Origin of the sequence: Bacillus sp. DU-106 (assembly GCF_004799705.1) — a bacterium.
Lineage (GTDB): Bacteria > Bacillota > Bacilli > Bacillales > Bacillaceae_G > Bacillus_A > Bacillus_A cereus.
Genome location: NZ_CP026607.1, coordinates 963,187 through 1,193,872 on the forward strand (window position 1 = coordinate 963,187; position 230,686 = coordinate 1,193,872).

The following is a 230,686-nucleotide window of genomic DNA, read 5'->3' on the forward strand; positions in this document are numbered from 1 at the left end:
TACATCAATGGTACAAATTATTATTATGCATAGCGTATTAATGGTTGGACTCATGTTTGTCATGACAGCACAAACATACGGTTTAAATCAATTAACACCAGATTTATATCCGCATGGAACAGCACTATTTAGTACGTTGCAACAAGTAGCTGGTGCAATTGGTACAGCTATCTTTATTTCGAAAATGTCTTCAGGAACAACTAAGTATATGGAAAGCTCCGCAAATCCACTGGATCCAGTAGAGAAGTTAAACGGTTTAACGTCAGGGTTCCAAGGTGCATTTGCACTTGGGTTAATCTTTATTATTGTTGCATTTATCGTATCGTTATTCTTAAAAGAAGAGAAAGAAGGAGTAAAGGCAGCGAGGGTTTTACAGAACGAACATTAAGGTTTATATAAAAAAGACATCTTTCCCTAGAAAAGATGTCTTTTTTATATTTTTTTCGTAACACTTGTTTTGGGTGTCTTCATACATAAGAATTGGTATGTACAATAATTATCCTTTTTGAGAATAAGGATGCAAAGCCGTACTAATAACTAATAGTTCACCAGATGATTTAGTGACATCGTATATAGATCCTGTTATGAGAATAGGTATAGCGATGATTATAAATTTATTATATTTGCATTAAACGATTTTTGCGTTTTTTATAGTAAAAATTAGAGCCTCTTCAATAAAAAGGAATTAAATATGGTATTCTTTAGTTAATATATTTAAACGAAGACAGGGGAAATGAAGATGGACAAGAAGCTAACGTATTGGCTAGCATCTATTATAGGGGGAGTAGTACTTGCAACTGGTATGACTTATGGAATGTTACAGTTTGCTGAAGTCCCGCTTGGGAGTGAGGACCATGTTTTTGCAGAGGTTAATAAAGAAGACACACTATCGAATGAAGCAGAAGTGAAAGGCTCAAATGCACAACTTCACATTACAGTAACTTCTACTGAAGAAGAAGTGATTTCAGCTATGCATAGCATGACTCATCAAAAAGTAAAAGCGTGTGAAGGAAAGGGAGCAACCCCTATGTCCAAAAATAATGCAGAGAAAGTAAGAAACATTCTAAACGGAAACAATTTCAAGAATAAAGAAGAGCTATTAGCAATTACTGAAAGATGGGCAAATAGAGATTTTAGTAAAATTTTAGAAGAACATAACTATTTTATTAAACTTCAAGGTGGCAAGATAGGTGAAGCTACAGTGATGGATACGGTAGACGAGCAAGTATTCTGTCTCAATACTTTCGGTGATGATGTAACGGCTACATTAGTTAAATCAGGAGATCTTCAAGCGTTGTAAGGTGTTTTTTCTTTAATATAAAGAAAGCCTCAAGTATTCATATACTTGAGGCTTTTCTAATGGAAAGATAGGAATGATCCGAATTCTTTACATTAAGAACAAAGTGGAATTACTCCTAAACCAATTAATAAAGCTGCAGCAACTGCTGGAATTGGTACAGGAATTTGAATACCTTCTACAAACAAGAAATACTGACCACTTACTATTTTAAAACAAACTAATTGCATGGCTATTCCTCCCTTCTTTTAGAATTAATACATTATATTAATTTATCTATTTATTGTTATAGTTGAATTATTCATTTTTGAAAATATAGTTAATATGTGAATAGTTTTCGAAAGGACCTGCTCAATCAATACGAAAAAACATAAGATGAAACGAATCCATTAAAATACATGAGTGAACCTTAGTTTTCCCCTCTTATCTAAAGGAGGAACTATTATGGGTTATGGTGGTAGTTGTGGCGGTTGTGGCTTCTCGGGAGGCTTTGCTTTATTAGTCGTGTTATTCATTTTATTAATCATCGTTGGAGCTTCTTGCTTCTGCTAAAAACTATTGGAAAAGACACTCATATGGAGTGTCTTTTCTTTCGTGCAAAATGATTCCTGATAATATCCAACTGTATATAGTATACGGTATATTTTTTCCTCATTAGACATATAAAAATGTTGGAGGGATGTTATGAAACTAGTAGGGAAGCACATTTATATTCGGCTTTATAAAACTGCTGATGCTAACTTACATATTAGAAATCGCGAATTTTTTCAACGAGTTTGCCCGTTGCTCCCAGAAGTTTTTTATACAGAAGAACATCAAAAAATACGTCTTGAACAAGCTCTAAAAAAGACAGCTGAAGGGCAAGTATACCCTTTCGGAATCTTTTTAAGAGAAAATGATAAACTTATCGGATACAGAAATAGACATACAAAAACGCCATCCTTTCCTATGATTCTACAGAAAGAATAGCGTGTTTTTTCATTTTAGGGGGATTTTGTTGTATTAGCTTGATCGCGATGTGGTGCTAGAAGGGAAGAATTTTTCTCCCCTTTTAAAAACTATTCTACCGGAATTAGTTTTACAGGCTCTGCTGTTTTAATAATGTCACCATCTCCAGTGAAGAAAGTGTAGTCTCCACGACCTACTGAACTATTGCCTAGAATCGTATTCACAACTGCTGATCCACTCTTACTATCGTATACTACGAAGTTGCTTCCTCGCCCTGTTGCCGTAGCCTTGTAGCGCCCAGAAGGAATGTCTTTTCCAACAATATACTCACCTGCATTCAGAGCTCTAGGCTCTTCCTGCTTAGCCTTAACGCCTTCTGTAACCTTCTGTAGTTCCCCTTTTTTAGCTTCTATTTCTCCATCTATCCTACCTACTTCGCCTTTCTTAGCCTCTGCATCCTTTCCTAACCTTTCAATCTCTGTAGATAATTCATCTCTCTTTTTCACCATTGCCAGGGTTTCAGTTACTTCTGACTTTTTATCTTCCAGTTTCTTTTGCTCATCTTCAATAGCCTTTTCAACTGCATCCTTCTTGTGTTTCAGTTTTTCTGTTAATTCGTTAGATCTGGATACTAACTCATTGTAGCTAACTATCTCATCTCCAATTCTAGCATCTGCACCCTTGCCCAGGCTATAAGCACCTACTAATCCAATCACTACACCTACTGAAACCCATAATTTTTTCGCCTTTAAAAATTTCATTTTCCTACCTCCTGTGTTGTCTATCATTCTATGTAATCTATATCATCTGATTCTTGCCATGCATACTATTTCAGCTCATGTTTATCCTCGACTGGATTCGCATACTTTCCTTTTGGTGCAATCCAGTTCCCTACGGTATAGTAGAATTTTTGCTGATGGTTATATGAACCCTCACGGAAGAAATCAAGGTTGTCATTGTTCTTCAGCAGTTCTTTCACTGCAACTTATACTTCACTTGTATACTCGTCACCTAATTTTTCCTTAAAGAAAAGCCCCCTAGTTTTTACACCAAGGGGGCTTTCTGGAGTAAATATAGAAATAAGTAACGTCAGCGCAACTTCATAACAAATATATTTTAGAAAGGAGCGTTTTGAAAACAAAACGTCTTGATGGAACAATAAGATTATAACATATAATCTGTATTTACAAATAAAAGAGGTGAATATTTGGAAGTTATATCTTTGAAAAAAGAGGCATTTATTAATCTTTTTAAAAGTAATGAAATGAATTAAGTGATAGAAATTAGCGCAATATTGACGGTGACGGCATTTATTTATTTTACGATTTATACTATGATATCTCGGCTGAACCCCATGTCCGTCAATTTAAGAAAACAAGTCAAAAAAGGAGAAAAATAAATTTTTATGCTATAAAAACACAAAATTTTCATTTAGGGGGTAATTTAAAATATTAGGTTGCTCCCAAAAGTTTTTTATACAAAATAACATCAAAAAATACGTCTTGAACAAGCGTTAAAAAAGAAAGCTGAAGGGCAAGTATACCCTTTTGGAATCTTTTTAAGAGAAAATGATAAAATGAAGATAATATTAGGGAATTATGGGGATGATTACGTTGCTTACTTTAATAAAATTTGTAGTTAGTTATGCTGCAAGTCTATTTGCTTTTATTTTTGGATGGTTCTTAATTTCATATATTTTTAATCCTAGCTTTATTCACCCAGACGTTTTACAGGGGTTCATAAAAACTATCGTCACTTATGGTAGTATACCAGCTCTTATAGCTTGTCTAATTGGGGAAGTCTTATATAGGAAAATTAAACGATGTAGAGAGTTTCAATTTGGAATTCCTTTATTTATAGGACTAGCAGTTATCTATACACTTATACCATTTCTTTTTCTTTTTACTTTTTCTTTTTCACATTTCTTTTATTTCGTAGCACCTGTTATGATGGGGTCCTTAGCTTTTTATGTAGTGCGTAGAAAAATATAATTATAATAGATATGTCTGAATCACCAGTTTCAAAAAGCCTTCACGCAATGATGATTGCATGAAGGCTTTTGATGTTTTCTTATTTTTTTGTCTCGTTAACCCATGTAATAATGTCCTGGATAACGTACTCGGGAACGTTAGCAGGGATTTCGTATTCACTAGGAAGACTTAATTCCCCGTCACCTTCCGTGAAGAAATGATTCAATTTCGGGTATTTTTTGACCTGAACATTCCTGCGGTTTGCAAGCCCTTCTTGCCATTTTGTATATTCATTTTTTACTGTTACTTGATAATCGCGTGCTCCTTGCAAAATGAGTAAAGGCTCTTTTCGTGATTTTGCCTCTTCAACTGGACGCCACCTAGAAACATCATACATAAAATGAGGTGACCCAAAATTGTAGCTAGCTGGAGGATGGTCAGGATTGAAAGTAGGGTCCTGAATAAAAGCAGCCTGTCTTTTTAGTTCATCGATTTCTTCCTTTGACGCCCCAAGGTATTCATACTGATCAATGGCAATGTCAGTCAAAGGGCGTGCAGGTGGTGCGAGTAAGATACTTCCTCGAACAAGTGAGGAAGGCGCTTTGCTCAGTATACGCGGCATTGTGCCAGCTCCTTGGCTATGTCCGAGAATGAAAATATTATTTGGATCAATGCCTTCCTGCTGCGCTGCTGACTTTGCTGCATATATGGCATCATCTGTAGTATCACGGTCTAATGTAACAGGTTCTGCACTCATCTTTAATGCATGTTCTAAGGTACGTTTTTCATAGCGCAACACTGCAATTCCGTTGGATGAAAGGCCCACCGCAAGGTCTCGTAAGATTTTTGTTCCCAAATAGGTAGCATCGCGATCATGGATGCCAGCACCATGCACAAGAACAACGACGGGTACCTTTTCACCACGCTGATGCTTCGGAACTGTTAATGTCGCTGGTAACGGATAGGTAGAATTTCCAATGACGATTTCACGTTCTTGATAGGAGTCAGGTTGATCATAGCTAGGATGTGGGATGGTATAAGATTCTTCGGGTGGCCTTTCTCCAATTTCATCTACTTTCCCGCCAGGTGTGAATTTAAGGAGTAGCGGTATGGTAGTTCCTTCGGTAGCTGCTGGAATTTCTACCGTCTGATGGACCAAGTTTCGTTCTTTTATCACGGGGGTTCCCATGCTTTTTATCCCGCTCCAGCCACTTTGTGTCCACCAGTTTTGTAATGTGGTTGCTGTAAACTTGGATTGAAAAGCAGTAGACGTCAACTGTAGTGCCTCTGCATACTTACCTTGCTGGAGATATTCAAAAAATAATGATGTACGCTCCGTTAAAGAGACTAGTTTCTTTTCAGCAGATTGTTCTTCGCGTGTATCTGCGTGAATAGTTGTTGTAAGCGGGAAAGATGAAACGCCTAAAGAAAAGAGTAGGGGAAAGGTAAGTACTGATCTTTGTATTTTCTTTTTTTTATTCATGTTTTAACCTCCAATACGTGATGGTACAAAACAGGTATGGTAATTAGAATTCTGGTGCGAAAACTTCAAAATATTTGCAAGCAATCTCCAAAACTTGGACATACTCATATTATTATTCTAAAAAAACGTAGCTTTCTTCTCTTGTCACATGCATATTAATCCCAGAAATAATCTTTCTTCCTTCACTTTATATTTTGATTATACGAAACAAAGCTCTCGTTTTTCTTACTTGATACTTACAAATTCCTTAAGTAAAGGATATTTTAAAATCTTAGCTTGATGAATATGTAGCGGTACTCCTATGTTAAGAGATAGCTTAAGGACCGAGGATTATATTGTTTTTATAAAGGGTTGATGTTATGTTTGTTTTGTAACATATGGTGTTTTATGCATGTAGGAGGATTTATTGAAGAAATTATTAATATTGTTTTTATTAGCTACATTTTGTCTACAGATTACAGGATGTTCTAATAATATGGGTACACTAAGGGAGAAGTCTAAAACTTCAACAACTGTGAAGTCTAAACGCATCAATAAAGGGTGGTACAAACATATGTAATAGTTTGTATCACCCTTTGTTGATGATAGAAGTCATAAAGAAAAGACACCCTAAGGTGCCTTCCTTCGACTTGAACCATCTTAATTTTAATAATATATTGGACTCCCATCCAACTATTATTTTACCATGTTAAATTATTTTATTCATTGAGAAATATGCTTTAAATCTATATTTTTAAAAAATATATAGATTTGAACAATATGTATACGAGCCACATATCAAAAAAAGACACTCTCAAGAGTGCCTCTCCTTAGCAGCCGAATCCGCCGCCCCAACAGCTAGCGCCAACAATGATTAATAAGATGAAGAGCACAACAAGTAAGGCAAATCCGCCGCCGAAACCACAGCCTCCACCACAACTACCTCCATAGCCCATATTAACTCCTCCTTCCATAAAGACCATTTATTAATGGATTTAATTTAATTTATGTTTTTAAGGGTGAATGGAGCAGGTCCTTAAAAAAATAAAAGGATTTTGGAAGTTAAAAAGAGTTGACGATCTTATTTTTGTCACCGGAATTTTGTCTTCTACATATTGTATTTTATTCTGTGTATTGGGGGAAGGAGGATCTTATGGCTAATTCTGAGATGATTTTACGTTTACTTACGGATTTAAAGATTGAACAACAATTGTTGAAAGAACAGTTAGAGAAAATGCAAACAGCTGTGACTATTCTTGAAGAAAAGTCAGTGACGCTTAAAGAAAAACCAGCGACTCTTAAAGAAAAAACAATGACTCCTGAAGAAAAACCATCTGTTACAAAGCAAAGAGCTTTTTCTGGACGCCCAACATCTTTTCGTGATTGGAGAGCAGCTGCTCAAAAAAATTCATAAAACTATAAAAAAAGAAGACATCAATTAAGATGTCTTCTTTTGCTTGTACAATCCAAATGAAGTTAAGAAGATATATCCATATTGCTTTAGAAATAAGAAGAAAATAACGATTGTCGACTCCTATTTTAGTTATCTATTATTTGTTTTAATTCATTTATTCGTATTATTTTTTGAGAGCCCCAGTAATGAGGCCTTTTTTATAATTGTGTTAAAGTAGAAACCCCTCAAGCGTAGTGAGGGGTTACATGACTAGGGAAATGAATGATTATTAGTGTTTCATGAGCTGAAGTTCAGGATATTGCTTCTGAATTTCTTCTAAATGATTTTCGTTTATCCCTTTTAAATTTTGATCAAAGAAGCTAGTTACTAGTTTATTAATGAGTGTATAATTTGTGGCTACATCTTCGTCTGGTTCATTAATAATAGGTGAAAATGCTGCTAAATCTGTAAAACTGGTATGGTTTGTTTTTGGAATTACCACTGTGTACACGCCCGGTTTTTCAATCGTTTTATTTCTTAAATAGGATATTTCCAATAATTCATTTTGGATTCCGGTTGTCTTTTGATTCTCCGCTTCTTTCATATAATGAATCGTCGCCTCAGCATTCATCAACATGAATGGTTTCTGAGGACCGTCTTTAGGCATTGGGTCGCCAAACAATCCGCCATCCATATCAATTGCAGCTTTAATACGCGTATCCTTTACTAGCATCTGTGCGGAGGTTGCTCCGCCAAAAGAGTGACCGAACATTCCAATTTTGTCATAGTTAATTAAGTCTGCAATCGTTTTAAAACTTTTATCGAAATTACCTTTTATTACTTCGTTTAAAACAAAAGTAGTATCCTGTTCCCATTTTTGAACTATGGTATTTAAGGCCGTAGGTGTATTTTCAATTGGTATAGAGTCTACACGGTTTCCGTTAGGGAAAATCGTTGTTGCTGCATATCCTGTGAAATTAAGAGCGATTACTACATAGCCTTGACTAGCTAATTCCTCTAACTGGAATGTATTTTGTTGACTATATAATCCCATCCCATGGCCGAATAAAAGGAGGGGGAATTTTTCTTTAGCTTGAAGTGGCTTAGCATTTTGATAAGAATGTGTTTTTGTCAGCCCTAAATGTGTCGTTACGATATACGGAGCACCGTTTGTTACTGCCAATTGTTCACCCAGTTCGTTTATGTTCTCAAAATAGGCAGAAGGATTCCCTGATCCTTTTGCGGCAGGATAGTATACTTGTATCATTAACTCACGATTTCCATGATTATTTGGTACAGTTGTTTCTTTTCGATTTGTATCAATTAAATGAAAAGCTTTCGTGCCTACTGTATATTTTCCAGTAGGCTCTGGGAGTGTTATGATCGGAAAAAGTAAAGGTAATGTAAACATTACGATAGCAGTTACGATAATTCCTAAACCTTTTAAAACTTTCATCACTAACTTTTTAGAAACGGCTGTAGTTTTTGGTTTCAAAAAAACTTGTAATGTTAAAACGAACAATAAGAAATAGGCGGGAATCATGCGCCAGTTTGCACCAATTACAATGATAGTGGCAAGTAATAATGTATAATTTATTAGTAAAATGACTCCATTTTTTTTCGTCAAACCCCGTTTGATAAAGATGGGAATGATACTAGATAAAAGTAATGCAGCAACAAAAATGATTTCTAACATTTTTAGCTCCTTTCCTAATCAACATAAATATAGATTGATAATTTAAAACCTTCTCAATTATATAACTATCTTTGATAATTGTATGCATGTAAGTAAGTTTAGAATGTTTTTATATGACATTAAAAAAAGTACTCATACGAGTACTTTTTCTTAAATGAATTATTATTTATTTTTAAACCGTTCCCCATAAATGATAAACCATACCGATAACAAAAAATGCTAGTCCTACAAATAAAACAATTAAAGCAAGCACTCCATTTTTATTATGTTCCATAAAATTAGCTCCTTTTTCATTTACTTACATACAAAAAGCCTTTAGTCGTAATTATGGCTAAAGGCCTTAATCTTCATACTTTGTAGTTTATAAAAAAGTTGTACTTCTGTATTAATTTGGAATATGATTATTTAAAGAGAAGGTGATGAGTACATGCAGGAAACAAAACAATTCCCGCTTATATCGGGAAATCTCTCATTAGATTTAGTAAATACAGAGTTAGTTAGGCGTGGACAACGTTATGATTTATTAATAACAGATGAAGATGTATTAGAATGGCTACATGTAATAAAGGTTAATCTTCCTTTTTGGAATGAAAAAACACTTATAGGAATTCAGAAGCGAATGGATCAAGTTACATCTAGCATATTAGAGGTAAGAGAAGTATTGAGAAAACAGTTTGAGGCAATTGCTGATCAGCAAGAAATTTCTAATGATTTTATTACGTATTTAGAAAAACAAATTGAGAAGGCACCATTTACATATAAAATCATTGAACAGCAGCTAGTATCTATCCCAGTTGGAGAAATCGAGGATGTACTCGCATCGTTAATTGCATTTGACGCTTTAACGTTAATAGCAGAAAATAAGCTGATTTTCCTTAAAAGGTGTTCAAATCCTGAATGTGTTTTATTATTTATAGATAAGAGTGGGAAACGAAAATGGTGTTCTATGAAAATATGTGGGAACCGGAAAAAGGTAGCAAAATTTCAGGATCGAAAATTTGAGGAAGTTTAGAGAATCAACTTATAATAGTTGATTCTTTTTTTGTATTCTCCAACTAACCTATAAAAATGATATTTACAGGTTAGTTATTGCCGAGTTATAATGGTTGGTAAATAAAGGAGGAGAACGATGAATAATATAACAGCAACTAAGCAAAAAGACCCTCAACCAATAAGTGTACGATATTTTACAAAAATGAAAGGGAAAGGAAGAAGTCCATTACAAGTAAATGTAAAGGACTCTTTAACGGGACTACTAGGGGGATTTTTAACAATTCTTACCTTAACATATTTAACGAGCATAACCTCTACAGAATTATTAATGGCTCCATTTGGTGCGAGTTGTGTATTAGCGTTTGGAGTTTGGAATGCGCCATTATCTCAGCCGCGTAATATTATTGGAGGACATTTGATTTCAACTTTCATTGGTCTATCAATATATCATTTGTTTGGGAATGAATATTGGACAATTGCTTTAGCGGTGGGGATGGCAATAGCCGTTATGATGTTAACGAGAACGACGCACCCTCCGGCAGGCGCCGATCCGATTATCGTAATTTTAGGGGCAAATAGTTGGAGTTATTTAGTAACACCAGTTTTAATTGGCTCCGTTGTTATTGTAGTTATTGCTTTATTCATTAATAATATGAGTAGTAAAAGAAGTTATCCAACTTTTTGGATGTAGTTTGTGAAGTGAAAAATAATTTAAGTGAGTATTCTATTCTTACTATGTTTTATTTTTTATATAGTAAAAGCCTTAGTCGTAATTGCAGCTAATGACTTGGGGCCTCATACTTTGTAGTTCATAAAGAAAAGACACTTTAAAGTGTCTTCTACAGATTTGAATTATTTAATTCATGTAATTAATATTCGTTAGCATAAAAATCTTTTATTAATTTTATTTCATTTGTATCTGGATTAAACTTAAATATTTTAATTTGATTCGATTCGTCTTTGTATGCAAATGTATTCTCACCAACTTGGGTCATATTGCTGGTGTTTAAGATAGGATCGCTACCGTGATCAGTAATTTCCACAGTTTTCTCGCGATCCCAGAATGCAATGACAATAATCAAAATGATAAGACATACCCGTATAAAACGTAATTCTCTTGCAACAGGATGTTCCATCTGTTTGTCTCCTTTACTGTTTGATAGGGTCTGTTTATAAAAGAGATGATTCCTAGGAATATAAATAAAAAAGACACCGTAAAGTGTCTTTTTTATTTTAGTTATGCGCATTACTTAATAAGACGCTAGTTCCTCAGTCTGGCTATGAGTAACTATGTAGGGTAATTCCATTATAACATTTTAACCAGTAATGGGTCTATATGGAATTTAATTGATTTTCTTTTTGATTATTCAGAACGATTAATCGGGTATTTGGATGAAGGAAGCGGTGAGGAAGAAGGGACTTAACTTGTTTTAGAAGAGTGTCTTCTTTTTTGTATCATTGTGAGTAAAGTGTATAGTTATATTTCCCTTTACACGAACATAACGGTATAATATAGTTAAGTTAAGTAAACTTAACTATTAAACAAAACGAAATAAAAGCATGGAGGAATAACGCTATGACTAGAACGTATAAAGAAGTAATTAATGAAATGAACCGAGCTTATAATGAATTCTACATTTTACTATTCCAGGAGTTAAAAGATGAGTTCGGTCTTACAGGACAGCAAGAGAGCATGCTATTTCATATTAATTTAAATGAAAACACGACAGCAAATCACATTGCGACTACTTTTAATATATCAAAAAGTGCCGTTAGCCAAGTTTTATCTAAATTGGAGAAACAGAAGATGATTTCAAAACAAGTAAACCCTAATAATAAACGGGAGTATTTTCTTACACTTGGTCCAAACGGTAGTAAGTATATAGAGCGGTTGTCGGAGTTAGATGATGTATTAATTGAGAAATATTTTTCTAAAATCGATATAAACGCCCTAGAGCAAATGACAGATACGTTAACGAAAATAAATAAAGTCATATTGGAAGAAAAACAGAAAGATCTTGATTGTAATGAGTAAGAACGTAGATGAAGCAATTAGTAGAAAGGAGGAGAAGTGTATTATGAGTTTCATACCAAATATGATTACGATAGCAAATTTTGTATGTGGGCTTTTAGCTATTTACGCTGTTTTCGTTCACGATATTTATTTGGGAGCAGTTTTTATTATTACAGGTATGTTGTTTGACTTTTTAGATGGTATGGTCGCTCGGAAACTTGATTCTGTTTCGGAAATTGGTGGAGAGTTAGACTCATTTGCGGATTTAGTTACTTTTGGTGTGGCACCGTCTATTCTTGCATATAGTGCCTCGTTAAAAGATTTGCAGTCTATCGGGATGATATGCGCGCTTGCTTACAGTATTTGCGGCATGCTTCGGCTTGCAAGATTTAACACACAGCAAAGCAAACTCCCGACCTTTATCGGCATGCCAATCCCATTCGCGGCAATGTGTCTCCTCATTTTATGTTTTTTTAAGAATCCAGTTTCCGTGGCGTTTGGTACATGCGTACTCGCTTATTTAATGGTAAGCAAAATCAAATTCCCTCATTTTAAAAAAGATATAGCTGAAAGCTTGAAGCCTGGAAGATTGGATTGATGATACGGGATTACAATGAGAAAGATAAAGGAGTATAACATGATTCGTATGGCATTAAGATCATTCAACATACAAATGTATTGTTTGCTAGGCGTAATGTTATTGGGATGGCTTGTGACACCTTTTTCAGCCCAGTTCGTAGGGATAAGCATTGGCCTTTTGGTGAGTATGTACTGCGCCTGGATTTTAGGAAGGCGTATTGAAAAGTTCGGAGATAGCATTGTAAAAAAAGCAAAAGCACCGATGCTTGGAATGATAAATCGGTTCGCAGCCGCAATACTCGGCGCGATTATTATGTATGAAATTGAACACCATGAATTCATGTGGACATTCGCTGCTGGAATTATGGGTGGGTATTTCTTGGTTATTATTAATTTAGGGTATTACAGTATGAGGGATGAGAAGGGATAAAGTGAAACCTAAGTTTAAGCATACTGTTGCCTAACAACGAATAGCGGATTAGTAATTAGAGTAATAATAAAATCTAACATAAAATTTAAGAAAAATTTTATATTTCCCCCACTTTTTATTTTAAAAGTTTTTCCTATCCTATAAACAAGTTCCATCAAAGAGGAGACTGAAAATGAATAAGTGGGGATTTTTTTATTTTTAATATATTCCCTATATTCGAAGACAAAGTAAAAGATTAAATATATGAACAAAGTACTGGTTCTTAAACTATGTTCTAAATAATAGATGAAAATGTAAAGTTAGGGGATTCCACATGCATACAGGAGTTTTGATGAGTTATTTGTATACTTATTTTTTTACTATTATGTTTTGTGTTGTGTTTCAAATTGGATTTTATTTTAAAGCGAAAAGAACTATATCTATTCTGCATTTTTTGTGGGTGTATGTTTTTCTGTTCTATCTTTCGCTAGTGTATAAGGTGACGCAAATCGCGACTGTATGGGATATAAGTAGATATGAAACGTGGATTCGTGTAAATCAAATCAACTTGACTCTATTTGATACGGCAGGTAGTACGACGTATCTTTTGAACATCGTACTGTTTATGCCGTTCGGTTTTTTATTACCGATGATTTGGCCGTATTTTAGAAAAATAAAAAACACGGTATGTGCAGGATTCTTTTTTTCATTGGCAATTGAGTTAAATCAATTGTTAAATAATAGAATTACAGATATTGATGATTTATTTACGAACACCCTCGGGGCGATTATTGGGTATTTATTATATAGAGCTTTAAAAATGATATTTAAAAGAGAGGGGGAAAAGCTTGATACCAGCTCTTCTCTAGTTATAAAATACGAGGCTATTTTTTGTTTAGTATGTTCATTTGTAGGAGCGATGTTAATTTATCATCCAGCTTTATTTGGAAGACCTGTCATCATTCAGTGAGGCAATTACGAATTTCTTTTGAATGCTCGAGTGATATTTCAATTTGCAAAAAGCCTTTAACTTGTTATAGTTAAAGGCTTTTATCATCATAATTTTTACTTACCAATTACCCACTCTAACATCCGCCTTCAACCACTTCACCCAATCAAAATCCTCTACCTTAAGCAAACTAAGCGAAACACCCTTCATATCTAAAGAAGTTAACAGTGTACCAACCTTTACGAATGTCACTTGCAATCCTTCAAGTTCACACAAACGGCGAATGTCGTTTGCGAAAATGTATTGTTCCATTAATGGAGTTGCGCCGAGTCCGTTAATGAGGATAGCGAAGTTGTCTCCTTTTCTCCAGCGATAAATGCTTTTTAGTTTGTTCATTAGTTCGATCGCTAATATTTCAGAAGAGGATAGTGCTTCTTTACGGTAACCTTTTTCTCCGTGAATGCCGACGCCATAAAACACTTCATCGTCATTTAATGTGAATGAAGCTTTTCCTTTTACTGGATCGTTGACAGGGGAAAGAGCAACTCCTAATGTGTGTAAGTTTTTAGTGATAGAGCGGCCAAGTGTTGTTAGTTCTTCTAGAGAATGGCCTTCAAGAGCGGCCGCACCAAGTATTTTTTGAACGAAAACAGTACCAGCGACGCCGCGTCTTCTTTTATTAAAAGAAGCATCATCTTCAATTGAAACGTCGTCATTTACGATGATGTGGTCAATTTTTCTTCCTTCTTCTTTAGCGATCTGCTTTGCCGCAAGAAAGTTCTCAACGTCATCTTTAAAGTTTTTAATAATGAATAGTATACTTTTATCTTTTGGCATAAGGCGAGTTGCCGCCGCAATTTGTTCCACTGTAGGCGGAGTGAAGATGCTTCCGTTTACTGCCGCTGTAAGCATACCTTTTCCTACATAGCCAATATCAGCAGGTTCATGTCCGCTACCACCGCCACTTATAATAGCGACGTCTTGCTTCATTTTTTCGATATCTTTTACATAAATGATGTTATTCGTTTCATCGTAATTTACTTTGTCGTTATGTTCAAAATAAAAGCCGTGCAGCATATCTTGAACGATATTTTGTACATCATTCATAATCTTTTTCATTGCTTTTGCCACCCTTTAATTACTTTGCTGATTGCTCCAGTAATAGTAGTAATTGATTGTTTATCATATTTTTCATAAGAGAAGACATAATGGAAGGATCTACTTCGCACTTACTTTCAATCCAATCTTTTATCGTTCCAACGAAGCCGTGACTATAAAAGGAGGCAATCGTATTTTTTGTCTCATCAGAAAGGCTGAATCCACAGCTCACAGATAGTTCATCGATAATCTTCATATATAAGTTTTTCGTATGCTCAAATAAATAGTGATTAAACGAGTTTTGCTCAATGACTTTAAAAGCATTTCGGTAAAATTTTTGATTTTCATAAAAGTAATCAAATAATAAATCGAAAATGTTTTCCCACGTTTCATAATCGAGAAAGTCGATAATGTTTTCCTTCGTTTCTTCTCTATAAATCCAGCTTAATAGTTCAAATTTATCTTTAAAATGATAATAAAAAGTTTGCCTACGCATTTGACAGTGTAACATAATATCGCTCACTGATATTTTATGAAACGACTCTGTTTCCATTAAATACTTCAATGAGTTCGCGATTAACTTTTTAGAAATTATAGAAGAGGTCATCTGAATCATCCCTAGAATGTTATTAATATGAAAATCCTATCTATAAATGAGAGCGGTGTCTTTAGACAGATTGTCCATTTTGTCCGTTTACTATAAAACGCTTTCATTTTAACATGGTTAGTAAGAAGAAGATTTCAAATATATCACAATATATTAAAGGAATTGAGGGAGAACTACAATGAAAAAGATTATAAACAAACCAGAAACATTAGTAATGGAAATGTGCAACGGAATGGTTATGGCTCATCCAGAGCTTGAGCTTTTGAAAAAATATAAAGTGATTAAGAAGAAAGAAATGAACGAAAATAAAGTAACGTTAATTAGTGGAGGCGGTAGTGGTCACGAGCCGGCACATGCAGGATTAGTCGGAAAAGGAATGTTAGATGCGGCAGTGTGCGGAGATGTGTTTGCGTCACCTTCACAAATTCAGGTATACCAAGCGATTAAAGAGACAGCTAGTAAAAAAGGTACGTTATTAATTATTAAAAATTATAGCGGCGATATTATGAATTTCAAAAACGGTGCGCATTTAGCGACGGAAGATGGAATTGAAGTCGACTACGTAAAGGTGGACGATGATATTGCGGTAGAAGATAGCCTGTACACAGTAGGACGCCGCGGCGTTGCGGGCGTTATTTTAGTTCATAAAATTGCCGGCGCAGCAGCGGAAGCAGGTATGGATTTAGGAGCGGTGAAAGCTGTAGCAGAAAAAGCAGCGGCTAACGTGCGCACAATCGGTTTAGCATTAACGTCTTGTACAGTTCCAGCGAGTGGATCACCTACTTTCACACTTGCGGAAGATGAAATGGAATACGGTGTAGGTATTCACGGCGAACCAGGAATTAAGCGTGAAAAAATGCTGTCAGCAGATGAACTAGCGAACCGTATGACAAATGACCTTGTAAAAGATTTAGGAGTAAAAGATGGCGAGGAAATCGCAATTCTAGTTAACGGTTTTGGCGGAACACCACTGCAAGAACTTTACTTATTTAACAACGCAGTTACGAGAGAACTAGCTGCAAGAAACATTAAAATTAATAGAGTATTCGTCGGTAACTATATGACAAGTATTGATATGGCTGGTATGTCTTTAACGGTAATGAAGTTAGATGAAGAGCTAAAAACATTACTATCAAAAGAATGTAATACACCAGCGTTTAAAGTAGACGGTCCAGTTGAAAGTGTAGAGTACGTAAATGTACTTGAAGAGACAGAAGAGAAGGAAGTTTCATTTGAACTAGAAACTGCGGAAGAGCACGCTGTTATTAAAGATAATGTTATTACATTAAACAACATGATTTATCTCGTTGATAAAATGAGCGATATTATTATTAAAAATGAAGTACCGTTCTGTGAGCTAGATACGCATGCTGGTGATGGCGACTTCGGAATGAGTGTGGCAAAAGGATTTAAGCAATTAAAACGTGAGTGGCACTCTATTGTAGAACAAGAAAACGTAACGATCGGATCATTCCTTGACGGCTGTTCGATGATTATTATGGAACATTGCGGCGGCGCATCTGGTCCAATTTGGGGCGGTGCATTCCGCGCAGCTAGTAAAGCAGCAGCCGAGAAGCGTGAGTTAACAGTGAAAGAATTCGCTGAAATGCTGCAAGCAGCATTGCAAGGCATCCAATCGATCGGTGAAAGATCATTCGGCAGAGGAGCAGTAGTTGGTGACAAAACACTTGTTGACGCACTTGCTCCATGTGTAGACTCTTGGTTAGATAGCGCCTCAAACGAAGTAGACGTAAAAACTGCCTTTGAAAAAGGAGCAGAAGCAGCGGTCAAAGGAGCAGAGTACACGAAAGAAATCGTAGCTCGCATGGGCCGCGCTGGTACAGTTGGCGAAAGAAGCTTAGGATATCCAGATGCAGGTGCACATGCACTTGGGGTTATCTTTACGGAGATTGCAGGTAGTTTGAAATAGGAATTGGAAAGTCCCTCTGCTTTAAGGTGGAGGGGTTTTTATATAGTTGATATGTAGAAGACTTCTTTCGGTTCTTTCTCAGTAAAATATGAGTTTGTTACTATTTTTGATAAAATCTTATTTCAAAAATACAACTAATATTTCTCAACATTAATATATTGAAAATAGTTAGAATATTTAAGATAATTATTTGTGAAGAAGTAAATTATAAAAAAAGGGGGAATTTATTTTGTTACGTCGTTTATCTATTTGTACAGTACTAACAGCTTTTATATTTACTTTATTTACATTTAACGGCTCTGCTTTCGCGGCTACGAATGCTACTGAAAATCAAAATGTAGTAGCAGCTTGTGCAAAGGGAGGTACGGTAGGTGTATATGGTGCAAAGATGCGCAGTGGTTATACTGTCGATTCACCTGTCTTACATACATTTAATGATGGTACGAAAATTACTGGAACATGGGTAACTGGTGAATATGTTCAAGGTCATTACAGTAATTCTAAACAGTGGTTAAAAGTTACATATAAAGGGATGACAGGTTATGTATCCCATACAACATTATATAACGTTTGCTCATAAAACTATGTACCATAATAGCTTTGGATATATTGAGCTAATCTCTTCTCGAGATTAGTTCTTTTTTATCTCTTAGTTTTTAATGGGGCATTTTTTGAAAAAGACCAACGATTCATTAAATCGATGTTCTTACGTTTATATAGTATTCATTTGTATCTATATTAAATTTTTCATTGTTTTTTGCTTATTTTAGACTTAGTTTGTTTGTGATTGCAGCTTATCAATTTTCCAGTATGTTTGTAGAGGGTCTAAAGAGCTTTCAATATAAAACATATATTCATCTGCGGTACGTGGTACTTCAAAAGCTATTTTCAATTCTACCGTTTCATTTGGTTTAACTTGTATATCAGAAGGGTTTTGATCAAGCACCTTTCCTTTATAGATCTTTCCGTCTTTTTCATCTTTTAAGTTATATTTTAATTCTGATAGTCCAATTGTTTGACCTCGTACATTTTTTACAGAGACATTAACAACTACGGAATCGTTGCTAGCATTTAAATAGGCACTTTGAACAGCGGTCAAGTAATAGCCTCCCTTAACACTCTCACCAACTAATAAAATACCTTGTTCCAAGCGGCTCATATCTTCTTTTTCTTCAAAATTTATTAATTCTTCATTTTCATTTTTTGCGGTTGGTTCTTCTATTGGACCATTTTCAACGGCACTATCTGTTTTATCTTGTGTGCAAGCAGCCGTAACACTGACTAATACTAGAATGAAAGTAAGTAATATAGATAATTTTCTCATAAAATTTATCTGTCTCCTTAAGTTTCTCAATTTTGTGCAACTATACATATAAGATTAACATAATGTCTCATTATTGGCTCAAAATAGGGGGGCTTTTAGACAACTTATTCTTTTTACTTTTAATATACATTCGATTGGTTCTCGCGATATTTGTTAATCTTTTAAAACATTGGCTTAGTAATAACGAGGGTTATTATAGATATATTAATCATGTAATTTGTCCATATCAAAATGAACGTTTTTTGCATTTAATATATTGTAAATATATTTTATTTTGGAAGGATGTGATTATATGGCTCATAAATCTACTGGAGTGTTTCGAGTTCCAGTTTCTGAAAATGGGATTATTCCAACTGCTCTCAACATTATGTTAAACAATGATTCACGCTGTCATACTAGTAATGTAACGGTAACTGTTAAGAGAAGTCGAAACACCTTTTTCCCAACTCAAAATGAATTAGTTGAAATCTCTCGTACTTTTGTTTCTTTAGAACCAAACAGAACAACTAAGATTGTGTTGTTTACTCCAGAATTCCAAGTAGAAGATTTCCTTGATGTCATCATTAGTGGAAATAGAGAGGATGTTAAGGATGTTCTTGTATATTCTTTCTTAGCAGATTCAGTAGGTCATAATCTGCCATCTACTGTTTTCAGAAATGCAGAATACACTTTTGCTTGCTGACACAGTGATGATGTATTCTTTACTGTCGTATATCTGAATTGAAATGTTGCAAACAGCACTTCAAGGCATATAATCTATCGGTGAAAGATCATTCGGCAGAGGAGCGGTAGTTGGTGAAAGAAGTTTAGGATATTCAGATGCAGGTGCACATGCGCTTGGGGTACCTTTACGGAGATTTCGGGTAGTTTGAAATAGAAATTAGAAGATCCCTTCTACCTTAAGGTGGAGGGGGTTTTTAATATTATTTTTTGATATATATTGCTAAATATGTTCCCATAATTCATTCTATTGTATTGAGAATAATGTCATCTACATCAAAAAACGGTTTATAAAAGGAACTAGTATTTGAAGAAGTTCCACCTCAAACATACTCCTATGCATATAAGTATGTTTGAGGTGGATTTATTAAAGAATTTTATATATAGCATGAATGAAAATGAGATAAATAAAACAATGCTTCTCAGTATGTTCTTAAGAATTAATTGAGCAGGTCCTTGTAAAAATAAAGAAAAGACACCAAAAGGTGCCTTTCGCCGACTTAAATTAATTTTAATATTATCGATCTAAGTTTAAAAGCTATAAGAATTTTTTCTGTAGGATTTGTAAGTAGTTTTTACGAAATTATGAGTGTTTTTTATTTTGTAATTCAATAAGTTCATCTGGTAGCATTTTTGTATAATATTCTTTTTCTGTTAGTTCAAATATAAATAATGCTTTTTTCCAGTTATAAATAACATCTTCTACATTATGTTGTTTCATTTTTAATAAACACTGACCTTTTAAATAGAATAGTTCACCTAGTAAGTATAAAGTATTTAGATTAATTGCTAATTTGATACCCTTATCAATATACTTTATTGCCTCTTCATGTTGATATGTGAAGTCGAAACATTTTGCTAAATTTAACATGAGTTTTAATTTAATTTCTTTATCTCTAGGAAAATCTAATTTATTAAAATTAGTTAAACATCTTTTGAATATATTAATACTTTTTTCATATTCTTTATTTTCTGCATAAAATATAGCCATTGTTTGCATAATATCTATTTCTCTTTCTGATAAAAAATCAGAATTAGTTAAAGTCAGTTTTAATGCATTATTTAAAAAATCTAAAGCAGTTTTTATTGATTTATCCACCATAAATATAGCAATTGCTTCATGCCACATTAGAAATTGTTTCTCATCTTTTGTTTGAAAATTATTTAAGTTTTTCTCTTTTTTTACTATTTCATAAAGTTCTTTATATTGTTTTTGCTTTAAGCAATCTTTTATTACGTATTTTACGTTTTCTACATATTTTAATCTTTTGTTTTGAGTTAGTGCAAATATGTTATTCGGATCAATACCAAGTCTTTCTGATAATTGATATAACAATATACTAGATGGATAAATCATACCTTTTTCAATCTTGCTAATTTGACTTTGTGAACATATTCCATGACATAATTCGGATTGTGATATATTTTTTTTAATTCTAAGTTCTTTAATGGTAATACCCAAATCGTTAAATTCCATTTTGCCACCTACTATTTAGCACTTTATTAATATAAGAACATTCTCTAACCTTAATGTAATGTAAAATTAATATAGTTGCAATTATTGTTTTAAAGGGCTTATCGTTTCTATAAGATGGTGAGATTTTTTTATGTACAAAAAAGACACCCTAAGGTGCCTTACGCCGACTTGGACCACATTCGTTTAATATAAACCTATCTGTATTTTCACATGCTTCTCTAATTCCTCTATTTTCCATTTGATAAAATAAAATCCTAATATTACTAATAATTAAATAAATATTTCTACATATTCAAGATATTTACATAAATTACAAAAGTGATACATTTAAGTTGTAATCTATAAAAACTATTAAAGGGGGATTTATTATGTTCAAGAAATTAGTAGTAGGAGCGTTAGCAACAGGTATTGCATTAACAGGAGGAATGGGTGCAGCTTCAGCTGATACACAAAAAGCTGTGAGCTCTCCGAAGCAAGCAGCCTGCTCCATTCCTTATGAGTATTCTAATGGTAAATTCAAAAGAACTCTTTATTACTCAAATGGAGTATATGCTAATAGTTTTAATGAAAATGTTTGTGGCGGGACGATTACGTGGTATTTAAAACATGTTCAACATGGAGTTGCTTTTTACGAAGGTAATTTAAAATAGTAGATTTTTTGAACCTCATTTATTGAGGTTCTTTTATTTTTAGTTTTTAAACTGATTCTCTATAAAAAAGACACCCTAAGGTGCCTTTTTGCGATTTGATCCATTGTAATATGGTATTGAATGCCAGTCCGATTATTATTTTACTATGTTAAGTAGTTTCGATTATTGAGAAAAAATACAACTCATTGTTTGAATGCAAAAAAGCCCTAGGGGGACTAGGACTTTTTGCTAGAATGAATAAGATTTAAAAAAGGACTTATATAACGTAACATATGAATGTTTCGTAAATGTATCAAAAAAATGAACAAAATAGTTATTTTAAATAAAAAAAGCTCCGCGATAAAAGCTGCGGAGCTTCATAAGGTCGAGTTATGTCGTACTCACAAGGGATTTTAACATGAATGTTGTGGTAAAAATACCGGTAAATTTATCCTATAACCCCCCCGCTGATTAGAGTTTCACTTCATTCGAAGGAATTTATGTTTTATAAATTAGATTATGATAGTTGATATTCTCCATATTGACCAGAAAAGAACTAAAAATTCTAGTGAAATTCCAAGTGTTCGTTTCCTAGTTTTTTGAAATTCTTTTATTAAATAGCCAACAGCACTAATTGCTATAAGAATGAAAAGAATAAGTTCGAGTGTAACTGGCATTTTATCTACTCCTAATACATTAATTTGTTATATAAAGATTATAAGATATTTTTGTGATTAGTAGTGAAAAATTCAATAGAATTATCTCTAAATGGAGTAAATGTTTCAACGGACCAATCAAAGGTCAATACAACAAGTGTTATACAATATACGCATGGAGAGCCGTGGGGCTGAAGAAATATTGAAGTATAAAGAGTTGTTAGATCGAAGGATGATTAACGAAGAAGAGTTCTAAGTGAAGAAGAAGTAACTAATAAGTATATAGATGAAACGCTCAGATGAGCGTTTTTTTATTTATATATTCGCAAGTAAAATAACATAATATCACTATGAATCCTTATAACAATATGAATTTTTGCATATTTTAAAATTCAATATATCCCTCAAAAACTTTTAATTGTATAATATATTTTGTCATATTTTTAGATTTTTCGACATAAACCAACAAAAATAGAGAACGTATTGGGAGAAGACATTATGTATACAAAACTATTAAAATCAATTACATCATTATCACTGATTGGTGGTGCGTTGTTATATACAAATGGCAGTGGTGTGAAGGCTGCTGAAGTGGGTGTTTTTTCTGATGTGCCGACATCACATTGGTCATATCCTGCGATTAAAGATTTAGCGAGTAAAAATATTATTTCCGGTTATGGGAATGGGATATTTGGTTTTGGAGATGTTGCGACAAGGGAGCAAGTTGCGGCTTTAATTTATCGAGTGTTAGTACCGAATAAACAAGGCGGTTCGTTTAGTAATGATGGAACTCGTTACGTATTAAAGGATGGGTCTACGTTTAAAAATCCTTACGGTGATATTAATCAAAGTTCTACAATGTTTCCAGAAGAGGTATTAACTTTAACGAATTTAGGAGTTTTTAAAGGTGATGAAAATGGCCAATTTAGACCGAAAGCTTCTGTGAGTCGTGCGGAAATGGCACAAATTCTTACAAATGCTTTCCATCTTGCGGCAAAACAAAAACATACCTTTAAGGATGTTCCAAATCCATTTTGGGCAGAAAACGCAATTAGTGCAGTGCAGTCAAATGGAATCGCAGATGGCACAGGGAACGGGAATTTTGAACCGTATGGCACAGTAACACGTGAACAGTATGCGCAGTTTTTATATAAAACTTTAAAATATAAAAATGCCGATGTGAAAGATACAGGAGATGCTGCATTATTAACAGCGTTTAAAGAGGAAGTACAAAAGCGTATTAATACATACGAGACAAATATTACACTTCCATATAAAACGAAAAACAATAATACAAACGAAGTGATGAATACACTTTTTAACGCATATAAAGAAGTTGCAAGTAAAAATGAGTATACAAATAATAATAGATCGAATGTTTCATATGGACTTTCTGGATCACCTGGAAATTATACATTTACGCTTAAGATTACATATCGTGAAACGAAAGAACAGACGGAATATGTCATGAAACAAGCGAAAGCAATCGTTTCTTCTATTACTCAAGTTGAAATGGATGATCACGAAAAAGTGAAGGCGATTCATGATTACGTAGTAAAACATGTTTCTTATGATACGTCTTATAAAGCTTACACAGCATATGAAGCACTTGTAAATCGTTCTGCGGTTTGCCAAGGTTACGCACTATTAACGTATCAATTATTAAAAGAAGCAGGAATTGAAAATCATTTCGTGACAGGAACTGGGGACGGACAACCTCATGCTTGGAATTTAGTGAAAATCGAAAACAAATGGTATCATCTTGATACAACATTTGATGATCCGGTTCCAGATGAGCAGGGCCGCGTCACGTATTCGTATTTCAATTTATCAGATGAACAAATCGCAAGAAATCATGAGTGGAACCGCGGAGACTACCCGCAAGCTACAACGAATTATTATAGTACACTGACAAACAAAATTGCGGCAGGTAGTACGAAAACGCCTGCATATCAACAAATATTAAAAGATACAAAGTTAAACTATTTAGGAAATGAATATATCGCAAATAACTATACCGAATTAAAAAATAAAATGCAGCAACGCTATAGTGCAAAACCAGAGAAAATTGAAGTGCTATACAAGCAATCAATGAATGGTGCACTGCAAGATGTGAAAAAGGCAATTGGTGAAATCGATTATCCGCAAGGGGCAAATCGAGTTTCTTATAAAGCGGAGCCTTACAATGCGAAAGAAGGGTATTCTTTAGTAACAATTACGTTTACGTATTAAGAATGAGAAAAAGCATCTGTTTCAGATGCTTTTTTTTATTGTATTGATTCGACAAAATATGACAAGGGAAAGCGAATTGGTCTGTTATGATAATTTTTGAAATTTTACATTTTGGAGGATTAATCATGAACAAAAAGAAGATTTTCGGTGCGTTAATAGGAATTATAGCTTTATTTGTAATTATTAATGTAGTTGTTACGAAAGAGAAAACGACATCAACCAGTGAAAAAATGTACTCTGAGAAAGAATACAATAAATTAGTAGATGAACATTTTGAAGAAACGCAAAAGTTGAAAAGTGATATGAGTGTGTTAGAAACTGAAAAAAGATCTCTTGATGAGCAAGTGAAGAAGTTAAAAGATGAGTTAGCGAAAAAAGAGCTACAAGTAGCGCAGCAGCCGGTTCAACAAGAACAACCAAAGCAGGAACCACAACAACCAGCACCAGCGCAACAGCCGGAAAAGAAAGAAGAGCCAAAAACGGAACAACCTACTGGAGTATTCGAAAACCCAATGAAAAGCATAAACAAAACAGAGGCAATGAATAAAGTAAAAGAAAAGGCGAAGAAAGACTTCCAAGATGATTATATGACACAAAACTTTGTTGCGGAGGAACAATCAAAAGCATTTGATTTCTTAAACAGTATTGAAATTAAATCACAAGAAGAATTAAATGTAATGAAGAATGCATTGAAAGATTTTTCTAACGACTTTATGACCGCGAAGTTTGTTTATGAAGAGCAAATGAAGGCGAAGAATAAGCAAGGGTAAAACAAAAACGTTATCTTTTAAAAGATAGCGTTTTTGTTTTGGGTTATAAAGTTATTCCTACATTTGACATATACAGTCTGACTGTATAGAATCAAACTATACAGTTTAACTATATAGTTATCGTGACATTGGAGGTCTTTATGAATAGAGATAAAAATTTACCATTAACGGAAACAACGTATTACGTTCTTTTAGCTTTATTAGAGCCAGCTCATGGATATTTAATTATGCAAAAGGTGGAGGAACTGAGTAATCATCAAGTAAAAATCGCAGCGGGTACATTGTATGGTGCGGTTGAAAATTTATTAAAACAAGGGTTAATAGAATCAGTAAAAAGTGAAGATAAACGAAGAAAAGTGTATGTCATTACGGAACGCGGGAAAGAAGTATTGCACTTAGACTTTATGAGAATGCAGCACATTATTGAGGTTACAAAGAGTTTATTACACGTATAGTTAGGGGGAAACGATGATGTGGAGATTGAAATTCTTTTTAGACTTTGAGAAAGAGGAAAAATGGTTAGAAGAGATGGCTTGGAAAGGCTATCAACTGGAAAGCACTACATTTGGTTATACATTTAGATATACAGAACCAGAAGATGCGACGATTAAAATAGACCATAGAGTATTTAGTAGAAAAAGTGACTTTATTAATTACTGTACATTATTTGAAGATAGTGGCTGGGAGCATATAGCTGGTAATCGTTGGTCAGGTACGTACTATTTTAAAAAGGTAAATGAGGAAAGTGAAGATGACATTTTTTCAGATCCAATGTCACGAGCAGGGAAGTATAAGCGTCTATCTAAAACATTTTTAGAATTAGCGATCTGTTATTTGCCAATATTATTTTTATTTATGTATAGTAATACAATGAATTTAGGAGCTTTTGTAAATCCGAAAGAACTATACTTGACGCCAGGATTATGGGATAAGCAAGGTGTATCATTTCTACGGTCATTCTTATTTGAAACGCCATTTGCATTAATGAGAGGACTTTTTTTGACATTTATCCCCGTTGCGACATGTATGTTTTTCGTTTGCTCGTATAAAGCGAATCGATTGTATGAAGAGAGAAGATGATAGGATGGGGTCTCTTAAAGCTGATGCCTTGAGGGGCTTTTTTGAATTTAAAAATGCAACATCTGGGTTATATTGTAAAATATTTACTTTATAAACATTTGAATGTGATATAATTTTAATAATAATATTACTTAGGAGGATGATCATCATTCATACACTTTTAGGTATTATTGGAGTAATTGTTTTACTAGCTTTTGTTATCCACCCCGGCGTCCCAGACAAGCGTGTCCCTCTAAAAAATAAACTCGCAGTAATCCTTCCATTGATTGTTATAGCCGGTTTCATTTCCTTTTATATATGATTAAAGTAAGAACTTATCAAGTAGAAAGAAGTATATATATTTTTCTACCAATGTGTAGTTCCACTAGGAGGTTGCTTATAATGAAATTTCATAAATACACAGTAACGCTTATGTTTCTAGCCATCAGCTCAAGCAATGACTTTTAGGTGTCATCACTGCTATTGTCCTCTTGTTAATCGCTGCATGGACCATACAGACAACCAGCACAAATAAATTATTGTATTTCGCAATAAACAAAAATAACAGTTGGATGGGAGTCTAATACATATTATTAAAATTAAAGTGGTTCAAGTCGGAGGAAGGCACCTTAGGGTGTCTTTTCTTTATTTTGCTAATGAATAGCTTGTCCTCTTCTATATAACTCTTTAAAATGTAAAATGTGCCATCTTTGCCCTTCCCTTATGAAGGGAGGGACAGGAATGAAAAAACGTAAAAAAAAGGCGACCAAAAAGACAGAATCCCAGTCTTTCGTAAGTAATCTAGCATCGTGGACGACAGTACTGAGAAATATTCATTACTTCTTCACGCAAAGCCAGTTTGTAAAACATATAATTCAATTCATCAAAGGACAAATTGGAATGTAAAAAAGTGCTGCTATGATTAGCAACACTCAACTCAAAAACTAAAGTAGATCGAACACTGAGCTGAAAGTACTGACCATCCTTTCTTCGCACAAGACCAAAGTGATTTAGAAGCGGCAAAGATGTCAGTGTTCTATCTTCTACTAAGATTATATTTTATTTTGTCCATAATAGACCTATATATACGTTAATAAAAAAGAAATACCCCAGCGACCAACCGGGGTATTTCATGACCGATAGGAATGAAAAAACTTGGCGACCAAACCTAGCTTTTGTGTTATTCCCATAAAATTTAAAAACTAAGCAACATCTTGTTGCACTTTTATTTTATCATTATCTTTCTCTTATTGGAATACATTAGATTATTTTTTAGATAAGAGTCCAATACATATTATTAAAATTAAAGAGGTTCAAGTCGGAGGAATGAACTTTAGGGTGTCTTTTTTTCTTTCTAAAAGAGAGTTTTGCTTTCAAGAAGATACATTTTCAATGGATTACTGTCATGAGTATATAGATAAAGTCCATCAAGACATGTATGTTCATGAATATGTAAAATTACATAAAATTTCAGTGAAAAAGAGAGTATACTTTCGTATTGTGTAATAAAGATAAAGCCCGCCTACGGAAATAGGCGGGCTTTTTTTACTTATAAAGAAAAGACAACCTTTAAGGTGTCTTCCTTCGATTTGAAACATTTTACTAGGTTAAGTTTTTGTGATAATAAACTCTTTTAATTGGAATGAACCTACGCAGTACACCACTTTATTCTTAAGCATCATTCTCAACAAAAGTGAAGATTTTCATTATCTTTTTAACTACAAAGGGTAATAATTTAGAAGCTAAAAATGCAAGTATGAAAGCAATTCCCCATGTTTTTATCCATGATTTGAGAAATAAAGCTGTATATCCAACATTCATTGAAACCATGACGAAAGAGATAATGCTAGATATGCCTAAAATCATAAAGATATTAAAAATTAATGGTTCGAATTTTTTATTGATTTTCAACATTAACACCTATTTTCTATATATGCTTTGCTGCCCAATTTCACCAACATCTAATCTTACAGTTTGAAATCTAGGTTGTCCAGTTTGTTTTACTTTGGTGCAATAGCGATATTGTTTGGAATAAAGTTTCACTTTATTATTTAAGAGCGAATAAATAAAATATCCAAAAATATAGATAGAAATCCGCTTTTATACCTTTCAATAAAAGAATACTAGCATTATATATTATAAGGAATACTTGTCCTTAATTGTAAATGAAAGGGGGGAATTGGTATGAGTTATGGCTATGGTCACCCTCCCAAAAAATGCTTTGAACATCATAATGAAACTTTATCAACGGGTGTATTACGTAGACATTCCGCTACGTTATTTCTTACTGTTGAAGCTATGAATGTTGATCCAGATGATACTCGTAGAGTAACAGTTGAAATGTTTGATTGGTCATCGGGTTCTCCGGTATTGTTACCATTAATAGACCCTTCAACACAAACATTGCCACCTAATCGATATGTTACTTTTCGTTCAGCAGCTCTTCCTCCAGCACTCTTTGCTTATGAAGTAAGAATCATTCGTCCGAAAGATAGAGATGTTGTTACAAATGTTTTTGGTCTTAGTGCAATCGTATTTAACCCACAAGAAGGAAATAATGTTTTACAACATGATTTAGCAAAATTAGACCTTAAATAGATTTTATAAAGGTCTATTTATTGAGCATGATTAAACAAAAGAGTAGGGTGTAATCCTACTCTTTTTTTAACGTTAACTAGAATTTTAAAAGAAATCCTTCATCATTTTAGCATCTTTAATATTTACTATCACACCTTCTACCTTATCTTTCTTCTCATCTTTAGCAATTGTAATTTGTTCCTTATTATCAACCCAAACAAGAAACTCTTCTTTGGAGTCATCTTTATATGTAACGGTAATAGTAGAATGTGCAGATTCTCTCTTTTTTTGATCTAAAGTAATTGTTGTAGGTGTTCCATTTTGAACTGCTGAAACGATAGATTGTATCATTTCTTCGTTATCTGTTTGAGATTTGGAAGTAGTATGATTTGTTGTTTTCAGTATTTCAATGTCTGTAATATTTGCGGAGTTTAATTGAAAGGTATTTTGTGTATGTTCTTGCTTAGCTTGTGAAGCTTTATCTGTAGCTGAGGTGCTTGTACAGCCTATTAAAGTGAAAGATAGAGCGGTTAGAGCGCATATAGATATGATTTTTTTCATAGTATCCCTCCTTAAGTTTAATTATAACAATTTTCTGTTAATTTAGGTAGTTATTGTAAGGTGGGTGAGGTGTGTTGAAGTGGTAAATCACGCTATTCTTTCTCTATCAAAAACAAAATTTAGATATTTTTTTAGATTTTATGTTTAACATTTCGAGAATAGGTGTACTACATATAATATAACAAATAATTCATTTTAAAGGAGGAAGTTAAAGATGGAAACGAAGTATAGTAAACCTTTTGTATATGAATTTATTACGGAGAAAGAGGTCATGAATGCGGCGAATGATCTAGTGAAGAAAGGGATAGACCAAAAAGATATTTACGTATTAACACACGAGAAAGAAAGGACAGATAGAATCGCAGACAATGCAGACTTGAATACAATTGGTATACAAGAGGAGGGACTTGGGACAAGTATTATTAACGTCTTTCAAAAAACGGGAGATCAGTTAAGAAATAAGATGCAGGAGTTAGGGCTTAATGAGGAAGAAGCGAACTTCTACGAAGAAAAGCTAGATGAAGGAAAAATCTTGTTATTCGTTAAAGATTTAGAGAGAGTCGGTGAATGGTTACAAGAAAGAAGATGCATGTATTCTATTTAAATTTGTATTCTGTAAATCTATAAATCTATTACGAAAAGGAGATGGGAAATATGAGTGAGAACGGACTAAAAGAACAAATTACGGGTAAAGTGGAAAAGACAAAGGGACAAGTAAAAGAAGGAATTGGTGAGGTTACAGAAGATAGAAAGTTGAAAAATGAAGGGAAGTGGGACAAGACGAAGGGAACGATAAAAGAAAAAGTCGGAAAAGTGAAACAAAAGATAAGTGATGGGTTGGATAATAAAGAATAATACATGTTTATCAAGCTTTGGTTACATACCAAAGCTTGATAAATACAATATAAAACGAATATAGGAGGGTTAATTGTGGGACTTATTATTACGTGTATTGTAGGTGGACTTATTGGTGCGTTAGCTGGAATGATTACGGGAAAAGACTTTCCTTTAGGTATAGTTGGTAATGTAATTGCCGGATTAATCGGATCTTGGGTAGGTAGTGCATTATTTGGTCATTGGGGTCCTGAATGGGGAGGCATCTTTGTTCTTCCAGCGTTATTAGGTGCAATCGTCTTTATTTTAATCGTAACATTTTTCTCTAGAATGCTGCGGAAAGCGTAAGTATGATCATGAATAGTAATCTTAAGTTTTTTATATATAGCTATAAGGTTAATAGAGTGATAAATATACATAAAAAAGCATCCAATTAAACTAATTTGGATGCTTTTTTAATGTAATCTACATAGGAATGAGTGGAGGATGAAGAACCCCCACTCATTGAAATTACAATTTCTATTATGTATTAAACCATCGTTACTTTTTTACAATTATTTATTCTTACGACCTGCCTTGGTTCTATATGAGATAAGTCCTCGTTATTACCTATATCCACTACAATTGTATTCGTTAGTATATTAATAATGGAACCAACTAATTTTGTAGCATGATCGTGTCGATAAGAAAATTGAACAAAATCTCCCTTTTTAAAGCTGTGCTCTTCCATAGATAGATCCCCCTAAAAATAATGTTTATACATTATATATACACAAATTTATAAGGTTTAAACATTTGGTAGTATTTTTTACGTGTTAAGCCGAGAAAGCTGTAGAAAATTTATTTATAATAAAAATAAAAAAATATGTTTAAAACTAATTTTTATGGGTAATTAACATAGTAGTAGTTCGAGATAAGGGGGCGGAAATGATGAATTTGGCAATAAATATTTTGCAAAATGATGTAGGTTATACGGTACAACTTAATGGTGAAATTGATGCATATACGGCATCAGATTTAAAAAATAAGATTATGCCTATTACAAGCGAAAAAGAGGTTCATATTGTAGTAGATTTTCATAACGTAGATTATATGGATAGCACCGGTTTAGGTGTTTTTATAGCGCTATTAAAAGCGGTTAAGAAAAATGATGGAAAACTAGAGTTTATTGGTGTATCTAAAAGGTTAAAAAGATTATTTGATATTACAGGGTTAACAGAAATATTAAATTTGAATTCCGATTTTGAAAAAGTAGAAAGAAGGTGACTAGGGATGATGGAGAGATTTGAAAAGATAGAAATGAAAATTCCTGCAAAGGCAGAATATGTGGCTATTATTCGTTTAACAATGGCTGGTGTTGCGAATCGAATGGGCTTTGCTTATGACGATATAGAAGATATGAAAATTGCTATTAGTGAAGCATGTACAAATATTGTACAACATGCATATAAAGAAGACGTTGGAGAAATTGCAATTGTCTTTGGACTATATGAAAATCGATTAGAAATTATGGTTGCGGATAATGGGGTTAGCTTTGATTTTAATAACTTAAAAAGGAAAGTTGGTCCGTATGATATTAGTAAACCAGTAGAACATTTGCCGGAAAATGGTTTAGGTTTATATTTAATTAATACGTTAATGGATGATATACAAATCATGCATGATGAGGGCATGACAGTTTTAATGACAAAATATATACAAAGAGAGCAGGTGGAGAATGATGGAAATCCAATCTCAACCTACGAATCTTACTAAAGAAGACGTTATTAAACTAATTGCAGACTTCCAACAAAACCAATGTGATGAAGCGCAGGAAAGGTTAGTTGAGCATTATAAAAATCTTGTCTATTCCATTGCATATCGCTATTCAAAAGGCGGACCGATGCATGAGGATATTATACAAGTAGGCATGTTAGGGCTCTTAGGCGCAATAAGAAGGTATGATTATTCGATAGGGAATGCCTTTGAGCCTTTTGCAATACCTACAATAGTAGGCGAAATAAAGAAGTATTTACGTGATAAAACTTGGGGCATTCACGTTCCAAGGCGAATTAAAGATTTAGGCGGAAAAATTAAACTTGCGATAGAGGAGTTAACAGATCATCTGCAACGTTCACCGAAGATAATAGAAATTGCAAATCATTTAGGACTATCGGAAGAGGAAGTTCTAGAGATTATGGATGCGAAAAATAATTATCGAGTATCTTCCTTAGATGATGTAGTTGAAAATTCATCTGATGGAAGTTCGGTAGCGAGAATTGAATCTGTAGGTGAAGTAGAGCAAGGATATGAAGAGACAGAAAGGCGTCTCGTTTTAAAGGATATTTTTAACGTATTAAATGATACGGAAAAGAGTGTTATTCATTATATATTTAGAGAAAATTTAAATCAAAAAGATACAGGGGAACGGTTAGGTATTTCACAAATGCACGTTTCTCGTATTAAAAGACAAGCGATAAGTAAATTGAAGCAAGCCGCATTTTTAGATACATAAAAAATTTAAAATAATGATGTTTAAAACATGAGAAAAGGGTACTTATTAAGTATAGGAGGAGATATGAAAATGTCACACGATGTGAAAGAACTAATCGAAGGATTGAATGAAGATTTAGCAGGAGAATACTCAGCAATTATTATGTATAACCATAATGCAGCTACAGTTTCTGGTATATATAGACAAGTGTTAAAACCTTTCTTTGAATCTGAAATTAGTGATGAACAAGGACATGCCCTATATTTAGCGGAGAAAATTAAGACGCTAGGTGGTACCCCCACTACGATCCCTTTACCAGTGAAACAAGTAGAAGATGTTAGAGAAATGTTAGAATCCGCTAGACAATCAGAATATGAAACAATTAAGCGTTATGAAACGAGAAAAGAACAGGCAGCGAAATTAAATATGACAGAGTTAGTTGTAAAACTAGAAGATATGATTGCCGATGAAACAAATCATATGGAAGAATTAGATCGTCTTTTAAATGATAAAGCAATGGTGTTAAATTAAAAGTAGAAATTTATAGAGTGAAAGAACAAATTCCTATTTCTAGGGGTTTGTTCTTTTGTTGTATAAATATGTTTGAGTAAGAAATTTTCATTTTGTAACTGAGTATGTAATACTAGAAAAATAGAAAATGATAATAGATTTACATTTTAAATAAGAAAAGGGGAAATAACTTGTGTCCATTTTAATTGTTGATGATAATCCGGTTAACATATTTGTAATTGAGAAGATTTTAAAACAAGCCGGATATCATGATCTTGTATCACTCAATTCTGCACAAGAGCTCTTCGAATACATACATTTTGGAAAAGATTCTTCCAGGCATAATGAAATTGATTTAATATTATTAGATATTATGATGCCTGAAATTGATGGACTTGAAGTTTGTAGACGATTACAAAAAGAGGAGAAGTTTAAAGATATCCCTATTATTTTTGTTACAGCTTTAGAGGATGCAAATAAATTGGCCGAAGCTCTTGATATGGGGGCAATGGATTATATTACGAAACCTATAAATAAAGTTGAACTATTAGCACGTATGCGTGTAGCGTTACGCTTGAAATCAGAATTAAATTGGCATAAAGAACAAGAAGAAAATCTTCGGAATGAACTAGATTTAGCTACGCAAGTACAAAGAAACTTATTAAGTAGCCCATTAAGAGAAGATCATATAAAAATTGAAGCAAGTTACTTACCTTCATTTAAACTAGCTGGAGATATGTATTATTGGTATAAAATCGATGGAAATCGCTACGGTATTATATTATTAGATGTGATGGGACATGGTGTATCTGCTTCATTAGTTTGTATGTTTATTTCGTCTGTATTACGTGAAACAATTAAATGTTTAATTGATCCAGAACTCGTTATTAAAGAATTAAATAAATATATGACCCTTTTACATAATGAAAATGACAATATTCCTTATTATTTTACGGCGATATACTTAGTTGTTAATACAGAAGATAGAACAGTTGAATATGTAAATGCAGGGCATCCTTCTGGATATGTTTTAGTTGATGAAACAAATGTAGTTGAACTAGATCGCGGGAGTTGTGCCGTAGGATTTTTTGATGAAATAAAAGTTAAAAAGACAGTTATACCTTTTGAGAAGAACGCTCAAATATTATTATTTACAGATGGTGTTCTTGAAGCAATTGCAAATGATGAATTTGAGGCTGAAGAGAAATTACGTACTTTTACAGAAAGAAAATGGGGAGATTTAGAAGGCGAGATAGAAGGGTTTTACAAGGAAGAACAAAAGAAAGCGCAATCAGATGATATGTGTCTCATTATGATACAAACGAATGCGAAATAAAAAGCGTATGAAATCCAAACAGAGGATTTCATACGCTTTTTATTGTATTTTTTGATAAATTTGTTCGCTAGGATTAAATTGGGTATAATGCGGCATTATATTTGAAAAACGAAGAGTTTCTTTATTTCCTAAACATAGAAATCCATTGTGACTTAAGCTTTCATAAAATAGTTGCTGCACTTGATTTTGAAGTTTACTTGTAAAGTAAATTAAAACGTTACGACAAAGTATAATATGAAACTCGTTAAAAGATTGATCGGTTACTAAATTATGCTGTGCAAAAATAATGTTTTGTAAAAGTGATGGATTAAAATAAGCAAAACGATTATCTGTTGAATAATAGTTAGAAAATGCTTGTGTACCGCCAGCTTGTAAATAGTTTTTCGTATAAGTTTGCATTTTGTTTAACGGAAGAATGCCTTGTTTTGCTTTTTCTAACACATTTGTATTCATATCTGTTGCGTAAATAACCGACTTTTCACTTAATCCTTCTTCGTGAAGTAAGATGGACATTGATAATACTTCTTCACCAGTTGCGCATCCAGCATGCCAAATTCTAATTTCAGGTTGCTTTTTCAATTCAGGAATAACATGCTCTCTAAGCGCTTTAAAAAAGGCAGGGTTACGGAACATCTCAGTTACATTAATCGAGAAATCATTTAATAACTGTTCTAAAACCCCTTCCTCGTGAATTACTTTTTCAATTAATTTTGAAATGGTTGGGATATTAGAGAGCTGCATTCGATTACAAATCCTTCTATAAATAGATGTGCGAGCATATTGACGAAAATCAAATCCTGATAGTTTAAATACCGCTTCCAATAGTAATTCAATTTCTAAGTTCGTGCGCTCATCCGTATCTACTGATGGATCAAAATTATAATACTTATTTTCCACTCCAACTAAACCTCACTTATTTTATTAACCATACACTCATTACCGAATAGAGTTGATGTAGATTTAATGGTTTACTTATATAATCTGAAGCGCCAGCAGATAAACATTTTTCCTTATCATTTGGCATTGCTTTAGCAGTTAATGCGATAATAGGTATTTCATTTAGCCCTAAGTTCATTCGGATATTTTCCATCGTTTCATAACCGTCCATATTCGGCATCATAATATCCATTAAAATAAGGTCAATATTTGTATTGCTTTTTAGTATTTCTAAACACTCTATGCCGTTTTGGGCAGTAATAATGTTGGCATTTTGTTTTTTTAATGCATTTTGTAACGCAAATATATTTCGATGATCATCATCGACAATTAAAATGTTTTTCTCTTGGAAGACGTTATTTGTTTCTGGAGTAACGATAGTTTCTTCAACAACTTTAGCAGGAATAACATCTTCTATCGTTGCTGCGACTTCTAAATTGGATAACTGTATATCATGTAATCCATTTGGAAGGTTAGGAATATATACGGTGAAAGTACTACCTTCTCCTACATTACTCTCTAACGTAATCCAACCACCTAATAATCTCGCAAACTCTTTACAAATAGATAAACCTAATCCTGTACCACCATACTTTCGAATCGTTGCTCCATCTGCCTGTTGAAAGGCTTCGAAAATAAGTTGATGCTGTTCTTTAGCGATACCAATACCAGTATCTTTTACTGAAATTGTAATCCAATCTTTACTGATAGACTGCATATCATGACTTAAATTGGTTGTTTCTATCGAATCAAAATGTAAAGAAACGGATCCTTTTTCTGTGAATTTAAATGCATTGGATAATAAGTTTTTAATAATTTGCTCAATCCGTTTTGCATCTGTATAAAACAGATCAGGAATCGTATCACTGTCCTCAATAGTAAATTCGACATTTTTTTGTGCAGCTATATGTAAAAAGTTTTGATGCATATTGGCTGCCATGTCACTTATGTTCGTTGCCTCAAAAATGATGTCTAGTTTGCCTGCTTCTACTTTAGATAAATCTAGTATGTCATTAATTAAAGTAAGTAAGTCTTTCCCTGATGAATGAATGACAGTTGCTAATTCAATCTCATCGTCGGATAAATTGTTATCATGATTTTCTCTTAACATTTCAGATAATAGTAAAATACTATTTAATGGTGTGCGTAATTCATGTGACATATTTGCTAGGAACTCAGATTTGTATTTTGAGCTGCGTAACAACTCGCTTGCTTTTTCTTCTAATTCTAATTTAGTAATTTGTAAGTCAGCTGTCTTCTGCTCAGCCTCTTCAGTTCTAGACTCTAATTGTTCATTCGTTGTTCGTAATTCTTCGGCTTGCATTTGTAGTTCTTCCGCTTGTGTTTGCAATTCTTCTGATTGAACTTGCAACTCTTCTGTCATTGCTTGTGATTCATGTAAAAGAGTTTGAATTCGCATACGTCCCATAATACTATGGATTGTTAAACCTAAATTATCAACAGTTTGGTGAATTAAATCTTGATGTAAATCTGAAATCTCAGTTACACTTACTAACTCCATTACTGCAATCACTTCATCTTCAAATAAGACAGGGATGACTAGTATATTTTTAGGACGTATTTCTAATAATCCAGTAGTAACGTAACGAAACTCTTCAGGTATGTCCCTCAGAATAAAACTTTTCTTTTCTAAAGCAGACTGTCCAATGAAACCTTCACCCATTTTAATGGATTGTTTTCCAACATCAGCACCTTGATCGGCGAAAGAAGCTTTTTTCACATAGTAGACAGTTTCTTCATATTCTTCACGTACATAAAATGCACCGCAAGAAGTTTGCGTTTTTTGTATGATGCCACTAAGAATTTTTTTACCTAACATCTCAATAGAAGATACACCTTGATACATTAAAATTAATTCTGCAAGCTCAGTTTGTAACCACTCTCTTTTTGATATTTCGTCTAGTAGGTGATTTGTTGTATGAGCAAGATCTTTTATTTCATCATGTGTATTTACATGAATTCTTTCCGTAATTTTTTCTTTAGAAGAAATGGATTTAATAGCTTGAATTACATTTTTAATCGTTTTTGTAATGGCATTCGAAATATAGAGTGAAACGATAATAGAAATACAAGAAAGTAAGAACAATAAACTGTATAACCAAATCTCTAATTTATTATTTTCAGTATCTAATTGTGCAGCTCTTTTTTTCGTTAGTTGCTCCTCAGTGTTACGGAAGTTAGTTAGCTGTGATTGTAATGACTGAATTTGAGTCGTGTCGATTGTTTGTACATTATTACTATTATTATTTGCAATGAGTGGGTGAATCTCTTTATTAATCCAACTAGTAATGTTTTCGTTAATCTGTTTTAATTTTTCTTGCTGAGAGGGATTATCCTCTAATAAAGCAAAAAGATCTTGATAATGTTTTTCGTAATCCTTTTCCGCAGAGTTAAGGGATTGCACGTAAGTAGGGTTATTAGAAATGATAAACCCTTTCGCTTTATTTTCAATTGTTAGTAACTCTTTCTCCACTTGATTCGTTAAATTGAGAACTTTAAAATCGTGATCAATAATAAAATTACGAGATTTTTGTAAGCTGGAAATCTCATTGTTTAACATAATGAAAGAAACAAGTAAGAACAAAATGATAACTAAATAACCAGCCATAATTTTGTAGCGAATACTAAATTTTGCTTTCGAGTTCATTAAAAATTCCTACCTTCAAGGTTATTAAAACTTTTCTATTTTAAAGAATGAAAAACGTAATATATATTATATCAGTTTTCATAAGGTCAAACTAGAAATCCCCCTATTGTATTAGGGGGTTCTTTTTTAATAGAGGAAATCATTTTGAAATATAAAAACATATATGAAAGGTAGTAGACGAGGGAATAGAGGATAACAAACATTCTAAGAAGGGAAGAGTGTTTTTAAAGCTCTTTTTGCATCTATTCCTTCAAAAATAAATAATACAAGATCTCTCTTTTTTACAGTAAGGAAAAAGGATACTAGAGTGCTTAAGTTTTTAATAGAAGTAAGTGTTCCGTGTTTACTTATAAATACATTCGTTTGAAATGTTGTCATTAAAGCATAAAAATGATGAATCTGCGTTATTGTAGGTGTTTCATTATAAGAAATAGTAGTAGAGTGAATGGCGTTCATCGTAATATTCCTTTCCATATAGTAAGCATAACAATATAAACATACCCGTTTAAAAAAATGTTAAACATATAAATAAGAAAAAATATAATTATAGTTTTTTACGTTTAGAAAAGGTTAGGAAGGGTATACATATACTACAAAGAGATTAACTGAAGATGAATTGTAAGATGTCTATGTTTAGTAGATTAGTCTATCAAAATATACTTTTACTTTAAATAAAAAGGAGCCTGGTATACATGAATGAAATGATGATTAATATTACATTTGATTTAATTTACTTGTTAAGTAGTTCACTTGTAGTGCTTTTACTATTCGCTTTTTTCGTAAATGGTTATGTTAATAAGAAGATTAGTGTATACAGAAATGAAGAAAAATAAAGATACATTATATAAAACTTTAGGAGGTTAATAGTTATGAATGTAGATAGAAAAATAGTAGGTGTTTTTAGAACAATTGATGATGCGGCACTCGTTATTAATGAATTAAATGAAAAAGGATACTCAGCAGATAACATTTCAGCTATTGCGAAAGATCAAAAGGAAATTGAACATCTGGAAGAAAAATCGGGTGAAAAAGTGAATAGCGAAACTGCACATAAAGCAGATATCTTTTCAGCGACAGGGCTTGTAGCTGGAGGAGTAGCAGGCGGACTCGGTGGTTTATTAACAGGTCTTGGTATACTTGCCGTTTCTGGAATGGGTCCAATCGTAGCAGCGGGACCGATCGCAGCAGCGATTGGCGGAGCTGGTATTGGCGGAGGAGCTGGAAGTTTAATAGGAGCATTTATAGGATTAGGAATTCCAGAAGAACATGCTAAGAAGTATGAAGAATATATTTACGATGGAAATATATTAATTTTAGTAGATGCAAAATTAGATGATAAGTTAGAAATCTATAAAATATTTGATAAGCATCATGCTTATAACTCTGATTTCTTTAAATAAAATGTAAACAAAGTAAATATCGTTTTTTGATCTTACAAATTTGGCGCGACCGAGGAGTCGTATGACTATAAGAGAGGAAGGGCTTATAGTAAAAGATCAAGTTCTATCATGCTATTTAAAAGGGAAGAGGTGTCTTTTCGTGATTGTAAAAATATTAAAGGATAGCAGTAATAGTTTCCTTTGTACAGTTCAAAATAAAAATGGAGACCAGTATGTAAAGAAATGGTTTCGTAAACATGAAAACAATGAAAAATTAGGACGACCAACTTTTAAAGAAGTAGAAAAGGACTGGAAAGAAAATAAAGAGTCGTTTATGTATCCTAATGTTAAAGCGCTTTATTAAACATAATAGGCATTTTATTCTTACAAAACTGTCACATTCCTGTAAGGTAATTCAATAGATTAGTTGTGTGTTCCATGTCATAATAAAGACATAAGAAAGCTTATTAAAACTACAATTTATTAGGAGAGTGTCAGTCATGATTGTAACAACAACGTCTGGAATTCAAGGTAAAGAAATTATTGAGTATATCGATATTGTAAATGGTGAAGCTATTATGGGTGCAAATATTGTCCGCGATTTATTCGCTTCTGTTCGTGATGTTGTCGGTGGTCGTGCTGGTTCTTATGAAAGTAAGCTAAAAGAAGCTCGTGATATCGCAATGGACGAAATGAAAGAACTTGCAAAACAAAAAGGTGCGAACGCTATCGTTGGTGTTGACGTAGATTACGAAGTAGTTCGTGATGGAATGTTAATGGTTGCTGTAAGTGGTACAGCTGTACGTATATAAGTAAATAAAAAACAGGCTCACCCCTTGAAGTTTATGCTTTGAGGGGGTTTTTTATTTTTCTTTTGTTCATGACTAAAGTTAAAATAGAGAAGGGCCGACGTACTAGCTCGCTTATTTCAAATGTAGTATATTATTTCTTAAGAAAAAGCAAGTAAATGGAAGTTTTTGTATTTAAAGAAGGTGTTAATTTTATGACAAATAATAAAATTGCTATTTGAGGTACGAAGAGAATGAGTGGTATGAATAATTTTAGAAAGTGTATAGTTAATAGAAATAAACGATGGAGTATGTAAAGAGTTATATTACATAAAATTTATTATGAATGGAGGCGGTTACACTATGTTTTGGTTAGGATGTTTTTTAGGATACATTGTAGGTTCTATTATTACATGTGCGCTACTTTACTTTGGATATAGATCCAATGAAAATAAAAAAGCGGATATGCAAAAGGTGGAGGAGAGGAAAATCAATAAAAAAGGTGTATAGTAGGCGAAAGGTAAGGTGATAGTGTTGATACAAAAATAAAGGACAGTACATATTTCATATGATTACTATGTACTGTCCCGCTTATTCCTTTTGGATTAGGAAAAATTGTTTCCTGTCTTGCTGTAAAATTCATAGGCGAAATATCCAAATAAATAGCCTATTCCAGCTCCTAAACTAACTGAAAGCAGGGCGAAGTTCGGGAAAAATATACCGAAAATCAAACCGATCATACAGCCAACAAGCATTCCTATAGGTATTAAACTGTCTAATAACAGTTGAGCCTCTTTTGATTTTTTCTTACCTAATGTGCCGTTGTCATATTTATGTTTAAGCCTTCCAATTACATAGACTACAATTCCCCCGACTATTAAAACAGGCGCAATTGCCGTGAGTAACCACATGTTAGAATCTCCTTTCGCTTTTTTAATTAAATTACATAAGCTACTTAAAATTCTATGCTACTAAATGGATTGATAGTTGAATGTACTCAATTTAATAATTCGTTAAAAAAACTTTCCCTTTCGTTTTTTCAGCAGACTGCACAATATCAACCGCAGCTCTTACATCCACTAAGTCATATGTAGAATGTACTTTCATAAAACGTAATTGCTCATTTTCTACTAAGCGAATTAAATGACGAAACGTTTCTTGCCATTTATAAGGTGACACTTCTTTATTCCAATGTCGTAAATGAAATATGTTCGCGTGCACTTTTGCTTTCGTGACAATCTCTGCCCAGTTTACTTGTATTCCCGACAGAAGTCCTATAGTTAAAAAGTGCCCATTGGGACGTAAGGAGAAAGCTAATTCATTTCCATCCGGTCCCCCAATAGAATCAATCGCAGCGTCTGCACCTCTGCCGTTTGTTAATGTCATAACTGTTTCATAAAGCGGGGCAGTCGAAGTATCAATTATATGATGAGCGCCAAGCTGAAGTAATTCGTCTGTATGTTTACTATTTCTTGTCACGGCAATGAGTTGGAAATTTAAAATTTGCGATAACTGCGCAAAAAGATGCCCGATAGCGGATCCACAAGCATTCACTAACAAAACATCATTCCGTTGTAAGTTTAGCGTTTCCGTACATGTAACCCAAGCCGTAAGGGGATTAATATACATTTGTGCCGCGGTAAAATCATCGATAGAATCGGGAATAGGGACTACAAAATCAGCCGATGTTTTCACATATTCTTGCCAAGTACCTTCCCCGCGTAACGGTAACACACGTTTACCGATGAGGTCTCTAGAAACAAAAGCTCCTACATCTTCTACAATACCAACACCTTCATAACCAGGTATGTTAGGTAAAGGGATTCTATGTGCGTACGCTCCGGTTATTGGAATTAAGTCAGATGGATTAATCGGTCTAACTAGCATACAGACGAAAACTTCATTATCTTTCAGTGGTTCTATATTTTTATATTCAACTTGTAATACGTCTTTTGGATTGCCAAACTTATGAAATTGAATGCATGTTCCAAGCAAAGTAATTTGCCCCCTTAGTTTCATTGGGTTTATTATAGCATTTTTAGTTTGGGTGGTTATTTTGTTAGTGATAAATAGGGTTTTTAATTTACGTATTTATCAGAATTTTATAAAATGTGTATATAACTATGAAATGGGGGAGATTTCTTCATGTGTACTAGTTTGACGTTACAAACTAAAAATTTCCAACATCTTTTTGCGAGAACAATGGATTTCACATTAGATATGAATCAGGAAGTAATAATCATTCCTCGGCGTTATCAGTGGAACAATATAACTGGTGAAACAATCCGAACGAAAAAGGCTGTTGTCGGAATGGGAATTAATTTTGGAGGAAGGGTCATGATGGCAGATGGAGTAAATGAAGCTGGTATGACATGTGCAACTCTCTATTTCCCAGGATTCGCTACTTATAGTAGTCATGTAGATAGCAATAAAACGAATGTAGCACCATTTGATTTTGTGACTTGGAGCCTCACGCAGTTCAATTCTGTTGAAGAATTAAGAAAATCTATTGATAGCATTGCCTTTATAGATGTGCCATTACCAATTTTAGGGGTTACTCCACCGCTACATTGGATTTTAGCAGATAAATCGGGAGAATGTATTGTACTTGAGCCGACAGCTGATGGAATAAAAGTGTATGACAATCCAATAGGAGTGATGACTAATAGTCCGGAGTTTAGTTGGCATTTACAAAATTTAAGACAATATATTGGTCTTAAATCGCAGCCATTTGCGCCAACGGAGTGGGGCGATGTACCATTAAGTGCTTTTGGCCAAGGTTCAGGATCGATGGGACTTCCTGGAGATTTCACACCGCCATCAAGATTTGTACGGGCAGCGTATGGCAAACAAAACATTCAAGGTATAGAGAACGAAGAAGAGGGTATATCGGCTATTTTTCATATTTTATCGAATTGTGAGGTTCCTAAGGGGGCAGTAATAACAGAAGACGGTATATTAGATAATACGATCTATACAAGTGCAATGTGTATGGAGTCTGGAACATATTATTACCATACTTACGATTGTAGACAAATTATAGCCATTCATTTATTCAATGAAGATTTAGATACAGCTGAGATTAAAACGTATCCGTTTCAGCGGAAACAAAAAATATTTTATGAAAACTGAAGCGCCCCTGAAAAAGTGAGACTAATAAAAACACCTCCATTTAATTTGCATACTTAGTATGCGAATTTAGGAGGTGTTTTTTATCATTTACCAATATTCAGGTTTACTTCTTGCTATTCTATTAAGCCGAAGCTCTCTTCATTCTCTCAAGTAAACTAGACAACACATGCGTACGATAAGATTCTAGTTTTTTACCTTCATAAGTACGGATACCTAATTTTTTAAGTTCTTTTACATACCAACCTTTGCTTCCGAAATACATGTGATCGCTCCCCTTCAACTTTGTTTTTATTTATCCTGATTGCATATGGAGGTACAGGAATTATAATGAAGGAAATGAATTTCGCGCGAAAATGGTTAACTTTGTTGCAAAAGACATATATACTAAAGATAGTATACAACGAGGTGGACAAGACGTGATTATAGAGAAGCACGAAATTCAAATTGACCAAATTACTAGCGGTAAAGTGAATATCTTTACTTTCTATAGAAATAGAAAGCAAATTGATGATCATTTTTTACGATTGCAAGAACCATCGCTTACAGCAAACTACTTCTTCCATTTTCATTTTGATGCAGAGAGCTTGCATCTACTGCAGAAAGAGTTTCCGAGCGTATATCCGTACGACGGTAGTGAAACGATTCACGACTGGACGGAAAAGATGAAAGCTGAATTGCAACATCAGATCCAAACAGGAAAATGGAATAAACGCGTACGTATCGGTAATCGCATTCTAGATGTGGTGTTTACGTGGTGTGACGAAGATATAGTAGAGTGAAAAAGAAGCGGATGACGCTTCTTTTTTTTAGCGCTGGAATAAAACGAGCTTACCTGCAGTAGATGTACAGCGATGTGTTTTTTCATACAATCCTTTTTCTTGTAAGATAGATTCACCTTTTGCTTTTGCTTCTTTTTCAGTTGCCGCCTCGAATGATTCGTCTAATGCTTTTGAACCATCTTTTTCAAAGACTGTTAGAACGTATACTCCCATGAAAATTCCCTCCAATAATTAAAATCAGAATCTTATAATTATTTTGACATAAAACGCTACAATATGCAAAGAAATATATGACATTGCGTGGTAAAATAGAATGAAACTTTACTCATCGAGAATATTTTCATTCTCGATGATTATTAGTTTTCAGCGATGTTAATTTTAATAAAATGAAACTTTTGAAAGATAGAAAGGATCGTTATTTGTGAAACAAGTAAAGTTTATACATGCGGCTGATTTGCATTTGGATAGTCCGTTTAAAGGAATGGAGATGAATGTTGCGCAGTCTGTTTGGAAGAGAATGAAGGAAAGTACGTTTGAATCATTTGAGCGTATTGTTGATAAAGCGATTCAAGAGCGCGTTGATTTCGTATTACTAGCTGGGGATTTGTATGATGCGGAGACGAGAAGTTTGAGGGCGCAAGTGTTTGTGCGTGAGCAAATGAAGAGACTTTCGCAGTACGATATCCCTGTTTTTATTATTCACGGTAACCATGATCATTTAGGAGGAAGCTGGGCAGCAATTGAGTTTCCGGAAAATGTTCATGTATTTACTGAGCCTTATGTAGAAGAGAAATCATTTTATAAAAATGGTGAGCTATTAGCTTCTATTTATGGGTTTAGTTATTTGCAGCAAGCGGTAACGGATAATATGACAGCGCAGTATACGAAAATGAGTGATGCGCCTTTTCATATTGGCATGCTTCACGGAAGTGTGGAAGGAGATGCAGAGCATAATCGCTATGCACCGTTTCAAATTCGTGAGTTGAAAGAAAAACTGTTTGACTATTGGGCTCTTGGCCATATACATAAACGTGAAATTTTATCAGAAGAGCCGTATATGATTTATCCAGGGAACATACAAGGTCGTCATCGTAAGGAAACAGGCGAGAAGGGTGCGTACCTTATTGAACTTACGAAACAAGGAACGCAATGTTCATTTTTCCATACGGCAGATGTTGTATGGGATGAGATTGAAGTTTGTATTGATGGACTTGAAACCGTTGATGAACTTATGACGAGCCTATCTACTGCGATGAATGAATGCAGAAGAGAAGAGGAAGGGATGCTTTTAACTGTCGTATTCACAGGGCAGGGCCCACTTTCTCCTTATTTGCGTGACGAAAAGCGTGTGGAAGAGATTTTTCACATTTTAGCATCTGGCGAAGAGCGAAAAGATTTCGTATATGCAATGAAGTGGAAAAATGAGACGGTTTCTTTTGCAGAAATCGAACGTTTGAAAGCAGAAAATCATTTCGTCGGTAGTGTGCTAAAAGAGTTAGAAGCTTTCAGCAATATGGACGGCGTATTGCGCACCATTTGGACATCTCCTGTAGCGCGTAATAGTATTGAATCTTTTACAGAAGAAGAGAAGAAAGAGATTCAAAAGGAAGCAGAAAATATTATTTTAGAGCAATTATTCCAGCAAGAGAGGGATAAAAAATGAGAATTGAAAAACTCCATATTTATGGGTACGGAAAATTAGAAAATGTGGAAATGGATCTTTCATTGCTGACGGTGTTATACGGTGAAAATGAAGCGGGGAAATCGACAATTCGCTCATTTATGAAAAGTATTTTGTTCGGTTTTCCGACGAGAGGACAGCGCCGTTATGAGCCGAAAGAAGGCGGGAAGTATGGCGGCGCGATGACTGTGCAAACAGAGCAGTATGGTCGTTTGAAAATTGAGCGATTGCCAAAGACGGCAGCTGGCGAGGTGACCGTTTATTTTGAAGACGGGAAAACGGGCGGAGAAGAAATTTTAAATGATATATTAAGCGGGATGAATGAAAGTTTATTTGAATCTGTCTTTTCATTTGATATGCATGGTCTTCAAAATATTCATCAGCTAGGCGAAGCGGATATTGGCAATTATTTATTTTCGGCAAGTGCAGTCGGAAGTGATGCGCTATTGCAGTTAGATAAAAAGCTAGAAAAAGAAATGGATCAGCGCTTTAAGCCGAGCGGGCGTAAACCAGAAATTAACGTGTCACTGCAAGAGATGAAGAAACTTGAAGAGAAGATGAAAGAGTGGCAAGGAAAAATTGGCACGTATGAAAAACAAGTAGAGCAGTTAAAAGAAAGTGAAGAGAAGCTTGCTTCTGTTCGCGTGGAGAAAGAGAGTGCAGAAAAGCGAAAGCAAGATTATGAAATATTAGCAGCGCTTGAGCCACTCGTTATTGAAAAACGTGCGCATGAGAAAGTGTTAGAGAACGAGAGCGGGCAGTTTCCTGTAAACGGAATGGCGCGTTATGAAGCAATGAAGGCGAAGATGGAGCCGCTTCAATTACAAGTTGATTCGCTCCACAAGAAAATTGAGACAGTGCAATCGGAAATTGCCTCGATTCAAATAGATGAAGAGTTTTTACAAAAAGAAAGTTATGTAGAAGAACTTCGTATGCAGCATATGTCTTACGAAAATGCACGCCAAGAAATGCGTGATATGAGCGGGAATATTACGAATATAAAAGAAGAAATCGCAGAACTAGAACAACAAATTGGTACTACTTTTGAAAAGGAAACAGTTCTTTCATTTGATATGAGTTTGGCAACGAAAGAGTTAATTACGCAAACAGTGCAAAAGGCGCGCGAATTAGAAACGCAAAAAGCACAGCTCGATGATCGTTTTAAAGTAGCGCAAGAGCAATTAGAAGAACAAGAAGAAAATATAAGACAGATTAAGAAACAAATGTTAGTGGATGAAGAGAGAAATGTGTTAGTTGAGAAAGAGAAATCGTTCCAAGATGCGGCGTTTATCGGTATGGGCGCAGAGAGAATGAAGCGCAAGTATGAGGAAAAAGCAGGAGTAGCTAAGCAAAAGAAAAAGCAGTGGCAAAGAGTTTGTCTTCTGTTACTTCTTATTAACACAGTCGTTTTATTCACGAGCTTATTTATAGACAATCGCCCGCTCTTATTTATTAGTGTCATTGTTTTTGTAGGGATTGTTCTTGCCCTCATTTTATATAAAGATCCGTCAAGTGGATTACAAGAAGAGCTCCTTACACTTCAGCAAAGTGCCGGCGGGAGACAAAGTGAAGAAGCGATGTCTGTTCGCTATCAGTTAGAAAAAGATGAAGAGATACGTAAATTATTTGAGCGCGAGTCTTATAAGTTACAGCAGTTGGAACGAGCGTATGATAAAGTCGTTTCATCGTATGAGGAATGGGAGAGAGAAACGTTCCAGGCGGGAGAACAAGTCGATGCATATAAAGCGCGCTATATGTTTCCTGAATTTTATACGTATGCACACATATTGCCGGCGTTTGAGCGTATTGAAAAAATGCAGCAATTATATCGTGAATTAGAGAAACAAGGCACGCGAAAATCTTCATTATATGAAATGATTTCGCAATTTGAACATAAACTAGAAACTGTTATCGGTAGTGCGGAGTATAGTAAGCTACACGAGGCACAAAGCCGTATGCAAAATGAGAAAGAGAAGCGCCAAACTTGTAAGCAGTTAAAAGAAAAACTGGCGGAATGGCAAGAAGAATATGAGTTTATGCAAGAACAATTAAAGAAATTACTAATAGAACGAGATGGTTTATGGCATATTGCAGCGTCTACAGATGAAGAGATGTTTTTAGAAGCGGGTAAACTAGCGGAAAACCGTGAAGATGCAGAGAAACAAGTGGGGCGTTTATTACCGCAAATTGATCTGTTAGAACAACGTTTAACGAGTTTATCATTAGCTGAACATTACGAAGCTGACGGTTATGACGGAAAATTAAAGCAAGAACTGACAGTCGTGCAAAACTGTCTGGTGCAAGAGAAAGAACTGACAGAGCGTATTGCGAAACATCGTATGGAAATTGCGAATTTAGAAGAAGGTAGTACGTACGGCGATTTAATGCATGAATGGGAAATGAAAAAAGCGCAAGTGCGTGAACAAGTGAAGAAGTGGGCTGCTTATGCGGCCGCAAAAACGGTGTTAACGAAAACGAAGCAATATTATCATGAAGTACATCTTCCTCGTATTTTACAAAAGTCAGAAGAGTATTTCGTCTATTTAACAGGCGGACGATATAGTAAAATCTTTTCACCGTCAGAGTCAGAGCCGTTTATTGTAGAGCGTAACGATGGTATGCGTTTTTACAGTCATGAACTAAGCCAAGCGACAGCGGAGCAGTTATATTTATCGCTGAGATTTGCACTAGCAAAAACATTTGAGCATGATTACCCATTTATTATTGATGATAGTTTCGTGCACTTTGATGCGGTAAGGACGAATCGAACGATTGAACTTATAAAGGAAATTGCAAAGGATAGACAAGTCATATTCTTTACATGTCATGCGCATTTACTCGCCTATTTTACAGAAAAACAGATTATAAAATTAACACATATGCGTAAAGAAAATGAGTTGTAGTGTGCTATACTAAAAGTAACTGATTTGGTGGAGGAATTCGAATGAAAAAGAAAATTGCAGAGTATGAAGTTGGTGAACAAGTCGATATTTTCTTGTTAATTAAAACAGCGACAAAAGGTATCGCAAGCAATGGAAAGCCATTTTTAACAGTAATCTTACAAGATCCAAGTGGAGATATTGAAGCGAAGTTATGGGACGTATCACCAGAAGTTGAGAAACAATATGTAGCGGAAACAATCGTGAAAGTAGCTGGAGATATTTTAAACTACAAAGGACGTATTCAATTACGTGTGAAACAAATCCGTGTTGCGAATGAAAATGAAGTAACAGACATCTCAGACTTCGTAGAAAAAGCACCAGTGAAAAAAGAAGATATGGTTGAGAAAATTACGCAATACATATTTGAAATGAGAAACCCGAACATTCAACGTCTAACAAGACATTTATTAAATAAGCATCAAAACGAATTTTTAGACTATCCAGCAGCGACAAAGAACCATCACGAGTTCGTATCTGGACTAGCTTATCACGTCGTATCAATGCTTGATTTAGCGAAAGCTATCTCAAATCTATACCCATCGTTAGATAAAGACTTACTATATGCAGGCGTTATTTTACATGACCTTGGTAAAGTAATCGAACTATCTGGCCCAATTTCTACAACGTATACGTTAGAAGGAAATTTACTAGGCCACATTTCGATTATGGTGAACGAAATTGGTAAAGCGGCAGACGAATTGCAAATCGATGCAGAAGAAGTATTAATTCTTCAACACATCGTCCTTTCTCACCACGGAAAAGCAGAATGGGGTAGTCCAAAACCACCATTAGTAAAAGAAGCAGAAATTCTGCATTACATCGATAACTTAGATGCAAAAATGAACATGATGGACCGCGCATTAGGACGCACAAAACCAGGCGAATATACAGAGCGTGTCTTTGCGCTTGATAATCGTTCGTTCTATAAGCCGTCGTTCCATAATTAAAAGTGTGAATAAAGTGGCCTTATTAAGTTTTAAAAGCTTAGTGAGGCTGTTTTCTTTATTAAAAATTAAATGAAATAGTTAAGAAGTACGCATGGGGTTAACGAAGAACGATTAAAACATATCTCACCACTAGAATGGGAGCATATCAACTTTAATATGGCAGATACTTAGAATCGCTTCAGCCTGTATAACAGGCCTAAAAATAAGAGTTGAAACTTGTTTAGCATCTATTTTTGTTAAAAGGTGGGAGAATTGTGCTATGATGTGGGCAAATATAAAACTATCTAAAGGAGGGATTTACATGCCGCATATTGTGTTTCGTGGAATTACTACTGAACAATTAAAACACATAAGCAAGCCATTAGTAGAAGAGCTCGCAGAGATTTGTGAGTGTGGTACGGATAATTTTACGTTGGAACTACCAAGTTCTACGTATGTATTCAATGGACAAGAAATAGAAGCGTTTCCTCTTATTGAAGTGAAATGGTTCGAGCGTGGACAGGAAATTCGTAATCGATTTGCCAAGGCCATTACTACATATGTAATGGATTTTGGACTTCCAGAAGTAGAGGTTGTATTTACGGTTTTCACAGAATCAGCGTATTATATTAACGGGAAGCATTGTGCAAGTTAGAGCTATTATAAATGTTTTTGTAACATTTATAAGGGATAGACCCACATCGCTATCAAGCTAACTAGACAAAATACCCTCTAAAAAGAGCAAGGCGTTATTCTTTCTGAGAAATCATAGGAAAGGATAACGCCTTTATATCAATTTTAATATAATCGATTCATTTCTTTATAAAAAGTTTGGTTATTTTATTGAAGCTTATTCCACAAACACACCCGTTTGTTCACTTTTTTACTGTTTGAAAGCCATACTTTTTATATTGATTCATTTATTGGAAAAACCGAAAGTTTTAAACGCTCTCTATTACATATTTATTTTTGGAAAAATAGCCTAACTCCAAATACTAATAATACTGTGCCAGTAATACCCTCTATTGTACGGTTCACCTTTTCTTTTCTTAAAAAAGTTCTTAATTGACGTATTAGAGAGATATAAAGTAAATACCATATTGCTGTCAAAGTCGTAAATGTGAATCCCAACAAAAGAAATTGGAAGAAATGACTTTGATTACTCACAATAAATTGGGGTAGAAAACTAAGGAAAAATACAGCCGTTTTTGGGTTTAAGATTGCCGTGGTAAATCCTTGTCTAAAACTTTTAACCGTTCCAATATCCTTAAAGTTTATTTCCACTGAACTTGACATATCTTCTTTTTTAGAAAAGGCACTTTTAATTGACTTTACAGCTAAATAAATTAAATAAAATGCCCCAGCATATTTTATTAATGTAAATAGCATAGCAAATTTCATTAAGATAGCAGAGAGTCCTAGTGTAGCCATTATTGTATGAATCATCATTCCAGATACCGTTCCTAAGACGGTCTTTATCCCACCATTTCTACCATGAGAGATAGTGTTTTTTGTAACTAAAGCAAAACCGGGACCAGGCATCATTATAATAAGGAGTGCTGTAAGGATAAATAGCATATAGTTTTCCATGTTATGGTATTTCCTTTCTGATTTTTAGTTTCGCTTATAGTATAGCTTTTTTCCTTAAAACATTAAATATAAAAAGTGTGATCAGGATAGTATCATAAACTTTCAAGGAGTTGTAATTGAATTATAGAGGGCTTCACTTGAATAATGTTCTTCTGTAAATGAGCGTTTTTTAATTACTTTTTCTCGGAACACTCTTAATTTTCTTTCGTTTATCGAGGGTATTAGTATCAACTTGACCAAACATTATCCAAAAACTACATTTAACATTTACGAAAGCATATTCGAATAATCATTCATTAAATTTCTTATCAATCAACAAAAATTAATTATCATAAGGAAGAGGTACGTGAACTTCTATTTAAGAAATTACTTATTCTTGAAAAAAACGAATTAACTCCCCATAAATAATTGTAAAGATATAAAATTCTATAATTCCCTCGGAACAAAAAAGTTGTCTTTTATAGCAACGAAGTTCATTTTTATCGTTTTGGGGTAGTGTATTCTTGGTAGCTTGATCGGCATGGAGAGCTTTGAGTCTTTAGCTTGATAGTGATGTGACGCTATCCAGAAATTAATGATTTTACACCCTAAATGTTATTTAACAAAAAAATATCTCGAATTTGAGATAAATCACTTGCTTTTTAATCACTTGAGGTGTAAAGTGATAGTAACGAAAGCGATTGAGTCATATGAAAAACATACACTCAGTTGTTTTCGATTAAAAACAAAGTAACTTATACAGTAAAAACTAAGATGAATTTACAAAAACATAATTAAGAATAAATTGAAAAGCTAAAAACCATATTAGTTGTGGGAAATGTTATTTTTTTAGTTGTCACTTGACTAGTAAAACGAAACGGAGGAATAACCAATGTATGAAATTAAAGGGCATCATCACATTTCAATGGTTACGAAAAATGCAAATGAAAATAATCACTTTTATAAAAACGTGCTTGGCTTACGTCGTGTGAAAATGACAGTAAACCAAGATGATCCGTCAATGTACCACTTATTTTATGGAGATAAAACAGGAAGTCCAGGTACGGAATTATCATTTTTTGAAATTCCATTAGTAGGAAGAACATATCGCGGTACGAATGCGATTACTCGAATTGGATTACTTGTTCCTTCAGAGGATAGCTTGCATTACTGGAAAGAACGCTTTGAAAAATTTGATGTGAAACATAGTGAAATGACAACATATGCAAATCGTCCTGCTTTGCAATTTGAGGATGCTGAAGGTCTTCGCTTAGTACTACTCGTTTCAAACGGGGAAAAAGTGGAGCACTGGGAAACTTGGGAGAAATCAGAAGTTCCTGCAAAGCATCAAATTCAAGGAATGGGTTCTGTAGAACTGACAGTGCGTAGACTTGATAAAATGGCGAGTACACTTACAGAGATATTCGGTTATACAGAGGTTAGCCGAAATGATCAAGAAGCAATTTTCCAGTCCATTAAAGGAGAGGCTTTTGGAGAAATCGTTGTGAAATATTTAGATGGTCCTACTGAAAAGCCGGGCCGCGGTAGCATTCACCATTTAGCAATTCGTGTGAAAAACGATGCAGAGCTTGCTTATTGGGAAGAACAGGTGAAACAAAGAGGCTTCCAGTCTTCAGGAATCATTGATCGTTTCTATTTTAAAAGCTTATATTTCCGCGAATCAAACGGAATCCTATTTGAAATTGCGACAGATGGACCAGGATTTACAGTTGATGGAGATGTGGAACATCTAGGAGAAAAGCTTGATTTACCACCATTCTTAGAAGATCAGCGAGCAGAAATTGAAGCGAATTTAGCACCGATTGAAGAGAAGTAATAGAAGAAAATATACAACTTTAACAAATAAATGAAACCCATTGGAGGAATATAAAATGAACCAATTAAAAGGAATTCACCACGTTACAGCGATTACAAGTAGTGCAGAAAAAAACTATGAGTTTTTCACTCACGTTTTAGGAATGCGTTTAGTTAAGAAAACAGTAAACCAAGATGACATTCAAACGTATCATTTATTCTTTGCAGATGATAAAGGTAGTGCAGGAACAGATATGACATTCTTTGACTTCCCAGGTATTCCAAAAGGAGTACACGGTACAAATGAAATTTCAAAAACTTCATTCCGTGTACCAACTGATGCAGCACTAGCGTATTGGGTGAAACGCTTTGACCGTCTTGAAGTAGAACATACAGGAATTAAAGAGCAATTTGGTAAGAAAACTCTTTCTTTCGTTGACTTTGATGACCAACACTATCAATTAATCTCAGATGAGCTTGATAACGGTATAGAATCAGGTACACCATGGCAAAACGGACCAGTTCCGTTAGAATATGCAATTACTGGTTTAGGCCCTGTATTCATTCGTATCGCGAACTTTAGTTTCTTCAAAGAAGTGTTAGAAAAAGTTTTATTATTTAAAGAGGTTGCGCAAGAAGGAGAATTCTATTTATTTGAAGTGAACGAAGGTGGAAACGGTGCTTCTGTCATTGTAGAACATAATACGGTCCTTCCAGAAGCACGACAAGGTTTTGGTACGGTTCACCATGCTGCATTCCGCGTAGACAATCGCGCTGTATTAGAAGAATGGATTGAGAGAATCAGTAGCGTTGGACTTCCTTCATCTGGCTATGTAGACCGTCACTTCTTCGAATCATTATACGCAAGAGTTGCACCACAAATCTTATTTGAATTTGCAACAGACGGCCCAGGGTTTATGGGAGATGAGCCATACGAAACACTTGGCGAAAAATTATCTTTACCTCCATTCCTAGAGCCAAAACGTGAAGAAATTGAAAAATTAGTTCGTCCAATTGATACAGTGAGAAGTACGAAGGAATTTATTAAAGAGTAAAAATAGAGATAGTAAGTAGGAGAGCAAGTAGTTTTAGCGGAGTGCTGGAACTGCTTGCTTTTTTATTTGGGTAATTATCAAAGTGGATAATCTTCATAAAATAATTAATGAATTGTCAGTTAATTATTGAGAAATATTTATTTGTAGGATGATCGGAATAGATATTTGAATTTTCTGTTATTATTTGTAGAAGAGTACATAACAAATGATTAGGAGGGGTTTCATGATTACATCTACTACAAACGAAAAACTGACGCAGCTATTGAATGAATGGTATCTAGAGATTAGATCTAGACGTATAAGTAATGCAGAACGTCTAAAACAAGAAATTGATTTTAAATTTACTAAACTAAAAAAAGAGACTGGAGAAGGTTTGCAGGACCAAAATCTATTACTTTATTATTATTTGCTAGAATTTCGATATAACTATTTAATAGATAATCTAGGCTTATCTCAAGAGAGTTTTAACAAGATAGATTCGTTTGATCAACCAACAGATAATTTTTTAACTTATTATTATCACTTTTTTAAAGCAATACATGCTAGTGAGTTAGGAAATTTTCATCTCGCTAAAGAACATTACGAAAAGGCTGAAAGTTTTTTGAAGTATGTTCCTGATCAATTAGAAAAGGCTGAATTTTATTATAAGTTAGCTACATTTCATTATGATACACAACAAGCTTTGGTATCTATTAAACATGCAACGAAGGTAAAGGATATGTATTTAAATCATGATGGATATGAATTAAATGTAGCTTTTTGTGATAATATTTTAGGCTTAGCCTGTATGAACTTAAAGGAATGGGAATTAGCTGAAGAGCATTTCACAGCTGCTATGGATCAGTTCCAAAAAATTGGTGAAGAAAAATTTATTATTATGGTTCGTCATAATTTAGGATGGATGTATTCTACGCAAAATTTATCTGCATTGGCAATTCGTTATCTTACTGAAGTAGTAGAAAAATCTCCCCAACATTATAAAGCTCTTTATGTAAAAGCAAAAGAGCATTACAAGTTAAAAGAGCATGAGATTGCAAATAAGCTTATAGAAAAAGGATTGAAGATTTGTAGAGATTCGAAAATTGAAGGATATCAACACCATTATGAAATTTTAAATGCATTAAATCAAGGTGTAAAAGCGGAAGAATTAGAGGACATTATTCTTAGAGGAATTACGTATTTTGAAAGAGAAGAGTTATATGATTATACTCAGGAGTATCAGGAAAAGTTAGCAGTAAAATTTTATGAAGAAAACCTTTGGGAAGAGGCAAGTAAGTATTTTTATTTTAGTAAAAAAGCAAGAGAAAAACTTTTTGATAAGGGGGCTTTAAAATGAAAAAAGTGGTAATTAAATTATTAGGGATTGTAACAGTATTTACACTGACTTTAGGGGTGTATAGTTCAACAGATCATCAAAAAAGTCCAACACTAATGAAAGCTGAACATGGTGATTATGGTGGCTAAAAGAGAAAAAGGGATCTCACAATGAGGTCTCTTTTTTCTTTTTAGTTGTAAAACAATTGACTTACTTAAAATATGTAACTATAATAGTTACAAAATAACCATCATTAATAGCAGTAAGTAATATTTTTTTGATATAATTGTAACTATTGTAGTTACAATTAAAATTAATTATAAAACAACCAAAAAATGTAAAAACTTTTAAATAGCAACAAGAGAAAGGAGACGGGAACTTTGAAACGGTTTAAGTTTTATATGATTAGCGGTATTATGCTCGTTTTGTTAATTGTTTGTAACTTCGTTGATAAGCCGATTGCGAAGGTTGGAGAAGTGAAAGATACTGTTATGATGAAGCTGAATACGAAAGAGAGTATGGCGCAAATTGATGGGCAGACGATTTATTTTAAACAAATTGGTGAGGGGAAACCTCCTTTACTTATGCTGCATGGGTTTGGTGGTTCTTCTGATGGGTTTAGTGATATTTATCCGGAACTAGCGCGAGACCATACGATTATTGCGGTTGATATTTTAGGGTTTGGACGTTCTTCTAAGCCAGTTGATTTTCAGTATTCGTTTCCTGCGCAAGTGAATTTATATTATAAGTTAATGAAGAAGCTCGGATACGATCAGTTTGCGGTGCTCGGCCATTCGATGGGCGGAGAGATGTCCCTTAATTTAGCGTATTTATATCCGGATGCAGTCACGCATCTCATCTTGGCGGATGCTACAGGGATAGAGTCTTTCCAACAAAAAGAAAGTTATGAAGTACCACCGCTATCGACGGACTTACAAACTGTAACTGAGATTACGAAGTATAATAAAAATGAAGTAAAAAATAGTCGTGATGATAAAGAGCATTATGATCAGCTTACGAAAATGAGAGAGCGCCGCATTGCGATGGAAGCTGATAAAATTAAGGTACCGACTTTAATTATATGGGGACGACATGATAAAAGTGTTTCTTGGAAAAATGGTGAACTGTATCATGGGCTATTTGCAAATAGTACGTTTCATATTATTGAAAAAGGATACCACGCACCGTTTCGTCAGGAACCAATTGAGTTTATGGAATATGTACAAGCATTTTTCGCGAAGCATCCACAATAAAAATTTTAAGCATAAATCCAATTCTTTCCTCATAAAGTGAAACTAATAAGGCTTGTCTAAGGAAAGGAATGAAGTGATTTGGAAACTTTACCATGGTGGGTTTATCTTGTAATTGTCGGGATTGTACTAAGTGGCTACATGGTTTTATATACTTCGAAAAAAGAGCAAGATATGGATAATGAGTTTATCGAAAAAGAAGGCGAAGTGTATATGAAGCGCTTAGAAGAAGAGCGCGAGAAACGTAATCAGGATAGTGATAAAGATTCGGTATTGCTTTAATAGAAATTTTGAAAGGCTACCACCTAGTAGGATTTTACATCTAGGTGGTAGCTTTTTTCTTCTGGGGGAGCAGTATATGTTCATCAAGCTAAGGTTATATTAGTTTAATTTTACATGTATAAGAGAGTCATCATAAACTTTTATTGATGGCATTTATATATATTTTTCCTCATAAGAATGGAACTAGCGGGGATTTTACTGGGGGGGATTAACAATGCATAGGGATGAAACTTCATTACATCCTGATACAGGCGTTACGTCTGTAATGTTTGTTGAGCGTTCATTAAATGAAATTCGTTTTTGGTCTAGAATCATGAAGGAGCATTCTTTTTTTCTTCGATTGGGATTTAGATGTGAGGATACTCAATTAATTGAAGAGGCGAATCAATTTTATCGGTTGTTTGAACATATTGAACAAATAGCGCATTCCTATACAAATGAAACAGATCCTGAGCAAATCAAAAGGTTTAATGCAGAAGTACAACAAGCCGCAACTAATATTTGGGGATTTAAACGAAAAATTTTAGGATTAATTCTCACATGTAAATTGCCAGGACAAAATAACTTTCCACTTTTAGTTGACCATACAAGTAGGGAAGCTGATTATTTTAGAAAACGTTTAATACAATTAAATGAAGGTAAATTAGATGCTCTTCCTGATGCTATTATTAAAGAAAATGTTTTCTTTTTAAGGATTATGGCAGACCATGCTAAATTTATTGGCCATCTTCTTGATCCATCAGAAAGAAAGCTTGTAGATACAGCACGGAATTTTAGCAATGATTTTGATGAATTGATGTATCAAGCAATTGACTTAGAATCTATGAAACCACAATCCCAAACAGCTCCTCTTTTAGATCAATTTTTAGATCAAAATCGCGTGTCAGTTGCATCTCTTCGGGATTTTAAGAAAACAGCACGTGATTTAATTGAGCAATGTAAAATAAAGAGCATCATTCATCCATTATTGGCAGACCATGTTTTCCGTGAAGCTGATAGATTTCTTGAAATCATTGATATGTACGATGTTCATCTTACAAATATTCAATCACAACCTAGATATTAGAAGATAAGGAAAGATACTATTTTTTCCTTAAGCTGAGAAGTTAACAATTTATTGTTAGCTTCTTTTCTTTGCGATTAAAATTTCATTTTAAGAACTACATAAATCCCTTTGACCAAATATGTAATTCTTTGTAAAATGATATATATGGAAAGATTATGAATATACAGGAAATCTATGGATAGTAGATTTTAATAAATTACTCGGGGGAAATTTATTAGTTAAGTATATTAACTTGTTTGCACTACATTTTACAAATAAAGGGGTATTAGTAATCATGAAAGCAAAGAAATTAGTAAGTTTGGCGTTACCAGTTATGTTATTGAGTGGTTGTATTACAATTGAAACTGATGGTAAGAAAGCTGAACCAAAGAAAGAAGAAACGCAAAAGGTAGAGAAAGAGAGTAAGGCTACTGAAAAAGAGAGTAAGTCAACTGATAGCAAGAAAGAGGATAGCTTATCTGTAGCGAAAGGTGAAGGTACAAATAGTAGTTCATCAAGTAGTCAACAAAGTTCCTCTTCAAATAATTCAACTTCTTCTAGTTCTTCAACTGGCAAGGTAACTGGTTCAGATGTTGAAAGGTACAAGGCAGAAATCATAAATAGTGCTACTCAAATTGAAAATACAATGAAATTAATTGAAGGAATAGCAGATTCAGACGTAAAATCATACAAACAAAAGAAAAGTGAAGTACAACTGAGTTTAGGTGGAGCAAAGGCAACTGCAACGAAACTGAAGAATCTACAAGCACCTCCTGAATTACAGGGAGAACAGGCGAAGATAAAGCAATCGATGGAACTGTATGCGGATTGTTTTCAACTTCTCTTTGATGCATTGGACCAAGAAGACGAAAGTAAAATGCATCAATCAGTAAGTAAAGCACAAGAAGGTTCGAAACTGTTTGAAGAGGCAGCGAAGAGTATCGGTAGTAAAACTAACTAAAAATAAAGTATTTAAAGGGGTATTTGTAAGTGCAGTTGGTGCAAGTGAAGAGTTAGGAATTAGTTATGGAAACACATTACAAATTTATCAAATGGACGATAATGTTCGTATTCGATATGTAAAACAATAAATAATTGGTGAAAAACTCTGTAATAAATTTTACAGGGTTTTTTGTTAGTTCTAGTTTATTTTTTTGTCTTCCTAAGCGCTAAGCATACTAGTATAAGTTGAGAAATGAACAAAACGATAATGATAGGCAGATGATGTAACTCCATAGTAACTGTAACCATCTAAAGCCCAATTCATACACTATGATGGAGGATTTTTACTTCATAACCGGATGAAAAAGGAGTGTAATCATGAAGAAACGTACTGTTAATGAAGCAGGAAGGAATGTGCCACAACCAATCCGCAGCGACGGAGCAGGTGCGATTGATTCTGGACCTCGTAATGTTATGCGGGATATTCAAAATCCGAATATGCTTGTTCCGCCTATAACGGATGCAGGGTTAGTTCCTAACTTGAAGTTTTCATTCTCGGACACTTCTATGATTTTGAAACAAGGCGGGTGGTCTCGGGAGATTACTGCTCGGGAACTACCGGTTTCGACGACGATTGCCGGAGTAAATATGAGTTTAACGGCAGGTGGAGTACGAGAACTACATTGGCATAAAGAAGCAGAATGGGCGTATATGCTTTTAGGACGGGCACGCATAACGGCTGTAGATCAAAATGGACGGAATTTTATTGCTGATGTTGGACCAGGTGATCTTTGGTATTTTCCTCCTGGTATTCCGCATTCCATTCAAGGGTTGGAACATTGTGAGTTTTTGCTCGTTTTCGATGATGGGCATTTTTCTGATTTATCTACTTTAGCTATTTCTGATTGGTTTGCGCATACGCCGAAAGAAGTGCTATCGGCTAACTTCGGAGTGCCGGAAAGTGCTTTTCATTCCATTCCTTCAGAGCAAGTGTATATTTATCAGGGAGAGGTACCAGGTTCGCTTGAGAGTCAGGAAGTTCAGTCGCCGAAAGGAGAAGTTCCTTTAACGTTCAAGTACGAACTTTTAAAACAAAAACCGATTAAGACTCCTGGTGGGAGCGTTCGAATTGTCGACTCTACGAATTTTCCTATTTCAAAAACAATCGCAGCGGCGCTCGTTGAAGTGGAGCCTGGTGGAATGAGAGAGCTTCATTGGCACCCGAATAATGATGAGTGGCAATATTATCTTACAGGGGAAGCGAGAATGACTGTGTTTCTTGGAAATGGTACCGCTCGTACATTTGATTATAGAGCTGGCGATGTCGGATATGTACCGTTTGCGACGGGGCATTATATTCAAAATACAGGTACCGAAACATTATGGTTTTTAGAGATGTTCAGAAGCAATCGTTTTGAAGATGTATCGTTAAATCAATGGATGGCACTGACTCCTAAAGAAATAGTGGAGAGTAATATACATGTTGGCCCGCAAGTAATGGATTCTCTGCGTAAGGAGAAGTGGCCTGTTGTGAAATATCCGGGGTTTTCATATAGTCCGAAAAATGATGAGTAAAAATGAAAATTTGCGTTATTCTTTCTGGAGACTGATAAGAAGGGATGGCGTATTTTTTATGCCTAATCTAGTCTTTATCCCGCTATTTGCCGGGCAGTAAGACCTACCTCAAAATTCAGCGGAATCAAAGAAGTTAGGTGGGGCGCGGGCTGTCCGTAAAAGCCCGATTAGTGAGGGCTGATTAAAGTTTCACTTTATTAGTATCCGTCCCTTGTATTATTGTTCGGGAAATTATTATTGGAGCATAGTATAGGGAAGATACATATAAAAGAGCGCCATTATAAGCTGTAACGTATAAGTTGTGCAGGAAATGCAACAATAACTCGCTTTACTCTTCATCATTTATTTGAACATAATGGGCATAGAGAGGTGATAAACACAGTATGATTTTTAGTGAGCGTTTAAAAGAAGAAAGGGAAAAAAGAAATTGGTCGCAAAATGATTTGGCTGAAAAACTTCATGTGAGCAGGCAATCTGTTTCGAAATGGGAGACGGGAAAGAACTATCCGAGCATTGAAATTATTATTCATTTAAGTGATCTGTTCGGTATTACAATTGATGAACTGCTAAGGAGTGATGAAGAATTGACGCAGAAAATAATTGAAGATAGTAAGCAATTGGCGTATCCAAAATGGAAGGTGTTTTTTGATAGTCTATTTATGATAGGAGTATTTTTGTTTATTGCAAAAATCGTTGTATGGATGCTAAATAAGTTTGCTGGAGCAAGTATTACAATTGTAGCAGATGCGCCATATGTAATGAATCTTTTGCCCCTTGTATTCATGATTATAGGTGGTATAGGTTCCGATAAGTTGAAGAAAATATATAAATAGAGGCAAGATTTGAAAGAAATCCCCAACACTGGCTGTTCTTTTCACTTAAATTGTGTACTATAAAGGATAGGATGACATAAAGAAGGGGACATTTAGAATGGAATTTCATGAACAGAAGATTTTGCCGGCAGTGAGGCAAATTAAAGATTTGGAAAAGCTATTACATAGTTCGTATGAATATATTGTTATTTTAGATATTCATGTCGGCCAATTGAAGAGTGTTATATCGCTTGCGAAGCAATATTGTAAAAAGGTGTTTTTACATGTGGATTTAATTCATGGTTTGCAGAGTGACGGGCATGCGACGGAATATTTATGTCAGGAGTTTAGACCGTACGGGTTACTTTCAACAAAGGCGAGCGTTATTATGAAGGCGAAGCAAAAAGGTGTTGTGGCAATACAACGCATCTTTTTAATCGATTCGAGTGCGATGGAGAAGAGCTGCAATCTTTTAGATAAGACGAAACCGGATTATATTGAGGTACTTCCTGGAGCATTAACGGACGTTATCGCTGAAGTGAAAGAGCGTACTGGTGTACCGATTTTAGCAGGTGGTTTTATTCGTACTGTAGAAGATGTGGAAAGAGCATTAAACGCTGGTGCGACAGCAATTACGACATCAAAACGTGAACTATGGAAACATTACCAAAAAAAGTGACGAAAATGTGAATTTTTTCGTTGACACCGCTTTCATTTACGGTTAACATTATAGACAAGTTAATAAACGTGACGGAGAAAAGTAGAGATCCACATTTCATTGTTTCTATATAAATTTATATAGAAGCGTGCAAGCTGTGGGTCTTTTTCTTTTGACAAAAACGAATGGCCATTCATTTTACCTCTATCACATTTGAAAGCGTTTAAATTGATTGTGGAGGGATACTATGTCAGCATTTTTAGGAGAGTTAATAGGGACTGCGTTGTTAATCGTACTTGGTGGCGGCGTTTGTGCTGGTGTAAGTTTAAAGAAATCGTTTGCGAAAGATTCAGGTTGGATTGTTATTACAATGGGCTGGGGCTTAGCAGTAGCGGTTGCAGCGTATGCGGTTGGATCAATTAGTGGGGCACATTTGAATCCAGCTTTAACGATAGGATTAGCATTTAAGGGAGCGTTCCCATGGAGCGACGTACCAGGTTATATCGTAGCACAAATGATTGGGGCAATTATCGGGGCAGTTATCGTATATTTACATTACTTACCACACTGGAAAGAAACAGAAGATCCAGGAACAAAGTTAGGTGTATTTGCAACAGGTCCAGCAATTCCGAACACATTTGCAAACCTTTTAAGTGAAATGATTGGAACATTCGTTTTAGTATTTGGTATATTAGCAATTGGTGCAAATAAATTTGCAGATGGATTAAATCCATTTATCGTAGGTTTCTTAATTGTAAGTATTGGTTTATCATTAGGTGGGACAACAGGATACGCAATTAACCCAGCGCGTGATTTAGGTCCGCGTATCGCACACTTCTTCCTTCCGATTGCAGGAAAAGGCGGTTCAAACTGGAAGTATGCATGGATTCCAGTAGTTGGTCCAATTTTAGGTGGATCACTTGCAGGTTTATTCCATCAAGTTGTATTTGAAGGAAAACAAAATTCAGCACTTATTTATGTGATTATCGCAACTGTGATTGTACTAGCAATCTCTTATATGACAAGTAAAAAAAGCGGAAGCAATACAAATAGTAGAAAAGTAGCATAAGGGGGAAACCGATATGAAAAAATATATTCTTTCATTAGACCAAGGAACAACAAGCTCACGCGCAATTCTTTTCAATAAAAAAGGTGAAATTGTTCATTCAGCTCAAAAAGAGTTTACACAACATTTTCCAAAGCCAGGCTGGGTAGAGCATAATGCACAAGAAATTTGGGGATCTATTTTAGCAGTTATCGCAACTTGCTTAAGCGAAGCGGATGTAAAACCAGAACAAATCGCTGGTATCGGTATTACGAACCAACGTGAAACAACGGTTGTATGGGATAAAACAACTAGTAAACCAATTTACAACGCAATCGTATGGCAATCTCGCCAAACAGCTGAAATTTGTGATGAGTTAAAAGAAAAAGGTTATAGCGAAATGGTTCGCGAAAAAACAGGTCTTTTAATTGATGCATACTTCTCTGGTACGAAAGTAAAATGGATTTTAGATAACGTTGAAGGTGCAAGAGAAAAAGCAGAAAACGGCGATCTATTATTCGGAACAATTGATTCGTGGCTTGTATGGAAACTATCTGGTGGTAAAGCACACGTAACAGATTACTCAAACGCATCACGTACGTTAATGTTTAACATTCACGACTTACAGTGGGATGATGAGCTTCTAGAAATGTTAACAGTACCAAAGAGCATGCTTCCAGAAGTGCGTCCATCATCTGAAATTTACGGAGAAACAATTGATTATCACTTCTTCGGCCAAAATGTACCGATTGCAGGTGTAGCTGGTGACCAACAAGCAGCATTATTTGGACAAGCTTGTTTCGGTGAAGGTATGGCGAAAAATACTTACGGAACTGGTTGCTTCATGTTAATGAACACAGGTGAAAAAGCAGTAGCTTCTGAGCACGGTCTATTAACAACAATTGCATGGGGAATAGATGGTAAAGTAAACTACGCATTAGAAGGAAGTATTTTCGTAGCGGGTTCTGCAATTCAATGGTTACGTGACGGAATGCGCATGTTTAAAGATGCAAGTGAGAGTGAAGTGTATGCGAGTCGCGTTGAATCAACTGACGGTGTATACGTTGTACCAGCATTCGTTGGACTAGGAACACCTTATTGGGATAGTGAAGTACGCGGCGCTATGTTTGGTGTAACGCGCGGTACGACGAAAGAGCATTTCATTCGTGCAACGCTAGAATCTTTAGCTTACCAAACGAAAGATGTATTATGCGCAATGGAAGCAGATTCAGGTATTGAGCTGAAAACATTACGCGTTGATGGCGGAGCGGTTAAAAATAACTTCTTAATGAAGTTCCAAAGTGATATTTTAGATGTTCCTGTAGAGCGTCCAGTAATCAACGAAACAACGGCTCTAGGTGCAGCATACTTAGCAGGTCTTGCGGTTGGATATTGGAAAAACCAAGATGAAATTAAAGAACAGTGGCATATGGACAAACGCTTTGAACCAACGATGGAAGCGAAAACAAGTGAAGAGCTATATGCTGGATGGAAAAAAGCAATTGAAGCAACAAAAGCTTTCAAATAATCATAAACAGTGTTATAATGGTGACAAGTTAATAATTCGGTAGGAGATTTGGAGAGACCACAACGCGCTATAGAGGCGAAATCTATAGCGGAGTTTGTGGTCTCTTTTTTCGTTATCAAAGGGAGGAATTACCATGAAATTTTCAAGTAAACAACGTAAAGACGTATTAAACGGAGTAAATAAACAAGAGTTAGATGTGATCGTAATTGGTGGAGGTATTACTGGTTCTGGTATTGCATTAGATGGAGCAACACGCGGGTTATCAACAATTGTGTTTGAAATGCAGGACTTTGCAGCAGGTACATCAAGTCGTTCAACGAAGCTTGTACACGGTGGTCTACGTTATTTAAAACAACTTGAAGTGAAAATGGTAGCAGAGGTGGGGAAAGAGCGTGCGATCGTATATGAGAACGGTCCCCATGTAACAACACCAGAGTGGATGTTACTTCCGTTCCATACAGGCGGTACGTTCGGATCATTTAGTACATCAATTGGTCTTCGTGTATACGACTTCTTAGCAGGTGTAAAACGAAGCGAGCGCAGAAAGATGTTTAACCGTGAAGAAACGCTAAACAAAGAGCCTCTTGTAAAAAAAGAAGGATTAAAAGGCGGCGGTTACTACGTAGAATATCGTACAGATGATGCGCGTCTTACAATTGAAGTAATGAAAGAAGCAATTGAGCACGGCGCAAAAGCTGTTAACTACGCAAAAGTAGATAGTTTCTTATATAAAGATGGAAAAGTATGTGGTGTACGTGTAATCGATTTACTAGACGGTGAAGTATATGAAGTTTACGGTAAGAAAATTGTAAACGCAGCTGGTCCTTGGGTAGATACACTTCGTGAAAAAGATAACTCGAAAAAAGGAAAAGTACTTCAGTTATCAAAAGGTGTTCACTTAGTAATTGATCAAAAACGTTTCCCATTAGGTCAAGCGATTTACTTCGATACACCAGATAAACGTATGGTGTTCGCGATTCCTCGCGGAGGAAAAACATACGTAGGTACAACAGATACGTTCTATGATAAAGACGCAGCTGTACCACAAATGACAACAGAAGATCGCACATATATCATTAATGCGATTAACTACATGTTCCCAAGCGTGAAAATTACAGAGAAAGACATCGAATCAAGCTGGGCTGGTGTACGTCCGTTAATTTACGAAGAAGGTAAGAGTGCATCTGAAATTTCTCGTAAAGACGAAATTTGGACTTCTGAATCTGGTTTAATTACAATCGCAGGTGGTAAATTAACTGGATACCGCAAAATGGCTGAAATGGTAGTAGACTACGTAACGAACTTACTACAAAAAGAAGGTCATAGCGCATATCCGAAGAGCGACACGAAACATATGCCAATCTCTGGTGGACATGTAGATGGTTCACACGGATTCCCAGCATTCGTTGCGAAAAAAGCTGGCGAAGGTACGAAATATGGTTTAACAACAGCACAAGCAGAAGAATTCGCGAAATTCTACGGCTCTAACGTTGACGTACTATTTGATTTAGCGAAAAAACATAAAGACGAAGCGAAAGAATACAACATGCCACTAGACGTTCTAATCCCGCTTGTATACGCAATGGATTACGAAATGACAGCAAAACCAGTTGACTTCTTCGTACGCCGTAGAGGCGCTGTATTCTTCAATATCCACTGGGTATACGAGTGGAAAGAAGCAGTAATCAACTACATGGCTGCGAAACTAGGCTGGAGCAAAGAAGAACAAATGAAATATACAGCTGAACTAGAAAAAGCATTAACAGACGCTGTAATTCCTGTAGATCAACAAGAACAGGCAGCTGCGTTAGCATAAAATAGAGAACCACCTGAAGGGGAGCCTTTAGGTGGTTTTTTTTTGGGTTATTTTTCTAACTATGTTGTATAACGACATATGTTGTTATACTATGTATATAAGGTGGTGGTATTGTTGGACAAAGAAATCTTGAAGGGAAGTATAGATATTTTATTACTTTCTATCATTGCAAAACATGATACATACGGCTACGAAATAGCTCAAAGTTTAAAGGATGCAAGTGAAGATTTGTATAGTATGGGACAGGGAACTTTGTATCCTGCTTTAAAGCGATTAGAGAAAAAGGAGTTTCTTGAATCTTATTGGAATGAATCTGAGAATGGGATGAAAAGGAAATTCTATACTATTACAGATAAAGGGAAAAAAGAATTGCAGAAGAAAGTGAACTCTTGGGAGAGTGTAACAGCATTAATTCAAGCTTGTCAGAAAGGAGTTATTTATGAGTGAATTTGATGAGTATATTAAGTCTATTTTAGCCTATTCAGAACTTAGTGATATTGAACAGGATGAGTTATTTCTAGAAATGTATGATCACTTGAACAGCTTGAAAGAAGAATATATGGAACAAGGTATGAATGAAAAAGAAGCGATTTATAAAGCGATTCAAAGTTTTGGAGAATCAAAAGTTATTGGCGTAGAGATTAATAAATCGGTATACGAAGTTCCTAGGCCATTAAAGGTATTATCAAAAATTTTATGTATTCCTTATATAATCATTTGTTTTATTGTCTTTTTAGGAACGTTTATTTCAACTTCTACATTTGACTCTGTTCGCAGTTTGACAGGTGGTGGGACTGTCTATCATCCCATTGAATTTTGGCAGCAATTTTTACATATATCTGATTTAGAAACGTTATTACAACTTTTTGGAATAACACTTTGGCAAGTTAAAGATTTTATTGCACATCCAGGTCCTTGGGGAAACTCAACTTATTGGTTAAGCGTTTTACAACATATAATATTAGTAGTTCCATTCGGATTTTTCGTTCCAGTGCTCATTAATAAAGTGACTAACTATAAGAAAGCTCGTAAGTGGTATGTTATGACCTTTCTTGTTTGGGAGATATTACATTTACTAACTTTGTCTGATGTTTTTGATGTGTGGCGGATTGCTATAAATATGCTCGGTGCGTCGGTAGGATATCTTTTATTTATAAGCATAATGCAACTGGATAATAAATTTAGGGTTATGCGAAAGAAGATATTTGAAAATTAGCTCGCTATTCTGTAGTTTAAATTATACAAATTTAATTTGATGGTAATAGAGTATCGCTGAAAACATAGGTACTATGTAGTGAGAGGATTTTTTATATTCGTAATAGGTGTTGTTCCTTGTTTAATCCTACTGTTATGAAGCGGGTCCATAATCCGTCTTTATTGGTGCTATAAATGATGAGAGCGGCACAGCTGAACTAGAAAAAGTCTAGAACAACAAGAACAGGCGGCTGCTTTAGCGTAAAATAGAAAACCAACTGAAGGGGAGCCTTTAGGTGTTTTTTTCTCTTGACTAAAAATAAATAAAATGTGTTACAATGATGATAGAGTATTTAGTATGAATTTTGCATAAAATAAAGAAGACAGAAGCCTGAGAAACTTCTGCCTTTGTAACCTAACTTGCTATTGTGGTGGTAGTAGGTGCGGTTATAAGACAATTACATTAACGTTTTAGCCGAGAACCGCCTTTACCTTTTCCACGAAGCAGGGTGGTTCTCGCTTTTTTGTATACAGAAATTAGCCATGGACCGACGTATCTTCTACCGATGACAACGCCAGCTCCGGTTAGGATACCATACACTAATTTAATTACAAACATCGCGATCATATTATCACCTCCCCCTTTTTTCAAAATGGAAGAGATGATTACCACACCTACTAGTTATAGCTTATTAAGTTACGTATTCATTGTATTATGTTTTAAAATAGGGAACAAGATATATGGATGAAAATTCCTGTTTTTAAGCAGAACATTAGTGTCAGGGGACAAGAAGTAAATAAATATTCATAAAAAAACGGTATGGACATCGCAATCTGTATTTTTTACACTAGCACACTTAGTACGTTTTGTTTCAAAAACATAAATAGATAGTATGTAGAGGGTTATGATAAATAACCCTCTTTTCGTGTTTAAATAAGTGCACTCTCTTTAACAGAAATACATAATTCAGAACGAGAGATTGATTCAGTTAGTTGCTGTAAATAAGAGTATTCTTCCGCATCTTTTTCGGAAGTGTTAGGATCTAGTAAAGGTGAAGAAAGAAGTACATCAATCGTAAGTATGTCTGCATCATGAGAGACGATGTTATAACCTGCAAATACAGGTCGTTTTAAGTCTTTTACTTTTTGAATCATCTGATGGAATTTCGTAACACTTATATTGATTTGTGCGAATGGAAAGCATTTTTGGATAGGATTCTCGATGGTCTTTCTAATTTTATAATCGTATACATAGTAGTACTTTTTTTGCTGCTCAAGTGTTTGCAACTCTTTCGTTAATGAGTGGTATTTGTCTGTAAGTCCAGTTGTGAGTGCACGATGTTCTTCGCCAACTAATAATGTGAAAGGTCTTGGTGAGGAGATTGAAATGGTGCGGACGTTTAGGTCAGTAAAAGTGTGCTTAGATTGTAAAATGGTATGTAATTTTTCGGTAGGAAACTCACCGTCATAAATAGCAATAAAATAGTGGTTCATCTTTTCGCTCCTTAATTTTTTTCTAAACTGATATATTCTACTTTAAAGGTGTAAGTCCTGCATAAAAAAGAAAACACCTTGATTGTTACCAAGGTGTTGTAATAAGTTCAAAACTATCCGAATCAGCCCCAAGCACAAAAGGACTAACCTCGCCAACACAATAAAGGTGCAATTCATGCATTGCGCGCGTACAAGCAGTATAGAACAATCTACGAACGCTCTCATCACTGTACACATCTTTAGATGCATCGTAAATAATAACAGCATCAAATTCGATACCTTTCGCTAAGTAAGCAGGGATCACGACAATACCTTGCTCATACTCGGCTGAGTTACTTTTCACAAGTTTAATATTCTCGATATGATTAAGTGCTTCGTAGGCAGCGGCGCTTTCAGTTGCAGATTTACATATAATTGCGATCGTATTGTGCTGCTCTGTTTGTAGTGCAGCAACTTTAGCAGTAATATGTTCGTGTAGTTCGTTGTGATTAGCTACTTTCGTCACTGTAGGTTTCGTGCCGTCACGTTCAAAGGCGTGAATGTTCTTCCCTTCCGGTACGAGAGCACGTGTAAATTCAATAATCGGTTTTGTTGAGCGATAGCTACGAGTTAAGTTAATGCCGTTTGTTTCGTCTGGCCCGTATAAATTCGTAAGTGTATCGAAATTCACCGTTTCACTCGCATGGGCAAATATCGCTTGGTTAAAGTCTCCGAGTACCGTCATTCTTGCAGCAGGGAAGAGACGTTTTAAAAACTCGAACTGGAACGGAGAGTAATCTTGCGCTTCATCTACGAGTACGTGTTTAATCGATCTGTTCGTTTGGAAGCCTTCAATTAATTCTTTTAAAAGTAAAAATGGAGTCGCATCCTCGTAATATAGCTTTCCTTCATCAAGCATGTTTACTGTTAATGAGCAAATGTCATCCCACTCTTTCGGTTTTTCCCCAGGAACCCATGATGCATCTGTGAAGAGCTGTTTATATATGCCTGTGAAATTGATGAAACGCAATGTTTGAACGCCTTTACGAAGCGGCTTCATTTTTTTACGGACAATCATACGCCCAAGTACTCTTGTTTCTTTCTCAAAGTCTTGAAAGGAGTTGTCGTCAAACTCGCCTTTTTTCTGTAAATATTTATAAGCCTTTTGGTATTCATCTTTACTAAGTAATTCAATTTCCTCTTCTACCCAAGGTTTTTTCAGTTCTGCTTTTTCAAGTGCATCTATTTGCTTATTTAGCCAATCCGTTAACTTCTCAATTCGACTATGGAAGCGGAGGGAGGAGTCAGTATTATAAAATTGCTCTGTAATTTCTTTAGCTGAGGCAATCAGTTTTCCTCTAAATTTCATTCCTCTAAATAGCATACCTGAAGATTCAAGAGATTGTCTGTACGCTCTAATCATCTCGAAAAATTGAGTGGATGCTTTAAATCGGATGCTCGCATTTCTCGTTTTATAGGTAGGGCTATTTGTTTCAGTTAGCATATATTCTAATTGCTCATAAGGGTCTTCAACGTCAAATGACTTACTCAGTCTATGATTTAAATATTCTTGGAATGTCACTTGCTGCATATTTTCTTCACCGAGTTCAGGTAGTACGTTAGAAACGTAGCTATTGAACATAGAGTTAGGGGAGAAGAGAATAATTTGATCCGCTTTTAGCCATTCGCGATATTTATATAGTAAGTAGGCGATTCGCTGCAGGGCAGCTGACGTTTTACCACTACCAGCAGCTCCTTGCACGATAAGGAGTCGGCCTTCATCGTGACGAATAATTTCATTTTGTTCACGCTGAATTGTAGCGACGATACTTTGCATATGTTTGTTCGTACCTTTTCCGAGCGCTTGTTGCAAGATTTCATCGCCAATTGTAAGGCTCGTATCGAACATAGAATCAATCTCGCCATTTTGAATAATGTATTGTAATTTTTTCTCCACATTGCCGTGAATTACGCCTTCTGGTGTACTGTATTCAGCCGGTCCTGGTGGATAATCGTAGTATACACTCGAAATGGGTGCGCGCCAGTCATATATAAGAAAGTTTTCTCCGCTAGCATCAGTAAGTGTAGCAACACCGATATAAATTTGATCCGCAGCAGATTCTCCTTCTTCTTTGAAATCAATTCGTCCAAAATAAGGTGCTTTATGCATGCGTTTTAGTGCGGCAAGTCGATTAAAGGTGTGCTTATGAGTAATTTGTGTGACAGCTAGTGACTGAGCTTGTTGTCTTAAGTTGATAACTGTTTCAAGATAATCATCAAAAGTATCCGTGTTCACTTTCACATCATCCCAAAAGTGTTTACGAATATTGATTACTTCTGCCCGGCGTCTGCCAGTTTCGTTCTCCAGTTTATCAATTTGCTCCGTAATTGTCTCGATTACGGTATCCAATCTTTTTTGCTCTAAATCAAGTTTTTTGTTCATACGGTAAGCACTCCTTTAAAAGTGAAAAATAGAGGTTGACTGAAGATGTGTTTTGGTGTACAATTAAGATACGGATAAATACGTTCCTTTCGTTTTAGAAAACGTGTTTCTGTACTAATTTAACATATTTTTTGAATTTAATCAATGATAATAAGATAAACCTTGGTTCTGCGTGGCGTGGATCAAGGTTTTTTTGTGTTTTTCTTTAAGGAAGAATTGCAATTTTATTGAGGAGAATGTAAGTAAAGCAAAGAAGAAAATCAGGAATAGGGGGATACTGATGCAAAAATATTTTGAGGAAGCGCATCGTTTTTGTTCTCGTAATAGAAAGCACTTAGAAAAGGATGTTATATGTGGTTGTTTCTATTGTTTAGAAATTTTTCATCCAGAAAAAATTACAGAGTGGTGGGATGATGATAACACAGCAGTTTGTCCGCATTGCGGGATTGACTCTATTATAGGAGAAAATTCTGGATTTAAAATTACAGAAATGTTTTTAAGTGAAATGCATAAAAGATGGTTTTAGTTAAACGAATGAAAAAATAAACTTTCATTAACGAAGAGGATACATAAAAAAGCTCGGGCCGAAGCCCAAGCTTTTTTTTACTTCATTATTTCTTTTCTTCTTTTTTATCGTCAGCTTTTTTCTCTTCGAAAAGATCTTTTAAATCTTTATCGTCAACTTTTACGTCAGCTTTTTTGATTTCTTTCATCATAAGATCGTTCATGAATGCGCCATCTTGCACTTTCTTCGCAACAAGTTCTTTTTTGATGTCAGCTTTAGATTGTTCGAATGATTTTTCTGGCTCTTTAATGTCTGTAACTTTAATGATGTGGTAACCGAATTGTGATTTTACAGGCTCACTTACTTCATCTTTTTTCAGTTTATAAGCAGCATCTTCGAATTCTTTAACCATTTTACCAGGTCCGAAGAATCCTAAGTCTCCACCTTTTTCTTTTGAGCCAGTATCTTCAGAGTATTGTTTCGCTAACTCTTCGAAAGATTTACCTTGTCCAAGTTCTTCTTTTACCTTTTTCGCAGTAGCTTCATCTTTTACAAGAATGTGGCTTGCTTTAATTTCAGGCTTGTAGTTGTCTTTTAATTCTTTATCAGTGATTGTTTTTTCAATTGCTTTTTCTTGAGCTAATTGAGCACGTAACATATTTTTAAATGTTTCTTCTTTCAGACCTTGTTGTTTTAACAGTGTATCGAATTGATCACCAACTTGTTTTTTCGTTTCATCGAACTTTTTATCTACTTCTTTGTCGTCTACTTTGTAGTTTTTAATAAGTACTTTTTCCATAACCATGTTGTTTAGTACTTGTTTACCAGCTTGTGTCTTCATTTGATTGTAAAATTCTTCTTTTGTAATGTCACCAGCTTTAGATGTAACAATTTTGTCTGATGATGATGTTCCACATGCTGATAATGCGATTACACTTGTTGCGGCTAAGGCAAGCATAGCTTTCTTCATTCGATAAACACTCCTACTATTATGTATTTTTAATTTATCCTACACCAATGAATTTTAGTTCATAAGAGCCCGATTAAGTCTCACTGATACTTTTGCTTTTTTATATTGGTAAAGCGCGCTTAACAGGGCTTACCGAGGCTGAGGATAAAGTTTTGATGAATGTTTTGTTCTATAGTATAAGCAATATGTACAAAATTTAATATATCATATTTCGACTCGTTTTCATATTGATAAAGAAAAATTAACCAGCACGTGTCAGATTTTGAAAGTGTGCCATATTGGGCGTATACCGCATATACAGAATAGAGGAGGGGATGGGGATGAATTCTCAACTTATTTTATTACTTGTACTGTTTATTTTATTGGTTATTGTAGGTATAATTTGCTTATAGAGGAAAAAAGTGAGGAAGGGGCTTTCCTTCCTCACTTTCCATGAAATATAATTTCTATATAACTAGAAATTAATAAAATTGTTATACATACATTAATAACCCGAAAGACACCGGGCTGGCGGCTCGCAGCTATTTGTTTTCGTTCACACAGTGTATGTGTCATGAAATTCGTGTAAAATATAACAAGAAGTGCGAATGCGACAAAAACAACTGTTATAAGTGTCATGAGGCGAGACCTCCTTTTGGCTAAAATACATATACATATATTGTATCACACGATATTTTGTTCGTGTTACAAAATTCAGAAATAGAAGACTTTGTGTTAGAAAGTGAGGGAGAAAATGGACGTTGTTAGAAGATTAGAACAAGCTGAATACTATGTAGACCTACTATTTAAAATGATTGATGAAGAGAAGTGTCCATTTTATTCTTTAATCATAAAGAAAAAAGCTCGTAAAAAAGATATTGAACGTATACTAAATCTTTGTGAAAAACTGAACGATCAATATGTAGTGGAGAAAGCAGAAGGGCTTCTTTTGTTCGATGCGCTGTTAGATCAATTTGAAAAAGCGCTTCCACATCAGCTCGAAGTACACGAAACTGCGGAAGCGCTAGCAAAACAAGGTTTATTTAAGCCGCTTATGAATGAATTCTTAAGCATGATTGCGAAAAAATAAATAGATTATTTCTTAACTAACTTTTGATCGGATTCTGTAAAGTTCTCTTCAATATCTTCTAATGATTTCTCAAAAATATCGATAAAGTCTTGTCCGTAAATATTACGCAGGATTGCAATCAGTTCGATATTTTCTGGGAACTTCCCATAAAAATTACGAAGTGCAAGAGCCCCATTAAACACTGAATTATTTTCAGGATCATACTCCTCCATTAAGCGAAGTAGTAATTCTTCCCCTTTGTCTGTAATTTCAATGTACGTATTTCGTTTATCATCTTCCTTTTTTGAGAATACAAGATAGCCGCGTTCTTCTAGCTTTTTAGAGAAGTTAAATGCCGTTGATACGTGCATAACTCCAAACTTAGCAATCTCAGAAATAGAAGCCCCTTTTAAATGATAAGCGATTGTTAAAATATGATGTTCATTAATATTTAAATCGTAAGGTTTAATCCACTGCTGCCAATCTTTCTCTACACATTTCCATAACGCTTTCGATAATTGAGCAATGCGTTGGCTGAAAATCATCGCTTCTTTTACCGAGTAATCTTTTTCTCCACTTTTCATTTACTCACCCACTTTAACATTCTTTTTCATTACTATCTATTATGCCAGTAAAATAAAAATTAATAAAGTCTTTTTGTAAGAATTGTGAAAATTTTTTAACAAAATGACATTCTATACAAATCATGCATAACTATGGAAGCGTTTTATGAGTCGTGAATACATGCGTTGTCCTTACATGTTAATTGATAACATATATTGTAAATGCATAAAAACACGGCATATCTATACGATATGCCGTGTCAAGGTCAATTTATATAAAAAATATTTGTTATATGCAAAAAACTAAGCAGGAATTTGTTTACGCTTTTTCTGGAACAGCTTCTTGCAGTTTCTCAATTGACTTTTGGATGTCCAAAATTTCTTTCTCAATATGGCGCTTGTTTTGAGAAATATCTTGTTTCCAATTAGAAAGCGTGTCTTGCATGTCATCTTTTAGTTCTTGAAACACTTCTTTACCTTCTGAAGCAGTTTCAACAATTTGACGCTTTAATAATTTCGTATCAGCTGTAATATCAGCTAAAGTCTTTTTAATATCATTTCCTTTTTCTTTTAACTTGCCGCGCATGTCTTTACCAGAAGAAGGAGTTGAGAAAAGAACGGCTAGTCCAGCAACTGCTCCGCCGCAAATAACACCTGTAATAAAGGATTTAGCTTTTGACATAAAAGGAGACCTCCTTATTTTTTGTTCGTATTCATGATGTGAAAAAATATGCATATCTTTCTTATATGTGCTATGCACAAACAATCATCCCTGAGCATTTTAGGTGAAGAAACAAGCCATGCGGAATTTGATGACTTCAGGGAAGTGGCTTGTTATGTATTACGCCTTCTTATAGTGTCATTATTTCACACTATTTGCAATTGTACTTGCGATGTTTTGTAAATTTTCCATAGTGTATTCATTTTGGTGTGATTTCCAAACAGCACCGAAACCATCTTTTTCACCGTAGCGTGGAATTAAATGAAGGTGGAAGTGGAACACAGTTTGTCCAGCTTTTTCACCATTATTGTTAAGTAGGTTAAAGCCAACTGGATTAAACTCTGTTTTAATCGCATTTGCGATTTTTGGAACGACAGAAAAAATATGTGATGCGATTTCTGGCGTTAACGCAAAAATGTCTTGTTTGTGAACTTTCGGAATAACAAGAGTATGTCCTTTTGTTACTTGACTAATATCTAAAAATGCAAGCACATGTTCATCTTCGTATACTTTTGAGCAAGGGATTTGCCCGTCAATGATTTTACAAAAAATACAATTGTCTGCTGTATGATTCATTGATCTCATCCTTTCAAATATCCTTAGCCGTATTTTACCATAATTACATAAGAGAACAAACACGAAAAACAGGAAGCTGACTCAGCTTCCTGTTTTCTGAAGAGGGATTGAAAAAGCATTATCGTAATTTACGTTTCGCAGACACCTCATTTATTTAAGAAATGCACGGTAAATCGGCTAAAGTTTCTGCCGTAGACACCCCATTTTCAAGTGAAATGAATTGCAATCTTTTTTAAAATGAAATTGTTTATTTTTTTAAACAGTATATGCTCTTTCAGAGACACCCCGTTTCGAAAATGAAACAAATGATCTGGTTATGTGTAAATTTCATTGTCCAACTTGGACACCCCATTTCATGATGACTTCACTATGTTGTTGTACTCATCAATTGGTGGTTGCTTTTTCAATGTGTTCCTTCTTCAATAATTATGATGTCCGCTTTCGGGAAATTATATGCTAATAAATTTTAAAATTTTTTTTGAGTACATGGATACTATGTAGTACAGCATAATTTTTGGTAAGATGAATATAGAATGAATACTAATGAAGAAAGTGGTGTCGTATGAGCGAGTTATTGCGTGTAGAAAATGTTACAGGAGGATATACGAAACGACCTGTATTAAAAGACGTTTCGTTCTCTGTTAATAAAGGCGAACTTGTCGGCTTAATCGGTTTAAATGGAGCTGGTAAAAGTACGACGATTAAACATATTATCGGTTTAATGGAACCGAAAAAAGGAACTGTCACAATTAATGGGAAAACAATTCGTGATGATATGACAGCGTACCGTTCTAGCTTTTCATTTATTCCGGAAACGCCGGTATTATATGATGAATTAACGTTAGAAGAGCATTTGAAATTAACAGCTATGGCGTATGGCGTGGATGAAAAACAATATGAAGAACGTGTAGGACAACTACTACAAGAGTTTCGTATGAAAAATCGTTTAAAATGGTTTCCATCTCATTTCTCAAAAGGGATGAAACAAAAAGTAATGATTATGAGCGCATTTTTAGTGGAGCCATCTCTTTACATAGTAGATGAACCTTTCGTTGGATTAGACCCGTTAGCGATTCAATCCCTTCTTCAAATGATGGACCAAATGAAAAAGAGTGGTGCCGGTATTTTAATGAGCACACATATTTTAGCGACGGCAGAGCGTTATTGTGATTCGTTCATTATTTTGCATCAAGGTGAAGTAAGAGCGAAGGGAACGCTATCTGAACTGCAATCACAGTTTAATATGCCAGGTGCAACGTTAGATGATATTTACATTGCATTAACGAAGGAAGAAGATTATGAATAGCACAGCGTTATGGAAAGAACGATTTCGTCAATTTCTAAAAGAAGTTCGTACATATAGTAAATACGTATTTAATGATCATTTGAAATTTATTTTCGTGTTCATCATCGGTGCGGGAGCGTATTATTACCAGCAATGGTTACAAACGTTAACATCTTCGTTTCCAACTGCGCTCGTAATGGCAGTATTAATTGGACTCGTGTTAACGGCTGGATCCATTCAAACGTTATTAAAAGAAGCGGATCTCGTTTACTTACTGCCAGTTGAAGAAAAGTTAAAACCTTACTTCACAAAGGCATTTCTTTTTACATTTATGATTCAGTTATACATAATCGCAATCGTAGCAGCTGCGCTTGCTCCGTTATACTTCCAACAAATGAAGCAAACAGGAGCTGGCTACATATGGATCGTACTCGCATTTGTCATTGTAAAAGCGTGGAATTTATTTGTAGCGTGGGAAAAGTCATTTTTAACAGATCAAAATATACAAAGGGCTGATTGGTTTATTCGTTTTATCCTAAACGGTTTATTTGTATATTTCCTTGTAGAACGTACTTCAGTTCTTTTCATTGGTGGAATCGTCCTTCTCATGGTGTTATACCTTGCTATCATGCATCAAATGGTCAAAGGAAAGCCACTAAACTGGGAGTATTTAATTTCCGAAGAAGGTAAGAAGATGATGCTGCTGTACCGCATCGCGAATATGTTCGTTGATGTACCAGCATTAAAAGAAAGAGTATCTCGCCGAAAATGGCTGGATTTCCTTCTTTCGATAATCGGCGAAAAGCGTACATATTTATACTTATATACGAGAACATTTTTAAGATCAGGTAACTATTTTGGATTATATGTGCGCCTGCTCGCTCTAGGCGGAGTTATTCTTTACTTCATTCCGTTTTTATATGGACGATTTATCGTAAGCCTTATCTTCCTATACTTAATCGGTTATCAGCTATTAACTTTATGGAAACATCACCGCATGAAAATTTGGCTTGATTTGTACCCAGTAGGCGGAGAAGAGAAGAAGAAAGATTTTCTTACTTTATTAAATGCAATTCTTATTACAGGTAGCGTTATATTTACAATTATATTTGCACTAGCAACGAAAGATTTCATGATGACAGGAATTTTACTTATCGTAAGCATATTATTTAGTATCGGTTTCGTTTACCAATACGGGGCGAAGCGCATTGAGCGTTTAAATTGAAAGGAATGAACCTATGATTACATACGAAGAGAAGGTTATAAAAGAATTGGAGCAGTGGAAAGCTACATTCATGAAAGATTCTTCTATGATGACACGGTTCTCCAAAAAAGTGCAGACGAAGGTGCAACAGCTCATTCCGGCGAAAGTACAAAAGGTACTAACAGAGACGATTCGTATGATGGTGCAAACGATTAGCGCCGGGTCAAACTTTATAAAGCCGAAGCTAAAAGAGACGACATGGTCACTGCAAAGACGTGACGATGAAGTTCGTAAAAAAATGGATGAGTACAAAAAAATAGCAGCGGCAGAAGGAGCAGGGACTGGAGCTGGTGGTATTCTCCTCGGTCTTGCTGACTTTCCGCTTTTACTTACAATTAAAATTAAATTTTTATTCGATGCAGCGACATTGTACGGATTTGATACGAGTAAACAAGAAGAGCGTCTTTTTATCCTTCACGTTTTCCAACTTGCCTTTTCAAGTGATAATCACAGAAAAGAAATATGGAAAGCAATCGAAACGTGGGATACAGAAAAAGAAAATCATATGGACTGGGAAAAGTTCCAAACAGAGTACCGAGACTATATTGATTTAGCGAAAATGCTTCAGCTCGTACCAGTAATCGGTGCCCCAGTCGGCGCATATGCGAACTATCAATTACTGCAAAGGCTTGGAGAAGTGACGATGAATTGCTATCGTATGCGATTGCTGAATAGGGATTAAAAACAAGGCGTCCTACATATGTAATGTAGGACGCCTTTTCTTAGAAGCTAAGTCCGATATAGCTAATTCCAACTATAATCAATACGATAAAAAGTACAATGATTAATGAAAATCCGCTCTTACCAGCTTGTCCCGCTTCACCGCCGCCATTACCACCACTACCGCCATTACCACCACTACCGCCATTACCACCAAGTCTCATATGATATCCTCCTTATTGTTATATGTTGCTTTTACTTTATAACTTTCTGTATTTTCCAATAAACACCTTCTGTAGTGCTAACTAAATTGAAAATCATTTCGTTTTGTTTTATAATTTACTTACCGACCGGTAAGTAAAAATAAGTGAGGTACAGTATGACGAAGAATTTACAAACATCGCAGAACATTGTAGAGGCATCATTTAAACTTATGGCAGAACACGGCATTGAGAAGATGAGTCTTTCCATGATTGCGAAAGAGGTAGGTATTTCAAAACCGGCTATTTACTATCATTTTTCTTCTAAAGAAGCGTTAGTTGATTTTTTATTTGAAGAGATTTTTTCTGATTATCATTTTACAAAGTACTTTAATGAAGAGCGGTATACGAAAGAAAACTTTGCAGAAAAGCTAATCGCAGATGGTTTACATATGCTCTCTGAGTATGAAGGGCAAGAAGGAATACTACGCGTTATCAATGAATTTATCGTAACTGCATCACGAAATGAAAAGTATCAGAAACGTTTATTTGAAATACAAGAGGATTTTTTGCATGGTTTCCACGATTTATTGAAGAAAGGCGCGAGACTGGGCGTTGTGTCACAACATGAAACGGAAGAAAATGCTCATACGCTAGCGCTCGTGATCGATAATATGAGCAACTATATGCTCATGGGATTCCAGTTAAAGTATAAAGAAATTTGGATTCGAAATGTGAAAAACGTAATGAAGGAGGAGTAAAAATGAAAATGCAAAAAAACTGGTGGCTCGGTTTTCTTGGATTTATTGGGGTTTATAAAATACCAGGTATGATTGAAGCTTTTCAAGCGGATGGAAATTGGATGAAGTTAATCGGTTTCATTTGGCTACTTTGGTTCGGATATTTTATTCCTGAGAAGAAAGAAGATTAAATTCCAATTTTCTGTAAAGTTACGTAAAATATAGATTGAGAGTATTCATATATTAGATTACTAGATTTGGAGTGGTTACATGGATCCATTGAAAAATGAAATTCACCCTGACATGGTCAAGGTGTGGAAAGCGCGTTCTTTAATTGAGCTAGGAATCAGTATTATAGTCATTTTTGCATATCTTTTCTTTATGATTAAGTTTAATTGGTGGGCTTGGATTTTCTATGTGCTCATCGGATTAACAATCGTATATACACCGTTTGATTACTTTACGTTTCCGAAACTACGTCAACGTTATTACAGCTACCAACTAAATGAAGAAGAACTTGAAATTCAGCATGGCCTTTTCGTTGTTAAGCGCGTATTAGTGCCGATGATTCGTGTACAGCACGTAACGATTGAACAAGGGCCAATTATGAGAAAATACGGATTAGCAGAATTACACATTTCAACAGCAGCAACTTCTCATAGCATCCCAGGCTTAACGATGTATGAAGCAGAAATGTTGAAAACGAAAATCGCAGAATTAGCGAAAGTGAGTGATGAGGATGTATAAGAGGCAGCATCCAATCACGATGTTATTAGAATTAAAAATAACAGATTTTATACCACTCATTATTTTCATGTTTAGCTTAAACGGAAAATTCCCGTTTTGGTATTTAATTCCCGCAGCATTTGGTTTACTCACCGTTTTTTCAGCATTTGAAAAATGGTATTACACAACATATTGGGTTGAAAATAACGTATTACATGTGAAAAAAGGTCTCTTCGTGAAAAAGGAGAGCTACTTAAATAAAGAACGTGTTCAAACGATTAATACAAGTTCTAACGTACTATATCAAATGCTCGGTTTGAAAAAAATTCAGATTGAAACAGCTGGTGGGGGCGATGAAGCAGAAGTTAGCTTAGCTGGTATTACGGCAGAAGAAGCGGCGGAGCTTATTACTTTGCTAAATGAGCCAACTCCAGAAGTGAAAGCAGAAGGAACATTAGACGAAGCAGCAGAAAATGTAGTAGAAAAAGAAATTGTTACAGAAGAAAAACAAGCGACAGAATATAAATTAACTTGGAAAGAGATTTTATTAGCATCTGTTACATCTGGTCAATTTGGACTATTATTCTCTTTAATCTTTTTCGTTTATCACCAAGTAGATGAGTACATTCCGAAATGGATAGAGAATGGCGTAAAGTCGTATGTAATGGAACATGATATATATGGCTGGATTTTCATGGTAGCCATGTTACTCGTTCTTTCTTGGATTATATCTACAATCGGTTACGCGTTAAAACATGGCGATTTCACAGTGAATCGAAGAAATGACGAAGTTCGCATTTCGCAAGGATTACTTGAGAAAAAAGAGCTTGTACTAAAATTGCATCGTATTCAAGGTATTACGATAAAAGAAAGTATTTTACGCCAACCATTCGGTTATTGTGCTGTGCAAGTAGAAGTCATTCAAAGTAAAGGAATGAGTGACGAAAAAGAAAAGGTTACACTGCACCCAATCATTCGAAAAGATCGAGTACAACAGTTACTCGCCCATTTACAATTACCATACGAACTGAATGCAAACATTATTGCATTACCAAAAGCAGCATTGCGCCGTTATCTCATTGATAGTTTTATCTTTTTCGCTATGCTCGCAATCCCGCTTACTGGAATAAGTATATACTCTGAAAAGCACTTCATCATGTGGGCATTAATTCCGCTCGCGATCCTCATCTTTACACTTGGATACGCAACATTTAAAACAAATGGTTACAGTGTTAACGGAGAACAAATTACACTTGTCTATCGTAGCGTCGGAAAATATACAGGACTTATTAGAAGAAGACATGTCCAATCAATGGAGAAGACACAATCATATTTCCAGCGCCGAGCGGATTTATGTACGTATAAGTTTTCTAGTGCATCATCTAATTATAAAATAGAGCATACGAGAGTAGAAGATGCGGAGAGAATGCAGGATTGGTATAAGAAGAAGTTAAGTGAGAATTAAGTGGAACGGCTCGCCTTTCGCGGAAGACGGGCTATTTTTTTATGCGAAAATAATGAATAATATATGTAAAGAAACAAGCGAGGTGAATGAGAGTGAGCAAATTTTTAATACCGTATTCATTTTCTATATTAAGTTTCTTTATTTCAGCAACAGCACTTGATTTATATGATAGGATGGGAAACAATAGTGAGCTGGTTTCGCCGAACATAATTGGAAAGATAATTCAATCTACTGCGCAAATGGGAGTCCTTACATTGTATTTCGGAGTACCTATTATTTTAGGTGGCTGTCTACTTGGTGAGCTATTGTTTAGAGGTATCATTTTACGATTTAGACTAAGCTATATTCTATCTTTATTATTATATTTACTTTTAGCTTTTAGTATTGTTTCTGTAACGGTTGGAATTCCAACTACATATGAGGATTCTAATACTACTTTCATGGTAATAACTATGATTTGCGCTGTTACATTCTTTATGGGCCGGAATATATGGGAGAAAAAAGAAATGAATAATGGAGTAACAGAATGAAATATACATGTCCGTGCTGCGGGTATAGAACAATAGAAGAAGAACCACCAGGTACATATGAAATTTGTAATATATGTTACTGGGAAGATGATGAGGTACAGTTTAACGATCCTGACTTTGAAGGCGGTGCAAATGAAGTCTCGTTAAGACAAGCACAGAAAAATTTTATTGCATTTGGTGCTTGCGAGGAATGTTTTGTTGGATTAGTTAGAAAACCGACTAGTGAAGATGTGAAGGATGCTAGTTGGCAGCGAATTTGTTAAGTAAAATGTTATTACTCAATTCAATGGGAGTAATAACATTTTTTATTTAGTGCTGAAAGAATTACTGCCGTCTTATAAAGTAATAAGAAGGACTAAATTGGTAAATTTTATTAATGGATATATTTTCAATAAATACAAAAGTATAGATGTATAGTCAGCTTTGTGTGTTTAATGTTATCATATTGAATGATATGGAAATTTTTAATAGAATAAGTAACTAAAAATTCAAAGGTAATGAAGCTTTTGTTGTATAAAGAAAATACTTAGTAGTAATCAACAATATTAAAAATAAGATTCGTATTTATATAAATTTAGTAGAAATGGGGTTTTAAAAAGGAATGAGTATAAGCATAACGCGGCAAAAGATTTTGGCGGCCGCTTCTCAAATTGTGCAATGTAAAGGGGTTGCTAAATTAACCTTAGAAGCAGTGGCAAAAGAGGCGGGTGTAAGTAAAGGTGGATTATTGTATCACTTTTCAAATAAAGAAGCTTTAATAGAAGGTATGATAGTCAGAGGGGTAGAGGATTATGAAGGGGCCATTTACAATAAAGTAGCGGAAGACTCAGAGAGGAAAGGGAGATGGGTTCGCTCTTTTGTAGAGGAAAGATTAAATAATGAGAGAAGAACAGAAGAGTTATCTAGTAGTATGATGGCAGCATTCATGTTAAAACCTGAATTACTTGAGCCATTACAACAATCATTTCAGCAACTGCAAAAGAATATAGAAAATGATGAGATAGATTCAGTTTGTGCAACAATTATTAGATTAGCAGCAGATGGATTATGGTATTCGGAATATTTAGGGGTTGGAAGACTAAGCCCCGAGTTAAGAGAAAAAGTGATTCAAGCTCTTATTAGTAATTCATATAAATAGAATATGCGAACTATATAATGCGAAAATAATTCACCATTGCTTCTTTAATGTAGTGGTGAATTGTTTTTTTTATTAGAAAAATAGAACAATTTTATAGAGTATTGAATTATAACCGTCCAGACGGTATAGTAATATTTGGTTTAAGAGGAAAATGAAACAAAAAAAGAATAAAAGATATTTTTAGCACACTATTCGAAAGGATAGGCCGCAAAGCTTAGAGTCTACGGTAATACATATTGGTTACTAAGATCGTCTGGTTGCACATTTTTGATGCAACCGGACGGTCTTTTTTTGTTATATAAATATAAAAAATAGGAGGGAACTATGCAAATGAAAAGTACTAAAAGACATATTTCAATGGTTTCATTAGTTTTTCTAGTATTATTTTCAGTGCTGAATGTGTGGGCTCCAGTTATTCAAGCTGCTGTGATGAAAAGTCCAGTGGACGAAATTAATATTTCCCGTACTGATGGCACGACATCTGAACCGTATCAAGCCTCAGATGGTATGAAAGTAGAAGTGAAGTGGTCAGCTAAAGAAAAAATAAAAAGTGGAGATCAATTCACAATTGATATGCCAAAAGAGTTTCGAAAAGACCTTATGAATATGAGTTTTCCTTTAAAAGATGCTGAAGGAAAAACAGTTGGTACATGTGAGATGAAAAAGGGTCTATTAACGTGTACTATGGGGGATTACGTAGAAGGAAAGAATAACATTAAAGGTTCTTTATTCGTAGAATTCTACTTTGGTCTAGAAGCATATGATGGTGTTAAAGAAATTCCATTAGAATTTAACGTTGATGGTCAAATCGTCAATAAAGAAGTAAATGTAAGTAATACGACAGAGAGACCGAAGCCACAGCCCAATACAGATAATCTATTGAAATGGGGTTCTTATAATCAAGAAGATCCTTCGATTGCTGATTGGCTTGTATATGTAAATGCAACTGGAACAGAAATGCAAGATCTTAAATTAACAGATACATTAGGACCTGGGCATGAGTTAATTACAGACAGCGTAGTATTAGAAGAGGCTGTATTTGAAGATGGTTATGCACCAACAAATATTAAGCCAGCAGATTTATCTAACATTAAAATTAATGCAACAAAGGCTGGATTTACAATTGAGTTTCCAGACAGTTCAAAAGGTTATATTTTAAGATATAAAACAAAGATTACTAATCCTTCTGCAAAGCCTCATAAAAATACTGTGAAATTAGAAGGTAAAAATATTAAAACTGAAGAAAAAGTAGGACAAGTATTTGTAAGTGGTGGAGGGGGAACCGGTTCAGGTGACGATAATCCACCTAGTATTGAAAAAAATATAGTTGATGAGAATGGCAAGCTTGTAGAGAATGAGCAGCTAACACAAATGGATCAAGTGATTCAATACCAAGTTGGTACACATATACCGAACGATCCTCCTAAATACACATCAATGGTAATTCGTGATGATTTAGAAGATGTTTTAGAAGTATTAGAGGCAAAAGTATATGATCAAAATGGCCAAGATATTACTTCTAAAGGGACGTTAAAGATAGATAAGCAAAGAAGTGAAGTAACATTTACGTTTGGTGAGAATTTTGACTATAAGTCATATGAAGACCAGAGAATCAATCTTAGTATCAAGGCTAAAATTAAAAATAATGCAGACTTATCTTCTTACGTAGATAAGAAGATTCCTAATAAAGCGGAATTACATTTTGATGATAAAACATTAACATCAAAAGAAGTAACTATTACGCCGCCTGAAGCTCCAAAAGATGGTACAGTATCGCTTCATAAAATAGATTCTGAGAATCCGAACAAAGGGTTAAAAGGTGCCGAATTTGAAGTCCGAAATAGTGCAAATGAAGTTGTTGCAAAACTGAAAACGGACGAAAAAGGTTTTTCAGTACCTCAAACTTTAGCTCCTGGAACGTATAAAGTTTATGAAACAGTAGCACCAGAAGGATATCAAAAATTAAAAGAACCAGTAGAGGTTACACTTCAAGCTGGAGAAACAAAAACAATTGAAATTAAAAATACTATGCAAAAGGGTCAAATTGAAGTAAAGAAAATTGATTCGGAAAATGGTGAAAAACCATTAGCAAATGCAGAGTTTGATATAGTAAAAGACGGTGTAGTAGTCGAACATATTGTTACAGATAAAGATGGTAAGGCAATCTCTAAACCGTTAGCACCAGGGAAATATATTTTAAAAGAAACGAAAGCGCCTGAAGGCTACCAATTAAAAGAAGCAGAGTTCGAAGTAAATGTAACAGGGGACGGCATATTCCCAATACAAGTGGAAAATGCAATGGTAGACAAAGGTAATATAGAAATTACAAAAGTGGACAAAGAAAACGGAGCAGTATTAGCGGGTGTCGAATTTGAAGTCCAAGATGAGAAAGATGAAGTAGTAAGAAAAGTAGTAACAGATAAAGATGGAAAAGCAAACGTTTCAGATCTATCAGTAGGAAAGTACAAATTAGTAGAGACAAAAAGCTTACCAGGTTATAAAAAGCTAACAGAACCAGTACCATTTGAAATAAAAAAAGGTATGACAAAAGCTTTAGCAATAAAAGTAGAAAATGAGCAGTTAGACAAAGGCTCAGTAGAAATTACAAAAATAGATAAAGATAGCCAAAAAGTACTAGAAGGCGTAGTCTTCGAAGTGCAAGATGAGCAAGGCAAAGTAGTAACAGAAGTAAAAACAGATAAAGATGGTAAAGCAAAAATCTCTGATTTATCAGTAGGGAAGTACAAATTAGTAGAGACGAAAAGTTTACCAGGCTACAAAAAGCTAACAGATTCAGTATCATTCGAAATTACAAAAGGTATGACAACAGTCCTATCGTTGAAAGTAGAAAATGAACAGTTAGATAAAGGTTCAGTAGAAATTACAAAAATAGATAAAGACAGCAAAAAAGCATTAAAAGGCGTAGTCTTTGAAGTGCAAGATGAAGCTGGAACAGTAGTAAAGGAAGTAAAAACAGATAAAGATGGTAAAGCAAAAATCTCAGATCTATCAGTAGGAAAGTACAAATTAGTAGAGAAAGAAAGTTTACCAGGCTATAAGAAATTAACAGAGCCAGTATCGTTTGAAATTACAAAAGGTATGACCGAGATCTTATCATTAAAAATAGAAAATGAAATGGTAGATACGGGAAATATAGAGATAACAAAGATAGATAAAGATAATAAAGCACCGTTAGCGGGAGTAACATTCATCGTACAAGATGAAAAGGGTAAGGAAGTTACGAAAGTAACGACAGATAAAGAAGGAAAAGCAAATGTTTCAGATTTACCTGTAGGAAAGTATGAATTAGTAGAGGTAGAAAGTTTACCTGGTTATAAAAAGTTAGAAAAACCAGTATCATTTGAAATTAAAAAAGGCATGACTGAGGTTCTATCATTAAAAGTAGAAAATGAAATGGTGGATACAGGGAATGTAGAGATAACAAAAATAGATAAAGATAGTAAAGCTCCATTAGAAAATGTTGTATTTGAAGTACGTGATTCAAAAGGAAAAGTAGTTGCGAAAGTAAAAACGGATAAAGAAGGAAAAGCAAACGTTTCAGATTTATCTATTGGAAAGTATGAGTTGGTAGAAGTAGAAACACCGGCAGGATACAAACCACTAGAAAAGCCAATTTCATTCGAAATTGAAAAGGGTAGAGTAACAGCATTACAATTGACTGTAGAAAATGAATTAGTGGATACAGGAAATGTAGAAATTACAAAAGTAGATAAAGAAAATAAAGATGCTTTAGCTGATGCAGTCTTTGAAATTCAAGATGAAGCAGGACAAGTAGTCGCTAAAATAACGACAGATAAAAAAGGACAAGCACAAGTTACTAATTTATCAGTCGGCACATACAAGTTAGTAGAAGTAAAGGCACCAAAAGGGTATAAACAATTAGTAGATCCGATTACTTTCCAAATTGAAAAAGGCATGACAAAATCCCTTGCTTTAACAGTAGAAAACGAAATGTTAGACAAGGGAAATGTGGAAGTAACAAAAGTAGATAAAGATAGTCAAAAAGTATTAGAAGGCGTAGTCTTCGAAGTACAAGATGAGCAAGGCAAAGTAGTAACAGAAGTACAAACAGATAAAAATGGTAAAGCAAAAATCTCAGACTTATCTGTAGGAAAGTACAAATTAGTAGAGAAAGAAAGCTTACCAGGCTACAAACAATTAACAGAACCAGTATCATTCGAGATCAAAAAAGGTATGACGAAAGTTTTATCATTGAAAGTAGAGAACGAACTGTTAGATAAAGGTTCAGTAGAAATTACAAAAGTAGACAAAGAAAGTGGCGCAGTATTAGCGGGCGTAACATTCGAAGTGCAAGATGAAAAAGGCAAAGTAGTAACAAAAGTAACGACAGATAAAGAAGGAAAAGCAACAATTTCAGATTTACCAGTAGGAAAATATAAGCTAGTAGAGGTAGAAAGCTTACCAGGATATAAAAAACTAGCGAAACCAGTATCATTCGAAATCAAAAAAGGTATGACAGAAGTTTTATCACTAAAAGTAGAGAATGAACTAGTAGATAAAGGTTCAGTAGAAATTACAAAAGTAGATAAAGATAGTCAAAAAGCATTAGAAGGCGTAGTCTTTGAAATCCAAGATGCAGCAGGAAAAGTAGTAACAAAAGTAACAACAGATAAAGAAGGAAAAGCGAAAATTTCAGATCTATCTGTAGGGAATTACAAACTAGTAGAAGTAGAAAGCTTACCAGGCTACAAAAAGCTAACAGAGCCAGTATCATTCGAAATTAAAAAAGGTATGACAGAAGTCTTATCATTAAAAGTAGAGAATGAACAGTTAGACAAAGGTTCAGTAGAAATCACAAAAGTAGATAAAGATAGCCAAAAAGTATTAGAAGGCGTAGTCTTCGAAGTACAAGACGACAAAGGCAAAGTAGTAACAGAAGTACAAACAGATAAAAATGGTAAAGCAAAAATCTCAGACTTATCTGTAGGAAAGTACAAATTAGTAGAGAAAGAAAGCTTACCAGGTTACAAAAAGTTAACGGAACCAGTATCATTCGAAATTAAAAAAGGTATGACAAAAGTCTTATCATTGAAAGTAGAGAACGAACAGTTAGATAAAGGTTCAGTAAAAATTACAAAAGTGGACAAAGAAAGTGGCGCAGTATTAGCGGGCGTAACATTCGAAGTGCAAGATGAAAAAGGCAAAGTAGTAACAAAAGTAACGACAGATAAAGAAGGAAAAGCAACAATTTCAGATTTACCAGTAGGAAAATATAAGCTAGTAGAGGTAGAAAGCTTACCAGGATATAAAAAACTAGTGAAACCAGTATCATTCGAAATCAAAAAAGGTATGACAGAAGTTTTATCACTAAAAGTAGAGAATGAGCTAGTAGATAAAGGTTCAGTAGAAATTACAAAAGTGGACAAAGAAAGTGGCGCGTTATTAAAAGGCGTAACATTCGAAGTGCAAGATGAAAAAGGAAAAGTAGTAACGAAAGTAAAAACAGATAAAGAAGGAAAAGCGAAAATTTCAGATCTATCTGTAGGGAATTACAAACTAGTAGAAGTAGAAAGCTTACCAGGCTACAAAAAGCTAACAGAGCCAGTATCATTCGAAATTAAAAAAGGTATGATAGAAGTCTTATCATTAAAAGTAGAGAATGAACAGTTAGACAAAGGTTCAGTAGAAATCACAAAAGTAGATAAAGATAGTCAAAAAGCATTAGAAGGCATAGTCTTCGAAGTACAAGACGACAAAGGAAAAGTAGTAACAGAAGTAAAAACAGATAAAAATGGTAAAGCAAAAATCTCAGACTTATCTGTAGGAAAGTACAAATTAGTAGAGAAAGAAAGCTTACCAGGTTACAAACAATTAACAGAACCAGTATCGTTTGAAATTAAAAAAGGTATGACAGAAGTTCTATCATTAAAAATAGAAAATGAAATGGTAGATACGGGAAATGTAGAAATTACAAAAATAGATAAAGATAATAAGGCACCGTTAGCAGGTGTAGTCTTTGAAGTACAAGACGACAAAGGCAAGGTAGTAACGAAATTAACGACAGATAAAGCTGGAAAAGCAACAGTTTCAGATTTATCAGTAGGAAAGTACAAGCTAGTAGAAGTAGAGAGTTTACCAGGCTACAAAAAATTAGAAAAGCCTGTACCATTTGAAATTACAAAAGGTATGACAAAATCTTTAGCGTTCACTGTAGAAAATGAAATGGTAGATACGGGGAATGTAGAAATCACAAAAATAGATAAAGACAGTAAAGCACCATTAGAAAATGTTGTATTTGAAGTACGTGACTCAAAAGGCAAAGTAGTTGCGAAAGTAACGACGGATAAAGAAGGAAAAGCAAACGTTTCAGATCTATCAGTAGGAAAATACAAATTAGTAGAGACGAAGAGCTTACCAGGTTACAAAAAGTTAACGGAACCAGTATCATTCGAAATTAAAAAAGGTATGACAAAAGTCTTATCATTGAAAGTAGAGAACGAACAGTTAGACAAAGGTTCAGTGGAGATTACAAAAATGGCCGCTGAAAGCAAGGAAGTCTTATCAGGAGCTGTGTTTGAAGTTCATGATGAAAAGGGAAAAGTAGTAGTGAAAGTAACAACAGATAAAGATGGAAAGGCAAAAATCACAGATCTATCTGTAGGTAACTACACACTAGTAGAAGTAGAAGCACCAAAGGGATATGAAAAATTAACTAATCCAATTCCATTTGAAATTACAAATGGAATGATAAATGCAGTTCAATTAGAAGTATTAAACAAATTGAATCATTTAGCACCACCAGGTCCAGAAACACCAGATCCAGAAAAGCCTGGAACACCAAATCCAGAAAAGCCTGGAACACCAGATCCAGAGAAACCTGGAACACCAAATCCGGAAAAGCCTGAAAAAGAATTACCGAAGACAGGGCAGAAAATGCCTGTGGAACCATATATGGGAGCACTTCTTGTAATGATGAGTTTTGGGTTACTCGTATTAGGTAGAAAACAGCAGAGATAATAAAGGTGAAAAGGTATCCTCAAAGTATTTGAGGATACCTTTTTTAGCATAAAAAAAAGCATCTAGCAAAAGTACTAGATGCAAATAAAAACACAAGGGAAGACAAAATTCTTCCCTTTTCCCGTATGTAATTATATCAAAAAATTTATAAAAAACTAGCTATATTTAAAATATAATTTTTAAAAAAGTTATATACATAAATAATTGCAATACGCGCAGTTTTATCTTTCTGAAAAATCCATTTCTTTAATTTTGAATATTAAGACTAATGTTGATAAATCTTCAGATAATTAGAAAAAATACCCAAAAGGATATATAATATTGCTTAATAAATAATTTTAATGAATTACATATATTTCATTTGGTGTATTAATTGAATATCATAATTTTAAATTTTATTAAGCAAGAATCTCGGTTACTTATTGCATTTCTAACATAGGGTGAGATAGAAAAATACAATAGTGTGGAGGTTTTTATAATGACGTTTGTTCTTAGTAAAATGAATGGGTTTAGCATAGAAGAAAAGGTACATGAATTTGAATCTAAAGGATTCCTTGAAATCTCAAATGAAATCTTTTTACAAGAGGAAGAGAATCATCGTTTATTAACACAAGCACAGTTAGATTATTATAATTTGGAAGATGATGCGTACGGTGAATGCCGTGCTAGATCTTATTCAAGGTATATAAAGTATGTTGATTCACCAGATTATATTTTAGATAATAGTAATGATTACTTCCAATCTAAAGAATATAACTATGACGATGGCGGGAAAGTTAGACAGTTCAATAGCATAAATGATAGCTTTTTATGCAATCCTTTAATTCAAAATATCGTGCGTTTCGATACTGAATTTGCATTTAAAACAAATATAATAGATACAAGTAAAGACTTAATTATAGGTTTACATCAAGTAAGATATAAAGCTACTAAAGAAAGACCATCTTTTAGTTCACCTATTTGGTTACATAAAGATGATGAACCAGTAGTATTTTTACACCTTATGAATTTAAGTAATACAGCTATTGGTGGAGATAATTTAATAGCTAATTCTCCTCGGGAAATTAATCAGTTTATAAGTTTGAAGGAGCCTTTAGAAACTTTAGTATTTGGACAAAAGGTCTTCCATGCCGTAACGCCACTTGGAACAGAATGTAGTACGGAGGCTTTTCGTGATATTTTATTAGTAACATTTTCTTATAAGGAGACAAAATGAGAGAGAATAAAATAATTATGATTTCTGGAGCCAATAGCGGTATAGGTCATGCTTGTATAAAATACTTTTTAGAAAAATCATTTTATGTAATAGCGCTTGATATTAATAATAATAATTTAATAGATTATATGAAAACAGATATGCCTTTGAAAGTAGTGCAAATTGATTTAAGTAATAGCGAAGCGATTCATAATCTTTTTACTCAATTAGATTTAGAAAAGCTTTCTCCTGATATATTAATAAATGCAGCTGGTATTCGAGAGATAACACCTGTTTTACATTTATCCGATGATATGTTTAAAAAAGTAATTGATGTAAATTTAGTAGCCCCATTTATCCTTTCTAGGGAAGTAGCTAAGCGATGGTGTGAATCGAAAATAAAAGGTTGTATTGTGAATATAGCATCGGTTTCTGGATTAATGGCTGAACCAGAGCGAGCTGCTTATGTTGCATCAAAGCATGCTTTAATCGGATTGACTAAACAGATGGCTATGGAATTTGGGAAGCAAAATATAAGGGTAAATAGTATTTCTCCCGGTGTTATTAGAACTGAACTTACAGAAGAATACTTTAGTAATAAAGCCTTGATGTCTATGATAAAAAGTAATCAATCTTTAGATACTTGGGGGTTGCCGCAGGATATTGTTTCATGTATTGAGTACTTGATTTCTGATCAGGCCCGCTTTATTACTGGTTCTAATTTTGTAATTGATGGTGGTTGGACTGCTGGGAAAAATTTATAATTGAGTGTTTTTGAGGAAAAGCACCTGTCCTTTTTTTAGGCTGGTGTTTTTCTCACTATAAACCGAGTTTTTATTGGAGGGGGATTAATTTGCTTCAAAAGAGTTTTAAGCAAGAGAAAACGGTACCGGCCTTAAAGATGATAGCATCAATGGTTATCTTTGGATCAGTTGGATTTTTTTCGGTTCAAACAAACTTACCTTCGTTTGAATTAGTGTTTGTAAGGTGTATTTTTGCGACAATATTTTTAAGTGTATGCTGGTTGCTTACAGGGCAATATAAACAAGATAAATGGGAACGAAAAGAAGTTATTCAAGTTTTAATATGTGGCTTTTTCTTAGTATTTAATTGGGTTTTCTTATTTAAAGCCTTTGAAAATATGTCAGTTACAATTGCTATATCAGTTTATCATCTTGCACCAGTAATTGTACTGTTAATTGGAAGTATCGTCTTTAAAGAAAAATTAACATTCATATCTATCATTTCAATAATTGTGTGTTTTGCAGGAGCTTTATTAATTGCTGGTATTGATGGAAGCTTCTCTGTCGGCTCATTAATGTCTTCAGGTATGATATGGGGATTTCTTGCGGCTCTCTTTTATGCATTTACAACTTTATTTGGTAAAGGGATTAACAAAATGAGTGCGTATGCAATGACATTTTTACAAACATTCTTGGGGATATTTCTTTTAATACCATTTATAGATTTAGATGCTTTTAGTGGCCTCACTCAAAGTAATTGGACATATATTATAGCTACTGGTTTTATTCACACAGGGATAGTATATTATCTGTTTTTTGATAGTTTACGCTATTTATCTACAAAAACCATCTCAATATTAGTTTTTTTAGATCCGGCAGTGGCAATATTATTAGATACTGTACTTACTGGATTCCGTCCAACTTTAATGCAAATAACAGGAATTCTTTTTATTTTTATTGGCATGACTTTAACATTAAAAAAATCTAAAGATAAAAAACTAAGCCAAAAAGAAAAGCGAATTGAAAGCGATGCTAGTATATCTCAACAATAATGAAATATATTGTGTATAAAACGATAAACCTTGCATGAATCATGTAAGGTTTATTTTAGTTCAATATAATTCATATTTATAATACATAATTTTCAAAACTGAGGTATGTGTTTCTTTAATATGCTTTTGATTCAACTATTTTGATTTGACTATAAATTTACAAAAATGTATATAAAACCTTATTTTTTGATAATATATAAGTAATAAATTCATAGAATTGGAGTGATGAGATGCAGCCGTTAGAAAGGGAGATTCATTCTAATATGCTGAAAGTGTGGAGGATGCACGCTTTAATTGGGGCGGTAGTTATACTAACAGTCGTAATTGCGTATTTCTTTTTTATGATTAACTTTAACTGGTGGGGCTGGTTGTTCGGACTATTAGTAACAGGAGCTATTACATTTATTCCCCTTGATTATTTTGTGTTTCCAAATTTACGTCAACGCTATTATAGTTACAGATTAAATGAAGAAGAGATTGAGATTCAAAAGGGAATGTTTGTTGTAAAACGCGTACTTATTCCGATGATCCGTGTGCAGCACGTAACAATTGAGCAAGGGCCGATCATGAGAAAGTATAATTTAGCAGAATTACATATTTCAACAGCCGCAACTTCTCATAGTATTCCAGGTTTAACGAAAGAAGAAGCAGAACAGCTGAAAAGACAAATTGGAGAACTTGCGAAAGTGAGTGATAAGGATGTATAAGAGGCAACATCCGATTACGATATTGTTAGGTATTAGGATTGCGAGTTTGTTGCCACTTATTATTCTTGTTTTATTTAAACCTGATGAACAAGTGGAACCTTGGTATTTATTTTATCTTTTTCTTCTGGTTGTTTTATTCATCATGGCTATTTTTTCAGCAATTAAATGGTATTTTAAAGTGTACTGGATTGAGAATAATATTTTACATATAAAGCACGGTGTTTTTGTAAAGAAGGAAAGCTATTTAAATAAAGAGCGTGTACAAAATATTAGTACGTCTTCTAACATCATTTATCAAATGCTCGGACTTATGAAGTTAAATATAGAAGTAGCCGGTGGTGGTAATGAACGAGAAGTGATGTTGGCTGGTATTAAAGAAGACGAGGCAAAACATTTAATTTCTTTATTACATAAGAAAGAAACTACTGTAAAAGAAGAAATAGAAGAGGAAGAAAGCAAGACGGTTTATCAGTTAACAGCGAAAGAGGTTTTAGCCGCAGCGATTACATCTGGTCGGTTCGGACTAGTGTTCTCTGGGCTAGTACTTCTTTACACAAAGTTTGATTTTGTTCTTCCTGAAGGATTCACAAGTAAAGTAGAAGCGTATGTGATGGGAAACGGTGTTTATAAACTAATTGTAATTGCATTAATTTTAATGGCAATTTCGTGGATTATTTCCACGGCTGGATATGTGTTGAAATATGCAAACTTTAAAATTGAGCGAAAAGGGGAAGAGATTCGTATCGTTCAAGGATTATTTGAAAAGAAAGAGTTTGTCTTAAAATTGCACCGCATTCAAGCGATTACTGTAAAAGAAGGTATGCTTCGCCAGCCGTTTGGCTATTGTGCTGTTGAAGTGGAAGCAATTCAAAGTATTGGAGCAGCAAGTAACGAAGTAATGTTGCATCCATTTATGAAGAAAAAAGATGTACAGCACCTGATCACATATTTAGAGTTACCATATGAAATCGAAGCGGAGATCGTTCACTTACCAAAAACAGCGTTGCGTCGTTATTTCATTATGGGCTGGTTAATAAGTATCATACTCACAGTTCTAATTGCCAGCGTGAGTATATATTTTAAACAATATATTGCGTTGTTTGTTAATTTACCGTTATTTATCGTGTTTTCGTTACTTGCGTATGCTAGATATAAAAGTGGCGGTTATGAATTAAGAGAAAATCAACTAACGGTTGTATATCGTAATTTTTCGAAATATACAGGAATAATGCGAAGAAGACATGTTCAAGCAGTAGGTTATAATCAATCGTATTTTCAAAGAAAAGATGAATTATGTACAACTCTTGTAGCGGTAGCTGGGCGGGGTTATGAAGTAAAGCATATGAGAAAAAAAGATTCACTTCGTATATATAATTGGTACAAAGAAAAAGGAAACACCGGTGTGTAATGGTGTTTCCTTTTTGTTATTAAATGGATATCTTTAGTCGAATCGTTGATATATTTCAAGATATGATAGATATATTCGGAAAATCGTTGATATATTCAAAGATATGATAGATATATTCGGAAAATCGTTAATATAATTTCACGTACTGTTAGTGTTGTATTATGTTTTAATTAAACTAACACATCAAAAGTAGTCACAAAAGATGGACGAGAGAAAATACTCTTTTGCTGTTCCGCATGTGGATGCGCTGGAGCTTGTCCTTCTGCTTGCGTGGGACGTTTTTTATGAGCGTTTTCGAATGAACGTGATTCTGTCCAGTCTTTAAAGTTTTGCTCTGTTTCCCACATCGTTAAGATGACGTATGTATCGTTACTTAATGGGCGTAGAACACGGATCGCTTGGAATCCTGGTTCGTTTTCAATAAGGCCTGCGCGGTTTTTAAAACGGTTTTCAAATACAGGGCGACCTTCGTCTGTGACAGAAATGTTGTTACAAACGATATAGCCAGGTTGTCCTTTAAATTCACCGACAGCATCTAGTACGTCATACTGAAGTGAACCTTCTACAGATTCTTCTGTATTTTCTTTATAAAACATATTTTTTTCATCATTTTTTGCAGTGAAATGTGCTTGTTCTAGAGGTGTTTCGTATGAAATAATAGCCTTCATTTTAATGCCCCCTTAATAGTTTGTTTCTATTATATCAACTCTCTTAAAAAACTTCGAAGATTATATACATAAAGATACTTCTTTTTCAAATAATAAATGTACCATCATTTGGAAAGAAGGACGATGTATGAAGAAAGTAAAGTGGACTTTATTGGGCGGCGTCGCAACGTTCGTAGTAGCGATTGTAATCTATAAACTTATCGTGTTAGCTGGTGGCTATATGATGGATGAAAAGCAGCTCGTTTTCCACTCTTCATCACGTATCGTTGACCAGAAAGGGAAAGAAATTACGAAATTATACGTAGAAAATAGAGAGCTCGTACCAATCGAGCAAATTCCGAAGTATGTGCAGCAGGCGTTTGTTGCGGTGGAAGATTCTCGTTTTTATGAGCATCAAGGGATTGATTATCCGTCTATATTCCGTGCTCTTTATAAAGATACGTTAGCTGGAGAAAAGGTAGAGGGCGGTAGTACCATTACGCAGCAACTCGCTAAAAACGTCTTTTTAACTCGTGAAAAAACATTTACGCGCAAATTGAAGGAAGTCGCAATTTCTCTTCAATTAGAGCAAAAATATACGAAGCAACAAATTCTTGAAATGTATATGAATCATATTTATTTTGGTCATGGGGCTTACGGCATTCAAGCGGCAGCAAAGTTGTATTTTAATAAAAATGTTGAGGATTTAACAGTAGAGGAAGGGGCAATGCTTGCAGGCCTTCCGAAGTCACCAAACGGATATTCACCGTACTATTCTGCAGAGAAGAGTAAGGAACGCCGTGATCTAGTGTTGTCACTTATGCATAAACAAGGCTATTTGACTGCAGAAGAAAGCGTTCGTTATCAAGGGAAGACAATTGCTCTATATAAAAATTTAGATGAGAATGAGCTTGCATATATGCCGTATATTGATATGGTCATAGATGAAGCCGCTCGTTTATACGGATTGTCTCATCAAGAAGTACTTCGCGGAGGATATACGTTTGTCGTACCTATGGATGAAAAGATTCAAAAGGTAGCATATAACCAGTTTCAAGATGCAAGGAATTTCCCTGGGAAAGAAGAGGGGGCGCAAGGTGCTTTCTTATTAATGGATAATCGTACGGGAGGGATTAAAGCGGCGATTGGGGGAAGAAAGTACGTCCCGAGAGGATTTAATCGTGTTTTTGCCAAAAGGCAGCCTGGATCTGTTTTAAAACCACTTATCGTTTATGCACCAGCACTAGAAACGAAAAAGTATAATCCGTATTCTTTATTAACGAATGAAAGAAATTCTTTTGAAGGGTATGAACCTCGAAATTATAATCATGAGTATTCAAAAGAAATGACGATGTATGATGCGATTTTAGAGTCGGCAAATGTACCGGCAGTTTCTTTATTAAATGAGTTAGGGGTAGAAGAAGGAAAGCAATATTTAGAAAAAGGAAATGTTCATATTGCAGATGCTGGTTTAAGTACAGCGCTTGGCGGATTGAAAAATGGCGTTTCAACATTTGATCTTGTAAAAATGTACCGTTCATTTTTAGCAAATGGAAATATTATCGAGCCGCACGTTATTGATAAAGTATTAAACAGACACGGTGCAGTCATTGGGGAATCTCCAAAAGTAGAGACGAAAATCTTCTCGAAGCAGACAGCATGGTATATGACGAAAATGTTAGAAGGAGTTGTGAAGGAAGGAACAGCGAGAGTTGGTGTATATAACGGTGCGTTAGCTGGGAAAACAGGTACAACTTCATTGCCAAATGACGATAAGGGAGCAAGAGATATGTGGTTCGTCGGCTATACACCAAACTTAGTAGGCGCTGTTTGGATTGGTTATGACCGCACGGATAAGGAGCATCAGTTGCAAGGAGAAAGTGCATCTGCGACAAAATTGTTTAAGAAAATTTTAACGAAGGCTAATGTAGAACATAAAGAGAAGTTTATGAAGCCTGAAGGTGTGGAAACAATCGGCGCTCCGATTCGGCTGCGCAAAATTGAAGATGTAAAAATGAAATTATCATTTAGCCCTTTCGGTTTATTTAAAGCAAAATTAAGCTGGACGCCACTTCCAGATAACAGAATTATGTACCGAATCTATAGAGTGGAGAACGGAATTCATACGCATGTTAGCACTGTAAATGGTGCTGGAGAATATGAGGAAAAGTTCGTTAACATATTTTCAAAACCGAGCTTTTACGTTGTACCATATAATACACAAACGAATCGTGAAGGAGAAAAGTCAAAAGTAGCTAAACCATAGTTTTTCTCTGTGTTATAATAAGAATGTTGTGAAAATAGTAAGCGTTTTTAAGAATGTTTGTGTCAATTTAATGAACAACGTACATAATATTATGCATTTTGTTTTTACAAGCTGTATAGTAAAAAAAGATAAATATCGAACGTATTCGAAGCATTGGTAAGGAAGGGAGCAAGGGTCTTGGTAAGAACTATAAATGAGACATTTTTAAAAGCATGTAGGGGGGAACGTACCGATTATGTACCAGCATGGTATATGCGTCAAGCAGGTCGTTCACAGCCGGAATATAGAAAGATTAAAGAAAAGTATTCTTTATTTGAAATTACACACAATCCAGAGTTATGTGCTTACGTTACAAAATTGCCGGTTGATCAGTATAACGTAGACGCAGCAATTCTTTATAAAGATATTATGTCACCACTACCTGCAATTGGTGTGGATGTAGAAATTAAATCAGGTATTGGCCCAGTTATCGATAACCCAATCCGTTCTTTACAAGACGTAGAAAAACTAGGGGAAATCAATCCAGAAGATGACGTACCGTACATACTAGATACAATTCGTTTATTAACGACAGAAATGTTAGACGTACCGTTAATCGGTTTTTCAGGAGCTCCATTTACATTAGCGAGCTATATGATTGAAGGCGGTCCATCTCGTAACTACCATAATACGAAAGCGTTCATGTATGCAGAGCCAAAAGCTTGGTTCGCTTTAATGGATAAACTAGCAGATATGGTTATTACATATTTAAAAGCGCAAATTAACGCAGGAGCAAAAGCAGTTCAAATTTTCGATTCTTGGGTTGGAACAGTAAATGTAGCGGATTATCGCGTATTTATTAAACCAGCAATGGAGCGTATTTTTGCAGAAGTTCGTAAGATGGGTGTTCCAATGATTATGCACGGCGTAGGAGCTGCACACTTAGTGAATGAGTGGCACGACTTACCGCTTGATGTAGTCGGCTTAGATTGGCGCTTACCGATTGAAGAAGCACGTGCACGGGGCGTTCATAAGGCGGTACAAGGTAATATGGACCCTTCATTCTTACTTGCACCATGGTCTGTTATTGAAGAACATGTAAAAGGTATTTTAGATCAAGGGATGAAACAGCCGGGTTATATCTTTAACCTAGGTCACGGTGTATTCCCAGAAGTAAATCCAGATACATTAAAACGTTTAACTACATTTATTCATGAATACTCTAAAGGGCAGTTAGCGAAGTAAAGGAGCATTGCTGTATGAAAAAGAAAATTGGTTTGCTTGTAATGGCATACGGAACGCCATATAAAGAAGAAGATATTGAACGTTACTATACACATATTCGTAGAGGAAGAAAGCCAAGTCCTGAAATGCTGGAAGATTTAACAGAGCGTTACCGTGCAATTGGTGGTATTTCTCCTTTAGCTACTATTACATTAGAGCAAGCTAAGAAGTTAGAGAAGCGTTTAAATGAAGTACAAGATGAAGTAGAGTACCATATGTATCTTGGCTTAAAACATATTGAACCGTTTATTGAAGATGCAGTGAAAGATATGCATAACGACGGAATACAAGATGCAATCGCACTTGTTCTTGCACCTCACTATTCTACGTTTAGCGTGAAATCATACGTTGGACGAGCACAAGAAGAAGCTGAGAAACTTGGAAACTTAACAATTCATGGCATTGATAGCTGGTATAAAGAGCCGAAATTCATCCAGTACTGGGTTGATGCAGTGAAAGGTATATATAACGGTATGTCAGATGCAGAGCGTGAAAAAGCAGTATTAATCGTATCTGCACATAGCTTACCAGAGAAAATTATTGCAATGGGCGATCCATATCCAGATCAATTAAATGAAACAGCGGACTATATCGCGCGCGGAGCTGAAGTAGCAAACTATGCAGTAGGCTGGCAAAGTGCAGGAAACACACCAGATCCTTGGATTGGTCCAGATGTACAAGATTTAACGAGAGAACTAAATGAAAAGCACGGTTATACTTCATTCGTATATGCACCAGTTGGATTTGTTGCGGAACATTTAGAAGTTTTATATGACAACGACTTTGAGTGTAAAGTTGTAACGGATGAAATTGGTGCAAAATATTATCGTCCAGAAATGCCAAATGCATCGGAGGCATTTATTGATTGTTTAACAGATGTTGTATTAAAGAAAAAAGAATCTGTACTGTAAGAAGAAAGGAGGAGCCTGCTTGAGGAAAAAAGTTGTGATCGTCGGCGGAGGCATCACTGGATTAACAGCAATGTATAACTTACAAAAAAATATTCATGAAAAAAACTTGCCGATTGATACATTACTTATAGAAGCATCGGGTAAACTTGGCGGAAAAATTCAAACCGTTCGAAAAGATGGATTTACAATTGAGCGCGGACCAGATTCTTTCTTAGCACGAAAAGAAAGTGCAGCTAGATTAGTGAAAGAATTAGGTCTTGGCGATGAACTTGTAAATAATCAAGCCGGTCAATCATTTATCCTTGTAAACAATCGGTTACATAAAATGCCGAATGGATCAATGATGGGAATTCCAACGCAAATTACGCCGTTTCTATTTTCCGGGCTGTTCTCCCCAATTGGTAAACTAAGAGCTGGCTTTGATCTATTAATGCCGAGGTCAAAGCCAGTATCTGACCAATCACTCGGACAATTTTTCAGACATCGTCTTGGAAACGAAGTGGTTGAAAACTTAATAGAACCGTTACTATCGGGTATTTATGCAGGGGATATTGATGAAATGAGCTTAATGTCAACATTCCCGCAAATGTATCAAATTGAGCAGAAACATCGCAGTATTTCACTCGGTATGCGTACGCTCGCTCCGAAAGAAGAGAAAGCTGAACCGAAAAAAGGAATCTTCCAAACAGTGAAAACAGGTTTAGAATCTATCGTAGAATCTCTCGAAGCAAAGATGCATGAAGGTACGATAATAAAGGGAACTCGCATTGAAAAAGTTGCAAAACAGGGTGATGGTTATACGATTACTCTTAGTAACGGAAAAGAAATAGAAGCGGACGCCATCGTAGTGGCAACTTCGCATAAAGTATTGCCGTCCATGTTTGCTCAGTACAAGCAGTTTCGTTTCTTCCGTAATATTCCAGCCACATCCGTTGCGAATGTGGCACTTGCTTTCCAAAAGTCTGCAATCCAGCGCGATATTAATGGTACAGGATTTGTCGTATCACGAAATAGCGATTACACCATTACAGCATGTACGTGGACGCATAAAAAATGGCCACATACAACGCCAGAAGGAAAAACACTCCTTCGCTGTTACGTTGGACGTGCTGGTGATGAAGCGGTTGTAGAACAAACTGAAGAAGAACTCGTTCAGCTCGTACTAGAAGATTTAAGGAAGACGATGGATATTACAGAGGATCCAGAGTTTACAATCGTAAGTCGCTGGAAAGAAGCGATGCCTCAATATACAGTAGGCCATAACGAGCGAATGAAAAAGCTCACAACATTTATGGAGAAAGAGTTGCCAGGTATATACTTGGCAGGTAGCTCCTATGCTGGTGCTGGACTTCCAGACTGTATGAATCAAGGTGAGGAAGCTGCAAAGCGTGTATTATCTCATTTGGAGAAAGTAATAGATGCTGAATTAATCGCACAATAAATTATAAGAAACGCCTTCAATCATATTGAAGGCGTTTCGTTTATTATATAAAATACTTATTCGCCAATAAACATATATAAGTTATTTGGCTTTATAACAGCATCTCCTGCATAAATAACCCACTCTGTTAAGTTATCAAAATCTAAATGATAAGAATTTCCTTCACTCATATCTTCTATAAAATATGGTTCATTAATGAGTATTCCTTGAATGAAATCTTCCGTAATGTTTTGCATTTCAAACCACATATGCTCACTTTTTCCTTCTTCGTAGGAGACACCAAACTTAGCAAGGAAACGAAAATCTTCATTTGATTGTTCAATGTGAAAAATGTTGCTGAAATACCCGAAAGTATTTTTCGCATTGTAAGCCATACGATCGGTTTCACTATTTGTTTTATAGAACATGAGCCCTGTAGCTTCCTCGTGTTCTTTGAAAAAACTTTCAATATATTCTCCTGAAGTATTAAATTTGAATAAGAGAACGGATGGAGATTGATGGTATTCATCTCGGGCATCCATTCCGCCTAAGAATGTATTTTGTGCATCTATTGGTTGTAGTTTCACTTCTTCATCCTCGATTGAAGATAATTGGTCCATACACGTTTTATGCCCTATATAAGATAATCCTTTTTCCCACGGAACAGCGACTGTATGTATAGAACCTTGCTGACTATGCGCGATAACGATAGGCTCATTCATAGGGACTTGTCCATTCTCAACGGCATTATTAGCAAATGTTTGAAAGAGATCGCCAATGCCGTAGTAGGAAGAAATGCGATTTGGAATAATTAACTCTATTTCAGTTACGCCTGCTCTTAAAAGACCATGTGTATGAAACCAATGTTGCGTAGGCTCGCCTTCTTTATCGTCTTCATAAACGGAATGAATAACGTATAAGTCAGGAATGTCAGGTAATAATTCATTTTCAACGTGATATTCAATATAGTTTCTAGATATCACTTTCATTGCTGCACTTGAATCAATTACAAATAACAAATCTGGGGCGAGGTTCCATAAAAACTGTAACTGCTGGAAAAAGCAGTCCAGTACATCGCCTACAAATAGCGTACGAGTGAAAATTTCGGTGCCGAAAGCCGCATCTTCAAAATTACGATCTACGATTGTAGAATCTTGTCTATTGTACATTTTATATTCTTCTGGGGCATTCGCCTCATCAATATACAGTTCATACGGTATGATTGTTTCATCCATATGTAACTCAACAATAAGGCTTGTCTCATCACTATAAACAATTTTTAACTCATCAACTTTAGTAGCGATATTTTCTAGTCGTTGTTTTAACTGCTCAATTGTAATTCTAGTTGGTATAACAGCAATCATATCTGAAAAATGACGTTCTAATGTTCCATTCATAGCTGCGCGGTATGTTTCTGTTTGCACTTCCATCCAATCACTCCTATTCAAATGAATCCATTTTACATGCCAATCAAATGTCGATATTTTCTGTTTTCTCTCTCTAACATTATAGAGTGCATTTGTAGAAGGTGTAAAATTATTATTTTGTATTATAGTTTGAAAGCTTGTAAATTAAATAAATCTTTTGTAAAATTTGTCGAAAAATAGTTCTATATAACGAATCATTTGTTATGATAGAAATGCTGAGAAAATATGAAATAGGGAGAGGAAAATGGCTGTGAAGAAATTGTTAAGCGTCTTTTTATCATTCTTGCTATTGCTTTCATTTACTGGAACTTTAGCGCAAGCAGAAGAAACTGCTTCTATGTCAGTAGAAAAAGCAATTCAAGTATTTAAGCAGCAAGGGAAAACGAAGGGGATTGTGGAAGGATATATTGTCGGATATACGCAAAGTTCTTCTAAATATACGAAGGATCCAGCTAAGTTTGATGATACAAACGTAGCAATTGCAGATTCGCCAAACGAAACGAATCCAGACAAAATCATGCCCGTTCAGTTGCCAAAAGGTGATGTGAGAACGGCAGTGAATGTAAAAGATCACCCTGAAAATATCGGGAAGAAAGTTAGTTTGACTGGGACTCTTGAATTATATTTTAGTAACCCAGGTCTAAAATCAGTAACAGCTTATAAGTTTCAAGGTGAAGGACAAAACCGTGTTAGCGATGTAGTAGCTTCACCGAACAGCGGAGAAGTTGCTAAAGGAACAGCGGTAACATTAACGACGAATACAGAAGGTGCAACAATTTACTATACGTTAGATGGCTCTAATCCTACTAATAAAAGTGTTCGTTATAATGGACAAATTATAGTGAATGAAAATAGTGTAGTGAAAGCAATCGCAGAAAAAGAAGGACTTACTTCTTCAGCAATTTCGACATTTTCATTTATTATCGTAAATAATGAACAGGTTCGTATTCATGATATTCAAGGAAAATCACATATGTCTCCTTACAACGGGAAGAAAGTATACAATGTGGAAGGCGTTGTAACAGCGCTTGATAAAAATGGTTTTTATATAGAAGACAATCAGCCAGATAATGATCCAGCTACTTCAGAAGGTATGTACGTATACAAAAAAGATGCGAATGTAGCAGTAGGAGATCTTATTCAAGTTGATGGAGTAGTAGAAGAATATGTTGGACCAGGATATGCAGAGCGATTTGAAACAGACTTAACGACGACAGAAATTAAGGCGAGTCGCGTTGTTGTAATCGCAAAAGATCAATCTTTGCCGGCACCGATTGTACTTGGGGAAAACGGTGTGAAAATCCCGGACCAGATTATTGATAATGATGCATTCGGTTTATTTGATCCAAATGAAGATGCAATCGACTTTTATGAAAGTATAGAAGGTATGCGTGTTACGATGCCAACACCAAAAATTATTGCACCTCAGAAAAACGGAAATTTATATGTAACAGTAAAAAATGGTGGAGATAAAGTAGTAACACAATATGGCACACCTCTATTAGATGAAAATCAATTAAACCCAGAGCGCCTTTCTGTAAAAGTACCTCGTGATTATGTAGCAAAAGTAGGAGATACTTTCACTGGAGATATAACAGGGGTAGTAGGATATGATTACGGTTCTTTCCGTATTTCGCCAATAACAGAACTGCCAGCTGTAGTGGATGGTGGATTTAAGCAAGTAGGCGCAAATATTCAGCCACGTCTTGATAAGTTAACGGTTGCTACATATAACATTGAAAACTTCTCAGCGAATAAAAAAGAAACAACAGATGAAAAGGTAAAAGCGTTAGCGTATTCTATTAAATACAACTTAAAAATGCCAGATATTATCGGTGTAGAGGAAATGCAAGATAATAACGGATCAATTAATGACGGTACAACAGATGCGTCATTAAGCGCAAAACGTATCATTGATGCAGTGCTAGAAATTCGTGGACCGAAGTATGAGTATGTAGAAATCGCTCCAAACAATAATCAAGACGGAGGAGCACCAGGAGCGAATATTCGCGTCGGCTTCTTCTATAATCCATCACGCGTGAAATTAGCGACGGTACCAAAGTTACTTGATAAAAATGTTGTTCGTATTGGAGACGAAAATCCATTATTTGAAAGTACACGTAAACCGTTAGCGGCAGAATTTACGTTCCAAGGACAAAACATTGTTGTCGTTGCAAATCACTTAAACTCAAAACTAGGAGATGCAACGCCATTTGGAAAAGTGCAGCCGCTCGTATTAAAAAGTGAAGACAAACGAATTCAGTTAGCACAAGAGGTAAATCATTTCGTGCAAGGAATTCAGAAAAAGAATACGAATGCACCAGTTGTCGTGTTAGGTGATATGAACGATTTCGAATTCTCTAAACCACTAAAAACACTAGAGGGAACAATCTTAAAAGATATGTTAAACACAGTGCCAAAAGAGAATCGTTACACGTACATTCACGAAGGAAATGCACAAGTGTTAGATCATATTTTAGTAACAAATAATATCGCACCACACACAATTGTAGATCCAGTGCACTTAAACTCAAATATAATGAAAGAGCACGGACGTGTAAGCGACCATGACCCAGTACTTGCTCAAATTGATTTGAAGAAAGCTTCTTAAAGAAAGGAACGCTTAGGTGACTAAGCGTTTTTTTTTTGCATCGTTATAGAATAGTATAAAGAGATGATTCCTTTTTTTGTAATCTAATGATAAAATTGATTGAATATTTAGTTTTTTAATAAGGAGGACAACAATGCAGTTACAAATAAATGGAAAGGTAATGAATCAGTTTGCAATTTTTTTTAGTACGATCGTCATGCTTCAGTTTGTAGCTGATATAACAGGACTTACAAGCAATCTAGATATTACGTATAACTTAATACATACAGCAACTTCTTATATAACATTTAGTTTGGCGGTTATTTTCACTTTAATAGGTGCAAGAAGAGAATTAAGTAAATATGCAATTGTTTCATTATGTTTAGTAGTAGTGATTAAAGCGATTTATTTTGTAGCGGTTGTTATTTTATGGGGATTGGCTGGTACACCGTAAGTGAATAGTAAATAAAACCCTAATTTCCAATATAGTAAGGAAATTAGGGTTTTATTATACTTGAAACGCCTTTCTACACCGCTCTCTTTTTTGCAACCTTCTTCTATATTTTTTTCTATCACGTTTTACTCCTTGTATATACATGATTAAGCTAACGAGGAGGAAGAAGGCACATTGTATTGTCAAAATATATGGTGACATGCCATGCAGCGGCTGCCTTGGATCATATAAATGAATAGGTGCTCCGCCTATTGTAGGGAGTACCGTATTTAGCAGGACGTAAGGAATAGAGGTAGTTGCAAATGGAAATAGAAGCGCCATATAGTCCTTTTGGGACCATGCAGATGCAGCAAGTCCTAAAAGAGCCATCAAACCTGCAAATAAAAAATTAATTCCGATATATACAGCAATGTAAGTGATGGGAGAAGTTTCATATAAGTTTGCGAACATCCCGTTATCATTTATAATGCCTGAACCAGCCGTTGGTACTCCGTCTGGAATGGTTAATTTGCAAAATAATAACGATAAGATGAATGGAAATGTATAAAGAAGTCCGCCGCAAAAAAATGTAACGATATATTTCGTTACTGAATAAGAAAATAAAGAAATTTCTTTACTGACAAACGGTTTAAAACCATCGGACTTATCCGAGTTATAACTTGTACTAAAGGGAAGACTTGCAATAACTGGCATTAATAATAAATAAACATCCATTTCATTTCCACGAAATCCAATCCATTTAATATCCGTCGATATAGGTCCATTCGCAGCGTCTCCTAAATAACGAATTACATAATAATAATGATAAATGCAAATAAGAACAAATCCACTAAACATAATAATTAAAGAAACACGATTACAAAAAGCTTGCTTTATATTTAAACGAAGCGCACGCATCATGACTGAAAAAGCCTCCACTATTTTGATAAACTTGTCTATTTTCTATATTACTATTAATTGTAAAGATTTTCTTGTTTTTTTATTTGATTATTTGAAAAAGAGGAATTTTGTTGTTGTGAAGTAAGGTTTAGCTGAAATTAATTTTTCTAAAATATGGTTGACAATTAAGTATTACATTTGTAATCTTAATTGTAGATTACAAATGTAATACTTAGGAGTGAAACATACGATGACAAATCAATTACCTAAAATATCTGAAGCGGAATTAGAAATTATGAAAGTACTTTGGTCGAGTTCTCCGCAAACAGCGAATGAAATTATAGAAGAACTGGAAGATGCAATGGACTGGAAACCGAAAACAATCCGCACATTAATTAATCGATTAGTACAAAAGGAAGCCGTTTCTTACCATCAAGATAAAGGGCGTATGTACGCTTATTATCCGTTAGTATCACAACATAATTATTTGCAAGTGGAAACGAAATCTTTACTAAAACGTTTTTGCGGTGCAGCGTTTAAGCCATTACTTGTTAATTTCTTAAAAGAGGAGAAATTATCTTCAGAAGATATTAATGAATTAAAACGCATTTTAGATGAGAAGACAGAGGAGAATAAGAGGAAGGATCGATAAAAATGATAAACACGCTTATAAATGTATACCTTCCTCATTTTTTTGATTGGCTTATAGAAACGTCACTTATGGCTAGCATATTAGTCGGATTTATTTTATGTATAAAAGTTCTATTTAGAAATAAATTAACCCCCCGGTGGCAATATATGCTGTGGATCGTATTAATGATAAGACTCCTTTTACCGTGGTCGCCAGATAGCTCTTATAGCATTTACTCATTACTTTCTTATAGTTCTAGCGTATCGGAAGTTATTCCAAAAAATATGCCGGCTACTGAGAATATAGTAAACATAGAAAGCGACCGTAAAGTGGAATTGGAATCAAATTCTAAAATGGTGACAAAAACTAGCGAACCGGAAGTAAAAGTCAGTTCGGAAAAACAGACTACATTTTCTTTATACCAACTTGCTTTGTATGTTTGGCTAGCTGGGGTAATCGTATTAGCAGTCATAACGTTTCTTACAAATAGACGTTTATATTCGTACATAAAGAAACAACCGGATATTACGGATGAACAGGTCGCTACAGTGTTTAATCGCTGTAAGCAATCTATGAAAATGAAGAAGGCAGTTTCGTTACGTCTAGCGGGAAAGATTGCGAGCCCAACTGTGTTTAGTTTCTTTCGTCCGAAAGTATTACTATCAAAAAAACATATGAAAGTATTAAATAAACAACAATTACAATATGTCTTTTACCATGAGTTAGCTCATATTAAGAGAAACGATGTAGCTGTAAATTGGATTATGTACAGTTTAATCCTATTAAATTGGTTCAATCCGATTCTTTGGTACGCCTATTTTTGTATGCGAGAAGATCAAGAATTAGCCTGTGATGCATATGCACTTACTTTTATAGATAAAGAGGAACAAATTGCATACGGACATACAATTATTACCCTTCTACAACACTATTCCTATCAAGTACCAAGCCTAGCAAATTTAAGTAGAAATAAACGAACACTAAAAAGGAGAATCATTATGATTAAAAAATTCCAAAAGAAATCGTATCGTCTTTCTTTACTTGGAGTGATTGCGATAGCAGCTATAGCAGGCGGATTTTTATTAAATGCAAGGATAACCGAGGGAGATGAAAGACAGAAGGAAAAGGTTGTAGAAAATAAGCAATCTAAAGCGGCTTTTGAAGAAGCGATAGAAACAGTATATGGTACACCAGAGAATGCAAGTAGAGAATGGGGTATGTCGATAAAGTCATATAAAAGAGATACAGATCTTTTGTATTTGGCAGAAAAGAATTTTACAAAAAAAGAATTTGAACAATATGTCCAATTATTTAAAGAGGCTAGCGAAATTCAGAAACAAGCAATGGTTAAGAAAAATGTGCCTGAGAATTATGATGGAGATACAAAGGAAATTAATCTTGAACGTTTGAATAAAACTAATCAAGAAAAATTAGCTAGTATTCAGAAGAAATTAAACCCTTTTAATGATAAATTGCAGAAGTCTTTAACATATACTATAGAAGAAGCAAAAGAATATGTACCGTATCAAATTAAGGAGCCAACTTATATACCTGAAGGTTATGAATTAAAGAGAGAATGGGCTGATTCATATTTTGGAAGAGATGTAGAATTAGTTATTAAATCAGAATATACAAAAGGGAAATATGGTTTTACAATTTACCAGTCAAGGATGTATATGGATGGTAATGTTAATGGTGGTAAGGATCCACTACACTACATGATGCCTGGAGAAGAGAATCTAGAAAGTTATAGTTTAGACGGGAAAGAAATGGTATATAATAAATATTCTCAAGGAGAGAGTAAGTTAAAAGGACTCAAAATGTTTGTACCAGCACAAGGTAAGAATAGTGATTATCAAATTGTCATAGTAAATGATATTTTTACAAGAGATACAAAGATATACGAAGAGATAATTGATGATGATCTAACTAAGAAAGAGATGGAGAAAATATTACTTTCTATGTCAAAATAATAGACAGTGTTCTTAAAACTTTGGTTTTAAGAACACTGTCTATTTTATTAAGTTTCTAGTGGGATCTAGTCAGCAATTATTTACGAATATATTCTAGCTTTCCATACAAGTATACTTTTTGATAAACTATGGACAGTATGATATAACTTGACTGAAATTTTTTTATACTGGAAATAATAAAAAGAGAACTTGTATAGAATGTAAGCGTGTGGTAATATCAAAGATGTACTGATTGACTATATTATCCAATTGGTCATTTTTGGAGGTGAAAATGTGGCGATAGATCGAAAACGTTCTATTATTGAAGCTGCAACAAAGTCTTTTTCAGCGTTCGGTTATAAAGCAACAACGATGGATCAAGTAGCGAAGTTAGCGAATGTAGGAAAAGGAACGATTTATACTTTTTTCAAAAATAAAGAAGAGCTATTTGGTGAAATTATTTCTAATTTAATTACAGAAATGAAGCAAGTTGCAGAAAGTGCAATTCGTTCAGATGTTTCATTTTTTGAAAATGTACATAGAGCATTATATAGCATCTTGGAATTTAGAAAAGAACATCAGCTTATGATTAAATTAATTCAAGAAGAGCGCGATATGGGAACGAAAGAAGTACAAGAAGTTATGCAACAAGTTGATGTGGAAATCGTTTCTGTTATTCAATCGTATTTAAAGATTGCGATTGAAAAAGGTGAAATTAGCAAATGTGATCCAGAAATTACAGCATTTATTATGCTTCGTCTATATGTATCGCTTATTTTTGATTGGGAAAAAAATCATGAACCGCTAGAAAAAGAAAAAATTGCAGAGTTATTTGAACTTTATTTACTAAAAGGATTGTCAAACTAAGATAATCCTTTTAATTTTATAAAAAATGACCAAATGAACAATATGGTCATATATTTAAGTTAAGGGGGGATATAGAAAAATTATAATCATAATGAGAAAAAGTTGCATAGTAATAAATTCGGGAATAAGGCATATGTATGAACAAGTATAGCCTTTTTGTTTGGGTGAAAATGACTATATGAACATTTTGGTCATTTTATAAAAGGGGGAGGAATTATGAAAGGGAATCAGTTACTTCGGAAAGAGTTCACGGAAATTATAAAAAGTAAAAAAATATTAATTCCAATTATTGCGGTCTTATTCGTACCGATTTTATATGCAGGGATGTTTTTGTGGGCCTTTTGGGATCCGTATAAACAGTTAGATGACTTACCAGTTGCAGTAGTCAATTTAGATAAAGGCGCAGTATTTGATGGGAAACCAATTGAGGTTGGAAAAGGGCTCGTTGATAATTTAAAAGATAATAAAAGTTTTAAATGGGAGTTCGTAAGTGAAAAAGAAGCGAAGAAAGGAATGGAAGGTAGAAAGTATTACATGTTAGTGCGCATTCCAGATGACTTCTCCAGTAACGCTACAACGTTACTAAAAGACAATCCAAAGCCATTAAACTTAGAGTACATTCCAAACGAAAGTTTAAACTTCTTATCTTCACAAATTGGAGGAACAGCCATTGAAAAGATTAAAACTGAAGTATCAAGCACGTTAACGAAAACATATGCAGAGAAAATGTTCGATTCTATTAAAGACGTCTCAAAAGGATTAGCAGATGGATCAGAAGGGGCAAGTAAACTACACGACGGATCAAGTGAATTGCATGATGGTTCAAGTAAAGTGACGGATGGCCTTCATACACTTCAAGGGAAGTCTGGGGAGATGAAGGATGGAATTGGGAAACTATTTGATGGATCTGGGAAAGTGACAGCAGGTTTAAATACGTTAAATAGCAAAACCGGTGAAATGCAAATAGGTATCGGGAAATTAGTAGATGGGTCAGGAAAAGTAACAGATGGTTTACATGTATTAAATAGCAATGTAGGTATCGGAAAATTAGTAGATGGGTCAGGAAAAGTAACAGACGGTTTACATGCACTAAATAGCAATGCAGGTATCGGAAAATTAGTAGATGGGTCAGGAAAAGTAACAGATGGTTTACATGCACTAAATAGCAATACAGGTATCGGGAAATTAGTAGATGGATCAGGAAAAGTAACGAACGGTTTAAATACGTTAAATAGTAAAACAAGTGAGATGCAAACAGGTATCGGAAAATTAGTAGATGGGTCAGGAAAAGTAACAGACGGTTTAAATACGTTAAATAACAAAACGGGTGAAATGCAAAAAGGTATTGGCGAATTGCGTGATGGATCTGAGAAAGTGACCGGTGGTTTGAACAAGTTAGTAAGTAAATCCGGTGAATTAAAAACAGGAACAACTGATCTATCAAATGGTATGGAACAACTGGTTGGGGGACAAAAACAATTAGAGGTAGCTTCTCAAAAAATTGAAAAGGGTTTGCAAGATTTAAATAGTAAAGTGAAAAGTTCTGCTGCAGGTTTAGAGGAAATACAGTCGAAAGGCCCTTCTATATTGAATACAGTAAATGAGAAAATAGATGGAGCTGGGGCGAATGTAAATCAGTTAAATGAACTTACGCAATCAACAGCAGGAGATGCAAAAAATGCAGCGCAAGATGTAGCGAATTTACAAAAGCAAATCGAGAGTTTACCGAAAGAATATCAAGAGCAGTTACAACCATTTATAACAAGTGCTGTAAAAAGTACAGCTACAGTTCAACAAAAAGCTGCCGGAGTAGCAGGTGGAACAAATAAATTAAATGAAGAAGTAAAACAATTAAAAGGCGAAATAAATCAAAAAACAAGTGATGCACAAAACAAACTACCGAATACAGCGAAATTGGACTCTTTAACAGAGGGTATTGAGAAATTAGCCAGTGCACAAAAAGGATTTGTTGAAAATTTCCAAGGGTTTGGTAAAAATTTAAATGTAGCAAAAGAAGGCGCAAATAAATTTAAAAATGAATCCGGTCAATTAATTGATGCGATAAATCAATTAGCAGATGGCTCTGGTCAAGTAACAGGCGGTTTAGGAACATTATCTGCAGGAGCAAATCAAATGGCAGGTGGTGTACATCAATTAGCAGATGGCTCAAGTCAAGTAACAGGCGGTTTAGGAACATTGTCTGCAGAAGCAAACCAAATGGCAGGTGGAGTAAATCAATTAGCAGATGGCTCAAGCCAAGTAACAGGCGGTTTAGGAACATTATTAGCAGGGGTATCCAAATTAGCAGATGGTTCAAGCCAAGTAACAGGCGGTTTAGGAACATTATCTGTAGGGGTGTCCCAATTAGCAGATGGCTCCGGTCAAGTAACAGGCGGTTTAGGAACATTATCAGCAGGGGTATCCAAATTAGCAGATGGTTCAAGCCAAGTAACAGGCGGTTTAGGAACATTATCTGTAGGAGCAAATCAAATGGCAGGTGGAGTAAATCAATTAGCAGATGGCTCCGGTCAAGTAACAACAGGCTTAGGCACATTATCAAATGGCTCAACCCAGCTAATCGACGGAGTAAATAAACTAGCAGACGGATCAGGAAAAGTAACGGATGGTCTCGTAAAAGTAAACGATGGTTCAGGTGAACTTGCAGAGAAACTTGGCGAAGGAGCAGAAAAAACTGGTGAAGTAAAAGGGACGGATAAAACGTATGATATGTTTGCAAGTCCTGTAAAAGTGAAGACGGAGAAAATGGCGGAAGTTCCAAACTACGGAACTGGATTTACGCCGTACTTCTTATCACTCGGTTTATTCGTTGGGGCATTACTATTATCAATCGTATATCCATTACGTGATACAGTCGGCGTTCCGAAATCAGGGTTTAGTTGGTTTATTAGTAAGTTCGGCGTACTACTATCAGTTGGTATTATTCAAGCGATAGTAGCAGATGTTATATTACTGTTCGGATTGGGTGTAGAAGTACAAAGCATTCCATACTTCATACTCTTTAGTATCATTACAAGTTTAGCATTTATAGCATTAATTCAATGTTTAGTAACAGCATTCGGTGATGCAGGCCGTTTCATCGCCATCATCACATTAATTATTCAGCTTACAACGAGTGCCGGAACATTCCCACTAGAATTGATTCCGAAGTTTTTACAACCATTCAATGCTTGGTTACCGATGACATACTCTGTATCTGGATTGAAGGCAGTCGTATCAAGCGGAGACTTTAACTTCATGTGGCAAAACATTGGAATGCTCATGATCTTCATTGTTGTATTATCACTTGGAACAATCGCTTCATTAACTTGGATGCATAAACGACAATTTAGAAATATTGCTGAAAATCAATCGGTTGAAGCGTAAATAAGGAACATAAAAAAGGTACCAAAATGGTGCCTTTTTTATTGGTCTTTTTTTATCACGCTATTTGTGGGCAGTAAGGCTCCCACCTCAAAATTTGGCTAGAGAAAAGAAGTTAGGTGGGAGATAGACTGCCAATAAACGCCTGATTAGTGTGGGCTAATAATCAGTGAGGCTGAACAAAACACCTACTGATTAAAGTTTCACTTTATAGGCTGAGAAATTTCATTTGTTTTTCTATTTTTACGGAAGAAGTATATAGCAATACTTATAAGGATAATTGTAGCTACAATCCAAACAAATGGACCATATTTTTCAGCAAAAGTATATAGTTTCATGTTACTGGAAATGTCCTCTTTTGTTTTTCCTATTAGAATTTCAGAGCCACTATAACCTTCAAGTGTATCTCCTTTTTTTATGCCAAAAATAAGAACGTCTGATTTGTTTTCTATTCCGGTGTATCGGTATCCTTTACCTTTAATTGTTAATTGGGTATCATCCTTTTTTAGTGAATAGTCTTCGGCAGAAATATCTTTGCCTGACAGTGTAATTGGTTCCATTGAGAAGCGGATTTCTTTTAATGCAGGAAGAGTCTCATTGTTTAGTAAGAGTTGCTTTGCAATATGCTGCTCAGTATTAATGTTTATCCAATTTGCTTTTCGTCGTTTATATGTATTAATTTCAAGGAGTGCGAATTCTTTATTTTGAAGTTTTTCCTCTGTAATAGGTTGCGCGGTAGTTAATGTTCCTTTTAATAAAATCACACCGTCTTTTGCAGATTGAAAGGAAGTGGTTTCCTTTGTTTTCTTTAATGTATTGATAGTCCCTTTATAATCCTCTTTTCCTAAAAGAACAGCTCCTGTATGTACGGTTAAAATAAGATATAGGATGCTGAATACGATAATAGCTTTTTTCACTATTTCCCCTCCAAAGTATGTATAATTAAATTATAACATAATTTACCATAACGAATTTATTAATTTGAATAAAAAGTTACAGACGTAAAAGTAATAAATTCATTAAGAGAAGTGTAGATGAGAGGAGTAAAAATGAAAAAGAAATACAGTTGTAAGAAAGTTGTACAACTGTACTTAAAGTGGATAAAATATTTTCTTCATAATGTAATGGTTGTTTTGTATCCCTTTTTCTCCTTAATTTCATCATATTTCATGTATAGCTAAATAAAAGGACAGGAATTACAACAATTTACAGAGAAACATAGAGTAGAGGGGCTGGTATGATGAAAGGAAATCTTACTTATTATTTTGTCTTAAATCCGCTAATCATCTTTCTTGTTTACGCCCTTTCACCTATCTTGTTTCATAAAGAAAAATATATAAATATGAAAGATGCACTAGGAATACTTGTAGTTTACTATGTGCTAATTAGTGGGTATTACTTTATGGATGTTATTAGTAAAAGAATGAAGAAAAACGGTAAAGACAAATAAAGAGTTTTAGTACATAAAAATCGATGGAGGATAACAAAATGACTGAAAGTGAAATGGAATTTAGGGATACGACCATTCGTAACTTTTTTGATAAAGAGGACCGTCTAAAATCGATTCCAGGTCAAAAGAAGAAAAAACTAGTATTGTTAGAGCATTTAATTTGCAAGTTAAATGCTGAAAATCAATATACAGAAAAAGAAATGAATACATTTATAAAACAATATCATGATGATTTTTGTACAATTAGACGTGAATTTATTGTACAGGGGTTTATGAATAGAGAGGATAATATGTACTGTATAAACGGGAGAGAAGTTTGGACGAAGTGGGAGGAGTTAAAATAATGAATCAGCGAGGGGATCCCCGCTGATTATAAGCCTGTGCTAGTCTTGCTGTTTCTATGTAGTAAGTCTATGAACGCTTCAACATTCGAACTTGTAATGTATCCAAGTGTTATATATTCATCTTCATAGTAAAATATTATTTTTTTGTCAAAGATTCTTTTCTTTGTTTCTATGGATAGAATTTTTTCATAATGAAATTCGGCAATGAATGTGTTTTTATATTGGCTAAAAAAGAGAAGTCTTTGATTAGTAGCAAGTAACATGCCAGGATACGGGACTTTATGCGTAATCATATAGCCAGTAAGTGAACATTTTAAAGTAGATAAAATCTTTTCTTCTTTATGTAATAGTTGTTTTGCAGCTGTTAAGATTGGATTCATTGCATACATTCCTTTTATTTTGATGTATGAATATTGTATCAAGAGTAAAAAGATTCTCAATATGTAATATTGCATATTGGCCGTTTTATAGTTTTAATATTATTTTTAAAAAGAAAAAGTACGAGGTGATTCAATGATACGGTTAGTAAAAGAGACTGATGCAGAAGCAATTATGAATATTAGAAAAGAAATTATATTATCGGAAACTACTACAAAATTTTTCATAGTATCCCCAAAGAAGTTACCGAATGATATGAATGCAGAAAGAGAAAAGATACGGAAAAGTAATGAGAAAGGTAATCTTTATATCGTGTATGAAGTAGATGGGAAGGTAGTTGGCTTTTTACTTTTCAACCGATATGAACTAGAACGGTTACAACACGCAGGCACAATGGGAATGGGGATTAAAGAGGCGTATTGTAATCAAGGCATAGGCACGAAATTAATTGAATTTCTTATTAGTTGGGCGAAAGGGCAGAAAGGTTTAGAAAAAATTTGTTTAGGTGTAGTTTCTGTTAATGATCGGGCAATTAAAGTGTACAAACGTATGGGCTTTGTAGAAGAAGGCAGACAACGAAAGCAAATTAAATATGAAGATGGATCATATGGAGATGACGTATTGATGGGGTTTTATATTGAATAAAGGATATATGGTATTAAGAAAAGGAATGTACATAACGTAAATTTCTAAAAGTAGTATATTGCCCCTGCATTAACAGACTTTTACCTATGTATAATATTAATATAGTAAAATCATAACAACCGATATTGCAGTTTCCAATAATATACTATATAATCAATTCAAGAAAACGTTTTCATGCAAAGGGGGAGAATTTCGTGTCGACTATAGAGGACGTGGCGAAATTAGCGGGGTTATCAAGGACAACGGTTTCTAGGGTGATTAATAATCATCCATATGTTTCAGATGAGAAGAAAAAAAGGGTTCAATTAGCAATGAAGCATTTAGGCTTCGTTCCTAATTCTGCGGCGAGAAGGCTTCGTAAACAAAAAACGGAAACAATTGCGGTGCTAGTTCCAAGGATTACAAATCCTTTCTTCAGTAGATTTATCGAAGCAATCGAGATTGCTGCTTCTGAACATAAATATAAACTGATTATTTGTCAAACAAGATATTTACCGGAAAAAGAGATGGAGTATTTACAATTATTATCTACGAAGCAAGTAGATGGGATTATTCTATGTTCACTAGAAAATCCGTGGGAAGATGTAGAGCCATACTTACAGCACGGTCCAATCGTGTTGTGTAATGAATATATTGAGGAAGCAAATATTCCAACAGTGAAGTTTGATCATGCGCAAGGAGCATACATAGCTGCGAAGCATGTGTTAGATCAAGGATATCGTAATCTTATTTTTTGCCGTGGTAACGAAACCAAAGTTGTTAGCCAGCAGCGAAAAATGGGCTTTTTACGTGCAATAACTGAGAAGAGCCGCCAAGTAGAAGCGATTGACTTTCTTGAAAACGCTTTCTATTGGGAAGATGGAAAACGAATATTCCATGAAGTATTAAAGGACAAAAAAAATCCTACCGCGATTTTGGCAGGAGGCGATGAGGTAGCAGCTGGAATTATCTCAGAGGCGAAACGCCATAACTGGAGCATTCCAGATGATCTCGCTGTTATCGGTTTTGATAATCAAATATTATCGCAGATTACAGAACCAGGTATTACGACAATTGAACAGCCAATTGATGAAATGGCCCGAAAAGTTGTCGACCTAATGATGGATAAAATCCATACGAAAAATTATCGAAAAAAAGAATTGTATGAGTTTGAACTGGAGCTCTTGGTGAAAGGTTCAACGATGAAGGATAAGATGTTATTAGCCTAGTAGACTATGTCTGCTAGGTTTTTTTCTGTTCACAAACTACTATTCTTCGTGAACGCAATCGTCACATTTGTTATGGTATGCTTCGTGTTGCTCGTCAATTTCTTTCCCACAGTGCGCACAAGTTTTCGTCGGTAAATTTCTGAAAAACTCCATTGGTTGATCGATCATGTCAATCCCTCCATTTCCATTTCTTACTATCATTGTATTAGTACAAAAAATAAAAGTCAACAACTGTTTTATAACAAAATTGAAAATTAATGAAAAAGTTTAGGAAATGGATTATAGTTAACAATGTAGGATGTAAGTAAAAAACTTTCTCAAGTACGGAGAAAAACTGCATTCCTACTCGGTTTTAGAAAGGATGGATACATATGAAAATGACTGTTGTCGGCTTTTGGGGCGGCTTTCCAGAAGCGGGAGAAGCAACGTCGGGGTATTTGTTTGAACACGATGGTTTTCGTTTACTTGTAGACTGTGGTAGTGGTGTACTAGCACAGCTTCAAAAATATATAACACCATCTGATATAGATGCAGTTGTACTATCGCACTATCATCACGATCATGTTGCAGATATTGGGGTATTGCAATATGCGAGATTAATTACGAGCGCGACAACAAGGCAACTACCAGAACTACCAATATACGGTCATACGTTTGATGAGAATGGTTTCCATTCTTTAACACATGAACCGCATACGAAAGGAATCGCGTACAATCCAGAAGAAACACTTCAAATTGGACCGTTCTCGATTTCATTCTTAAAAACTGTTCATCCTGTTACATGCTTTGCGATGCGCATTACAGCAGGTAGTGATATCGTAGTATACAGCGCTGATTCCAGTTATATTCCTGAGTTTATTCCATTCACGAAAGATGCTGATCTTTTCATTTGTGAGTGTAATATGTATGCACATCAAGAGGCTGCAAAAGCAGGGCATATGAATAGTACAGAAGTAGCAAGTATTGCAAAAGATGCGAATGTAAAAGAACTTTTATTAACGCACTTACCGCATACAGGCAACCCATCTGATTTAGTAACAGAAGCAAAACAAATTTTCAGTGGTCACATTACGCTAGCGCATAGTGGCTACGTATGGAACTCATGAGGTGATACGATGTTATTTATTGATAATAAAGGAATTACAGACCCTAGAATAAACTTAGCGATTGAAGAATATTGTGTGAAGAATTTAGATATTAACGAAACATATTTACTGTTTTACATTAATGAGCCTTCGATTATCATTGGTAAAAACCAAAACACAGTAGAAGAAATTAATGCAGATTACGTAAAAGAAAAAGGTATTCATGTCGTTCGTCGTCTATCAGGCGGAGGCGCAGTATATCATGATTTAGGAAACTTAAACTTCAGTTTTATTACGAAAGATGATGGAGACAGTTTCAGCAACTTCAAAAAATTCACAGAGCCTGTAACGAAAGCGCTTAGTAAATTAGGCGTAAATGCTGAACTAAGTGGTCGTAACGACATTTTAGCTGAAGGTAGAAAAATTTCAGGTAACGCGCAGTTCTCAACGAAAGGTCGTATGTTCAGCCACGGTACGTTACTATTTGACTCTGAAATCGATCACGTCGTATCAGCGTTAAAAGTAAAAATGGATAAGATTCAATCAAAAGGTATTAAATCAATCCGTAGCCGCGTTGCGAACATTACAGAGTTCCTAAACGAAGAAATGACGACAGAAGAGTTTAGACAACTTCTTCTAGAAACAATTTTCGAAGGAGAAACAGAAATCCCAACGTATGAATTAACAGAAAATGATTGGAAAGAGATCCACAAACTTTCTGAAGAACGTTACCAAAATTGGGATTGGAACTACGGAAAATCACCGAAGTTCAACTTACAACATTCACACCGCTTCCCAGTTGGACAAGTTGATGTTCGTCTTGAAGTGAAAAAAGGAACAGTAACAGAATGTAAAATTTACGGCGACTTCTTCGGTTCACTAGATGTTCATGATATCGAAGAGCGTCTAACAGGCGTTCAGTTCGATAAAGATGCATTCACTGCAGCTTTAGAAGGCGTAGATATCGCACGCTACTTCGGTAACATTACAACAGAAGATTTCTTACATTTATTCTTCTAAAAATGAGGGAGGCTGCCATAAAGGCAGCCTCTTTCTTTTTGTAGTTTTGTCGATATAATTCCATTTACCACAAAATGTATACTTACAGGACATCTGCCTCTTATAAAGGAATATATATATGAAAAGGAGGCGAATCGAAATGAAAAGAGTAATGTACGTTATATTATTGCTCAGCTTCGTCATCGGAATGACAGCGTGTAACAGTGGATTGCCCTCAAGTCGTACAATTTTGTCTATCGGAAAACCGGCTGAGGATAATGTTATATATTTTACGCATACAGATAACAAACGAAAGATACATGATATACAAGACATGTTTCAAAATAAGAAGTGGAAAAGAAATGAAACATTCAGCACTGTTAATAAAACGCCAGATGTCGTCTTATCAATAGATGAAAACAACAAAGGGTTACCGACGTTATATGTTACGGTGTATTTTCATGAAGATGGAGCGGACGCTCTTAACTTGCACGGCGAGCATACGACGTTAAATAAAGAGGAACTTAATAAACTTAGAGAAAAGATGAATGCATATTATCCTAAAATGATTTTTGGTCTAGTGTTATAAATTACTTGTAAATAAAATCCCCTTATTTTTCCAAAGTAAACTAAGAGAAGGTGATCTGTCTATATGCAGTTAATAGAATATCACTTGCCACTTTAATTTTCTTTTAATATAATTAATTTAGAATTTTTAAATATTCTAAATTTTATAAAGGTGGGGTTTTTGTGAATCTCGTTCAATCTTTGGCTGAAACGGCAAAAAAGAAGGGGGATAAACCGGCTTATATATTTATGGATCAGTCGGTCTCATATGACCAATTAAACAAAATGGTCACAAGGTTTTCTAGCAATTTAGCAGAAATGGGCATTGGAAAAGGGGACAATGTCGCATTAGTTGTTGGGAACTCACCACATTTTTTGGTCGGTTTATACGGAACAATGAAAGCCGGAGCAACTGTTATTCCAGTTAATCCAATTTATACAGCAGACGAAATGCATTATATTTTACAAAATGGAGATGTAAAAACAATCATCGTACTCGACGTCCTTCTACCTGTTATACAATCTCTTACAACAAGACTTCCTTCATTAGAAAACATCATCATATGCGAAACCTCATCAGATTTTAACCATACAGAAACCGAAAAAATGAAAACGTTTACTAGTTTTGTGGGGACTGGAGATACAACTTACGAAGGTCCTGAACTAGATGAAGAAGATGTAGCGGTTATCCTATACACTTCGGGCACAACTGGAAAACCGAAAGGCGCTATGCTTACACATAAAAATTTATATAGTAATGCGAGCGATGTGGCTTCGTATTTACAATATACGGCTGATGACCGTGTTGTTGCGGCACTGCCTATGTTCCATGTATTCTGTTTAACAGTTGCGGTAAATGCACCGATTGTGAACGGGGCAACGATTTTAATGTTACCGAAATTTAGTCCGAAAGAAGTATTCCGTATTTGTCGTACGTACGAACCAACGATCTTTGCTGGCGTACCGACGATGTACAATTATTTATATTTATTTGAAGAAGCAAGCGCAGAAGATGTGAAGACGCTTCGTCTTTGTATTTCCGGTGGCGCATCGATGCCTGTTGCTCTTCTACAAAACTTTGAAAAACGTTTTAACGTTATTGTTTCAGAAGGATACGGTTTATCAGAAGCCTCACCAGTTACTTGTTTCAATCCGCTAGATCGTCCTCGTAAACCAGGGTCGATTGGCACAAATATTTGGCATGTAGAAAATAAAATTGTAAATGAACTTGGGGAAGAAGTACCTGTCGGCGCAGTCGGTGAATTAATCGTTCGCGGACCTAACGTTATGAAAGGATACTATAATGCACCAGAAGATACAGCTGCGACATTGAAAGACGGCTGGCTATATACAGGTGACTTGGCGAAAATGGATGAAGAAGGTTACTTCTATATCGTTGATCGTAAAAAAGATATCGTCTTAGTTGGCGGTTATAACGTATACCCTCGTGAAGTAGAAGAAGTATTATATACGCACGAATCAGTAGCGGAAGTTGTCGTAATCGGTGTTCCTGATGAAAACTTAGGAGAAGCTGTGCGAGCGTACGTCGTTTTGAAGCAAGCAAACGTAACAGAAGAAGAACTAATGCATTACTGTACGTTACATTTAGCGAAATATAAAGTGCCGAAAAGCATTGAGTTTTTAATAGAATTACCGAAGAATACGACTGGTAAGTTGTTAAGAAGAGCATTGAGAGAGAAAGCGATGCAAGTGTAAAAATGAGGCAACCATCTTTGAAGGTGGTTGCCTCATTTTTTTGTGCATTGATTAAGCTGTGGTGCCATATATTTAAAGCTTCATATGACCAACAAGGAGGAGATATACATAGAACAGAAGGGATTAACGCTTACGGCGAGTGCAATATCTTATTTGTGAAATTATGGATGAACTCTGAAAATGATAAGAACGGTAATTTTAATCAAAATGGAGTAATGAACCGTGAATCAATGGCTACGGTGTTAGTAAATGCATATAAATTAGAATGGAATGAAAATAGTAAGTTACCAAAAGAATTTGCTGATTTGAAAAATCATTGGGCTCGAAGTATGCCAATATTTTAGTTTAGCAAGAAAATTTAAAATCCAAGTTGACACATATGAATTACAGAATTAAAATGAAAAGAAATCGAATACAATACATTAGAAGCTAATCAGATAAACTGAAGGCGCACAATGTTCACATTTGTGAATATATTGTGTGCCTTTTTCTATTGTATAAACTAAGGGGGCTTAACGATGAAAAAGTGGGGTAAGGCAGCGTTTATGAAAAGTACAGGTGTTTTATTATCAGCAGTTGTACTTTTATCAGGGTGTGGTTCGGCAACATCCACTAGTAATTCTGAAGGAAGTGGGGATAAAAAAACAGTTGAGCTTTTAAATGTTTCTTATGATCCAACTAGGGAGTTATATCAAGATTTTAATAAAGATTTTGCGAAGTATTGGAAAGAGAAGCACGGGCAAACAGTAAATGTAAAACAATCACACGGGGGATCTGGAAGTCAGGCGCGTTCTGTTATTGATGGCTTAGAAGCAGACGTTGTTACACTAGCACTTGCTTATGATATTGATGCCATTAGTAAGAAAAAACAACTAGCAGAAGATTGGCAGAAGCGACTTGCGAATAATTCCACTCCATACACGTCAACAATTGTATTTCTTGTTCGAAAAGGAAACCCGAAAGGAATTAAAGACTGGGATGATTTAACGAAAAAAGGTGTGTCTGTCATTACACCAAATCCAAAAACATCAGGCGGAGCACGTTGGAACTATTTAGCGGCGTGGGGATACGCATTGAAAAAATATAATAATAGTGAAGATAAGGCGAAAGAGTTTGTTAGCCAAATTTATAAAAACGTAGAAGTATTAGATTCAGGAGCGCGCGGAGCAACGACAACATTTGTTGAAAAAGGAATTGGTGACGTATTAATCGCATGGGAAAATGAAGCGTTATTATCTCAAAAAGAGCTTGGAAAAGATAAATTTGAAATTGTAACCCCTTCTATTAGTGTACTTGCAGAACCACCAGTAGCGGTTGTAGATAAAGTCGTTGATAAAAAAGGAACGAAAAAAGTAGCAGAAGGGTATCTTGAATATTTGTACTCAGAAAAAGGACAGGAAATTGCGGCGAAAAACTTTTATCGTCCGCGTAATGAAAAAGTAGCAGAAAAATATGCATCCCAATTTCCGAAAGTTCAATTATTTACAGTAGGTGAACTATTTGGTGGTTGGAAAAAAGCACAAGAAAAACACTTTAATGACGGCGGCGTATTCGATAAAATTTATCAAAAATAATGCACTGCTAAAGGGGGAAGAGGTGAAAGAGGATGAGGAAGAAGCGTGTTTTACCAGGGTTTGGATTATCGCTTGGATTTACAATGTTGTACATGAGTTTATTCGTACTTATACCACTTTCTACCGTATTTATTCAAACTTCACAGTTAGGTTGGAAGAAGTTCGCTGGGGTTATAACGAACGAGCGTGTGTTGCATTCCTATCAAGTTAGTTTTACAACTTCATTGGTAGCGGCTATTGTAAATGCCATTTTCGGTTTATTAATAGCTTGGGTGCTCGTACGCTACAAATTTCCAGGGAAACGACTATTAGATGGACTCATTGATTTACCGTTTGCACTTCCGACAGCTGTAGCTGGTATTACACTTACAACGCTTTATGCGGAAAATGGATGGATTGGGAAAATATTTGGTCTGTTGCATATAAAAGTAGCTTTTACACCACTCGGAATTATCGTTGCGCTTACTTTTATCGGTTTACCATTTGTCGTTCGAATGGTGCAACCAGTGCTGCAAAATATTGATAAAGAAGTAGAAGAGGCAGCTTCGAGCTTAGGTGCATCCCGCTTGCAAATATTTGTGAAAATCATTTTACCAGAAATCTTTCCCGCTCTTCTTGCAGGTTTTTCACTCGCATTTGCAAGAGCATTAGGAGAATACGGATCTGTCGTTTTCATCGCAGGTAATATGCCGATGAAAACAGAAATTGCACCACTCATGATTATGACAAAACTAGAACAATATGATTACGCGGGGGCAACAGCTGTAGCGACCGTGATGCTTATTATTTCCCTCCTTTTCCTTCTTCTTATTAATATGATTCAAAGCTGGAGTAGAAGGCATGAACTAAAAAGTGAATAGGGGGAGAGAAAATGGAACCAACATTATTAGAAAAGAAAATAGTAAAAAGCGTATCAGCTAAAAAAGAATCTAAGCTTGTACCAGGCATATTAATTACGATTACAGTTTTATTTTTATCTCTCTTTCTATTACTGCCACTCATAACTATTTTTCTAAAAGCCTTTGAAAGAGGGATGGATGTATACATTGCCGCTATTACAGATCAAGAAGCATTTTCAGCAATTAGATTAACGCTTCTCGTTGCGTTAATCGTTGTACCGCTGAATACGGTATTCGGAATCGCAGCGGCATGGCTTATTACAAAGTTTCAGTTTAAAGGAAAACAAGTATTACTCTCTCTTATTGAACTGCCGTTTGCTGTGTCACCAGTTATCGCAGGATTAGTATTCGTTTTACTTTTCACACCGAGGGGTGCTCTTGGCGAATGGTTACTTGAACATGGAGTGAAACTCATTTTCTCTGTACCAGGCATTATTATCGCAACAATCTTTGTAACCTTCCCGTTCGTTGCACGTGAATTAATTCCGGTTATGCAGGCGCAAGGGAAAAGTGAAGAAGAGGCAGCTTTATCACTTGGCGCAAGTGGCTGGAAAATGTTTTGGCGCGTTACGCTTCCAAATATAAAATGGGGTCTTTTATACGGCATGATTCTATGTAATGCCCGTGCTATCGGTGAGTTTGGAGCCGTTTCTGTCGTATCAGGTCACGTGCGTGGCATTACGAACACGATGCCGCTCCATATTGAAATTTTGTACAATGAATATCAATTTTCAGCAGCATTTGCAGTAGCGACGTTAATGTCATTAATTGCAGTGTTTACACTCGTTATAAAAAACTGGATTGAATGGCGAATGGAAAAACGACAATAAGAGGGGGATTACGGTGAGTATTCAAATTCAAGGTGTATCCAAGCAATATGGTACATTTCAAGCACTAACAGACATTCATTTGGATATTCCAAAAGGTGAACTTGTTGCCTTATTAGGCCCGTCAGGTTCTGGGAAAACGACGTTATTACGCATTATTGCAGGATTAGAAGAAGCGGATGAAGGTTCTATTTCATTTGATGGAGAAGATTTAACAGACATTCACGTGAAAAACAGGCAAGTCGGTTTCGTCTTTCAGCACTATGCGCTCTTTAAACATATGAATGTATTTGAGAATGTCGCTTTCGGTTTAAAAGTAAGAAAGAAAAGCTTAAGACCGTCAGCAGAAGCGATAGAAGAAAAGGTAACAGAATTATTAAAGCTCGTAAAAATGGATGGCTTTGCTAAACGTTATCCAGCGCAATTATCTGGTGGACAACGTCAACGTATTGCACTAGCCCGGGCACTTGCAGTCGAACCGAAAATTTTATTACTCGATGAACCGTTCGGTGCACTCGATGCAAAGGTGAGAAAAGAATTACGAAGATGGCTCCGAAAATTACATGACGAATTTCAAATTACGAGCGTATTCGTAACACATGATCAAGAAGAAGCGTTAGACGTTGCAGACCGCATCGTTGTAATGAATGAAGGTTGCATTGAACAAATGGGAACACCGGAAGAAGTATATGAAAACCCAGCAAGTCCGTTTGTATATGACTTTTTAGGAAATGTAAATTTATTTCACGGCCGCGTTCATAAAGGAAAGCTAAATGTAGGGTCGGTCGAACTAGAAGCACCAGAGCATAAGCACGTTTCCAACGTAGACGGAATAGCCTACGTAAGGCCGCATGACTTATCAATCTCTCGTACGAAACAAAGCGTAGATGCAATCCCGGCCAAAGTATCATACTCTCACGCAGTTGGACCTGTCGTATATGTAGAATTAAAACGAGATGGAACAGATGAGTACTTAGAAGCAGAAATAAGTAAAGAACAGTTCAAGCATCTCAGCATTCAAGCGGGTGATTTCGTATACGTACAGCCGAAAGAAGTGAAAGTGTTTATTCCGGAGGATTTTGTGATTTAAATAAAAACCGAACCGTCATCTAAGTGGCGGTTCGGTTTTCTTTATTTTTTCTCTACCAATTTTTTATTCTTCCAATCTAGTGTGAACAATTTATTAAATGTTTTTTGATCAACGTCTTTTACGTTGTTTCCAACCCAGTTTGCAGTTCCGAATGTGAAGCCTGGACGAAGTTGGTAATCGTCGGCGTGTTTTGTATAAGCGACTTGTAAGTTAGATTGATCTGTATTTTTTTCAGAGATAACAACAGCAATCATACCAGGAGAGAAACCGCTATTTGTTAATGCTGGAAGTTGATCCATCGGTATTAAATTACCTTTTGCATCAGATTCATATAGGTATGTGCGAGAGTACATGAAAAGTTGGTTTCCATATAAAGAATGATAGGAGTCACGTGTGTAAATACCCCAGTTTTGATTGTTATATCCGTTAAAGAATACGTTCCACTTTACGTTTTTGTTTGTTTGGTCAATTAAATTTGTTTTATAACTAGTTTGTTTATAGCTTACAGAGTCAGACCAAGTGACTTGACCAGTTGCACCAGCTTCACCGCTAGGTCCATTAGGCGTTACAGAAGCTTTAACAGAGCCACCAAGTTGATAAGATACGCTAGATGTTACAGTCGTTTCTTCTACAGCATTTGTAGGTGCTACGTTAAAGAAACGAGCGCTGTTATCTTGAAGGTTAAATGCAACATCATATTGTGAAGGATAACGTAATGTTGCACTAGCGCCAGGGATTGGGTAGTTATCAATAGGTGCATCACTTATAGTAGGATTTGCTTTTAGAAAACTACCAGTTGTATTAATAACGGCAATCTGTTTATCAGCGCTTGGGTCATCGATAAAAGTTACCTTTAAAGACATTGTCATATTATCAGCTTGATCATTATTAAATGTATTATAGCTCGTATGTGTTTTTGCATTTTGCCCGATATCTGTTACAACTTGTGACGTCGTTTGAGCGTAAGTAGCAGGTGTTGAAAGAGTTACAGCACTACTAGCAAAAACAGCGGATAATGCTAAACATTTTAAGTAGGTTTTAGAACGTTTCATACAATCACTTCCTTTTATCTTTGTCGATATATGTCGTATTACATTTATATCGTAACATGAAAATAAAACGTAATGGATGGTTATGCATAATTGCATAGATGAGTTTTGAAGGATAAAGATAATAGAATTTCATCCAACACTTAAGACTCGAAAATGTCCATTACAGCCGTTCTTAAAAATTTTAAGACAATATGTTTATCAATGTTCTTATTCTGAAGATTGAAGCGCTTAATATTTACGTTATAAGTGCATAACAAGTTATAATAAAAGAAATCAATAAGGAGGCTGGCTGTGAAGAATCTTCGTTATCTCAATATATTTACCATATTAATTATATACACACTACTTATGTTTTACATCGGCTGGAACGGATGGGTTTGGCTTCATGCGGTATTTGGCTGGGAATCTTGGGGATATTATGCTTTCATAGTCGCATTTATTTCATATGCGTACATTCTCGTGCAAGTGTTTAAGTTTTTGCCATTTCTGCGAACTATAGGTTCGATTTGGTTTGCGGTCATACAATATGCGCTTATGTTGTTGCCATTAGCTGATATTATGGTCTTTCTTTTACAGTTTTCAGTAGAGAAAGAAGCGGCAATTATTTGGACAGGGGCGGCTGTGATAGTTGCATTTATCTTTATCTTTGCGTATGGAGTATTTAATGCGTATAGTCCGGTAGTAAGAAAGTACGAGGTGCACATACCGAAAAAGGTAGAGGGGCGTAAAAGTTTACGCATTGCGATGGCTTCTGATATGCATTTCGGTAAACTGTCTGGCGTTTCGCATTTAAAAAGACTTGTTCGTCATGTAAATGAGATGGAACCTGATATTATTTTACTGCCAGGTGATATTATCGATGATCATCCAGGTGTGTTCATTCAAAAGAATATGGGACCAATCATGAAACAAATGAAAGCTCCATTAGGCGTATATGGCGTTTTAGGAAACCATGAATATTACGGCAGAGCAGTTCCAGAGTTTTTACAAGAGATGGATAAGATTGATATTCGTATTCTTTTAGATGAAGTAATTACAATTGAAGATGACTTTTATCTCATTGGAAGAAGAGATAAAACAGAGCGAGATCGCCAAAGCTTTGAACAATTAATGAGTACGGTAGATAAATCGATGCCTGTTATCGCAATGGATCACCAGCCATTTGAATTGAAACAAGCAGCAGCGGCAGGTGTAGATTTATTATTATCCGGTCATACGCACCGCGGACAAATGGCGCCCAATCATATTGTAACGAGAAGAATGTACGAGCTAGACTGGGGATACGCACAAAAAGGTGCGTTCCACGCAATTGTTTCTTCTGGATTTGGATTTTGGGGACCCCCGCTTAGACTTGGTAGTAGGTCGGAGATTGTGCAGGTAGAAGTTACGTTTGAATAGGGGTTATGAAATAGAGAGTTGATGGCTCTCTATTTTTTTTAATAAAAACAAATAAAAATAAATATTTATGTTGGTGCTAATTTCATAAAAGAGATACGATTATAAGACTCGATTAAAATAAAGGGGGATTGTAAGTGATCATATCAGATGTACTATACGGAGAATTTGAAGTGGATCAAGTAGTAGAAGAATTAATTTCAAGTAAGTCTATGCAAAGACTAAAGGGAATTCATCAAAATGGCGCAAGTTACTTAGTGAACGAGAAATGGAATGTAACGCGCTTTGATCATTCAGTTGGTGTTATGTTATTAGTTAAAAAACTAGGTGGTTCAGTAGAAGAACAGATCGCTAGTTTACTGCATGACGTATCGCATACTGCCTTTTCCCACGTGATTGATTACGTTTTTGATAATGAAGATGAAAGTTATCATGAAGAGATATTTAGTTCTGTTGTGAAAAACTCAGAAATTCCAGCGATCCTTGCGAAGCATGGTTATAACTATGAAGATATTTTATTAGATGATTCGAAGTGGACATTACTGGAAAGGTCAGCGCCCGAATTATGTGCAGATCGAGTGGATTATACGTTACGAGATATGTATACATACGGATATATTTCTTTAGAAGAGGTTCATAGATTTTTAGAGGATATTATCGCAGTAGAGGGGAAAATGGTCCTTCAAAGTATCGAAATGGCAGAGTGGTTTACAGAAACGTATTACAAAGAAGTAATCGATTTCTTTATGAAACCAATGAATATTTACGGAAATGATATGTTAGTGAAAACGTTAAAGTTAGCTCTTCATAAAAAGGTTATTCATGCAGATGATTTCCTTCTTGAAGATGCTGAGCTTATTTCGAAATTGCAGCAATGTAATGATTCAGAAGTCCATGCTTTATTAAGAAAAGTTCATCCCAATGTAAAAGTAAAAGAAGATAGAGACGATTACGATTTGTATCAGAAAAATAAAGTCCGTCTTATTGATCCTCCGTTACTTCGTGAAGGTGAAGTTATTCCAGCATCTGTTGTGTCAGAAAACATAAGACAGATGAGTGATATTGCTTATGAAAAAGCGGTGAGAGGGATGTATGTGAAAGTGATTTCGAATTAAAAAAGAAGTAGCGCATCGTTTTTAGAGCGCTACTTCTTTTTTATTAATGATCAAACCAATTCCAAATCTCAATATCTCCAAGAGTCGCATAACGTACGTGCGGGGAGTTTTGTAATTTTAATAACTCTTTCGACGGGCCAGTAATGACAATGCCGTATACTTTTACGCCATTCTCTTTTACATATTCATAACGTTTATCTAAGTTTAGTTCTTTCTCAGAAAGCGCTGCTATTTTGCTTACCGTTTTTTTATGGATAGAAAGGACGCGCATCATTTCGGTTACTTTGTCTTCTTGCGTTTTCTGCCCGTCAGTTTCATTAGCGAGGAATCTTACATGTTCTGGAAACCCTATAGCTTCTCCGCCATGTAGGATATAGTCATCTACATTTTTTCTTTCTTGTCCTGTATCTAAAGCATACCATAAAGGAGTTGGAGGGAGTTCTTGTGCCTCAAATGTGCTATATAAAAGCGGTTCTAATTCTTTTAAAGTGTAAGCTTTATCAAAAGAAATTGCTACTTCTGCAACGGTTCCATCATGTACTTTTGCAAGTGTATCCCATACTTTTTTTGATGAATCCTTTAAATAATCACCCTGCTCTGTTTTTGGATGAACAAAGAAGAGTTTTGGTTGATAGAACGGATTCATCCAAGTTCGCTTCGTAACATCTACAGATGATAAGAAGCTTTTTGTTTCTATTGTACCGAGGGGCATTTCTTTTTTACCGACGGTTCGTACTAAATCAAATTGGCTATTCGTACGGAAAAAAGCTTCTACACTTGTTCCGCCTCCCATAACGCGGCTATTTGGGATCGTTGCTTCAAGTGCAAGCGAAGGAACCTCTCTAATTTCTTCTAGCCTTTTATCATTATTAGCTTGAAAATAAAAGGCTGATAATACCCCGCCGATTATATAGATAACGATGCAAATTGATAATATAAAACCAAACGTTTGTAAACGATGTTTCCACTTAATTCTCCAAAAAGGAATTTTAAGATTTTTTGGAGGTAACTTTTTCTTAATTGGTTCTGTTTTTGTTAACAGCTCATCTAAGTAAGCTTCACACTCTTCACATGACTCAATATGACTTTCTAACAGTTCTTGTTCATCATGCGTGAGCGTTCCATTTTCATACTTCTTCCATAGTTTTTTAAATTCTGTACAACCCATCCGTATCACTCCTTTATGCTTTTCGTGTCTTTCCGTCCCCTGTGTAATTCAATTTTCACTTTCGCTAATGAGAGACCAGTCATTTCTGCTATTTCCTTATAGGAGAATCCATAGTAATCTCGTAGTAGTAGGACATTTCGTCTTTCGAGCGGAAGAGCGTATAAACGGTCTAACCAACTAGCAATCTCATGTTTTACGAAATATCCATGTTCTGTACTTGGCACGTTTGGTAAATGGAATTCTTCCACTGTAGTTGTTTTATACTTTTTTTCTTTTCGATACCAATCGATAAAGGCATTGTAGGCAATTGTAAATAACCAAGGCCTAATTTCTTCTCCTTTATAATAGTCAATATGGACGAGCATTCGGTAAAATGTTTCTTGCATGAGATCTTCCGCATAGTGGGAATCTCCGGTTAGGGAGAGAAGATAGCGAAATAAATCTTGCATATGCTCTGAGTAAATTTCTTCTAATGATTGTTTACGTTTCACTACATTTCCCTCCCTTCATACATAACAACGAAATACATATAAAAAAGTTACAATTTTTTATGGAATTATAGTAAAAAACGTCAAGAATTGGATTGCGTTCTCTTTTATCATAATACATATAAGGCGGGTGAACAGAGATGGAAAGCTATGAAACACAAATTCAAAGGTCAATTGATTATATTGAGGAAGATGTAATGGAAAAACAAACGCTGCGTAATTTAGCGCGGGTTGCAGGTTTTTCTGAGTCTCATTTTCATCGTGTATTTCAGGCGTTAGTAGGTGATACGGTAATGGAGTATGTTCGAAAGAGGAGGTTAGCCCGGGCAGCTTATCAACTTTCTCATACGGATGAAAAAGTTATTGATATCGCGTTTGAACATGGCTTTCAATCTCACGAAACGTTCACGAGAGCCTTTAAAAAATTATTTCAAATGACACCGAGTGAATATCGAAAACAAGAAATCGAAACACCGATGTATTACAGAGTAAATGTAAAGCAAAGAAAATTAAATCCGTATTTAGGAGGTATACAAATGGAATATTGTATTGTAAATAAACCAGAATTTTTAGTGGCGGGTTATGAACTGAAGACGACAAGTAAAGAAGGGAAAAACCATCAAGACATTCCAGCATTTTGGCAAGAATATTTACAAAAAGATCTTGGGACAACAATTCCGAATCGTAAAGATACGAGCCAATGGGTAGAGCTTGGATTATGTACTGATTTTAATTTAGAAACAGGGGACTTCACTTACATTATCGGAATGGAAGTTACAGACTTTGAAAATGTACCAAATGAAATTGCAAAGCGTACTTTCCCGGCAGCAACATATGCAGTATTTACAACGCCGAAAGTTCCTCATGAAGAAATGGTATCGTCTATCCACCAAACTTGGAATGCAGTATTCTCAGAATGGTTTCCGCATTCAGGGTATGAACATTGCGGAGTTACAGAGTTTGAACTGTACGATGAGCGTTGCCACGAAGATAAGAGTGAGTTTGCACAAGTAGAGCTTTGGATACCGGTGAAGAAAAAATAATAGGGTAAGAGCGAATCATTGGGAGATGGTTCGCTTTTTTTATAAGTGGATTGTTAAATTTGTATTGTTTTATCTGTAATACATATGAAAATGGTAAAATAAAATAGCAATTAAATATTGCGGGTGGAAGGTTATGCCCTTTCTTCATTTTGTGAAGAAAGGAGGTGTAATCGTATGGAATTTCTTTTGCAAATTTTGTTGGAAATTACAAAAACTATAGCTAGAGAAGGTATAGTTTTTGGATTTAAGAAATTAACGGCAAAAAAAGCGCAAAAAGAAGACCACCCGTCAGCCTGCGAAGCGTGGGAAGTCTTCTAAGCGCAAATAAGCTTTAGTTGCAACCTTCCACCTTGCGGTAATTAGTTGCAGTGACGGGGTGTTGGAAGCACCTCGTCTACTTCATTTTATGCAAAACTTAGTTAGTTTATACTTCTATTTATAGTATAACAGTTTAGAAATGTATTTGTTAATAGTTTTATTTTTACTTTTACTTTGTATAGTAGGGAAGCAGGTTAGTATTGTCGGTTTTTGTCGGTAAGTCGATATATCTAGAAAATCGCTGATATAATTCGAGTTGCGCTGATATATTCAAAAAATCGCTGATATAATTCGAATTGCGCCGATATAATTTCATATACCGATAAAACACCTCAAAAAAACGATCCACATAATTTCAATCACTGTAAAATCACCCCAGAAAAGAAAAAAGACGCCACATAGCGTCTTTCCTACGAACGAAACGGAAATACAAGAATAATCGTCGTTCCTTTTCCGAGTGCACTATCAATGGAAATTGTTCCGTTATGAGCATGAACGAGCTGTTTTGTAATGGCTAGGCCAAGTCCAGTTCCGATGTTGCTTTCTTCTGTGTTTGTTCCGCGGTAATATCGTTCAAATAGAAGTTCTTTCGTTTTTTCATCCATTCCTTTTCCGTCATCTGAAATGGAGAGTGTAAAGGAATTAGCGTTTTGTGATAATTTTACGATGACAGTAGTTGTTTCGTTATTATGTTTTACAGCATTTACGAGTAAGTTTTCGATAATACGCTGGAACCATTTTTCTTCAATGAAATATTGAATTTTATTTGAGCTCGGTACGAATTCAATATTTTGATTTTGGAGTGTTGGATTGTTAATAAATTGCAATAACACTTTTTGAACGAACTGATTGATTTCAACGTTTACGTGTTGGGCAGGAAGGCTGTTATTTTTTAATTGATACGTTAAGCTTAAATCATCAATTAATGTCGTCATATATTGAGATTTCTCTTTCATAACACTACCAAATTGCTGAATATCACGATCAGTCCAGTTATATTGATTCGATTCGAGTAATAATGCGTAGCCATATATAGAGCTAAGTGGTGTTTTTAAGTCGTGTGTTAGACCGGTAATCCATTCTTCTCGTGTTTGCTGGAGGACTTGCCTCATCGCATCATTTTTTTTGAGTGTAATAGAAAGGTGTTCTAGTGAACTTGTTACATCTCTAAATAAACGGAATGACCATTTTTCTTTACCAGATCGCCGGAACCTGACGGGTTTTCCTTTTTTACTAATAGGTTCTTCATACTTTCCACCAGCGATATTTTTAAGCCAGCGCATCGCATGTAATAACGGTTTCCCGAATTTATTACCGTACCAAATAGAAAGAATGACTAAATAAACAAATACGATAAGAAGGATTAATCCGCATCCGATGAGAAACTTCTTAGTAAATACATCTTCAATTTCGTCACCTGGATAGTAGTGCTCCTTTTTTGCAGTTACAACGAGAAGGTTGCCACTATTTGCATCGTAAAAGCTAGACGTATTTTCTTTATGATTCCACGGTTCTTTTTCATTAAGGGCGATTTGTATTGCTGAAAATGTTTTTTTCTTTCCAGCTGGATAGGCAAAAACCTCTTCGCCATTTTGATTAAATATTTGAAGTGCTGCTTTTTCTTTAGACAGTAACTGTTTTTCTTGATCTGTTAATGTGAACGAATCCATCGTTAAAGAGGAGTGATCCTTTTGAATTGCTGTCAGTAACGCATTGCTTTTTAACATACCACCATAAATAACAAGTACTTTCTTTTCTTCTAATTCAATTTCCCAATATGTAAATTTATAATTACTTTCGATATGATGTTGTATATATGCGACTAAAGATGTCTTCGTATAAGCATTCGGAACATCATTTGGTGTATTAAAGTGGTAGAGGACTTTTCCGTTTTCATCTACAACTTGGAGCCAATCATTTTTCTCCTTTATTAAATCTTGCACTTCAGATTGTAACGAAATATGCCCATCTTCTGAAGAGATGTATCTTGAAATTGTAAAACTATCAGAATCTGGAATATTAGGTTCGTATAAAGTACTAGTAAGAAGAAAAATTAAATAAGTAAAAGCAGCAACTACAGCGATAAGTAATGTAACTAAAACAAAAACGTGTTGCATGATAAATTGAATAATAAGTCGTTTATTAAAATTCATATCGTCACCCTACTTTGTAACGAACTTATAACCAAGCCCGCGAACGGTTTTTATATATTCTGGTTTACTTGGATCATGTTCAATTTTTTCACGTAGTTTTCGAATGTGGACCATAACAGTGTTGTCATCGCCATTATAGGCAGGTGCTCCCCAAACTTTTTCGTATATTTCCTCTTTCGAAAATACGTAGTTCGGATTCTCGCAAAAGAAGAGTAGTAGTTGAAAGAGTTGAGCGGAGCATTCGACAATGTGCCCATCTACTGTTAGTTCTGCAGAGTGCTGATCAATTTCAAATCTTCCAAATGAAATCGAGTGTGATTTTTGTTCGTGTGGTACGGTTTGTTTCATATGTCTCCGAAGCTGTGCTTTCATGCGTGCTACTACTTCTAATGGATTAAATGGTTTTGTAATATAATCATCTGCACCGTATGAAAATCCGGATATTTTATCTAAATCAGATGCTTTTGCTGATAGGAAGAAAATTGGACAATCTGTTTGTTGGCGAATGATTGGACAAATATCAAAACCAGATTGTCCAGGAAGCATTACATCTAAAATAATTAAATCGTAATTGTTTTGCTTAGTTAGAGATAAAGCCATTTCAGCTGATGTTGCAGTTGTAATATGAGAAAAGCCTTCTTTTTCAAGAATGGTAGTTAGTAATTGTAAAATTGCTGTTTCATCATCAACGAGTAAAATATTTGCTTGGTACATAAACATCCCTCCTAATTTTCTCGAATATCATATCATCATTTTGTAACTTATGGAATTTTTAAGGAAATTTTAAGGTTTTCTTTCGCAAAAAATTAAGAATCAAATGATATGATAAAAGTAACATAGGGGAGGAGATGAGTGTGAACCCGTTTCAAGTGATGCGAGCTAGATATTTTTTAATTGTATTTGCACTATTAATTTTAATAGCGAGAAGTAGTGGCGATTTGCTAACAAGTATATTTCATATACAAAATTCTTCTTTTATAAATATCCTTATATTCTATATCCTTCCGATGGTATGGATTTCTTATGAGTATAGAAAGCACCACATTTCATTTTCATTATTTGTTAATAAAAATGAAACATTTAACTTGGTACAAGTTTTATACATTACGGTTATGTTATGCATGTTTAGTTACGGGTATCTTATTTTGTATATGTATAGTTTTGCATGGATTACACCGGACTTTATTATGAACGCCCTGCATGAACCAATTGTAGATAGTACTGGGGGATATGTATCTCAAGTCATTAGGGTCGTATTCATCGCACCAATTATCGGGGAATTTGTTTTTCGCGGATTTTTACTTCAACGTTTTGCAACAAAATGGGGAACGAGCATAGCGACCATCGTTGTAGCAATATTGTTTGCGTTGTTACATGTTGATTTCCTCGGTGCAGCCATATTCAGCATCGTATTGTCAATCGTATATATTCGTACGAAAAGTTTACTCATGCCAATTGCAATACATATGTTAAATAATGCATTTGTAATAGGTGCGTCTTTTCTAATAAGTAGAGAAAAAATTATGAGTTTTGCCGATTTCTCAAGTTATACGACATTCTTTCCTGGACTTATTATTTTTATAACAGGATTAAACTTAGTACTTATCTTTTTATTTGTTAATCGCAAATATTGGAGTAAAGAAGTGCCAGTTATATATGCAGAGCAGAAAAAGAGCTTTTCAGATGTAGTCGGGAGTAAATAAGATGAAGAAGACGGTTGAAAAAATATTAAAAGACATTATAGATGTTACGTCTATTACAGATATGTGTGATAAAAGCGTTTGTCATTGGATTCAACCTGTAGTAGATACGATTGTGTTTCCAGAGTATTACTTATTTTCTAGTACTCATTTAAAAGAGAATATTATTTCTCTTCTTACTTGTGTTCGGGGTTTTACTAATATTTGGTCTAATTGTAGAAGAAATGATGAAGCGCATCTTCAGAAAGAATGAAGAGAAGTATGTGTGGGTTCATAAAGTATTCGAGAAAGTCATGGTGGCTTTCCTTTTGTTTTATGGTATGAAAACAATCATTTACTTTATAGCTTTGAAACATCATTAATTCGAAATTTGAAAGGGATGTATAAAATTATATGAATGAAACGATATCATCAAATAAGTTTTTTTATTTGATTTTACTTAGTCTAGTGTTAATAACGACAGTGAATGTTATTTTGCGCTGGGAGGAAGCTTACTTTTTCATGTATTTAGCGCTCCATTTGTTGGGGATTTTATGTATAAGTGGTGGAGTCGTTACTGAAAAAAAGAATGAAGAAAGCGTTAACTATATGTGTGTGATCGGTCTTGTTTTACTTTTAGCTGTACAGGGTATTATGAAATATAGTTCTTTCTCTTTACAAGATTTTAGTTTATTAATAGATGTACTTCCTTAAAGAGGCTTTTTATGTTATCTAAAAAGCAAGTAGGGTACGTGTTGGTTTGTAAGTGTGATCCTTATTACGGATTGTGAACCGAAGAAAGTGTTTAAAGATAGGCAAAACTCTTCTTATGTAGAAGAGTTTTTTATGTAAATAAAAGGATTTCGAGCAATTCACATAATAAGCTTGTTCTAATTTAGCGTGTACGAACTTACAATAATAATAGACAGGCAGCATAGAGGAGGGAATAGCGTGAGGAAGGTTATTGGTTGGTCGCTTTTTTTGTACGTTGGATTTGCGTTACTTATATATTGGTATTTATTTGGATGGAATCATGAACTTATTCCGGACATGTATAAGGGAACGAGTGCAGATCCAGAAACGTTTATGAGTGCTAGAGAGCTTACGCTAAGCCAAGATTATTCGCGCGTGAAAAATTTACTATACTTTTTAGCGACGCCTCTTGAATGGATTATTTTATTATTTGTACTTGTGCTAGGTATTTCAAGAAAGTTTGAGAAATGGTCGAAGGAAACGACTAAAATAAGTGTTTTGCAAGTTGCGATTTATTTCTTTTATTTATCATTACTGACAACAGTGCTTGCCTTACCGATGCAATGGATTGGCCGGAAAGTGTCCGTTGATTACGGCATTTCAACGCAAAGTACACAAAGCTGGATAAAAGATCATGTTATCGGTTTTTGGGAAAGTTATGCGACTATGTTAATCGTAGTTACCGTTCTATTATGGCTTATCCGTAAATTTCCGAAGAGATGGTGGCTCGCAGGATGGGCGCTCTCTGTTCCATTTACAATCTTTTTAACATTCATACAGCCTGTCGTTATTGATCCGCTTTATAACGACTTCTCGACGCTGAAAAATAAAGAATTAGAAACGAAAATTTTAGCGATAGCAGACAAAGCGGATATTCCTGCTAAACACGTATATGAAGTAAATATGTCAGAAAAAACGAATGCATTAAATGCTTACGTAACAGGAATTGGCCCTAACGCCCGTATTGTAATGTGGGATACAACGCTTAAGCAGTTAAAAGATAAAGAGATTTTATTTATCATGGCCCATGAAATGGGGCATTACGTTATGAAGCATATATATTTTGGCGTTGCAAGTTATGTATTGCTATCGTTTATAGGTATGTTTTTAATTAGTCGTATTATAAATATGTGTATTCGCAAATGGGGAGATACATTGCAAATTTCAAAAGTGGCATGTTTCTCCATTTTACCTTTATTTTTCTTAATTTCTTCTATACTCTCTTTTGCAGCACAACCAGCAACAAACTATGTTTCACGTATAGAAGAAAGAGCGGCAGATCAATATGCTTTAAATATGACGAAGGACGGAAAATCTGGTGTGAAAACTTTTCAATATTTATCAAAAACAAGTTTAAGCCAAGTAAATCCGCCTGCGTTAGTGAAATTTTTCTTATACACGCACCCACCAATTTTTGAAAGAATTCATACGTTTGAACAATATGAGAAACAAAGCAAAAAGGAGTAGCTATTATGCTACTTTTTTTTATAGAAATATAAGTTTTATATTGGGAATATTTATCATTGCTTTTTATTGCGATTTTGTAAATAATAAGCTATGAAATTCTAAAAATCTATATATAAAGGAATAAAGGTGGAAAAATGTATTTTTTACAAAATTTAAAAGTGAAATATAAATTATTATCGCTTATTTCATTAGCAGTTTTAGGTATGGTAATTATGAGTAGTGTAGCAATTAATTCTATTAATAAGATTAAGCACGATACAGAGGTTGTAGTAGATGATTATCAATATTCTGCAATTTTATTAGAAGGAATGCTTCGTACACAAAATTCACTAGAATATAACTTATTAGAGTTAATTACGGCATCACAAAATGAAGTGGCAAATAAAGAGGGAATAATTAATAATATTGAAAAGGATCTTAAAAAATATGATTCTTTATTAAAAGAATATGATGATGGTTTTAATTTAAGTAAGCAAGAGGATGAACTGTTTCAGAAGATGAAGAAATCTTTACCAAGTTATAAAGATACATATAAGAAATTATTTGAAAAGGCGAAGGCAACAAACGAGCCGCAAATGGTAAATGAATTTCAGAAGGAATTAAAACCGAAGGGAATAGAGTTAGCTGGTTATGCAGTGGATCTAGAATCGTATGTTTCAAATTTAGCTGACCAAGTATTTAAAGATTCGCAAAAAATGATTGATCGTTCCGTTATTACCTTTATCATTCTTGTAGTAGTTACTACAATCGTTATATGTATAGTAAGTTATATTATTAGCAAGCTTATAGTTGCTCCTTTACAAACGGTTAGTCGTATGATGGAAAGAGCGAAAGAAGGAGATTTAACTGTACATGGTGATTATACTGCTAAGGATGAATTAGGTGTATTAGTAAGTAATTTTAATGAGATGATTGCAGGGCTAAGAACAAATATGCAAGAAGTAGAGAATAATATTCAGCTTCTATTCCAATATGCAGACGGAGTAGCATCTGCGTCAGAAGTATCTAGTAGTGCAGCCAAAAAAATCACTATGGATATTGAAGAAGTCGCAAATGGCGCAGAGAGTCAAATGCAAGCAATGGAACAAACTGCGGGTGCGATGGAAGAGTTGACACAAGGAATGCAGAGTATAGTCAATACATCATCCTCTGTAAATGAATTATCTGCTCAATCAGCATTAGATGCAGAGAGTGGTAACAAATTAATGAAACAAATGATTCAACAGATGGATACAATCCAAAATTCGGTACATAGCGGTGTGAAACAAGTAGAGACTATGAAAGAACAATCAGAAGAAATTGTTAAAATCATTGATGTAATGCAAGGTATTACCTCCCAGATTAACTTATTAGCATTAAACGCCGCAATTGAGGCTGCACGTGCTGGTGAAAGTGGTAGAGGATTTGCAATTGTGGCAGATGAAGTGCGGAAATTAGCAGAACAATCTAGTGATTCTGCAAAACAAATTGAGAATCTTATTACTCAAGTTATGGGAACAACGAACCATACAGTACATATGATGGGGAAAGTAGATAATGAGGTACAGGCAGGTACACAAGTAGTAATGCATACAGAAAAAGTATTTGGAACAATTACAGAAAAAGTACAGCAAGTATCTGAGCAAATTCAAACGGTATCTATGTCTACAGATGAAATTGCAGCGAGTAGTGAGGAAATCTCGGCTTCTGCAGAAGACATGGCTCAAATTTCCCAAAGATCATCTGACCGAACTGATAGGGTAAAAGAGTCTATTCAACAGCAGGAAAAATCTGTTCAAGAGATTTCGGTTTCAATTGAACATATGCATAACGCAGCAGGAAAACTAAAACAAATAGTTGCCCAATTTACTCTTCAAAAGTAGTAGCATATTTGAGTGTTAATAAATAAAAAAAAATCATCCTCTTTTAAGAAAAAAGGATGATTTTTTTATCCCGCTATTTGCTGGACAGTAAGACCCCCCACCTCAAAATTCAGCGAAAACGAGTTATCAGTGAAGGGGAATGCTACCTCTGAAATATAAACCATGAATATAGTAGCCTCCACTAGGTATCTCCTTTAGGTGCCAATAAAGGGAAGTTGTAAAGTGAAAAGGAGTTTATAAAGAGATTGTAGAATGTTTTAGTATATAACACCTTAGATGTGACAACTTCCTTTTTGAAAAAGAAAGAAGGGAGTATAAAGCAGAAAGGTAGTGGAAATATTTCTTCTAGAAGATTTACATTTTATCTTACATTCACCAAAAAATAATACTCCTGAAACAATGAAGTTCATTTTATTTGAATGAAATAGGGAGAGAGGACAATGAAGAAAAAAATATTGGGTGTAATGATGATTGCGACAATGGCAGGAGGTATATTTGCAGGGACGAATGTGACGCCTGTAAAAGCGGAAGAGTATCCACAAATGATTGTGTTTGAAGATGTTCCATACGGATTTTGGGCATATGATGCCATTATGGACTTAGCATATCATAAAATTATATTAGGGTATGGAAACGGGAAGTATGGTGTTGGCGATCTTATAACACGTGAACAAGTAGCTGGGACTATTTACAGAACACTTGAGATAAAAGAAGAAGGGCCAGTAGCGAATCCATATAAAGATGTTTCTGATAGTACAACAACTTTTAAAAAGGAAATTTTGGCGTTAACAAAACGTGGTGTTTTTTCAGGGGATGGCCAAGGGAATTTTAGGCCGAAAGCACCAATCTCTAGAGCGGAAATGGCTGTCATTTTAAAACGAGCATTTCATTTTGAAACGAAACAAAAACATACATTTAAAGATATTCCAAAAGGCCACTGGGCAGAAGATGCAATTAGTGCGTTACAATCTAATAATGTTGTGAGAGGAACTGGGAATGACATGTATGAATTAAATCGCCCTGTACCTAGAGAACAATATGCTCAGTTTATTAATAATGCGATTATTAATTATCATTTGAAAGAGGATTGGAAGTAGAGTGAAATATGAAAGCACAAATAGAAATATTTGTGCTTTTTTGTTTGTTTAAAAAAGAATTATTATTCGTATTTATGTATTTTTATGGTTATACACAAGCTTTATAATCAACCCGATAAAAAAGACATGATGTGTAATATGATTCACAAAACCGTCACGAAATGTGTCGAAAAATATATTGTCGCTATACCATTTATTCTGTATATTTTTAAAAAAACATATACATATTGGGGAGATAATTAGATGAGCAAAAAATTATTAAAAACAGCTACAGCATTAACAATTATGGGTGGGGTATTATTCTCAGCAGAGAGTAACAGTGTAAAAGCGGAAAGTGCACCGTTGCAAAAAACAAATACAATTGTATTTAAAGATGTACCAAAAGGACATTGGGCATATGAGGCAATTCATGAATTAGCGGAACAAGAAATTATTTTGGGATATGGCGATGGAATATTCGGTTTTGGGGATAATGTAACACGTGAGCAAGTTGCAGCTTTAATTTACCGTGTGTTTGATATGGAAGAACAAGATGAATATGAAAACCCATATGGAGATATTGATGAAAATTCAACAAGCTTTATCGAGGAGATATTGGCGTTAACGGAAATGGGAATTTTCCAGGGAGACGAGAATGGAAACTTTAGACCGAAGGCGACGTTAACGCGTGCGGAAATGGCACAAGTTCTTACGAATGCTTTTGACTTACAGGCGAAGGGATCTCATAACTTTAATGATGTTTCAACAAATTCATGGGCAACGAATGCAATTAGTGCAGTACAAACAAATGGTATTACAATGGGAATCGGAGAAGGTAAATTCGGTCCGTCTATGAAGGTAACGAGAGAACAATACGCACAGTTTTTACATAGAGCAATATTGCATGATATGGAACAAGGGCAGTAATAAAGTTTAACTAGTCAAAGTGAAATTTAAAAATAATACAAAAAGGTCGTTGTTGTATAACAGCGGCCTTTTTGTATGAAATAAAGCGCGAAAGAATGGCGTTTTGAAAAAAAATGAAATGAATTTTCGAAAAAAACTTCCTTTTCTGAAGATTTGTTATATAATATAAAACATGAAATCAAATCTGTTATAAAACAGTTTAAGAAGGGGATGCTAATATGTCGACGCAAACTTCACGGGTTACACTCGTTGGAGAAATGTTACCAGCGTACAACGAAATATTGACACCTGAGGTGCTTAGTTTTTTGAAGGAACTACATGAGAATTTTAATGAGCGCCGCATAGAACTTTTACAAAAACGTGTAGAAAAACAAAAGAGAATTGATGCAGGGGAGTTTCCGAATTTTCTAGAAGAAACAAAACACATACGTGAAGCGGATTGGACAATTGCCAAGCTGCCAAAAGACTTAGAGGATCGCCGCGTAGAGATTACTGGACCGGTAGATAGAAAGATGGTCATTAACGCTTTAAATTCAGGCGCGCATCTTTTTATGGCGGATTTTGAAGATTCGAATGCACCAACTTGGGAAAACGCAGTTGAAGGGCAAATCAATTTACGAGATGCAGTAAAGGGAACGATTTCACATGAAAATGATAAAGGGAAAGAATATAGATTAAATGAGAAAACAGCTGTACTCATTGTACGTCCAAGAGGATGGCATTTAGAGGAAAAGCATATGCAAGTTGATGGGAAAAATATGTCGGGTAGTTTAGTAGATTTCGGCTTGTATTTTTTCCATAATGCGAAAGCTCTTTTAGCAAAAGGGAGCGGCCCATATTTTTACTTACCGAAAATGGAAAGTTATTTAGAAGCGAGATTATGGAATGATGTATTCGTATTTGCTCAAAAATATATCGGCATTCCAAACGGAACGATTAAAGCAACTGTGTTACTAGAAACGATTCACGCTTCGTTTGAAATGGATGAAATTTTATATGAGCTAAAAGATCATTCTGCTGGCTTAAATTGCGGAAGATGGGATTATATTTTTAGCTTTTTAAAGAGTTTCCGTAATCATAATAAATTCTTACTACCAGATAGAGCACAAGTCACGATGACGGCGCCATTTATGCGTTCGTATTCTTTGAAAGTAATTCAAACATGTCACCGCCGTAATGCACCAGCAATTGGAGGAATGGCGGCACAAATTCCGATTAAAAATAATCCAGAAGCAAATGAAGCAGCTTTTGAAAAAGTGCGTGCTGATAAGGAACGCGAAGCTTTAGACGGTCATGACGGGACTTGGGTTGCCCACCCTGGACTTGTACCGGTTGCAATGGAAGTGTTTAATCACATTATGAAAACACCAAATCAAATTTTTAGAAAACGTGAAGAAATATGTGTAACAGAAAACGATTTACTAGAGGTACCGGTGGGAACGATTACAGAAGAGGGCCTTCGCATGAATATTAGCGTAGGTATTCAATATATTGCATCTTGGTTAAGCGGACGGGGAGCAGCACCCATTTATAATTTAATGGAAGATGCGGCAACAGCTGAAATTTCAAGAGCACAAGTATGGCAATGGATTCGTCATGAAGGTGGAAAACTAAATGATGGTCGTAATATTACGCTTGAATTAATGGAAGAGCTAAAAGAAGAAGAATTAGCAAAAATAGAAAGAGAGATTGGTAAGGAAGCCTTTAAGAAAGGGAGATTCCAAGAGGCGACAACGTTGTTTACAGATCTCGTTCGAAATGATGAATTCGTACCATTTTTAACATTACCGGGTTATGAAATTTTATAAAAAATGAAAAGGGGATGGAACAAATGAAAAACGAAAGAATCGAGAAGTTACAAGAAAGCTGGGAATTAGATGAGCGTTGGAAAGGGATCACACGTCCATATTCGGCAGAAGATGTAATTCGCCTGCGCGGGTCAATTGATATTGAACATACGTTAGCGCGTCGCGGTGCTGAGAAGCTTTGGACATCGCTTCATACAGAAGACTATATTAACGCACTTGGCGCATTAACAGGAAACCAAGCGATGCAACAAGTAAAAGCTGGGTTAAAAGCGATTTACTTAAGTGGTTGGCAAGTAGCAGCTGATGCAAACCTTTCTGGACATATGTATCCAGACCAAAGTTTATATCCAGCGAACAGCGTACCTGCTGTAGTAAAACGAATTAATCAAACGCTTCAACGTGCGGATCAAATTCAGCATATGGAAGGAAGCGATGATACAGACTATTTCGTACCGATTGTAGCAGATGCAGAAGCTGGATTTGGTGGGCAATTAAATGTATTCGAACTGATGAAAGGTATGATTGAAGCAGGTGCATCAGGTGTGCATTTTGAAGATCAATTATCTTCAGAGAAAAAATGTGGCCATTTAGGTGGAAAAGTACTACTACCAACGCAAACAGCAGTACGCAATTTAATTTCTGCACGCCTTGCAGCAGATGTAATGGGAGTGCCGACAATTATCGTTGCAAGAACAGATGCGGATGCAGCTGATTTAATTACGAGCGATATCGATCCTGTTGATAAAGCATTTATTACAGGAGAAAGAACACCAGAAGGGTTTTACCGTACGAATGCAGGTCTTGATCAAGCAATTGCGCGCGGTTTAGCGTATGCACCGTACGCAGACCTCGTTTGGTGTGAAACGTCAGAACCAAATTTAGAAGATGCAAAACGATTTGCGGACGCAATTCATAAGGAGCATCCAGGGAAGCTACTTGCATATAACTGCTCACCTTCATTCAACTGGAAACAAAAACTAGATGAAAAAACAATTGCAAGCTTCCAAAAGGAAATCGCATCTTACGGTTACAAGTTCCAATTCGTAACACTTGCTGGATTCCATTCATTAAATTACGGTATGTTTGAACTAGCACGTGGCTATAAAGAGCGCGGCATGGCAGCATACTCTGAACTACAACAAGCAGAATTCGCAGCTGAAAAACATGGCTACTCTGCAACACGTCATCAACGCGAAGTAGGAACAGGTTACTTTGATGAAGTAGCACAAGTGATTACAGGCGGAACTTCATCAACGACAGCGTTAAAAGGATCTACAGAAGAAGCACAGTTTACGAAATAAAAGGAAGGGCACCTTTTTGAAGGGTGCCCCTTGTTATTTTCTAAACGATTCGAAAAGAGAGAGTGAGTTGTCGGCAAAAAACGATACTTCCTTTTCTTTATTACTAAATCAACTCCACTCAGCCCTATGATCACGAATAAACTTCATATCTTTCTCATAATGCTCTAGATGTCCTTCATCAATCATTCTTTGGAAATTCAAGTCGCCTTCTTGCGCTTTTCGTTTCATATATGTACATAATCCTTCTAATCGAAGCAACACCATTCCTAAGTAATCTTCATCCATATTTTTATCATAGGACTGAACGAACAAATTCATTCTCTCTTTAATGCGATCTGCATGTTGCGATGATTCATAATGAACGGCTTCACCGGATTCTGTATAATACACTCTACTTAAAGGCACACAAGTATAGAGTGTATAAGCGATATCCCATAGTCTTGGACCAGGAGCAGCAACATCGAAATCAATAATCCCTACTGGCTTCTCATTATTAAAAATAATGTTATATATGGCAAAATCATTGTGACATAAAACCTCAATGTTATTTGGAGTGTGATCCATCGGTTTCCAATCATCTAATAACAGAAAATCACTTACAGCATCATGGTAAAGGCGGAGTATCTTTGCTATTTCTTTTAATACATTATTAGATCGCATATATTCTTTTAAAGGATAATTGCCAGCTTCTCCTTCAATAAAGGATAAAATCTCTCTATCCTTTTCATCTACACCTAAAAACTTTGGAGCATAATGAAATCCTTTGTTTTCTAAATGTTGCAATAACTTATGAATCTTTTCATTTCCTGGCTTTAACTCTCGCCGAACAGTATTTTCAGAACGATATACGCTTGAGACGTTTCCCCCTGTTAGCCTTTCTTCTTTAGCGTAGTTTGACATGTGAAAATTCCCCCTGTGATTAAAAAATCCAATTCCAAATAGTAAATAAACCAACAACGGCAGAAAAGAGAAGGGAAGCAAGCAATGCTAGACAGCAAAAAGGAACTAGCTTATCTTGCCATGTTTCTTTATACTCATAAATTAACTCCTCTGCTACTTTCTTCTGCACTGAAGATAAAGGTTGATCTTTATACAAACCTTTTATATGGTTAGAATCGCCTTTAAACTTTAAAGCACGTGCAATATGATGAGGACTATTTCCCATTGATTTTTCAAATAATAAACATGATTCATGCATAATGTCTGTTTTATGCTCCTCTAGATACCAGTAACGTCCAGCCATTTCTGGATATTGTAATTTATAATAAATATCTCCGAGTTGTTTTCGAAGATGTAATTCATTTGGGTATGTAAAGATGAGGCCATGCAATCTATCCCTTGCTTTTCCAAGATTATTATTTTCAATATCCTCTTCAATTCTTTTTAATGTTTTTCTAGGAATTTTATTGGTCATAAACTCCTCCTTATTTAGAATAGAGATAATTATATTTTATAAGAAATACTAAAAATTAGAAATTCTATTTTCGAAAAAGATTGTACATTTTATTTTAATGTGCTATGATGATGTCAGTTGAATAGTTAAATTAAGCAATCCATATGTTATCAAGTGCTGGAAACGAACGAGAAAAAGTATGTGAGAACTAGTTTATGTTTCGTATTTGATAATGTGTGGATTCTTTTTTTAGACAGGAAGACTAAAAAATTAAAAATTTGTATTTTCTTAGGAGGAAATAATCATGGCAGTAACAGGACAAGTAAAATGGTTTAACAACGAAAAAGGCTTCGGTTTCATCGAAGTTCCAGGCGAAAACGACGTATTCGTACACTTCTCTGCAATCGAAACTGAAGGTTTCAAATCTTTAGAAGAAGGCCAAAAAGTTAGCTTCGAAATCGAAGAAGGTAACCGTGGACCTCAAGCTAAAAACGTAATCAAACTATAATTTTATAGTTGATGATAGAAAAAAGGATGGCTAATGCCATCCTTTTTTGTTGTGGAGAAAGTTTTTTCAGAGTCTTGTTTTATATCTAAATCTCTTTTTCTATGTTACAACTGGTGAAAAATTATCTGGAATGCGTATTAGTTTTTGTAGAAGAATTAGTTCAGCAAGGGCATTTACTGCGTATGATAGTAAATAACTATAAATTTGTATTCTCTGTTGAAATGGGGAAATCTTTTCCAGATAGACCTTGAGTAACATCTTTTTTGTTAGTGTTGTTGTTGGAATTTTGTACGTTTTGAGATGATGTTTCTAACAGTTGTTCTTGTTCCTTGCTAGGGGTATTCAGGGCATCTGAGGGGATGCTATTAACCTGCTGGCTTAAGAGATTTTCTTTGTCCATAGTATACAGCTCCTTTTTGGAATTCGATAAAAAGCAATGTAATTATAAATAGCTACTTATATATATTGTGTTTTTGAATGACATTATATACAAAACTTATATTACAAAGTTAACTAATTAACGAATTGTTAGTGATGGATAAAGATGTACAAATTTGAAGTGTTTAATAAAAATTAAAAGCGGGTAACAAGTACCAATACTCTTTCTCATGTTTTATATAAGGACCATATTACAAATCAAAAAAGATGTAGGGAACCTTGGGAGAAAATATAGTTGTTTTTTAGGGAGAAGAATAAATAAAATGATACTACAAATGTAAAAAGGCATTCCATAAAGGAAGGCCTTTTATTGTTCTTGTCCTGATTTTTTCTTCTCACGTTTTTTACATTCTGGACATTTTGATTTACGAAACGGTTTAGCAAAGAATAGCAGAATGAAAAATAAACCGAATATAATACTAGCTGAGTTTTTCACGATAATGACGCTACTATTTTTCATTTGAATCGATGGTTGGATCTCTTTTTCCTCCATAGTGGCCCTCCATATATTGGATTTACATTTTAATTATAGCAAAGTTAATTGTTTTCATGATGTGAAAATAGGAAGGGGTAATAAATATTTATAGGTAGTATAAATGCTGTTTTTATAACTTTAAAATTAAAACATTACTATATCGTGATTTTTTTATTTAACAAATGTTTGATAAATGATAAAAAATTGTAAAAAAGCGGAACTTGTAAGCTATTTCCTTTTCATAGATGCTAAAATTATATATGCAGCTGCTAATATAAATGGAAAAAAGGAGATAATGGAGTATGGAAAGTAAAGTGGAACGCTATGTCGAAAATTATGTTGTAACGAAAAATACGATGGCCTTACTTCCTGTTATTCTAAGTGAAAAGAAAATTGTTACGCGAGTCGTTGAAATGAATGATTCTTTTTTCGTATTTCAAAAACCTCTAGATATTATAGAAAGAAGTTGCCGCAAGCATGGCTCTAGTTTCTTAGGCAGAAAAGAAGGAACGAAAGAGTTAACTCATATTACACATAAAGCACCGATTGCGATTAGTCCAGCAGATCAACTTTATTTTTTCCCTACCTATTCTTACTCTAGAAAAGAGTGTGCTTGGTTGTCTCATTTTTATATTGAAAGTAATAAAGAATTAAAAGATGGAAATCTTATTATTAGATTTATAAATGGCTTTGCTGTGAAATTAGAGATATCAAAAACTAGTTTTGAAAATCAACAAAATCGTACAGCGAAATTACGTACTGAATATGAAGATCGTAGGAAAAAACAAGGGAATCCTTGTTTTAAAGAGGTTGATAAAAAAGAGGAATCAACATTAAGACCCGCTTATGAGAGTGTGTATTTTGTGAAGGAAGGCGAAGTGTGAAAGGATGGGGGAATCCCCATTCTTTTTTGTTTATCCTGTTATTTGTGGGCAGTAAGACCCCCGCCTCAAAATTCAGCGAAAGCAAAGAAGTTAAGCGGGGGATCAACAAAATCCCCACTGATTAAAGTTTCACTTTATCAGTCTTTGTAGGTAAGGCGATATATTAGAAAAACCGAGTTGTAATTGTTATATTTAGAAAATCACCATTGTAATTTCATTTACCGAAAAAATCAAAAAAACAATCTAAATAACAAAACGAATGACACGTCCTGTCGAATATTGATAGATTATCATAGCTAAATAATGAAGGAATTCTTATGAAAGATATGGAAACTTTAATAAATACATCTCCATATGTCGTATCTACCATTTCCTCTTTCATATAAGCAATGATACAGTAGGGATAGTATTTAGAGTAAAGGGGTAAAGTGTAGAATGGATTTTCAGACAATCAAAGAGTATTTTTCACCAGAAAATATGGATCATATTGTTGAGAGTTATAAAGCGTTCGGACCACTTCTTGGTATTGGTTTACCGATGATAGAGGCGTTGATTCCAGCATTACCGCTTATCGTATTTGTACTGGCGAATGCTGTTGCATTTGGCTTTTGGCTCGGTTTTCTTTATTCATGGCTTGGATCAGTAATGGGTGCATTACTTGTCTTTTTCATCATCCGCCATTTTGGTCGCAGTCGTTTCTTTTCGTTTGTAAATAAGCATGAGAGAGTACGAAAAGCAATGGGGTGGATTGAAAGGAAAGGATTCGCACCGATTTTTGTTATATTTTGTTTTCCGTTTACACCGTCAGCGCTCATAAATGTTGTCGCTGGTTTATCCCGAATTAGTGTAAAACAGTTTGGTCTAGCGTTAGCATTCGGAAAACTTGTGATGATTTTTATTTTAACGTATATCGGTCATGATTTAATGTCATTTATTCATAATCCGGTGAAATCAGTTATTGTAGCGATTGGTATTTTTATTTTATGGTATGTCGGTAAGAAAATCGAAGTAAAGTTAGAACTACATTAAGAATAGTCTTCTTTGTAAAGGAAAGCTTCAGTATTAAAGGATAAGGGGAGAAGCAGATGAAGAAAACTTTGAAAAAAGAAGGCATGGAGTGGATACGAACAATTTTAATTGGTGTATTATTAGCTGTATTTTTTCGAACGTTTTTCTTTTCAACGTATGTTGTAGAGGGGAAGTCAATGATGCCGACATTGCAAGATGGCAATATGCTAGTTGTAAATAAGGTGAGTTATCAAGTTGGGGACTTGAACAGATTTGACGTTGTGGTATTTCATGCGAATAAAAAAGAGGACTATGTAAAGCGGATTATCGGTTTACCTGGAGATCATATTGAATATAAGCAGGATAAGTTATATATAAACGGTCAATTTATTGATGAGCCGTATTTAGAGAAGTATAAGAAAGAGATAAACGGAAGGCAACTAACAGGCGACTTTACATTAGAAGAGTTAACGAAAGAAAAACTGGTGCCACCTGGGTTTATTTTTGTAGTAGGTGATAACCGGCTCGGGAGCTGGGATAGTAGACACTTTGGCTTTGTAAAAGCTGATACAGTCGTCGGTAAAGTTGATTTGCGATATTGGCCAATTCAAGAGGTGCAAACGAATTTTTCAAAAGGTTGATATAATAGATAGAAGTATAGAAAAAGGCAAACAACTCAGTTTGTCTTTTTTCGTGTCCTATAATACAATTATAGTAGCAAACTAACGTTCGTTATGTAAGTGAAAGGTGGGGTTACATGTCACTTCGATTTGTGATTGGTAGAGCGGGAAGTGGAAAAAGTACACTTTGTTTACGCGAAGTGCAAGAAGAGTTAAAACAACGCCCGAGAGGGAAAACAATATTATATCTTGTGCCAGAACAGATGACATTCCAGACGCAGCAGGCGTTAATTGGAAGTGAGGATGTAAGAGGTTCTATTCGGGCACAAGTTTTTAGTTTTTCACGATTAGCGTGGAAGGTACTGCAAGAAGTTGGCGGAGCGAGTCGTCTTCATATTGATGAAGCTGGTGTACATATGTTACTCCGTAAAATTGTAGAGTCTCGTAAAGATGGATTATTGGTGTTCCAAAAAGCAGCGGAGCAAAACGGTTTCTTTGAACATCTTGGTAGTATGATTGCAGAGTTTAAACGTTACAATGTAACGCCATCTAACGTATATGAAATGTGGCAACAATTAGATGCGCATAGTAGCAGTGCCGAACAAAAGTTACTAGCGAATAAAGTGTATGATTTACAGCTGTTATACGATGATTTTGAACGTGCTTTAATTGGAAAATATTTAGATTCAGAAGACTACCTGCAATTGCTAGTGGAAAAGCTTCCGCAGTCTGAATATGTAAATGGTGCGGAAATTTATATAGACGGATTTCATTCATTCTCCCCGCAAGAGTTAGAGATTGTAAGACAGCTTATGATTTGCGGAGCGAGAGTTACGATCACGTTAACGATAGATGAAAAAACGTTAGCACAGCCAGTAAATGAACTCGATTTATTTTATGAAACGACGTTAACGTATGAAAAAATAAAACAAGTAGCGCGTGAAGAGAAAATAGAAATTGAAAAAACAATTCCACTTATGGAACAGCCGCGTTTTCATTCTCCGGCATTAGCGCATTTAGAAGCTCATTATGAAGCGCGTCCGAATGAAAAATTTAACGGTGAAGCGAGTGTAACGATTAGTACAGCTGCGAATTTACGAGCGGAGGTAGAAGGTGTTGCTCGTGAAATTCGTAAACTTGTTGCGGATGAAAAATATCGTTACCGAGATATTGCAGTGCTTCTTCGTAATGGGGAAAGTTATTACGATGTGATGCGAACGTTATTTACAGATTACAATATCCCGCACTTCATCGATGAAAAGCGCCCAATGTCACACCACCCATTGGTAGAATGTATTCGTTCTGCACTCGAGATTATTAGTGGGAATTGGCGTTATGATGCGGTGTTCCGCTGCGTGAAAACAGAGCTTTTATATCCATTAGACGTAAGAAAAGAAACGATGCGTGAAGAAATGGATGAATTTGAAAATTACTGTTTAGCGTACGGTGTACAAGGAAAGAGATGGACTGCTGAAGATCCATGGATGTATCGCCGTTATCGTTCTCTTGATGATACGAACGGGATGATTACAGACAGTGAACGTGAAATGGAAGAGAAAATAAATAGGCTACGTGACGTTGTAAGAACACCTGTTATTCGCATGCAAAAAAGGTTAAAGCGTGCAGGAACAGTTATGCAAATGTGTGAAGCAGTTTACTTGTTTTTAGAAGAACTGGATGTTCCGAAAAAACTAGAAGAATTACGTATACGTGCAGAAGAAAGTGGAGATTTCTTATTTGCGACAGATCATGAACAAGTATGGGAAGAAGTAATGAGCCTTCTTGATACATTTGTAGAGATGCTTGGGGAAGAGAAAATGTCTCTTTCTATGTTTACTGACGTTATGTCGACTGGTCTTGAGGCACTTCAATTTGCTAACATTCCGCCGTCATTAGACCAAGTGTTAATTGCTAATATTGATCACTCCAGATTATCTGATGTGAGAGCAACGTTTATTATAGGTGTAAATGAGGGTGTCATTCCAGCAGCACCTATGGATGAAGGTATGCTTTCTGATGAGGAAAGAGAAGTTCTTGGTGCGGCAGGGATTGAATTAGCGCCAACGACGAGACAAACTTTGTTAGAAGAACAGTTCGTTATGTATCAAATGGTAACGAGAGCATCTGAGAAGTTATACATTTCATGCCCGCTTGCAGATGAAGAAGGAAAGACGTTACTTGCGTCTAGCTTTATTAAGAAAATAAAAAGAATGTTCCCTAATGTGAAAGATTCATTTATTACGAATGACGTAAATGATTTATCACGTTCAGAACAAATTTCATATGTAGCAACGCCAGAAGTAACGTTATCTTACGTTATGCAGCAACTACAAACGTGGAAGCGATACGGATTTGAAGGGAATTTAGACTTTTGGTGGGACGTATATAATTTCTACGTAACTTCAGATGAATGGAAACAAAAAAGTAGCCGCGTCTTATCAAGTTTATTCTATCGAAATCGTGCGAAGAAACTAAGTACAGCAGTAAGTAGAGATTTATACGGAGATATAATTAAAGGAAGCGTCTCTCGTATGGAACTATTTAATCGTTGTGCATACGCTCATTTTGCGCAGCACGGTTTATCGCTTAGAGAGCGTGATATTTTCAAGCTTGATGCGCCAGACATCGGCGAATTATTCCATGCGGCATTAAAGAAAATTGCGGACAAGTTATTGCGTGAAAACCGCACTTGGGCGGATTTATCCATAAAAGAGTGTGAGCATCTTTCTGTTTTAGTAATAGAAGAAATTGCGCCGTTATTACAACGACAAATTTTATTAAGTTCAAACCGTCATTTCTATTTAAAACAAAAACTACAACAAATCATTTTCCGTACGTCAATCATTCTTCGTGAACATGCGAAGTCAAGCGGATTCGTACCAGTTGATTTAGAGGTGCCGTTCGGTATGGGAGGTACAGGGTCACTTCCGCCGATGGAATTCTCATTACCAAATGGTGTAAAGATGGAAGTAGTCGGCCGTATTGACCGTGTTGATAAGGCAGAAGATGAAAACGGGACGTTCTTACGTATTATTGATTATAAATCAAGTTCAAAAGCGTTAGATTTAACGGAAGTGTATTACGGATTAGCACTTCAAATGTTAACGTATTTAGATGTTGTTACTTCGAATGCACAGACGTGGATGAAAAAAGGCCACGCAGCATCACCAGCTGGTGTATTGTATTTCCATATTCATAACCCAATCGTTGAGATGAAAGGTGACGCAACGGAAGCTGAAATTGAAAAAGAAATTTTAAAGAAATTTAAAATGAAAGGACTCGTATTAGGAGATGCTGACGTTGTTCGTTTAATGGATAACAAACTTTCAACAGGAAGCTCAGATATTATTTCTGCTGGCCTGAAAAAAGACGGTAGCTTTAGTGCGCGTTCAAGTATTGCAAGTGAGCAAGAGTTTAACGTACTGCAAAAATATGTACACCATACGTTTGAAAATATCGGAAAAGATATTACAGAAGGTGTTATCGATATTGCTCCTTATAAAATGGGGAATAAAGCAGCATGTACGTTCTGTAACTTCAAATCTGTTTGTCAATTTGATGAGTCACTGGAAGATAATCAGTTCCGATCGTTAAAAGATATGAAAGATAGCGAAGCGATGGAGAAAATAAGAGAGGAGGTTGGCGGAGAATGATAGAAAATTGGCCTAAAAAACCAGAAGGTAGTCAATGGACAGATGACCAGTGGAAAGCTGTTGTAGCGAACGGACGTGATATTTTAGTTGCTGCTGCAGCTGGATCAGGTAAAACAGCAGTATTAGTTGAACGTATTATTAAAAAGATTATTAATGAAGAGAATCCAGTCGATGTCGACCGCCTGCTCGTTGTAACATTTACGAATGCAGCAGCGCAAGAGATGAAAAACCGAATCGGGGAAGCGTTAGAAAAGGTATTAATTGATGAACCAGGCTCTCAACACGTAAGAAAGCAGCTGAGCCTATTAAATAAAGCTTCCATTTCAACAATTCACTCATTCTGTTTACAAGTAATTAGAGGATATTACTACATGCTTGATGTTGATCCTCGTTTCCGTATTGCGAATCAAACAGAAAATGAATTGTTAAAAGAAGAAGTGCTAGATGACATATTAGAAGAAGAGTATGGCATCGAAGATAATACGATATTCTTTGAACTCGTTGATCGTTATACGAGTGACCGTAGTGATGATGACTTACAACGTATGATTTTAGCGCTTCATACAGAATCAAGAGCGCATCCAAATCCGGAAAAATGGCTTGATAAATTAGTAGAAGCATATGACGTAGAAGGAAAGACAATTGAGGATTTAGTATATGCTTCTTATTTATTAGAAGATGTGAAATTCCAGCTTGAAACAGCGGAACAGCATATTCGTAAGGCAACTGAACTCGCAATGCTTCCTGACGGTCCAGCGCCTCGCATTGAAACCCTGCAAGCAGATGTAGCATTACTTGGAACGCTATCATCAGCTGCTCGTGAGTCGTGGACAAGTGTGTATGAAGCGATGCAAAACGTATCGTGGCAAACGTTAAAGCGTATTAAGAAAAGTGATTACAATGAAGATGTTGTAAAACAAGTAGACTCTCTTCGTAATAAAGCGAAAGATGAAGTGAAGAAATTACAAGAAGAGTTATTTAGCCGCAAACCTGAAAGTTTCTTACGAGATTTTCAAGATATGCACCCAGTATTAGAAAAGCTTGTTCAACTTGTAAAAGTATTTACAGAGCGTTTCCAAGCGATGAAGCGAGATAAAGGAATGGTCGATTTCACAGATTTAGAGCATTTCTGTTTACAAATTTTAAGTGAACAAAGTGAAAATGGTGAAATGAATCCGTCAGCAGTGGCGCTCCAATATCGTAATAAATTTGCTGAAGTATTAGTCGATGAATATCAAGACACGAACTTTGTACAGGAATCCATTATTAAATTCGTAACGAAAGATTCTGAGAGTGAAGGAAACTTGTTCATGGTTGGTGACGTAAAGCAGTCGATCTATCGTTTCCGACTAGCAGAACCAGGATTATTCCTAGGAAAATATAAACGCTTCACACAAGAAGGGTTGGGCGGCGGAATGAAGATTGACTTAGCGAAAAATTTCCGTAGTCGTCATGAAGTACTAGCAGGTACGAACTTTATTTTTAAACAAATTATGGGCGAAGAAGTTGGGGAAATTGACTACGATGCTGACGCCGAACTAAAGCTAGGTGCTACCTATCCAGAAGGTGAAGATGTAGCAGCAGAATTATTATGTATTCAGCAAACGGAAGAAGAAGTAATAGACGGTGAAGAAGGTGCAGAAGTCGAAAAAGCACAGCTTGAAGCTCGCCTTATGGCGCAGCGCATTAAAGCGATGGTTGATTCCGGTTATGAAGTGTATGACCGTAAAAATGATAGTATGCGTCCGGTGCAATATCGCGATTTCGTTATTTTACTTCGCTCCATGCCGTGGGCCCCGCAAATTATGGAAGAGTTAAAATTACAAGGAATTCCAGTATACGCTGACCTCGCGACTGGTTATTTTGAAGCGACGGAAGTAAATATTATGATGAACGTATTCCGCGTTATTGATAATCCGATGCAAGATATTCCGCTTGCCGCTGTACTTCGTTCCCCAATCGTTGGATTGAGCGATGAAGAACTTGCAACGCTTCGTGCTCATGGAAAGAAAGGCTCGTTTTATGAAGTAATGAGCTCATTCTTAAAAGGGGCACCGCTTGAAGAGGAGCAAGAACTTCATGATAAATTAGAGTGGTTTTATAACTTACTGCAAGGATGGCGTGAATTCGCCCGTCAACAATCACTTTCTGATTTAATTTGGAAAGTGTACGGTGAGACAGGTTATTACGACTTCGTTGGCGGTTTACCAGCTGGAAAGCAAAGGCAGGCAAACTTACGCGTACTATATGACCGCGCAAGACAATATGAAGCAACATCATTTAGAGGATTATTCCGCTTCTTACGTTTTATTGAACGTATTTTAGAACGCGGTGATGATATGGGTACGGCGAGAGCCCTAGGTGAACAAGAAGACGTTGTTCGCATTATGACGATTCATAAAAGTAAAGGGCTAGAGTTCCCGGTCGTATTTGTAGCTGGACTCGGTCGTCGTTTTAATACACAAGACTTAATGAAGCGTTTCTTACTGCATAAAGATTTCGGTTTCGGTTCGCAATTTATCGATCCGCGTAAACGAATTAAATATACAACATTATCACAGCTTGCGATTAAGCGTAAAATGAAAATGGAATTAATTGCGGAAGAAATGCGCGTACTATACGTAGCATTGACGCGTGCGAAAGAGAAGTTAATTTTAATCGGAACAGTTAAGGATGCAAATAAGGAAATGGAAAAATGGCTTGATGCGAGGGAACATAGTGAATGGTTATTACCAGATCACATACGTGCCGGAGCGTCTTGTTATTTAGACTGGATTGCACCTTCATTATATAGACACCGTGATAGTGAAATGCTTCTTGAATTAGGACAAGGAAGTATTCCAGATGAAATTTACGGATATGACACTAGCTGGAAAGTAGAAGTTGTGGACGGTAACACACTACTTGCACCAGAGCCAGTTCAAGAAGAGAAACAAGAATTGTTAGAAGCGCTTCGTGAGAAAAAGGCTGTTCCCCTGCAAAGTGAACGGAAAGAAGAAGTGTACGACAGATTAATGTGGAAGTACGGATATGAGGATGCGACATCTCATCGTGCGAAGCAATCTGTTACAGAAATAAAGAGAAATTATCAATCTGAAGAAGGTAGCGATAACGCCTTTATTAAAAAACTACGTGCACCAATTAAAACACGCCCGCGCTTTATGGAGAAAAAAGGGTTAACGTACGCAGAGCGCGGAACAGCAGTCCATGCCGTTATGCAGCATGTTGATTTGAAGAAGCCGATTACGGTTGAAGTTCTTCAAGAGCAAATTGCTGGAATGGTAAATAAGGAATTATTAACATTCGAGCAGGCGGAAGAAATAGCGATTGAAAAAGTAATTTCATTCTTTGACAGTGACTTAGGTAAAAGGGTATTAGCGGCGAAAAGTGTTGAGCGTGAAGTACCATTTACGATGATGCTTGCAGCAGAAGAAGCATATCAAGATTGGCAAGGGAAGAGTGAAGAAACGATTCTTGTCCAAGGGGTTATCGACTGCATGATTGAAGAGGAAGATGGCATTACGTTAATCGACTTCAAAACAGATACGATTGAAGGGAAATTCCCAGGCGGATTCGATCAAGCGAAACCAATTTTAGAGGATCGATATAAAGTGCAGCTTTCGTTATATGCAAAAGCGCTGGAGAAAAGCTTACAACATCCTGTAAAAGAGAAATGTTTATACTTCTTTGATGGGAATCACGTTGTAAATATTGAAGAATAGAGGGGCTTGAAAATGGTAACGGAAAAAACGTTAAGAACTTGTGAACAGGGACACGAGTACTATAAAAGTAACGATTGTCCAACTTGCCCAGTCTGTGAGAAAGAGAGAAAACCAAAAGAAGGTTTTCTCTCTCTTCTTTCAGCGCCAGCAAGAAGGGCATTAGAGCACCGTGGAATTCAAACTGTAGAAGAACTCTCAAAATATAGTGAAAAAGAAATTTTAAAACTGCATGGTATGGGACCTGCGTCTTTGCCGAAGCTTAGGAAGGCTTTGGAGGAGAGTGGGTTATCATTTAAATAAAATGAAATAGTGCCTCTTCACTACTTACGTGTTTATACCACTATTTGTGGACAGTGAAGCTCTTGCTTATTAAAATTTCATTTTAATAATTTTGAATTACATAAAAGAAAAAAGTAGGAGAATATCTCCTACTTTTTTTACGCTGTTCCAATCTGATCTTGATCTGCCACATCAGAATCAAATGTATTCGTTGCACTAACACCGTTAAACGTATTCACGACAAACCCAACATTGGAAGCTCCAGATCCGTTATAGGCTTTCGTGTTTTCTTTCGGAGATACGTTATAAAAATCTCCTAAGTTGAAAGAGCCGTTACTGTTTTGCACGACGAGATTTCCTACAACTGAAGGCATACTATCCACCTACTTTACTAAGCTTTTTAATTACTATATGAATTATTGTGCGGAAGGTTCATCCGTAATATATTGGCGGATTTGTATAATACGAGAGTTATTAAAACCATAATCAACATTTCCAATTTGAAAGCAACCAGAATTTAAAAGTGTCCGCAATTCAACGTTATTCACTTCAATAAAAGGGCATTCATTTACAATATTTAATTTTACATCTGTCGTTCGTTTTGGAATTGTAATGTGTTCATCTGTAAAGATTTCAAAAGCATCAAAGCGACCTTCTCCCCGTATATAAAAAGGAATTTCACGGTGGACGGCAATAGCTCTACTTTTTAATTCCATTTGGTTTGCATCTCCAACTTGAAATACGGCAGTAATCCCTAAAGAAATAATAGAAACATTTTGGACAATGGACACATGATGCAACATAATTTTTCAGTCTCCTTAACCTGGAGTAGGAGGGACATCTGTTACTAATGGTACAAATGGACCCTCTGTAACTGTTTCAAATGGTGTATCGAGAATAGAAGATAGAATGAGGAGATTTGCATCTCCAATTAAAAAGAGTGCGGACGACGATACACCGTTCATTTTAATCTGTCCGACTTTTAACTCACGGTTTACAACGTTAAGGTTCATACATACTTACTCCTTTCGAAAATTTCCCGGTATGTGCTGAATAAAGGAGAGAAAGGCTTTGTCAATATCTTGTTTCATTGCCTGAATAATGATATCTCGTAAATAATCTGGATCTGTTGAAATACCTTCATATGATTGCGCTTGTGATAAATAATAAGGGAGTCGATGCTCCATCTGTTTTTTTATGTCATCCACCATCATTTGTCGATACATTTCATCAAGCGGTGTTCTCTCTTCTTGTTCAAAATGGAGAATACGATTATATGCTTCTTCATCTAAGTATCGATGCATTTCTTGGAGGATACCTTGATAAAAGTCTGGGTTTGTTTCGGTTTCAGGGTTTACCTTCAATGTTTCTGTATCCACTTGAAAATCTTCAATTTGTTGTCCTTTTGCTGAAAATGGGTTTAAACCAATATTTAAAGTACCATTTAAATTTTCGACTTTTAATTGATCGAATTTGTATTCCACTTTTCCTACAGAAGAGGAGGGGCGATTTTTTAATTCGTTAAGCTCTTCTTGGAGTTGGCGCACTTGATCTTCTAAATTCAAGATGGCTGCTTGTTGTGTTTGAAGAGCTTGTTGAAGTTGGTGTAAGTAAGTATATATATCTTGATTCATTTGTGAAACCTCCTTTTCAATAGGGAGGGTAAAAATATTCCTGCTATATATTTATGACAAGGATGTCTTAAGAAGAACTAGTTGATGGTTTGATAGAAATAATTTGTCCTTTCGCCTGTAATGGGCGAAGCGGCTCCGTAAATCCGCCCGTATTTGAAAATTTAGATAGGGCTTTAATACTTCCGGCAGTACCAATTTGGAACACAGAAGAGGTTGTAATGCTATCAATTTTAATACTGTTGATGATGATACTTTGGTTTACATAAAAATTCAATGCAATTGCCTCCTTTAAGTTGAGCCAATTATCGCTTGATCGATTACATCTGAATCGTTGACAGTCGTTGCACTTTGATAATTGTAGACAGAAACATTATCTCCAACGTTGAAAGAGCCGGCCCCGGCGAAAGCACGTGAGTAACTAATAGGCCTAATCGCAAATACATCTCCAATATGAAAAATACCACTTGATCCAATATTGACGATACGAATATGTCCGACCATAGCTGGCATACAAAACACCCTTCGTTTTTAAAATTTTCTTTTCTACTATTGTATGGGCGTTTCCAATAAAATGTGTATTTTTTTGAAATAAAAGAAACACACGCATTATTGCGTGTGTGTTTTGAATGTTTGATTAGGGTGTAAATCCGTATGTACATGACAAATTACATTTAAGAGCCTGTCCAGTTCTTGGCTACAATCCACTGTTTTTTGAGAAGTCATTCCATAGCGTTCAGCAAAATAAATCATTTTTTCACGTTTTTTTTCAATCGCTTGCTCAAACATTGAAATCGGCTCCATCTCTAAATGAAATTTTTAGTATATATGTAGTACATATTATACAAAAACTTCATAAAAAAGAAATGCATTCGCTAAAAAAAGTAAAATTTCTACATTTTATGCCAAATGATAAAGGGGTAACGAATAGGGGATGAGAAGAATATTGTAAAAATTAGCGTGCATGAGAAGGTTTTTTTCTTGCGGATGCGAATACAATTAAAGGGTATGAGTTTTAGGATGGAGAGTGGAAATATTGCGTTTTGTAACGGCGAAGAAAGAAGAAAAGGTATTTGTAGGTATTGTAGATGAAGAAGAAGAAAAGGTATTACACTTAAGAGAAGCGCAAAGACAAAAAGGGGAAAAGGTTACAATCCCTATTACAATGTTAGAGTGTATTGAAAGAGGAACTGAATGCTTTGAGAAAGTATGTGAAATTGTAAATTGGGCAAAAGAGAACGGGGAAGCGGCGTATTATCCGTTAACAGAGGTGAAAATATTAGCGCCGATTCCAAGGCCAAGAAAGAATATTTTGTGCGTTGGAAAAAACTATCGTGAGCATGCGGTAGAAATGGGCGGAGTAGAGTCTATTCCAGAAAATATAATGATCTTTACGAAAGCACCAACAACAGTTATTGGCATAAATGAGCAAATTAATGGTCACCCTCATGCAACGGACGAACTAGATTACGAAGGAGAATTAGCTATCATTATTGGTAAGCGAGGGAAGCAAATAAAAAAAGAAAAAGCGCTTGAGCATGTTTTTGGTTATACGATTATAAATGATGTAACAGCTCGAGACATTCAAAGAAAACATAAACAGTTTTTCCTTGGGAAAAGCTTCGATACATTTTGTCCGATGGGACCGTATTTAATTCATAAATCGGTGGTTAATGCGCCGAATGCATTACACATTGAAACGGTAGTAAATGGAGAAGTAAGGCAAACTTCTAACACAAATAAAATGATTTTTTCAATAGAAGAAATTATTTCAACGATAAGTAAAGGAATGACTTTAGAACCAGGCGATATTATCGCAACAGGAACGCCGGCTGGTGTCGGAAAAGGTTTTACACCACCGAAGTTTTTACATGCTGGTGATGAAGTGGTCATTACAGTAGAAGGAATTGGTACTTTACGAAATGTAGTGAAATAAAGAAAAGAGCTATCTTGTTAAAAGATAGCTCTTTTTTATGGCCTTGGGTTATAGAGGTAATCGATAACGGCAAAAGTGTAAAGACCAATGAATGCAAGTGTACAAATGCCAAATAGTATAACCGTAAGTGCGCTTTTTTCTCGTCCAAAACCAATGATAGTAAGAATAACAGCAGTCCAAAATGATGCTTTCAGTAGTGTGAGTGTAGTAGGAGTTGAGTAATGAAGCCATGTTGTGGAAAGTAGGAAACCAAAGAATGTAACTAAAATAAAAGCTGTAGCTAAATAGTTAATATGTTTACCATATCTTAATAGCATGTCGCACCTCCTTTACGATTTTAAAATACAGAAAATTACAATTTCATCTTAATATAAATGAATATGAAAAGAAAGAGGTTGTCCCAACATGTCGGACAACCTCTCTATCATTACGATAATACAGCTTTAATTTTTTGGAATGCCCACTCTAAATCTTCTTCAGAGATTACTAGAGGTGGTGCGATACGAATTACATTTTCGTGTGTTTCTTTACATAATAGACCAGCTGCTTTTAGTTGTTCACAGTAAGGACGAGCTGGCTCGTTTAATTCGATACCGATGAATAAACCTTTACCACGAACTTCAGTGATCATTGGGTTATCAATCTCTTTTAATTGCCCAACTAATTTTTCACCTAATTGAAGAGAACGCTCTGTTAATTTTTCTTCTTCTAACACTTCAAGAGCCGCGATAGAAACAGCACATGCAAGTGGATTACCACCGAATGTAGAACCGTGAGAACCTGGCTCAAATACACCTAAAATGTCGCGGTTTGCTGCTACGCAAGAGATTGGGAACACACCGCCGCCAAGTGCTTTACCAAGTATGTACATGTCAGGAGTTACATTGTCCCAGTCACAAGCAAATACTTTACCAGTACGGCCTAAGCCAGTTTGGATTTCATCTGCTACAAATAAAACGTTTTCTTTTTTACATACTTCAAAAGCTTCTTTTAAGTAACCAGCTGGTGGGATATTAATTCCTGCTTCACCTTGAATTGGCTCTAAAATGAATGCTGCTGTGTTTGGTGTAATTGCGGCTTTTAATGCTTCTAAATCACCGTAAGGAATTACAACGATGCCAGGAAGCATTGGACCGAATCCACGCTTGTACTCTTCATTTGAAGACATGGAAACAGAACCCATTGTACGTCCGTGGAAGTTATCTTCACAAACGATGATTTCAGCACGGTTTGCTTCCACTTTCTTCACATCATAAGCCCAGCGACGAACTGTTTTAATTGCAGTTTCAACAGCTTCAGCACCTGTATTCATTGGAAGTACCATTTCTTTATTAGTTAGTTTCGCAACTTTTTCGTACCAAGGACCTAATTGATCGCTATGGAAAGCACGAGAAGTTAACGTAACACGATTAGCTTGGTCAATTAAAGCGTTAATAATTTTCGGGTGACGATGACCTTGGTTTACTGCAGAATATGCACTTAATAAGTCCATATAGCGGTTTCCTTCAGGATCTTCTACCCAAACACCTTCTGCTTTAGAAATAACGATTGGAAGTGGGTGATAGTTATTTGCTCCGTATGTGTCTGTAAGTTCGATAATATCCTTAGTTTGAATCATGATTGTTCCCCCTTTTGTTATTACAAGAAGTTTGTAAATACTCTAAATATTATATCATTTAAATGTAAAAAAGCGAAACATTTCCTGAAAATAAATGAACATGTTATCATATAGAGTGAAAAAGTGTGAAAAGAGGAGGTAAGGGATACGATGGTACATATGCATATTACAGCATGGGCGTTAGGTTTAATTTTATTCTTCGTTGCGTATTCACTTTATTCAGCAGGAAGAAAAGGGAAAGGTGTACATATGGGGCTTCGCCTAATGTATATCATTATTATTGTGACAGGCATCATGTTGTACATGAGTATTGTGAAGACAGCAACAGGTAGCATGCACATGTGGTATGGCTTAAAAATGTTAGCTGGTATTTTAGTTATCGGTGGAATGGAAATGGTTCTTGTGAAAATGAGCAAAAACAAACCAACAGGGGCGGTTTGGGGCTTATTTATTGTTGCGCTAGTAGCAGTATTTTACCTTGGGCTGAAATTACCGATTGGCTGGAAAGTATTCTAATAAAAATAAAGCCACCTTATGATCTCAAAGACTTGGGAGATTATAAGGTGGTTTTTTACTTTATCCCGTAAACATCAGATTGGTGAAGGCTAATAATCAGTGGGCTCCCCCACTGATTAAAGTTTCACTTTATGTCGCATCGATATGCAACTCTTCTCCATTTACTTTCGTAAAACGGAACATATTTTTATTTGACGTAGTGTGACGGACGAAATGGTGCTGCAGTGTACAGATCATTTCTTCGTTATCAAACAAAAGAATATTTACTCCTTCGCGTGACTCCTCTTGCGGTAAGAAAGATAAATAATTATGACAATACATGCAATCATATAAAGAGTAGTGAAGTGATTGCAATGATTCGGTTAATAATGTGAAGACAGAGTCAGGTAATTCCTCCAGCCATTCATTATAGCTAAGAAGTAACTTTTTTCGAATACGTATCATTTCACCATTTTGCAAATGGTGTTGCTCGTTGGCGATTTGTAATACATCTTGTTCATAGAAACGGGCTGGTAGCCAATTGTTATTATACAAAATTTCAAACCCATCTTCGGCAATATCTTCTAATAAAAACGCTTCATCATTTTCATCATCAAAGAATACCCACTCATTGTTTATATATTCTACATTACCGACTGTATGAGCACGGGGCTGATTATATAAAATATGTTTACGTTGTATCATACACGATTTCTCCTTTATGAAAAGTAGTTATTCCTGTTATAGACAGTTCGTGCATTCTTTATAACTAGACACATATAGACATAGGTGGGCATACAATAAAACACGTTTTACTGAGTGAAAATGCTATTCCATATGTGGATAGTAGGTTATCGTCAAGTTTTTCATTTTTTTGATCCGCACTCTTAGGGTGGGGATTACTGCACGTTCAAGAAAAGAAATAAGATGGAAGGATGATTTATATGTGCGGGATTACAGGATGGGTGGATTATAAACGCTCATTAGAAGGAGAAAGAGATGTCGTTACGAAGATGGCTGAGACGTTAGCGAAACGGGGGCCGGATGATAATAAAGTTTGGATTAAAGGAAATGTCGCATTTGGGCATAAGCGGTTAATCGTTGTGGATCCTGAGGGCGGTAAACAGCCGATGACTTGTTTAAAAGGTGAAACGAATTACGCCATTTGCTATAACGGTGAACTTTATAACACAGAAGACATTCGAAAGGAATTATTAAGAAGAGGATATACGTTCAAAGGTCATTCTGATACAGAAGTATTATTAGCTTCTTATATTGAATGGAAAGAAGAATGTGTCGATCATTTAAACGGTATATATGCGTTTGCAGTATGGGACGAACAGAAAGAACAAGTATTTATTGCGAGAGATCGATTAGGTGTAAAGCCACTTTTTTATAAATATGATAGCGGACGCTTACTATTTGGTTCGGAGTTAAAAGCGATATTGTCGCATCCAGATGTGAAGGCGGAGGTAACGTTAGAAGGATTATCAGAAATATTCGGGCTCGGACCGTCAAGAACGCCTGGCCACGGTATTTATGCTGGTATAAAAGAATTGCGTCCAGGTCATGCAATGACATTTTCAAAGAACGGTTTATGTATATGGAGATATTGGAATGTAGAAAGTAAAAAACATGAAGACTCTTTTGAAGAAACAGTAGAGAAAACGCGCTTTTTATTACAAGATGCGATTACAAGACAGCTTGTTTCTGATGTACCACTATGTACTTTTTTATCGGGTGGTGTAGATTCGAGCGCTATTACAGCTATTGCAGCGAAAGAATATGAGAGATCGGGAAAAGGGCAATTACACACGTATTCTATTGATTACGAAGATAATGACAAATACTTTAAAGCGAATGCATTCCAGCCAAATTCAGATGCTCCGTTTATTAATTTAATGACTGAGACATTTCAAACAACCCATCATCGCTGCGTCATTTCGAATGAAAAATTAGCAGAGTATTTAACTGAAGCAGTACTCGTTCGTGATTTGCCTGGTATGGCAGATATCGATTCGTCATTATTATGGTTTTGCCGAGAAATTAAACAAGATTTTGTCGTTGGCTTATCTGGAGAATGTGCAGATGAAATATTTGGTGGATATCCGTGGTTTTATAGAGAAGATGATTTACAATCGAGTGCATTTCCGTGGATGCGTTCTACAGAGGCACGTGAACAACTTCTAAAAAAAGAATGGAGAAATAAATTAAATTTACAACAATATGTACAAAGGCGCTATGAAGAGTCGATTCAAGAAGTTCCTATTTTAGAGGGGGAAAGTCCGCTAGAAGCAAAAAGACGCCAATTATTTTATTTAAATATGATATGGTTTATGACAACATTATTAGACAGAAAAGACCGCATGAGTATGGGAGCGAGCTTAGAAGTACGTGTTCCATTTGCAGATCATCGTCTTGTCGAATATGCGTGGAATATTCCTTGGGAAATGAAAATGTATAAAAACCGCGAAAAAGGTCTATTACGTAAAGCGTTAGAAGGTGTACTTCCACATGACATCTTATATAGAAAGAAGAGTCCTTATCCGAAAACGCACAATCCGCACTATACAAAAGCAGTAACAGTATGGCTTCAAAATCTATTAACGGATAAAGGTTCAATTTTACACGAACTGTTTGATAAAGAGCAGTTGAGCGGATTGATTCAGTCTGGCGGCAGTGCATTTCAAACACCATGGTTTGGTCAATTGATGACTGGGCCACAGCTTTTAGCTCATTTAGCACAAATTCATGTTTGGTTTAAAGAATATGGGGTAAATATTAAGGAATAAGGGAAAAGCGGCTTACAATTATGTAAGTCGCTTTTTATTAAAGAAATTGTCATATAAAATTCAAAATCACCTTATAAATAATACTTAATTAGAATTATTATTTTGACGTACTTATTATTACTTGTTATAATTGGAAACAAATGTTCTGAAAAAGATTCTCATTTATAAAATTGAGGTGTTAGATAGATGACAAAGAAAAGAATAGGTTTACTCGTAATGGCGTATGGAACACCAGAATCATTAGACGATGTAGAGGCATATTATACACATATCCGTCACGGGCGTACGCCATCAGAAGAAGCGCTTGAAGATTTAATTGGGCGCTATAAAGCGATTGGTGGAATTTCACCGCTTGCAAAAATTACGAAAGAACAGGCGCATAAATTAACAGATTCAATGAATAACATATTTACAGAGTATGAATTTACTTGTTACTTAGGTTTAAAACATATTGCACCATTTATAGAAGATGCTGTAGAAGAAATGAAGCGTGATGGGATCGAGCAAGCGATTAGTATCGTATTAGCGCCGCATTACTCTACATTTAGCATTAAAGCGTATAATGACCGTGCTATTCGTCTTTCAAAAGAAATCGGTGGTCCTGTTATTGAACCAATTGAACAATGGTATGATGAACCGAAATTTATTTCGTATTGGGCAGACCAAATAAAAGAGACGTTTACAGAAATTGATAATAAAGAGAAAGCAGTCGTAATTTTTTCAGCGCATAGTTTGCCGGAAAAAATTATTGCAGCAGGAGACCCTTATGTAGAACAACTAAAGCATACGGCAGATTTAATTGCAGAAGCTGCAAATATTCAAAACTATACAATCGGTTGGCAAAGTGCTGGGAATACTCCAGATCCGTGGATTGGTCCAGATGTGCAAGATTTAACGAAAGATTTATATGAAGAGCATGGGTACGAATCTTTCATATATTGCCCAGTTGGTTTTGTAGCGGAGCATTTAGAAGTTTTATATGACAACGATTATGAATGTAAAGTTGTAACTGATGAATTAAATGCCAAATATTTTAGACCAAATATGCCGAATGCACAATCAGCATTTATCGACTGTTTGGCTGAAATTGTTTCCAAAAAAGTGAAGGAAATAGTTGACAAAGATTTAGTTTTGAATAATAATTAATTTATAATAATTTTAAATAAATAATAATTACTACGAAATAAAGAGGAGGATCCCCCTAGATGAATCCAAATAATCGCTTAACAACAAACCAAGGTGCTCCAGTTGGAGACAACCAAAATTCTCGTACAGCCGGTCGTCGTGGACCAGTATTATTAGAAGACTATCATTTAGTAGAAAAACTTGCGCACTTTGATCGTGAACGTATTCCGGAGCGTGTTGTGCATGCACGTGGTGCAGGTGCTCACGGTGTATTCGTAACGAAAAATAGTATGAAGCAATATACGAAAGCTGCATTTTTACAAAATGAAGGAACTGAAACGCCTGTATTTGTTCGTTTTTCAACGGTTATTCATGGTCAAGGTTCTCCTGAAACAGCACGTGACCCACGTGGGTTCGCTGTTAAATTTTATACAGAAGAAGGAAACTACGATATCGTAGGTAATCATTTACCAGTTTTCTTCATTCGTGATGCAATTAAATTCCCTGATATGGTACATTCTTTAAAACCAGCACCTGATACGAATATTCAAACGCCAGATCGTTACTGGGATTTCATGACGTTAACTCCAGAATCTACACATATGATGACATGGGTATTTTCTGATTACGGTACACCAGCAAGTTATCGTGAGATGGAAGGTTTCGGCGTCCATTCATTTAAATGGATTAATGAAGAAGGTAAAATTGTTTATATTAAATACCACTGGAAACCACAGCAAGGTGTACGTAACTTAAATGCGAAAGAAGTGCAAGAAGTACAAGGGAAAGACTTCAATCATGCAACTCGTGACTTGTTCGACGCAATCGAAAAAGGAAATCACCCGAAATGGGATTTACACGTACAAGTTATGCAATTAGATGAAATGGACTCTTTAGACTTTGATCCACTAGATCCAACGAAAGTGTGGCCAGAAGATCGCTTCCCATTAATGGAAGTAGGGACAATGACGTTAAATCGTAATCCGAAAAACTTCTTTGCAGAAGTAGAACAAGTAGCGTTCTCTCCAAGTGCAACTGTAAATGGTATTGAGCCATCGGAAGATAAATTATTACAAGGTCGTTTATTCTCTTACCCAGATACACAGCGTTATCGTCTTGGTGCAAATTACTTACAAATTCCTGTAAACTGCCCATACGCAGCTGTTCATAATCAACAACGTGATGGTGCGATGCAAGTGAATCAAAACCCATCTACAATCAACTACGAACCGAGCCGTCATGCAGAGAATCCAGTTGAAGACCCAGCTTACTGCGATTCCACTATGAAAGTAGAAGGCTATGTATCTCGTGAAAAAATTGACAAACCAAATGACTTCAAACAAGCAGGTGAGCGTTACCGTTCATTCTCTAAAGAAGAGCAAGACAACTTAATTGCAAACTTAACAAATGACTTAAAAGACGTAAATGAACGCACGAAATTACTAGCTGTTTGTAACTTCTTCCGTGCAGATCAAGAATACGGTATGCGTTTAGCGCAGGCATTAAACGTTGATATTACGCAATATGTAGGAAATGCTCCGAAATAAATCGGAAAAGACGACTGGGTTTCGGTCGTCTTTTTTATGTGTAAAGTTACACGCGGGTATTCTTCAGTTTCGTTATGTCGGAATTTGTTGGTAAATCGATATCTTGTGTCGAAACGTTGATATATTGAAAGGAACAATCGATATATTTGAAAAATCGTTGATATATCCAAAAAAACGTTAATATATTTCCGGTTATACTAGGTGGGGTATGTTGCCCGGTGCGCAAAAAAGAGATGCAATCTATTACTAATAGATTGCATCTCTTTTTTAGTTCACTCGCTCAGCATACTCATAAGCTTTCTCCCCATGCATCGAAATATCAAGTCCCATATGTTCCTCGTGCTCATCTACCCGGACAGGGAGGAAGAAGTTGATTGCTTTAATAATGGCATACGTCATTATAATTGTGAACGCATATGTTGCGCCGATCGCTACAAGTTGTTTCAACAGCAGCGAGGCGTTTCCGTAAAATAATCCGTTAGCGCCATCGCCGTTTACGGCAGTAGTTGCAAATAATCCTGTCGCAATACCGCCCCAAGTTCCACCGATGCCGTGACATCCGAATGCATCGAGTGTATCGTCGTATCCGAATTTTGTTTTTAAGAAAAAGACCGCTCCGAAGCATAATACGCCGCCAATTGCTCCGATAAGAAGAGCTGAGAAAGGTGTAACGAACCCGCAAGCTGGTGTAATAGCGACTAGACCGGAAACGGCGCCACAAGCAGCTCCCATCGCAGTCGGTTTTGATTGGAAGAACCACTCTGAAAGCATCCAAGTTAATGCTGAGGCAGCAGCGGCTATATTTGTATTAATAAATGCAGTTAAAGCTACGTCGTTTAAGGATAATGCGCTGCCGACGTTAAAACCGAACCAGCCAAACCATAATAAGCCTGCGCCTAACATTGTAAATGGCAAATGATGAGGAGAAGAGCCATTTATGTTTTTTCGTTTTCCAAGGAAAATAGCTAATACAAGACCAGCAACTCCGGAAGTGATGTGAACGACGTTTCCGCCAGCGAAGTCTAGTGCGCCAAGTTCCCTTAGCCAACCGCCGACGCCCCATACCCAATGAGCGACAGGATTGTAAACAATCGTTGTCCATAAAAGGATAAAAATAAGAAAGGCAGAAAATCGCATTCTTTCAGCAAATGCACCTGAAATTAAAGCTGGAGTTAAAATGGCGAACATGAGTTGAAACATCATGAATAAATTGTGAGGAATAGTAGATGAGTAGTCTGGATTTGGTGCGTAGGTAACTCCGTTTAGACCGAACCAATCAAGTGTACCGATAAGCCCGTGCCAATCTGGTCCGAATGATAAAGAATAGCCGATAACAATCCATTGAATCGAAACGATAGCCATTGCACTATAACTATGCATCGTTGTACTGAGTACATTTTTGCTGCGAACCATACCTCCATAAAAAAGTGCCAATCCTGGTGTCATCAACATGACCATTACTGTCGTCACAAACATAAAAACTGTATCTCCCATATTCATGAGCTCTCCTCCTATAATGTTAGAAAAAATAACATCGTTTTGTTATGTTTCATATCATATTCGAAAAGGAACTAAAAATCAACTAAAAATTCAGAAAAAATATACATGATGTTAGAAAATGTAACATAGATTATTTTGTGAGGATTGAAATCGACATATGCGTTTCTCTCGGATAATTGGTATAATATTCTTACAATTAAAAACTTGGGGGATGCGTGTGGGAAAAATACGGACTAGGAAACTATTCATTTGTTTTTGCTTAGCTTTTGTTTTGTTTGTACCAATACATACTTTTGCAGACGAAAAAAGAGAGTGGAAAGATGAAGTTATATACTCCATTATGATTGATCGCTTCAATAATGGAGAACCGAAAAATGACAAACAATTAGAAGTTGGTAATTTAGAAGGGTATCAAGGCGGGGATATAAGAGGAATTATAAAAAGGTTGGATTACATAAAAGAAATGGGTTTTACTACCGTTATGCTTTCGCCGCTTTTTGAAAGTGGAAAGTACGATGGATTAGACGTGCGAAATTTTAAAAAGGTAAATGAACATTTCGGGACAGACAATGATGTGAAAGAACTTGTAAAAGAAGCTCATGCAAAAGGAATGAAAGTTGTATTTCAATTTCCGCTTGGAGAAAACGAACGACAGGTAATTGACGCAATGAAATGGTGGATAAAAGAAGTTGATTTAGACGGAAGTTATGTTATACATAGTGAAAAAAAGCCGCGTTCCTTTTGGGATAACGCGCAAAAAGATATGCAAGTGATAAAGAAAGATTTTCGTATTATGACAAAGGAGGATAGCGAATACAACGAAAAAATCGTAGAATCGTTTTCCGAAGCGGATGTATCGGTGAAATCGTTATACGATGTGAGTAAAAAAGAAGGGGAATTTGTTACGTTTTTAGATGATCAAGAAACAAAAAGATATGCGCGTATTGCAAAAGAAAATATGTATTATCCGCCATCACGTTTAAAACTGGCGCTTACTTATTTGTTAACATCACCTGGGATTCCGAATTTTTATTACGGAACGGAAATTGCATTAGATGGAGGAAGTGTACCCGATAATAGACGATTAATGGATTTTAAGTCAGACGAAAAATTTATGCAGCACATAACAAAACTAGGTGAAATTAGGCAGGCGAGACCGTCTTTACGACGCGGTACGTTTGAGCTTCTGTATGATAAGAGCGGGATGAGCATACTAAAACGAAAATATAAAGATGAAGTAACTTTAGTAGCAATTAATAATACGAAAGAAACACAAAAAGTCTCCTTACCTGCAAGTGCAATTGGTGAAAAACAAGAGTTAAGAGGATTGTTACAGGATGAAATTATAAGAGAGGAAAACGGAAAGTTTTATCTCGTTTTAAAACGTGAAGAATCAAATGTGTATAAAGTTAACGGAGAAACAGGTGTGAATTGGTTATTTATCTCCTTAATAATCGGTGTGAATGTATTATTTATTGCGTTTCTAATTGCAGTTAAAAGGAAGCGTAGATGAGATGAGAAATTACTCGCTCTATGTTCATGTCTTCTTATTGTATTTGTAAGTTTGTTCGGCGGGGCAATAGTGTTATTCTGTTGATATGAAATTTCTTAAGAGAAACGATGTGAGAATGAAAACGTCCCTAGTGAGAGGAGGGCCAGGTTAGGAAGAGGATTTTCTTCCTAACCTGTTTTTTGTGTTAGCACCGATAGGGAAGAATCTTTGAAGCAATCAATAATTGCAACTATATTAAATTTACATTACATTAAAAGTTAGAGAATACTCTTATACCAATACAGTGCTAAATAGTAGGTGGGAAAATGGAGTTTTACGATTTGGGTATTACCATTAAAGAGCTTAGAATTAAAAAAAATATATCACAATCCGAATTATGTCATGGAATATGTTCGCAAAGTCAAATTAGCAAAATAGAAAAAGGTGTGATTTATCCATCTAGTATATTGTTATATCAATTATCAGAAAGACTTGGTATTGACCCAAATAATATATTTGCATTAACTCAAAACAAAAAATTAAAATATGTAGAAAATGTAAAATGCGTAATAAAAGATTGCTTAAAGCAAAAACAATACAAAGAACTTTATGAAATAGTGAAAAAAGAGAAAAACGAAAATAACTTCCAATCAACAGAAGATAAACAATTTTTAATATGGCATGAAGCGATTGCTATATTTATGGTGGATAAATCAATAAAAACTGCTTTAGATTTTTTAAATAATGCATTAAAATTAACTGTAACTAATTCTGATTTTTTATCAGAAAGAGAAATAGATATTATGCAGACAATTGCTATATTCCATGGGGAAAATAAAGAATATGAAAAAAGTATTAATATATTAAGAAGGTGTTTAACTAATTTTAATGAGTTAGATTTTCCTAGAGATAAAGAAATTAAATTGAAAATTATTTTTAATTTAGCAAAAATTTTAGGTCATGCAAATCAACATGAAGAGGCAGTAAAATACAATGATATGGGTATCAAACTAGCTATTAATCTAAATACTTTATATTTACTAGGTGAATTATACTATGGAAAAGCTTGGAATTTATTGAAACTTAAACAACCTAATGAAGAAGATGTTGCAAATAACATGAAAAAAGCATTATTTATATTTGAACTAACAGAAAAAGAAAATCTGATAAAAATGGTTAAAGAAAAATATTTTGAAAACCAAACTGAAAAAAGTCACTCATAATTCATTTGGAAATCACTTGAAATATAATAAAACCTACAGGGGAAATCTCTGTAGGTTTTATACTTATAAACTTGCTTCTAAAATATTAGTGCTTAATATAAATTTTTGAATAAGAGTTTACTTAGCGCTTTAGCGTACTTTTTTATTTTGAAGCATGCATCTTTATTAAAGATGTATGCTTCTTTTTAAATCCATCCGAATATTATTGGTTCAAGTCGGAGGAAGGTACTTTGGGGTGTCTTTTCTTTAGATCTTTATCATTAACTATTTAATGTTTTTTAAATGATTACATGACATATTTTTTTTGTACCAAGCTTTGTTGATACAGTTAGATTTATCCGTTAGTGTATTCGTATTATTAGAACATCCTACAGTATTTAGGGAGAATGTGGCTAATAAAAACCATAATATTAATTTCTTCAAAAAACCACTTCTAACTCTTTTTTAATTAACATTTTTTAGATCCTTACTAATTTTACATTACATTAAAGGTTGGGAAATATTCTTATACTCATAAATTGTTACGTTTTGGCGGGGAGAGGAATTATGAGTTACAGCGATTTTTAAGATGACTTTGGCCCAGGATGTGGTTATTAAGAAAAGTAATTCAAATTGAAGGGGAAACGTCTTAAGGTATATTTTTCTTATTTTCAATAAGGTCTGCTAAATACATGTATAAAACAAATTCTACAATAAGGCCTAGTTTAATCATGCGCTCACTTGTAAAGTATTCGTATGGTTAGACTCTGTTCACTTAGTGATTTTCACCGCATACACCATTTTTCTATGGTTTGTTCTCGGAATATTGTCTCTACAAAACAAAAAACTCCTCTAATTAAGAGGAGTTTTCTTTTTAGCGGTAGTTAATGAACTGTACGTCGATTGGTAAATCAGCGCTACGAACAGCTGCGATTACTGCTTGTAAGTCATCACGGCTTTTCGCTGTAACACGTACTTGATCATCTTGTACTTGTGTTTTTACTTTTAATTTCATTTCTTTAATGATGTTGTTAATTTTTTTAGCGTTATCTTTATCGATACCTTGTTGAAGTGTTGCGCGTTGGCGAACAGTGTTGCCAGTTGCAGCTTCAACTTTTCCGTAATCTAAGTTCTTAATTGGAACGTTACGTTTTACAAGTTTAGAGATAAGAACGTCTTTTACTTGCTCTAATTTAAACTCGTCATCAGAAGTTAAAACAAGTACTTCTTTTTCTAATTTAATATCACTTTTACTTCCTTTAAAGTCATATCGGTTTTGGATTTCTTTTAATGCGATATTAATTGCGTTTGTTACTTCAGGTAATTCTACTTTCGAAACGATGTCAAAAGAACTATCTTTTGCCATAGTTAGCACCTCCAAATAAATTTCTAATCTTGTTATGTACTGTACATACTAAAGTATAGCTGAAAACGAGTCTAGACTTAAGTGTTTTCGTACTTATATTCATGTAACCTCATTTTATTATAGTGAATTTTGGGCAGTTGGACAAATACAGGAAAAATCATGTTATAATTAACTTTTGTTTGGAATGATAAAAAAGATAATTTTATATATATAGAAGGGAATTAAAAAATATGTATTTGCAAATAGGATCGATTGAACAGGTAACTGTTTTACGCGAAACAGAAATAGGATATATGGTTGGGAATGAAGAAGAAGAAATTTTCCTACATAAAAACGAAGTAGCTGGAGAAATTGAAGAAGGCGATACGATTGATGTATTCTTATACCTTGATCACCAAAATCGTATTTCAGCAACAATGAAGGAACCGATTATTACAACTTATGATTGGAACTGGGTAAAGGTTGTAGAAGTTATTCCTAGTTTAGGTGTGTTTGTTGATATTGGTGTGTCAAAAGATATACTAATTCCAGCTGATGAGTTCCCGATTTATATGCCAGTATGGCCAGAAGTAGGCGACGAATTATATTGTACGTTAAAATTAACGAATCGTGATCGTTTAATTGCTCTTCCGGCAAGAGACAGTGATATGCAAGAAATTATCGTAGATGCAACGCCATCTATGCGTAATAAAAACGTAAATGGACGTGTATATCGTTCGCTTCAAGTTGGTTCATTCATACTAACTGATGAGCATTTCCGTGCTTTCTTACACCATACAGAAAGAAAAGAACAAGTTCGCATCGGTCAGCGTGTAACGGGCCGTATTATTGACGTGAAAGATGATGGTACAATTAACATTTCACTTCTTCCTCGTAAAGAAGAAGGAATGGAAGACGATGCTGCAGTAATTTATGCATATATGGAAGAACGAGGCGGAGCAATGCCGTTTTGGGATAAGAGCCATCCAGAAGATATTAAAGAACGCTTTAACATGAGTAAAGCTGCATTTAAGCGTGCACTTGGTAAGTTGATGAAAGAAGAAAAGGTTTACCAAGAAGAAGGTTGGACTTACTTTAAGAAATAAAGTAGATGAAAGATTAAAAAGCACAACCTTATTTAAAAAAATAAGGTTGTGCTTTTTTAATTTCCTTGCGGAGAAACAAGAGTAAATGTATCTTTCAAATCACTATCATTTATTTTAATATTTGCCTTTTTTAATTCCTCTTGTAACAATTTTTTGCTGAATACAGGATCAGCAGTACGTTCTTCCTCTAAGTTTTTGCGAATAGAGTTTTTTACTTCATCGTAAGGTTTTAAATCTTTTTTATCAGTTAATTTAATAACGTGATAACCGTTTGATGATTTTACGGGATTGCTAATTTGTCCAACATTTAGTTTGTAGGCAGCCGTTTCGAATTCAGGAGCCATTGTACCTGAATTGAAGTATCCAAGGTCTCCGCCTTTATCTTTTGATAGTAGATCTTGTGATTCTTGTTTTGCTAATTCTTCAAATGAAGCACCAGCATCTAGTTTACTCTTTATTTCTTTCGCTTCATTTTCGTCACTTACTAAAATGTGACTCGCTTTAATTTCTGGCTTATAGTGGTCTTTTATGTCTTTTTCTGTAATGCTTTTCTTAATCGCTTCATTCATAGCAAGTTTGAACTTAATTTGATTTTTGAAATCCTCTTCATCTTTTAAACCATAATTTTCTAATACTTTTTTGAATTGATCTCCATATTGTTTTTTTACTTTTTCTACTTCTTTATTTACCTCTTCATCAGGTACTTTATATTTTTTTGTGATGACGTCTTGTGCCATCATTTCGTATAGCATGTCTTTTCCGTAACGATCTTTCAATTGTTTTTCGAAGTTATCCTTTGTAATGGTGGAGTCTGTTGCTGTAGCGACTGTAGCTGAGCCATTCTTTTGTCCGCAAGCAGATAGCATCAATATACTTATTAGTGCAGTAATAATGAAAATATGTTTCCCTCTCATGCCAACACCTCATCCGAATATGTTATCGCTATTGTAGAATATAGAAGTGAACATGAAGTGAATTTTTAATGTTTTTTCCTTTAAAATGTAAAAAAGTACATCAACATAATTGTTGATGTACGATGGAATCAAAGGTGATCGGTCTTTTTAGAGTATGCACGTTTACCTTGCTGAATATTTTTTTGCTCTTGCTCATTTTTTTGTGTGCGTTTTGCATTATTATCACGTGCTTTTTTGTCGTTATCACTCGTATGTGGCATATGTATCAACTCCATTTCTAAACGTTGTACGTTTATCATTTCCTTTTTCGTAAAGACTATGTATAGCGGTGCATTTATGAAGGGTAAAGGTGGATTCGAAATGGATTTGAAGTTGAATTATACTGAACTTATAAAGAAGTTAATCGTTGTAATCATCGCAGGTTTATTAAACGCGATTGGGATGAATTTATTTTTAACGCCAGCAAAAGTGTATGCGAGCGGCTTTGCTGGATTGTCTCAATTATTATCACAAATATTAGGTGATTTTTTATCGATTCACATATCTACGGGAGTATTGTTTAGCTTATTTAATATTCCTGTCGTTATTTTAGCGTGGAAAAAGGTTGGAAAGGCCTTCACCTTTTTTAGTTTTCTTTGTGTTATATTTATGACTCTGTTTCTAGAAATCATCCCTGTTAGAGCGGTTTCGAATGATATCATATTAAATGCGATTTTTGGCGGGATTATTTCGGCAATTGGAGTAGGGATTGCTTTAAAGTGGGGTGCTTCTACAGGTGGATTAGATATTATCGCCATGATTTTATCAAAAATAAAAGATAAGCCTGTCGGTACATACTTTTTCTTTTTTAATGCAATTATCATTATCGCTGCTGGCTATGTATATGGATGGGAAAAAGCGTTATATACGCTAGTGACTTTATATGTATCAACGAGAATTATTGATGCAATTCATACTCGTCATGTAAAGATTACAGCATTAATTGTTACGAAGAATGGGGCAGATGTAAGAAAGGCGATTCACTCGCGATTAGTAAGAGGGATTACAACGATACCAGCAACAGGTGCTTATACGAATGAAAATAAAGAAATGTTAATGATGGTTATTACTCGTTATGAGTTATACGAATTAGAGAGGATTATTAAACAAGTGGACCCAGGTGCATTTACAAATATACTGCAAACAGTTGGGGTGTTCGGATTGTTTCGGAAAGATTAAAGAGGACCAAAGTTGGTCCTCTTTTTTAATGTAAATTCGTAATGTTTTGCAATTGCTCTTGCATTTCACGGAGCTGAACTTTTTCAGCAGTTGAAGAGTTTGCGTAAGCGGATTGCAAAGCATTTTTTGCTCTATACACGAGATCTTGTTGCTCAGTACCGCTTGAACAAGATACGGCATTTTCAACAGCATCTCTAGCTTGTTGGAATAGTAAGTTCCCCATTTAAACCCCTCCAAAAGAAGAGTTACTTCTTGCTTTTTCTGCCTCAGCTAATGTACCTCTGTACGGGAATCTTGCATCATGCTTCATAACAGCATCGGCTCCTTGTTGGATAAAACGTTTTGATTTGTTCTTTTTACCCATTCGAAAAACCCCCTTTATTTAGCTGAAAACAATCGACGCGATGTCTCATGCGTCTACTTATAGTATGGACATTTGGCAGGAAACTATAAGTAGGGAATTTTTAGATTACAACCCAAGAACCTCTTCTAAATATAAAGCAATACCATCTTCTTCGTTCGTTAACGTCGTATGGTTTGCGAGTGATTTTAATTCAGGGATGGCATTTCCCATTGCGATGCCGTGACCAGCAAATTCAATCATTTCAAAATCATTATCTTCATCACCGAAAGCGATAATGCGCTCTTGTGGAATGTTGTAATGACTAGAAATTTTTTGTAATCCAACTGCTTTATTTAATCCGCTTTTCACAATTTCAATAATCGGCCAAGGTGCGCCCCATTTTCTATGGTCGATTACTTCCGCATGCATATCGGTTAAATGTTGACGAATTGCAGTAGAATGCTCGTCATGTGCGTCAATTAATAAGCAAGTTGGATGATCGTTTAAAATATTTAATAAGTCTCCCGTAAAAATCTTAGGAGAGCCGAATTCGAAAATATGTTTTTTATCTTCATCAATTTCACGAACATACACATCGTCCATTACTTCCGCGTATATATTTTTTACGCCAAAATCAAAGCAAGCTCGGACAATTTCTTGCGCTGTTGCTAGCTCAAGAGGAGAGTGATGTGTTCCCCAGTTTGAATCAAGAGGATGATGTACGTAAGCGCCGTTAAAGTTTACGATAGGTGTGTTAAGATCAAGTTCTTTATAGTAATCATAACTAGCACGGAATGGACGTCCTGTTGAAATAACAACAATATGTCCCTGTTCCTTTGCTTTTGCAATTGTATGTTTCGTTCGAGTGGAAATTATTTTGTTGTCTGTTAATAAAGTGCCGTCTAAGTCTAATGCGATTAAATGTTGTTTGTTCATAATTTCACCTCTTATAATAATTTTTTTGTATCTATCTGTATTTCCGTTTTTAATATGCAGAAATAAGAGGTTAGACTCGGTGAAATCACCATAGATGGAAATTTCACTATATATCCATCTTACGTCTCAAAGTGCTGTGGTGTCTACTATTTATCGTTGGAAATTAAGAAAAGTCAACATCTTTTTAGAAAGTTCAAACAATGTTTCTTTCATTATGTACAAATTGTGAAAAGGGTTACATTGCTCGTGTGATGAGGCATATAATGAACATGTAATCTTCTCGTATATGTTTGACTCTCCTTTGAAACTAGCCTAGAGTAGGTTGGTTTCTTTTTTTCTACAGGTAGGAAAGAAATCCCTGCTTACGCTTGTGTCATTCATATATATGTACAAGAATGAGATGTAGTACTGTTTCCTAAACATGACAGAAAAGCTTTCTTTTAAAATGGATATACTAATGAGGCAAGACGTCATGGAAGGAGAATGAAGATGGGACAAAATCGCAGGTTTCGTTCTGGACAAAAAGCGCCGAATGATGGCATTTACGTAGAAATTGGTGAAACGGGAAGTATGGTGAAAGATCCGCAAATGGTGAAATTAACTGCCGGTGAAAAGTTTCCGGATAACACGAATCATAACCGCCAGTGGACATATAAAAGAAAACCGTAACAGAAGCCGCAATCATTATTGCGGCTTTTTTGTCGTTACACATTGTAATTTCATTTACCGTATTTTTTAGCAGTATAATGAATGCTCTCTTTTTCTTTTTCAAATAATAAGTTTGAAAATACATAGGCAAAATTATTGTATAAAAAAGTCAGTTGGCGTATAATCAAATCAAAGGTCAAAGAAAGTCAAACTTTTGGAGGGCTGTAAAGATGGACTTAAATCAAATGACAACAAAAACACAAGAGGCGATTATGAGTGCCCAATCTTTAGCGGTATCTCATCATCACCAAGAGGTGGATACTGTTCATCTATTACTTGCATTATTAGAAGAGCAAGATGGATTAGCAGTACGTATATTTCAAAAAATGAATGTTGATATAGAAGCATTAAAGCAAGGTGCTGAAAGTTTAATTAAAAAGAAACCTTCTGTAACAGGGAGCGGTGCAGAAGTTGGAAAATTGTATGTAACGAGCGCTCTGCAACAACTTCTTGTAAGAGCAGGGAAAGAAGCAGAAAAACTGCAGGATGATTACATTTCAGTAGAACATGTATTGCTTGCTTTTTCTGAAGAAAAAGGCGATATAAATCAATTATTTACAAGATTGCATATTACGAAAGATAACTTATTACAGTCTTTAATGACAGTTCGGGGGAATCAAAGAGTGACGAGTCAAAATCCAGAAGCAACTTATGAAGCGTTAGAAAAATATGGCCGTGATTTAGTGGCGGAAGTGAGAGCAGGGAAAATCGATCCTGTAATCGGCCGTGATAGTGAAATACGACGTGTAATTCGTATTCTTTCACGTAAAACGAAAAACAATCCTGTTTTAATTGGGGAGCCAGGTGTTGGTAAAACAGCAATCGTTGAAGGGCTAGCACAGCGTATCGTGAAAAAGGATGTACCTGAAGGATTGAAAGATAGAACGATTTTTGCGTTAGATATGAGTGCGCTCGTAGCAGGTGCGAAATTCCGTGGTGAGTTCGAAGAGCGTCTGCAAGCTGTATTAAATGAAATTAAAAAGAGTGAAGGACGCATTTTATTATTCATTGATGAACTTCATACAATAGTTGGAGCTGGTAAAACAGAGGGAGCCATGGATGCAGGAAATATGTTAAAACCGATGCTTGCGCGCGGTGAACTGCATTGTATCGGGGCGACGACGCTCGATGAATATCGCAAATATATTGAGAAAGATCCAGCGCTAGAAAGACGTTTCCAACAAGTATTAGCAGAAGAACCAACTGTTGAAGATACAATTTCCATTTTACGTGGATTAAAAGAACGCTTTGAAATTTATCACGGTGTAAATATTCATGACCGTGCGATTGTAGCAGCGTCAGTTTTATCAGATCGATATATTTCAGATCGCTTCTTACCTGATAAAGCAATTGACCTTGTTGATGAAGCGTGTGCAACAATTCGTACAGAAATTGATTCTATGCCAACAGAATTAGATGAAGTAACGCGCCGCATTATGCAGCTGGAAATTGAAGAAGCAGCTCTTGGGAAAGAAACGGATCGTGGTAGCCAAGAGCGTCTAAAAACATTGCAACGTGAATTATCGGATTTAAAAGAAGTTGCAAGTGGCATGAGAGCGAAATGGGAGAAAGAAAAAGAAGACATTCACAAAGTTCGTGACTTACGTGAACATTTAGAACGTTTGCGTCGTGAATTAGAAGAAGCAGAAGGCAATTACGATTTAAATAAAGCAGCCGAACTTCGTCACGGGAAAATTCCCGCAATTGAAAAAGAGTTAAAAGAAGCGGAAGAAATGGGCGCGCATAATAAACAAGAAAATCGTTTATTACGTGAGGAAGTAAGTGAAGAAGAAATTGCAGATATTGTTTCACGCTGGACTGGTATTCCTGTTGCGAAACTCGTGGAAGGTGAACGCGAGAAATTATTACGCTTAGAGCAAATCTTATCAGAGCGTGTCATCGGACAAGAGGAAGCAGTAAGCTTAGTGTCAGACGCAGTTCTTCGTGCTCGCGCTGGTATTAAAGATCCGAACCGCCCGATTGGTTCTTTCATCTTCTTAGGACCAACAGGTGTTGGTAAAACAGAACTTGCAAAAACGTTAGCCCAGTCTTTATTCGATAGTGAAGAGCAAATGATTCGCATTGACATGTCTGAGTATATGGAAAAACACGCCGTGTCTCGCTTAATTGGTGCACCTCCTGGATATGTAGGATATGAAGAAGGCGGTCAATTAACAGAAGCGGTAAGACGTAAACCATATTCCGTTGTTTTATTAGATGAAATTGAAAAAGCACATCCAGAAGTATTCAACATTTTATTACAAATGTTAGATGATGGACGCATTACAGATTCGCAAGGTCGTACAGTGGACTTTAAAAATACAGTTATTATTATGACTTCAAATATTGGATCTGCTCATTTACTAGATGGATTAGAAGAAGATGGTTCCATTAAAGAGGAATCAAGAGACCTTGTAATGGGGCAATTAAGAGGACATTTCCGCCCTGAATTTTTAAACCGTGTGGATGAAATTATTTTATTCAAACCTCTTACAACGAATGAAATTAAAGGCATTGTTGATAAAATTGTAAAAGAACTACAAGGTCGTCTAGCTGACCGTCACATTACAGTAGAATTAACAGATGCAGCAAAAGAATTTGTTGTGGAAGCCGGTTTCGACCCAATGTACGGAGCTCGTCCATTAAAACGGTACGTACAGCGTCAAGTGGAAACGAAATTAGCACGAGAATTAATTGCAGGAACAATTACTGATAATAGTCACGTAGTTGTTGATGTAGAAAATAACGAGTTAGTCGTTCATGTGAAATAAAAATAAAAAAGAGTTCGGATAAAATCCGGACTCTTTTTTTAGTGTTGTTCTACTGGCTCGTTTGGAATTGCAGCTGAAATTGCTAGTACTAACACAGCAAGAACAACTGAGAAAATAGACGCTTGGTTAAAGTCGTATGTACCGCCAGTCATAGAGCCGATTACATAGCTCATCATATGTACAAGTAAGAACGACCAAATTAATGCCCAAATGAAACGCATATTTTACACCTCTATTCGTTCAATCTGTCCTTATTGTAACACAATTGAAAAAAGAATATAGAAAAATATTTGTAGATTTTTCAACGCAAATTTGCATTCCGTTCATACATTATAAAAGAGTGGTTTTATATGTTTAGAAAATAAGGCGGGGGAAAAATGAGTATTACGGAACGTTTTTTTTACTTAGAAAAAGAACCATGTGTCATTTATTTACCGGAGAAGCCAAATGGATTTTCTGTTATGCTCCTCGGTGATTATAACTACTTTATTGAGAATGGTACAAGTTTATGGACACAGCATGCGGGTAGATCTTATTTTTTACATGGCCTTATTGAGCAAGGCTACACAGTCTTTTCTTCTAATTTATACGGAAGACATTGGGGAAACGACCAATCTGTTCGTCTAGCGAAACGTTTATATGACGTTGTGTTGAGAAAAGAGACATTGAATGCGAAAATGCATATTATGGCAGATGGTATGGGAGCACTTGTAGCACTCGAAATGATGAACAAATACCCTGAGTGTATACGCTCTGTCATTATGTTAAATCCGTGTTTAGATTTACCAGAATATGTGGAGTTTGAGAAAGAGCATAAGTTTTTTTACAAGAGACTCGTGAAGGAATTAAGTTTGGCGTATGATGCCAAAGAAGAAGAATTAGAATCAAAAATAAATAAGAAATCATTTACGCTTCTTCCATCTTGTGTACCTGTTAAAATTTTCGTATCAACACAAGAAAAAAGAGGAAGAAAACAGCAGTTGCGTAGATATGAGAAAATGAGGCAACTAAATCAATGTGATACTTCTGTCTTGTTCCATCTGCAAGATGTGAAATATAAAATGGTTAGGCAAACGACCGATTTCTTTAAAAAATATGAAGAAGAATTATGAAGCTCCCATATACATAAATGAGGAGCTATTTGTTTCAGAGGGAAAGGGTTGGTGGTATGGAACGCGTGCTAATTGTAGGTGCACTTACGTTTGTAGGTTATCACCTTGTAAATAAAATGATTGCAGAAGAAGTGGAAGTATATGGTCTTGATTTTGATGAATTCGATAGTATGACGAAAATTAATGAAGAGAAGTTATTATTAATTGGGCGAAATGCATTATTTACGTATTATTCGATAAGAGATGAAGATGGATGGAGATCGGTTGAGGAAGAGAGATTCGATACTGTTTACTTTTGCTTATATGAGCCAAATCAGCAAAGTGGATTTCGGAATGAAAGAGTCATATTACAATATTTAAAGCGAATTATAAGAATGTGTGAAGAACAAAAAGTGAAGTTAAATTTAATTTCTTCTATTGAAGTAGGCAGTACAGATGAATCCGAAAATAAGCGACTATTTTTGAAAGTAGAAGAAGGATTGAAAAAAGGGAATTTACAATATAGTGTATTTCGAGTTCCAACATTATATGGACCGTGGCAACCGTCCTTTATGATGTTTCATCAGCTTATTTTATCAGAATTAGGTGAAAAAGAGTGCCGTTGTACGATTGAGGAAAAGGGGAATGATTTACTTTACGTTGAAGATGTATGTGAATACTTATGGGAAAATGGAACGAACGGGGCGCATCTTGGTATATACAATTTACTTAGTGGTAAACAGTCATTATGGGAAAAAGGTATGAATCTTTTACGCGCGGATGATAAAGTAAATAAAAATAATAACGAAGTAAGAGATGAGGCTATCAAGGTAATTTCAATAAAAAGAAATACTCCGTTAGAATACGGTTTAAATAAGCAACTGGCACACATGAAAAAATATAAAGAGTTATACGAAGGGTAGTACGCGTGTTACACTATTGTATGTGAAAGTTTTAATGGAGAGGAAGAGCATAATATGAACGAAAAAAGCATGCAGTTTTTACAAATCGCAATGAAGCATTTACCGGAAGCAAAGGCAATTTTAGATGATAATGGAATTGCACTTGATATGGAGAAGGCACAGCCGGTGTTAGAGTTGTTAATGAAAGTTATGAACGAGGCCTATGAGCTCGGGAAAGCAGATAAAGAATAAAAAGAATAAAAAGCATCTTTTTAAGATGGAAGAGAGGCCCGAACCGTGGATAGAAGCGGTCAGGGCCTTTTTTATTCTCGCCTGGGGGAAAACCAGAGATATGAAGAGGATAAAGGAAAAGTAGTGAGGAGAACTCTCTAGTTTAGAAGGAAAGCAGATAAAGAATAAAAAAGCATCTTTTTAGATGAAAGAGAGGATCGAACTGTAAATAGAAGCGGTTTGAGTCTTTTTATATTTGAGAGGTATGTTTCTGTTTCTTTTAATGAAAAATAACGTGAATAATGCGTTAGCTTTCTGTTTTATGCGAAATATATTCTAGACAAAAATACATTTATGTTTTAAAATTAGTACCAAGTCATAATAATTGATATAAAACGGAGGGCTGCGATGTGAACGTGGGCATTTTAGGGATCGGAAGATATGTGCCAGAAAAAGTAGTCACAAATCACGATTTAGAGAAAATAATGGAAACATCCGATGAATGGATTCGTACGAGAACGGGAATTGCAGAAAGACGCATTGCCGATGATACAATAGATACTTCATATATGGCCGTAGAGGCTTCTAAAAAAGCACTTGAAGATGCAGGAATTAGCGGAGAGGATATCGATCTTATTTTAGTAGCAACAGTAACACCAGATCGTGCTTTTCCAGCAGTTGCTTGTGTAATTCAAGAAGCAATAGGAGCGAAACATGCAGCCGCAATGGATTTAAGTGCAGCATGTGCTGGTTTTATGTACGGAATGATTACAGCGCAGCAATTTATTCAAACAGGAACGTATAAAAATGTATTAGTAGTTGGTAGTGATAAACTATCTAAAATTGTAGACTGGAACGATCGAAATACAGCAGTACTATTTGGAGACGGAGCCGGTGCTGTCGTAATGGGAGCTGTTTCAGAAGGTAAAGGCGTTCTATCTTTTGAATTAGGAGCAGACGGAAGTGGCGGCAAGCACCTTTATCAAGACGAGTATGTTATGATGAATGGCAGAGAAGTGTTTAAATTTGCCGTTCGTCAACTTGGTGATTCTTGTCTTCGCGTTTTAGATAAAGCTGGTCTTACGAAAGAAGATGTGGATTTCTTAGTACCGCATCAAGCAAACATTCGTATTATGGAATCTGCAAGAGAGAGGTTAAATTTACCACAAGAAAAAATGAGTATGACGATTGAGAAGTTCGGTAATACATCAGCTTCTTCAATTCCGATTGCAATGGTAGAGGAATTGCAAAACGGACGTATTCAAGACGGTGATTTAATTATACTTGTTGGTTTTGGCGGCGGATTAACATGGGGAGCAGTCGCTCTTCGTTGGGGTAAATAAGGACTGAGAGAAAAAAAGGAGTGTATTTTGTATGGAAAAAAAGAGGGTCGTAATTACAGGACTAGGAGCTGTTACACCGGTCGGAACAGATGTTGAAACAGCGTGGGAAAACATTAAAAAGGGTGTATCTGGAATCGGGCGACTTACAAGAATTGATCCAGAACTATTTCCAGCAAAAGTAGCAGCGGAAATTAACGACTTTGAAGTCGAGAAATATATTGATAAAAAAGAAGCGCGCCGTATGGATCGCTTTACACAATATGCAGTAGCAGCAGCGAAAATGGCAGTTGCAGATGCAAAGCTTGAAATTACAGAAGAAAACGGACCTCGAATTGGTGTATGGATTGGATCTGGTATTGGCGGTATGGAAACATACGAAGAACAATTTAAGATTTTTACTGAGAAAGGCCCACGCCGCGTGAGCCCATTCTTCGTGCCGATGATGATTCCAGATATGGCAGCAGGTCAAGTATCAATCGCAACAGGAGCAAAAGGAATTAACACTTGTTCTGTAACGGCTTGTGCATCTGGTGCAAACTCAATTGGTGATGCATTTAAAGCAATTCAGCGTGGTGATGCTGATGCAATGATTACAGGCGGAGCAGAAGCACCGCTAACAAGTATGGCATTCGCAGGATTTAGCTCAGCGAAAGCATTAACATTTAATGAAGACCCAGCAACGGCTTGCCGTCCATTTGATAAAAACCGTAGCGGTTTCGTAATGGGTGAAGGTTCAGGTATTCTAATTCTTGAAGAATTAGAGCACGCATTAGCACGCGGTGCTCACATTTACGCGGAAATTGCTGGTTATGGTGCAACTGGAGATGCGTTCCATATTACAATGCCTGCTCCTGGTGGGGAAGGCGGAGTGCGTGCAATGCGTCAAGCTTTAGCTGATGCAGGCCTACAGCCAGAAGATATTGATTACATTAATGCGCACGGTACAAGTACTGATGCGAATGAAAAATATGAAACGATGGCAATTAAAGAAACTTTCGGCGAGCACGCGTATAAAGTAGCGATTAGCTCAACGAAATCAATGACAGGTCACTTATTAGGAGCAGCTGGTGCTGTTGAAGCGATTTTCTCTATTAAATCAATTACAGACGGAGTAATTCCTCCAACAATTAACTATGAGACACCAGATCCAGAATGTGACTTAGATTACGTACCAAATCAAGCGAGACACCAAGAAGTAAATGCAGTATTAAGTAACTCATTAGGATTCGGTGGTCATAACGCAGTGTTAGTATTTAAATCGTATAAATAATCGATGAAATAAGGAGTTTTTTCGCAATAGATTGCGAAAAAACTCCTTATTTATTTTTACGCCTTTTTCTCCTGTAGCATATACATAAGAAAAAGGAGGGATAAAGATGGGGATTGTTGAAACAGCTGAATGGCTACATTTATATTATGGACGGCCAGAAAAACTTTGTGAGAAATTTACGAAGTATATTCCGTTGCCAAAAGAAAGGTTGTATCGCTTTTTAATTTCAAAAGGGATGTATCGCCCGATCATGCGCGGAGAAAAGGAAATTAAAGAATTAGAGGAAAAGGAAATTTGGAAAGAATTGAGCCTGGAGTATGATAAACTGAAAAATTGGTTAAAAGGTCCAGATGTCCCTGTCTTTATTTTATTATCAGATTCCTATAATCGAACTGTACAAGAAGAGTATAACGGTAGGGCTGGATTATCTATGCGTCATGTTATTTTCTTATTCGTATGTGGGCGGAATTCGGTAGAAGAATTAAAAGTGTTATTGGCGCATGAATATCATCACATATGCAGGTTACATCAAATTGAGACGAAAGAAACAGAATATACATTACTTGATACGATGATTATGGAAGGGCTAGCGGAACAAGCAGTAACAGAAAGGTATACAGAAAAAAACAATGCACCGTGGACGGCGTATCTTTCAAAAGAAGAGGCTGTTTATTATTGGAAAAATGTTGTACATGAAAGAATAAGTATAAAACGAGGAACAAGGGAACATGACATCTTATTAAATGGCTTTCACTCTTATCCGAAGATGCTTGGCTATGCGCTTGGATTTCATATTGTCAAAGATTGTGTAACTTTGGAAGGAGAAGATACACTTTCTTTATTATCTATAGATGCAAAAGAAATATTGAATAAAGCAAATACATTTCATATATAAAAAAACAGGAATTCTATTTCCTGTTTTTTTAGTATTAATAGAAGAAAAAATAATAATTAGAATATATTTCCTCAAGTGGAATAAAGTTAAGCAAAAATGAACATAATGATTGGTACAAACAGTAGTGAAGTGAGGGGTAGTGAATGTTATATCTACATGATGTATGGGTAAATTGGTTTGAAGGTGAAGAGAATGGGTATAACGTTTGTCATTTTTACGAATGGCGGAAAGATGATACGATTGAGCTATTAGATCAAGTGCCATTATTAAAAGTAGATGCCACATTATATCATTACATCGAGAACGAATTGTTAGAGCTTCCGCAAAAAATGCTGGAAGACGTACATCATAAGGCTTATATTCGTAAAAATCATGAACGTTTGCAGCAAGAGTATTGCTTTGTTGTTACAGATGGGAAAGGCATTATTGCCATTGACACAATTGGTTACAATGTACCAATTCGCAAAAGTAGACTTATACCACGCCAAGAGCAGATGGTATATGAGATGGTAGAAAACGTACAAGCAGAAAAGTATGAGTTCCAAGTAGAAGAAACAGAAAAAGAACATCATATTTTATCACCATCGCCTTTCATTATGAATGGCTTGACTCGTAAAGAAAGACAGCTAAAACAATTATTATTTATGGCGTTAGATCAATTACATACAACGAAAAACACAGCAGAAATTCGCTATTGGTTCACAGAGTGGGATCCATCAGCATATGGAATGGTTCAACATATGGAATTTGAAGATATTTGGGCTAAGCTGTATGATGAAGCGAAAGCTGGCTGGTCTGATAAGCACGAACAATTATGCGAGCGTCTCGTAAAAGGACAGCCATTTTTTGAAAAGTTATGGGAAATGGAAAATGAGCAAAAGGTAAATTAAAAAACCGCCAATTGGCGGTTTTTTAATTTTGTAGAAATCTAGTTCCAGCGGCAAGAATGTTCGGTGGCTTCGCGCCTCCCTGCGAGGCAAAAAGCGCCTCTACGTCAGGAGCTCCATCCCCCTCACATTCTAAACGAGCTCTTCGCGTCTAAGAACCTTCCCCACAAGAAGGTAAAAAGCACCTTCTGTGGGAAAGAACCTTAGCCGTCAGGGCTAAGCAGTCGCCTCCGCTTTTTGTAGAAATCCAGCTCCGGCAGCGAGCTCTTCGTGTCTAAGAACCTTCCGCATAAGAAGACAAAAAGCGTCTTCTATGCGAAAGAACCTTATCCAGTCAGAGCTGAACGAGCTGCCTCCGCTTTATATGTTACCTACGTTTTCTGCTTAGTCCCATTGCGTTTTCTACTTTGCGTAGTTGTTTGAATGCAACGCGGTTTGCTTTTTCTGCACCTTTGTCTAGGATTTCGTCTAGTTCTGGTGAGTTGATTAGTTCGTTATATTTGTCTTGGATTGGACGAATAGCTTCTACGACTACTTGCGCTAGGTCGCCTTTGAAGTCGCCGTATCCTTTTCCTTCGTACATTGCTTCGATTTCTTCAACTGTTTTTCCAGAGAATGAAGAGTAGATTGTTAATAAATTAGAGATACCAGGTTTGTTTTCCTTATCAAATTTCACAATACCTTCAGAGTCAGTTACAGCACTCTTAATTTTCTTTTCAATTGTTTTTGGCTCATCAAGCATACTAATCATTGATTTTGGATTCGGATCAGATTTACTCATTTTTTTCGTAGGCTCTGTTAATGACATAACGCGAGCTCCTACTTTTGGAATGCGAATTTCAGGCATTGTGAAGATTTCGCGGTAACGTTTGTTGAAACGCTCTGCTAAGTCACGTGTTAATTCGATATGTTGCTTTTGGTCATCACCAACCGGCACGATTTCAGTGTTGTAAAGTAAAATATCAGCAGCCATTAATGGTGGATACGTAAGTAATCCAGCTGGAACTGAATCTCTACCAGAAGCTTTATCTTTATATTGCGTCATACGTTCTAATTCTCCAACGTAAGCAACAGATTGCATGATCCATCCTAGTTGAGCGTGTGCTGGTACTTCTGATTGTACAAATAAAGTAGCTTTTTCAGGATCGATGCCGCATGCTACATAAAGTGCAGCAAGACTGCGGATGTTTTTACGAAGCCCGACGGGATCTTGAGGTACTGTAATCGCATGTTGGTTTACAATACAGAAATAACAGTCGTGTTCATTTTGAAGCTCTGTAAACTGCTTCATTGCTCCTAAATAGTTTCCAAGTGTAATCGTTCCACTTGGTTGAATACCAGAAAAGATAACTGACATAAGTAATTCCTCCTAAAATAGAATGCGTGATGTGGGGAAGAGAAGGCAAACAAAAAAGCCCATTCATCCCAAAAACTATAGGGACGAATGGACCGTGGTACCACCCTAATTATTTCACTACTGTGAAATCTCTCTAATCCATAATAACGTTTGGATATAACGCCAAAGCCTACTACTTTCGGTTCGGTTTGGTGCTCAAAAGCCCATTCCATACTGTACAATTACTTGTTCACACCAACCACAAGCTCTCTGAAATTGCCTCAATATGTACTCTTCTTTATCATCGCATACATATAAATTTATTTATTGTTACTTGAGCTCTTTTAATATGAAAGAACTAAAGTTTTATAACAAAATGTTTTGCTGATTATTATATCATATGGGATAGTGTTTGCAAACTACATCAAAATAGTAAAGCTAATGAGGGTCGAGAACAACCCAAGGAAGATACCTGTAATACAAATTGGATATGTCCATTTGAATGAATATGTTTTATAAATACGTTCTTTCTTATCTGTAGGTTCCTCGACTTCTTCAATTAAAGAGTCAATCTTTTTGTTCGTACCAAATACTCTTTGGAATGCGTAAATGGTTACATTGAAAAAACCATTTTGAAATATGTATAAAAAACCGCCGATAAGAATAAAAAACAGTGCAATATAAAACAAAATGTTGACAAAGTTCAACAAAAATTGAGATGAAATGAGGAATGCACCAATACTAGAAGCAATCATCGCTATAAAAATTAGTATACAAGTATGAAAAAAAACTTTATTCAAAATATTCCCCTCCGTCAAAATATTACTAGAATTATTATACTATAAAAGCTATAATAAGTACTAGGATTAATTTTTTGAAAATTATACGCAATTAAAGGTCTGATTTTAAGATGATGGTAGCAATGTTAATGTATCCCTTTACGAAAAATTAAAAATATAAATATTTTATTAAAAATTTTAACAAAAAAACAAAAAACTATATTCACAATTGTTATATTATATGTATAATGAAAATTGTAGAAACTTGGAGATTATTCTTTCAATTCTACTTTTTAACAAGTGAGGGTACAGGAAGTGCAATTAGGGGAGGCAACACAACATGAAGAAAAAGATACCGTTATTACTTGCATCAACTTTAACTGCAAGTATGTTGCTTAGCGCGTGTAGCTACCAAAAAGATGACGCAAAAGCAAAAGGGAAAGAGAACGCTACGAGTAGTAGTAACGGAAAACAGATTCTTAATTTAACAGAGTTATCTGAAATTCCGTCAATGGATGCATCATTGGCATCTGATTCTTCATCTTCTACAGCATTAAATAATACGATGGAAGGTTTATATCGTATTGGCAAAGATCAAAAGAGAATGCCTGGAGTTGCAGAAGATGTCGAAAAGCTAGATGATGGGAAGAAATACATATTTAAATTAAGAAAAGATGCGAAATGGTCGAATGGGGAACCTGTAACAGCTAAAGATTTTGTGTATTCATGGAAAAGAGCAGTAAATCCAGATACAAAAGCAACGTATTCGTACATTATGTTCGATATTAAAAATGCAGAGAAAATTCATAAAAAAGAATTACCTGCTGACCAATTAGGTGTAAAAGCGATTGATGATTATACATTAGAAGTAGAATTAGACAATCCCGTTCCTTACTTTATCGATTTAACAGTTTATCCAGTATTTTACCCACTAAATGAAAACTTTGTAAAAGCACAAGGGGATAAATTTGGTTTAGAGGCAAATACAACATTATATAACGGTCCATTCGTTATGAGTGATTGGAAACATGAACAAAGTTTCCAATTCAAGAAGAATCCTTCATATTGGGATAATAAAACGGTTAAAATCGAAGAAATCAACTTTAATATTGTAAAAAATACAGCAACTGATGTAAATTTATATGAGACAAACGCGATTGATCGAGCGGCTTTAACGTCTGAATTTGTTGATAAGTTTAGAAAAAGCCCAGAGTTCCAAACAAGAAAAGAAGCAGGGGTTGCTTACTTAAGATTTAATCAAAGTAATCAGTACTTAAGTAATAAAAACTTAAGAAAAGCAATTTCAATGTCCTTTGACCGTGATAACATTGCAAAAGTTATTTTAAATAACGGTGCAATTGGAGCTTACGGATTTGTTGGAAAAGATTTCGCTGAAGGTCCGAATAAAAAAGATTTCCGAGCTGAAAATGGAAAGCTAGTTGAAACAAATCCAAAAGAAGCGAAAAAGCTTTGGGAAACAGCGAAGAAAGAGCTTGGAACTGATAAAATCGAACTAGAATTCTTAAACTTTGATAATGAAGATGCTAAAAAAGTTGGGGAATTCTTAAAAGGTGAGATGGAAAAGAACTTACCAGGTTTATCAATTAAAATTAAACAGCAACCATTCGCACAAAAAAATAAATTAGAAGATTCTCAGCAATATGATATTGCGTTTGGTATTTGGGGACCAGATTTCCCAGATCCAATCTCATATTTAGATATGTTTGTTACGAATGGTTCTCAAAATAAAACAGGGTATTCTAATCAGAAATATGATGAGTTAATCCTAAAAGCTAAAACAGATACAAAAGATTTACAAGCTCGCTGGGACAACCTTCTAGAAGTAGAGAAGATGTTAATTAAAGAGGATGCAGTTATCACTCCAATCTTCCAAAAAGGTTCAGCGTATGTAGTAAAAGGTGCCGTAAAAGATATTATCCCAATTAACTATGGTGGTAAATTAACTTACAAATGGGCATCTGTTGAACAAAAATAATCTTTTTTTCCATCGTTTACAAGGGTATATGCCTATGATGGGCATATGCTCTTATTTTAAAAAAATAAAAGTAAGAATATTTTAAACTATCTTATTGCTTTTGAGAAAAACGGGGAGGTGCTTGATATGGGACGTTATGTATTAAAACGTTTCGTGTACATGGCTTTGACATTATTTTTAATTACTACACTGACTTTCTTTTTGATGAAATTACTTCCGGGTTCTCCGCTTAAAAACCAGGAGAAGCTATCACCGGCACAAAAAGAAATCATTCTTGAAAAATACGGATTGAATGATCCGGTACCAGTTCAATACGCACGTTACTTAGGTAACCTAGCAAAAGGTGATTTAGGGGTATCATTCCAATATGATAACCGCCCAGTAACAGACATGATTGTGGATCGTATTGGACCATCAGCCCAATTAGGTTTACAAGCGATTATATTAGGAACATTTATCGGTTTAATTTTAGGTATTGTTGCCGCACTTCGTAATAATACGTGGGTAGATTATAGTGCAACAGTTATTTCGGTACTCGGAATGTCGGTACCATCATTCGTATTCGCCGCATTACTGCAATATTTCGTAGGGGTAAAACTTGGCTGGTTCCCAGTAGCATTCTGGAAAGGACCAGAGTTTACTGTAATGCCTACAATTGCATTATCGATGGGAGTTATCGCAACAATCGCACGTTTCTCTCGTGCAGAATTAATTGAAGTTATGCAAGCCGATTACATTTTAACAGCGAAAGCGAAAGGAATTAGCCAAGGCGTTATTATTGTCAAACATGCACTTCGTAATGCGTTAATTCCAGTTGTAACAATTTTAGGACCAATGGTTGCGGCATTAATTACAGGAACACTTGTTATCGAGCAAATTTATGCTGTACCAGGACTTGGGGAACAATTCGTTAAATCGATTACTTTAAATGACTATACAGTTATTATGGGAACTACGATTTTCTATAGTGCAATCTTCATTTTAGTTATTTTCATTGTCGATATTTTATACGGAATTATTGATCCTCGTATTCGTTTAGCGGGAGGGAAAAAATGATGAAAGATGTACAAAAATTATCTCCAGATTTATTTCAACAAGCCAATCAAAATAATGTTGATAATGAAGTCATTGCCCGTCCAAGCCTAACGTTTTGGCAAGATGTAAGAAGACGTTTATTCCAACATAAAGGTGCGATGCTTGGCCTTGTATTATTAGTTATCATTGCACTATTAGCGATTTTTGGACCGATGGTAAGTAAACACTCGTATAAAGAGCAAGATTTAGGTCGAGCGAAATTACCACCAAAAATTCCAGTTATTGAAAATGTTCATTGGTTACCATTTGACGGTACAGATCAATATGGTGTTGACCAATATGAAAAACGTGATATTAAAGAGTACTTCTGGTTTGGTACAGATGATCTTGGCCGTGACTTATGGACAAGAACATGGGAAGGTACACGCGTATCATTATATATCGCTCTTTTAGCAGCAGCAATTGACTTAGTAATTGGGGTTGCATACGGAGGTATTTCAGCATTCTACGGCGGTAGAGTAGATAACATTATGCAACGTATTATGGAGATTATTAACGGTATTCCATACTTAATCATCGTTATTTTAATGGTAATCATTATGGGATCTGGTATTTGGTCAATTACACTCGCGATGGCGATTACAGGTTGGATAGGGATGTCGCGTATTGTTCGTGGACAAATCTTAAAGTTAAAAAACCAAGAATATGTATTAGCATCTCGTACATTAGGTGCAACAAATACACAATTAATTGTGAAACATTTAATTCCAAACGTAATGGGACCTATTATCGTAATGACAATGTTTACAATTCCATCAGCGGTGTTTGGTGAAGCGTTCTTAAGTTTCATCGGTTTAGGAATTCAGCCGCCATTTGCGTCACTAGGTTCTCTTGTAAATGATGGTTATAAATCTATTCAAACGTATCCGCATATGATGTTCATCCCTGCGGTTGTCATCAGTATATTAATTTTAGCGTTTAACTTAATGGCAGACGGATTACGCGACGCGTTAGATCCAAAAATGCGTAAGTAAAAGAGGGGAGAGGCAAAGATGAAAACATTGTTAGAGGTAAAAGATTTACAAGTCTCCTTTGATACACATGCAGGTGAAGTACAAGCTGTACGCGGCGTTACTTTTGATTTGAAAAAAGGAGAAACATTGGCGATTGTAGGAGAATCTGGTTCAGGGAAATCAGTTACTTCTAAAGCGTTAATGGGATTAATTCCGAATCCTCCTGGACGCATTAAAAATGGTGAAATCGTATTTGAAGGTCGTGACTTAACGAAATTAACAGAAAAAGAAATGCAGCAAGTACGCGGTAAAGATATCGCGATGATTTTCCAAGATCCAATGACATCATTAAACCCAACGATGACAATTGGAAATCAAATTATGGAAGGTCTAATTAAACACCAAGGGATGAGTAAAGCAGATGCACGTAAAGTTGCTTTAGAATTAATTGACCTTGTAGGTATTCCAAATCCAGAAGCTCGTTTAAAACAATATCCTCACCAATTCTCAGGTGGTATGAGACAGCGTGTAGTTATTGCGATGGCGTTAGCTTGTAACCCGAAATTATTAATTGCCGATGAGCCGACAACAGCGCTAGACGTTACGATTCAGGCACAAATTTTAGAACTTATGAAAGACATTCAGCAAAAAACAGAAGCAGCAATCATTTTCATTACGCATGACTTAGGTGTAGTAGCAAACGTTGCGGACCGAGTGGCAGTTATGTACGCTGGTAAAGTTGTTGAAATTGGAACTGTAGATGAAATTTTCTACAATCCGAAACATCCATATACTTGGGGTTTAATCGCATCTATGCCAAGTTTAGATGGTTCAGAAGAAGAGTTATATGCAATCCCTGGAACGCCTCCAGATTTATTGAAGCCGCCAAAGGGAGATGCTTTTGCACCACGTAACCCACAGGCACTGAAAATTGATTTTGAAATGGACCCACCTTTATTTAAAGTAAGTGATACGCACTATGCGGCAACTTGGTTACTTCACGAGCAAGCTCCAGAAGTAAAACCGCCAGCAGTCGTTGAAAAACGCATTCTTCAAATGAAAGCAGGTGAACAACATGACTAAACAACGTGAGAAATTAATTGAAGTAAAAAATGTAAAGCAGCACTTCGACGTGAGTGGTGGTGTTGTCAAAGCGGTTAATGATATTTCATTTGATATTTACCGCGGAGAAACATTTGGTCTTGTAGGAGAATCAGGTTGTGGTAAATCGACAACTGGAAGAACGATTATTCGTTTATATGATGCAACTGCTGGTGAAGTATTGTTCGATGGTGAAAACGTACATGGTAAGAAATCACGCGCAGAACTGAAGAAATTCAACCGTAAAATGCAAATGATTTTCCAAGATCCATACGCATCATTAAATCCTCGTATGACAGTAGGGGATATTATCGCAGAAGGTATTGATATTCACGGATTAGCGAAAAGTAAAAAAGAGCGCATGGACCGTGTTCATGAACTATTAAACACAGTTGGTTTAAATAAAGAGCACGCAAACCGTTTCCCACACGAATTCTCAGGTGGACAACGTCAGCGTATCGGTATCGCTCGAGCGCTTGCTGTAGACCCAGAATTTATCATTGCCGATGAGCCGATCTCAGCACTTGACGTATCGATTCAGGCGCAAGTTGTAAACTTACTGAAAAAGTTACAAAAAGAAAAAGGTTTAACATACTTATTCATCGCCCATGATTTATCAATGGTAAAATACATTAGTGATCGTATTGGTGTAATGTACCGTGGCCAAATCGTTGAGTTAACAACAAGTGATGAATTATATGCGAATCCAATTCATCCATATACGAAATCACTATTATCAGCGATTCCACTTCCAGATCCAGATTATGAGCGCAATCGTAAACGTATCGTATATGATCCATCACAACATAATTATGGTAGTGAAGCACCAACAATGCGTGAAATTCGCCCGGGACATTTCGTACTATGTTCGGAAACGGAGTACAAGAAATATAAAGAGATTTATCAATAAGAAAAAGAGCCATTCTTCTGTTATGGAAGGATGGCTCTTTTTCTACTATATAAAAGAATTGTATACATTTGTCGGTCAGTCGATATATTTAAAGAATCGCCGATATAAATCTCATGTATCATTAGTGATATCCATATGCAAAATTACTGAACTTGAACAGAAACATTCTCCTCTTGTTCTTCAGGTTTAACAAGTGCATAACGCTCCCACGCTCTACTTTTCCAGCGGAAGAACATAATAATGGCACGTGTCCATTCGTCGATGGCGATTGCTAGCCAAATACCAACGAGCCCCATATCTAAATGAAAGGCGAAAAAGTAACCTAGTGGTAAACTCATTAACACCATAGAGAATGCACCGATTAAAACAGGATATTTTGCATCACCAGCTGCACGAAGCGAATTAATGATGACGATATTCATCGTACGTCCCGTTTCAAGTAGTACACTTAGTAAAAGAACACTTGCGCCTAACCCGATAATGTACGGATTATCTGTAAACAGTCCCATTAATTGTGTACGGAATGTAATAACGAGAGCGACCATACATAAAGTTACACCAATCGCCCATTTTACACTTTTCCACAAGCGTTCGTATGCTTCATCTTTTTCGCCACCACCAACGAGGCGGCCAATAATAATGGCTGTTCCCATACCAATTGCAATAGCGAATAAATAAGTGAACATAGAAATGTTCGTAGCGTATTGTCTAGCCGCTAACGATTCCGTTCCTAAATATGTTGCATAGTATAAGAAGACAATTTGACAAGCTTGATACATAACTTGCTCAAAAGCAGATGGAATCCCGATTTTTAAAATTTTCCCGATATATTCTTTTGATAAGGTGAAATAATATTGTAATTTCACACGATATTCCATAACGCGGTATAGTAACCAGAAGAAAACAATAAGCGCTATAAGTCGGCTGACAGCAGAAGAAATGGCAGCCCCTTGTACACCGAGCTCAGGGAAACCAAATTTCCCGAAAATGAGTACATAGTTTCCAGCGATATGAATCATATTCATTCCGAGTGAAATAAACATCGCTTGCTTTGTGAAACCGTGTACACGGATAATTGCGGCTAATGAGTTAATAATAGCTTGTAGGAAGATGGCTCCTCCGACGATAGATAAGTAGTTTTGCGCATACGTTAGTACATCGCCTTGTAAGTTCATTGCGAGCATCATATGTTTCGAAAATAAAAGAAAACCAGCGCTTATAACGAGCCCAACTATTAAATTTAATGTGACGGCTAATGCTGATATTTTAGATGCTTCCATAAAGCGTTTGGAACCGAGGTATTGAGATACGACGATAGCTGCGCCGTTCCCGATGACTTCTAGTACCAAAATAGCGATATGGAGGTATTGATTCGCTGCACCAACCCCAGATACAGCATCGTCTGATAATGCACTTAACATGAAAGTATCAGCGATCCCCATTAACATAAAAAGAAAAACTTCTAGAAAAATAGGCCATGTTAATAAGAATAAACTTAATTTCTCAGTAGGCCCGTTTTTTGCCTGAATTGCTGCCATGTCCGTCCCCTCTTTACCGATATCTATTTTTAGCAAAATGTATCGTAACATACTTTCTTAACCTTTGCACTCATTTTAGCCTACATATTTTTATTATGAAGAGAGTGCTATTTTATGATAAAAACAAAAGGATAATTATACATAAAGTATTATGAGATATAAAATTCATTTTTCTCTGATAATTTAGAAAAGTATAAAAATATTGTTTTTAACACTTTAGTAAGAATAATCAGCAATATGAAACGTTTACAAAGATTTATTTTTTAACAGGAAATTTTAATGAAATAGAAATATAAATATACAAAAAATATATTTGTGTGTATAATATGAATTATTAGAACATATATATATTTCTTTCTGTTTGAAAATGAAAGGGCTAACATTTTTATGGAGGGTGGAAGTATGAAAAAAAAGATGCCAGTTTTTGTAGTATCAACAGTAGCAATGAGCATGATGTTAGGGGCATGTAGCTACCAAAAAGATGAACCGCAAGCGAACGCAAAAGGGGATAGCGGGAAAAGCGGTGCGAAGCAAGTTATTAACTTAATTGAAACGCAAGAAATTCCAACGATGGATCCAGCGTTATCAGCTGATGCAGTTTCTTCAAGAGTAATGGGTAATACGATGGAAGGCTTATACAGTTTAGGAAAAGATGATAAGCTAGTTCCTGGTGTAGCGAAGGAATTCCAAAAATCAGAAGATGGTAAAAAATATACATTTAAATTACGTGAAGACGCAAAATGGTCAAATGGTGATCCTGTGACGGCAAAAGATTTCGTATACGCATGGCAAAGAGCGATTAACCCAGATACAGCTGCGAAATCAGCGTACATTATGTATGATATAAAAAATGCAGAGAAAATTAATAAAAAAGAGATGAGTCCGGATCAATTAGGGGTAAAGGCGATTGATGATTATACATTAGAAGTGGAATTAGATAATTCAATTCCATACCTTGTAGATTTAATGGTATATCCAATCTTCTATCCTGTGAATGAAAAGTTTGTGAAAGAGCAAGGTACGAAGTTTGGTTTGGAAGCGAATACAACGCTTTATAACGGACCATTTACATTAAGTGATTGGCAACATGAACGTAGCTTTAAAATGACAAAGAGCGCGTCATATTGGGACAATAAAGAAGTGAAGATTGAAGAAGTAAACTTTAATATTGTAAAAGATACATCTACGCCAATTAACTTATATGAAACAAATGCAATTGATCGAGCGTCGTTATTAGCGGAGTTTATTGATAAATATAAAGGAAAACCAGATTTCCAAACAGTAGAAGATACATCTGTATTCTTCCTTCGTTTAAATCAAAAAGATCCAGCTTTAGCAAATAAAAATATTCGTAAAGCAATTTCACTTGCTTTTGACCGTAAGCCATTCGTGGATACATTATTAAATAACGGTTCTAAGCCAGCAACAGGATTAATTCCTGATAACTTCATTAAAGGACCAGATAAAAAAGATTTCCGTGCTGTAAACGGGGATATTGTAAAACCAAACGTGAAAGAAGCGAAGAAATATTGGGAAGCTGGTAAAAAAGAACTTGGTAAAAATGAAATCGAATTAGAATTATTAAATGAAGATGTAGAGTTATCAAAGAAAACTGGTGAATATTTAAAAGGTGAATTAGAAAAGAATTTACCAGGTTTAACAGTAAAAATTAAACAACAACCATTCGCACAAAAACTAAAATTAGAAGATGCGGGCGATTATGTCATGTCATTCTCTGGATGGAGTGCGGACTTCCCAGATCCAATTACATATCTTGATATGTTTGTAACAGATGGGTCACAAAATAAGATGAAGTACTCTAATCCAAAATACGATGAAATCATTATGAAGGCGAAAAAAGATGGAAGCGATGTAAATGCTCGTTGGAAGAACTTATTAGAAGCAGAAAAAATGTTACTTGATGATGCTGCGATCGTTCCAGTATATCAACGTGGTAGAGCATATTTACAAAGAGATTCAATTAAAAATATGTATAACCATAAATATGGCGGCGATTTAAGCTTTAAATGGGCGTCAGTAGAGAAATAAAAAAAAAGCAGGTGATCGCCTGCTTTTTTTTTAATACGTTCGTTTCTTATAAATGCCTTTTCCGCCAACTTGGTTCCAGCCAGATTGTACATCCAAACTTTTGTTAACAAACTTCATTTTTTCTTTTCCACCAAAGAGCTTTTCGCCGATGCTATTTGTAATGACACCAATCAATGCTGTTATTCCGATGATGAGGGCAGCAACCGTAATAAAATCAATAAAAAAAGCAATCATTTGAAAACTCCCCCTTTGCCTGTCTGTATGTTTATTGTATGAGATAAAAAATGAAAAAGAAAGAAATGTCAGAAAAATATTTAATTTACTTTAGAAATCGTGTAGACAGGAGGGAGGATATTTGTTAAAATAAGAACAAACGTTCCTTTTCATTCTCATTTGTATAGTCTTACATTTCTTAATTGATTTATCAAGAAAAAGTAAGAAAACGTTCTCTTTTTCATAGGGAAGATTATAGATAAATAACTATATATTATATGAAAAATCTATGAGAAGTGAGTAGTAAAAGGATTGAAAGTTATTGTTAAAGTACAGCTGAAGTGAGCGTAATCATGTTACATAGCAGTGAAATACACGGAAGAGTTTTCTCAACTAGCAGGAAATTTACTGTATATTTCTTGCAAAATCTATTGTATAATGATTATAGAAGTTACTTATTAAAAGTAATTGTTGTTTATTATAAGTTGTTGCTTACATGAAATGCGATTTTTGTACTTTTCAATAAGACAAGTTATCGCGAAAAATTGCTGAAGTTAGAAATTAAAACTGTATTTAGTACAGAATTTGTACTCTTTAAGGAGAGTGAGCTTTGTATGGTAACATTATATAGTTCTCCAAGCTGTACGTCTTGTAGAAAGGCGAAATTATGGCTAGAGGAAAATCATATTCCCTATACAGAACGTAATATTTTCTCAGATCCATTAACGATTGAGGAAATTAAAGAGATTTTACGTATGACAGAAAGCGGAACGGATGAGATTATTTCTACTCGTTCGAAAGTTTTCCAAGAATTGAATGTAAACTTAGAGTCTTTACCACTTCAAGATTTATATAAGATGATTCGTGACTATCCAGGGATTTTACGTCGTCCAATTATGATTGACGAGAAACGCCTTCAAGTTGGTTACAACGAAGACGAAATTCGTCGTTTCTTACCACGTACAGTAAGAACGTTCCAATTACGTGAAGCACAACGTCTTGTAAATTAATTATAATAATATGAAAACCTTCTACCTATTATATAGTAGAAGGTTTTTTTTAATGTTTCACATTGCGTAATCGAACTTGTTGTACGATAAAGCCGATGCATAAAATAGTGAAAATGAACAAATAAGGAATGCTTGTAGTGAAACTTGGATTGTTATGAAAAAAGGTTGCAAGTCTGTCTTCATGTGTAACCATTTTTCCTGCAGTATAGGCAAGAATCGCTGCACCGCAATAAATGAGGAATGGAAATCGTTCCATAAGTATTAAAATAAGTTTGCTGCCCCAAATAATAATCGGGATAGAAATGAGTAAGCCGATTATGACGAGTAAAAATCTCCCGTGAGCTGCACCTGCAATGGCAATAACATTATCAAACCCCATAACGAGATCCGCGAAAACAATTGTCCGCACAGCTTGAAATAAAGTTGTTTTTCCTTGAATAGAAGAAAGATCGTTGCTATTATCGGTTAATAAATTGACTGCAATTAATGTAAGTAAAACCCCGCCAATCAATTGTAGAAATGGAATGTCGAGTAAATAGACAGCTAGTATAGTAAGGATGATTCTTAGTACAATCGCTAAAAGAGTACCGATCAAAATAGCCTTATTTCGTTTCGATTCAGGTAAATTTCGGCTAGCTAGTGCGATGACGATTGCATTGTCACCACCTAATACAACATCGATACCGACAATCATTAGTACGGATGTTAAAAACTCTAAGTCCATTCGTCTGCCTCCATTTATGATGTTTTAATAAGCGAACTATATGTATGTGATGAAGAAAGTTGTTGTTAAATAATCTCTTCTAATAGAAGTTTCACTTTATTACAGTGTACGGGGGAATGTGGAAATGTATGTCCAAATTTTTTGTAAGTAAGAAATCGCTATAATAATATATTTATGTAGTTTATCGAGTAAAGATAGGCATATAACTATTTTTGTAAAATAAATCGATTTTATTTCCATTCTGGAGAATCTTATCATAAAATGAGAGTACAAGAATCTATTGATTTGTCATATGAGTGGGGAATCCCTTCATAACAATTCTAAGCAGGAAGGGAGAGTTGTATTTTGGATATTGAAAGAATTAATGATCATACGATGAAATTTTTTATTACGTACATTGATATAGAGGATAGAGGATTTAATCGTGAAGAAATTTGGTATGATCGCGAACGAAGTGAAGAGCTCTTTTGGGAGATGATGGACGAAGCTCGTGATCATGACGATTTCTTTATTGATGGACCGTTATGGATTCAAGTGCAAGCAGTCGATAAAGGGATTGAAGTACTTGTCACGAAAGCAGAGCTTTCAAAGGACGGACAAAAGCTGGAACTACCGATAGGGGTAGACAAAATTATAGATATTCCTCTAGATGAAGGCATCGAATCATTATTCCAACAAGAATTAGTCGAAGAGGTAGAAGAACAAACAGGAACAAACTTTAATGAAGATGGTACGTTTGGCTTTTTAATTAAATTTAATGATTTTGAAGATGTCATTTCATTAAGTCATCGTCTTATCTTTGAAGATATAAAAGATGAGCTGTATTCATTTGAGGACCGCTATTATGTATATGTGGAATTCGATGAAGTGCTACATGATGAAGAAGAAATCGATCGTATTTTAAGTATTATTTTAGAATATGGAGAAGAATCAACTTTAACAATTCATCGTGTAAGTGAGTATGGAAAACAAATTGTGAAAGAGCATGCGCTTGAAACGATTCGCAATAATTTTCCTGCTAAAACGTAGGCCGATTTCTGTAGTATGAAATCGGCTTTTTATATGAAGAATAGGAAAGCTTTCTTAGTTAGGAGGTAAGAGATGAAAAATACGTTAAAGCTGATTTTCTTTATACTGCTATTGTTCGCATTATTTGTTTCGTTACGTATGTTTATTGATGTAGCATTTTATTCAGATGTGATTGGGATAAAAGATGTTTCGATTTTAGGTATTATTAGTATTTTATTTACAGTATCTGCGTTTTTAATTGGTTGCGTTATTTTCTTAGAAAATCGACATCCATCTAAAACACTTACATGGTTAATTGTTTTAGGAATTTTTCCGGTATTTGGTTTCTTTGCTTATTTATTATTCGGACAAAATTTTCGAAGAAAAAGAATGTTCCAAAAGAAGGCGTTACTTGATGAACAGGCGTTTTTACAATATAAAGGGCATGAAGATTACGAAGAACGAATTTTACGCAATCATAAGCATCAAGAACTGTTATTTCGTTTAGCGGATCGATTAGGAGCTTTAAATATTTCATTTCAAACTGAAACGAGGACATTAACAAATGGAGATGAAACGTTTCGGGCTATTTTAAATGGGTTAAAACGAGCGAAACATCACATTCATATGGAATATTACATTGTGCGTGATGATAAATTAGGAACAGAAATTAAAGATATTTTAATACAAAAATCGAAAGAAGGCGTTGTTGTTCGCTTTTTATATGATGCGGTTGGAAGTTTTAAGTTATCGAAATCGTATATTGAAGAATTAAACGATGCAGGTGTAGAAATGATTCCATTCTTTCCTGTGCGCTTTCCGATTTTAAACGATAAGATTAATTATCGAAATCATAGGAAAATTGTTGTGATTGATGGGAACGAAGGATTTGTAGGCGGATTAAATATCGGTGATGAGTATTTAGGGAAAAATAAATATTTTGGCTTTTGGCGAGATACGCATTTGTATTTACGTGGTGAAGCGGTTCAAAGTTTACAACTTATTTTCCTTCAAGACTGGTTTTATATGACGGGAGAGGCTGTGCTAGCCCCTGAATATTTACAAGCAAAAGCAGTTGAGGGTGATCATTGGGGAGGAGTGCAGCTAGTTGCAGGTGGCCCCGATAATAAGTGGGAAACGATTAAGCATTTATATTTCGCAATGATCGCTTCTGCTCGGAAATCAATTTGGATTGCAACGCCGTATTTTATTCCGGATGATGATATTTTATCCGCATTAAAGGTTGCTGCACTTGCTGGTATTGATGTTCGTTTATTAATGCCGAGTAAACCGGATAAGCGTACTGTCTTTTACGCATCGAGATCGTACTTCCCAGAGCTTTTAGATGCAGGAGTAAAGATATATGAATACGAAAAAGGTTTTCTTCATAGTAAAATTGTCATCGTTGATTCTGATTTAGCTTCAATTGGGACAGCTAATATGGATATGAGAAGTTTTCATTTGAATTTTGAAGTAAATGCCTTTTTATATGATACAGATAGCATTCGAAAACTTGTTCAAGACTTTAAAGATGATTTAGAAGAATCAAGTGAAATTCATGGTGATCATTTTCATAAAAGACGTCTTCATAGACGAATTGTTGAATCAACGTACCGATTATTATCACCTTTATTATAAAAAGAGATGTCCGAAATTGGGACATCTCTTTTTTAAAAGGAATTTGTAACAAATTGTAGAATATAAGGAGCTGAAAGGGTGTGATTACGATATTTATCGCTAAAAGAGAAAACGGTGAAAAAATTCATTTACTCTATAATTGTAATGAAGAGCTTTTGCGCCGTATGCGTCAACAAGAACGATTCTTTTGTGTAGCTTGCGGAAAGGAAGTGCAAATGAAATTAGGGAAACAAAAAAGTTGGCATTTTGCTCATAAAAAAGTGGATTCATGTCTTGCCTTTTATGAAGCGGAATCAAAGTATCATATGCATGGTAAAGAATTGTTATATAGATGGTTCAAACGTCAAAACTTTCAGGTGGATATAGAGTACTACCTCCCAGAAATTAAGCAACGACCAGATGTTTTTGTAGAGAGGGCGGGTAGAAAAATTGCAATTGAATACCAATGTGCAAACCTCGCTATAGAGCAGCTGTACAAAAGAACATATTCGTATTGGCAAGCTGGTATACAGGTCATTTGGATCGTTGGTGGAAATCAATTGAAAAAGCAATCTGCATATTGGATGAAATTTTCCTCACTTATGGCTTTCTCCTTACAATCTTATCCTCAGCCACTTCTTATTTTCTTCTGTCCGAAACAAAAATCATTTATGAAATGTGCATTTGTCACTCCCTTTTCTACAAATGTTTTTTTCTCACATACTATATATTTACCAACTGATGCGACTACTTTTGAAATGCTTTTTTCTCCTGTTCCTTTCGGGAAAGAAAGATTGGGTGAAGAGTGGAAGAAGAGAAAGAAAAACTTTCGCCAAAATGCCTTACCGATTTGGAATTATAATTATAAGTCATTATTACGCCTCTTATATCAATTTAAATGTACCCCAGCGAGCTTTCCTTCTGAAATTGGTGTTCCACTCCCTTCTGCATTTGCTTTTCAAACAAACCCATTTATATGGCAAGCTTTTCTATATATGAAGTGTATAGGGGAGCTTGCAGTGGGAGAGTGTATTTCTCTTCAATACGTGTGTAGTTATGTAAAAAGGTATACGAAAAGGCGGATACTTCCGTACTTTTCGCAGCACATATGGAAAATGGCAGTTACTGAATATATGACATTTTTATGCTATATAGGTGTTTTACGTAAAGTGAGAACTTATACGTACCGAAAAATAAGGGATGCCGTGATGTTAAAAACAGAGGAGGAAATTATGAAACATGATGAGATTTGCTTAATACATGCGCTATCTTTATTTGAGGCAAATTTTAACATGAGAGGAGGAAAAGCGGATATAATAAAGAATGATTGTGAAGGAATTACATAAGAAAAAAACGAATTGTACTTAAGTAGAGATATTTAAAGGAGGGCTTAAAGAATGTCTGAACAAAACAAAGCGAAAGCATTACCAGATCGCAACGAGATTGAAGAAGCAAGTACGTGGCGATTAGAAGATATTTTCCAAACGGATGCAGAATGGGAAAAAGAATTCCAAGCTATTAAAGAGCTATTACCGAAGTTAACTGAATTTAAAGGGAAACTTGGTGACTCTGCGGACAATTTACTTGAGGCATTGCAATATGAAGATGAAATATCAATGCGATTAGGTAAGTTATATACATATGCTCATATGCGTTACGATCAAGATACAACAAACTCTGTATATCAAGCATTAAATGATCGTGCAACAAATTTATATTCACAAGTATCTAGTAGCACAGCGTATATTGTGCCTGAAATTTTATCGATTTCAGAAGATACATTGCAAACATTCTTGAAGGAAAATAGAGATTTAAGTGTATATGAACATGCATTAGAAGAAATTACACGTCAACGCCCGCACGTATTATCAGAAGCTGAGGAAGCTTTATTAGCGGAAGCATCTGAAGTAATGAGTTCATCAAGCAATACATTTGGTATGTTGAATAACGCGGATTTAAAATTCCCATCTATTAAAGGGGAAGACGGAGAAGAAATAGAAATTACACATGGCCGTTACATTCAGTTTTTAGAAAGTGATGATCCTCGTGTTCGCAAAGATGCATTTAAAGCTGTATATGAAACGTACGGAAAATTTAAAAACACATTCGCAAGTACGTTAAGCGGAGCAGTAAAACGTAATAATTTCAATGCGCGTGTTCGTAAATATGATTCTGCTCGCCAAGCTGCACTGAGCAATAATAATATTCCGGAAGCAGTATACGATCAACTCGTTGAAACAGTAAATGACAACTTACATTTATTACACCGTTACATCGATATTCGTAAGCGTGCACTAGGACTTGATGAGCTTCATATGTATGATTTATATACACCACTTGTACCAGAAGTGAAAATGAATGTGAAATACGAAGAAGCGCAAGACCTTTTATTAAAATCTTTAAACGTACTTGGTGATGAATATGTTGATATTTTGAAAGAGGCATATGAAAATCGCTGGGTAGATGTGTATGAGAATAAAGGAAAACGAAGCGGGGCATATTCATCTGGTGCATATGGAACAAATCCGTATATTTTAATGAACTGGCATGATAATGTAAATAATTTATTTACACTTGCTCATGAGTTTGGTCATTCGGTGCATAGTTACTATACAAGAAAAACACAACCGCACGTATATGGTGATTATTCCATCTTCGTAGCAGAAGTGGCATCTACTTGTAATGAAGCACTTCTAAATGATTATTTATTAAAAACGACAGAAGATAAGAAAGAGCGTCTATATTTATTAAATCATTATTTAGAAGGGTTCCGTGGTACTGTATTCCGTCAAACGATGTTTGCAGAGTTTGAACATATTATTCATAAGAAAGTACAAGAAGGACATGCTGTTACGCCAGACATGTTAACGGAAATTTACTATGATTTAAATAAGAAATATTTCGGTGACGCTTTAGTAATCGACGAAGAGATTGGTTTAGAATGGTCTCGTATTCCACACTTCTACTACAACTATTACGTATATCAATACGCAACAGGATTTAGTGCAGCGACAGCTCTATCTAAACAGATTTTAGAAGAAGGACAACCAGCAGTAGAACGTTATATTAACGAGTTCTTAAAAGCAGGAAGCTCTGATTATCCAATTGAAGTGCTGAAAAAAGCAGGAGTAGATATGGCATCTCCTGAACCAGTAAAAGAGGCACTACAAGTATTTGAAGAGAAATTAAATGAATTAGAAGCATTATTATTTGAAGAAAAGTAATGAAAAAAGACGAGGGATTGTATCCTCGTCTTTTTGTTGAATAGATTCAATGTCGATATTTGTCGGAGAGAAAGGTGAATTTCTTTGTTTTTCTAACTGAAAGGATAGTTTTACGACTGATTTTTAAAATTAAAACCCTTTGAATCGTTTTTTATAATTGAAATAAGAGAGAGTGATAACGATGATTCCAAATAAAAGAGGTAAGGCAATAATTTTAGGAAAAGCTTGTAGTAGAGAGAGGATGTACAAGAAAAAAGAAACGATGACAGCTAGAAAGAGAAGAGCAATATAAGATTTTTTCATAAATAAACCCCCTAAATGACCTTTTTTATAGCTTATTCAAAAATGAAAACGTTTAGAATGTGACAAAAGTGTGAAATTCGACAAAAGGGGTTGTCATCTGACGTCGAATCTTGTAATATAATAAGCGTGAACGAATTCACATACAAACATATACCCCTTTGTTTGAACGTGAAAATTTCTCCCATCCCCTTTAATATTTTTATAAGCCGTAAAGAAAAAGACCTGGTGTTTACACCAGGTCTTTTTCTTTTGCTATCCATTTCCAATAACGTTCGCATTTTACTTCTATCATTTGTACTTTTCGTTTCAGTTGTAATTTTTTTAGTTCGCGTTCAATTTCTTGTTGCGGACAATCATAAATAAATGCTACTTCTTTTGAAGATATAAATTGTGTTGCTTCTAGTAACACTTCTAAAGGTGGTAATGGTTCTGGCTCAATTTCACATTTTACAAGTTCTTTCAATAATTGTACGTATACATCGTAGGAATAATTTCCAGCGATTTTAATACCTTCTTCATCTGAGTTCGCATGAAAAAAGACGAGGGAAGGTATTTCTGTAATATGCATTTCATTCGTGAATTTCAAGTCACATTGGAAAGCTTTTTTTGCACTAGCAGAATGTAGATCTTTTTTAAATTCTTCTACATCAATATTGCTATCTTTCGCACATGCAAGTAATAGTTCGCAGTCAGGGTTTGATACATTTTCAAGGAAAATGTATTCTTGGAGTTTTCGCAAAAACTTCGAACCTGCTTTTCGGCCTTGCAACTCCGCTGCCTTAATTGCCATCGAAACTAAATATGGTGTTGACGATGCTTCTTGCATATGTACCTTTCCATCACATGAAAAACCTTGTAAACTGGTTGTCTTTTCCCACACAAATCGAATATTAGCAGGTTTATTCCATTTGTGTGAGGAAGCGTTCGTTCCATCCACTTTTCCTGTTACGATATGACGAATAGAGAAGTATTTCCCGTATTCAAGCCATAGTTTAATAATAAAAGGCTCAATTTCCCAGCAATCTTTACAAAGTGGATCAATAAATAAATATGCTTCTACAGACTTATGCTCGCATGCGGAAGGAGATGGCATATTTATATGCTTTGCTTCCTGCTTATCCATTACACTTCACCTGTTTCGTTTGGAGTATTAACCATATGCTGAGCGGTTAATGCTAAACGTTCAAAAACAAACTCTCTTATATGACCATGAACTCCAGTATCATCCATTGCTTGCTCCATACATGATAGCCAAGCCTCTGCTCGTTTTGGAGTAATCTCAAACGGAAGATGGCGTGCTCTTAACATAGGATGACCATGTTCTTCAGTGTACAAATTAGGACCACCTAAATATTGTGTTAAAAATTGCTTCTGCTTCCTAGCGGTTTCTGTTAAATCTTCCGGGAAGATGGGAGATAAGTCAGGGTGTTTACTGACATAGGAATAAAATGTATCTACTAATATTGCAATGCATTGTTCACCGCCAATTGCTTCAAATGGTGTCATCGGTTGCTTGCTCATCCTTTATAAACTCCTTTTTCCATGAAATGTATATCTATTGTAGCAATGGAATGTTCGAGAGGGCAAATAAACAGCTTTCTCAAAGATTCTTTGCTTATTCTACGGGTGTAAACTTTTTTAGTGAGATGTATCCACTAGTGAAACATATTCACTAGTGGAATTTTCACTTTAGCGTGCTTTTTTTTGTTTGGCAAGGAAAAAGCGTTTTACTTTGTTATTTGTATGGCGAACAGGTATGTTATGTTGCGTTAATAAATGAATAAATGCAGCTTTTCCTGTTTCTTCATCTTGCACTTCAAATTCAATTTCATAATCATCGTGATTGTAATAGAAACTATGATCAAAGACAAGCGTTCCGCCTTTAAATAATGTTTCTGCTCTTTCTGTTGTTAAACTACCCATATATGTTAAAGCAGAAACAGGAATTTGTAATTTGTGTAATTGATCTACTACTGCTCCTTGAATGATTGTGTTTGTTTCCATCATCATTTTTGCTTCGTCTTCTGTTACGACTTGATGCGTTTCTAATAAACCGATTTCTGCAGGTTGTTTCAACGTTAACGTATAAGTTTCTCCTTTATGACGAATACGAAGTGCAGAGCCAGCTTCTTTTAACGAGAAGTCAGGTGTTTCAAAGTAGTGATTCACTTGTTTTGTAAATGCTTCAATAGAAAACGATTTACATAATGTATCGAATTCTTCTTTTGTAACGATATTTTTGAATTCAATTTCAATTTCTTGTGTCATTGTATAATCTCCTTTTGAAAAATAATTCTTTACACATTATCGCTTTTTCATAAATTTGGTTCAATGTTTTATTTGTTTGCGTCCATGTTATGATACAATAATACTGTTAAGTAAGACAGGAAGTTGAGATGGAGGAGTTAGAGCATGCAAAATAAAATCCAAGTTAAGAGCGTAGAAAAGAGAGAGAATGCTCTTATTTTTTGTGCGGAAAATAGTGAAATAGAGGTAAAGGAGTTAAGTGCGCGTAATCACGTACTTGTAGACTCAGACAATTTATCATTTTTATATATCTTAGAAAATGAATCATCTTTCATTTATGTAAGTATTCCGCACACATGCTGGGAAGCAATGCATGAAGCGATGAATAACGATGTGGTTATGTTCGTTCGCGTGAATGACATTGAAATGGAATTAGAAGGATTAAAAGAAGAAGTAGAATATTTAGTTGAAAATATTGAAGGTAATGCAAATTACGGAGAAGAATTAGTAACTGCTGTAGAAAAAGTATTTCTATAAGCAAATGGATTGATTTTGGTGGTGGTTGAAATGAATCGAAATTGGGAAGAATTTTTAGCACCTTACCACCAAGCGGTGGCAGAGCTAAAAGTGAAACTAAAAGGAATGCGTACTCAATTTGCAATGTTAACAGAGCATTCTCCAATTGAGTTTGTAACAGGAAGGGTAAAGTCGGTTGCAAGTATTATTGATAAAGCGGAGAAGAGAAATGTACCGCTAGACCGATTGAGAGAAGATATGCAGGATATTGCTGGGCTTAGAATGATGTGTCAATTTGTTGATGAGATTAAGCCTGTTGTAGAATATCTTCGAAAACGAAATGACTTTGAAATCGTGGAAGAACGTGATTATGTCACGCAAAAGAAAGATAGCGGTTATCGTTCTTATCATGTTGTCATTAGTTATCCTGTTCAAACGATTCAAGGTGAACAAAAAGTATTGGTAGAAATCCAAATACGCACGCTAGCAATGAACTTTTGGGCAACAATTGAGCATTCTTTAAATTATAAATATAGTGGACGTTTTCCTGAAGATATTAAAATACGATTGCAACGTGCAGCTGAAGCGGCGTTTTTATTAGATGAAGAAATGTCTTCTATTCGTCTTGAAATTCAAGAAGCGCAAAAGGCTTTTTCAAGAAAGCAAGAAACGAAAGATTCCGAATCATAAACTAAAGGGTGTTGGGCGATGAAATTTACAATTATGTCAAAGGGAGATCAATCATCAGATACACTGGCAAGCACGATGAAAGAGTACTTGCTAGATTTTGGATTTATAATGGATGAAAAGGAACCCGATATTGTAATTTCTGTTGGGGGAGATGGAACGCTTTTATATGCGTTTCATCGTTATTATAATCGATTGGATGAAACAGCATTTGTTGGTGTACATACAGGACATCTAGGTTTCTATGCAGATTGGTTACCAACAGAAGTAGAGAAATTAGTAATTGCGATTGCGAAAACACCATTCCAAGTGGTGGAATATCCGCTTTTAGAAGTTATTATTCGCTATGTGAATGGAAGTAAAGAGTCACAGTATTTAGCGATGAATGAGGCGACTGTAAAAAGTGCAGAAGGTACATTAGTAACAGAAGTAGAAATACGCGGAGAATATTTTGAAACATTCCGCGGAGATGGCCTTTGTATCTCTACTCCTTCAGGAAGTACCGCGTATAATAAAGCGCTTGGCGGAGCAATTATTCACCCATCTATTGAAGCGATTCAAATTGCAGAAATGGCGTCCATTAACAATCGTGTATTTCGTACTGTAGGATCGCCACTCGTATTGCCGAAGCATCATACATGTGTGTTAAAGCCAGCTGCAGGAATGAACTTACAAATTACAGTGGATCATTTAACGATGGTTCATCAAGATGTGAAATCAATCCAGTATCGCGTCGCAAACGAGAAAGTACGATTTGTTCGTTTCCGCCCATTCCCGTTCTGGAAACGAGTTCGTGACTCGTTTGTTGCAGATAAATAGAAAGGGTTATATATTTGAACAGATTTACATTGAAATGGGATATAGGGCCGGCTCAAGAGGGAACTTTAGTTAGGGAATTTTTGAAAACGAAAGGTATTTCTAAAGCCGCTTTAACGGATATAAAGTTTCATGGCGGAGCAATTGAAGTAAATGGTCAACATGCGAGTGTTCGTCATCAGTTGCGTGCTGGTGAAGAATTACGTGTCTTTTTTCCAGTGGAGGAAAGAAGTGAAGGGATGATGGCAGAAGATATTCCTTTATGCATTATATATGAAGATGACGCGGTTCTTATCATTAATAAAGAGGCGAATATGTCAACGATTCCGTCTAGAGAACATCCGGCAGGAAGTGTTGCCAATGCGCTGTTATCTCATTATGATAAGCAGCATCTTGCAAGTACAGTGCACATCGTAACACGTTTAGATCGTGATACTTCGGGGCTTATGCTTATTGCAAAAAATCGTTTCGTGCATCATCTTTTATCGAAGCAGCATCAACAAAAAGCTGTGAAACGAACGTATGAAGCAATTGTTCACGGAAAGATTGTAGAACGAGAAGGAATGATTGATGCACCAATTGGTCGAAAATCTGATAGCATTATTGAGCGAATAGTTTGTGAGGATGGACAAAGGGCAGTTACTCATTTTAAAGTAATTGATAGTACATATCATAAGACACATGTAGCGCTTGAGCTTGAGACAGGAAGAACGCATCAAATTCGTGTGCATATGGCTCATATAGGACATCCATTACTTGGTGATAGCTTATATGGAGGGAGAAGGGATGAAATGAAACGGCAAGCACTTCATAGTAAATCTTTGACGTTTTATCATCCTATTTTAGAGAAAGAGATGTCTTTCACTATAAAGCTTCCAAGCGATATGCAAGAAGTGTTGCGGCATACTTAAAAAGGGAACAAAATTCTTATATTATAAAGAATTTTGTTCCCTTTTTTCTTAGCGGAATAATATTAAAATTTGGTTTTCACCCGTACGCTTTATAACGAAAAATCCATTTTCGGCTTTTGTAGCAATGCCATTGTCATTTGGAAGACAAAATCCATGTGCTTCGCAAGTGCCGTCATCACGTACTAACATTTGTCCAATTAATCCGACAGGAAGCCACTCGGCGCGATCTTTTCTGGCTACATATTTGCGAGTTGGATCCCATTCTGTATTTAAAAGAGGTTGTATTTCTTCGGTTTCCGTCCATACATATTGGCGTTTTCCAAAGTTATCTGTTTTATAACGTTTTTCCCAACTTAAAGCCCCGCTATTTCCTATAAGGGCAGGGGTTGCACTAGATATTCCTAAAATGAACGAGTCGTGTGAAGTAGCTATCCGAATTTTTTCTTCGCTACTAAATGTAACGAAATAACCGACATCAATAGGTTTATGATCTTCGGTTTCAAACATTTGTGCAAAATCCGTTCCACTTGCATTGTAAGACGCACCCTCAATGTACATTTCTCCATTATGGGCAAGCCATTTAGCCCCGATATTATGGTCGGTGTCGCTTACACCATTTGCAATAAACCAAGAATAAGCTTCTTCTGCAGTGCCGAAGCGCCCCATAATATGGCTACCTGCAAAATGAGCTGTTGATGTATGATGACCTTCCGCATGAGAAGAGGATCCGTTAGCGATAGTTGCGGTTCCTTCTGCGTGTGCTGCTTCGCCTAAAGCAATCGTCTGTTTACCCTCTGCATGAGAATAAGCTCCGCCTGCTGTCGTTTCACTTCCCTCACTATGCGAACTATGTCCAGTTGCTTTTGAGTTTGATCCCTCTGCATGAGAGAAAGAACCTTTTGCGTGTGTTAATAAGCCTTCCGCATGTGCTGCCATGCCCTCCGCATGAGAGTGAAGCCCTTCCGCATATGCATATCGGCCGCCCCTTTTAACTTTTGTATTTTCAGGTGTAGGTGTCTCAATTATGAGTGGTTTTTCAGTTTGTATATCATTCGATGAAGCCAATGCCTCTTTTATTTTTTTTACTTTGTTTATAATAGCAGCTGGAATTTCTGGTTCCACTTTTTTATTTATTGCTACAGAAATATTTTCTTCCGTCTTTTCTTCTGTTTGATTAGAATGTATTACCTGTTCATCTTGATTTGAGAGCTGTTTATTTTTTTGCTGCATTTTTATTTTTCTGCGATCGATTATGCGGCTCATCACAGCATTTTCTAAAGAGACATATGTTGGTTTTACTTTGCTTTTTTTTGATGACTCTTGTTCTTCCAGTTCTTCTATCGCTGCAGCCCGAATACTACACCAGTTGTTAATTCCGTACATGGGCAGATATAAAGGGGGAAATTTTCTTTTTTGTTTAGAAGATTTTTTCTTCATTATGTCACCTCCTGCGACATTATATGTAGTGTAATTAAAAAAAGATGCACTTTATTGCATCTTTTTTTAATTACTTTACCTAGTTTTATATGAGATCTGCCTAAATAATACGGTAATCTTTCGCTAAGTAAGGTAGTTATGAAATTGGACGGAATTTCTCAGCGACAAAAGGTAAAGAAGAAGGAACAGAGATAGTCTCCATTTCAGGATAACGTAATCCGGTTAATTTGCCACCAAATACAGCACCAGTATCAATATTGACTGTCTGATTGACGAATCGAGGTTCTGCTACTGGTGTATGTCCATATACAATCCAAGCTTGCCCCTTGTACTCTTGCGCCCAATCGCGACGGACAGGTGAGCCATCGGCATGCTTTTCTCCTGTAATATCGCCATATAATACAAAGGTTTGTACTTTTTTATCTCGTCTTCCTATGTAATCTTGCCGAATCCCAGCGTGACATACGATTACTCTTTTTTCATCTAGTATGTGGTAGAGCGGTGATTGTTCATAAAGAGTGATAAACTTTTCTTTTATAATGTTTTGCTTATGAGAAGGGAGTGCCTCATATTCAGCAACAGTTGTTTCAAGTCCGTGAGCGACTGTTACATTACGCCCAAGGAAAAATCGATATAGTTTATTACAGTGATTTCCAGGAGCGTAATAAGCTTCTTTTTTATGTATGACAAGTTCCCATACAATTTCAATCATACGTAATGAATGAGGACCACGGTCTGTAATATCGCCAACGAATGCAAGTTTACGTTGGTCAGGGTGAACCGGTAGACCGCTACTCCAGTTATATCCTAGCTTCTCTGTTAAATTTTGAAACTCTTGGAAGCATCCATGAATATCTCCTATAATGTCATATTTCATATTTAAACCTCCATCGTATTTTTCATTAGTATATCTAAAAAAGGATAGAGATAAAAATATAGCGTTTTTGTGTTGTTCATTTAAACATAAAGATTTTCGTTCTTGAGCGAACATTTAAAATGAATCCAATCGCAATCATGTATGTAAGCAGTGAACTTCCTCCGTAACTCATAAGAGGTAATGTTATCCCTGTAATGGGAAGTAATCCGATTGTCATCCCGATATTTTGGAATACTTGGAAAGTAAACATTCCGATTGTACCAGCGCAAATGTAACTACCGAAAGGGTCATTACTTTCTAAAGCAATATGAATCATTCGAAAAATGAGTAAGAAAAAAAGAGAAATAATGACACTTGCGCCTAGAAAGCCAAATTGTTCAGCGACATTAGTGAAAATAAAATCTGTATGTGGTTCTGGAAAATATACTTGTCCATTTTCCCACCCTTTTCCTTGCATTTCTCCGGATCCAGTCGCTAAGAATGCTTGTCTTAATTGATAGCCTTGTGCATCATATTTGTAAGGTGCTAACCATCCGTAGAAGCGATTTAATTGATACTCTTTTAAAATGTGTGCTTTAAAGAAATCTGTGTGAGTAAAAAAAATATATATTAATGTAGATCCAGCAACGAAAGTACCTGAAACTAATCCAAAAATAAAACGCCATCGTATGCCAGAAACTAGTATCATTGCTGCAAGCATCGCTGAAATGACCATTGTGTTTCCTAAATCTGGTTCTTTTGCAATAAGTAGTAGTGGTGGCAAGCTTGTCGCAAATATTTTTCCAAGTAGTAAAAAATCGTCATGTATCGTTTGGGAAAAATATTTCTCATTATGATTTGCTATAATTCGTCCAATGACGATAATTAAAAACAATTTCATAATTTCAGAAGGCTGAAAATTTCCGATGCCTGGGAGCCTGTACCAAGCGGTAGCGCCTTTAATTGTAACGGCACCTGGTACTTGAAGTTCTAGTCCAATAAGTAGTACCATTGCAAAGCTGTACAAATACCAAGCAATTTTTTGATAACGATCGAAGTCGATAATCATAATAACACCAATGGCTATAAATCCAATGAAATACCATTGGATTTGCTTTAGTACAAAATTGACGTTTTGTAAAAATGGCGGTAAAGAGGCTTGCGCACTTGCAATAGCACAACAACTAACAATCCCAATGGCAAATAAAATAAATAGTAATACGTAGTCTATTTGATATTGAGAATTTGGATCTTTCAATGTAGGTATTCCTTTCTACTGCTCTTTATAGTAATGGATTTTATCCCGCATTAATGGGCAGTAAGACCCCCACCTCAAAATTCAGCGAAAGCGAAGAAGTTAGGTGGGGGATCAACTGCCCGTAAAAGCCCGATTGGTGAGAGCTGATTAAAGTTTCACTTTATAGTATGAGAAAGAATGTATGAACTATACGAATGATTCACATATAGTCCATACACTTTTAATTTTGCAGAGTAGTTTAATTGTTTAGCTCTTTAATAATTATATCCAAACAATGAGAGAGACGTACATGTGCGTCAGGAAAAATATCTAGTTGATGAAGATAGTATTTTAAGGAACTTTTACACCATTGGTAAGCACTAAGTAGAGCTGCTCTATAGTCCGTAGTATTTTGTAAAAAGCCATATTCTTTTGCTGTTATAACAAGGTGTGTGAAATCTTCACAACCTTGAAGGAGCTTATTGTGTATTTGTTGTCCAGCATGGTAGCGAAATTGACTTAAAGGCTCAGAAATGTATATTGCATTTCCTTTAGAAAGTAAAGAAATCCATGAGGCCATATCAACACTACAAGAATATTGTCGCTCTTTAAGGGTGCCAAAAGGTTCAGTGAGCAATTCCTTTCGGAACAAAGTAGTTGTAGGCTCACCGATAATGTTGTGTCCGCCCTTTAACATCCAATTACCTAAAAATATCCCGTTTAATGGGGTGTCTTCACTATATAACCTTTGTGTTGGATGGGAATCACCTATTAGATTTCCATGATCATCAATGCGTACTCGATAAGAAGTAACAAGAGCAAGATTTTTATTGGGATCTTGCTCAAAATAGGTCATCATTTTTTGTATTTTATGCTTATAAAACACGTCATCGTCCATTAAAAAATTTATATACTCACCATTTGATTTTTCTATGAGCATAAGGTCATTGTGAAATTGTCCTAGAGTAGGGGTATTTCGAATGTATGTTATATTTTTATAATTTGGTAAGTATTGTTCGCGTATTAAAGTTGCTGTTTCATCATTTGTACTATCATCTCCGATGATGATTTCAATATTTGAATAAGTTTGTGCCAATGCACTTTCTAGAGCAATTTTGAAATAATGAGGCCGATTATAAGTAGGAATAAGGATGGAAACGAGAGGTGGATTTTTTTCATTCATCATACATAACTTCCTTTCAGAAGCTTTTTTTTGTTAGAACAATATCTTGGTAACTTGTATATTCATGTCTGCCGCACCATAAACCGTAATGCGGCTTATTGATTATTTCTAGGCCGTACTTATTCAATAGATTGCAAATATCTGTCTCAGGATAAGCAACTGCGAAATTCGGAATATCTTTATTTACAACGTAGCAATTTTCGATTCGATGATAAAAACCTAATGTACTTTGTCCTGCATTTAAATAATAGGATGATTCAGGGTTTATAAGAAAGAATGTAATGAAACATCTCCCGTCTTTTTTTAATACACGTACAATTTCAGATACGTAATGTTCTAATTCTTTTGGGAGAAGATGTGTAAATACAGAAGTTAAAAAGATAAAATCGAATGTTCCGTCTTCATAGGGAAAACGATATTGAGAGGCATCTTCTTTTCCTTCCGGATTATAGAATTGATTGTATATGTCAACATGTTCAAAGTGAAAATTATTACGCATAGTTGAAATGTTATTTTGACACCAAGTAATTCCATCTTTAAACAAATCAAATCCATAATACGCTCCATCATCATTTAAGTAATTCATTAATGGTACAGCCATTCGGCCGACACCGCAGCCTACATCTAATACTTTTTCATTTGATTTTAAAGCACCAATTTGAATAAAATGCTTTAGGAACTCTTTTCCAACCTTTTTGAAGTCGCCACCTACATATTGGACGAGTTCAGGAGGGGGGAGTAAAGTCATTTCTTTGTTAAGTTCACTCATGAGTATACCCCTTTCTTGTATGAGAAGATGCAGTAAATCTATTAATAAAATTTTCAATTTGTAGTGAGAGAATACAGGAAAACAATTGTTATATGTAAGGAGATTCCGAAAAAGAATACTTAATTGGATTAGAAGTGAGAGAAGAATGAGTGAAAATGGAATCTCCTATAGATTAAATCTTTTTTTATTCTTTTCTCCAATAAACGCCAAATACATCAATTTTAGTAATAGGGGCTTTTAAATTTCGTTGGTTTCTAAAGTCTGTCACAGCCTCAGCGCATGGCGGTAGCCCGTAGTCATCGATAATTATATAGCCACCTTTAGAAACTTTATCATATAAGTTCACGAGACCATCCATTGTGGATTCGTACATATCACCATCAAGCCGTGCAATTGCTATTTTTTCAATTGGTGCTGTTGGTAAAGTATCTTTAAACCAACCTTTTAAAAATTTCACTTGATCATTTAGTAAATCATATTTTTTGAAATTCTCTTGTACTTGTTCTAAAGAGACGCGTAAGTAATCGAATGTGTGTAAATAATCACCGTAATCTTTTGGATATTGTTCTAGATTCGGTGCTGGCAAACCTTCAAATGAATCTGCAACCCACACATTACGATCCGTAATGTTGTTTGCTTGTAAAAAACCATTCATAAAAATGCATGATCCTCCGCGCCATACACCTGTTTCAATAAAATCACCTTCTATATTTTCACGAACAACGGTTTCCATCGCCTCTTGTAATTGGTTCATACGTTCTCGACCAATCATGCTATGTGCTGCTCTTGGCCAATCCATTCCATCATGACGTTCACTTTTAGAAACATTTGGTTTTACAATTTTTAAGTTATGGTTTTCAGCATATTGCTTAATGAATAAAGGGAGGGGGACTGTAACTGGTTCGAATTCTAGTTCTTTTGAAATATGTAGAGATGCGGGTAAGTATGCCTCATATTCTAACCATATTTCAAATAAAATGGTCTTCTTTAGCAATTCGAGATAAAGCTGAACAGCAGATTTACTTTCCATATTTGTGCCTCCTGCAAAATGTCATACAACAATATGATTATGTAGATAGCGAATGTTTCATGATTGAATTTGAAATTGAAAAAGCAGTAAAACTGATATCAGTTTTACTGCTAAGTAAAAAATTAAGCGATTTTTTCAATAATAATAGATGCATTTGTACCAAGAGCTAATGATAGCCCAAGTCCTGTAACGATTACTTCAACTAATGATGGAGTTGTCGTAATTTGCGTAATTGCTTGAACAACGATAGGTGCTCCAACTGAGATTAAAGTAGCCCCAGTACCTGGTACAGATACCCCATTTACTTGGATTGTAAGCCCCCCTAATACACTTATTGCCGCAGTATATACGATAACAGTGATTTTATAGAATCCAGTTTCAGCAATAACGAAAGTATCAGCATCTAATTGAGAAATTGCTGTACCAAACTGAGATCCAACAGTATTAAATGGTACTGGAGCATTTAGTCCAAGATCTAAAGAAATTCCAGCGGAGTTAAATGCATACAATCCTGCTGGAAGTCCTAGTCCGGATGGTCCAGTCGGTCCAGTCGGTCCAGTAGCCCCAGTCGGTCCAGTAGCTCCAGTAGCTCCAGTGTCACCAGTCGGCCCTGTAGGTCCAGTAGCCCCAGTGTCACCAGTCGGCCCCGTAGGTCCAGTAGCCCCAGTGTCACCAGTCGGCCCCGTAGGTCCAGTAGCCCCAGTGTCACCAGTCGGCCCCGTAGGTCCAGTAGCCCCAGTGTCACCAGTCGGCCCCGTAGGTCCAGTAGTCCCAGTGCCACCAGTCGGCCCCGTAGGTCCAGTCGGCCCCGTAGGTCCAGTAGGTCCAGTTGGCCCGGTAGGTACAGTCGGCCCTGTAGGTCCAGTCGGTCCAGTCGGCCCGGTCGGCCCAGTCGGAAGGGTAAACGGTGGTATCGGTGGTAATGTTGGTCCTACAAGATTAGGGTCAAATGCACTAGCTGATAAAGATTCATCGGGATTTAATCCATTTGAATAATTATTATTTGACATAAATTCACCTCCATAAAGCGTTCATTATATAGTAGATGCAAAACCGAAAGAAAATGACACGGACATTTGAATTATTGAAAAGAAATCTTAAACTACTTGAACAATTTAAAAAAATGGAAAGTTTAGTATATGTATAACATATGATTGATTTGGAAGAGGGTGATTATGTTGAACAAGCAAGGAATTACAATTAGTTTATGTATGATTGTTCGAGATGAGGAGGAGACAATAGCCCGTTGTTTAGAAACAGTTGAAAAAATTGTGGATGAAATTATAGTAGTTGATACAGGTTCCGTCGATCGAACGAAAGAAATCGTAGAGAAATATACTTCTAACATATATGATTTCCAGTGGATTGATGATTTTGCAGCAGCAAGAAATTTTTCTTTTTCAAAAGCGACGCAAGAGTATATATTGTGGCTAGATGCAGATGATGTCTTATTAGAAGATGCTCAAGAAGCATTGAAACTTTTAAAAAGAGAATTAGATCCTAAAATTGATGCTGTTTCGATGCCTTATCACCTTGCAATGGATTCTAACGGGAAACCTTTATATTGTACAAAAAGAAATCGACTTGTAAAGCGTGAAAAACAATTTCAATGGTTTGGAAAGGTTCATGAGTATTTAGCTATTTCTGGTGAGGTTTTTAGTAGTAATGTTGCTATTACACATAAAAAAGAAAAAAAAGTAACAAATCGTAATTTGAAAATTTTTCAAAATACTGTAGCGGCAGGTGAAGAATTAAGTCCGAGAGATTTATTTTATTACGCAAATGAATCTACAGATAACCAAAAATATGATGATGCAGTTCTTCTATATGAAACATTTCTTAATCAAGACGAAGGATGGTATGAAGAGAAAATTTATGCATGTGGTAAGTTAGGAGATTGCTATGCAAAGCTCGGAATGTGGGAGAAGGCAATCGAATCTTGTGTGAAGTCGTTTCGGTATGACGTCCCTAGAGGAGAGAATTGTACAAGAATAGGATATATATATATGGAACAAGAAAAATATAATGAAGCGATATTTTGGTTTAAACTTGCTACGGAAGTACCAATGGCAACGGAAAGTCCTTTCCATAGTCCAGCTAGCTACACATGGCTACCCTATTTACAAATGTGTATTTGTTATAGCAGGTTAGGGGAGCAGGATAAAGCGTATTATTACAATGAATTAGCAGCTTCTTATGTTCCGAATAATGCTGCAATTGAATATAACCGTAAATATTTTCGGGGAGTTTTTGATAAACCATATAAAGTGTAATAGGTTTCGTTTTTTAGAAATGATTTATCGCTATTCTAACTCTAATAGATTGGTTATATATTAGAGTATCAGTAACGTAACCAATATAAATAAAAGATTTTATACTGCTATTTGCGGGCTAATAATCATTGGGGGATGAACAAAATCTGCACTTTATAGAATTCATATGAGATTTATATTTCTAATTCAATTTGCATAAGGAGTGTGTGAAATGAATCGCGAAAAAAGTTCTTTATATGAAGAAAAATCCGAGCATTATTATAATGCAGCGAATCCGAATTTATTAAAGCATATAAAAAAGGAATGGAAAGAAGTTCTTGATATTGGTTGTTCGAGCGGTGCATTGGGAGCAGCTATTAAAGAAAACGGTACACGTGTATCAGGAATAGAGGCATTTCCAGAGGCGGCAGAAAAAGCGAAAGAAAGACTAGATCATGTTATTTTAGGGGATATAGAAAAAATAGATCTTCCTTATGAGGAGGGGCAATTTGATTGCGTCCTATTTGGGGATGTATTAGAGCATTTATTTGATCCGTGGGCTGTGATTGAAAAGGTTAAGCCATATATAAAGCAAAATGGTGTGATTTTAGCAAGTATACCAAACGTTGCTCATATTTCAGTATTAGCTCCCTTACTTGCTGGAAATTGGACGTATACAGAATATGGTTTATTAGATAAAACACATATTCGTTTCTTTACATTCAATGAAATGCTAAGAATGTTTTTAAAAGCAGGATATTCAATTAGTAAAGTAGATCGTGTATATGTTGATCATAAAATGTATGAGCCGCTTATTGAGGAGTTATATGGAATTTGTAAAAAATATCGTCTTGGAAGTGGCTTCATGGCTGAGACAGTTGTATTTCAGTATATTATTGAAGCTGAAAAATCACAATTATGAGTGCTGCAGACAAAACAATATTATTTGTTACATGTATAAATGATCGGAAATTGTATGCAAACTGCGTGCGACATATATTGCAATTGTTAGTACCGCCAGGGTATATTGTCCAATTTATGCCGATTCGAAATGCGAAAAGTATGACGAGTGGATACAATCAAGCCATTTCGCATCCAGCGAAGTATAAAGTGTATTTACATCAAGATGTTTTTATTATAAATAGGGCTTTTTTATACGGATTACTTCAATTATTTGAGGAACATGAAAACCTTGGGATGATTGGGATGGTTGGAGCGCAATATGTTCCTCCGACTGGCGTATGGAACGAAGGGCGTGGAATTGTAGGGAAAGTCATTGGTTATATGAATGATTTGTTTTATATGGCAAGTTTAGAACAACCGTATCATGAATCAAAAACATTTATTCCTGTAGAATGTATTGATGGTTTATTAATGGCCACACAATATGATGTTCCGTGGCGAGAAGACTTATTTGACGGATTTGATTTTTATGATGTATCTCAATCATTTGAATTTAGAAAAGCAGGATATACAGTTGGTGTACCTGTACAGCGCGATGCTTGGTGTATCCATTATCATTTTGATGTGAATATGACGAACTATGAAAAGTATCGGAAAATATTTGTGGAACAATATATGTCAGATGTAAATAAGGAAGAATAAAAGGGGGGACAAAAATGAAAGATCATACAATATTAGTCGTTGTTTGTGTAAATAATGAGGAGCTTTTCAAACAATGTGAGAGCCAAATAAGAAACATTTTTGTTCCCCCAGGTTATGTCGTGCAAATTTTTCCGATACGAGATGCACAAAGTATGGCAAGTGCATACAACCGAGCCCTTTCATATCCAGCGAAATACAAAGTGTATATACATCAAGATACATATCTTATTAATCGAGACATGTTTTCTGCACTTATATCTCTTTTTAAAGAAAATGAAAAGCTTGGTTTAATAGGAGTCGCTGGGGCTCAGTTTTTACCGAATAACGGGATATGGTGGGAAGGAAAAAATTTAGTAGGGAAAGTGATTGAGTATAGAAGACGGAATTATCAATTATTAAATTTAGATCAGGTTTTTTATGGTAATCAACCATTTTTGTCAGTTCAGGCAATTGATGGCTTATTCATGGCAACGCAGTATGATATTCCGTGGCGAGAAGATTTGTTTCAAGGGTTTCACTTTTATGATGTGTCACAGTCTTTAGAGTTTCAAAGGGCTGGTTATTTAATCGGTATCCCAAATCAAGCAAATTTATGGTGTATTCATTACAACGGGGATGAGTTTGATGCGGATACATATGAGAAGTACCGGAAAGTGTTTGTAGAACATTACAAAGATATATTATCTCCATCATAAAGGAGAGATGCAAAGTGAAAGGAATTATTTTAGCAGGTGGTACTGGATCGAGATTATATCCAATAACGAAAGTAACGAATAAGCATTTACTTCCTGTTGGTCGGTATCCAATGATTTATCATGCGGTATATAAGCTAAAACAATGCGATATTACAGATATTATGATTATTACAGGTAAAGAGCATATGGGGGATGTTGTTAGCTTTTTAGGGAGTGGTCATGAATTTGGAGTGTCCTTTACGTATCGTGTGCAAGATAAAGCGGGCGGGATCGCACAGGCGTTAGGGCTTTGTGAAGATTTCGTCGGGAATGATCGTATGGTAGTTATATTAGGGGATAATATTTTTTCAGATGATATTCTTCCGTATGTTGAAGAGTTTGCAAATCAAAAAGAAGGTGCGAAAGTGCTATTGCAATCTGTAGAAGATCCCGAAAGATTTGGCGTAGCACATATTCAAAACCGAAAAATAGTTAAAATTGAAGAAAAGCCGAAAGAGCCGAAAAGTTCTTATGCGGTTACGGGAATTTATTTGTATGATTCGAAAGTCTTTTCTTATATTAAAGAATTAAAACCTTCTGCACGGGGAGAACTTGAAATTACAGATATAAATAATTGGTATTTAAAACGAGGGGTACTTACTTATAATGAAATGAACGGCTGGTGGACTGATGCGGGAACTCATGCTTCGCTTCAAAAGGCGAATACGTTAGCGCGTGATATTAATTTTGGGAAACAGTTTAACGGAGAATAGGTGAGAATATGAAAGTTGTAGAAACAAATTTTACCGATGCAAAATTGTTAGAACCGAGGTTGTTTGGAGACGAGCGTGGCTTTTTTTCAGAGAGTTATAATAAGCAGGTGCTAGAAACATTAGGGATAACGTATTCATTTGTACAGGATAACGTATCTTATTCGGCTAAGGCAGGAACGATTCGAGGACTACACTTTCAAAAAAAACCGAAAGCACAAACGAAACTCATTCAAGTTATGCAAGGGGCAATTTATGATGTTATCGTTGATTTACGAAAAAAATCACCAACATTTAAACAATGGAAAGGATATATTTTAAGTGCAGATAACCATCGGCAATTACTAGTGCCAAAAGGGTTTGCGCATGGATTTTGCACGCTTGTTCCGCATACTATCGTTATGTATAAAGTAGATGAATATTATAGCGCAGAGCATGACTCAGGATTACTTTGGGAAGATAAAGATTTAGCAATTCCTTGGCCAGTAACCGATCCTATATTGTCCGATAAGGATCAGATATTACCATTATTAGAGGAATATGAAGATAGTTTTTAAGTAGGAGCGTTGTTTATGAATATATTAGTAACAGGTGGGGCTGGATTTATTGGAAGTAATTTCGTTCATTACATGCTACAAAGTTATGAAACATATAAAATTATTAATTACGATGCATTAACATATAGCGGGAATTTAAATAACGTAAAATCTCTTCTGGATCACCCGAATTACTCTTTTGTAAAGGGAGAAATTCAAAATGGAGAGCTATTAGAACACGTTATAAAAGAGCGGGACGTACAAGTGATTGTAAATTTTGCAGCTGAATCACATGTGGACCGTAGTATTGAAAATCCGATTCCTTTTTATGATACAAATGTAATTGGGACGGTCACTTTATTAGAACTAGTTAAAAAATATTCGCATATAAAACTTGTGCAAGTATCAACGGATGAAGTGTATGGCTCTTTAGGAAAAACAGGGAAGTTCACAGAGAAAACGCCGTTAGCTCCAAATAGTCCATATTCTTCAAGTAAGGCGAGCGCGGACATGATAGCTCTATCTTACTACAAAACATATCAATTACCGGTTATAGTAACGCGTTGTTCTAACAATTATGGACCGTACCAGTATCCTGAAAAATTAATTCCATTAATGGTTACGAATGCACTAGAAGGAAAAAAACTACCGTTATATGGTGATGGTTTAAATGTAAGAGATTGGTTACATGTAACGGATCATTGCAGTGCGATTGACGTTGTTTTGCATAAGGGACGTGTCGGAGAAGTATATAATATAGGTGGAAATAATGAAAAAACAAATGTAGAAGTTGTGGAACAAATTATTACTCTTTTAGGAAAAACAAAAAAAGACATTGAATATGTTACAGATCGTTTAGGGCACGATCGTCGTTATGCGATTGATGCAGAGAAAATGAAGAATGAATTTGATTGGGAACCGAAATATACGTTTGAACAAGGATTACAAGAGACGGTGAAATGGTATGAAAAGAATAAGGAATGGTGGAAACCACTAAAAGACCAGTAAGGGGCATGTTAAATGAAAGAGAGGGTTATCATAACAGGAGCAAACGGTCAATTAGGAAAGCAACTATTTGAAGAGTTAGACTCTGAAGAATATGATATATATCCATTTGATAAAAAGTTATTAGATGTGACAAATATATCCCGAATACAACAAGTGGTACAAGAAATAAAACCACATATAATTATTCATTGTGCTGCCTATACGAAAGTAGATCATGCGGAGAAAGAACAGGATCTTGCATATAGAATAAATGCAATCGGAGCTCGAAATGTAGCGGTTGCTTCACAATTAGTAGGGGCGAAGCTAGTTTATATTAGTACTGATTATGTATTTCAAGGCGCCAGACCAGATGGATACGACGAATTTCATAGTCCAGCGCCGATAAATATATATGGGGCCTCTAAGTATGCGGGGGAGCAGTTCGTCAAAGAGTTACATAATAAATATTTTATCGTTCGCACATCGTGGCTATATGGTAAATATGGGAATAATTTCGTGAAAACGATGATGCGATTAGGAAAAGAAAGAGATGAAATATCTGTTGTAGCGGATCAAGTTGGCTCTCCTACGTATGTGGCGGATTTGAATATGGTTATTAATAAGCTCATTCATACTTCTTTATACGGTACATACCACGTATCAAACAGAGGCTCATGCTCTTGGTTTGAATTTGCACAAAAGATATTTTCGTACGCCAATATGAAAGTGAATGTATTACCTGTTTCAACGGAAGAATTCGGGGCTGCGGCTGCGAGGCCCAAATATTCTATTTTTCAACATAACATGCTAAGATTAAATGGTTTTTCACAAATGCCGTCTTGGGAAGAAGGATTAGAGCGGTTTTTTATAGAAACCAAAAGTCATTAACAAATTTCTGTTAATGACTTTTTTGTTTGC

The 230,686-nt window shown here is 35.4% G+C and carries 237 protein-coding genes, 6 pseudogenes, 1 riboswitch and 1 other annotated feature (1 of these 245 cut by a window edge); of the genes and pseudogenes, 163 read left to right on the top strand and 80 right to left on the bottom strand.

Going from position 1 to position 230,686, the window contains the following annotated elements:
- Positions 1-388, top strand: partial view of an MDR family MFS transporter gene (locus C3Y97_RS04970; protein WP_136363133.1) — the final stretch only. Its footprint begins 1,088 nt before the window's first position; 388 of the gene's 1,476 nt are visible here — the last part of the coding sequence; the start codon falls outside the window, past its left edge; its stop codon occupies positions 386-388.
- Positions 389-739: 351 nt separating this feature from the next.
- Positions 740-1,300, top strand: a complete 561-nt coding sequence (locus C3Y97_RS04975) for a PRK06770 family protein (protein ID WP_136363135.1) — start codon at positions 740-742, stop codon at positions 1,298-1,300.
- Positions 1,301-1,392: 92 nt separating this feature from the next.
- On the opposite strand, the gene C3Y97_RS28245 is transcribed toward C3Y97_RS04975, so the two are convergent.
- A complete protein-coding gene (locus C3Y97_RS28245; protein WP_001177693.1) occupies positions 1,393-1,527 on the bottom strand; it encodes a hypothetical protein in 135 nt (44 codons plus the stop codon).
- A gap of 214 nt (positions 1,528-1,741) precedes the next feature.
- Between C3Y97_RS28245 and C3Y97_RS04980 the strand changes: the two genes are divergently transcribed.
- Entirely contained in the window at positions 1,742-1,849 is a 108-nt protein-coding gene (locus tag C3Y97_RS04980) for a YjcZ family sporulation protein (RefSeq protein WP_000540375.1), read from the top strand.
- A 132-nt stretch (positions 1,850-1,981) separates the two neighbouring features.
- Positions 1,982-2,209: pseudogene (locus tag C3Y97_RS04985) on the top strand (GNAT family N-acetyltransferase); the annotation flags it as partial.
- 146 nt (positions 2,210-2,355) lie between these two features.
- Here C3Y97_RS04985 and C3Y97_RS04990 read toward each other — a convergent pair.
- Entirely contained in the window at positions 2,356-3,006 is a 651-nt protein-coding gene (locus C3Y97_RS04990; RefSeq protein ID WP_109737141.1) for a hypothetical protein, read from the bottom strand.
- Positions 3,007-3,701: 695 nt separating this feature from the next.
- Between C3Y97_RS04990 and C3Y97_RS27960 the strand changes: the two are divergent.
- Positions 3,702-3,824, top strand: a pseudogene (locus tag C3Y97_RS27960) (GNAT family N-acetyltransferase); the annotation flags it as partial.
- A gap of 25 nt (positions 3,825-3,849) precedes the next feature.
- On the top strand, positions 3,850-4,236 hold the full coding sequence (locus tag C3Y97_RS04995) for a hypothetical protein (protein WP_000631591.1): 387 nt from the start codon (positions 3,850-3,852) through the stop codon (positions 4,234-4,236).
- 79 nt (positions 4,237-4,315) lie between these two features.
- On the opposite strand, the gene C3Y97_RS05000 is transcribed toward C3Y97_RS04995, so the two are convergent.
- Positions 4,316-5,698, bottom strand: coding sequence for an alpha/beta hydrolase (locus C3Y97_RS05000; RefSeq protein WP_136363137.1), 1,383 nt, complete (start codon positions 5,696-5,698; stop codon positions 4,316-4,318).
- An 809-nt stretch (positions 5,699-6,507) separates the two neighbouring features.
- A complete protein-coding gene (locus C3Y97_RS05005; protein WP_000540377.1) occupies positions 6,508-6,633 on the bottom strand; it encodes a YjcZ family sporulation protein in 126 nt (41 codons plus the stop codon).
- A gap of 197 nt (positions 6,634-6,830) precedes the next feature.
- Between C3Y97_RS05005 and C3Y97_RS05010 the strand changes: the two genes are divergently transcribed.
- Positions 6,831-7,091, top strand: coding sequence for a hypothetical protein (locus C3Y97_RS05010; RefSeq protein ID WP_000013691.1), 261 nt, complete (start codon positions 6,831-6,833; stop codon positions 7,089-7,091).
- Between the two features lie 268 nt (positions 7,092-7,359).
- Here C3Y97_RS05010 and C3Y97_RS05015 read toward each other — a convergent pair whose 3' ends face one another.
- Positions 7,360-8,766, bottom strand: coding sequence for an alpha/beta hydrolase family protein (locus C3Y97_RS05015; RefSeq protein ID WP_000889688.1), 1,407 nt, complete (start codon positions 8,764-8,766; stop codon positions 7,360-7,362).
- Positions 8,767-9,193: 427 nt separating this feature from the next.
- Here C3Y97_RS05015 and C3Y97_RS05020 point away from each other — a divergent pair, with 427 nt between their 5' ends.
- Together C3Y97_RS05020 and C3Y97_RS05025 are read left to right on the top strand one after the other, a co-directional pair.
- The gene (locus C3Y97_RS05020) at positions 9,194-9,778 is read left to right on the top strand and encodes a CGNR zinc finger domain-containing protein (protein WP_136363139.1); all 585 of its coding nucleotides are present in this window, start codon (positions 9,194-9,196) and stop codon (positions 9,776-9,778) included.
- A gap of 117 nt (positions 9,779-9,895) precedes the next feature.
- Positions 9,896-10,450 (top strand): HPP family protein, encoded by a 555-nt coding sequence (locus C3Y97_RS05025; RefSeq protein ID WP_001059994.1) that lies wholly within the window; start codon positions 9,896-9,898, stop codon positions 10,448-10,450.
- Positions 10,451-10,628: 178 nt separating this feature from the next.
- On the opposite strand, the gene C3Y97_RS05030 is transcribed toward C3Y97_RS05025, so the two are convergent.
- Complete coding sequence (locus tag C3Y97_RS05030; RefSeq protein WP_000400964.1) at positions 10,629-10,895, bottom strand: YmzC family protein; 267 nt, start codon at positions 10,893-10,895, stop codon at positions 10,629-10,631.
- 440 nt (positions 10,896-11,335) lie between these two features.
- Here C3Y97_RS05030 and C3Y97_RS05035 point away from each other — a divergent pair, with 440 nt between their 5' ends.
- The 4 genes from C3Y97_RS05035 (at position 11,336) to C3Y97_RS05050 (ending at position 13,731) form a co-directional block, all read left to right on the top strand.
- Complete coding sequence (locus C3Y97_RS05035; protein WP_000198939.1) at positions 11,336-11,794, top strand: MarR family winged helix-turn-helix transcriptional regulator; 459 nt, start codon at positions 11,336-11,338, stop codon at positions 11,792-11,794.
- A gap of 43 nt (positions 11,795-11,837) precedes the next feature.
- On the top strand, positions 11,838-12,371 hold the full coding sequence (gene pssA / locus C3Y97_RS05040; RefSeq protein WP_000008336.1) for a CDP-diacylglycerol--serine O-phosphatidyltransferase: 534 nt from the start codon (positions 11,838-11,840) through the stop codon (positions 12,369-12,371).
- A 39-nt stretch (positions 12,372-12,410) separates the two neighbouring features.
- The gene (locus tag C3Y97_RS05045; protein WP_103621594.1) at positions 12,411-12,782 is read left to right on the top strand and encodes an ATP synthase subunit I; all 372 of its coding nucleotides are present in this window, start codon (positions 12,411-12,413) and stop codon (positions 12,780-12,782) included.
- A 313-nt stretch (positions 12,783-13,095) separates the two neighbouring features.
- A complete protein-coding gene (locus C3Y97_RS05050; RefSeq protein ID WP_100618084.1) occupies positions 13,096-13,731 on the top strand; it encodes a VanZ family protein in 636 nt (211 codons plus the stop codon).
- A gap of 99 nt (positions 13,732-13,830) precedes the next feature.
- Here C3Y97_RS05050 and dhaQ read toward each other — a convergent pair whose 3' ends face one another.
- Positions 13,831-14,829 (bottom strand): DhaKLM operon coactivator DhaQ, encoded by a 999-nt coding sequence (dhaQ, locus tag C3Y97_RS05055; protein ID WP_000723363.1) that lies wholly within the window; start codon positions 14,827-14,829, stop codon positions 13,831-13,833.
- A 19-nt stretch (positions 14,830-14,848) separates the two neighbouring features.
- The gene (dhaS, locus tag C3Y97_RS05060; RefSeq protein WP_136363141.1) at positions 14,849-15,415 is read right to left on the bottom strand and encodes a dihydroxyacetone kinase transcriptional activator DhaS; all 567 of its coding nucleotides are present in this window, start codon (positions 15,413-15,415) and stop codon (positions 14,849-14,851) included.
- A 178-nt stretch (positions 15,416-15,593) separates the two neighbouring features.
- Here dhaS and dhaK point away from each other — a divergent pair, with 178 nt between their 5' ends.
- Both dhaK and C3Y97_RS05075 read left to right on the top strand, forming a co-directional pair.
- A complete protein-coding gene (gene dhaK / locus C3Y97_RS05070) occupies positions 15,594-17,345 on the top strand; it encodes a dihydroxyacetone kinase subunit DhaK (protein ID WP_071740853.1) in 1,752 nt (583 codons plus the stop codon).
- A 229-nt stretch (positions 17,346-17,574) separates the two neighbouring features.
- The gene (locus tag C3Y97_RS05075; protein ID WP_000946193.1) at positions 17,575-17,925 is read left to right on the top strand and encodes an SH3 domain-containing protein; all 351 of its coding nucleotides are present in this window, start codon (positions 17,575-17,577) and stop codon (positions 17,923-17,925) included.
- A gap of 192 nt (positions 17,926-18,117) precedes the next feature.
- Here C3Y97_RS05075 and C3Y97_RS05080 read toward each other — a convergent pair whose 3' ends face one another.
- Positions 18,118-18,669: a DUF4352 domain-containing protein gene (locus tag C3Y97_RS05080; RefSeq protein WP_001228902.1), complete on the bottom strand. Its 552-nt coding sequence runs from the start codon at positions 18,667-18,669 to the stop codon at positions 18,118-18,120.
- 292 nt (positions 18,670-18,961) lie between these two features.
- Between C3Y97_RS05080 and C3Y97_RS05085 the strand changes: the two genes are divergently transcribed.
- Together C3Y97_RS05085 and C3Y97_RS28430 are read left to right on the top strand one after the other, a co-directional pair.
- Positions 18,962-19,351, top strand: coding sequence for a hypothetical protein (locus C3Y97_RS05085; protein WP_000940664.1), 390 nt, complete (start codon positions 18,962-18,964; stop codon positions 19,349-19,351).
- A 94-nt stretch (positions 19,352-19,445) separates the two neighbouring features.
- Positions 19,446-19,546: pseudogene (locus C3Y97_RS28430) on the top strand (DAK2 domain-containing protein); the annotation flags it as partial.
- A 426-nt stretch (positions 19,547-19,972) separates the two neighbouring features.
- Here C3Y97_RS28430 and C3Y97_RS05100 read toward each other — a convergent pair.
- Entirely contained in the window at positions 19,973-20,866 is an 894-nt protein-coding gene (locus C3Y97_RS05100; RefSeq protein ID WP_000395468.1) for a helix-turn-helix domain-containing protein, read from the bottom strand.
- A gap of 368 nt (positions 20,867-21,234) precedes the next feature.
- On the opposite strand from C3Y97_RS05100, the gene C3Y97_RS05105 reads away from it, so the two are divergent.
- From C3Y97_RS05105 to C3Y97_RS27730, 6 genes are all read left to right on the top strand, one after another.
- The gene (locus tag C3Y97_RS05105) at positions 21,235-21,516 is read left to right on the top strand and encodes a hypothetical protein (protein ID WP_000473820.1); all 282 of its coding nucleotides are present in this window, start codon (positions 21,235-21,237) and stop codon (positions 21,514-21,516) included.
- 1,133 nt (positions 21,517-22,649) lie between these two features.
- Positions 22,650-24,383 (top strand): S-layer homology domain-containing protein, encoded by a 1,734-nt coding sequence (locus C3Y97_RS05110; RefSeq protein ID WP_136363143.1) that lies wholly within the window; start codon positions 22,650-22,652, stop codon positions 24,381-24,383.
- Between the two features lie 125 nt (positions 24,384-24,508).
- Positions 24,509-25,153 carry a hypothetical protein gene (locus C3Y97_RS05115; RefSeq protein ID WP_001035207.1) on the top strand — a complete coding sequence of 215 codons (645 nt, stop codon included), beginning with the start codon at positions 24,509-24,511 and terminating at the stop codon, positions 25,151-25,153.
- 140 nt (positions 25,154-25,293) lie between these two features.
- On the top strand, positions 25,294-25,608 hold the full coding sequence (locus tag C3Y97_RS05120; protein WP_001078066.1) for a PadR family transcriptional regulator: 315 nt from the start codon (positions 25,294-25,296) through the stop codon (positions 25,606-25,608).
- A gap of 13 nt (positions 25,609-25,621) precedes the next feature.
- A complete protein-coding gene (locus tag C3Y97_RS05125; RefSeq protein WP_136363145.1) occupies positions 25,622-26,233 on the top strand; it encodes a DUF2812 domain-containing protein in 612 nt (203 codons plus the stop codon).
- A 720-nt stretch (positions 26,234-26,953) separates the two neighbouring features.
- Complete coding sequence (locus C3Y97_RS27730) at positions 26,954-27,118, top strand: hypothetical protein (protein ID WP_167913532.1); 165 nt, start codon at positions 26,954-26,956, stop codon at positions 27,116-27,118.
- Between the two features lie 765 nt (positions 27,119-27,883).
- On the opposite strand, the gene C3Y97_RS05130 is transcribed toward C3Y97_RS27730, so the two are convergent.
- Entirely contained in the window at positions 27,884-28,123 is a 240-nt protein-coding gene (locus C3Y97_RS05130) for a DUF2798 domain-containing protein (RefSeq protein WP_000700223.1), read from the bottom strand.
- Between the two features lie 273 nt (positions 28,124-28,396).
- Between C3Y97_RS05130 and C3Y97_RS05135 the strand changes: the two genes are divergently transcribed.
- Positions 28,397-28,810 carry a hypothetical protein gene (locus tag C3Y97_RS05135; RefSeq protein ID WP_000120217.1) on the top strand — a complete coding sequence of 138 codons (414 nt, stop codon included), beginning with the start codon at positions 28,397-28,399 and terminating at the stop codon, positions 28,808-28,810.
- A gap of 84 nt (positions 28,811-28,894) precedes the next feature.
- Here the strand turns inward: C3Y97_RS05135 and C3Y97_RS05140 are convergent, their stop codons facing one another.
- Positions 28,895-29,350: a hypothetical protein gene (locus tag C3Y97_RS05140; protein WP_000720848.1), complete on the bottom strand. Its 456-nt coding sequence runs from the start codon at positions 29,348-29,350 to the stop codon at positions 28,895-28,897.
- A 214-nt stretch (positions 29,351-29,564) separates the two neighbouring features.
- On the opposite strand from C3Y97_RS05140, the gene C3Y97_RS05145 reads away from it, so the two are divergent.
- From C3Y97_RS05145 to C3Y97_RS05155, 3 genes are all read left to right on the top strand, one after another.
- Positions 29,565-29,954 (top strand): YflT domain-containing protein, encoded by a 390-nt coding sequence (locus C3Y97_RS05145; protein WP_000448804.1) that lies wholly within the window; start codon positions 29,565-29,567, stop codon positions 29,952-29,954.
- 50 nt (positions 29,955-30,004) lie between these two features.
- Positions 30,005-30,205 (top strand): CsbD family protein, encoded by a 201-nt coding sequence (locus C3Y97_RS05150; protein WP_001293465.1) that lies wholly within the window; start codon positions 30,005-30,007, stop codon positions 30,203-30,205.
- A gap of 75 nt (positions 30,206-30,280) precedes the next feature.
- A complete protein-coding gene (locus C3Y97_RS05155) occupies positions 30,281-30,532 on the top strand; it encodes a GlsB/YeaQ/YmgE family stress response membrane protein (RefSeq protein WP_000522903.1) in 252 nt (83 codons plus the stop codon).
- A gap of 181 nt (positions 30,533-30,713) precedes the next feature.
- On the opposite strand, the gene C3Y97_RS05160 is transcribed toward C3Y97_RS05155, so the two are convergent.
- The gene (locus C3Y97_RS05160; RefSeq protein WP_000391018.1) at positions 30,714-30,914 is read right to left on the bottom strand and encodes a hypothetical protein; all 201 of its coding nucleotides are present in this window, start codon (positions 30,912-30,914) and stop codon (positions 30,714-30,716) included.
- Between the two features lie 197 nt (positions 30,915-31,111).
- Between C3Y97_RS05160 and rsbV the strand changes: the two genes are divergently transcribed.
- The 5 genes from rsbV to C3Y97_RS05185 all read left to right on the top strand — a co-directional run bounded on the left by rsbV (position 31,112) and on the right by C3Y97_RS05185 (position 34,503).
- Complete coding sequence (gene rsbV / locus C3Y97_RS05165) at positions 31,112-31,450, top strand: anti sigma b factor antagonist RsbV (protein WP_002040740.1); 339 nt, start codon at positions 31,112-31,114, stop codon at positions 31,448-31,450.
- Positions 31,451-31,456: 6 nt separating this feature from the next.
- Positions 31,457-31,939, top strand: a complete 483-nt coding sequence (gene rsbW / locus C3Y97_RS05170) for an anti-sigma B factor RsbW (protein WP_000970576.1) — start codon at positions 31,457-31,459, stop codon at positions 31,937-31,939.
- On the top strand, positions 31,902-32,678 hold the full coding sequence (gene sigB / locus C3Y97_RS05175; RefSeq protein WP_033665951.1) for an RNA polymerase sigma factor SigB: 777 nt from the start codon (positions 31,902-31,904) through the stop codon (positions 32,676-32,678). Before rsbW ends, sigB begins: the two co-directional genes overlap by 38 nt.
- Before the next feature lie 69 nt (positions 32,679-32,747).
- The gene (locus C3Y97_RS05180; protein ID WP_000017755.1) at positions 32,748-33,188 is read left to right on the top strand and encodes a ferritin-like domain-containing protein; all 441 of its coding nucleotides are present in this window, start codon (positions 32,748-32,750) and stop codon (positions 33,186-33,188) included.
- Positions 33,189-33,360: 172 nt separating this feature from the next.
- The gene (locus tag C3Y97_RS05185; protein ID WP_119683056.1) at positions 33,361-34,503 is read left to right on the top strand and encodes a fused response regulator/phosphatase; all 1,143 of its coding nucleotides are present in this window, start codon (positions 33,361-33,363) and stop codon (positions 34,501-34,503) included.
- Between the two features lie 39 nt (positions 34,504-34,542).
- On the opposite strand, the gene C3Y97_RS05190 is transcribed toward C3Y97_RS05185, so the two are convergent.
- From C3Y97_RS05190 to C3Y97_RS05200, 3 genes are all read right to left on the bottom strand, one after another.
- Complete coding sequence (locus tag C3Y97_RS05190) at positions 34,543-35,400, bottom strand: CheR family methyltransferase (RefSeq protein ID WP_000429046.1); 858 nt, start codon at positions 35,398-35,400, stop codon at positions 34,543-34,545.
- Positions 35,401-35,416: 16 nt separating this feature from the next.
- A complete protein-coding gene (locus C3Y97_RS05195) occupies positions 35,417-38,107 on the bottom strand; it encodes an ATP-binding protein (protein ID WP_001084969.1) in 2,691 nt (896 codons plus the stop codon).
- A 204-nt stretch (positions 38,108-38,311) separates the two neighbouring features.
- Positions 38,312-38,563 (bottom strand): hypothetical protein, encoded by a 252-nt coding sequence (locus C3Y97_RS05200; RefSeq protein ID WP_000991356.1) that lies wholly within the window; start codon positions 38,561-38,563, stop codon positions 38,312-38,314.
- 236 nt (positions 38,564-38,799) lie between these two features.
- Here C3Y97_RS05200 and C3Y97_RS27735 point away from each other — a divergent pair, with 236 nt between their 5' ends.
- The 5 genes from C3Y97_RS27735 (at position 38,800) to C3Y97_RS27740 (ending at position 40,784) form a co-directional block, all read left to right on the top strand.
- Complete coding sequence (locus C3Y97_RS27735) at positions 38,800-38,940, top strand: hypothetical protein (RefSeq protein ID WP_001004571.1); 141 nt, start codon at positions 38,800-38,802, stop codon at positions 38,938-38,940.
- Positions 38,941-38,976: 36 nt separating this feature from the next.
- Positions 38,977-39,507, top strand: a complete 531-nt coding sequence (locus C3Y97_RS05205) for a general stress protein (protein WP_001100101.1) — start codon at positions 38,977-38,979, stop codon at positions 39,505-39,507.
- Positions 39,508-39,646: 139 nt separating this feature from the next.
- On the top strand, positions 39,647-39,850 hold the full coding sequence (locus C3Y97_RS05210) for a DUF4028 family protein (RefSeq protein ID WP_002023439.1): 204 nt from the start codon (positions 39,647-39,649) through the stop codon (positions 39,848-39,850).
- A 136-nt stretch (positions 39,851-39,986) separates the two neighbouring features.
- Positions 39,987-40,298: a YbjQ family protein gene (locus C3Y97_RS05215; protein ID WP_000637511.1), complete on the top strand. Its 312-nt coding sequence runs from the start codon at positions 39,987-39,989 to the stop codon at positions 40,296-40,298.
- A gap of 339 nt (positions 40,299-40,637) precedes the next feature.
- On the top strand, positions 40,638-40,784 hold the full coding sequence (locus C3Y97_RS27740; RefSeq protein WP_166504393.1) for a hypothetical protein: 147 nt from the start codon (positions 40,638-40,640) through the stop codon (positions 40,782-40,784).
- Positions 40,785-40,879: 95 nt separating this feature from the next.
- Here the strand turns inward: C3Y97_RS27740 and C3Y97_RS05220 are convergent, their stop codons facing one another.
- Both C3Y97_RS05220 and C3Y97_RS05225 read right to left on the bottom strand, forming a co-directional pair.
- Entirely contained in the window at positions 40,880-41,185 is a 306-nt protein-coding gene (locus tag C3Y97_RS05220) for a hypothetical protein (protein WP_000266566.1), read from the bottom strand.
- A gap of 91 nt (positions 41,186-41,276) precedes the next feature.
- Positions 41,277-42,269, bottom strand: coding sequence for a zinc-dependent alcohol dehydrogenase family protein (locus C3Y97_RS05225; RefSeq protein ID WP_136363146.1), 993 nt, complete (start codon positions 42,267-42,269; stop codon positions 41,277-41,279).
- Between the two features lie 150 nt (positions 42,270-42,419).
- On the opposite strand from C3Y97_RS05225, the gene bsh reads away from it, so the two are divergent.
- A complete protein-coding gene (gene bsh, locus C3Y97_RS05235) occupies positions 42,420-43,406 on the top strand; it encodes a choloylglycine hydrolase (protein WP_000337598.1) in 987 nt (328 codons plus the stop codon).
- A gap of 121 nt (positions 43,407-43,527) precedes the next feature.
- On the opposite strand, the gene C3Y97_RS05240 is transcribed toward bsh, so the two are convergent.
- Positions 43,528-43,668 (bottom strand): YflJ family protein, encoded by a 141-nt coding sequence (locus C3Y97_RS05240; RefSeq protein ID WP_000273537.1) that lies wholly within the window; start codon positions 43,666-43,668, stop codon positions 43,528-43,530.
- Positions 43,669-43,822: 154 nt separating this feature from the next.
- Between C3Y97_RS05240 and C3Y97_RS05245 the strand changes: the two genes are divergently transcribed.
- Positions 43,823-44,185, top strand: a complete 363-nt coding sequence (locus tag C3Y97_RS05245) for a hypothetical protein (protein WP_000582785.1) — start codon at positions 43,823-43,825, stop codon at positions 44,183-44,185.
- 27 nt (positions 44,186-44,212) lie between these two features.
- Here the strand turns inward: C3Y97_RS05245 and C3Y97_RS05250 are convergent, their stop codons facing one another.
- Complete coding sequence (locus C3Y97_RS05250) at positions 44,213-44,398, bottom strand: YhzD family protein (RefSeq protein ID WP_000539552.1); 186 nt, start codon at positions 44,396-44,398, stop codon at positions 44,213-44,215.
- A gap of 208 nt (positions 44,399-44,606) precedes the next feature.
- On the opposite strand from C3Y97_RS05250, the gene C3Y97_RS05255 reads away from it, so the two are divergent.
- From C3Y97_RS05255 to C3Y97_RS05270, 4 genes are all read left to right on the top strand, one after another.
- The gene (locus C3Y97_RS05255; protein WP_136363150.1) at positions 44,607-45,848 is read left to right on the top strand and encodes a metallophosphoesterase family protein; all 1,242 of its coding nucleotides are present in this window, start codon (positions 44,607-44,609) and stop codon (positions 45,846-45,848) included.
- Complete coding sequence (locus C3Y97_RS05260) at positions 45,845-48,769, top strand: ATP-binding protein (protein WP_071740561.1); 2,925 nt, start codon at positions 45,845-45,847, stop codon at positions 48,767-48,769. Before C3Y97_RS05255 ends, C3Y97_RS05260 begins: the two co-directional genes overlap by 4 nt.
- Positions 48,770-48,810: 41 nt before the next feature.
- Positions 48,811-49,755 (top strand): 3'-5' exoribonuclease YhaM, encoded by a 945-nt coding sequence (yhaM, locus tag C3Y97_RS05265; RefSeq protein WP_000726638.1) that lies wholly within the window; start codon positions 48,811-48,813, stop codon positions 49,753-49,755.
- Between the two features lie 301 nt (positions 49,756-50,056).
- Complete coding sequence (locus C3Y97_RS05270) at positions 50,057-50,389, top strand: DUF1904 family protein (protein ID WP_001120262.1); 333 nt, start codon at positions 50,057-50,059, stop codon at positions 50,387-50,389.
- A 308-nt stretch (positions 50,390-50,697) separates the two neighbouring features.
- Here C3Y97_RS05270 and C3Y97_RS05275 read toward each other — a convergent pair whose 3' ends face one another.
- Positions 50,698-51,324 (bottom strand): LysE family translocator, encoded by a 627-nt coding sequence (locus C3Y97_RS05275; protein WP_000433008.1) that lies wholly within the window; start codon positions 51,322-51,324, stop codon positions 50,698-50,700.
- A gap of 871 nt (positions 51,325-52,195) precedes the next feature.
- On the opposite strand from C3Y97_RS05275, the gene C3Y97_RS05280 reads away from it, so the two are divergent.
- From C3Y97_RS05280 to C3Y97_RS05350, 17 genes are all read left to right on the top strand, one after another.
- On the top strand, positions 52,196-53,140 hold the full coding sequence (locus C3Y97_RS05280; protein ID WP_071740560.1) for a ring-cleaving dioxygenase: 945 nt from the start codon (positions 52,196-52,198) through the stop codon (positions 53,138-53,140).
- A 55-nt stretch (positions 53,141-53,195) separates the two neighbouring features.
- Complete coding sequence (locus C3Y97_RS05285; RefSeq protein ID WP_098644976.1) at positions 53,196-54,173, top strand: ring-cleaving dioxygenase; 978 nt, start codon at positions 53,196-53,198, stop codon at positions 54,171-54,173.
- A 223-nt stretch (positions 54,174-54,396) separates the two neighbouring features.
- A complete protein-coding gene (locus tag C3Y97_RS05290; RefSeq protein ID WP_000633311.1) occupies positions 54,397-55,509 on the top strand; it encodes a response regulator aspartate phosphatase in 1,113 nt (370 codons plus the stop codon).
- The gene (locus C3Y97_RS28250) at positions 55,506-55,637 is read left to right on the top strand and encodes a hypothetical protein (protein WP_000758182.1); all 132 of its coding nucleotides are present in this window, start codon (positions 55,506-55,508) and stop codon (positions 55,635-55,637) included. The genes C3Y97_RS05290 and C3Y97_RS28250 overlap by 4 nt, the downstream gene beginning before the upstream one ends.
- A 231-nt stretch (positions 55,638-55,868) precedes the next feature.
- Entirely contained in the window at positions 55,869-56,741 is an 873-nt protein-coding gene (locus tag C3Y97_RS05295; protein WP_136363153.1) for an alpha/beta fold hydrolase, read from the top strand.
- Between the two features lie 78 nt (positions 56,742-56,819).
- The gene (locus C3Y97_RS05300) at positions 56,820-57,020 is read left to right on the top strand and encodes a sporulation YhaL family protein (protein ID WP_000449223.1); all 201 of its coding nucleotides are present in this window, start codon (positions 56,820-56,822) and stop codon (positions 57,018-57,020) included.
- Between the two features lie 214 nt (positions 57,021-57,234).
- Positions 57,235-58,086, top strand: coding sequence for a DUF2935 domain-containing protein (locus C3Y97_RS05305; RefSeq protein WP_000554479.1), 852 nt, complete (start codon positions 57,235-57,237; stop codon positions 58,084-58,086).
- Between the two features lie 274 nt (positions 58,087-58,360).
- Positions 58,361-59,026: a DUF7018 domain-containing (lipo)protein gene (locus C3Y97_RS05310; RefSeq protein ID WP_098906301.1), complete on the top strand. Its 666-nt coding sequence runs from the start codon at positions 58,361-58,363 to the stop codon at positions 59,024-59,026.
- A complete protein-coding gene (locus tag C3Y97_RS27745; protein ID WP_002182520.1) occupies positions 58,986-59,156 on the top strand; it encodes a hypothetical protein in 171 nt (56 codons plus the stop codon). The genes C3Y97_RS05310 and C3Y97_RS27745 overlap by 41 nt, the downstream gene beginning before the upstream one ends.
- Before the next feature lie 229 nt (positions 59,157-59,385).
- Positions 59,386-60,582, top strand: a complete 1,197-nt coding sequence (locus tag C3Y97_RS05315) for an oxalate decarboxylase family bicupin (protein WP_000747525.1) — start codon at positions 59,386-59,388, stop codon at positions 60,580-60,582.
- Positions 60,583-60,965: 383 nt separating this feature from the next.
- Positions 60,966-61,415, top strand: coding sequence for a helix-turn-helix domain-containing protein (locus C3Y97_RS05320; protein WP_000577652.1), 450 nt, complete (start codon positions 60,966-60,968; stop codon positions 61,413-61,415).
- A 97-nt stretch (positions 61,416-61,512) separates the two neighbouring features.
- Entirely contained in the window at positions 61,513-62,073 is a 561-nt protein-coding gene (glpP, locus tag C3Y97_RS05325) for a glycerol uptake operon antiterminator GlpP (RefSeq protein WP_000394285.1), read from the top strand.
- Positions 62,074-62,299: 226 nt separating this feature from the next.
- The gene (gene glpF, locus C3Y97_RS05330; RefSeq protein ID WP_001272200.1) at positions 62,300-63,121 is read left to right on the top strand and encodes a glycerol uptake facilitator protein GlpF; all 822 of its coding nucleotides are present in this window, start codon (positions 62,300-62,302) and stop codon (positions 63,119-63,121) included.
- Between the two features lie 13 nt (positions 63,122-63,134).
- A complete protein-coding gene (glpK, locus tag C3Y97_RS05335; protein WP_000760011.1) occupies positions 63,135-64,625 on the top strand; it encodes a glycerol kinase GlpK in 1,491 nt (496 codons plus the stop codon).
- 133 nt (positions 64,626-64,758) lie between these two features.
- Positions 64,759-66,441, top strand: coding sequence for an aerobic glycerol-3-phosphate dehydrogenase (glpD, locus tag C3Y97_RS05340; protein WP_000672831.1), 1,683 nt, complete (start codon positions 64,759-64,761; stop codon positions 66,439-66,441).
- Between the two features lie 114 nt (positions 66,442-66,555).
- Complete coding sequence (locus C3Y97_RS05345; protein ID WP_000356628.1) at positions 66,556-66,888, top strand: PadR family transcriptional regulator; 333 nt, start codon at positions 66,556-66,558, stop codon at positions 66,886-66,888.
- Complete coding sequence (locus tag C3Y97_RS05350; RefSeq protein ID WP_001288377.1) at positions 66,881-67,657, top strand: VanZ family protein; 777 nt, start codon at positions 66,881-66,883, stop codon at positions 67,655-67,657. The genes C3Y97_RS05345 and C3Y97_RS05350 overlap by 8 nt, the downstream gene beginning before the upstream one ends.
- A 441-nt stretch (positions 67,658-68,098) precedes the next feature.
- Here the strand turns inward: C3Y97_RS05350 and C3Y97_RS27750 are convergent, their stop codons facing one another.
- The 3 genes from C3Y97_RS27750 to helD form a co-directional block, all read right to left on the bottom strand.
- Entirely contained in the window at positions 68,099-68,263 is a 165-nt protein-coding gene (locus tag C3Y97_RS27750) for a hypothetical protein (protein WP_000561154.1), read from the bottom strand.
- A 302-nt stretch (positions 68,264-68,565) separates the two neighbouring features.
- Positions 68,566-69,129 (bottom strand): hypothetical protein, encoded by a 564-nt coding sequence (locus tag C3Y97_RS05355; RefSeq protein ID WP_001017098.1) that lies wholly within the window; start codon positions 69,127-69,129, stop codon positions 68,566-68,568.
- 85 nt (positions 69,130-69,214) lie between these two features.
- Positions 69,215-71,551, bottom strand: a complete 2,337-nt coding sequence (gene helD / locus C3Y97_RS05360; protein ID WP_136363155.1) for an RNA polymerase recycling motor HelD — start codon at positions 71,549-71,551, stop codon at positions 69,215-69,217.
- 280 nt (positions 71,552-71,831) lie between these two features.
- On the opposite strand from helD, the gene C3Y97_RS05365 reads away from it, so the two are divergent.
- Positions 71,832-72,077, top strand: a complete 246-nt coding sequence (locus C3Y97_RS05365) for a hypothetical protein (protein ID WP_001174905.1) — start codon at positions 71,832-71,834, stop codon at positions 72,075-72,077.
- Positions 72,078-72,162: 85 nt separating this feature from the next.
- Here the strand turns inward: C3Y97_RS05365 and prsA (C3Y97_RS05370) are convergent, their stop codons facing one another.
- Both prsA (C3Y97_RS05370) and C3Y97_RS05380 read right to left on the bottom strand, forming a co-directional pair.
- A complete protein-coding gene (gene prsA / locus C3Y97_RS05370; RefSeq protein ID WP_000710074.1) occupies positions 72,163-73,026 on the bottom strand; it encodes a peptidylprolyl isomerase PrsA in 864 nt (287 codons plus the stop codon).
- Positions 73,027-73,449: 423 nt separating this feature from the next.
- Complete coding sequence (locus tag C3Y97_RS05380; RefSeq protein ID WP_000172690.1) at positions 73,450-73,644, bottom strand: hypothetical protein; 195 nt, start codon at positions 73,642-73,644, stop codon at positions 73,450-73,452.
- A gap of 115 nt (positions 73,645-73,759) precedes the next feature.
- Between C3Y97_RS05380 and C3Y97_RS05385 the strand changes: the two genes are divergently transcribed.
- Positions 73,760-74,095, top strand: a complete 336-nt coding sequence (locus C3Y97_RS05385) for a YhaI family protein (RefSeq protein WP_000383653.1) — start codon at positions 73,760-73,762, stop codon at positions 74,093-74,095.
- A 5-nt stretch (positions 74,096-74,100) separates the two neighbouring features.
- On the opposite strand, the gene C3Y97_RS05390 is transcribed toward C3Y97_RS05385, so the two are convergent.
- From C3Y97_RS05390 to C3Y97_RS05400, 3 genes are all read right to left on the bottom strand, one after another.
- The gene (locus tag C3Y97_RS05390) at positions 74,101-74,658 is read right to left on the bottom strand and encodes an HTH-type transcriptional regulator Hpr (protein WP_000834924.1); all 558 of its coding nucleotides are present in this window, start codon (positions 74,656-74,658) and stop codon (positions 74,101-74,103) included.
- Positions 74,659-74,956: 298 nt separating this feature from the next.
- Positions 74,957-75,319: a YtxH domain-containing protein gene (locus tag C3Y97_RS05395; RefSeq protein ID WP_000030302.1), complete on the bottom strand. Its 363-nt coding sequence runs from the start codon at positions 75,317-75,319 to the stop codon at positions 74,957-74,959.
- A 180-nt stretch (positions 75,320-75,499) separates the two neighbouring features.
- Positions 75,500-75,934 carry an HIT family protein gene (locus C3Y97_RS05400; RefSeq protein ID WP_001016841.1) on the bottom strand — a complete coding sequence of 145 codons (435 nt, stop codon included), beginning with the start codon at positions 75,932-75,934 and terminating at the stop codon, positions 75,500-75,502.
- Between the two features lie 562 nt (positions 75,935-76,496).
- Here C3Y97_RS05400 and ecsA point away from each other — a divergent pair.
- The 3 genes from ecsA to ecsC are packed head-to-tail and all read left to right on the top strand — an operon-like array spanning position 76,497 to position 79,165.
- Positions 76,497-77,240 (top strand): ABC transporter ATP-binding protein EcsA, encoded by a 744-nt coding sequence (ecsA, locus tag C3Y97_RS05405; protein ID WP_001292603.1) that lies wholly within the window; start codon positions 76,497-76,499, stop codon positions 77,238-77,240.
- Complete coding sequence (ecsB, locus tag C3Y97_RS05410; RefSeq protein ID WP_078421116.1) at positions 77,233-78,444, top strand: ABC transporter permease EcsB; 1,212 nt, start codon at positions 77,233-77,235, stop codon at positions 78,442-78,444. The genes ecsA and ecsB overlap by 8 nt, the downstream gene beginning before the upstream one ends.
- 13 nt (positions 78,445-78,457) lie before the next feature.
- On the top strand, positions 78,458-79,165 hold the full coding sequence (gene ecsC, locus C3Y97_RS05415) for an ecs operon protein EcsC (protein ID WP_000634143.1): 708 nt from the start codon (positions 78,458-78,460) through the stop codon (positions 79,163-79,165).
- A gap of 40 nt (positions 79,166-79,205) precedes the next feature.
- On the opposite strand, the gene C3Y97_RS05420 is transcribed toward ecsC, so the two are convergent.
- Positions 79,206-79,367, bottom strand: coding sequence for a YjcZ family sporulation protein (locus C3Y97_RS05420; RefSeq protein WP_078421115.1), 162 nt, complete (start codon positions 79,365-79,367; stop codon positions 79,206-79,208).
- 155 nt (positions 79,368-79,522) lie between these two features.
- Here C3Y97_RS05420 and C3Y97_RS05425 point away from each other — a divergent pair, with 155 nt between their 5' ends.
- From C3Y97_RS05425 to C3Y97_RS05480, 13 genes are all read left to right on the top strand, one after another.
- Positions 79,523-80,104, top strand: coding sequence for a TetR/AcrR family transcriptional regulator (locus C3Y97_RS05425; RefSeq protein ID WP_000164838.1), 582 nt, complete (start codon positions 79,523-79,525; stop codon positions 80,102-80,104).
- Between the two features lie 2 nt (positions 80,105-80,106).
- The gene (locus C3Y97_RS27755) at positions 80,107-80,274 is read left to right on the top strand and encodes a hypothetical protein (RefSeq protein ID WP_000783813.1); all 168 of its coding nucleotides are present in this window, start codon (positions 80,107-80,109) and stop codon (positions 80,272-80,274) included.
- A 79-nt stretch (positions 80,275-80,353) separates the two neighbouring features.
- Complete coding sequence (locus C3Y97_RS05430) at positions 80,354-80,830, top strand: PH domain-containing protein (protein ID WP_000371345.1); 477 nt, start codon at positions 80,354-80,356, stop codon at positions 80,828-80,830.
- A complete protein-coding gene (locus C3Y97_RS05435; protein ID WP_078421114.1) occupies positions 80,823-82,274 on the top strand; it encodes a PH domain-containing protein in 1,452 nt (483 codons plus the stop codon). The genes C3Y97_RS05430 and C3Y97_RS05435 overlap by 8 nt, the downstream gene beginning before the upstream one ends.
- An 86-nt stretch (positions 82,275-82,360) precedes the next feature.
- On the top strand, positions 82,361-82,804 hold the full coding sequence (locus C3Y97_RS05440; protein ID WP_002025431.1) for a hypothetical protein: 444 nt from the start codon (positions 82,361-82,363) through the stop codon (positions 82,802-82,804).
- On the top strand, positions 82,801-83,067 hold the full coding sequence (locus C3Y97_RS05445; RefSeq protein WP_000877836.1) for a CPCC family cysteine-rich protein: 267 nt from the start codon (positions 82,801-82,803) through the stop codon (positions 83,065-83,067). The genes C3Y97_RS05440 and C3Y97_RS05445 overlap by 4 nt, the downstream gene beginning before the upstream one ends.
- Before the next feature lie 338 nt (positions 83,068-83,405).
- Positions 83,406-83,942 (top strand): TetR/AcrR family transcriptional regulator, encoded by a 537-nt coding sequence (locus C3Y97_RS05450; RefSeq protein WP_000028022.1) that lies wholly within the window; start codon positions 83,406-83,408, stop codon positions 83,940-83,942.
- Positions 83,943-84,114: 172 nt separating this feature from the next.
- A riboswitch (cyclic di-GMP riboswitch) is annotated at positions 84,115-84,207 on the top strand.
- 59 nt (positions 84,208-84,266) lie between these two features.
- Positions 84,267-90,941: a SpaA isopeptide-forming pilin-related protein gene (locus tag C3Y97_RS05455; protein WP_136363157.1), complete on the top strand. Its 6,675-nt coding sequence runs from the start codon at positions 84,267-84,269 to the stop codon at positions 90,939-90,941.
- 478 nt (positions 90,942-91,419) lie between these two features.
- Entirely contained in the window at positions 91,420-92,157 is a 738-nt protein-coding gene (locus C3Y97_RS05460; protein ID WP_000144813.1) for a 2OG-Fe dioxygenase family protein, read from the top strand.
- Positions 92,154-92,900, top strand: a complete 747-nt coding sequence (locus C3Y97_RS05465) for an SDR family NAD(P)-dependent oxidoreductase (RefSeq protein WP_001208949.1) — start codon at positions 92,154-92,156, stop codon at positions 92,898-92,900. The genes C3Y97_RS05460 and C3Y97_RS05465 overlap by 4 nt, the downstream gene beginning before the upstream one ends.
- 89 nt (positions 92,901-92,989) lie before the next feature.
- A complete protein-coding gene (locus tag C3Y97_RS05470) occupies positions 92,990-93,931 on the top strand; it encodes a DMT family transporter (protein ID WP_000939625.1) in 942 nt (313 codons plus the stop codon).
- A 230-nt stretch (positions 93,932-94,161) separates the two neighbouring features.
- Positions 94,162-94,638, top strand: a complete 477-nt coding sequence (locus C3Y97_RS05475) for a PH domain-containing protein (protein WP_001182728.1) — start codon at positions 94,162-94,164, stop codon at positions 94,636-94,638.
- The gene (locus tag C3Y97_RS05480; protein WP_136363159.1) at positions 94,631-96,046 is read left to right on the top strand and encodes a PH domain-containing protein; all 1,416 of its coding nucleotides are present in this window, start codon (positions 94,631-94,633) and stop codon (positions 96,044-96,046) included. Before C3Y97_RS05475 ends, C3Y97_RS05480 begins: the two co-directional genes overlap by 8 nt.
- Before the next feature lie 170 nt (positions 96,047-96,216).
- Here C3Y97_RS05480 and hmoB read toward each other — a convergent pair whose 3' ends face one another.
- The gene (hmoB, locus tag C3Y97_RS05485; protein ID WP_000644062.1) at positions 96,217-96,714 is read right to left on the bottom strand and encodes a heme-degrading monooxygenase HmoB; all 498 of its coding nucleotides are present in this window, start codon (positions 96,712-96,714) and stop codon (positions 96,217-96,219) included.
- Positions 96,715-96,841: 127 nt separating this feature from the next.
- Here hmoB and C3Y97_RS05490 point away from each other — a divergent pair, with 127 nt between their 5' ends.
- The 4 genes from C3Y97_RS05490 to hemY all read left to right on the top strand — a co-directional run bounded on the left by C3Y97_RS05490 (position 96,842) and on the right by hemY (position 102,574).
- Positions 96,842-98,959, top strand: a complete 2,118-nt coding sequence (locus tag C3Y97_RS05490; protein ID WP_000756286.1) for a transglycosylase domain-containing protein — start codon at positions 96,842-96,844, stop codon at positions 98,957-98,959.
- A 177-nt stretch (positions 98,960-99,136) separates the two neighbouring features.
- Positions 99,137-100,183 carry a uroporphyrinogen decarboxylase gene (gene hemE / locus C3Y97_RS05495; protein WP_000252605.1) on the top strand — a complete coding sequence of 349 codons (1,047 nt, stop codon included), beginning with the start codon at positions 99,137-99,139 and terminating at the stop codon, positions 100,181-100,183.
- 14 nt (positions 100,184-100,197) lie between these two features.
- A complete protein-coding gene (hemH, locus tag C3Y97_RS05500; protein ID WP_000726779.1) occupies positions 100,198-101,133 on the top strand; it encodes a ferrochelatase in 936 nt (311 codons plus the stop codon).
- 19 nt (positions 101,134-101,152) lie between these two features.
- A complete protein-coding gene (hemY, locus tag C3Y97_RS05505) occupies positions 101,153-102,574 on the top strand; it encodes a protoporphyrinogen oxidase (RefSeq protein ID WP_001228097.1) in 1,422 nt (473 codons plus the stop codon).
- 56 nt (positions 102,575-102,630) lie between these two features.
- Here hemY and C3Y97_RS05510 read toward each other — a convergent pair whose 3' ends face one another.
- Positions 102,631-103,983 (bottom strand): DUF4026 domain-containing protein, encoded by a 1,353-nt coding sequence (locus C3Y97_RS05510; RefSeq protein WP_136363161.1) that lies wholly within the window; start codon positions 103,981-103,983, stop codon positions 102,631-102,633.
- Positions 103,984-104,224: 241 nt separating this feature from the next.
- Here C3Y97_RS05510 and C3Y97_RS05515 point away from each other — a divergent pair, with 241 nt between their 5' ends.
- Both C3Y97_RS05515 and C3Y97_RS05520 read left to right on the top strand, forming a co-directional pair.
- Positions 104,225-106,591, top strand: coding sequence for a DUF6359 domain-containing protein (locus C3Y97_RS05515; RefSeq protein WP_136363163.1), 2,367 nt, complete (start codon positions 104,225-104,227; stop codon positions 106,589-106,591).
- Positions 106,592-106,724: 133 nt separating this feature from the next.
- Positions 106,725-107,024: a hypothetical protein gene (locus C3Y97_RS05520; RefSeq protein ID WP_001176852.1), complete on the top strand. Its 300-nt coding sequence runs from the start codon at positions 106,725-106,727 to the stop codon at positions 107,022-107,024.
- Between the two features lie 54 nt (positions 107,025-107,078).
- On the opposite strand, the gene C3Y97_RS05525 is transcribed toward C3Y97_RS05520, so the two are convergent.
- Entirely contained in the window at positions 107,079-107,924 is an 846-nt protein-coding gene (locus tag C3Y97_RS05525) for a membrane protein (RefSeq protein WP_000984146.1), read from the bottom strand.
- Between the two features lie 229 nt (positions 107,925-108,153).
- Here C3Y97_RS05525 and C3Y97_RS05530 point away from each other — a divergent pair, with 229 nt between their 5' ends.
- The 4 genes from C3Y97_RS05530 (at position 108,154) to C3Y97_RS05545 (ending at position 114,737) form a co-directional block, all read left to right on the top strand.
- Positions 108,154-108,555: a BlaI/MecI/CopY family transcriptional regulator gene (locus C3Y97_RS05530; RefSeq protein ID WP_000184510.1), complete on the top strand. Its 402-nt coding sequence runs from the start codon at positions 108,154-108,156 to the stop codon at positions 108,553-108,555.
- Between the two features lie 2 nt (positions 108,556-108,557).
- Complete coding sequence (locus tag C3Y97_RS05535) at positions 108,558-110,507, top strand: M56 family metallopeptidase (RefSeq protein ID WP_136363165.1); 1,950 nt, start codon at positions 108,558-108,560, stop codon at positions 110,505-110,507.
- 273 nt (positions 110,508-110,780) lie between these two features.
- On the top strand, positions 110,781-111,353 hold the full coding sequence (locus C3Y97_RS05540; RefSeq protein WP_000963381.1) for a TetR/AcrR family transcriptional regulator: 573 nt from the start codon (positions 110,781-110,783) through the stop codon (positions 111,351-111,353).
- 216 nt (positions 111,354-111,569) lie between these two features.
- A complete protein-coding gene (locus C3Y97_RS05545; RefSeq protein ID WP_136363167.1) occupies positions 111,570-114,737 on the top strand; it encodes a YhgE/Pip domain-containing protein in 3,168 nt (1,055 codons plus the stop codon).
- Positions 114,738-114,937: 200 nt separating this feature from the next.
- Here the strand turns inward: C3Y97_RS05545 and C3Y97_RS05550 are convergent, their stop codons facing one another.
- Positions 114,938-115,651: a hypothetical protein gene (locus tag C3Y97_RS05550; protein ID WP_000709140.1), complete on the bottom strand. Its 714-nt coding sequence runs from the start codon at positions 115,649-115,651 to the stop codon at positions 114,938-114,940.
- 320 nt (positions 115,652-115,971) lie between these two features.
- Here C3Y97_RS05550 and C3Y97_RS05560 point away from each other — a divergent pair, with 320 nt between their 5' ends.
- Together C3Y97_RS05560 and C3Y97_RS05565 are read left to right on the top strand one after the other, a co-directional pair.
- On the top strand, positions 115,972-116,184 hold the full coding sequence (locus C3Y97_RS05560; RefSeq protein ID WP_002182535.1) for a hypothetical protein: 213 nt from the start codon (positions 115,972-115,974) through the stop codon (positions 116,182-116,184).
- 38 nt (positions 116,185-116,222) lie between these two features.
- Positions 116,223-116,528 (top strand): DUF2087 domain-containing protein, encoded by a 306-nt coding sequence (locus C3Y97_RS05565; RefSeq protein WP_136363169.1) that lies wholly within the window; start codon positions 116,223-116,225, stop codon positions 116,526-116,528.
- Between the two features lie 26 nt (positions 116,529-116,554).
- On the opposite strand, the gene C3Y97_RS05570 is transcribed toward C3Y97_RS05565, so the two are convergent.
- Positions 116,555-116,908 carry a PH domain-containing protein gene (locus C3Y97_RS05570; protein WP_136363171.1) on the bottom strand — a complete coding sequence of 118 codons (354 nt, stop codon included), beginning with the start codon at positions 116,906-116,908 and terminating at the stop codon, positions 116,555-116,557.
- 133 nt (positions 116,909-117,041) lie between these two features.
- Here C3Y97_RS05570 and C3Y97_RS05575 point away from each other — a divergent pair, with 133 nt between their 5' ends.
- Together C3Y97_RS05575 and C3Y97_RS05580 are read left to right on the top strand one after the other, a co-directional pair.
- Complete coding sequence (locus C3Y97_RS05575) at positions 117,042-117,551, top strand: GNAT family N-acetyltransferase (protein WP_000620469.1); 510 nt, start codon at positions 117,042-117,044, stop codon at positions 117,549-117,551.
- 194 nt (positions 117,552-117,745) lie between these two features.
- Complete coding sequence (locus C3Y97_RS05580; RefSeq protein ID WP_136363173.1) at positions 117,746-118,759, top strand: LacI family DNA-binding transcriptional regulator; 1,014 nt, start codon at positions 117,746-117,748, stop codon at positions 118,757-118,759.
- A gap of 39 nt (positions 118,760-118,798) precedes the next feature.
- Here C3Y97_RS05580 and yhfH read toward each other — a convergent pair whose 3' ends face one another.
- Positions 118,799-118,927 (bottom strand): protein YhfH, encoded by a 129-nt coding sequence (gene yhfH / locus C3Y97_RS05585; RefSeq protein ID WP_000567010.1) that lies wholly within the window; start codon positions 118,925-118,927, stop codon positions 118,799-118,801.
- A gap of 203 nt (positions 118,928-119,130) precedes the next feature.
- Between yhfH and C3Y97_RS05590 the strand changes: the two genes are divergently transcribed.
- The 9 genes from C3Y97_RS05590 (at position 119,131) to C3Y97_RS05630 (ending at position 127,516) form a co-directional block, all read left to right on the top strand.
- Positions 119,131-119,865, top strand: a complete 735-nt coding sequence (locus C3Y97_RS05590) for an MBL fold metallo-hydrolase (RefSeq protein WP_000784668.1) — start codon at positions 119,131-119,133, stop codon at positions 119,863-119,865.
- A gap of 9 nt (positions 119,866-119,874) precedes the next feature.
- Complete coding sequence (gene lplA, locus C3Y97_RS05595; RefSeq protein ID WP_000897285.1) at positions 119,875-120,864, top strand: lipoate--protein ligase; 990 nt, start codon at positions 119,875-119,877, stop codon at positions 120,862-120,864.
- Between the two features lie 139 nt (positions 120,865-121,003).
- A complete protein-coding gene (locus C3Y97_RS05600) occupies positions 121,004-121,432 on the top strand; it encodes a hypothetical protein (RefSeq protein WP_136363175.1) in 429 nt (142 codons plus the stop codon).
- A gap of 161 nt (positions 121,433-121,593) precedes the next feature.
- On the top strand, positions 121,594-123,126 hold the full coding sequence (locus C3Y97_RS05605) for a fatty acid--CoA ligase family protein (RefSeq protein ID WP_016122070.1): 1,533 nt from the start codon (positions 121,594-121,596) through the stop codon (positions 123,124-123,126).
- Between the two features lie 167 nt (positions 123,127-123,293).
- Positions 123,294-123,470, top strand: coding sequence for a hypothetical protein (locus C3Y97_RS28320; protein WP_001986183.1), 177 nt, complete (start codon positions 123,294-123,296; stop codon positions 123,468-123,470).
- Between the two features lie 174 nt (positions 123,471-123,644).
- Complete coding sequence (locus C3Y97_RS05615; RefSeq protein ID WP_016122071.1) at positions 123,645-124,700, top strand: sulfate ABC transporter substrate-binding protein; 1,056 nt, start codon at positions 123,645-123,647, stop codon at positions 124,698-124,700.
- 32 nt (positions 124,701-124,732) lie between these two features.
- On the top strand, positions 124,733-125,560 hold the full coding sequence (gene cysT, locus C3Y97_RS05620) for a sulfate ABC transporter permease subunit CysT (RefSeq protein ID WP_136363177.1): 828 nt from the start codon (positions 124,733-124,735) through the stop codon (positions 125,558-125,560).
- Positions 125,561-125,571: 11 nt separating this feature from the next.
- Positions 125,572-126,429: a sulfate ABC transporter permease subunit CysW gene (gene cysW, locus C3Y97_RS05625; protein WP_033695703.1), complete on the top strand. Its 858-nt coding sequence runs from the start codon at positions 125,572-125,574 to the stop codon at positions 126,427-126,429.
- A 13-nt stretch (positions 126,430-126,442) separates the two neighbouring features.
- On the top strand, positions 126,443-127,516 hold the full coding sequence (locus tag C3Y97_RS05630; protein WP_136363179.1) for a sulfate/molybdate ABC transporter ATP-binding protein: 1,074 nt from the start codon (positions 126,443-126,445) through the stop codon (positions 127,514-127,516).
- Between the two features lie 41 nt (positions 127,517-127,557).
- Here the strand turns inward: C3Y97_RS05630 and cytK2 are convergent, their stop codons facing one another.
- Both cytK2 and C3Y97_RS28325 read right to left on the bottom strand, forming a co-directional pair.
- The gene (gene cytK2 / locus C3Y97_RS05635) at positions 127,558-128,568 is read right to left on the bottom strand and encodes a beta-channel forming cytolysin CytK2 (RefSeq protein ID WP_000830632.1); all 1,011 of its coding nucleotides are present in this window, start codon (positions 128,566-128,568) and stop codon (positions 127,558-127,560) included.
- A 143-nt stretch (positions 128,569-128,711) separates the two neighbouring features.
- Positions 128,712-128,825, bottom strand: a pseudogene (locus C3Y97_RS28325) (TetR family transcriptional regulator); the annotation flags it as partial.
- A gap of 34 nt (positions 128,826-128,859) precedes the next feature.
- Here C3Y97_RS28325 and C3Y97_RS05645 point away from each other — a divergent pair.
- Together C3Y97_RS05645 and C3Y97_RS05650 are read left to right on the top strand one after the other, a co-directional pair.
- A complete protein-coding gene (locus tag C3Y97_RS05645) occupies positions 128,860-129,966 on the top strand; it encodes a metallophosphoesterase (protein WP_000793729.1) in 1,107 nt (368 codons plus the stop codon).
- 134 nt (positions 129,967-130,100) lie between these two features.
- Entirely contained in the window at positions 130,101-131,078 is a 978-nt protein-coding gene (locus C3Y97_RS05650; RefSeq protein WP_000587075.1) for an HD domain-containing protein, read from the top strand.
- Between the two features lie 43 nt (positions 131,079-131,121).
- Here the strand turns inward: C3Y97_RS05650 and C3Y97_RS05655 are convergent, their stop codons facing one another.
- The gene (locus C3Y97_RS05655; protein ID WP_121868118.1) at positions 131,122-132,246 is read right to left on the bottom strand and encodes an anti-sigma factor; all 1,125 of its coding nucleotides are present in this window, start codon (positions 132,244-132,246) and stop codon (positions 131,122-131,124) included.
- A gap of 5 nt (positions 132,247-132,251) precedes the next feature.
- The gene (locus tag C3Y97_RS05660; protein WP_121868119.1) at positions 132,252-132,737 is read right to left on the bottom strand and encodes an RNA polymerase sigma factor; all 486 of its coding nucleotides are present in this window, start codon (positions 132,735-132,737) and stop codon (positions 132,252-132,254) included.
- Between the two features lie 137 nt (positions 132,738-132,874).
- Here C3Y97_RS05660 and C3Y97_RS05665 point away from each other — a divergent pair, with 137 nt between their 5' ends.
- The gene (locus tag C3Y97_RS05665) at positions 132,875-133,777 is read left to right on the top strand and encodes an AraC family transcriptional regulator (RefSeq protein ID WP_000446852.1); all 903 of its coding nucleotides are present in this window, start codon (positions 132,875-132,877) and stop codon (positions 133,775-133,777) included.
- 174 nt (positions 133,778-133,951) lie between these two features.
- Positions 133,952-134,095 (top strand): hypothetical protein, encoded by a 144-nt coding sequence (locus C3Y97_RS27760; RefSeq protein ID WP_006916098.1) that lies wholly within the window; start codon positions 133,952-133,954, stop codon positions 134,093-134,095.
- A gap of 410 nt (positions 134,096-134,505) precedes the next feature.
- Here the strand turns inward: C3Y97_RS27760 and C3Y97_RS05670 are convergent, their stop codons facing one another.
- Both C3Y97_RS05670 and C3Y97_RS05675 read right to left on the bottom strand, forming a co-directional pair.
- A complete protein-coding gene (locus C3Y97_RS05670; RefSeq protein WP_136363181.1) occupies positions 134,506-136,248 on the bottom strand; it encodes a sensor histidine kinase in 1,743 nt (580 codons plus the stop codon).
- Between the two features lie 9 nt (positions 136,249-136,257).
- Entirely contained in the window at positions 136,258-136,962 is a 705-nt protein-coding gene (locus C3Y97_RS05675; protein ID WP_000283871.1) for a response regulator transcription factor, read from the bottom strand.
- A 140-nt stretch (positions 136,963-137,102) separates the two neighbouring features.
- On the opposite strand from C3Y97_RS05675, the gene C3Y97_RS05680 reads away from it, so the two are divergent.
- From C3Y97_RS05680 to aceA, 10 genes and pseudogenes are all read left to right on the top strand, one after another.
- Entirely contained in the window at positions 137,103-137,951 is an 849-nt protein-coding gene (locus tag C3Y97_RS05680) for a CPBP family intramembrane glutamic endopeptidase (RefSeq protein ID WP_001067988.1), read from the top strand.
- A 1-nt stretch (position 137,952) separates the two neighbouring features.
- Positions 137,953-138,310: pseudogene (locus tag C3Y97_RS05685) on the top strand (hypothetical protein).
- Positions 138,311-138,341: 31 nt separating this feature from the next.
- A complete protein-coding gene (locus C3Y97_RS05690; RefSeq protein ID WP_001006050.1) occupies positions 138,342-138,641 on the top strand; it encodes a DUF2101 family protein in 300 nt (99 codons plus the stop codon).
- Between the two features lie 237 nt (positions 138,642-138,878).
- On the top strand, positions 138,879-140,147 hold the full coding sequence (locus C3Y97_RS05695; RefSeq protein ID WP_001233314.1) for a M48 family metallopeptidase: 1,269 nt from the start codon (positions 138,879-138,881) through the stop codon (positions 140,145-140,147).
- A 134-nt stretch (positions 140,148-140,281) separates the two neighbouring features.
- Positions 140,282-141,061 (top strand): annotated as a pseudogene (locus C3Y97_RS28435) (MCP four helix bundle domain-containing protein); the annotation flags it as partial.
- A 156-nt stretch (positions 141,062-141,217) separates the two neighbouring features.
- Positions 141,218-142,009, top strand: a complete 792-nt coding sequence (locus tag C3Y97_RS28440; protein ID WP_404978265.1) for a methyl-accepting chemotaxis protein — start codon at positions 141,218-141,220, stop codon at positions 142,007-142,009.
- 440 nt (positions 142,010-142,449) lie between these two features.
- Complete coding sequence (locus C3Y97_RS05705; protein WP_000727102.1) at positions 142,450-143,106, top strand: S-layer homology domain-containing protein; 657 nt, start codon at positions 142,450-142,452, stop codon at positions 143,104-143,106.
- Positions 143,107-143,349: 243 nt separating this feature from the next.
- The gene (locus C3Y97_RS05710; RefSeq protein ID WP_000038564.1) at positions 143,350-144,012 is read left to right on the top strand and encodes an S-layer homology domain-containing protein; all 663 of its coding nucleotides are present in this window, start codon (positions 143,350-143,352) and stop codon (positions 144,010-144,012) included.
- Positions 144,013-144,230: 218 nt separating this feature from the next.
- Positions 144,231-145,820, top strand: coding sequence for a malate synthase A (gene aceB, locus C3Y97_RS05715; RefSeq protein WP_136363184.1), 1,590 nt, complete (start codon positions 144,231-144,233; stop codon positions 145,818-145,820).
- Between the two features lie 23 nt (positions 145,821-145,843).
- Positions 145,844-147,121 carry an isocitrate lyase gene (aceA, locus tag C3Y97_RS05720; protein ID WP_000787346.1) on the top strand — a complete coding sequence of 426 codons (1,278 nt, stop codon included), beginning with the start codon at positions 145,844-145,846 and terminating at the stop codon, positions 147,119-147,121.
- A 108-nt stretch (positions 147,122-147,229) separates the two neighbouring features.
- Here aceA and C3Y97_RS05725 read toward each other — a convergent pair whose 3' ends face one another.
- Both C3Y97_RS05725 and C3Y97_RS05730 read right to left on the bottom strand, forming a co-directional pair.
- Positions 147,230-148,021, bottom strand: a complete 792-nt coding sequence (locus C3Y97_RS05725) for a phosphotransferase (protein ID WP_086692708.1) — start codon at positions 148,019-148,021, stop codon at positions 147,230-147,232.
- A 19-nt stretch (positions 148,022-148,040) separates the two neighbouring features.
- Complete coding sequence (locus tag C3Y97_RS05730; protein ID WP_000182392.1) at positions 148,041-148,535, bottom strand: DUF6584 family protein; 495 nt, start codon at positions 148,533-148,535, stop codon at positions 148,041-148,043.
- 283 nt (positions 148,536-148,818) lie between these two features.
- Here C3Y97_RS05730 and cspA point away from each other — a divergent pair, with 283 nt between their 5' ends.
- Entirely contained in the window at positions 148,819-149,022 is a 204-nt protein-coding gene (gene cspA / locus C3Y97_RS05735; RefSeq protein WP_000301522.1) for an RNA chaperone/antiterminator CspA, read from the top strand.
- Between the two features lie 196 nt (positions 149,023-149,218).
- Here the strand turns inward: cspA and C3Y97_RS05740 are convergent, their stop codons facing one another.
- Both C3Y97_RS05740 and C3Y97_RS05745 read right to left on the bottom strand, forming a co-directional pair.
- Positions 149,219-149,422, bottom strand: a complete 204-nt coding sequence (locus C3Y97_RS05740) for a hypothetical protein (protein ID WP_000356916.1) — start codon at positions 149,420-149,422, stop codon at positions 149,219-149,221.
- A gap of 345 nt (positions 149,423-149,767) precedes the next feature.
- Complete coding sequence (locus C3Y97_RS05745; protein ID WP_000391373.1) at positions 149,768-149,953, bottom strand: hypothetical protein; 186 nt, start codon at positions 149,951-149,953, stop codon at positions 149,768-149,770.
- A 284-nt stretch (positions 149,954-150,237) separates the two neighbouring features.
- Here C3Y97_RS05745 and C3Y97_RS05750 point away from each other — a divergent pair, with 284 nt between their 5' ends.
- The 6 genes from C3Y97_RS05750 to C3Y97_RS05775 all read left to right on the top strand — a co-directional run bounded on the left by C3Y97_RS05750 (position 150,238) and on the right by C3Y97_RS05775 (position 160,122).
- Positions 150,238-150,819 (top strand): competence protein ComK, encoded by a 582-nt coding sequence (locus C3Y97_RS05750; protein WP_000444443.1) that lies wholly within the window; start codon positions 150,238-150,240, stop codon positions 150,817-150,819.
- A gap of 435 nt (positions 150,820-151,254) precedes the next feature.
- Positions 151,255-151,848 carry a TVP38/TMEM64 family protein gene (locus C3Y97_RS05755; RefSeq protein ID WP_000347517.1) on the top strand — a complete coding sequence of 198 codons (594 nt, stop codon included), beginning with the start codon at positions 151,255-151,257 and terminating at the stop codon, positions 151,846-151,848.
- A gap of 56 nt (positions 151,849-151,904) precedes the next feature.
- Positions 151,905-152,468, top strand: coding sequence for a signal peptidase I (lepB, locus tag C3Y97_RS05760; protein ID WP_000751919.1), 564 nt, complete (start codon positions 151,905-151,907; stop codon positions 152,466-152,468).
- A 116-nt stretch (positions 152,469-152,584) separates the two neighbouring features.
- A complete protein-coding gene (addB, locus tag C3Y97_RS05765) occupies positions 152,585-156,100 on the top strand; it encodes a helicase-exonuclease AddAB subunit AddB (RefSeq protein ID WP_136363186.1) in 3,516 nt (1,171 codons plus the stop codon).
- Positions 156,097-159,822, top strand: coding sequence for a helicase-exonuclease AddAB subunit AddA (gene addA / locus C3Y97_RS05770; protein WP_086401886.1), 3,726 nt, complete (start codon positions 156,097-156,099; stop codon positions 159,820-159,822). Before addB ends, addA begins: the two co-directional genes overlap by 4 nt.
- Positions 159,823-159,834: 12 nt before the next feature.
- Entirely contained in the window at positions 159,835-160,122 is a 288-nt protein-coding gene (locus tag C3Y97_RS05775; RefSeq protein WP_136363188.1) for an RNA polymerase alpha subunit C-terminal domain-containing protein, read from the top strand.
- 137 nt (positions 160,123-160,259) lie between these two features.
- On the opposite strand, the gene gerPF is transcribed toward C3Y97_RS05775, so the two are convergent.
- From gerPF to C3Y97_RS05810, 7 genes are all read right to left on the bottom strand, one after another.
- Positions 160,260-160,475 carry a spore germination protein GerPF gene (gene gerPF / locus C3Y97_RS05780; RefSeq protein ID WP_001141566.1) on the bottom strand — a complete coding sequence of 72 codons (216 nt, stop codon included), beginning with the start codon at positions 160,473-160,475 and terminating at the stop codon, positions 160,260-160,262.
- Positions 160,476-160,517: 42 nt separating this feature from the next.
- A complete protein-coding gene (locus C3Y97_RS05785) occupies positions 160,518-160,904 on the bottom strand; it encodes a spore germination protein GerPE (RefSeq protein WP_000902324.1) in 387 nt (128 codons plus the stop codon).
- A gap of 15 nt (positions 160,905-160,919) precedes the next feature.
- Positions 160,920-161,114, bottom strand: coding sequence for a spore germination protein GerPD (gene gerPD, locus C3Y97_RS05790; RefSeq protein WP_001052807.1), 195 nt, complete (start codon positions 161,112-161,114; stop codon positions 160,920-160,922).
- Positions 161,115-161,120: 6 nt separating this feature from the next.
- Entirely contained in the window at positions 161,121-161,735 is a 615-nt protein-coding gene (gerPC, locus tag C3Y97_RS05795) for a spore germination protein GerPC (RefSeq protein ID WP_001070760.1), read from the bottom strand.
- Between the two features lie 67 nt (positions 161,736-161,802).
- Complete coding sequence (gene gerPB, locus C3Y97_RS05800) at positions 161,803-162,009, bottom strand: spore germination protein GerPB (protein WP_001012508.1); 207 nt, start codon at positions 162,007-162,009, stop codon at positions 161,803-161,805.
- Between the two features lie 14 nt (positions 162,010-162,023).
- On the bottom strand, positions 162,024-162,245 hold the full coding sequence (gene gerPA, locus C3Y97_RS05805; RefSeq protein WP_001111187.1) for a spore germination protein GerPA: 222 nt from the start codon (positions 162,243-162,245) through the stop codon (positions 162,024-162,026).
- 96 nt (positions 162,246-162,341) lie between these two features.
- Positions 162,342-162,521, bottom strand: coding sequence for an aspartyl-phosphate phosphatase Spo0E family protein (locus tag C3Y97_RS05810; protein WP_000462841.1), 180 nt, complete (start codon positions 162,519-162,521; stop codon positions 162,342-162,344).
- A gap of 247 nt (positions 162,522-162,768) precedes the next feature.
- Between C3Y97_RS05810 and C3Y97_RS05815 the strand changes: the two genes are divergently transcribed.
- Positions 162,769-163,668 carry a fumarylacetoacetate hydrolase family protein gene (locus tag C3Y97_RS05815; RefSeq protein ID WP_001213071.1) on the top strand — a complete coding sequence of 300 codons (900 nt, stop codon included), beginning with the start codon at positions 162,769-162,771 and terminating at the stop codon, positions 163,666-163,668.
- Positions 163,669-163,703: 35 nt separating this feature from the next.
- Here the strand turns inward: C3Y97_RS05815 and C3Y97_RS05820 are convergent, their stop codons facing one another.
- Together C3Y97_RS05820 and rocD are read right to left on the bottom strand one after the other, a co-directional pair.
- Positions 163,704-163,985, bottom strand: coding sequence for a hypothetical protein (locus C3Y97_RS05820; protein WP_000926857.1), 282 nt, complete (start codon positions 163,983-163,985; stop codon positions 163,704-163,706).
- Between the two features lie 110 nt (positions 163,986-164,095).
- Positions 164,096-165,286 (bottom strand): ornithine aminotransferase, encoded by a 1,191-nt coding sequence (gene rocD, locus C3Y97_RS05825; protein ID WP_000616658.1) that lies wholly within the window; start codon positions 165,284-165,286, stop codon positions 164,096-164,098.
- Between the two features lie 150 nt (positions 165,287-165,436).
- Between rocD and C3Y97_RS05830 the strand changes: the two genes are divergently transcribed.
- Positions 165,437-165,802, top strand: coding sequence for a YisL family protein (locus C3Y97_RS05830; RefSeq protein ID WP_121868122.1), 366 nt, complete (start codon positions 165,437-165,439; stop codon positions 165,800-165,802).
- Positions 165,803-165,931: 129 nt separating this feature from the next.
- On the opposite strand, the gene C3Y97_RS05835 is transcribed toward C3Y97_RS05830, so the two are convergent.
- Positions 165,932-166,486 carry a DUF2777 domain-containing protein gene (locus C3Y97_RS05835; protein ID WP_000616046.1) on the bottom strand — a complete coding sequence of 185 codons (555 nt, stop codon included), beginning with the start codon at positions 166,484-166,486 and terminating at the stop codon, positions 165,932-165,934.
- Between the two features lie 239 nt (positions 166,487-166,725).
- Here C3Y97_RS05835 and asnB point away from each other — a divergent pair, with 239 nt between their 5' ends.
- From asnB to katB, 3 genes are all read left to right on the top strand, one after another.
- Positions 166,726-168,573, top strand: a complete 1,848-nt coding sequence (gene asnB / locus C3Y97_RS05840; protein ID WP_136363190.1) for an asparagine synthase (glutamine-hydrolyzing) — start codon at positions 166,726-166,728, stop codon at positions 168,571-168,573.
- 186 nt (positions 168,574-168,759) lie between these two features.
- Complete coding sequence (gene hemH / locus C3Y97_RS05845) at positions 168,760-169,719, top strand: ferrochelatase (RefSeq protein WP_078385730.1); 960 nt, start codon at positions 168,760-168,762, stop codon at positions 169,717-169,719.
- Between the two features lie 59 nt (positions 169,720-169,778).
- Complete coding sequence (gene katB, locus C3Y97_RS05850; RefSeq protein WP_136363192.1) at positions 169,779-171,245, top strand: catalase KatB; 1,467 nt, start codon at positions 169,779-169,781, stop codon at positions 171,243-171,245.
- 267 nt (positions 171,246-171,512) lie between these two features.
- Here the strand turns inward: katB and C3Y97_RS05855 are convergent, their stop codons facing one another.
- A complete protein-coding gene (locus C3Y97_RS05855) occupies positions 171,513-172,745 on the bottom strand; it encodes an ammonium transporter (protein WP_136363194.1) in 1,233 nt (410 codons plus the stop codon).
- A 157-nt stretch (positions 172,746-172,902) separates the two neighbouring features.
- Between C3Y97_RS05855 and C3Y97_RS05860 the strand changes: the two genes are divergently transcribed.
- Complete coding sequence (locus C3Y97_RS05860) at positions 172,903-174,258, top strand: alpha-amylase family glycosyl hydrolase (protein ID WP_002182543.1); 1,356 nt, start codon at positions 172,903-172,905, stop codon at positions 174,256-174,258.
- A 305-nt stretch (positions 174,259-174,563) separates the two neighbouring features.
- Positions 174,564-175,460 (top strand): helix-turn-helix domain-containing protein, encoded by an 897-nt coding sequence (locus C3Y97_RS05865; RefSeq protein WP_086407899.1) that lies wholly within the window; start codon positions 174,564-174,566, stop codon positions 175,458-175,460.
- A gap of 853 nt (positions 175,461-176,313) precedes the next feature.
- On the opposite strand, the gene C3Y97_RS05875 is transcribed toward C3Y97_RS05865, so the two are convergent.
- On the bottom strand, positions 176,314-176,805 hold the full coding sequence (locus tag C3Y97_RS05875; RefSeq protein WP_001040149.1) for a YajQ family cyclic di-GMP-binding protein: 492 nt from the start codon (positions 176,803-176,805) through the stop codon (positions 176,314-176,316).
- Between the two features lie 230 nt (positions 176,806-177,035).
- Between C3Y97_RS05875 and C3Y97_RS05880 the strand changes: the two genes are divergently transcribed.
- A complete protein-coding gene (locus C3Y97_RS05880) occupies positions 177,036-177,890 on the top strand; it encodes a CvfB family protein (RefSeq protein ID WP_000281260.1) in 855 nt (284 codons plus the stop codon).
- Positions 177,891-177,946: 56 nt separating this feature from the next.
- Here C3Y97_RS05880 and prsA (C3Y97_RS05885) read toward each other — a convergent pair whose 3' ends face one another.
- A complete protein-coding gene (prsA, locus tag C3Y97_RS05885; protein WP_065704601.1) occupies positions 177,947-178,804 on the bottom strand; it encodes a peptidylprolyl isomerase PrsA in 858 nt (285 codons plus the stop codon).
- 128 nt (positions 178,805-178,932) lie between these two features.
- Positions 178,933-179,064: a DUF3941 domain-containing protein gene (locus C3Y97_RS05890; protein WP_001120851.1), complete on the bottom strand. Its 132-nt coding sequence runs from the start codon at positions 179,062-179,064 to the stop codon at positions 178,933-178,935.
- A gap of 100 nt (positions 179,065-179,164) precedes the next feature.
- Between C3Y97_RS05890 and C3Y97_RS05895 the strand changes: the two genes are divergently transcribed.
- On the top strand, positions 179,165-180,022 hold the full coding sequence (locus C3Y97_RS05895) for a YitT family protein (RefSeq protein ID WP_000364431.1): 858 nt from the start codon (positions 179,165-179,167) through the stop codon (positions 180,020-180,022).
- Positions 180,023-180,047: 25 nt separating this feature from the next.
- Here C3Y97_RS05895 and C3Y97_RS05900 read toward each other — a convergent pair whose 3' ends face one another.
- The 3 genes from C3Y97_RS05900 to C3Y97_RS05910 all read right to left on the bottom strand — a co-directional run bounded on the left by C3Y97_RS05900 (position 180,048) and on the right by C3Y97_RS05910 (position 181,301).
- Entirely contained in the window at positions 180,048-180,245 is a 198-nt protein-coding gene (locus tag C3Y97_RS05900) for a DUF3813 domain-containing protein (protein WP_000527407.1), read from the bottom strand.
- A complete protein-coding gene (locus C3Y97_RS05905; RefSeq protein ID WP_000516816.1) occupies positions 180,246-180,386 on the bottom strand; it encodes a hypothetical protein in 141 nt (46 codons plus the stop codon). It lies immediately after the preceding gene.
- A gap of 105 nt (positions 180,387-180,491) precedes the next feature.
- Complete coding sequence (locus C3Y97_RS05910) at positions 180,492-181,301, bottom strand: Cof-type HAD-IIB family hydrolase (RefSeq protein WP_001041232.1); 810 nt, start codon at positions 181,299-181,301, stop codon at positions 180,492-180,494.
- Between the two features lie 489 nt (positions 181,302-181,790).
- On the opposite strand from C3Y97_RS05910, the gene C3Y97_RS05915 reads away from it, so the two are divergent.
- Both C3Y97_RS05915 and clpB read left to right on the top strand, forming a co-directional pair.
- The gene (locus tag C3Y97_RS05915; RefSeq protein ID WP_000531421.1) at positions 181,791-181,970 is read left to right on the top strand and encodes a YjzC family protein; all 180 of its coding nucleotides are present in this window, start codon (positions 181,791-181,793) and stop codon (positions 181,968-181,970) included.
- Between the two features lie 209 nt (positions 181,971-182,179).
- Positions 182,180-184,780 carry an ATP-dependent chaperone ClpB gene (clpB, locus tag C3Y97_RS05920; RefSeq protein ID WP_000365401.1) on the top strand — a complete coding sequence of 867 codons (2,601 nt, stop codon included), beginning with the start codon at positions 182,180-182,182 and terminating at the stop codon, positions 184,778-184,780.
- 38 nt (positions 184,781-184,818) lie between these two features.
- On the opposite strand, the gene C3Y97_RS05925 is transcribed toward clpB, so the two are convergent.
- Positions 184,819-185,001, bottom strand: a complete 183-nt coding sequence (locus tag C3Y97_RS05925) for a YjzD family protein (RefSeq protein ID WP_001211116.1) — start codon at positions 184,999-185,001, stop codon at positions 184,819-184,821.
- A 156-nt stretch (positions 185,002-185,157) separates the two neighbouring features.
- Here C3Y97_RS05925 and C3Y97_RS05930 point away from each other — a divergent pair, with 156 nt between their 5' ends.
- From C3Y97_RS05930 to C3Y97_RS05960, 7 genes are all read left to right on the top strand, one after another.
- Complete coding sequence (locus tag C3Y97_RS05930) at positions 185,158-185,892, top strand: lipase family protein (protein ID WP_000028712.1); 735 nt, start codon at positions 185,158-185,160, stop codon at positions 185,890-185,892.
- Between the two features lie 29 nt (positions 185,893-185,921).
- Positions 185,922-186,794 carry an NAD-dependent epimerase/dehydratase family protein gene (locus tag C3Y97_RS05935; protein ID WP_002204825.1) on the top strand — a complete coding sequence of 291 codons (873 nt, stop codon included), beginning with the start codon at positions 185,922-185,924 and terminating at the stop codon, positions 186,792-186,794.
- 54 nt (positions 186,795-186,848) lie between these two features.
- Positions 186,849-187,025, top strand: coding sequence for a ComZ family protein (locus C3Y97_RS05940; RefSeq protein ID WP_001986215.1), 177 nt, complete (start codon positions 186,849-186,851; stop codon positions 187,023-187,025).
- A gap of 389 nt (positions 187,026-187,414) precedes the next feature.
- On the top strand, positions 187,415-188,347 hold the full coding sequence (gene fabH / locus C3Y97_RS05945; RefSeq protein ID WP_001100547.1) for a beta-ketoacyl-ACP synthase III: 933 nt from the start codon (positions 187,415-187,417) through the stop codon (positions 188,345-188,347).
- Positions 188,348-188,378: 31 nt separating this feature from the next.
- Entirely contained in the window at positions 188,379-189,617 is a 1,239-nt protein-coding gene (gene fabF / locus C3Y97_RS05950) for a beta-ketoacyl-ACP synthase II (RefSeq protein ID WP_000412656.1), read from the top strand.
- A 106-nt stretch (positions 189,618-189,723) separates the two neighbouring features.
- On the top strand, positions 189,724-190,512 hold the full coding sequence (locus C3Y97_RS05955) for a DUF2268 domain-containing putative Zn-dependent protease (protein ID WP_000513277.1): 789 nt from the start codon (positions 189,724-189,726) through the stop codon (positions 190,510-190,512).
- 143 nt (positions 190,513-190,655) lie between these two features.
- Complete coding sequence (locus C3Y97_RS05960; protein ID WP_050252206.1) at positions 190,656-191,402, top strand: YjbA family protein; 747 nt, start codon at positions 190,656-190,658, stop codon at positions 191,400-191,402.
- Between the two features lie 364 nt (positions 191,403-191,766).
- Here C3Y97_RS05960 and trpS read toward each other — a convergent pair whose 3' ends face one another.
- Both trpS and C3Y97_RS05975 read right to left on the bottom strand, forming a co-directional pair.
- Positions 191,767-192,756: a tryptophan--tRNA ligase gene (gene trpS, locus C3Y97_RS05970; protein WP_000110982.1), complete on the bottom strand. Its 990-nt coding sequence runs from the start codon at positions 192,754-192,756 to the stop codon at positions 191,767-191,769.
- Positions 192,757-192,832: 76 nt separating this feature from the next.
- Positions 192,833-193,049, bottom strand: a binding site (T-box leader).
- A gap of 105 nt (positions 193,050-193,154) precedes the next feature.
- Positions 193,155-193,535: a DUF3899 domain-containing protein gene (locus tag C3Y97_RS05975; protein ID WP_001044997.1), complete on the bottom strand. Its 381-nt coding sequence runs from the start codon at positions 193,533-193,535 to the stop codon at positions 193,155-193,157.
- 319 nt (positions 193,536-193,854) lie between these two features.
- On the opposite strand from C3Y97_RS05975, the gene C3Y97_RS05985 reads away from it, so the two are divergent.
- The 5 genes from C3Y97_RS05985 (at position 193,855) to C3Y97_RS06005 (ending at position 199,569) form a co-directional block, all read left to right on the top strand.
- Positions 193,855-195,510 carry a peptide ABC transporter substrate-binding protein gene (locus C3Y97_RS05985; protein ID WP_000727217.1) on the top strand — a complete coding sequence of 552 codons (1,656 nt, stop codon included), beginning with the start codon at positions 193,855-193,857 and terminating at the stop codon, positions 195,508-195,510.
- A gap of 126 nt (positions 195,511-195,636) precedes the next feature.
- Entirely contained in the window at positions 195,637-196,566 is a 930-nt protein-coding gene (gene opp3b, locus C3Y97_RS05990) for an oligopeptide ABC transporter permease (protein WP_000534167.1), read from the top strand.
- Positions 196,563-197,579, top strand: coding sequence for an oligopeptide ABC transporter permease (opp3C, locus tag C3Y97_RS05995; protein WP_000974106.1), 1,017 nt, complete (start codon positions 196,563-196,565; stop codon positions 197,577-197,579). The genes opp3b and opp3C overlap by 4 nt, the downstream gene beginning before the upstream one ends.
- Positions 197,580-197,597: 18 nt before the next feature.
- On the top strand, positions 197,598-198,641 hold the full coding sequence (locus C3Y97_RS06000; RefSeq protein ID WP_000854346.1) for an ABC transporter ATP-binding protein: 1,044 nt from the start codon (positions 197,598-197,600) through the stop codon (positions 198,639-198,641).
- Positions 198,634-199,569, top strand: coding sequence for an ABC transporter ATP-binding protein (locus C3Y97_RS06005; RefSeq protein WP_136363196.1), 936 nt, complete (start codon positions 198,634-198,636; stop codon positions 199,567-199,569). The genes C3Y97_RS06000 and C3Y97_RS06005 overlap by 8 nt, the downstream gene beginning before the upstream one ends.
- 143 nt (positions 199,570-199,712) lie before the next feature.
- Here the strand turns inward: C3Y97_RS06005 and C3Y97_RS06010 are convergent, their stop codons facing one another.
- Complete coding sequence (locus C3Y97_RS06010; protein ID WP_002164600.1) at positions 199,713-201,158, bottom strand: MATE family efflux transporter; 1,446 nt, start codon at positions 201,156-201,158, stop codon at positions 199,713-199,715.
- A gap of 351 nt (positions 201,159-201,509) precedes the next feature.
- Between C3Y97_RS06010 and C3Y97_RS06015 the strand changes: the two genes are divergently transcribed.
- Positions 201,510-203,156, top strand: a complete 1,647-nt coding sequence (locus C3Y97_RS06015; RefSeq protein ID WP_000728609.1) for a peptide ABC transporter substrate-binding protein — start codon at positions 201,510-201,512, stop codon at positions 203,154-203,156.
- Positions 203,157-203,186: 30 nt separating this feature from the next.
- Here the strand turns inward: C3Y97_RS06015 and C3Y97_RS06020 are convergent, their stop codons facing one another.
- Positions 203,187-203,390, bottom strand: coding sequence for a hypothetical protein (locus C3Y97_RS06020; RefSeq protein ID WP_000559971.1), 204 nt, complete (start codon positions 203,388-203,390; stop codon positions 203,187-203,189).
- A gap of 593 nt (positions 203,391-203,983) precedes the next feature.
- Here C3Y97_RS06020 and spx point away from each other — a divergent pair.
- Positions 203,984-204,379 (top strand): transcriptional regulator Spx, encoded by a 396-nt coding sequence (gene spx / locus C3Y97_RS06025; protein WP_000258267.1) that lies wholly within the window; start codon positions 203,984-203,986, stop codon positions 204,377-204,379.
- A 49-nt stretch (positions 204,380-204,428) separates the two neighbouring features.
- On the opposite strand, the gene C3Y97_RS06030 is transcribed toward spx, so the two are convergent.
- Positions 204,429-205,103 carry a TerC family protein gene (locus tag C3Y97_RS06030; RefSeq protein ID WP_000362607.1) on the bottom strand — a complete coding sequence of 225 codons (675 nt, stop codon included), beginning with the start codon at positions 205,101-205,103 and terminating at the stop codon, positions 204,429-204,431.
- A gap of 345 nt (positions 205,104-205,448) precedes the next feature.
- On the opposite strand from C3Y97_RS06030, the gene mecA reads away from it, so the two are divergent.
- From mecA to pepF, 4 genes are all read left to right on the top strand, one after another.
- Positions 205,449-206,132 (top strand): adaptor protein MecA, encoded by a 684-nt coding sequence (gene mecA, locus C3Y97_RS06035; RefSeq protein WP_000350713.1) that lies wholly within the window; start codon positions 205,449-205,451, stop codon positions 206,130-206,132.
- Positions 206,133-206,204: 72 nt separating this feature from the next.
- Entirely contained in the window at positions 206,205-207,749 is a 1,545-nt protein-coding gene (locus tag C3Y97_RS06040) for a cardiolipin synthase (protein WP_000799194.1), read from the top strand.
- Between the two features lie 80 nt (positions 207,750-207,829).
- Positions 207,830-209,074: a competence protein CoiA gene (locus tag C3Y97_RS06045; RefSeq protein ID WP_000628316.1), complete on the top strand. Its 1,245-nt coding sequence runs from the start codon at positions 207,830-207,832 to the stop codon at positions 209,072-209,074.
- Positions 209,075-209,125: 51 nt separating this feature from the next.
- On the top strand, positions 209,126-210,952 hold the full coding sequence (gene pepF, locus C3Y97_RS06050) for an oligoendopeptidase F (RefSeq protein WP_000003348.1): 1,827 nt from the start codon (positions 209,126-209,128) through the stop codon (positions 210,950-210,952).
- 129 nt (positions 210,953-211,081) lie between these two features.
- Here pepF and C3Y97_RS27765 read toward each other — a convergent pair whose 3' ends face one another.
- From C3Y97_RS27765 to C3Y97_RS06065, 4 genes are all read right to left on the bottom strand, one after another.
- Positions 211,082-211,255: a hypothetical protein gene (locus C3Y97_RS27765; protein ID WP_000750355.1), complete on the bottom strand. Its 174-nt coding sequence runs from the start codon at positions 211,253-211,255 to the stop codon at positions 211,082-211,084.
- Positions 211,256-211,484: 229 nt separating this feature from the next.
- Positions 211,485-212,378 carry a ClpXP adapter SpxH family protein gene (locus tag C3Y97_RS06055; RefSeq protein ID WP_000360645.1) on the bottom strand — a complete coding sequence of 298 codons (894 nt, stop codon included), beginning with the start codon at positions 212,376-212,378 and terminating at the stop codon, positions 211,485-211,487.
- Positions 212,378-212,776, bottom strand: coding sequence for a globin domain-containing protein (locus C3Y97_RS06060; RefSeq protein WP_000043386.1), 399 nt, complete (start codon positions 212,774-212,776; stop codon positions 212,378-212,380). The genes C3Y97_RS06055 and C3Y97_RS06060 overlap by 1 nt, the downstream gene beginning before the upstream one ends.
- Before the next feature lie 168 nt (positions 212,777-212,944).
- Positions 212,945-213,523 (bottom strand): CYTH domain-containing protein, encoded by a 579-nt coding sequence (locus C3Y97_RS06065; protein WP_000191121.1) that lies wholly within the window; start codon positions 213,521-213,523, stop codon positions 212,945-212,947.
- A gap of 144 nt (positions 213,524-213,667) precedes the next feature.
- On the opposite strand from C3Y97_RS06065, the gene C3Y97_RS06070 reads away from it, so the two are divergent.
- The 4 genes from C3Y97_RS06070 to C3Y97_RS06085 are packed head-to-tail and all read left to right on the top strand — an operon-like array spanning position 213,668 to position 216,432.
- Positions 213,668-214,039: a UPF0738 family protein gene (locus C3Y97_RS06070; RefSeq protein ID WP_001180003.1), complete on the top strand. Its 372-nt coding sequence runs from the start codon at positions 213,668-213,670 to the stop codon at positions 214,037-214,039.
- Positions 214,040-214,069: 30 nt separating this feature from the next.
- Complete coding sequence (yjbM, locus tag C3Y97_RS06075; RefSeq protein ID WP_001081482.1) at positions 214,070-214,708, top strand: GTP diphosphokinase; 639 nt, start codon at positions 214,070-214,072, stop codon at positions 214,706-214,708.
- A gap of 18 nt (positions 214,709-214,726) precedes the next feature.
- On the top strand, positions 214,727-215,524 hold the full coding sequence (locus tag C3Y97_RS06080; RefSeq protein WP_000673190.1) for an NAD kinase: 798 nt from the start codon (positions 214,727-214,729) through the stop codon (positions 215,522-215,524).
- A gap of 14 nt (positions 215,525-215,538) precedes the next feature.
- Complete coding sequence (locus C3Y97_RS06085) at positions 215,539-216,432, top strand: RluA family pseudouridine synthase (protein WP_136363198.1); 894 nt, start codon at positions 215,539-215,541, stop codon at positions 216,430-216,432.
- A 48-nt stretch (positions 216,433-216,480) separates the two neighbouring features.
- Here the strand turns inward: C3Y97_RS06085 and C3Y97_RS06090 are convergent, their stop codons facing one another.
- From C3Y97_RS06090 to C3Y97_RS06120, 7 genes are all read right to left on the bottom strand, one after another.
- Positions 216,481-217,869, bottom strand: a complete 1,389-nt coding sequence (locus C3Y97_RS06090; RefSeq protein WP_000730517.1) for a peptidase G2 autoproteolytic cleavage domain-containing protein — start codon at positions 217,867-217,869, stop codon at positions 216,481-216,483.
- 136 nt (positions 217,870-218,005) lie between these two features.
- A complete protein-coding gene (gene prpE, locus C3Y97_RS06095) occupies positions 218,006-218,746 on the bottom strand; it encodes a bis(5'-nucleosyl)-tetraphosphatase PrpE (protein ID WP_000872698.1) in 741 nt (246 codons plus the stop codon).
- Between the two features lie 76 nt (positions 218,747-218,822).
- Positions 218,823-219,983 (bottom strand): FtsW/RodA/SpoVE family cell cycle protein, encoded by a 1,161-nt coding sequence (locus C3Y97_RS06100; protein WP_000654702.1) that lies wholly within the window; start codon positions 219,981-219,983, stop codon positions 218,823-218,825.
- 238 nt (positions 219,984-220,221) lie between these two features.
- Positions 220,222-221,148: a glycosyltransferase family 2 protein gene (locus C3Y97_RS06105; RefSeq protein ID WP_000980807.1), complete on the bottom strand. Its 927-nt coding sequence runs from the start codon at positions 221,146-221,148 to the stop codon at positions 220,222-220,224.
- A gap of 13 nt (positions 221,149-221,161) precedes the next feature.
- A complete protein-coding gene (locus C3Y97_RS06110; RefSeq protein WP_001292843.1) occupies positions 221,162-221,914 on the bottom strand; it encodes a class I SAM-dependent methyltransferase in 753 nt (250 codons plus the stop codon).
- 184 nt (positions 221,915-222,098) lie between these two features.
- Positions 222,099-222,944, bottom strand: a complete 846-nt coding sequence (locus C3Y97_RS06115; RefSeq protein WP_000444381.1) for a TylF/MycF family methyltransferase — start codon at positions 222,942-222,944, stop codon at positions 222,099-222,101.
- Positions 222,945-223,066: 122 nt separating this feature from the next.
- Positions 223,067-223,954 (bottom strand): BclA C-terminal domain-containing protein, encoded by an 888-nt coding sequence (locus C3Y97_RS06120; protein WP_078223926.1) that lies wholly within the window; start codon positions 223,952-223,954, stop codon positions 223,067-223,069.
- 165 nt (positions 223,955-224,119) lie between these two features.
- Here C3Y97_RS06120 and C3Y97_RS06125 point away from each other — a divergent pair, with 165 nt between their 5' ends.
- The 8 genes from C3Y97_RS06125 to rfbD all read left to right on the top strand — a co-directional run bounded on the left by C3Y97_RS06125 (position 224,120) and on the right by rfbD (position 230,656).
- Positions 224,120-225,217, top strand: a complete 1,098-nt coding sequence (locus C3Y97_RS06125; protein WP_000932913.1) for a glycosyltransferase — start codon at positions 224,120-224,122, stop codon at positions 225,215-225,217.
- 211 nt (positions 225,218-225,428) lie between these two features.
- A complete protein-coding gene (locus C3Y97_RS06130) occupies positions 225,429-226,118 on the top strand; it encodes a class I SAM-dependent methyltransferase (protein WP_001078432.1) in 690 nt (229 codons plus the stop codon).
- Positions 226,115-226,801 carry a glycosyltransferase family protein gene (locus C3Y97_RS06135; RefSeq protein WP_001271190.1) on the top strand — a complete coding sequence of 229 codons (687 nt, stop codon included), beginning with the start codon at positions 226,115-226,117 and terminating at the stop codon, positions 226,799-226,801. Before C3Y97_RS06130 ends, C3Y97_RS06135 begins: the two co-directional genes overlap by 4 nt.
- Before the next feature lie 14 nt (positions 226,802-226,815).
- A complete protein-coding gene (locus C3Y97_RS06140; protein WP_000651521.1) occupies positions 226,816-227,496 on the top strand; it encodes a glycosyltransferase family protein in 681 nt (226 codons plus the stop codon).
- 14 nt (positions 227,497-227,510) lie between these two features.
- Positions 227,511-228,248 (top strand): sugar phosphate nucleotidyltransferase, encoded by a 738-nt coding sequence (locus tag C3Y97_RS06145; RefSeq protein ID WP_086692538.1) that lies wholly within the window; start codon positions 227,511-227,513, stop codon positions 228,246-228,248.
- Between the two features lie 8 nt (positions 228,249-228,256).
- Positions 228,257-228,802: a dTDP-4-dehydrorhamnose 3,5-epimerase gene (gene rfbC / locus C3Y97_RS06150; RefSeq protein WP_000869415.1), complete on the top strand. Its 546-nt coding sequence runs from the start codon at positions 228,257-228,259 to the stop codon at positions 228,800-228,802.
- A 15-nt stretch (positions 228,803-228,817) separates the two neighbouring features.
- Positions 228,818-229,789: a dTDP-glucose 4,6-dehydratase gene (gene rfbB / locus C3Y97_RS06155; protein ID WP_001024161.1), complete on the top strand. Its 972-nt coding sequence runs from the start codon at positions 228,818-228,820 to the stop codon at positions 229,787-229,789.
- A 12-nt stretch (positions 229,790-229,801) separates the two neighbouring features.
- The gene (gene rfbD, locus C3Y97_RS06160; protein WP_000664653.1) at positions 229,802-230,656 is read left to right on the top strand and encodes a dTDP-4-dehydrorhamnose reductase; all 855 of its coding nucleotides are present in this window, start codon (positions 229,802-229,804) and stop codon (positions 230,654-230,656) included.
- Positions 230,657-230,686 lie beyond the last annotated feature (30 nt).

Coding starts and splice junctions, on each gene's coding strand:
- C3Y97_RS04975 (WP_136363135.1), top strand. CDS start 740: ATGGACAAGAAGCTAACGTATTGGCTAGCATCTATTATAGGGGGAGTA.
- C3Y97_RS28245 (WP_001177693.1), bottom strand. CDS start 1,527: ATGCAATTAGTTTGTTTTAAAATAGTAAGTGGTCAGTATTTCTTGTTT.
- C3Y97_RS04980 (WP_000540375.1), top strand. CDS start 1,742: ATGGGTTATGGTGGTAGTTGTGGCGGTTGTGGCTTCTCGGGAGGCTTT.
- C3Y97_RS04990 (WP_109737141.1), bottom strand. CDS start 3,006: ATGAAATTTTTAAAGGCGAAAAAATTATGGGTTTCAGTAGGTGTAGTG.
- C3Y97_RS04995 (WP_000631591.1), top strand. CDS start 3,850: ATGATTACGTTGCTTACTTTAATAAAATTTGTAGTTAGTTATGCTGCA.
- C3Y97_RS05000 (WP_136363137.1), bottom strand. CDS start 5,698: ATGAATAAAAAAAAGAAAATACAAAGATCAGTACTTACCTTTCCCCTA.
- C3Y97_RS05005 (WP_000540377.1), bottom strand. CDS start 6,633: ATGGGCTATGGAGGTAGTTGTGGTGGAGGCTGTGGTTTCGGCGGCGGA.
- C3Y97_RS05010 (WP_000013691.1), top strand. CDS start 6,831: ATGGCTAATTCTGAGATGATTTTACGTTTACTTACGGATTTAAAGATT.
- C3Y97_RS05015 (WP_000889688.1), bottom strand. CDS start 8,766: ATGTTAGAAATCATTTTTGTTGCTGCATTACTTTTATCTAGTATCATT.
- C3Y97_RS05020 (WP_136363139.1), top strand. CDS start 9,194: ATGCAGGAAACAAAACAATTCCCGCTTATATCGGGAAATCTCTCATTA.
- C3Y97_RS05025 (WP_001059994.1), top strand. CDS start 9,896: ATGAATAATATAACAGCAACTAAGCAAAAAGACCCTCAACCAATAAGT.
- C3Y97_RS05030 (WP_000400964.1), bottom strand. CDS start 10,895: ATGGAACATCCTGTTGCAAGAGAATTACGTTTTATACGGGTATGTCTT.
- C3Y97_RS05035 (WP_000198939.1), top strand. CDS start 11,336: ATGACTAGAACGTATAAAGAAGTAATTAATGAAATGAACCGAGCTTAT.
- pssA (WP_000008336.1), top strand. CDS start 11,838: ATGAGTTTCATACCAAATATGATTACGATAGCAAATTTTGTATGTGGG.
- C3Y97_RS05045 (WP_103621594.1), top strand. CDS start 12,411: ATGATTCGTATGGCATTAAGATCATTCAACATACAAATGTATTGTTTG.
- C3Y97_RS05050 (WP_100618084.1), top strand. CDS start 13,096: ATGCATACAGGAGTTTTGATGAGTTATTTGTATACTTATTTTTTTACT.
- dhaQ (WP_000723363.1), bottom strand. CDS start 14,829: ATGAAAAAGATTATGAATGATGTACAAAATATCGTTCAAGATATGCTG.
- dhaS (WP_136363141.1), bottom strand. CDS start 15,415: ATGACCTCTTCTATAATTTCTAAAAAGTTAATCGCGAACTCATTGAAG.
- dhaK (WP_071740853.1), top strand. CDS start 15,594: ATGAAAAAGATTATAAACAAACCAGAAACATTAGTAATGGAAATGTGC.
- C3Y97_RS05080 (WP_001228902.1), bottom strand. CDS start 18,669: ATGAGAAAATTATCTATATTACTTACTTTCATTCTAGTATTAGTCAGT.
- C3Y97_RS05085 (WP_000940664.1), top strand. CDS start 18,962: ATGGCTCATAAATCTACTGGAGTGTTTCGAGTTCCAGTTTCTGAAAAT.
- C3Y97_RS05100 (WP_000395468.1), bottom strand. CDS start 20,866: ATGGAATTTAACGATTTGGGTATTACCATTAAAGAACTTAGAATTAAA.
- C3Y97_RS05105 (WP_000473820.1), top strand. CDS start 21,235: ATGTTCAAGAAATTAGTAGTAGGAGCGTTAGCAACAGGTATTGCATTA.
- C3Y97_RS05110 (WP_136363143.1), top strand. CDS start 22,650: ATGTATACAAAACTATTAAAATCAATTACATCATTATCACTGATTGGT.
- C3Y97_RS05115 (WP_001035207.1), top strand. CDS start 24,509: ATGAACAAAAAGAAGATTTTCGGTGCGTTAATAGGAATTATAGCTTTA.
- C3Y97_RS05120 (WP_001078066.1), top strand. CDS start 25,294: ATGAATAGAGATAAAAATTTACCATTAACGGAAACAACGTATTACGTT.
- C3Y97_RS05125 (WP_136363145.1), top strand. CDS start 25,622: ATGATGTGGAGATTGAAATTCTTTTTAGACTTTGAGAAAGAGGAAAAA.
- C3Y97_RS27730 (WP_167913532.1), top strand. CDS start 26,954: ATGAAAAAACGTAAAAAAAAGGCGACCAAAAAGACAGAATCCCAGTCT.
- C3Y97_RS05135 (WP_000120217.1), top strand. CDS start 28,397: ATGAGTTATGGCTATGGTCACCCTCCCAAAAAATGCTTTGAACATCAT.
- C3Y97_RS05140 (WP_000720848.1), bottom strand. CDS start 29,350: ATGAAAAAAATCATATCTATATGCGCTCTAACCGCTCTATCTTTCACT.
- C3Y97_RS05145 (WP_000448804.1), top strand. CDS start 29,565: ATGGAAACGAAGTATAGTAAACCTTTTGTATATGAATTTATTACGGAG.
- C3Y97_RS05150 (WP_001293465.1), top strand. CDS start 30,005: ATGAGTGAGAACGGACTAAAAGAACAAATTACGGGTAAAGTGGAAAAG.
- C3Y97_RS05160 (WP_000391018.1), bottom strand. CDS start 30,914: ATGGAAGAGCACAGCTTTAAAAAGGGAGATTTTGTTCAATTTTCTTAT.
- rsbV (WP_002040740.1), top strand. CDS start 31,112: ATGATGAATTTGGCAATAAATATTTTGCAAAATGATGTAGGTTATACG.
- rsbW (WP_000970576.1), top strand. CDS start 31,457: ATGATGGAGAGATTTGAAAAGATAGAAATGAAAATTCCTGCAAAGGCA.
- sigB (WP_033665951.1), top strand. CDS start 31,902: ATGATGGAAATCCAATCTCAACCTACGAATCTTACTAAAGAAGACGTT.
- C3Y97_RS05180 (WP_000017755.1), top strand. CDS start 32,748: ATGTCACACGATGTGAAAGAACTAATCGAAGGATTGAATGAAGATTTA.
- C3Y97_RS05195 (WP_001084969.1), bottom strand. CDS start 38,107: ATGAACTCGAAAGCAAAATTTAGTATTCGCTACAAAATTATGGCTGGT.
- C3Y97_RS05200 (WP_000991356.1), bottom strand. CDS start 38,563: ATGAACGCCATTCACTCTACTACTATTTCTTATAATGAAACACCTACA.
- C3Y97_RS27735 (WP_001004571.1), top strand. CDS start 38,800: ATGAATGAAATGATGATTAATATTACATTTGATTTAATTTACTTGTTA.
- C3Y97_RS05205 (WP_001100101.1), top strand. CDS start 38,977: ATGAATGTAGATAGAAAAATAGTAGGTGTTTTTAGAACAATTGATGAT.
- C3Y97_RS05215 (WP_000637511.1), top strand. CDS start 39,987: ATGATTGTAACAACAACGTCTGGAATTCAAGGTAAAGAAATTATTGAG.
- C3Y97_RS27740 (WP_166504393.1), top strand. CDS start 40,638: ATGTTTTGGTTAGGATGTTTTTTAGGATACATTGTAGGTTCTATTATT.
- C3Y97_RS05220 (WP_000266566.1), bottom strand. CDS start 41,185: ATGTGGTTACTCACGGCAATTGCGCCTGTTTTAATAGTCGGGGGAATT.
- bsh (WP_000337598.1), top strand. CDS start 42,420: ATGTGTACTAGTTTGACGTTACAAACTAAAAATTTCCAACATCTTTTT.
- C3Y97_RS05240 (WP_000273537.1), bottom strand. CDS start 43,668: ATGTATTTCGGAAGCAAAGGTTGGTATGTAAAAGAACTTAAAAAATTA.
- C3Y97_RS05250 (WP_000539552.1), bottom strand. CDS start 44,398: ATGGGAGTATACGTTCTAACAGTCTTTGAAAAAGATGGTTCAAAAGCA.
- C3Y97_RS05260 (WP_071740561.1), top strand. CDS start 45,845: ATGAGAATTGAAAAACTCCATATTTATGGGTACGGAAAATTAGAAAAT.
- yhaM (WP_000726638.1), top strand. CDS start 48,811: ATGAAAAAGAAAATTGCAGAGTATGAAGTTGGTGAACAAGTCGATATT.
- C3Y97_RS05270 (WP_001120262.1), top strand. CDS start 50,057: ATGCCGCATATTGTGTTTCGTGGAATTACTACTGAACAATTAAAACAC.
- C3Y97_RS05275 (WP_000433008.1), bottom strand. CDS start 51,324: ATGGAAAACTATATGCTATTTATCCTTACAGCACTCCTTATTATAATG.
- C3Y97_RS05280 (WP_071740560.1), top strand. CDS start 52,196: ATGTATGAAATTAAAGGGCATCATCACATTTCAATGGTTACGAAAAAT.
- C3Y97_RS05285 (WP_098644976.1), top strand. CDS start 53,196: ATGAACCAATTAAAAGGAATTCACCACGTTACAGCGATTACAAGTAGT.
- C3Y97_RS05290 (WP_000633311.1), top strand. CDS start 54,397: ATGATTACATCTACTACAAACGAAAAACTGACGCAGCTATTGAATGAA.
- C3Y97_RS28250 (WP_000758182.1), top strand. CDS start 55,506: ATGAAAAAAGTGGTAATTAAATTATTAGGGATTGTAACAGTATTTACA.
- C3Y97_RS05305 (WP_000554479.1), top strand. CDS start 57,235: ATGCATAGGGATGAAACTTCATTACATCCTGATACAGGCGTTACGTCT.
- C3Y97_RS05310 (WP_098906301.1), top strand. CDS start 58,361: ATGAAAGCAAAGAAATTAGTAAGTTTGGCGTTACCAGTTATGTTATTG.
- C3Y97_RS05315 (WP_000747525.1), top strand. CDS start 59,386: ATGAAGAAACGTACTGTTAATGAAGCAGGAAGGAATGTGCCACAACCA.
- C3Y97_RS05320 (WP_000577652.1), top strand. CDS start 60,966: ATGATTTTTAGTGAGCGTTTAAAAGAAGAAAGGGAAAAAAGAAATTGG.
- glpP (WP_000394285.1), top strand. CDS start 61,513: ATGGAATTTCATGAACAGAAGATTTTGCCGGCAGTGAGGCAAATTAAA.
- glpF (WP_001272200.1), top strand. CDS start 62,300: ATGTCAGCATTTTTAGGAGAGTTAATAGGGACTGCGTTGTTAATCGTA.
- glpK (WP_000760011.1), top strand. CDS start 63,135: ATGAAAAAATATATTCTTTCATTAGACCAAGGAACAACAAGCTCACGC.
- glpD (WP_000672831.1), top strand. CDS start 64,759: ATGAAATTTTCAAGTAAACAACGTAAAGACGTATTAAACGGAGTAAAT.
- C3Y97_RS05350 (WP_001288377.1), top strand. CDS start 66,881: ATGAGTGAATTTGATGAGTATATTAAGTCTATTTTAGCCTATTCAGAA.
- C3Y97_RS27750 (WP_000561154.1), bottom strand. CDS start 68,263: ATGATCGCGATGTTTGTAATTAAATTAGTGTATGGTATCCTAACCGGA.
- C3Y97_RS05355 (WP_001017098.1), bottom strand. CDS start 69,129: ATGAACCACTATTTTATTGCTATTTATGACGGTGAGTTTCCTACCGAA.
- helD (WP_136363155.1), bottom strand. CDS start 71,551: ATGAACAAAAAACTTGATTTAGAGCAAAAAAGATTGGATACCGTAATC.
- C3Y97_RS05365 (WP_001174905.1), top strand. CDS start 71,832: ATGCAAAAATATTTTGAGGAAGCGCATCGTTTTTGTTCTCGTAATAGA.
- prsA (WP_000710074.1), bottom strand. CDS start 73,026: ATGAAGAAAGCTATGCTTGCCTTAGCCGCAACAAGTGTAATCGCATTA.
- C3Y97_RS05380 (WP_000172690.1), bottom strand. CDS start 73,644: ATGACACTTATAACAGTTGTTTTTGTCGCATTCGCACTTCTTGTTATA.
- C3Y97_RS05385 (WP_000383653.1), top strand. CDS start 73,760: ATGGACGTTGTTAGAAGATTAGAACAAGCTGAATACTATGTAGACCTA.
- C3Y97_RS05390 (WP_000834924.1), bottom strand. CDS start 74,658: ATGAAAAGTGGAGAAAAAGATTACTCGGTAAAAGAAGCGATGATTTTC.
- C3Y97_RS05395 (WP_000030302.1), bottom strand. CDS start 75,319: ATGTCAAAAGCTAAATCCTTTATTACAGGTGTTATTTGCGGCGGAGCA.
- C3Y97_RS05400 (WP_001016841.1), bottom strand. CDS start 75,934: ATGAATCATACAGCAGACAATTGTATTTTTTGTAAAATCATTGACGGG.
- ecsA (WP_001292603.1), top strand. CDS start 76,497: ATGAGCGAGTTATTGCGTGTAGAAAATGTTACAGGAGGATATACGAAA.
- ecsB (WP_078421116.1), top strand. CDS start 77,233: ATGAATAGCACAGCGTTATGGAAAGAACGATTTCGTCAATTTCTAAAA.
- ecsC (WP_000634143.1), top strand. CDS start 78,458: ATGATTACATACGAAGAGAAGGTTATAAAAGAATTGGAGCAGTGGAAA.
- C3Y97_RS05420 (WP_078421115.1), bottom strand. CDS start 79,367: ATGAGACTTGGTGGTAATGGCGGTAGTGGTGGTAATGGCGGTAGTGGT.
- C3Y97_RS05425 (WP_000164838.1), top strand. CDS start 79,523: ATGACGAAGAATTTACAAACATCGCAGAACATTGTAGAGGCATCATTT.
- C3Y97_RS27755 (WP_000783813.1), top strand. CDS start 80,107: ATGAAAATGCAAAAAAACTGGTGGCTCGGTTTTCTTGGATTTATTGGG.
- C3Y97_RS05430 (WP_000371345.1), top strand. CDS start 80,354: ATGGATCCATTGAAAAATGAAATTCACCCTGACATGGTCAAGGTGTGG.
- C3Y97_RS05435 (WP_078421114.1), top strand. CDS start 80,823: ATGTATAAGAGGCAGCATCCAATCACGATGTTATTAGAATTAAAAATA.
- C3Y97_RS05440 (WP_002025431.1), top strand. CDS start 82,361: ATGAGAGTGAGCAAATTTTTAATACCGTATTCATTTTCTATATTAAGT.
- C3Y97_RS05445 (WP_000877836.1), top strand. CDS start 82,801: ATGAAATATACATGTCCGTGCTGCGGGTATAGAACAATAGAAGAAGAA.
- C3Y97_RS05450 (WP_000028022.1), top strand. CDS start 83,406: ATGAGTATAAGCATAACGCGGCAAAAGATTTTGGCGGCCGCTTCTCAA.
- C3Y97_RS05455 (WP_136363157.1), top strand. CDS start 84,267: ATGCAAATGAAAAGTACTAAAAGACATATTTCAATGGTTTCATTAGTT.
- C3Y97_RS05460 (WP_000144813.1), top strand. CDS start 91,420: ATGACGTTTGTTCTTAGTAAAATGAATGGGTTTAGCATAGAAGAAAAG.
- C3Y97_RS05465 (WP_001208949.1), top strand. CDS start 92,154: ATGAGAGAGAATAAAATAATTATGATTTCTGGAGCCAATAGCGGTATA.
- C3Y97_RS05475 (WP_001182728.1), top strand. CDS start 94,162: ATGCAGCCGTTAGAAAGGGAGATTCATTCTAATATGCTGAAAGTGTGG.
- C3Y97_RS05480 (WP_136363159.1), top strand. CDS start 94,631: ATGTATAAGAGGCAACATCCGATTACGATATTGTTAGGTATTAGGATT.
- hmoB (WP_000644062.1), bottom strand. CDS start 96,714: ATGAAGGCTATTATTTCATACGAAACACCTCTAGAACAAGCACATTTC.
- C3Y97_RS05490 (WP_000756286.1), top strand. CDS start 96,842: ATGAAGAAAGTAAAGTGGACTTTATTGGGCGGCGTCGCAACGTTCGTA.
- hemH (WP_000726779.1), top strand. CDS start 100,198: ATGAAAAAGAAAATTGGTTTGCTTGTAATGGCATACGGAACGCCATAT.
- C3Y97_RS05510 (WP_136363161.1), bottom strand. CDS start 103,983: ATGGAAGTGCAAACAGAAACATACCGCGCAGCTATGAATGGAACATTA.
- C3Y97_RS05515 (WP_136363163.1), top strand. CDS start 104,225: ATGGCTGTGAAGAAATTGTTAAGCGTCTTTTTATCATTCTTGCTATTG.
- C3Y97_RS05520 (WP_001176852.1), top strand. CDS start 106,725: ATGCAGTTACAAATAAATGGAAAGGTAATGAATCAGTTTGCAATTTTT.
- C3Y97_RS05525 (WP_000984146.1), bottom strand. CDS start 107,924: ATGATGCGTGCGCTTCGTTTAAATATAAAGCAAGCTTTTTGTAATCGT.
- C3Y97_RS05530 (WP_000184510.1), top strand. CDS start 108,154: ATGACAAATCAATTACCTAAAATATCTGAAGCGGAATTAGAAATTATG.
- C3Y97_RS05535 (WP_136363165.1), top strand. CDS start 108,558: ATGATAAACACGCTTATAAATGTATACCTTCCTCATTTTTTTGATTGG.
- C3Y97_RS05545 (WP_136363167.1), top strand. CDS start 111,570: ATGAAAGGGAATCAGTTACTTCGGAAAGAGTTCACGGAAATTATAAAA.
- C3Y97_RS05560 (WP_002182535.1), top strand. CDS start 115,972: ATGATGAAAGGAAATCTTACTTATTATTTTGTCTTAAATCCGCTAATC.
- C3Y97_RS05565 (WP_136363169.1), top strand. CDS start 116,223: ATGACTGAAAGTGAAATGGAATTTAGGGATACGACCATTCGTAACTTT.
- C3Y97_RS05570 (WP_136363171.1), bottom strand. CDS start 116,908: ATGAATCCAATCTTAACAGCTGCAAAACAACTATTACATAAAGAAGAA.
- C3Y97_RS05575 (WP_000620469.1), top strand. CDS start 117,042: ATGATACGGTTAGTAAAAGAGACTGATGCAGAAGCAATTATGAATATT.
- yhfH (WP_000567010.1), bottom strand. CDS start 118,927: ATGATCGATCAACCAATGGAGTTTTTCAGAAATTTACCGACGAAAACT.
- C3Y97_RS05590 (WP_000784668.1), top strand. CDS start 119,131: ATGAAAATGACTGTTGTCGGCTTTTGGGGCGGCTTTCCAGAAGCGGGA.
- lplA (WP_000897285.1), top strand. CDS start 119,875: ATGTTATTTATTGATAATAAAGGAATTACAGACCCTAGAATAAACTTA.
- C3Y97_RS05600 (WP_136363175.1), top strand. CDS start 121,004: ATGAAAAGAGTAATGTACGTTATATTATTGCTCAGCTTCGTCATCGGA.
- C3Y97_RS28320 (WP_001986183.1), top strand. CDS start 123,294: ATGAACTCTGAAAATGATAAGAACGGTAATTTTAATCAAAATGGAGTA.
- C3Y97_RS05615 (WP_016122071.1), top strand. CDS start 123,645: ATGAAAAAGTGGGGTAAGGCAGCGTTTATGAAAAGTACAGGTGTTTTA.
- cysT (WP_136363177.1), top strand. CDS start 124,733: ATGAGGAAGAAGCGTGTTTTACCAGGGTTTGGATTATCGCTTGGATTT.
- cysW (WP_033695703.1), top strand. CDS start 125,572: ATGGAACCAACATTATTAGAAAAGAAAATAGTAAAAAGCGTATCAGCT.
- cytK2 (WP_000830632.1), bottom strand. CDS start 128,568: ATGAAACGTTCTAAAACCTACTTAAAATGTTTAGCATTATCCGCTGTT.
- C3Y97_RS05655 (WP_121868118.1), bottom strand. CDS start 132,246: ATGGGTTGTACAGAATTTAAAAAACTATGGAAGAAGTATGAAAATGGA.
- C3Y97_RS05665 (WP_000446852.1), top strand. CDS start 132,875: ATGGAAAGCTATGAAACACAAATTCAAAGGTCAATTGATTATATTGAG.
- C3Y97_RS27760 (WP_006916098.1), top strand. CDS start 133,952: ATGGAATTTCTTTTGCAAATTTTGTTGGAAATTACAAAAACTATAGCT.
- C3Y97_RS05670 (WP_136363181.1), bottom strand. CDS start 136,248: ATGAATTTTAATAAACGACTTATTATTCAATTTATCATGCAACACGTT.
- C3Y97_RS05675 (WP_000283871.1), bottom strand. CDS start 136,962: ATGTACCAAGCAAATATTTTACTCGTTGATGATGAAACAGCAATTTTA.
- C3Y97_RS05690 (WP_001006050.1), top strand. CDS start 138,342: ATGAATGAAACGATATCATCAAATAAGTTTTTTTATTTGATTTTACTT.
- C3Y97_RS28440 (WP_404978265.1), top strand. CDS start 141,218: ATGCAAGCAATGGAACAAACTGCGGGTGCGATGGAAGAGTTGACACAA.
- C3Y97_RS05705 (WP_000727102.1), top strand. CDS start 142,450: ATGAAGAAAAAAATATTGGGTGTAATGATGATTGCGACAATGGCAGGA.
- C3Y97_RS05710 (WP_000038564.1), top strand. CDS start 143,350: ATGAGCAAAAAATTATTAAAAACAGCTACAGCATTAACAATTATGGGT.
- aceB (WP_136363184.1), top strand. CDS start 144,231: ATGTCGACGCAAACTTCACGGGTTACACTCGTTGGAGAAATGTTACCA.
- aceA (WP_000787346.1), top strand. CDS start 145,844: ATGAAAAACGAAAGAATCGAGAAGTTACAAGAAAGCTGGGAATTAGAT.
- C3Y97_RS05725 (WP_086692708.1), bottom strand. CDS start 148,021: ATGTCAAACTACGCTAAAGAAGAAAGGCTAACAGGGGGAAACGTCTCA.
- C3Y97_RS05730 (WP_000182392.1), bottom strand. CDS start 148,535: ATGACCAATAAAATTCCTAGAAAAACATTAAAAAGAATTGAAGAGGAT.
- cspA (WP_000301522.1), top strand. CDS start 148,819: ATGGCAGTAACAGGACAAGTAAAATGGTTTAACAACGAAAAAGGCTTC.
- C3Y97_RS05740 (WP_000356916.1), bottom strand. CDS start 149,422: ATGGACAAAGAAAATCTCTTAAGCCAGCAGGTTAATAGCATCCCCTCA.
- C3Y97_RS05745 (WP_000391373.1), bottom strand. CDS start 149,953: ATGGAGGAAAAAGAGATCCAACCATCGATTCAAATGAAAAATAGTAGC.
- C3Y97_RS05750 (WP_000444443.1), top strand. CDS start 150,238: ATGGAAAGTAAAGTGGAACGCTATGTCGAAAATTATGTTGTAACGAAA.
- C3Y97_RS05755 (WP_000347517.1), top strand. CDS start 151,255: ATGGATTTTCAGACAATCAAAGAGTATTTTTCACCAGAAAATATGGAT.
- lepB (WP_000751919.1), top strand. CDS start 151,905: ATGAAGAAAACTTTGAAAAAAGAAGGCATGGAGTGGATACGAACAATT.
- addB (WP_136363186.1), top strand. CDS start 152,585: ATGTCACTTCGATTTGTGATTGGTAGAGCGGGAAGTGGAAAAAGTACA.
- addA (WP_086401886.1), top strand. CDS start 156,097: ATGATAGAAAATTGGCCTAAAAAACCAGAAGGTAGTCAATGGACAGAT.
- C3Y97_RS05775 (WP_136363188.1), top strand. CDS start 159,835: ATGGTAACGGAAAAAACGTTAAGAACTTGTGAACAGGGACACGAGTAC.
- gerPF (WP_001141566.1), bottom strand. CDS start 160,475: ATGCCTTCAGTTGTAGGAAATCTCGTCGTGCAAAACAGTAACGGCTCT.
- C3Y97_RS05785 (WP_000902324.1), bottom strand. CDS start 160,904: ATGTTGCATCATGTGTCCATTGTCCAAAATGTTTCTATTATTTCTTTA.
- gerPD (WP_001052807.1), bottom strand. CDS start 161,114: ATGAACCTTAACGTTGTAAACCGTGAGTTAAAAGTCGGACAGATTAAA.
- gerPC (WP_001070760.1), bottom strand. CDS start 161,735: ATGAATCAAGATATATATACTTACTTACACCAACTTCAACAAGCTCTT.
- gerPA (WP_001111187.1), bottom strand. CDS start 162,245: ATGCCAGCTATGGTCGGACATATTCGTATCGTCAATATTGGATCAAGT.
- C3Y97_RS05810 (WP_000462841.1), bottom strand. CDS start 162,521: ATGTTTGAGCAAGCGATTGAAAAAAAACGTGAAAAAATGATTTATTTT.
- C3Y97_RS05820 (WP_000926857.1), bottom strand. CDS start 163,985: ATGCTATTAAGATATGGTAAACATATTAACTATTTAGCTACAGCTTTT.
- rocD (WP_000616658.1), bottom strand. CDS start 165,286: ATGATTCAAACTAAGGATATTATCGAACTTACAGACACATACGGAGCA.
- C3Y97_RS05830 (WP_121868122.1), top strand. CDS start 165,437: ATGGTACATATGCATATTACAGCATGGGCGTTAGGTTTAATTTTATTC.
- C3Y97_RS05835 (WP_000616046.1), bottom strand. CDS start 166,486: ATGATACAACGTAAACATATTTTATATAATCAGCCCCGTGCTCATACA.
- asnB (WP_136363190.1), top strand. CDS start 166,726: ATGTGCGGGATTACAGGATGGGTGGATTATAAACGCTCATTAGAAGGA.
- hemH (WP_078385730.1), top strand. CDS start 168,760: ATGACAAAGAAAAGAATAGGTTTACTCGTAATGGCGTATGGAACACCA.
- katB (WP_136363192.1), top strand. CDS start 169,779: ATGAATCCAAATAATCGCTTAACAACAAACCAAGGTGCTCCAGTTGGA.
- C3Y97_RS05855 (WP_136363194.1), bottom strand. CDS start 172,745: ATGAATATGGGAGATACAGTTTTTATGTTTGTGACGACAGTAATGGTC.
- C3Y97_RS05860 (WP_002182543.1), top strand. CDS start 172,903: ATGCGTTTCTCTCGGATAATTGGTATAATATTCTTACAATTAAAAACT.
- C3Y97_RS05865 (WP_086407899.1), top strand. CDS start 174,564: ATGGAGTTTTACGATTTGGGTATTACCATTAAAGAGCTTAGAATTAAA.
- C3Y97_RS05875 (WP_001040149.1), bottom strand. CDS start 176,805: ATGGCAAAAGATAGTTCTTTTGACATCGTTTCGAAAGTAGAATTACCT.
- C3Y97_RS05880 (WP_000281260.1), top strand. CDS start 177,036: ATGTATTTGCAAATAGGATCGATTGAACAGGTAACTGTTTTACGCGAA.
- prsA (WP_065704601.1), bottom strand. CDS start 178,804: ATGAGAGGGAAACATATTTTCATTATTACTGCACTAATAAGTATATTG.
- C3Y97_RS05890 (WP_001120851.1), bottom strand. CDS start 179,064: ATGCCACATACGAGTGATAACGACAAAAAAGCACGTGATAATAATGCA.
- C3Y97_RS05895 (WP_000364431.1), top strand. CDS start 179,165: ATGGATTTGAAGTTGAATTATACTGAACTTATAAAGAAGTTAATCGTT.
- C3Y97_RS05900 (WP_000527407.1), bottom strand. CDS start 180,245: ATGGGGAACTTACTATTCCAACAAGCTAGAGATGCTGTTGAAAATGCC.
- C3Y97_RS05905 (WP_000516816.1), bottom strand. CDS start 180,386: ATGGGTAAAAAGAACAAATCAAAACGTTTTATCCAACAAGGAGCCGAT.
- C3Y97_RS05910 (WP_001041232.1), bottom strand. CDS start 181,301: ATGAACAAACAACATTTAATCGCATTAGACTTAGACGGCACTTTATTA.
- C3Y97_RS05915 (WP_000531421.1), top strand. CDS start 181,791: ATGGGACAAAATCGCAGGTTTCGTTCTGGACAAAAAGCGCCGAATGAT.
- clpB (WP_000365401.1), top strand. CDS start 182,180: ATGGACTTAAATCAAATGACAACAAAAACACAAGAGGCGATTATGAGT.
- C3Y97_RS05925 (WP_001211116.1), bottom strand. CDS start 185,001: ATGCGTTTCATTTGGGCATTAATTTGGTCGTTCTTACTTGTACATATG.
- C3Y97_RS05930 (WP_000028712.1), top strand. CDS start 185,158: ATGAGTATTACGGAACGTTTTTTTTACTTAGAAAAAGAACCATGTGTC.
- C3Y97_RS05940 (WP_001986215.1), top strand. CDS start 186,849: ATGAACGAAAAAAGCATGCAGTTTTTACAAATCGCAATGAAGCATTTA.
- fabF (WP_000412656.1), top strand. CDS start 188,379: ATGGAAAAAAAGAGGGTCGTAATTACAGGACTAGGAGCTGTTACACCG.
- C3Y97_RS05955 (WP_000513277.1), top strand. CDS start 189,724: ATGGGGATTGTTGAAACAGCTGAATGGCTACATTTATATTATGGACGG.
- C3Y97_RS05960 (WP_050252206.1), top strand. CDS start 190,656: ATGTTATATCTACATGATGTATGGGTAAATTGGTTTGAAGGTGAAGAG.
- trpS (WP_000110982.1), bottom strand. CDS start 192,756: ATGTCAGTTATCTTTTCTGGTATTCAACCAAGTGGAACGATTACACTT.
- C3Y97_RS05985 (WP_000727217.1), top strand. CDS start 193,855: ATGAAGAAAAAGATACCGTTATTACTTGCATCAACTTTAACTGCAAGT.
- opp3b (WP_000534167.1), top strand. CDS start 195,637: ATGGGACGTTATGTATTAAAACGTTTCGTGTACATGGCTTTGACATTA.
- opp3C (WP_000974106.1), top strand. CDS start 196,563: ATGATGAAAGATGTACAAAAATTATCTCCAGATTTATTTCAACAAGCC.
- C3Y97_RS06000 (WP_000854346.1), top strand. CDS start 197,598: ATGAAAACATTGTTAGAGGTAAAAGATTTACAAGTCTCCTTTGATACA.
- C3Y97_RS06005 (WP_136363196.1), top strand. CDS start 198,634: ATGACTAAACAACGTGAGAAATTAATTGAAGTAAAAAATGTAAAGCAG.
- C3Y97_RS06010 (WP_002164600.1), bottom strand. CDS start 201,158: ATGTTACGATACATTTTGCTAAAAATAGATATCGGTAAAGAGGGGACG.
- C3Y97_RS06015 (WP_000728609.1), top strand. CDS start 201,510: ATGAAAAAAAAGATGCCAGTTTTTGTAGTATCAACAGTAGCAATGAGC.
- C3Y97_RS06020 (WP_000559971.1), bottom strand. CDS start 203,390: ATGATTGCTTTTTTTATTGATTTTATTACGGTTGCTGCCCTCATCATC.
- spx (WP_000258267.1), top strand. CDS start 203,984: ATGGTAACATTATATAGTTCTCCAAGCTGTACGTCTTGTAGAAAGGCG.
- C3Y97_RS06030 (WP_000362607.1), bottom strand. CDS start 205,103: ATGGACTTAGAGTTTTTAACATCCGTACTAATGATTGTCGGTATCGAT.
- C3Y97_RS06040 (WP_000799194.1), top strand. CDS start 206,205: ATGAAAAATACGTTAAAGCTGATTTTCTTTATACTGCTATTGTTCGCA.
- pepF (WP_000003348.1), top strand. CDS start 209,126: ATGTCTGAACAAAACAAAGCGAAAGCATTACCAGATCGCAACGAGATT.
- C3Y97_RS27765 (WP_000750355.1), bottom strand. CDS start 211,255: ATGAAAAAATCTTATATTGCTCTTCTCTTTCTAGCTGTCATCGTTTCT.
- C3Y97_RS06055 (WP_000360645.1), bottom strand. CDS start 212,378: ATGGATAAGCAGGAAGCAAAGCATATAAATATGCCATCTCCTTCCGCA.
- C3Y97_RS06060 (WP_000043386.1), bottom strand. CDS start 212,776: ATGAGCAAGCAACCGATGACACCATTTGAAGCAATTGGCGGTGAACAA.
- C3Y97_RS06065 (WP_000191121.1), bottom strand. CDS start 213,523: ATGACACAAGAAATTGAAATTGAATTCAAAAATATCGTTACAAAAGAA.
- C3Y97_RS06070 (WP_001180003.1), top strand. CDS start 213,668: ATGCAAAATAAAATCCAAGTTAAGAGCGTAGAAAAGAGAGAGAATGCT.
- yjbM (WP_001081482.1), top strand. CDS start 214,070: ATGAATCGAAATTGGGAAGAATTTTTAGCACCTTACCACCAAGCGGTG.
- C3Y97_RS06080 (WP_000673190.1), top strand. CDS start 214,727: ATGAAATTTACAATTATGTCAAAGGGAGATCAATCATCAGATACACTG.
- C3Y97_RS06090 (WP_000730517.1), bottom strand. CDS start 217,869: ATGAAGAAAAAATCTTCTAAACAAAAAAGAAAATTTCCCCCTTTATAT.
- prpE (WP_000872698.1), bottom strand. CDS start 218,746: ATGAAATATGACATTATAGGAGATATTCATGGATGCTTCCAAGAGTTT.
- C3Y97_RS06105 (WP_000980807.1), bottom strand. CDS start 221,148: ATGATGAATGAAAAAAATCCACCTCTCGTTTCCATCCTTATTCCTACT.
- C3Y97_RS06110 (WP_001292843.1), bottom strand. CDS start 221,914: ATGAGTGAACTTAACAAAGAAATGACTTTACTCCCCCCTCCTGAACTC.
- C3Y97_RS06115 (WP_000444381.1), bottom strand. CDS start 222,944: ATGGAAAGTAAATCTGCTGTTCAGCTTTATCTCGAATTGCTAAAGAAG.
- C3Y97_RS06120 (WP_078223926.1), bottom strand. CDS start 223,954: ATGTCAAATAATAATTATTCAAATGGATTAAATCCCGATGAATCTTTA.
- C3Y97_RS06125 (WP_000932913.1), top strand. CDS start 224,120: ATGTTGAACAAGCAAGGAATTACAATTAGTTTATGTATGATTGTTCGA.
- C3Y97_RS06130 (WP_001078432.1), top strand. CDS start 225,429: ATGAATCGCGAAAAAAGTTCTTTATATGAAGAAAAATCCGAGCATTAT.
- C3Y97_RS06135 (WP_001271190.1), top strand. CDS start 226,115: ATGAGTGCTGCAGACAAAACAATATTATTTGTTACATGTATAAATGAT.
- C3Y97_RS06140 (WP_000651521.1), top strand. CDS start 226,816: ATGAAAGATCATACAATATTAGTCGTTGTTTGTGTAAATAATGAGGAG.
- rfbC (WP_000869415.1), top strand. CDS start 228,257: ATGAAAGTTGTAGAAACAAATTTTACCGATGCAAAATTGTTAGAACCG.
- rfbB (WP_001024161.1), top strand. CDS start 228,818: ATGAATATATTAGTAACAGGTGGGGCTGGATTTATTGGAAGTAATTTC.
- rfbD (WP_000664653.1), top strand. CDS start 229,802: ATGAAAGAGAGGGTTATCATAACAGGAGCAAACGGTCAATTAGGAAAG.